Source organism: Iamia sp. SCSIO 61187, assembly GCF_019443745.1.
In the GTDB taxonomy this organism is placed as follows: domain Bacteria; phylum Actinomycetota; class Acidimicrobiia; order Acidimicrobiales; family Iamiaceae; genus Iamia.
Window position 1 is genome coordinate 1,756,996 of sequence record NZ_CP050948.1, and the last position, 225,710, is coordinate 1,982,705.

Annotated in this window: 219 protein-coding genes and 2 tRNA genes (2 of these 221 only partly in view); 149 read left to right on the plus strand and 72 right to left on the minus strand. The window is 74.1% G+C overall.

From position 1 onward, the window contains the following. Both HC251_RS08470 and HC251_RS08475 read left to right on the plus strand, forming a co-directional pair. Positions 1-32: transfer RNA gene (locus HC251_RS08470), tRNA-Arg, on the plus strand (it extends 45 nt beyond the left edge of the window). Between the two features lie 188 nt (positions 33-220). After that, positions 221-1,591: an amidase gene (locus HC251_RS08475; RefSeq protein ID WP_219944863.1), complete on the plus strand. Its 1,371-nt coding sequence runs from the start codon at positions 221-223 to the stop codon at positions 1,589-1,591. 305 nt (positions 1,592-1,896) lie between these two features. Here HC251_RS08475 and HC251_RS08480 read toward each other — a convergent pair whose 3' ends face one another. Then, the gene (locus tag HC251_RS08480) at positions 1,897-2,637 is read right to left on the minus strand and encodes a DUF6544 family protein (protein ID WP_219944864.1); all 741 of its coding nucleotides are present in this window, start codon (positions 2,635-2,637) and stop codon (positions 1,897-1,899) included. Between the two features lie 211 nt (positions 2,638-2,848). Between HC251_RS08480 and HC251_RS08485 the strand changes: the two genes are divergently transcribed. Together HC251_RS08485 and HC251_RS08490 are read left to right on the plus strand one after the other, a co-directional pair. Then, positions 2,849-3,406 (plus strand): dihydrofolate reductase family protein, encoded by a 558-nt coding sequence (locus tag HC251_RS08485; protein WP_219944865.1) that lies wholly within the window; start codon positions 2,849-2,851, stop codon positions 3,404-3,406. 162 nt (positions 3,407-3,568) lie between these two features. Further along, positions 3,569-5,590, plus strand: a complete 2,022-nt coding sequence (locus HC251_RS08490; RefSeq protein WP_219944866.1) for a DUF4214 domain-containing protein — start codon at positions 3,569-3,571, stop codon at positions 5,588-5,590. A 99-nt stretch (positions 5,591-5,689) separates the two neighbouring features. Here HC251_RS08490 and HC251_RS08495 read toward each other — a convergent pair whose 3' ends face one another. The 3 genes from HC251_RS08495 to HC251_RS08505 are packed head-to-tail and all read right to left on the minus strand — an operon-like array spanning position 5,690 to position 8,056. After that, positions 5,690-6,529, minus strand: a complete 840-nt coding sequence (locus tag HC251_RS08495; protein ID WP_219944867.1) for a fumarylacetoacetate hydrolase family protein — start codon at positions 6,527-6,529, stop codon at positions 5,690-5,692. Positions 6,530-6,554: 25 nt separating this feature from the next. After that, the gene (locus HC251_RS08500) at positions 6,555-7,319 is read right to left on the minus strand and encodes an SDR family NAD(P)-dependent oxidoreductase (protein ID WP_219944868.1); all 765 of its coding nucleotides are present in this window, start codon (positions 7,317-7,319) and stop codon (positions 6,555-6,557) included. 35 nt (positions 7,320-7,354) lie between these two features. Next, on the minus strand, positions 7,355-8,056 hold the full coding sequence (locus HC251_RS08505) for a peptidoglycan DD-metalloendopeptidase family protein (RefSeq protein ID WP_219944869.1): 702 nt from the start codon (positions 8,054-8,056) through the stop codon (positions 7,355-7,357). A 255-nt stretch (positions 8,057-8,311) separates the two neighbouring features. Here HC251_RS08505 and HC251_RS08510 point away from each other — a divergent pair, with 255 nt between their 5' ends. Together HC251_RS08510 and HC251_RS08515 are read left to right on the plus strand one after the other, a co-directional pair. Next, positions 8,312-9,016 carry a GAF domain-containing protein gene (locus HC251_RS08510; RefSeq protein WP_219944870.1) on the plus strand — a complete coding sequence of 235 codons (705 nt, stop codon included), beginning with the start codon at positions 8,312-8,314 and terminating at the stop codon, positions 9,014-9,016. Between the two features lie 70 nt (positions 9,017-9,086). Next, entirely contained in the window at positions 9,087-9,809 is a 723-nt protein-coding gene (locus HC251_RS08515) for a GAF and ANTAR domain-containing protein (protein WP_219944871.1), read from the plus strand. 63 nt (positions 9,810-9,872) lie between these two features. Here HC251_RS08515 and HC251_RS08520 read toward each other — a convergent pair whose 3' ends face one another. Together HC251_RS08520 and HC251_RS08525 are read right to left on the minus strand one after the other, a co-directional pair. Then, positions 9,873-10,748 (minus strand): sigma-70 family RNA polymerase sigma factor, encoded by an 876-nt coding sequence (locus HC251_RS08520; RefSeq protein ID WP_219944872.1) that lies wholly within the window; start codon positions 10,746-10,748, stop codon positions 9,873-9,875. Beyond that, entirely contained in the window at positions 10,693-11,169 is a 477-nt protein-coding gene (locus HC251_RS08525) for an ATP-binding protein (protein ID WP_219944873.1), read from the minus strand. Before HC251_RS08525 ends, HC251_RS08520 begins: the two co-directional genes overlap by 56 nt. 99 nt (positions 11,170-11,268) lie before the next feature. Between HC251_RS08525 and HC251_RS08530 the strand changes: the two genes are divergently transcribed. The 6 genes from HC251_RS08530 to HC251_RS08555 all read left to right on the plus strand — a co-directional run bounded on the left by HC251_RS08530 (position 11,269) and on the right by HC251_RS08555 (position 16,381). Then, positions 11,269-11,463: a hypothetical protein gene (locus HC251_RS08530; protein WP_219944874.1), complete on the plus strand. Its 195-nt coding sequence runs from the start codon at positions 11,269-11,271 to the stop codon at positions 11,461-11,463. A 124-nt stretch (positions 11,464-11,587) separates the two neighbouring features. After that, positions 11,588-12,265, plus strand: coding sequence for a response regulator transcription factor (locus HC251_RS08535; RefSeq protein WP_219944875.1), 678 nt, complete (start codon positions 11,588-11,590; stop codon positions 12,263-12,265). Beyond that, entirely contained in the window at positions 12,258-13,682 is a 1,425-nt protein-coding gene (locus tag HC251_RS08540) for a HAMP domain-containing sensor histidine kinase (RefSeq protein ID WP_219944876.1), read from the plus strand. Before HC251_RS08535 ends, HC251_RS08540 begins: the two co-directional genes overlap by 8 nt. Before the next feature lie 35 nt (positions 13,683-13,717). Further along, positions 13,718-14,143: a hypothetical protein gene (locus tag HC251_RS08545; RefSeq protein WP_219944877.1), complete on the plus strand. Its 426-nt coding sequence runs from the start codon at positions 13,718-13,720 to the stop codon at positions 14,141-14,143. 46 nt (positions 14,144-14,189) lie between these two features. Further along, on the plus strand, positions 14,190-14,669 hold the full coding sequence (locus HC251_RS08550) for a MarR family winged helix-turn-helix transcriptional regulator (protein WP_219944878.1): 480 nt from the start codon (positions 14,190-14,192) through the stop codon (positions 14,667-14,669). Next, positions 14,666-16,381 carry a chloride channel protein gene (locus tag HC251_RS08555; protein WP_219944879.1) on the plus strand — a complete coding sequence of 572 codons (1,716 nt, stop codon included), beginning with the start codon at positions 14,666-14,668 and terminating at the stop codon, positions 16,379-16,381. The genes HC251_RS08550 and HC251_RS08555 overlap by 4 nt, the downstream gene beginning before the upstream one ends. A gap of 36 nt (positions 16,382-16,417) precedes the next feature. Here the strand turns inward: HC251_RS08555 and HC251_RS08560 are convergent, their stop codons facing one another. The 3 genes from HC251_RS08560 to HC251_RS08570 all read right to left on the minus strand — a co-directional run bounded on the left by HC251_RS08560 (position 16,418) and on the right by HC251_RS08570 (position 19,857). Beyond that, positions 16,418-17,173, minus strand: a complete 756-nt coding sequence (locus HC251_RS08560; RefSeq protein WP_219944880.1) for a MerR family transcriptional regulator — start codon at positions 17,171-17,173, stop codon at positions 16,418-16,420. A 111-nt stretch (positions 17,174-17,284) separates the two neighbouring features. Continuing rightward, positions 17,285-19,489, minus strand: a complete 2,205-nt coding sequence (locus HC251_RS08565) for an MMPL family transporter (RefSeq protein ID WP_219944881.1) — start codon at positions 19,487-19,489, stop codon at positions 17,285-17,287. Continuing rightward, the gene (locus HC251_RS08570) at positions 19,486-19,857 is read right to left on the minus strand and encodes a DUF6223 family protein (RefSeq protein WP_219944882.1); all 372 of its coding nucleotides are present in this window, start codon (positions 19,855-19,857) and stop codon (positions 19,486-19,488) included. The genes HC251_RS08565 and HC251_RS08570 overlap by 4 nt, the downstream gene beginning before the upstream one ends. A gap of 204 nt (positions 19,858-20,061) precedes the next feature. On the opposite strand from HC251_RS08570, the gene HC251_RS08575 reads away from it, so the two are divergent. The 3 genes from HC251_RS08575 (at position 20,062) to HC251_RS08585 (ending at position 22,349) form a co-directional block, all read left to right on the plus strand. Continuing rightward, a complete protein-coding gene (locus HC251_RS08575; RefSeq protein ID WP_255566644.1) occupies positions 20,062-20,748 on the plus strand; it encodes a response regulator transcription factor in 687 nt (228 codons plus the stop codon). Beyond that, a complete protein-coding gene (locus tag HC251_RS08580; protein WP_219944883.1) occupies positions 20,741-21,871 on the plus strand; it encodes a cell wall metabolism sensor histidine kinase WalK in 1,131 nt (376 codons plus the stop codon). The genes HC251_RS08575 and HC251_RS08580 overlap by 8 nt, the downstream gene beginning before the upstream one ends. Before the next feature lie 226 nt (positions 21,872-22,097). Next, entirely contained in the window at positions 22,098-22,349 is a 252-nt protein-coding gene (locus tag HC251_RS08585; RefSeq protein WP_219944884.1) for a PGPGW domain-containing protein, read from the plus strand. A gap of 22 nt (positions 22,350-22,371) precedes the next feature. On the opposite strand, the gene HC251_RS08590 is transcribed toward HC251_RS08585, so the two are convergent. The 5 genes from HC251_RS08590 to HC251_RS08610 all read right to left on the minus strand — a co-directional run bounded on the left by HC251_RS08590 (position 22,372) and on the right by HC251_RS08610 (position 27,679). Beyond that, positions 22,372-22,761, minus strand: coding sequence for a hypothetical protein (locus tag HC251_RS08590; RefSeq protein WP_219944885.1), 390 nt, complete (start codon positions 22,759-22,761; stop codon positions 22,372-22,374). 71 nt (positions 22,762-22,832) lie between these two features. Then, on the minus strand, positions 22,833-24,971 hold the full coding sequence (locus HC251_RS08595; protein WP_219944886.1) for an MMPL family transporter: 2,139 nt from the start codon (positions 24,969-24,971) through the stop codon (positions 22,833-22,835). A gap of 91 nt (positions 24,972-25,062) precedes the next feature. After that, positions 25,063-25,713: a response regulator transcription factor gene (locus HC251_RS08600; protein ID WP_219944887.1), complete on the minus strand. Its 651-nt coding sequence runs from the start codon at positions 25,711-25,713 to the stop codon at positions 25,063-25,065. Continuing rightward, complete coding sequence (locus tag HC251_RS08605) at positions 25,710-26,933, minus strand: sensor histidine kinase (protein WP_219944888.1); 1,224 nt, start codon at positions 26,931-26,933, stop codon at positions 25,710-25,712. Before HC251_RS08605 ends, HC251_RS08600 begins: the two co-directional genes overlap by 4 nt. A 143-nt stretch (positions 26,934-27,076) precedes the next feature. Beyond that, entirely contained in the window at positions 27,077-27,679 is a 603-nt protein-coding gene (locus HC251_RS08610; protein ID WP_219944889.1) for a TetR/AcrR family transcriptional regulator, read from the minus strand. Positions 27,680-27,731: 52 nt separating this feature from the next. On the opposite strand from HC251_RS08610, the gene HC251_RS08615 reads away from it, so the two are divergent. The 5 genes from HC251_RS08615 (at position 27,732) to HC251_RS08635 (ending at position 34,429) form a co-directional block, all read left to right on the plus strand. Continuing rightward, positions 27,732-29,084, plus strand: coding sequence for a PQQ-binding-like beta-propeller repeat protein (locus HC251_RS08615; protein WP_219944890.1), 1,353 nt, complete (start codon positions 27,732-27,734; stop codon positions 29,082-29,084). Positions 29,085-29,139: 55 nt separating this feature from the next. Next, on the plus strand, positions 29,140-30,309 hold the full coding sequence (locus HC251_RS08620) for a DUF1254 domain-containing protein (RefSeq protein ID WP_219944891.1): 1,170 nt from the start codon (positions 29,140-29,142) through the stop codon (positions 30,307-30,309). 391 nt (positions 30,310-30,700) lie between these two features. Further along, positions 30,701-31,252, plus strand: a complete 552-nt coding sequence (locus HC251_RS08625; RefSeq protein WP_219944892.1) for an NfeD family protein — start codon at positions 30,701-30,703, stop codon at positions 31,250-31,252. Then, positions 31,249-32,688: a flotillin family protein gene (locus tag HC251_RS25970; protein ID WP_219944893.1), complete on the plus strand. Its 1,440-nt coding sequence runs from the start codon at positions 31,249-31,251 to the stop codon at positions 32,686-32,688. The genes HC251_RS08625 and HC251_RS25970 overlap by 4 nt, the downstream gene beginning before the upstream one ends. Positions 32,689-32,884: 196 nt before the next feature. Further along, a complete protein-coding gene (locus tag HC251_RS08635; protein ID WP_219944894.1) occupies positions 32,885-34,429 on the plus strand; it encodes a hypothetical protein in 1,545 nt (514 codons plus the stop codon). A gap of 16 nt (positions 34,430-34,445) precedes the next feature. Here the strand turns inward: HC251_RS08635 and HC251_RS08640 are convergent, their stop codons facing one another. Beyond that, the gene (locus tag HC251_RS08640; RefSeq protein WP_219944895.1) at positions 34,446-34,835 is read right to left on the minus strand and encodes an SRPBCC family protein; all 390 of its coding nucleotides are present in this window, start codon (positions 34,833-34,835) and stop codon (positions 34,446-34,448) included. Positions 34,836-35,164: 329 nt separating this feature from the next. Between HC251_RS08640 and HC251_RS08645 the strand changes: the two genes are divergently transcribed. The 4 genes from HC251_RS08645 (at position 35,165) to HC251_RS08660 (ending at position 38,341) form a co-directional block, all read left to right on the plus strand. After that, positions 35,165-36,796, plus strand: a complete 1,632-nt coding sequence (locus tag HC251_RS08645; RefSeq protein WP_219944896.1) for a DEAD/DEAH box helicase — start codon at positions 35,165-35,167, stop codon at positions 36,794-36,796. Between the two features lie 45 nt (positions 36,797-36,841). After that, positions 36,842-37,522, plus strand: a complete 681-nt coding sequence (locus HC251_RS08650; protein WP_219944897.1) for an SRPBCC family protein — start codon at positions 36,842-36,844, stop codon at positions 37,520-37,522. After that, positions 37,522-37,866, plus strand: coding sequence for a helix-turn-helix transcriptional regulator (locus tag HC251_RS08655; RefSeq protein ID WP_219944898.1), 345 nt, complete (start codon positions 37,522-37,524; stop codon positions 37,864-37,866). The genes HC251_RS08650 and HC251_RS08655 overlap by 1 nt, the downstream gene beginning before the upstream one ends. A 157-nt stretch (positions 37,867-38,023) precedes the next feature. After that, on the plus strand, positions 38,024-38,341 hold the full coding sequence (locus HC251_RS08660) for a hypothetical protein (RefSeq protein WP_219944899.1): 318 nt from the start codon (positions 38,024-38,026) through the stop codon (positions 38,339-38,341). A 7-nt stretch (positions 38,342-38,348) separates the two neighbouring features. Here the strand turns inward: HC251_RS08660 and HC251_RS08665 are convergent. From HC251_RS08665 to HC251_RS08685, 5 genes are all read right to left on the minus strand, one after another. After that, positions 38,349-38,423 (minus strand) — tRNA-Gly (locus tag HC251_RS08665). 81 nt (positions 38,424-38,504) lie between these two features. After that, complete coding sequence (locus tag HC251_RS08670; protein WP_219944900.1) at positions 38,505-40,706, minus strand: hypothetical protein; 2,202 nt, start codon at positions 40,704-40,706, stop codon at positions 38,505-38,507. Positions 40,707-40,740: 34 nt separating this feature from the next. Beyond that, entirely contained in the window at positions 40,741-41,259 is a 519-nt protein-coding gene (locus tag HC251_RS08675; RefSeq protein ID WP_219944901.1) for a hypothetical protein, read from the minus strand. Beyond that, positions 41,256-42,164, minus strand: a complete 909-nt coding sequence (locus HC251_RS08680; protein WP_219944902.1) for a hypothetical protein — start codon at positions 42,162-42,164, stop codon at positions 41,256-41,258. The genes HC251_RS08675 and HC251_RS08680 overlap by 4 nt, the downstream gene beginning before the upstream one ends. 280 nt (positions 42,165-42,444) lie before the next feature. Beyond that, a complete protein-coding gene (locus tag HC251_RS08685) occupies positions 42,445-42,996 on the minus strand; it encodes a MauE/DoxX family redox-associated membrane protein (protein WP_370651286.1) in 552 nt (183 codons plus the stop codon). Between the two features lie 137 nt (positions 42,997-43,133). Between HC251_RS08685 and tig the strand changes: the two genes are divergently transcribed. From tig to rodA, 12 genes are all read left to right on the plus strand, one after another. Continuing rightward, positions 43,134-44,537 (plus strand): trigger factor, encoded by a 1,404-nt coding sequence (gene tig, locus HC251_RS08690; protein ID WP_219944904.1) that lies wholly within the window; start codon positions 43,134-43,136, stop codon positions 44,535-44,537. Beyond that, complete coding sequence (locus HC251_RS08695; protein ID WP_219944905.1) at positions 44,537-45,172, plus strand: ATP-dependent Clp protease proteolytic subunit; 636 nt, start codon at positions 44,537-44,539, stop codon at positions 45,170-45,172. Before tig ends, HC251_RS08695 begins: the two co-directional genes overlap by 1 nt. A 50-nt stretch (positions 45,173-45,222) precedes the next feature. Next, the gene (gene clpX / locus HC251_RS08700) at positions 45,223-46,503 is read left to right on the plus strand and encodes an ATP-dependent Clp protease ATP-binding subunit ClpX (protein WP_219944906.1); all 1,281 of its coding nucleotides are present in this window, start codon (positions 45,223-45,225) and stop codon (positions 46,501-46,503) included. Positions 46,504-46,649: 146 nt separating this feature from the next. Beyond that, positions 46,650-47,363 carry a hypothetical protein gene (locus tag HC251_RS08705; protein WP_219944907.1) on the plus strand — a complete coding sequence of 238 codons (714 nt, stop codon included), beginning with the start codon at positions 46,650-46,652 and terminating at the stop codon, positions 47,361-47,363. A 208-nt stretch (positions 47,364-47,571) separates the two neighbouring features. Next, positions 47,572-48,735: a hypothetical protein gene (locus HC251_RS08710; protein ID WP_219944908.1), complete on the plus strand. Its 1,164-nt coding sequence runs from the start codon at positions 47,572-47,574 to the stop codon at positions 48,733-48,735. A 41-nt stretch (positions 48,736-48,776) separates the two neighbouring features. Beyond that, entirely contained in the window at positions 48,777-49,724 is a 948-nt protein-coding gene (gene map / locus HC251_RS08715) for a type I methionyl aminopeptidase (protein ID WP_219945647.1), read from the plus strand. A 75-nt stretch (positions 49,725-49,799) separates the two neighbouring features. Further along, positions 49,800-50,216: a nucleoside-diphosphate kinase gene (gene ndk, locus HC251_RS08720; RefSeq protein ID WP_219944909.1), complete on the plus strand. Its 417-nt coding sequence runs from the start codon at positions 49,800-49,802 to the stop codon at positions 50,214-50,216. 186 nt (positions 50,217-50,402) lie between these two features. Next, entirely contained in the window at positions 50,403-51,416 is a 1,014-nt protein-coding gene (locus HC251_RS08725; RefSeq protein ID WP_219945648.1) for a rod shape-determining protein, read from the plus strand. A 16-nt stretch (positions 51,417-51,432) separates the two neighbouring features. Then, complete coding sequence (mreC, locus tag HC251_RS08730) at positions 51,433-52,272, plus strand: rod shape-determining protein MreC (RefSeq protein ID WP_219944910.1); 840 nt, start codon at positions 51,433-51,435, stop codon at positions 52,270-52,272. 3 nt (positions 52,273-52,275) lie between these two features. Then, positions 52,276-52,788 (plus strand): rod shape-determining protein MreD, encoded by a 513-nt coding sequence (gene mreD / locus HC251_RS08735; RefSeq protein WP_219944911.1) that lies wholly within the window; start codon positions 52,276-52,278, stop codon positions 52,786-52,788. An 8-nt stretch (positions 52,789-52,796) separates the two neighbouring features. Next, the gene (locus HC251_RS08740; protein ID WP_219944912.1) at positions 52,797-55,214 is read left to right on the plus strand and encodes a penicillin-binding transpeptidase domain-containing protein; all 2,418 of its coding nucleotides are present in this window, start codon (positions 52,797-52,799) and stop codon (positions 55,212-55,214) included. Next, positions 55,214-56,374, plus strand: coding sequence for a rod shape-determining protein RodA (rodA, locus tag HC251_RS08745; RefSeq protein ID WP_219944913.1), 1,161 nt, complete (start codon positions 55,214-55,216; stop codon positions 56,372-56,374). The genes HC251_RS08740 and rodA overlap by 1 nt, the downstream gene beginning before the upstream one ends. Positions 56,375-56,537: 163 nt before the next feature. Here rodA and HC251_RS08750 read toward each other — a convergent pair whose 3' ends face one another. Then, entirely contained in the window at positions 56,538-56,828 is a 291-nt protein-coding gene (locus HC251_RS08750; RefSeq protein WP_219944914.1) for a hypothetical protein, read from the minus strand. Positions 56,829-56,855: 27 nt separating this feature from the next. On the opposite strand from HC251_RS08750, the gene HC251_RS08755 reads away from it, so the two are divergent. Next, entirely contained in the window at positions 56,856-57,425 is a 570-nt protein-coding gene (locus HC251_RS08755; protein ID WP_219944915.1) for a DUF559 domain-containing protein, read from the plus strand. Here HC251_RS08755 and HC251_RS08760 read toward each other — a convergent pair. Beyond that, positions 57,373-58,098 carry a hypothetical protein gene (locus HC251_RS08760; RefSeq protein ID WP_219944916.1) on the minus strand — a complete coding sequence of 242 codons (726 nt, stop codon included), beginning with the start codon at positions 58,096-58,098 and terminating at the stop codon, positions 57,373-57,375. The genes HC251_RS08755 and HC251_RS08760 overlap by 53 nt on opposite strands. On the opposite strand from HC251_RS08760, the gene HC251_RS08765 reads away from it, so the two are divergent. The 5 genes from HC251_RS08765 to rpmA all read left to right on the plus strand — a co-directional run bounded on the left by HC251_RS08765 (position 58,097) and on the right by rpmA (position 63,806). Next, positions 58,097-60,067, plus strand: coding sequence for a TIGR03960 family B12-binding radical SAM protein (locus HC251_RS08765; RefSeq protein ID WP_219944917.1), 1,971 nt, complete (start codon positions 58,097-58,099; stop codon positions 60,065-60,067). The two genes, HC251_RS08760 and HC251_RS08765, sit on opposite strands and share 2 nt — an antisense overlap. Beyond that, positions 60,064-60,843, plus strand: coding sequence for a TIGR03936 family radical SAM-associated protein (locus HC251_RS08770; protein ID WP_219944918.1), 780 nt, complete (start codon positions 60,064-60,066; stop codon positions 60,841-60,843). The genes HC251_RS08765 and HC251_RS08770 overlap by 4 nt, the downstream gene beginning before the upstream one ends. Before the next feature lie 15 nt (positions 60,844-60,858). Further along, a complete protein-coding gene (locus tag HC251_RS08775) occupies positions 60,859-63,117 on the plus strand; it encodes an Rne/Rng family ribonuclease (protein ID WP_219944919.1) in 2,259 nt (752 codons plus the stop codon). Between the two features lie 122 nt (positions 63,118-63,239). After that, positions 63,240-63,548, plus strand: a complete 309-nt coding sequence (rplU, locus tag HC251_RS08780) for a 50S ribosomal protein L21 (RefSeq protein WP_219944920.1) — start codon at positions 63,240-63,242, stop codon at positions 63,546-63,548. Positions 63,549-63,554: 6 nt separating this feature from the next. Continuing rightward, positions 63,555-63,806 (plus strand): 50S ribosomal protein L27, encoded by a 252-nt coding sequence (gene rpmA / locus HC251_RS08785; protein ID WP_219944921.1) that lies wholly within the window; start codon positions 63,555-63,557, stop codon positions 63,804-63,806. Positions 63,807-64,001: 195 nt separating this feature from the next. On the opposite strand, the gene HC251_RS08790 is transcribed toward rpmA, so the two are convergent. Beyond that, positions 64,002-64,814: an RDD family protein gene (locus tag HC251_RS08790; RefSeq protein ID WP_219944922.1), complete on the minus strand. Its 813-nt coding sequence runs from the start codon at positions 64,812-64,814 to the stop codon at positions 64,002-64,004. Positions 64,815-64,870: 56 nt separating this feature from the next. Between HC251_RS08790 and HC251_RS08795 the strand changes: the two genes are divergently transcribed. Further along, positions 64,871-65,959 (plus strand): stage II sporulation protein M, encoded by a 1,089-nt coding sequence (locus HC251_RS08795; RefSeq protein WP_219944923.1) that lies wholly within the window; start codon positions 64,871-64,873, stop codon positions 65,957-65,959. A gap of 129 nt (positions 65,960-66,088) precedes the next feature. Here the strand turns inward: HC251_RS08795 and HC251_RS08800 are convergent, their stop codons facing one another. From HC251_RS08800 to HC251_RS08820, 5 genes are all read right to left on the minus strand, one after another. After that, positions 66,089-67,486, minus strand: coding sequence for a DUF58 domain-containing protein (locus HC251_RS08800; protein ID WP_219944924.1), 1,398 nt, complete (start codon positions 67,484-67,486; stop codon positions 66,089-66,091). Beyond that, positions 67,486-68,415 (minus strand): MoxR family ATPase, encoded by a 930-nt coding sequence (locus HC251_RS08805; protein ID WP_219944925.1) that lies wholly within the window; start codon positions 68,413-68,415, stop codon positions 67,486-67,488. Before HC251_RS08805 ends, HC251_RS08800 begins: the two co-directional genes overlap by 1 nt. A 251-nt stretch (positions 68,416-68,666) precedes the next feature. Further along, positions 68,667-69,755, minus strand: coding sequence for a DUF4350 domain-containing protein (locus tag HC251_RS08810; protein ID WP_219944926.1), 1,089 nt, complete (start codon positions 69,753-69,755; stop codon positions 68,667-68,669). Continuing rightward, on the minus strand, positions 69,752-70,579 hold the full coding sequence (locus HC251_RS08815; protein ID WP_219944927.1) for a DUF4129 domain-containing protein: 828 nt from the start codon (positions 70,577-70,579) through the stop codon (positions 69,752-69,754). The genes HC251_RS08810 and HC251_RS08815 overlap by 4 nt, the downstream gene beginning before the upstream one ends. Next, positions 70,572-71,480 (minus strand): hypothetical protein, encoded by a 909-nt coding sequence (locus HC251_RS08820; protein WP_219944928.1) that lies wholly within the window; start codon positions 71,478-71,480, stop codon positions 70,572-70,574. The genes HC251_RS08815 and HC251_RS08820 overlap by 8 nt, the downstream gene beginning before the upstream one ends. 233 nt (positions 71,481-71,713) lie before the next feature. Here HC251_RS08820 and HC251_RS08825 point away from each other — a divergent pair, with 233 nt between their 5' ends. The 3 genes from HC251_RS08825 (at position 71,714) to HC251_RS08835 (ending at position 74,363) form a co-directional block, all read left to right on the plus strand. Then, positions 71,714-72,217 carry a hypothetical protein gene (locus tag HC251_RS08825; RefSeq protein WP_219944929.1) on the plus strand — a complete coding sequence of 168 codons (504 nt, stop codon included), beginning with the start codon at positions 71,714-71,716 and terminating at the stop codon, positions 72,215-72,217. Positions 72,218-72,264: 47 nt separating this feature from the next. After that, positions 72,265-72,753 carry a TadE/TadG family type IV pilus assembly protein gene (locus HC251_RS08830; RefSeq protein WP_255566646.1) on the plus strand — a complete coding sequence of 163 codons (489 nt, stop codon included), beginning with the start codon at positions 72,265-72,267 and terminating at the stop codon, positions 72,751-72,753. Between the two features lie 65 nt (positions 72,754-72,818). Beyond that, entirely contained in the window at positions 72,819-74,363 is a 1,545-nt protein-coding gene (locus HC251_RS08835) for a hypothetical protein (protein WP_219944931.1), read from the plus strand. Positions 74,364-74,385: 22 nt separating this feature from the next. Here HC251_RS08835 and HC251_RS08840 read toward each other — a convergent pair whose 3' ends face one another. Beyond that, on the minus strand, positions 74,386-75,444 hold the full coding sequence (locus HC251_RS08840; RefSeq protein ID WP_219944932.1) for an HD domain-containing protein: 1,059 nt from the start codon (positions 75,442-75,444) through the stop codon (positions 74,386-74,388). A gap of 143 nt (positions 75,445-75,587) precedes the next feature. Here HC251_RS08840 and HC251_RS08845 point away from each other — a divergent pair, with 143 nt between their 5' ends. The 8 genes from HC251_RS08845 to HC251_RS08880 all read left to right on the plus strand — a co-directional run bounded on the left by HC251_RS08845 (position 75,588) and on the right by HC251_RS08880 (position 82,771). Next, positions 75,588-76,214 (plus strand): TadE/TadG family type IV pilus assembly protein, encoded by a 627-nt coding sequence (locus tag HC251_RS08845; RefSeq protein WP_219944933.1) that lies wholly within the window; start codon positions 75,588-75,590, stop codon positions 76,212-76,214. Next, positions 76,211-76,807 (plus strand): TadE/TadG family type IV pilus assembly protein, encoded by a 597-nt coding sequence (locus HC251_RS08850; protein WP_219944934.1) that lies wholly within the window; start codon positions 76,211-76,213, stop codon positions 76,805-76,807. Before HC251_RS08845 ends, HC251_RS08850 begins: the two co-directional genes overlap by 4 nt. An 11-nt stretch (positions 76,808-76,818) precedes the next feature. Continuing rightward, positions 76,819-78,333 carry a pilus assembly protein TadG-related protein gene (locus HC251_RS08855; RefSeq protein WP_219944935.1) on the plus strand — a complete coding sequence of 505 codons (1,515 nt, stop codon included), beginning with the start codon at positions 76,819-76,821 and terminating at the stop codon, positions 78,331-78,333. A gap of 25 nt (positions 78,334-78,358) precedes the next feature. After that, entirely contained in the window at positions 78,359-79,615 is a 1,257-nt protein-coding gene (gene obgE, locus HC251_RS08860) for a GTPase ObgE (RefSeq protein WP_219944936.1), read from the plus strand. Between the two features lie 279 nt (positions 79,616-79,894). Further along, positions 79,895-81,010, plus strand: a complete 1,116-nt coding sequence (proB, locus tag HC251_RS08865) for a glutamate 5-kinase (protein ID WP_219944937.1) — start codon at positions 79,895-79,897, stop codon at positions 81,008-81,010. A 5-nt stretch (positions 81,011-81,015) separates the two neighbouring features. After that, positions 81,016-81,885, plus strand: a complete 870-nt coding sequence (locus tag HC251_RS08870; RefSeq protein WP_219944938.1) for a DUF3445 domain-containing protein — start codon at positions 81,016-81,018, stop codon at positions 81,883-81,885. Between the two features lie 141 nt (positions 81,886-82,026). After that, positions 82,027-82,395, plus strand: a complete 369-nt coding sequence (locus HC251_RS08875) for a MerR family transcriptional regulator (RefSeq protein ID WP_304608308.1) — start codon at positions 82,027-82,029, stop codon at positions 82,393-82,395. Between the two features lie 34 nt (positions 82,396-82,429). Further along, positions 82,430-82,771 carry a co-chaperone YbbN gene (locus HC251_RS08880; protein ID WP_219944939.1) on the plus strand — a complete coding sequence of 114 codons (342 nt, stop codon included), beginning with the start codon at positions 82,430-82,432 and terminating at the stop codon, positions 82,769-82,771. A 165-nt stretch (positions 82,772-82,936) separates the two neighbouring features. Here HC251_RS08880 and HC251_RS08885 read toward each other — a convergent pair whose 3' ends face one another. Continuing rightward, positions 82,937-84,013: a PHP domain-containing protein gene (locus tag HC251_RS08885; protein WP_255566647.1), complete on the minus strand. Its 1,077-nt coding sequence runs from the start codon at positions 84,011-84,013 to the stop codon at positions 82,937-82,939. A 39-nt stretch (positions 84,014-84,052) separates the two neighbouring features. Between HC251_RS08885 and ychF the strand changes: the two genes are divergently transcribed. Genes ychF through HC251_RS08900 form a run of 3 tightly spaced genes read left to right on the plus strand, consistent with a single transcriptional unit; the run spans position 84,053 to position 86,135 of the window. Beyond that, complete coding sequence (gene ychF / locus HC251_RS08890) at positions 84,053-85,129, plus strand: redox-regulated ATPase YchF (protein WP_219944940.1); 1,077 nt, start codon at positions 84,053-84,055, stop codon at positions 85,127-85,129. A gap of 21 nt (positions 85,130-85,150) precedes the next feature. After that, on the plus strand, positions 85,151-85,522 hold the full coding sequence (locus HC251_RS08895; RefSeq protein WP_219944941.1) for a DUF192 domain-containing protein: 372 nt from the start codon (positions 85,151-85,153) through the stop codon (positions 85,520-85,522). Then, entirely contained in the window at positions 85,515-86,135 is a 621-nt protein-coding gene (locus HC251_RS08900; RefSeq protein ID WP_219944942.1) for a maleylpyruvate isomerase family mycothiol-dependent enzyme, read from the plus strand. Before HC251_RS08895 ends, HC251_RS08900 begins: the two co-directional genes overlap by 8 nt. A gap of 58 nt (positions 86,136-86,193) precedes the next feature. Here the strand turns inward: HC251_RS08900 and HC251_RS08905 are convergent, their stop codons facing one another. Next, a complete protein-coding gene (locus HC251_RS08905) occupies positions 86,194-86,607 on the minus strand; it encodes a DUF5655 domain-containing protein (RefSeq protein WP_219944943.1) in 414 nt (137 codons plus the stop codon). Positions 86,608-86,689: 82 nt separating this feature from the next. On the opposite strand from HC251_RS08905, the gene rsmI reads away from it, so the two are divergent. From rsmI to HC251_RS08935, 6 genes are read left to right on the plus strand one after another with little or no spacing between them, the layout of a single operon-like run. Then, positions 86,690-87,544: a 16S rRNA (cytidine(1402)-2'-O)-methyltransferase gene (gene rsmI, locus HC251_RS08910; RefSeq protein ID WP_219944944.1), complete on the plus strand. Its 855-nt coding sequence runs from the start codon at positions 86,690-86,692 to the stop codon at positions 87,542-87,544. Further along, on the plus strand, positions 87,541-88,278 hold the full coding sequence (locus HC251_RS08915) for a GNAT family N-acetyltransferase (protein WP_219944945.1): 738 nt from the start codon (positions 87,541-87,543) through the stop codon (positions 88,276-88,278). Before rsmI ends, HC251_RS08915 begins: the two co-directional genes overlap by 4 nt. Positions 88,279-88,288: 10 nt before the next feature. Beyond that, positions 88,289-88,762: a hypothetical protein gene (locus tag HC251_RS08920; protein WP_219944946.1), complete on the plus strand. Its 474-nt coding sequence runs from the start codon at positions 88,289-88,291 to the stop codon at positions 88,760-88,762. 1 nt (position 88,763) lies between these two features. Then, entirely contained in the window at positions 88,764-89,567 is an 804-nt protein-coding gene (locus HC251_RS08925) for a TatD family hydrolase (RefSeq protein ID WP_219944947.1), read from the plus strand. A gap of 16 nt (positions 89,568-89,583) precedes the next feature. Continuing rightward, a complete protein-coding gene (gene rsmA, locus HC251_RS08930; RefSeq protein WP_219944948.1) occupies positions 89,584-90,393 on the plus strand; it encodes a 16S rRNA (adenine(1518)-N(6)/adenine(1519)-N(6))-dimethyltransferase RsmA in 810 nt (269 codons plus the stop codon). Between the two features lie 59 nt (positions 90,394-90,452). Further along, positions 90,453-91,673: a winged helix-turn-helix domain-containing protein gene (locus HC251_RS08935; protein WP_219944949.1), complete on the plus strand. Its 1,221-nt coding sequence runs from the start codon at positions 90,453-90,455 to the stop codon at positions 91,671-91,673. 66 nt (positions 91,674-91,739) lie between these two features. Here HC251_RS08935 and HC251_RS08940 read toward each other — a convergent pair whose 3' ends face one another. Then, entirely contained in the window at positions 91,740-93,224 is a 1,485-nt protein-coding gene (locus HC251_RS08940; RefSeq protein ID WP_219944950.1) for a class I adenylate-forming enzyme family protein, read from the minus strand. A gap of 159 nt (positions 93,225-93,383) precedes the next feature. Then, positions 93,384-94,196, minus strand: coding sequence for an enoyl-CoA hydratase/isomerase family protein (locus HC251_RS08945; RefSeq protein ID WP_255566648.1), 813 nt, complete (start codon positions 94,194-94,196; stop codon positions 93,384-93,386). 110 nt (positions 94,197-94,306) lie between these two features. Here HC251_RS08945 and HC251_RS08950 point away from each other — a divergent pair, with 110 nt between their 5' ends. After that, positions 94,307-95,524 (plus strand): sodium:proton antiporter, encoded by a 1,218-nt coding sequence (locus HC251_RS08950; protein WP_219944952.1) that lies wholly within the window; start codon positions 94,307-94,309, stop codon positions 95,522-95,524. 25 nt (positions 95,525-95,549) lie between these two features. Here the strand turns inward: HC251_RS08950 and HC251_RS08955 are convergent, their stop codons facing one another. Then, positions 95,550-96,776 carry an amidohydrolase family protein gene (locus tag HC251_RS08955; protein WP_219944953.1) on the minus strand — a complete coding sequence of 409 codons (1,227 nt, stop codon included), beginning with the start codon at positions 96,774-96,776 and terminating at the stop codon, positions 95,550-95,552. A gap of 133 nt (positions 96,777-96,909) precedes the next feature. Between HC251_RS08955 and HC251_RS08960 the strand changes: the two genes are divergently transcribed. From HC251_RS08960 to HC251_RS09030, 15 genes are all read left to right on the plus strand, one after another. Further along, complete coding sequence (locus HC251_RS08960; protein WP_219944954.1) at positions 96,910-97,767, plus strand: TIGR03619 family F420-dependent LLM class oxidoreductase; 858 nt, start codon at positions 96,910-96,912, stop codon at positions 97,765-97,767. Between the two features lie 142 nt (positions 97,768-97,909). Continuing rightward, the gene (locus HC251_RS08965; protein ID WP_219944955.1) at positions 97,910-98,536 is read left to right on the plus strand and encodes a cysteine hydrolase family protein; all 627 of its coding nucleotides are present in this window, start codon (positions 97,910-97,912) and stop codon (positions 98,534-98,536) included. Beyond that, a complete protein-coding gene (locus HC251_RS08970; protein ID WP_255566649.1) occupies positions 98,533-100,149 on the plus strand; it encodes a FadD3 family acyl-CoA ligase in 1,617 nt (538 codons plus the stop codon). Before HC251_RS08965 ends, HC251_RS08970 begins: the two co-directional genes overlap by 4 nt. Before the next feature lie 65 nt (positions 100,150-100,214). Next, positions 100,215-100,781 (plus strand): DoxX family protein, encoded by a 567-nt coding sequence (locus HC251_RS08975; RefSeq protein WP_370651287.1) that lies wholly within the window; start codon positions 100,215-100,217, stop codon positions 100,779-100,781. Between the two features lie 5 nt (positions 100,782-100,786). Beyond that, positions 100,787-101,458: a TetR family transcriptional regulator gene (locus HC251_RS08980; protein WP_219944957.1), complete on the plus strand. Its 672-nt coding sequence runs from the start codon at positions 100,787-100,789 to the stop codon at positions 101,456-101,458. A 39-nt stretch (positions 101,459-101,497) separates the two neighbouring features. After that, positions 101,498-102,424, plus strand: coding sequence for a neutral zinc metallopeptidase (locus tag HC251_RS08985; RefSeq protein ID WP_219944958.1), 927 nt, complete (start codon positions 101,498-101,500; stop codon positions 102,422-102,424). Positions 102,425-102,465: 41 nt separating this feature from the next. Then, entirely contained in the window at positions 102,466-103,434 is a 969-nt protein-coding gene (locus HC251_RS08990; RefSeq protein ID WP_219944959.1) for a TIGR03619 family F420-dependent LLM class oxidoreductase, read from the plus strand. Between the two features lie 10 nt (positions 103,435-103,444). Continuing rightward, positions 103,445-104,224 (plus strand): SDR family oxidoreductase, encoded by a 780-nt coding sequence (locus HC251_RS08995; RefSeq protein WP_219944960.1) that lies wholly within the window; start codon positions 103,445-103,447, stop codon positions 104,222-104,224. Between the two features lie 39 nt (positions 104,225-104,263). After that, positions 104,264-104,797, plus strand: a complete 534-nt coding sequence (locus HC251_RS09000; RefSeq protein WP_219944961.1) for a DUF2510 domain-containing protein — start codon at positions 104,264-104,266, stop codon at positions 104,795-104,797. A 22-nt stretch (positions 104,798-104,819) separates the two neighbouring features. Then, positions 104,820-105,158 carry an EthD domain-containing protein gene (locus HC251_RS09005; RefSeq protein WP_219944962.1) on the plus strand — a complete coding sequence of 113 codons (339 nt, stop codon included), beginning with the start codon at positions 104,820-104,822 and terminating at the stop codon, positions 105,156-105,158. Beyond that, the gene (locus HC251_RS09010; RefSeq protein WP_219944963.1) at positions 105,158-105,940 is read left to right on the plus strand and encodes an SDR family NAD(P)-dependent oxidoreductase; all 783 of its coding nucleotides are present in this window, start codon (positions 105,158-105,160) and stop codon (positions 105,938-105,940) included. Before HC251_RS09005 ends, HC251_RS09010 begins: the two co-directional genes overlap by 1 nt. A gap of 100 nt (positions 105,941-106,040) precedes the next feature. Beyond that, positions 106,041-107,480: an MFS transporter gene (locus HC251_RS09015; protein ID WP_370651288.1), complete on the plus strand. Its 1,440-nt coding sequence runs from the start codon at positions 106,041-106,043 to the stop codon at positions 107,478-107,480. A 38-nt stretch (positions 107,481-107,518) separates the two neighbouring features. Further along, entirely contained in the window at positions 107,519-108,313 is a 795-nt protein-coding gene (locus HC251_RS09020) for a hypothetical protein (RefSeq protein ID WP_219944965.1), read from the plus strand. Positions 108,314-108,446: 133 nt separating this feature from the next. Then, entirely contained in the window at positions 108,447-109,577 is a 1,131-nt protein-coding gene (locus HC251_RS09025) for a GNAT family N-acetyltransferase (protein WP_219944966.1), read from the plus strand. Positions 109,578-109,609: 32 nt separating this feature from the next. Beyond that, positions 109,610-110,809: an amidohydrolase family protein gene (locus HC251_RS09030; protein WP_219944967.1), complete on the plus strand. Its 1,200-nt coding sequence runs from the start codon at positions 109,610-109,612 to the stop codon at positions 110,807-110,809. 66 nt (positions 110,810-110,875) lie between these two features. Here the strand turns inward: HC251_RS09030 and HC251_RS09035 are convergent, their stop codons facing one another. Beyond that, complete coding sequence (locus HC251_RS09035; RefSeq protein WP_219944968.1) at positions 110,876-111,991, minus strand: acyl-CoA dehydrogenase family protein; 1,116 nt, start codon at positions 111,989-111,991, stop codon at positions 110,876-110,878. Positions 111,992-112,059: 68 nt separating this feature from the next. On the opposite strand from HC251_RS09035, the gene HC251_RS09040 reads away from it, so the two are divergent. From HC251_RS09040 to HC251_RS09060, 5 genes are all read left to right on the plus strand, one after another. After that, positions 112,060-113,196 carry an LLM class flavin-dependent oxidoreductase gene (locus HC251_RS09040; RefSeq protein WP_219944969.1) on the plus strand — a complete coding sequence of 379 codons (1,137 nt, stop codon included), beginning with the start codon at positions 112,060-112,062 and terminating at the stop codon, positions 113,194-113,196. Positions 113,197-113,517: 321 nt separating this feature from the next. Next, positions 113,518-114,975, plus strand: coding sequence for an aldehyde dehydrogenase (locus tag HC251_RS09045; protein ID WP_219944970.1), 1,458 nt, complete (start codon positions 113,518-113,520; stop codon positions 114,973-114,975). A 193-nt stretch (positions 114,976-115,168) separates the two neighbouring features. Next, positions 115,169-116,236 (plus strand): Zn-dependent alcohol dehydrogenase, encoded by a 1,068-nt coding sequence (locus HC251_RS09050; protein WP_219944971.1) that lies wholly within the window; start codon positions 115,169-115,171, stop codon positions 116,234-116,236. A gap of 2 nt (positions 116,237-116,238) precedes the next feature. Next, on the plus strand, positions 116,239-117,216 hold the full coding sequence (locus HC251_RS09055; protein ID WP_219944972.1) for a cyclase family protein: 978 nt from the start codon (positions 116,239-116,241) through the stop codon (positions 117,214-117,216). A gap of 120 nt (positions 117,217-117,336) precedes the next feature. After that, a complete protein-coding gene (locus HC251_RS09060) occupies positions 117,337-118,884 on the plus strand; it encodes an AMP-binding protein (RefSeq protein ID WP_219944973.1) in 1,548 nt (515 codons plus the stop codon). Between the two features lie 2 nt (positions 118,885-118,886). Here the strand turns inward: HC251_RS09060 and HC251_RS09065 are convergent, their stop codons facing one another. Next, positions 118,887-119,762 (minus strand): LLM class flavin-dependent oxidoreductase, encoded by an 876-nt coding sequence (locus HC251_RS09065; protein ID WP_219944974.1) that lies wholly within the window; start codon positions 119,760-119,762, stop codon positions 118,887-118,889. Positions 119,763-119,831: 69 nt separating this feature from the next. Between HC251_RS09065 and HC251_RS09070 the strand changes: the two genes are divergently transcribed. Next, a complete protein-coding gene (locus HC251_RS09070; protein WP_219944975.1) occupies positions 119,832-120,257 on the plus strand; it encodes a helix-turn-helix domain-containing protein in 426 nt (141 codons plus the stop codon). A 34-nt stretch (positions 120,258-120,291) separates the two neighbouring features. After that, positions 120,292-120,537, plus strand: coding sequence for a DUF2630 family protein (locus HC251_RS09075; protein WP_219944976.1), 246 nt, complete (start codon positions 120,292-120,294; stop codon positions 120,535-120,537). Between the two features lie 23 nt (positions 120,538-120,560). On the opposite strand, the gene HC251_RS09080 is transcribed toward HC251_RS09075, so the two are convergent. Continuing rightward, positions 120,561-121,460, minus strand: a complete 900-nt coding sequence (locus tag HC251_RS09080; protein WP_219944977.1) for a DMT family transporter — start codon at positions 121,458-121,460, stop codon at positions 120,561-120,563. Between the two features lie 84 nt (positions 121,461-121,544). On the opposite strand from HC251_RS09080, the gene HC251_RS09085 reads away from it, so the two are divergent. The 3 genes from HC251_RS09085 (at position 121,545) to HC251_RS09095 (ending at position 123,967) form a co-directional block, all read left to right on the plus strand. Beyond that, positions 121,545-122,138: an LCCL domain-containing protein gene (locus HC251_RS09085; protein ID WP_219944978.1), complete on the plus strand. Its 594-nt coding sequence runs from the start codon at positions 121,545-121,547 to the stop codon at positions 122,136-122,138. A 106-nt stretch (positions 122,139-122,244) separates the two neighbouring features. Beyond that, entirely contained in the window at positions 122,245-123,159 is a 915-nt protein-coding gene (locus HC251_RS09090) for an SDR family NAD(P)-dependent oxidoreductase (protein ID WP_219944979.1), read from the plus strand. Positions 123,160-123,163: 4 nt separating this feature from the next. After that, positions 123,164-123,967, plus strand: coding sequence for a hypothetical protein (locus HC251_RS09095; protein ID WP_219944980.1), 804 nt, complete (start codon positions 123,164-123,166; stop codon positions 123,965-123,967). Between the two features lie 455 nt (positions 123,968-124,422). Here the strand turns inward: HC251_RS09095 and msrA are convergent, their stop codons facing one another. After that, complete coding sequence (msrA, locus tag HC251_RS09100; RefSeq protein ID WP_219944981.1) at positions 124,423-125,073, minus strand: peptide-methionine (S)-S-oxide reductase MsrA; 651 nt, start codon at positions 125,071-125,073, stop codon at positions 124,423-124,425. Between the two features lie 114 nt (positions 125,074-125,187). Between msrA and HC251_RS09105 the strand changes: the two genes are divergently transcribed. Together HC251_RS09105 and HC251_RS09110 are read left to right on the plus strand one after the other, a co-directional pair. Next, complete coding sequence (locus HC251_RS09105) at positions 125,188-126,828, plus strand: plastocyanin/azurin family copper-binding protein (RefSeq protein ID WP_219944982.1); 1,641 nt, start codon at positions 125,188-125,190, stop codon at positions 126,826-126,828. Then, positions 126,825-127,754 carry a DUF1996 domain-containing protein gene (locus tag HC251_RS09110; protein WP_219944983.1) on the plus strand — a complete coding sequence of 310 codons (930 nt, stop codon included), beginning with the start codon at positions 126,825-126,827 and terminating at the stop codon, positions 127,752-127,754. The genes HC251_RS09105 and HC251_RS09110 overlap by 4 nt, the downstream gene beginning before the upstream one ends. Before the next feature lie 18 nt (positions 127,755-127,772). On the opposite strand, the gene HC251_RS09115 is transcribed toward HC251_RS09110, so the two are convergent. Continuing rightward, on the minus strand, positions 127,773-128,684 hold the full coding sequence (locus HC251_RS09115) for a GDP-mannose 4,6-dehydratase (RefSeq protein WP_219944984.1): 912 nt from the start codon (positions 128,682-128,684) through the stop codon (positions 127,773-127,775). A gap of 213 nt (positions 128,685-128,897) precedes the next feature. Here HC251_RS09115 and HC251_RS09120 point away from each other — a divergent pair, with 213 nt between their 5' ends. Further along, positions 128,898-129,827: a glycosyltransferase family 2 protein gene (locus HC251_RS09120; RefSeq protein WP_219944985.1), complete on the plus strand. Its 930-nt coding sequence runs from the start codon at positions 128,898-128,900 to the stop codon at positions 129,825-129,827. Then, the gene (locus HC251_RS09125; protein WP_219944986.1) at positions 129,824-130,462 is read left to right on the plus strand and encodes a methyltransferase domain-containing protein; all 639 of its coding nucleotides are present in this window, start codon (positions 129,824-129,826) and stop codon (positions 130,460-130,462) included. The genes HC251_RS09120 and HC251_RS09125 overlap by 4 nt, the downstream gene beginning before the upstream one ends. A gap of 18 nt (positions 130,463-130,480) precedes the next feature. Here the strand turns inward: HC251_RS09125 and HC251_RS09130 are convergent, their stop codons facing one another. From HC251_RS09130 to HC251_RS09140, 3 genes are read right to left on the minus strand one after another with little or no spacing between them, the layout of a single operon-like run. Next, positions 130,481-132,595 (minus strand): hypothetical protein, encoded by a 2,115-nt coding sequence (locus HC251_RS09130; RefSeq protein ID WP_219944987.1) that lies wholly within the window; start codon positions 132,593-132,595, stop codon positions 130,481-130,483. Next, the gene (locus HC251_RS09135; protein WP_219944988.1) at positions 132,592-134,010 is read right to left on the minus strand and encodes a glycosyltransferase family 4 protein; all 1,419 of its coding nucleotides are present in this window, start codon (positions 134,008-134,010) and stop codon (positions 132,592-132,594) included. The genes HC251_RS09130 and HC251_RS09135 overlap by 4 nt, the downstream gene beginning before the upstream one ends. Next, positions 134,007-135,212, minus strand: a complete 1,206-nt coding sequence (locus HC251_RS09140) for a glycosyltransferase family 4 protein (protein WP_219944989.1) — start codon at positions 135,210-135,212, stop codon at positions 134,007-134,009. The genes HC251_RS09135 and HC251_RS09140 overlap by 4 nt, the downstream gene beginning before the upstream one ends. A gap of 80 nt (positions 135,213-135,292) precedes the next feature. Between HC251_RS09140 and HC251_RS09145 the strand changes: the two genes are divergently transcribed. Genes HC251_RS09145 through HC251_RS09155 form a run of 3 tightly spaced genes read left to right on the plus strand, consistent with a single transcriptional unit; the run spans position 135,293 to position 137,429 of the window. Then, positions 135,293-136,312 carry a glycosyltransferase family 4 protein gene (locus tag HC251_RS09145; RefSeq protein ID WP_219944990.1) on the plus strand — a complete coding sequence of 340 codons (1,020 nt, stop codon included), beginning with the start codon at positions 135,293-135,295 and terminating at the stop codon, positions 136,310-136,312. Then, positions 136,309-137,124 carry a hypothetical protein gene (locus tag HC251_RS09150; protein WP_219944991.1) on the plus strand — a complete coding sequence of 272 codons (816 nt, stop codon included), beginning with the start codon at positions 136,309-136,311 and terminating at the stop codon, positions 137,122-137,124. Before HC251_RS09145 ends, HC251_RS09150 begins: the two co-directional genes overlap by 4 nt. After that, positions 137,121-137,429: a hypothetical protein gene (locus tag HC251_RS09155; protein WP_219944992.1), complete on the plus strand. Its 309-nt coding sequence runs from the start codon at positions 137,121-137,123 to the stop codon at positions 137,427-137,429. The genes HC251_RS09150 and HC251_RS09155 overlap by 4 nt, the downstream gene beginning before the upstream one ends. A gap of 18 nt (positions 137,430-137,447) precedes the next feature. Here HC251_RS09155 and HC251_RS09160 read toward each other — a convergent pair whose 3' ends face one another. Then, positions 137,448-139,394: a DUF4214 domain-containing protein gene (locus HC251_RS09160; protein WP_219944993.1), complete on the minus strand. Its 1,947-nt coding sequence runs from the start codon at positions 139,392-139,394 to the stop codon at positions 137,448-137,450. A 226-nt stretch (positions 139,395-139,620) separates the two neighbouring features. Between HC251_RS09160 and HC251_RS09165 the strand changes: the two genes are divergently transcribed. Together HC251_RS09165 and HC251_RS09170 are read left to right on the plus strand one after the other, a co-directional pair. Next, the gene (locus HC251_RS09165) at positions 139,621-140,763 is read left to right on the plus strand and encodes a glycosyltransferase family 1 protein (protein WP_219944994.1); all 1,143 of its coding nucleotides are present in this window, start codon (positions 139,621-139,623) and stop codon (positions 140,761-140,763) included. Positions 140,764-140,784: 21 nt separating this feature from the next. Beyond that, entirely contained in the window at positions 140,785-141,606 is an 822-nt protein-coding gene (locus HC251_RS09170) for a class I SAM-dependent methyltransferase (protein ID WP_219944995.1), read from the plus strand. A gap of 16 nt (positions 141,607-141,622) precedes the next feature. Here HC251_RS09170 and nucS read toward each other — a convergent pair whose 3' ends face one another. Beyond that, entirely contained in the window at positions 141,623-142,282 is a 660-nt protein-coding gene (nucS, locus tag HC251_RS09175) for an endonuclease NucS (protein WP_219944996.1), read from the minus strand. Positions 142,283-142,518: 236 nt separating this feature from the next. Between nucS and HC251_RS09180 the strand changes: the two genes are divergently transcribed. Beyond that, positions 142,519-143,847 (plus strand): HNH endonuclease signature motif containing protein, encoded by a 1,329-nt coding sequence (locus HC251_RS09180; protein ID WP_219944997.1) that lies wholly within the window; start codon positions 142,519-142,521, stop codon positions 143,845-143,847. Here HC251_RS09180 and HC251_RS09185 read toward each other — a convergent pair. Continuing rightward, positions 143,840-144,424: an NIPSNAP family protein gene (locus HC251_RS09185; protein ID WP_219944998.1), complete on the minus strand. Its 585-nt coding sequence runs from the start codon at positions 144,422-144,424 to the stop codon at positions 143,840-143,842. The two genes, HC251_RS09180 and HC251_RS09185, sit on opposite strands and share 8 nt — an antisense overlap. After that, positions 144,421-145,311 (minus strand): hypothetical protein, encoded by an 891-nt coding sequence (locus HC251_RS09190; protein ID WP_219944999.1) that lies wholly within the window; start codon positions 145,309-145,311, stop codon positions 144,421-144,423. The genes HC251_RS09185 and HC251_RS09190 overlap by 4 nt, the downstream gene beginning before the upstream one ends. A 61-nt stretch (positions 145,312-145,372) precedes the next feature. Between HC251_RS09190 and HC251_RS09195 the strand changes: the two genes are divergently transcribed. Next, positions 145,373-146,383 (plus strand): YafY family protein, encoded by a 1,011-nt coding sequence (locus HC251_RS09195; protein WP_219945000.1) that lies wholly within the window; start codon positions 145,373-145,375, stop codon positions 146,381-146,383. On the opposite strand, the gene HC251_RS09200 is transcribed toward HC251_RS09195, so the two are convergent. Further along, positions 146,368-148,047 carry an AarF/ABC1/UbiB kinase family protein gene (locus HC251_RS09200; RefSeq protein ID WP_255566650.1) on the minus strand — a complete coding sequence of 560 codons (1,680 nt, stop codon included), beginning with the start codon at positions 148,045-148,047 and terminating at the stop codon, positions 146,368-146,370. The two genes, HC251_RS09195 and HC251_RS09200, sit on opposite strands and share 16 nt — an antisense overlap. An 86-nt stretch (positions 148,048-148,133) precedes the next feature. Here HC251_RS09200 and HC251_RS09205 point away from each other — a divergent pair, with 86 nt between their 5' ends. Next, complete coding sequence (locus HC251_RS09205) at positions 148,134-150,920, plus strand: SpoIIE family protein phosphatase (protein WP_219945001.1); 2,787 nt, start codon at positions 148,134-148,136, stop codon at positions 150,918-150,920. Here the strand turns inward: HC251_RS09205 and HC251_RS09210 are convergent. Then, entirely contained in the window at positions 150,917-151,699 is a 783-nt protein-coding gene (locus HC251_RS09210; protein ID WP_219945002.1) for a 3'(2'),5'-bisphosphate nucleotidase CysQ, read from the minus strand. The genes HC251_RS09205 and HC251_RS09210 overlap by 4 nt on opposite strands. A gap of 129 nt (positions 151,700-151,828) precedes the next feature. Between HC251_RS09210 and cysD the strand changes: the two genes are divergently transcribed. The 3 genes from cysD to cysC are packed head-to-tail and all read left to right on the plus strand — an operon-like array spanning position 151,829 to position 154,639. Further along, the gene (cysD, locus tag HC251_RS09215) at positions 151,829-152,788 is read left to right on the plus strand and encodes a sulfate adenylyltransferase subunit CysD (RefSeq protein WP_370651289.1); all 960 of its coding nucleotides are present in this window, start codon (positions 151,829-151,831) and stop codon (positions 152,786-152,788) included. Then, on the plus strand, positions 152,788-154,035 hold the full coding sequence (cysN, locus tag HC251_RS09220) for a sulfate adenylyltransferase subunit CysN (protein WP_219945004.1): 1,248 nt from the start codon (positions 152,788-152,790) through the stop codon (positions 154,033-154,035). Before cysD ends, cysN begins: the two co-directional genes overlap by 1 nt. Positions 154,036-154,057: 22 nt before the next feature. Continuing rightward, positions 154,058-154,639 (plus strand): adenylyl-sulfate kinase, encoded by a 582-nt coding sequence (cysC, locus tag HC251_RS09225; RefSeq protein WP_219945005.1) that lies wholly within the window; start codon positions 154,058-154,060, stop codon positions 154,637-154,639. Here the strand turns inward: cysC and HC251_RS09230 are convergent, their stop codons facing one another. Beyond that, positions 154,640-156,676: a glycoside hydrolase family 36 protein gene (locus tag HC251_RS09230; RefSeq protein WP_219945006.1), complete on the minus strand. Its 2,037-nt coding sequence runs from the start codon at positions 156,674-156,676 to the stop codon at positions 154,640-154,642. A 45-nt stretch (positions 156,677-156,721) separates the two neighbouring features. On the opposite strand from HC251_RS09230, the gene HC251_RS09235 reads away from it, so the two are divergent. Beyond that, a complete protein-coding gene (locus HC251_RS09235; RefSeq protein ID WP_219945007.1) occupies positions 156,722-158,809 on the plus strand; it encodes a DUF5054 domain-containing protein in 2,088 nt (695 codons plus the stop codon). A gap of 132 nt (positions 158,810-158,941) precedes the next feature. On the opposite strand, the gene HC251_RS09240 is transcribed toward HC251_RS09235, so the two are convergent. Then, the gene (locus tag HC251_RS09240; RefSeq protein WP_219945008.1) at positions 158,942-159,895 is read right to left on the minus strand and encodes a type IV toxin-antitoxin system AbiEi family antitoxin domain-containing protein; all 954 of its coding nucleotides are present in this window, start codon (positions 159,893-159,895) and stop codon (positions 158,942-158,944) included. A 264-nt stretch (positions 159,896-160,159) separates the two neighbouring features. On the opposite strand from HC251_RS09240, the gene HC251_RS09245 reads away from it, so the two are divergent. Beyond that, a complete protein-coding gene (locus HC251_RS09245) occupies positions 160,160-161,092 on the plus strand; it encodes an alpha/beta fold hydrolase (protein WP_219945009.1) in 933 nt (310 codons plus the stop codon). 22 nt (positions 161,093-161,114) lie between these two features. Here the strand turns inward: HC251_RS09245 and HC251_RS09250 are convergent, their stop codons facing one another. Next, entirely contained in the window at positions 161,115-161,810 is a 696-nt protein-coding gene (locus tag HC251_RS09250; protein ID WP_370651290.1) for an esterase/lipase family protein, read from the minus strand. Positions 161,811-162,001: 191 nt separating this feature from the next. On the opposite strand from HC251_RS09250, the gene HC251_RS09255 reads away from it, so the two are divergent. After that, a complete protein-coding gene (locus tag HC251_RS09255; protein ID WP_219945011.1) occupies positions 162,002-162,592 on the plus strand; it encodes a DUF998 domain-containing protein in 591 nt (196 codons plus the stop codon). 18 nt (positions 162,593-162,610) lie between these two features. On the opposite strand, the gene ettA is transcribed toward HC251_RS09255, so the two are convergent. Then, positions 162,611-164,290, minus strand: a complete 1,680-nt coding sequence (gene ettA, locus HC251_RS09260) for an energy-dependent translational throttle protein EttA (RefSeq protein WP_219945012.1) — start codon at positions 164,288-164,290, stop codon at positions 162,611-162,613. A gap of 141 nt (positions 164,291-164,431) precedes the next feature. On the opposite strand from ettA, the gene HC251_RS09265 reads away from it, so the two are divergent. Next, positions 164,432-164,686, plus strand: coding sequence for a hypothetical protein (locus HC251_RS09265; RefSeq protein WP_219945013.1), 255 nt, complete (start codon positions 164,432-164,434; stop codon positions 164,684-164,686). Positions 164,687-164,695: 9 nt separating this feature from the next. Here the strand turns inward: HC251_RS09265 and HC251_RS09270 are convergent, their stop codons facing one another. Continuing rightward, a complete protein-coding gene (locus tag HC251_RS09270) occupies positions 164,696-165,226 on the minus strand; it encodes a carbonic anhydrase (protein ID WP_219945014.1) in 531 nt (176 codons plus the stop codon). 72 nt (positions 165,227-165,298) lie between these two features. Between HC251_RS09270 and HC251_RS09275 the strand changes: the two genes are divergently transcribed. Beyond that, positions 165,299-169,123: a multifunctional oxoglutarate decarboxylase/oxoglutarate dehydrogenase thiamine pyrophosphate-binding subunit/dihydrolipoyllysine-residue succinyltransferase subunit gene (locus HC251_RS09275; RefSeq protein WP_219945015.1), complete on the plus strand. Its 3,825-nt coding sequence runs from the start codon at positions 165,299-165,301 to the stop codon at positions 169,121-169,123. A gap of 4 nt (positions 169,124-169,127) precedes the next feature. Next, complete coding sequence (locus HC251_RS09280) at positions 169,128-169,661, plus strand: hypothetical protein (RefSeq protein WP_219945016.1); 534 nt, start codon at positions 169,128-169,130, stop codon at positions 169,659-169,661. Here the strand turns inward: HC251_RS09280 and HC251_RS09285 are convergent. Next, positions 169,658-171,037, minus strand: a complete 1,380-nt coding sequence (locus HC251_RS09285; RefSeq protein WP_219945017.1) for a cytochrome P450 — start codon at positions 171,035-171,037, stop codon at positions 169,658-169,660. The genes HC251_RS09280 and HC251_RS09285 overlap by 4 nt on opposite strands. 53 nt (positions 171,038-171,090) lie before the next feature. Between HC251_RS09285 and HC251_RS09290 the strand changes: the two genes are divergently transcribed. Continuing rightward, entirely contained in the window at positions 171,091-172,020 is a 930-nt protein-coding gene (locus HC251_RS09290) for an amidohydrolase family protein (protein WP_219945018.1), read from the plus strand. A gap of 125 nt (positions 172,021-172,145) precedes the next feature. Here the strand turns inward: HC251_RS09290 and HC251_RS09295 are convergent, their stop codons facing one another. Genes HC251_RS09295 through HC251_RS09305 form a run of 3 tightly spaced genes read right to left on the minus strand, consistent with a single transcriptional unit; the run spans position 172,146 to position 175,059 of the window. Next, positions 172,146-173,045 (minus strand): hypothetical protein, encoded by a 900-nt coding sequence (locus HC251_RS09295; RefSeq protein ID WP_219945019.1) that lies wholly within the window; start codon positions 173,043-173,045, stop codon positions 172,146-172,148. After that, complete coding sequence (locus HC251_RS09300) at positions 173,042-173,710, minus strand: HAD-IA family hydrolase (protein ID WP_219945020.1); 669 nt, start codon at positions 173,708-173,710, stop codon at positions 173,042-173,044. Before HC251_RS09300 ends, HC251_RS09295 begins: the two co-directional genes overlap by 4 nt. Beyond that, entirely contained in the window at positions 173,710-175,059 is a 1,350-nt protein-coding gene (locus tag HC251_RS09305) for a M20/M25/M40 family metallo-hydrolase (RefSeq protein ID WP_219945021.1), read from the minus strand. Before HC251_RS09305 ends, HC251_RS09300 begins: the two co-directional genes overlap by 1 nt. Positions 175,060-175,168: 109 nt before the next feature. Between HC251_RS09305 and HC251_RS09310 the strand changes: the two genes are divergently transcribed. The 3 genes from HC251_RS09310 (at position 175,169) to HC251_RS09320 (ending at position 178,332) form a co-directional block, all read left to right on the plus strand. Beyond that, positions 175,169-176,728: a histone H1-like repetitive region-containing protein gene (locus HC251_RS09310; RefSeq protein WP_219945022.1), complete on the plus strand. Its 1,560-nt coding sequence runs from the start codon at positions 175,169-175,171 to the stop codon at positions 176,726-176,728. Between the two features lie 108 nt (positions 176,729-176,836). Next, entirely contained in the window at positions 176,837-177,616 is a 780-nt protein-coding gene (locus HC251_RS09315) for an exodeoxyribonuclease III (protein WP_219945023.1), read from the plus strand. After that, positions 177,613-178,332: a PaaI family thioesterase gene (locus HC251_RS09320; protein ID WP_219945024.1), complete on the plus strand. Its 720-nt coding sequence runs from the start codon at positions 177,613-177,615 to the stop codon at positions 178,330-178,332. The genes HC251_RS09315 and HC251_RS09320 overlap by 4 nt, the downstream gene beginning before the upstream one ends. 37 nt (positions 178,333-178,369) lie before the next feature. On the opposite strand, the gene HC251_RS09325 is transcribed toward HC251_RS09320, so the two are convergent. Genes HC251_RS09325 through HC251_RS09335 form a run of 3 tightly spaced genes read right to left on the minus strand, consistent with a single transcriptional unit; the run spans position 178,370 to position 181,272 of the window. After that, positions 178,370-178,861, minus strand: a complete 492-nt coding sequence (locus HC251_RS09325; RefSeq protein ID WP_219945025.1) for a DUF2505 family protein — start codon at positions 178,859-178,861, stop codon at positions 178,370-178,372. Positions 178,862-178,868: 7 nt separating this feature from the next. Then, positions 178,869-180,845 (minus strand): ATP-dependent helicase, encoded by a 1,977-nt coding sequence (locus tag HC251_RS09330; RefSeq protein ID WP_219945026.1) that lies wholly within the window; start codon positions 180,843-180,845, stop codon positions 178,869-178,871. Between the two features lies 1 nt (position 180,846). Beyond that, positions 180,847-181,272: a hypothetical protein gene (locus HC251_RS09335; RefSeq protein WP_219945027.1), complete on the minus strand. Its 426-nt coding sequence runs from the start codon at positions 181,270-181,272 to the stop codon at positions 180,847-180,849. A 42-nt stretch (positions 181,273-181,314) separates the two neighbouring features. Between HC251_RS09335 and HC251_RS09340 the strand changes: the two genes are divergently transcribed. Genes HC251_RS09340 through HC251_RS09350 form a run of 3 tightly spaced genes read left to right on the plus strand, consistent with a single transcriptional unit; the run spans position 181,315 to position 183,011 of the window. Then, on the plus strand, positions 181,315-181,659 hold the full coding sequence (locus tag HC251_RS09340; RefSeq protein WP_255566652.1) for a metallopeptidase family protein: 345 nt from the start codon (positions 181,315-181,317) through the stop codon (positions 181,657-181,659). A gap of 24 nt (positions 181,660-181,683) precedes the next feature. Further along, a complete protein-coding gene (locus HC251_RS09345) occupies positions 181,684-182,316 on the plus strand; it encodes a PH domain-containing protein (protein ID WP_219945028.1) in 633 nt (210 codons plus the stop codon). After that, the gene (locus HC251_RS09350) at positions 182,313-183,011 is read left to right on the plus strand and encodes a helical backbone metal receptor (protein ID WP_219945029.1); all 699 of its coding nucleotides are present in this window, start codon (positions 182,313-182,315) and stop codon (positions 183,009-183,011) included. Before HC251_RS09345 ends, HC251_RS09350 begins: the two co-directional genes overlap by 4 nt. A 10-nt stretch (positions 183,012-183,021) precedes the next feature. Here HC251_RS09350 and HC251_RS09355 read toward each other — a convergent pair whose 3' ends face one another. Next, positions 183,022-183,243, minus strand: coding sequence for a DUF6458 family protein (locus HC251_RS09355; protein ID WP_219945030.1), 222 nt, complete (start codon positions 183,241-183,243; stop codon positions 183,022-183,024). A gap of 65 nt (positions 183,244-183,308) precedes the next feature. Then, a complete protein-coding gene (galK, locus tag HC251_RS09360) occupies positions 183,309-184,334 on the minus strand; it encodes a galactokinase (protein WP_219945031.1) in 1,026 nt (341 codons plus the stop codon). Between the two features lie 76 nt (positions 184,335-184,410). Here galK and HC251_RS09365 point away from each other — a divergent pair, with 76 nt between their 5' ends. Genes HC251_RS09365 through HC251_RS09375 form a run of 3 tightly spaced genes read left to right on the plus strand, consistent with a single transcriptional unit; the run spans position 184,411 to position 187,398 of the window. Beyond that, on the plus strand, positions 184,411-185,307 hold the full coding sequence (locus HC251_RS09365; RefSeq protein ID WP_219945032.1) for an alpha/beta fold hydrolase: 897 nt from the start codon (positions 184,411-184,413) through the stop codon (positions 185,305-185,307). Between the two features lie 26 nt (positions 185,308-185,333). After that, the gene (locus HC251_RS09370; protein ID WP_219945033.1) at positions 185,334-186,473 is read left to right on the plus strand and encodes a CaiB/BaiF CoA-transferase family protein; all 1,140 of its coding nucleotides are present in this window, start codon (positions 185,334-185,336) and stop codon (positions 186,471-186,473) included. A 7-nt stretch (positions 186,474-186,480) separates the two neighbouring features. Next, on the plus strand, positions 186,481-187,398 hold the full coding sequence (locus tag HC251_RS09375; RefSeq protein WP_219945034.1) for an LD-carboxypeptidase: 918 nt from the start codon (positions 186,481-186,483) through the stop codon (positions 187,396-187,398). Positions 187,399-187,453: 55 nt separating this feature from the next. On the opposite strand, the gene HC251_RS09380 is transcribed toward HC251_RS09375, so the two are convergent. From HC251_RS09380 to HC251_RS09390, 3 genes are all read right to left on the minus strand, one after another. After that, positions 187,454-188,632, minus strand: a complete 1,179-nt coding sequence (locus tag HC251_RS09380; RefSeq protein ID WP_219945035.1) for an HNH endonuclease signature motif containing protein — start codon at positions 188,630-188,632, stop codon at positions 187,454-187,456. Between the two features lie 367 nt (positions 188,633-188,999). Continuing rightward, entirely contained in the window at positions 189,000-189,506 is a 507-nt protein-coding gene (locus HC251_RS09385; protein WP_219945036.1) for a hypothetical protein, read from the minus strand. A 16-nt stretch (positions 189,507-189,522) separates the two neighbouring features. Further along, positions 189,523-190,344, minus strand: a complete 822-nt coding sequence (locus HC251_RS09390; protein WP_219945037.1) for a PIG-L family deacetylase — start codon at positions 190,342-190,344, stop codon at positions 189,523-189,525. Between the two features lie 103 nt (positions 190,345-190,447). Between HC251_RS09390 and HC251_RS09395 the strand changes: the two genes are divergently transcribed. The 3 genes from HC251_RS09395 (at position 190,448) to ftsY (ending at position 194,798) form a co-directional block, all read left to right on the plus strand. After that, positions 190,448-192,223, plus strand: coding sequence for a Ca2+-dependent phosphoinositide-specific phospholipase C (locus tag HC251_RS09395; protein WP_219945038.1), 1,776 nt, complete (start codon positions 190,448-190,450; stop codon positions 192,221-192,223). A 368-nt stretch (positions 192,224-192,591) separates the two neighbouring features. Continuing rightward, positions 192,592-193,599 (plus strand): S1C family serine protease, encoded by a 1,008-nt coding sequence (locus HC251_RS09400; RefSeq protein WP_219945039.1) that lies wholly within the window; start codon positions 192,592-192,594, stop codon positions 193,597-193,599. Positions 193,600-193,673: 74 nt separating this feature from the next. Beyond that, positions 193,674-194,798 (plus strand): signal recognition particle-docking protein FtsY, encoded by a 1,125-nt coding sequence (ftsY, locus tag HC251_RS09405; RefSeq protein WP_219945040.1) that lies wholly within the window; start codon positions 193,674-193,676, stop codon positions 194,796-194,798. A gap of 6 nt (positions 194,799-194,804) precedes the next feature. On the opposite strand, the gene HC251_RS09410 is transcribed toward ftsY, so the two are convergent. From HC251_RS09410 to HC251_RS09420, 3 genes are all read right to left on the minus strand, one after another. Further along, the gene (locus HC251_RS09410; RefSeq protein ID WP_219945041.1) at positions 194,805-195,869 is read right to left on the minus strand and encodes a hypothetical protein; all 1,065 of its coding nucleotides are present in this window, start codon (positions 195,867-195,869) and stop codon (positions 194,805-194,807) included. Positions 195,870-195,954: 85 nt separating this feature from the next. Beyond that, positions 195,955-197,034 carry a hypothetical protein gene (locus HC251_RS09415; protein ID WP_219945042.1) on the minus strand — a complete coding sequence of 360 codons (1,080 nt, stop codon included), beginning with the start codon at positions 197,032-197,034 and terminating at the stop codon, positions 195,955-195,957. A gap of 62 nt (positions 197,035-197,096) precedes the next feature. Continuing rightward, positions 197,097-197,711, minus strand: coding sequence for a DUF4126 domain-containing protein (locus HC251_RS09420; protein WP_219945043.1), 615 nt, complete (start codon positions 197,709-197,711; stop codon positions 197,097-197,099). 37 nt (positions 197,712-197,748) lie between these two features. Between HC251_RS09420 and HC251_RS09425 the strand changes: the two genes are divergently transcribed. The 8 genes from HC251_RS09425 (at position 197,749) to HC251_RS09460 (ending at position 202,407) form a co-directional block, all read left to right on the plus strand. Next, the gene (locus tag HC251_RS09425; protein WP_219945044.1) at positions 197,749-197,985 is read left to right on the plus strand and encodes a hypothetical protein; all 237 of its coding nucleotides are present in this window, start codon (positions 197,749-197,751) and stop codon (positions 197,983-197,985) included. Between the two features lie 82 nt (positions 197,986-198,067). Beyond that, positions 198,068-199,516: a signal recognition particle protein gene (gene ffh, locus HC251_RS09430; protein ID WP_219945045.1), complete on the plus strand. Its 1,449-nt coding sequence runs from the start codon at positions 198,068-198,070 to the stop codon at positions 199,514-199,516. A gap of 103 nt (positions 199,517-199,619) precedes the next feature. Then, positions 199,620-199,955, plus strand: coding sequence for a 30S ribosomal protein S16 (gene rpsP / locus HC251_RS09435; RefSeq protein ID WP_219945046.1), 336 nt, complete (start codon positions 199,620-199,622; stop codon positions 199,953-199,955). Then, positions 199,952-200,278: a KH domain-containing protein gene (locus HC251_RS09440; RefSeq protein WP_255566653.1), complete on the plus strand. Its 327-nt coding sequence runs from the start codon at positions 199,952-199,954 to the stop codon at positions 200,276-200,278. Before rpsP ends, HC251_RS09440 begins: the two co-directional genes overlap by 4 nt. 2 nt (positions 200,279-200,280) lie before the next feature. Further along, on the plus strand, positions 200,281-200,784 hold the full coding sequence (gene rimM / locus HC251_RS09445; RefSeq protein ID WP_219945047.1) for a ribosome maturation factor RimM: 504 nt from the start codon (positions 200,281-200,283) through the stop codon (positions 200,782-200,784). An 8-nt stretch (positions 200,785-200,792) separates the two neighbouring features. Beyond that, positions 200,793-201,554: a tRNA (guanosine(37)-N1)-methyltransferase TrmD gene (trmD, locus tag HC251_RS09450; protein ID WP_219945048.1), complete on the plus strand. Its 762-nt coding sequence runs from the start codon at positions 200,793-200,795 to the stop codon at positions 201,552-201,554. An 82-nt stretch (positions 201,555-201,636) separates the two neighbouring features. Then, positions 201,637-202,005, plus strand: coding sequence for a 50S ribosomal protein L19 (gene rplS / locus HC251_RS09455; RefSeq protein ID WP_219945049.1), 369 nt, complete (start codon positions 201,637-201,639; stop codon positions 202,003-202,005). 18 nt (positions 202,006-202,023) lie between these two features. Further along, on the plus strand, positions 202,024-202,407 hold the full coding sequence (locus tag HC251_RS09460; protein WP_219945050.1) for a YraN family protein: 384 nt from the start codon (positions 202,024-202,026) through the stop codon (positions 202,405-202,407). A 6-nt stretch (positions 202,408-202,413) separates the two neighbouring features. Here HC251_RS09460 and HC251_RS09465 read toward each other — a convergent pair whose 3' ends face one another. Further along, positions 202,414-202,917, minus strand: a complete 504-nt coding sequence (locus HC251_RS09465; protein WP_219945051.1) for an SRPBCC family protein — start codon at positions 202,915-202,917, stop codon at positions 202,414-202,416. Beyond that, positions 202,914-203,588, minus strand: a complete 675-nt coding sequence (locus HC251_RS09470; protein ID WP_219945052.1) for a type II CAAX prenyl endopeptidase Rce1 family protein — start codon at positions 203,586-203,588, stop codon at positions 202,914-202,916. The genes HC251_RS09465 and HC251_RS09470 overlap by 4 nt, the downstream gene beginning before the upstream one ends. A 54-nt stretch (positions 203,589-203,642) precedes the next feature. Between HC251_RS09470 and HC251_RS09475 the strand changes: the two genes are divergently transcribed. Beyond that, positions 203,643-204,548 carry an NAD-dependent epimerase/dehydratase family protein gene (locus HC251_RS09475; RefSeq protein WP_219945053.1) on the plus strand — a complete coding sequence of 302 codons (906 nt, stop codon included), beginning with the start codon at positions 203,643-203,645 and terminating at the stop codon, positions 204,546-204,548. Further along, positions 204,541-205,560: a glutathione S-transferase family protein gene (locus HC251_RS09480; protein ID WP_219945054.1), complete on the plus strand. Its 1,020-nt coding sequence runs from the start codon at positions 204,541-204,543 to the stop codon at positions 205,558-205,560. The genes HC251_RS09475 and HC251_RS09480 overlap by 8 nt, the downstream gene beginning before the upstream one ends. Before the next feature lie 21 nt (positions 205,561-205,581). On the opposite strand, the gene HC251_RS09485 is transcribed toward HC251_RS09480, so the two are convergent. After that, positions 205,582-205,818, minus strand: coding sequence for a hypothetical protein (locus HC251_RS09485; protein WP_219945055.1), 237 nt, complete (start codon positions 205,816-205,818; stop codon positions 205,582-205,584). Between the two features lie 202 nt (positions 205,819-206,020). Between HC251_RS09485 and HC251_RS09490 the strand changes: the two genes are divergently transcribed. The 13 genes from HC251_RS09490 to ispG all read left to right on the plus strand — a co-directional run bounded on the left by HC251_RS09490 (position 206,021) and on the right by ispG (position 220,960). Next, on the plus strand, positions 206,021-206,797 hold the full coding sequence (locus HC251_RS09490) for an enoyl-CoA hydratase/isomerase family protein (protein ID WP_219945056.1): 777 nt from the start codon (positions 206,021-206,023) through the stop codon (positions 206,795-206,797). A 125-nt stretch (positions 206,798-206,922) separates the two neighbouring features. Continuing rightward, positions 206,923-208,443, plus strand: a complete 1,521-nt coding sequence (locus HC251_RS09495; RefSeq protein WP_219945057.1) for a YifB family Mg chelatase-like AAA ATPase — start codon at positions 206,923-206,925, stop codon at positions 208,441-208,443. Beyond that, the gene (locus HC251_RS09500) at positions 208,440-209,579 is read left to right on the plus strand and encodes a DNA-processing protein DprA (RefSeq protein ID WP_219945058.1); all 1,140 of its coding nucleotides are present in this window, start codon (positions 208,440-208,442) and stop codon (positions 209,577-209,579) included. The genes HC251_RS09495 and HC251_RS09500 overlap by 4 nt, the downstream gene beginning before the upstream one ends. Before the next feature lie 90 nt (positions 209,580-209,669). Further along, positions 209,670-210,596, plus strand: coding sequence for a tyrosine-type recombinase/integrase (locus tag HC251_RS09505; RefSeq protein ID WP_219945059.1), 927 nt, complete (start codon positions 209,670-209,672; stop codon positions 210,594-210,596). A 47-nt stretch (positions 210,597-210,643) separates the two neighbouring features. After that, positions 210,644-211,186, plus strand: coding sequence for a murein hydrolase activator EnvC (locus HC251_RS09510; protein WP_219945060.1), 543 nt, complete (start codon positions 210,644-210,646; stop codon positions 211,184-211,186). Between the two features lie 146 nt (positions 211,187-211,332). Further along, entirely contained in the window at positions 211,333-212,328 is a 996-nt protein-coding gene (rpsB, locus tag HC251_RS09515; RefSeq protein WP_219945655.1) for a 30S ribosomal protein S2, read from the plus strand. Positions 212,329-212,330: 2 nt separating this feature from the next. Beyond that, positions 212,331-213,125 (plus strand): translation elongation factor Ts, encoded by a 795-nt coding sequence (gene tsf, locus HC251_RS09520; protein WP_219945061.1) that lies wholly within the window; start codon positions 212,331-212,333, stop codon positions 213,123-213,125. 40 nt (positions 213,126-213,165) lie between these two features. Beyond that, positions 213,166-213,891: a UMP kinase gene (gene pyrH, locus HC251_RS09525; protein WP_219945062.1), complete on the plus strand. Its 726-nt coding sequence runs from the start codon at positions 213,166-213,168 to the stop codon at positions 213,889-213,891. Positions 213,892-214,093: 202 nt separating this feature from the next. Next, positions 214,094-214,651, plus strand: a complete 558-nt coding sequence (gene frr, locus HC251_RS09530) for a ribosome recycling factor (protein ID WP_219945656.1) — start codon at positions 214,094-214,096, stop codon at positions 214,649-214,651. Positions 214,652-214,711: 60 nt separating this feature from the next. Then, a complete protein-coding gene (locus HC251_RS09535) occupies positions 214,712-217,138 on the plus strand; it encodes a phosphatidate cytidylyltransferase (protein WP_219945063.1) in 2,427 nt (808 codons plus the stop codon). Between the two features lie 13 nt (positions 217,139-217,151). Next, positions 217,152-218,312 (plus strand): 1-deoxy-D-xylulose-5-phosphate reductoisomerase, encoded by a 1,161-nt coding sequence (gene dxr / locus HC251_RS09540; protein WP_219945657.1) that lies wholly within the window; start codon positions 217,152-217,154, stop codon positions 218,310-218,312. Positions 218,313-218,354: 42 nt separating this feature from the next. Next, a complete protein-coding gene (locus HC251_RS09545) occupies positions 218,355-219,722 on the plus strand; it encodes an RIP metalloprotease (protein ID WP_219945064.1) in 1,368 nt (455 codons plus the stop codon). Continuing rightward, the gene (ispG, locus tag HC251_RS09550; protein WP_219945065.1) at positions 219,722-220,960 is read left to right on the plus strand and encodes a flavodoxin-dependent (E)-4-hydroxy-3-methylbut-2-enyl-diphosphate synthase; all 1,239 of its coding nucleotides are present in this window, start codon (positions 219,722-219,724) and stop codon (positions 220,958-220,960) included. The genes HC251_RS09545 and ispG overlap by 1 nt, the downstream gene beginning before the upstream one ends. 57 nt (positions 220,961-221,017) lie before the next feature. On the opposite strand, the gene HC251_RS09555 is transcribed toward ispG, so the two are convergent. Then, positions 221,018-222,679 carry a hypothetical protein gene (locus HC251_RS09555; RefSeq protein ID WP_219945066.1) on the minus strand — a complete coding sequence of 554 codons (1,662 nt, stop codon included), beginning with the start codon at positions 222,677-222,679 and terminating at the stop codon, positions 221,018-221,020. Positions 222,680-222,900: 221 nt separating this feature from the next. Here HC251_RS09555 and HC251_RS09560 point away from each other — a divergent pair, with 221 nt between their 5' ends. The 3 genes in view from HC251_RS09560 to HC251_RS09570 are tightly spaced (at most 10 nt apart) and all read left to right on the plus strand, a layout consistent with a single transcriptional unit that may run on beyond the window. Beyond that, the gene (locus HC251_RS09560) at positions 222,901-223,659 is read left to right on the plus strand and encodes a decaprenylphospho-beta-D-erythro-pentofuranosid-2-ulose 2-reductase (RefSeq protein ID WP_219945067.1); all 759 of its coding nucleotides are present in this window, start codon (positions 222,901-222,903) and stop codon (positions 223,657-223,659) included. After that, entirely contained in the window at positions 223,656-224,567 is a 912-nt protein-coding gene (locus HC251_RS09565; RefSeq protein WP_219945068.1) for a decaprenyl-phosphate phosphoribosyltransferase, read from the plus strand. Before HC251_RS09560 ends, HC251_RS09565 begins: the two co-directional genes overlap by 4 nt. A 10-nt stretch (positions 224,568-224,577) precedes the next feature. Continuing rightward, positions 224,578-225,710, plus strand: the 5' portion of a protein-coding gene (locus HC251_RS09570) for an FAD-binding protein (RefSeq protein ID WP_219945069.1). It continues 226 nt past the right edge of the window; 1,133 of the gene's 1,359 nt are visible here — the first part of the coding sequence; it begins with the start codon at positions 224,578-224,580; its stop codon lies off the right edge, out of view.

Sequence of the window (225,710 nt, forward strand, 5' to 3'; positions counted from 1 at the left end):
GGTCGCAGGTTCGAACCCTGCCGGAGGCGCCAGCCGACACCCGCTGTGACCTGCGAACCAGCCCAGGTCAGAGACGTCCCGTCACGATGAGGTTCAACAGCCAGCCTCCTCGTCACCCGCGCCCGGCGGTTCGGTGCTGGCGGGTCGCAGCCGAGACGACGGCGCAACCCGCCCCGACCGCTTGGGCTCAGCCTGGAGCTCCGCTGGCTTATCGTCGGGCATGGAGTCTGCCGATCTGGTGTGGTGCGACGCGACCGAGCTGGCCGACCTCATCGGGACGGGCACGGTGAGCGCGGTCGAGGTCGTGCAGGCCCACCTCGACCGGATCGAGTCGGTCGGAGGACGGGTCAACGCGTTCGTCACCGTGCGCGGCGAGGCGGCCCTGCGCGACGCCGCGCACCCCGCTGCGGGGCCACTGAGCGGAGTGCCGTTCACGGTCAAGGACTCCTTCGACACCGCCGGGGTTCGGACGACGCGCGGCTCTCGCCTGTTCGCCGACCTGGTCCCCGAGGTCGATGCCACGGCGGTCGCCCGGCTCCGAGCCGCCGGGGGGATCCTGCTGGGCAAGACGAACCTCCCGGAGATGTCGTACTGGACCGAGACCGACAACCTGGTGACCGGTCGCTCGCTCAACCCCTACGACCCGGAGCGAACACCCGGAGGCTCCAGCGGCGGCGAAGCAGCCGCCATCGCCGCGGGGCTCTCACCGCTCGGGCTGGGGAGCGACGTCGCCATCTCGGTCCGCGGACCGGCCTCCGACACCGGCATCGCCGCGATCAAGCCCACCCACGGCCGCGTGCCCCACACCGGCCACTTCCCGCAGTCGCTGCGCCGCTGGTGGCACACCGGCCCGATGGCCCGCAGCGTCCGCGACCTGCGCCTCGCGCTGTCGCTGATGGAAGGCCCCGACGGCGTCGACCCCTATGCCGTCGCCCTGCCCGGAACCTCCACGAGCAGCGGCCGGCTCCGGATCGGGTGGACGACCAGTGCCTTCGGCCCCCTCGACCCCGAGGTCGAGACGACCGTGGAAGGCGCGGCACAGGCGTTCGCGGACCTGGGCCACGACGTCGGTCCGGTCGAGCTGCCCTGGCTCTCCGAGGGCGACTGCACCGTCCTGTCCGCGATCCTCTACACCGCCGAGGTCCTTCCCTACCTGCGCCCGATCGTCCAGGGTCGCGAGGACATGCTGCACCCGGTCCTCCAACGGGTCCTCCAGGCTCCGGAACCGTCGTTCGCCGACTACCTCGACGCCGAGCAGCAGGTCGAGCAGCTCCGGATGGAGTTCTCCGGCTGGTTCCAGGACCACGACGTGCTGCTGTGCCCGGTCACCCCGTACCCGGCGCCGCCCCATGCTCGCTCGCGACACGACGCCGGCGATCGGTCGGTGCCGGCTCGCACGGTCATGCGCGCCACGGTTCCGTTCAACCTCACCGGCCTGCCCGCGGTGTCGCTGCCCTTCGGCACCACCGCCCAGGGCCCCCCTGTCGGGGTCCAGCTCGTGAGCCGATGGTGGGCCGACCACGCACTGCTAGAGCTGGCCGAGACCCTCGCCTCCGCGAGCCCGGTCCGGCACTCTCGCCCAGGTTGGTGACTGAACCACCGGGGTCTGATCGAGGTGACAGAGTCCCGTGGGCTGGTGGGGATCGAGGACGTGATCCTCGATGTGCCTCCCGGCGAGTGCTGCCTGGTCGGGGTCAGTGTCGCGCCGCTCGTCGGGCTGGGCCACGGAGTGCTCGGAGAGGTCGCGGCGGGCGATGGCCCATCCGTCGTGCTGTCGGAGGTCACCAGGCGGACCCGGCCAGGCCCCGGTCGCGCCGTGCGCGCGAGAACCGGGTCCAGAACGTCTCGTCTTCGCCGTCACCGATGGACCGACAGGACGGGCGTCGACGAGGCGGTTCAGCGCGGGACGAGGTCGATGACGTGGATGCGGATGAACTCGCCGTCGGACCAGCGGTCGGTGCCGTGGGACCAGCCCCATCGGCCATCGCACGGGACGGTGGCCCCGTGGAAGGTCCGGTGGCCGGTGACGTCGCCGCCGAAGGGGTGCCAGCCGAAGGTGCCGGTGCCCTCGGGATCGCCCCAGCGGTCGAACACGACGGACCGGACGAGGCCCTCGGCGTCGATGCGGAGGTGGAGCTCCATCGGGGCGGGACCGACGACGAAGCGGGCGACGATCTGGTCGTCGGCGGGAGCCGACCACCGGACGCCGAAGCGGGGGAGGAGGGCGGTCGGGACCCAGACGCCTTCGCCGCCGCTGCGACCCGCCGCGCTGGTCGAGACGTCGGGTCCGTCGGCCGCCATCACCCGCACCAGGCCCAGGAGCTTCCACTCCATGGCGCCCTCACCGTCGACGAAGGCGTCGTAGCCCGAGATGATCCCGGCGGCGCGGGCCCTCCACACGAACCCTCGGTGGGGGGCGAGTACCTGCTCGGCCCGGAAGGGCACCCAGCGCCGGAGCTTGAGGTGGCCGCGCATGGCCAGCGCCGCCGCCTCGGCGACCTGGGTGCCCGGCGCGATGGCGGCGTCGAAGTACCGCCGGACCGGCTCGGGCAGGTCGGCCACCTCGCCGGGGTCGTACCGATCCGGTCGCGACGGCGTCGACAGCGCACGGTCCGCGGCGGCCAGGTCGATGCTCACAGGCGGCATCGTCGGGCCCGGCGACCGCCGGTGGTAGAGGCGAACGCCCCTGCCGTCGTGGGACCTCGCCGCCGGCGGACCGGAGTCGGCACCTGACGCGGCCGGGCGACGTCCTCGCGACCGGCGTGCAGACCGATGAGGCCGGGGGCTCCGCGACGTCGAGCCCCTGGACCGCCGGGAGCCCGACGCCCCCGGGTCCGGAGGGAGCCCCGTGGCCAAGCTGATCTACTCGATGATCACCTCGCTCGACGGCTACGCCGTGGCGGCGGAGGGCGACCTCGGCCGGGGAGCCGACGACGAGGAGGTGCACACCTTCGTCGGCGACGTCTTCCGGCCCGTGGGGACCTTCCTCTACGGCCGGCGGATGTACGAGACGATGCTCTTCTGGGAGACCGTGCACACCGAGCCGGACGTCCCGCCGCACATCCTGCGGTACGCCGACGACTGGAAGGCGGCGGACAAGGTCGTCTACTCGACGACGCTGGAGTCGGTGTCGAGCGCCAGGACCCGGATCGAGCGGACCTTCGACCCCGACGCCGTGCGCCGGCTCAAGGCCGAGGCCGACGCCGACCTCACCGTCGACGGCCCGACGCTCGCCGCCCAGGCGATCAGGGCCGGGTTGGTGGACGAGTACCACCTCTTCGTGACGACGAGCGTGGTCGGCGGCGGCACGCGGTTCTTCCCCGACGGGGTCCGCCTCGACCTCGACCTGGTCGAGCAGCGTGCCTTCGCCAGCGGGTTGGTCTACGCCCGCTACCGGACCTGCTGAGCCGTCGTCGGGCCGGCGGAGAGGGCCACGCGGGGAGGAACAGGGTCGCGGTCGACGCATCGCCGATGCCGGCGCCGAGGTGGGCTCTCACCCCGACGGGTGACGACGCGCCCCCAGACCCGTTGCCATGCTGCGCTCGTCACGTGGACGAGGGAGGCGGGCATGGGTCGGAGGGGTGTCACGGCGGTCGTTGCCGCGCTGGCGGGTCTGGGGGTGGTGGCGCCGGTCGGTGCTCCGGGCGGGGCGCAGACCCTGCCACCGGGACCGGTGTGGCTCGTCGTCGACAGCGACCCAGGCGACGACATCGGTGGCGGCGTGGACCGGTCCTACACGCCCTCCGACGCCGACTTCCGGGTCTACACCTACGCCCGCGAGGTGCAGGTGGTGGTGGCCGGGGCCGAGACGTGGCGCATCGGGCTGGTCCGACCCTCGGATGAGCCCCAGCTCGAGGTAGGCCGGTACGAGGCTGTGCCCCGCGCCGATCGCGGACCCGACGACGGGGGCCTCTCGATCAGCGCCGAGGGTCGAGGGTGCGGCGACGACGACACGAGCGGCTGGTTCGAGATCGACGACGTCGCCTACTCCGGCGGGGTGGTGACCCGCCTGGCGGCCCGCTTCGAGCACACGTGCGCCCCGGACGAGGCGCCCGGCACCGGCGGGACCCTCCGCGGCGAGGTCCGCTGGGACGGGTCGGAGCCGCAGCCGACCAACTACATCCCGCCCTCGCCCGTGCCGCCGACGTTCCCCTCCGCCCCCGCAGGACACATGCCCGCGAACAGCAACGCCATGTGGCTGGCCCGCCCGCAGGCCGAGCTGCCCGACGGTTCGCCGTTCGCGGTGGTCGCCCCCCTCGGCGAGGCCCGCATCTTCCCGATCGGGGATGCGTCGCAGGTCGTCGCCGACGGCCACTTCCCCGTGCAGGGGATCACCCTGGTCGTGAAGATGCGCCACGTGATGTCGACGCGCCAGCCGGCCTACGCGCCGGGGCTCTACGAGGACCTGCTCGCCGCTCGGGACAACCCGGTGCTCGGCGGCTTCGAGACCTCCCCCGGGGTCGGGGGCACCTGTGCCGACGGCACCGGTGGGGCCGACGTGGTGGTCGACGAGGTCGACCTCGGTCCGGACGAGACGACCTTCGACGACCTACGAGTCCGCTGGCTGACCACGTGCGCCGGGCGCGTCGTCGAGCAGGGTGAGGTCCGCTACCAGTGGCCCGCCCCGAACGGCGCGCCGGCCGCGCCCACCGCTGTCAGCGCCGCCGCCGGCTCCGCCAGCACGGTCGTGTCGTGGACGCCACCCGCCTCGGGGCCGACCCCGACCGGCTACGTCGTCACCACCTTCGTGGACGGGCTGGCCCGCGAGACCTCGGCCACCGCCGGCGCCGGCGCGACCAGCGTCGTGGTTCCGACGCCTGACCCGGGCATCCACACGTTCAAGGTCGCCGCCGTCGGGTCGGCGGGCACGGGCCGCCGCTCCGTGGCCTCGGAACCGGTCGCCGTGCCGGGTCCCGACCTCGGCCCCTTCGCGTCGATCTCCGCGTTCGTCCGCCAGCAGCACCTCGACCTGGCGGGGCGGCAGCCGACGAGGGCAGAGCTCCAGACCGTCGCCCGGGCCCTGGCCGGCGGTGAGGTCACCCCACAGGAGGTCGTCCGCGACCTTCGGAGCCGGGCCCGGCTGTCGGCTCGACGCGCCGCCATCACCCGCCTGTACCGAGCGTCCTTCGGGCGGCCCCCGGACACCGAGGGGCTGACCTACTGGGTGCAGCGCGTCGCCGACGGCACCTCGATGAGCCGCGTCGCCCAGTCGTTCGCGGCCTCCGCCGAGCACCGCCGGCTGTACGGCTCGCTGTCCGACGACGCCTTCGTCCAGCGGACCTACGAGAACGTCCTGGGTCGTGCCCCCGACACCGCCGGGCACGAGTTCTGGGTCGGCCGGCTCCGGGCCGGCTGGAGCCGGGGACGCGTGCTCCTCTCGTTCGGCCTCTCCGCCGAGCACACGCTCCTCAGCGCCGGGCTCGTCGAGACGGTGACGACCTACGTCGCCATGGTCGGGCGGGTGCCGTCGGCCGGCGAGCTGCCCGGGAGCCCGACCGGTCGGACGCCGACCGGCGCGTCGAGCGCCGCCAGCGCCGAGCTCGTCCGCGGTCTCCTGGGCAGCACCGAGTACGCCGCTCGCTTCGGCTGACGCCCGGACCCGGCCAGGCAGCACAGGCGCCCAGGACCCGGCCCGGTCGGGGTCCGGGGTCGGGGGCGGACACTCCGGTCCCGGTGAGGACGACGCGGTTCACGTCGGGCCGGCCACGCACCTGCTCCGGATCGTGCCGATGCCCTCGATCCACGACTCGAGGACCTGGCCGGGCTGGAGCGACCGCGGGGGTTGGCGGGCCATGCCCACGCCGGCGGGGGTGCCGGTGAAGATGACGTCGCCGGGGAGCAGCGGCAGCACCGACGAGAGCTCGGCGACCAGCTGCGGGACCGAGAAGACGAGGTCGTTCGTCCGCCCGTCCTGCACGGTCTCGCCGTCCACCGAGCAGCCGAGGCCGAGGTCGTCGCGGTCGGGGACCTCGTCGGGGGTGACGAGCCACGGGCCCATGGGCCCGTACCCGCGCCGGGACTTCCCGAGCGAGAACTGCATGCCGGCGGCGAACTGGAGGGCGCGGTCGCTGATGTCCTGCCCCACCGTGAGCCCGGCGACGTGGTCCCAGGCGTCGGCCTCGCCGACCCGGTCGGCGGCCCGGCCGATCACGGCGACCAGCTCGACCTCCCAGTCGACCGACCCGCCGACGATCTCGATGTCGTCGAACGGACCGCCCAGCGCCGCCGGGAACTTGGTGAAGGTGGCGGGCACGTCCGGGATCGTCATGCCCGACTCCTCGGCGTGGCTGCGGTAGTTCAGCCCGATGGCGAACACCTGGCGGGGTCGGGGGACCGGGTTCTGGAGCCGGGCCTCGTCGAGCGGGCCGGTGGGGTCGGTGACGCCGGCGGCCCAGGACGCGAAGGCGTCCCAGTCGTCGTAGGCGGCCGTCGGGTCCGGGCCGAAGCGGCCGTCGGACGCGGTGGCCACGTCGGCCACGCCCCCGTCGAGGACGAGGACGAGGCGGCCGTCGTGCTGGGCGATCTTCATGGGGCCTCCAGGGGCGCGGGTCGGGTCAGAGGTGGTGCAGGGCCCCGCCCTCGACGGGCACGACGTGGGCCGTCACCTGGTCGCTGCCGGTGACCAGGCCGACGATGGCGGCGGCGACGTCCTCGGGGGTGGACACCCGCCCGGTGAGCGCCTGCGCCGCGTACATCGCCTTCACCGCCTCGTAGGCATCGCCGAGGCCCTGCTGGAGCCACTCGCCGTCGATGAAGCCGGGGGCGACGGCGTTGACCCGCACCTCGGGACCGGCGACGCGCGCCAGCGTGACGACGAGGTTGTTCAGCCCGGCCTTGGAGGCGCAGTAGGCGAGCGACGACCCGGTGCCGGCCAGCCCCGCCACCGACGACGTCATGACGATCTCGCCGCCGCCGTCGGCCTTCAGGTGCGGCATGGCCGCCCGCGAGCACAGGAAGGGCCCCTTGAGGTTGACCGCCATGATGCGGTCCCAGGCCTCCTCGCTCATCCCGGCGAGGTCGTCGTGGGCGACGAACTCGGTCGTCCCGGCGTTGTTGACGAGCAGGTCGAGCCGGCCGAAGCGGGCCACGGCCGCCTCGACCATGGCGGCGCAGTCGGCGTCGACCGACACGTCGGCCCGGTGGGCGACGGCCTCCACCCCGGACCGGCGGCACTCGGCGGCGACGGCCTCGGCGGCGTCGACCGAGCGGGAGTAGTTGACGACGACGTGGCAGCCCCGGGCGGCCAGGAGCCGGCAGGTCGCCGCCCCCACCCCCGTGCCCCCGCCGGTGACGATCGCGGCGCGGCCCTGGATGTCCATGCGAGCGGAGTCTGACCCAGGTGGTCGGACGCGTGTCAAGGACCGGTGCCGGGAGAGCGGACCCGGTCCCCGCGCTCGGGGATCCCGGCGCGGACCGGGTGCCAGCGGCCGTCGCGCCGGAGGTCGTACGTGGCGAAGGCACAGGGGATCCCATGGGCCCGCATCGGGTCGGGGGAGTCCATCAGGTGGAAGTGCAGGTGCGGTGCGGTCGAGTTCCCGCTGTGGCCGAGCCGCCCGACCACGTCCCCGACGACGACCTGCTGGCCCGGGACCACGACGACGCTGCCCGGCGCGAGGTGGGCGTAGACCGCGAACACGTGGGCGGTGCGGACGATCACGTGGTTCCCGGCGAGCTGCACCGGGTCGATCGACCCTGACCGCGCCGCGAACCGGAGCGTGGTCCGCAGGACGGCCCACGCCTCGCGGAGGACGTGGATCCACCCGCGCTCCGGCTCACCGTCGACCGCTGCGACCACCTCGCCCCCGAGGGCGGCGTGGACGGGCTCACCCCACCCGTAGCAGTCCTGGGTTCGCCCCCCGACGAGGATCCACCGCAGCGCCCCGGCGGGGTGGACGCGCCCGCCGTGCCGGTCGTCGGTGCGGAGGAGGTCGTAGGCGTAGCGCTGCCCCATCACGTCGGTGCCGTGGCTCGGGATCCGCTCCGCCGGCGTGCGCTCGACGGTCCACTCGCCGCGCAGAGGGAGGTCGACGACGGTGGGGTGGTCGAGCTCACCCACGGCGAACGGCCACCGTGGCGACGGGGTGCGATCCGGCGGGCATGCCCCTCCGAGGGTAGGACCGGGCGGGCCTCGACCGCAGGGCTCGTCGGGCTCGCTCGCCCGGCGGGTCCGGTACGGTGGGGGGCGAGATCCCCACGCTCTGGTGCTCCCCGTGACGTGGCCTGTGCGGCTGAGGAGCGGTGCCATGACCAGACACGTCGACGGGGATCGGGCTCGCCGCCGACCGCGGCCCCCAGGAGCCGGGGCGGGAGCGTGACCGACGCCGGCCGGAGGGCCCACGTCCTGGAGCGCCTGGCGTTCCACCAGGTCGCCCAGGACCACGTCGGCCGGTCGCTGTGCTCCACCGCGGTCGACGTGGTCCAGGTGCCCGGTGCCGCCCTCATGCTCGTCGACGACGCCGGCACCGTGCACCCCGTCGGGGTCCACGGCGAGGTCATGGAGGCGGTCGAGGACCTCCAACAGGTCCACGGCGAGGGGCCGTGCATCGACGCCCACCACCTCGGTGCGCCCGTCGGCGAACCGGACCTGGCCCGCCCGAGCACCCCGCGGTGGGTCGGGTTCACGCCGCTCGCGGTCGAGGCCGGGGCCCGGGCGATGTTCGGGTACCCCCTCCGCATCGGGTCGACGTGCATCGGTGCGCTCAACCTGTGCGCCGAGCGGACCGGGCCCCTCTCCGGCGACCAGCACCGCGACGCCCTGCTCCTGGCCGACGTGGCCGTCACGACCCTCCTGGCGGCGGGGCCCGACGGCGCGCCCGACCGTCTGACGCGGTCGCTGGTCGACGACGACACCGGGCAGCTGGTGGTGCACCAGGCCACCGGGATGGTGGCCGTCCAGGTCGGGACCGACGTGGGCGACGCCCTGGCCCGGCTCCGCGCCCACGCCTTCGTGACCGGTCGCCGCCTCAGCGCCGTCGCCCAGGACGTGGTCGCCCGACGTCTCCGCCTCGAGCCGTGAGGGGCCGGGGGCCCGTCTATCCTGCTCGGGTGCGGGCCGATGGTCGGGCGGGCCGATCCAGGAGGCGTGGGTGACGCAGCGAGAGGACCTGCTGGCGCGGACCATGGTGGACCTCGCCGACTCGCTCGTCGACGACTTCGACGTCGTCGACCTGCTGACCATCCTCACCGACCGGTGCATCGAGCTGCTCGGCGTCTCCGCCAGCGGCATCGTGCTGAGGGACCCGACCGGCGCCCTCCGGGTGATGCTGTCGTCGAGCGACGCCATGCACCTCCTCGAGCTGTTCGAGCTCCAGGCCGCCGAGGGCCCCTGCCTCGAGTGCGTGCACGACGGCCGCTCGCTCGTCAACGTCGTCCTGGCCGCCGCCGGCGACCGCTGGCCCCGCTTCGCCCCCCTGGCCTCCGAGGCCGGATTCCGCACCGTCCACGCCTTCCCGATGCGGCTCCGGGGCGAGGTCATCGGCGCCCTCAACCTGTTCAGCGTCGACGATGGCGTGCTGAGCGACGCCGACGCCCGGATGGCGCAGGCCCTGACCGACGTGGCGACGATCAGCATCCTCCAGCACCGCATCGCCTCCGAGGCCCAGACCCTCAACGCCCAGCTGAACCACGCCCTCCAGAGCCGGATCCGGATCGAGCAGGTCAAGGGGATGGTGGCCGAGCAGGGGGGCCTCGCGATGGACCGGGCCTTCGACCTCCTGCGGGACCACGCCCGGAGCCACAACCGCCGCCTCGTCGAGGTGGCCGAGGCCGTGATCGCCGGCACGGCCACAGCAGCGTCGCTCGGGCGGTGAGGCGCCGCCCCGGCGCGGGCCTCCTCCCCGCGGCCCCCGTCGCCGCGCCCGCGGCGCGATCGCTCAGCCGTCCCCGGCGCGGCGCGCTCGGCCGGCCGGCCGGCCGGGCACGGGACCGTCGACGACGTCCATCCGGCTGCGGAGGCGGCGGATCGCCGAGCTGAGCAGGCGCGACACGTGCATCTGGCTCATGTGCAGGGCCTCGCCGACCTCTCGCTGCGAGCGGCCCTCGAAGTAGTACTGGAGCAGCACGCGGCGGTCGTCGGGGGTCAGGGCGTCCAGCGCGTCGGGGAGGTCCACCCTGGTCTCGGCCTGGTGGAAGCCCTCGTCGGCCACGGCGAGGTCGATCGGCAGGTCGGGGCCCCGGGCGGCCGGCGCGTCGAGCGACTGGGTGATCCGTCCCCGGAGCGCGGCCTGGGCGTCGGCGAGGTCCGAGGGGGCGAGGCCCAGCTCGGCGGCCAGCTCGGCCTGGGTCGCGGTGCGTCCGGCGATGCGGGCGTCGAGGCGCGCCTCGGCGCGGGCGAGCGAGGTGGCGACGGCGTGGGCCCGACGGGGCACGCGCAACGCCCAGTCGTTGTCGCGGTGGTGGCGCTTGAGGGCGCCGATGATGGTCGGCGTGGCGAACCCGACGAAGGGGATCGACCGCTCGCACTCGAAGCGCTCGAGGGCGCCGATCAGCGCCACCAGGGCCACCTGGCGCAGGTCGTCGAGGGGCTCGCCGTGGTGGAAGGCCCGTCGGGCCAGGCTGTGGGAGTAGGGCGTGTAGTCCTCGATCAGGGCGTCGCGCAACGGTCGGGCCCGCGTCCGCTCGTAGGTGACGTGCCACAGCCACACCCCGGGGTCGACGGCGATGGCCCGCTCCTCGCCGTCGCCGTCGCCGGCGTCAGGCGCGCCGCAGCGGGTCGGCGCGGGGGCCGAGCGGACGGGCGGCCTGGGCACCCGGGCCGCACCCGTCCACCAGCCGGAGGGGACGCTGCTCCTCGACCTCGGCCCAGACCGTCTTGCCCGAGCCGCCCTCGCGGCGGACGCCCCAGGTCCGGGAGAGGGTGGCGACGATGGCGAGGCCGTGGCCCCGGGTCCCGTTCTCGTAGGGGTCGACCGGCCCCGGGCTCCGGGGGTCCTCGTCCGCCACGGCGATCTCCATGCGCCGGTGGCCGACCTGGGTGAGCGTGACGATCGGCGCGGTCCCGGCGTGGACGATGGCGTTGGTGACCAGCTCCGACGCCACCACCTCGACGTCGAACTGGTCGCGGAACCCGACGCGGCGGGCGAAGCCGACGACGATCGCCCGCAGATCGCCCAGCGAGCCCAGCTCGGCGGGCACCTCGATCTCGATGGGGGGCAGGTCGACGTCGGACATCCACCTGCTGACCTCGCCCGGGCGCAGGCCGGTGACGCAGATCCGGCGCGCGTCGGCCCCGTCTGGTTGAACGGGCGCGACGGGGGATAGGCGCGGTACGTGGACGTCCTCGTCATCGCCGTCGGTCGCCGGTGGGCCGTGCAGCGCGAGCGCGAGGCGGTGCCCCTCGCCCGCTTCGACGCCTTGGACGAGGCGGTGGAGTACGGCCGGATGCTCGCCGACGCCTGCGGGTCGAGGGTGGTGCTCGCCGAGGCGGCCCGGCGTCGCACCTCGGGACGACGCCGGACCGTCTGAGCTCCCGGCGACGTCGCCGGCCCGACCGGGCCCGAACGTCACCGTTCGGTCACAGCCACGGAGGGAGGGAGCCCCCTCCGTCATGCGTCCTCCCTAAGGTGGCGCGACAGGAAGAGGAGGCCCGATGACCCACCGCGTGCTGGTGGTCGAGGATGACCCGTCGGTGCGGGAGGCCGTCACCCTCGTGCTCGAGGCGGCGGACTTCGAGGTCGACACCGCCGCGGACGGCCAGATCGCCCTGGACCGCCTCGACGGCATGGGCTGGGACCTGGTGATCCTCGACCTGATGCTGCCGTCGGTCGACGGGTTCGCGGTGTGCCGGGCCATCCGCTCCCGCAGCACGGTGCCGATCATCATGCTGACCGCCCGGGCCGACACCGCCGACGTGGTGGCCGGCCTCGAGATGGGGGCCGACGACTACGTGACCAAGCCCTTCGAGCCGTCGGAGCTGGCCGCCCGGGCCCGGGCCGCCGTGCGCCGGGCCGTGGAGTCGGTGCCGCCGCAGTGGACGGCCCGCGACCTCGAGATCGACGAGGAGGCCTTCACCGTCCAGCGCGGCGGCGACGAGCTCCCGCTGTCGGCGACCGAGACGCGCCTGCTGGTGGCCCTGGCCTCGCGCCCGGGCCAGGTCCTCTCGCGCGAGGCCCTGCTGGAGAGGGTCTGGGGCTACGACTACCTGGGCGACTCCCGCCTGGTCGACATGGCCGTCCTGCGCCTGCGGACGAAGCTGGGAGAGCCCGCCGACGGCGTGCCCTACATCGAGACGGTCCGCTCCGTGGGGTACCGGTTCAACCGTGGGTGAGAGCCGCCGGCTGCGGCCCCACCGCTTCCGGCGCCGGCTGACGGCGGCGTTCCTCCTCGTGGCCGCGGTCAGCTCCGGCGCGCTGGCCGTGCTGACCTACGCGGTGACGAGCGAGTACCGGCAGCGGAGCTTCGAGAGCATGTCCCACGACGAGGTGCAGATCGCCCTCGCCCTCGCCCCCACCGAGCTCGACGACCAGAGCTTCGAGCGGATGCAGAGCGCCTACGAGAAGCGCTCCGGGACCGACACGGTGGCGTTCCTGGGGGGGCGCACCTACACCTCGGCCCGGACGCTCACGCGGGCCGACGTCCCCGACGAGGTGGTGTCGGGACCGGCTGACGAGCTGGCCACGGCGCGGACCAGACGGGAGGGCCACGACTACCTCGTCGTGGGCGGCGACGGACCCGACGGTGCCCGCTACGTCTTCTTCTTCGCCATGGACCAGCTCGAGGACAGCCTCGAGGAGCTGCGCACCGTCCTCGTCGTCGGCTGGGTGCTGGTCGTCGCCCTGGCCGCCGCCGTCGGCCACCTGATCGCCCGCCGGACGCTGCGCCCGGTGCGCGACGCGGCCGAGGCGGCGACGGCGATCGCCGGTGGCCTGCTCGACACCCGCCTGCCGTCGGTGGGCGAGGACGAGTTCCGGGCGTGGGCGGACTCGTTCAACGACATGGCCGACGCCCTCGGCGCCAAGATCGACGAGCTGCGGCGGGCCGCGGCCCGGCAGCGCCAGTTCACCGCCGACGTCGCCCACGACCTGCGGACCCCGCTGACCGGGATGGCCGTCAGCGCCGAGCTCCTCCAGAAGCAGATGGACGACCTCCCCGAGCCGTCCCGACGGGCGGCGACGGTGCTGGTGCGCGACGTCCAGAGGCTGCGGGAGCTGGTGCTCGACCTGCTCGAGCTGTCCCGGCTCGACGCCGCCGCCGACCCCGTCCGGCCCGAGACCCTGGACGTCGCGGCCGCCATCGAGACGACGCTCGACTCGGTCCCCCTGCCCCCCGGGGTGGGCGTGACCGTCTCGGTGGAGGACGGGCTCGCGGTGCACGCCGAGCGGGGACGGTTCCGGCGCATCGTGGCCAACATCGTGGGCAACTCCGCCGTCCACGGCGGCGCACGCATCTCCGTCGACGCCGTCCGCGACGGTGACGCCGTGGCGATCCGGATCCACGACGACGGCCCCGGCATCGCCCCCGACCGGGCCGAGCGCGTGTTCGACCGGTTCTACAAGAGCGACGCCTCGCGGGCCCAGGGCGGGTCGGGCCTCGGCCTGGCCATCGCCCGCGAGCACGCTCGGGCGATGGGCGGTGACGTCGAGCTGGACGGTGGACCCGGGCGCGGGGCGACCTTCACCGTGCGCCTCCCGGCCGCCGCCCCCGATCGCGAGGGCGAGGCACCGGCGGTCGTGACCCACCTGTGACCGTGCCCGGGCTCCGGTCCGGGAACGGTGCGCCGGTGCCCCCCTCCCCGGCGGTCGCCGCCGCCCCCGCCACGATCGTGGTGGTCGACACCGATCCCACCCTGCGCCGGGCCATCGCCGCCGCCCTCCTCCGGCGGGCCGTCCACCGGGTGATCGAGGCGGAGTCGGTCGCCGCCGCTCGGGCGGCGTGCGGGGCCGGTGCCGTCGACCTGGTCGCGGCGTCGGCCCGGCTCCCCGACGCCGGGGCCGAGGCCCTCTGCGCCGAGATGCGCCGGCACCGCGGCCCACCGGTCGTCGCCTACCGGGTCGGCGCCGCCGCCGACGCGCACATCCGCTGGCTCGACGCCGGCGGCGCCGACTCCGTGGCGGGCGACGACCCGGTGCTCGTCGCCGCCCGCTGCGGCGCCGCCCTCCGCCGGGCCCGCACCCCGCCGCCGCCCTGGTCCCACCCCACCGGGTAGATCGGGGGATTCGGACCGGGATCTGTGTAGTACTACAGTCTTTGCCGTGCAGCACGGGAACCCGGCCCAGGGCGATGTCGTCGATGCCCTGCTGGTCGCGTCCCGGGCCCTGGTCGGCGTGGCCGCCCGCTCGCTGGCCGACATCGACGTCACCCTCCCGCAGTACCGCGCCCTCGTGGTCGTCGGGACCCGGCCGGCGGTGACGGTCGGCGACCTGGCGTCAGCCCTCGACATCCACCCGACCACGGCGACGCGCATGTGCGACCGCCTGGTGGCCAAGCGGCTGCTCCGCCGGGTGCACGCGGCGGGCGACCGGCGCGCCGTCGAGCTCCACGTCACCGCCGCCGGCCGGCGCCTCCTCCAGCGGGTCGTCGAGCGGCGTCGTCGCGACCTGGCCGTCATCGTCGATCGGTTGGGCCCGGACGTCGCCGAGTCCAGCGTGCGCTCCCTCACCGCCTTCGCCGAGGCCGCGGGGGAGGAGTCGCGCGCCCTCGATCCGCTCGGCTGGTCGGCGACGGGCTCGTGATCGCTTCGGCGCGCTGGGAGCGCTTCTTGCCGGGCGGCGGTCGGGAGCACCTGGTCGACCTGGGTCGTCGCTCGCAGCAGGTCCTCGGCGTCGCCGGTGTGACCGGTGTGGTCGTGGGCCTCCTCGTCGCCGGGTTCGAGGGGTTGGCCGAGACCCTCACCTTCGAGCGGGTCCTCGACCTGCCGCTGGCCGTGCAGGCCGGGGCGCCGGCCGTGGGGCTGGCCCTGACCGCGCTGATCCTGCGCATCGGCGGGTCCTCGGCGTCGCCGTCGACGTCGGACGACTACATCCGGGCCTTCCACGACACCCGCGGGGGGCGCCTGCGCCTGCGCGACCTGCCCATCAAGCTGCTCGCCTCGGTGGCGACCCTGGGATCGGGCGTGCCCCTCGGCCACGAGGGCCCGGCGATCTACGCCGGCGCGTCCCTCGGTGCCGCGGCCCAGCGCCGCCTGAGCCGCCTCTTCAGCGCCGAGCAGGCCAAGCTGCTGATGGTCGCGGGCGCCGCCGCCGGCGTGTCCGCCGTGTTCAAGGCCCCCGTCACCGGGCTGGTCTTCGCCCTCGAGGTGCCGTTCCAGGACGACCTCGCCCGCCGCATGGTGCTGCCGGCCGCCATCAGCTCGGCGGCCAGCTACGTCACCTTCGCCAGCCTGGCCGGGACCGAGCCGCTGCTGCCGGTGGCCGGGCGCCCTCCGTTCAACCTCGTCGACCTGGGCGGGGCGGCCGTGATCGGGCTCGTCGCCGGGTGCCTCGCCCGCGTCTTCGTCTCGCTCATCCGCCACGCCAAGACGTTGTCCGGCCAGGGCCACCCCGTCGTGCGGGTCGCCGGTGCCGGGGCCACCCTCGCCGTCGTCGTCCTGGCCGGGCACGCCCTCGGCGACGGCCCGCTGGGCCTCGGCCCGGGCTACAACGCCCTGCGCTGGGCCCTCGAACCCGAGCACAGCGTCGTCGCCATCGTCGCCCTCGGCACCCTGCGGGTCGCGGGCACGGCGGCGGCCGTGGCGGGCGGTGGCACCGGAGGGCTGTTCATCCCCCTCGTGATCCAGGGCGCCCTGGTGGGGCGGGCCGTCGGCGGGGTGTTCGACATGGAGGGGACGAGCCTGTTCCCCGTGGTGGGCATGGCGGCCTTCCTCGGGGCGGGGTACCGGGTCCCCCTGGCCGCCGTCGTCTTCGTGGCCGAGTTCACCGGCCAACCGGGCTTCGTCGTGCCCGGGCTCATCGCCGCCGTCGTGGCCCAGCTCGTGATGGGCCGGGCGTCGATCTCGCCGTACCAGTCGACGGGCCGGGTCGGTCACCTCGAGCACCGGCTGCGGATGCCGCTGACCCTCGTCGTCGACTCCGAGGCCCGGACCGTCCCGCCCGACGCCACCGTCGACGAGCTGTTCTGGCACCACCTCGTCGGGACCCGCCAGCAGTCGGTGCCGGTGGTCGACGGCGACACCTACCTCGGCATGGCCGAGGCCCACCGGCTCGCCCAGATCGACCGGGAGTCCTGGCCGACGACCACGGTGGCCGAGGCCATGCGCACCGGGCTCCCGGTCGCCGGGCCCGACTGGCTGCTGTCGGACGCCATCCGGGCCATGGAGGCCTCCGACACCGACCGCCTGGCGGTGTGCGACGACGGCCGCTTCATCGGCGTCATCACCGCCGCCGACCTGGTGCGGCTGGACGAGATCATCGACGCCACCGAGGGGGACCCGGACCGGCGGGGGTGACCGTCGGCCGGTCCCGGGGGGCTCCGACCGGCCGGCTCAGGCGGCGGCGCCGAACAGGGCGGTGACCAGGGGCTCGGCTTCGACGGGGGCCCGCACGTCGAGGGTGGTGCCGTCGGCGTCGATGCCGACGGTGAAGGAGAAGAAGCGGCAGCAGTCCTGCTCGGCGGCCACCAGGCGGAGGAGGTCCGGCAGCGGCGTGGCCGCGTCGAAGGCGAGCCGCACCCCGCCGCCGGGCGCCGGCGAGCGGCGCTCGACGTGGGCGAGCAGCCCGCTCCACTCCCGCTCGCGCTCGTGCACCCCCTCGGCCGAGAGGCTGCAGGCGATCGGGACGTCCTCGCGAGGTGGCTTCGGCCCCAGCTCGACGGGCGCGGAGCGGTCGTGGGGGAGCGGCGCCATGCACGCGCAGCCGTCGTCGCACGGCCCGTCGATGGGCTCGGCGCCCAGCTGCGTGGCGGCCGCCTGGAGCTGGCCGGCGAACCGGGTCAGCTCCTGCAGCCGCTGCTCGGTCTCGGCGATCTTCGCCGTGACCAGCTCGTGGAACCGGCGCTGGACGGGACCGCACCGGTCGCCGTCCCACACCGACACCAGGTCGGTGATCTCCTCCAGCGTGCACCCGAGCTGCTTGGCCCGGGCGATGAACGCCAGGCGGTCCACGGTGGCCTCGTCGTAGAGGCGGTACCCCGCCGCCGTGCGCGCGGCCGGAGGGACCAGGCCGATGCCCTCGTAGTAGCGGAGCGACGAGGTCGAGAACCCCGTCCGCTCGGCGACCTGCCCGATGGTCAGCGTGCTCATGGCCTGCACGGTACGGGTTCGACCCGGGTCGAAGGTCAATGTCCAGGACGGTGACATCGGTCGCCCGCCGGACAGGCTCGGTGCTCCCCGACCTGTCCGGCGGGCGCCCACTCAGCCGACGGGGACCCGGGTGGGGTCGGCGTCGTCGGTGGCGACGGCGCCGGCCGGTGGGGCCGGGTCCGGGGGAGGGGCGCTGGTCCCGCCCTCGACGTCGATGGCCGGCAGCAGCCGGTCCAGCCACCGGGGCAGCCACCAGTTGCGGTCCCCGAGCAGCTCCATGGTGGCCGGCACCAGGACCATGCGGACCACGGTGGCGTCGACCAGGACGGCGGTCGCCAGACCGATGCCGGCCAGCTTGAGGAACACCACGTCCTCCATCACGAAGGCGCCGAAGACGGTGACCATGATGGCGGCGGCGGCGGTGATCACCCGGGCCGTGCTGGCCAGGCCGTCGGCGACGGCCCGCCGGTCGTCGCCGGTGCGGAGGTGCTCCTCCCGGATGCGGGACAGCAGGAACACCTCGTAGTCCATCGACAGGCCGAACAAGATGGCGAACATCATCATCGGCAGCCACGCGGGGACGGGCGTGGCGTCGTCGATGCCGACGAGCCCGCCGAACCAGCCGCCGTCGGCGGCCAGCGTCATCACGCCGTAGGCGGCGCCGATCGACAAGATGTTCATGACCGCCGCCTTGAGCGCGACGGGGATCGAGCGGAAGACCGACATCAGCAAGACGAACGACAGCACGACCACGCCGCCGATCAGGAGCGGCAGCCGGCCGGCGGTCTGCTCGCTGTCGTCGATGAACGCCGCGGTCGTGCCGCCCACCGCCACCTCGACCCCGGTGCCGGCCACGGAGTCGGGGATGACGTCGTCGCGCAGGGTGTGCACCAGGTCCTGGGTGGCCTCGTCCTGGGGTCCGGTCGCGGGCACGACGGAGATGACGGCGGCGTCGCCGCTGCCGTTGACCACCGGCGGGACGATGGTCGCCACGCCCTCGGTGGCGGCCAGGTCAGCGGCCACGGCCTCGACGGCGGCGGAGGCGGCCGCCTCGTCGCCGGCGTCGGAGAGGTCGGCCGCCACGAGCAGGGGCCCGTTGGCGCCGCGCCCGAAGCCCTCGCTGATCAGGTCGTAGGCCCGACGGCTGGTCAGCTCGGTCGAGCCGTTCCCGGCGTCGGGCATCCCGAAGCGCATGTCGGTGGCCGGGGCGGCCAGGACGAGCAGGACGACCAGCGCCCCGAGCCCGGCGACGAGGGGCCGCCGCTGCATGACGCGGCTCCAGCGCCACGACAGGGTGCGTCGGCCCTCGGCCGCGGGGCGGACCCGCGGGACCCGCAGGCGGTCGATGTTCGTCCCCGCGAAGCCCAGGAGCGCGGGCAGCACGGTGACCGAGGCCAGCACGACGGCCAGGACGACGAGCGAGGTGGACAGGGCCACGCCCCAGAGGTAGCTGCGGCCGACCAGCACGAGCCCGAAGATCGACACCACCACGGTCGACCCGGCGAACACGACCGCCCGACCGGCCGTCGTGCCCGCCAGCTCCACCGCGTCCGAGGGCTCGCGGCCCTCGGCCAGGGCACTCCGGTAGCGCGTGACGATGAACAGGGCGTAGTCGATGCCCACGCCGATGCCGATCATGGTGGCGAGCATCACCCCGAAGTCGGGGACCTCGACGAGGTTGGTCGCGAGGCGGACGCCCGCCAGGCCCAGCCCGAGGCCGAACCCGGCCACGACGAGCGGCAGGCCGGCGGCGAGCACCGAGCCGAAGGCCACGAGCAAGATGACGAGGGCCGCCATCAGCCCGACCGACTCGGAGCCGGCCTCTCCCTGCTCGACCTTCTCGACGGGGTAGCCGCCGAGCTCGATCCGCAGGCCGTCGCCCTCGGCCGCGCCGGCCCGGTCGATCACCTCCTCGATCGACTCGGCCGGCAGCTCCATGGAGTCCTGGTCGAAGCGGACCTTCAGCAGTCCGGTCGTCCCGTCCGGGGAGAGGGGGCCGGGCTCGGCGGCGACGACGTGGTCGACGCCGGCGATGTCGTCGGCGAGGGCGCCGACCCGGGCGGTGGTGGCGGGGTCGGTGACCCCGGCCGGGTCGGTGTAGGCGACGTCGACGGTGCCCCCGGCGAACTCCGGGAACCGCTCCCGCAGCAGCTCGACCGCCTCGGCCGAGTCGCTCCCGGGGACCGTCATGTCCTGCTCGGTCTCGCCGCCGGCCGCACCGGCCAGCACCGAGGCGGCGACGATGGCGGCGATCCACAGCACGACGACGCGCCGGCGTCGCCGGTAGCTCCAGGTGACGAGGCGGCGCAGCTTCACGCCACCCCCCGGGTGCGGGTCCGGGCCACGCCGCCGAGGGCGACGCCGATCAGCCCCAGCACCACGGCCACGAAGGCGCCGCCGCGGCCGTTGCCGCTGCCGACGTCACCGTCGGCGGTGGCCGCCAGGACGACGCCGAGGACGGCGCCCGAGAGGCCGAGCACCACGGCGGCGAGGCCCGAGCCGATGCGATCTCCGGGGCCTCGGTCGGGGCCGCGGCGGCCGATGGAGCGGACGACGGCCACGCCGCCGACGACGGCGCCGGCCAGGGCGACCACCGTCGCCACCACGGACCCGGCTCTGCCCCCGCTGATGGCGAGCACGTCGGCGACGACCGGTTGGAACGTTGATGTGTCGTTGATGTCCATGGCGGCGACGATCGGCCGGCGACGTGAAGCGATCGTGAAGGGATCGTGTGGATGTCGCGCGTGGCGACGGACGCCCGGCGTCTTCTTCGCACCGTCTCCGCCCCACCTTCACGCCGTCTTCACACCCTCCGACGATCGTGGCGCCGAGGGCGGGGACCGAGCAGGAGGGACGACGAGGACGTGCACCGACGCGATGATGGGACCGTGGCCAAGAGCGTGCTCCTGGTGGACGACGAGGCCAAGATCGTCGAGGTCGTCGGGGACTACCTGCGCGGGGCCGGGTTCGTCGTCAGCACGGCCTCCGACGGCGAGCGGGCGGTCGCCGCCGCCCGGGCCCGGCCGCCGGACCTCGTGGTCCTGGACCTGGGGCTGCCCGGCCTCGACGGCCTGGACGTCGCCCGCGAGCTGCGCCGCTCCTCGTCGGTGCCGATCATCATGCTCACGGCGCGAGGCGAGGAGGCCGACCGGGTGCTCGGGTTGGAGCTGGGCGCCGACGACTACGTGGTCAAGCCGTTCAGCCCCCGCGAGCTGTTGGCCCGGGTGCGGGCCGTCCTGCGTCGCACCGACGAGGGCGGGGCGAGCGAGCGGGAGCGGTTCGCGGTCGGCGACGTGGTGGTGGACTGCGGCCGACGCCAGGTCACCGTGGCCGACCGCGCCGTCGACCTGACGGCCACCGAGTTCGACCTGCTGGCGGAGCTGGCCCGCCAGCCCGGGCGCGTCCTCAGCCGCAGCCAGCTGCTCGGCGCCATCCACGGCGTGGCCGTCCCGTCCTACGAGCGCACCGTCGACGTCCACGTCAAGAACCTCCGCCGCAAGATCGAACCCGACCCCCACCGGCCCCGCTACCTGCTGACCGTGCACCGCGTCGGCTACCGCTTCGCCGATGGCTGATCGACCCGTCGAGCGGCCCCCGGCCCCGCCGGTCGAGGGGCGACCGAACCCGGCCCGCCCCGGGTCGTCCGGCGAGGCGCAGCGGTTCCGGCGCCGGCTGAGGTGGGGCGCGGTGCTCCTCGTGCTGGCGTGGACGGTCCTCGCCGCCCTCATCACCGGGATGGCGAGCGGGTACTGGGGGACGCTCGGTCTGCCGGCCGACGCCGAGCACGAGGACCAGCCGCGCGGCCTGATCGTCATCGGCGCCGCGACCCTCCTCGCCGCGGTGGCCACGACCGTGACCTACCGGCGGGTGAGCGGGCCGGTGGGCGATCTCCTCCTCGCCGCCGACCAGGTGACGACGGGTGCGTACGGGACGGTCGACGTCGACGTCCGCGGACCCCGCGAGCTGCGGCTCCTCACCGCCACGTTCAACGAGATGGCGGCCCGCCTGGCCGCCGACGAGGAGCACCGGCGGCGCTTCCTGGCCGACATCACCCACGAGCTGCGGAACCCGCTGGCCGTGCTGCAGAGCGAGATCGAGGCCCAGCTCGACGGCGTCCACCCCCGCGACGACCACCACCTCCTCTCGCTCCTCGACGAGACCCGCCGGCTCGGGCACCTGGTCGACGACCTGCACACCCTGGCCCTGGCCGAGACCGGGCGCCTGGCCCTCCAGCAGGAGGTGGTGGCCCTGGGCGGGCTGGTCGACGAGGTCGTGGGGCGCCACGAGGCCCACGCCCGGCAGCGGGCCGTGGCCCTGCGGGCCTCGGTCGCCCCCGGTCTGCCCAAGGCGTGGGCCGACCCGGCCCGGATCCGCCAGGTCCTCGACAACCTGCTCGCCAACGCCATCCGCCACACACCGGCCGGGGGCGAGGTGGTCATCGAGGTGTCGGCCGGGGACGGACCCGCACCCGGGCCGCCGGCGGCGGTGCGGTTCCGGGTGACCGACGCCGGCCCGGGGTTCCGCGACGACCAGCTGGGCCAGGTCTTCGAGCGGTTCAAGCGGGCCGGCGACTCCAGCGGCAGCGGTCTGGGCCTCTCCATCGCCCGCGACCTGGTCCGCGCCCACGGCGGCACCATCGAGGCCGGCAACGACCCGACCACCGGCGGCGCGTCGGTCTCCTTCACCCTCCCGACCTGACGTCGTGGCGGTCGTTCGAAAACCGTGCCGACCTCGCGGTCGCCGGGCGGAAGACTGGGGGCCGGCGATGAGTTGTCCCCTCACGAGTCGTCAGACCTGAATAGCGACGCCGCCGCCGGCGTCACGTCGTCCCGTCACCTCGGAGCCCCCGATGCGGCACCTCCCCACCCCCGCACCCGGCGCCAGCGGTCCGCCGGCGCGGCCCGTCCGGCGGACGATCCGCCGGGTGGCCGTCACCGTGGGCGGCGGGGCCGTGGTGGCGGCCGGGGTGGTCATGCTGGTCGTCCCCGGACCGGGGCTGGTGACCATCGCCGTCGGCCTCTCGGTCCTCGGTCGGGAGCACGCGTGGGCCGCCCGGCTCGAGCAGCGGGTCCGGGCCCGGGTGGTCGCCGCCGCCCGCCAGGTGCGGCGCTCCGCGGTCGGCGCCGGGCGCCCCGAGGCGCCCGCCGAGCGCGAGCGGCACGACGAGGCCGCCTGACCTCGTCGGCGGCGATGTGGCGTCAGGCCGAGGCCGAGCGGCGGCGACGGGCCAGGACGAGGGCGACGAGGCCGGCGAGGGCACCGAAGACGGTCCCCACCACCAGGCTGCTGACGACCGTCGACACCCGGAGGAACCCCTCCTCGGCGCCCTGGGCGACGTTGCCCTCGAGGCCCGGCGGGTCGTCACCGAAGCTCTCGTCCCAGAGGACCATGTGGAGGACGGCGAGGATCACGCCGTAGACGAGGCCCACCCCGGCCAGCGCGAGCACCGGTCGAGCGACGCGCTGGCGGTGGGCGTACCAGACCCAGACGGAGGGCGGACCGAAGACGAGGACGAGGTTCAGCGGTCCGACGTCGACCCCCAGGTCGTGGAGGACGACCCGCGGGGCGGTCAGGAGCCCGAGACCCACGCTGGCGACGAGACCGATGCGTCCCGCCGGAGGTGCGGTCCCCTCGGACGGGAGCGGACGGGTCGGGTCCGTCACGACGCCTCCCCCTCGATGTGGACGGCCGGCAGGGTGCGGTCGAGCCAGCGCGGCAGCCACCAGTTCCGGTCCCCGAGCAGCTCCATGGTCGCCGGGACGAGGACGAGCCGCACGAGGGTGGCATCCACCAGGACCGCCGTGGCCAGACCGAGGCCGAACAGCTGCAGCGATCGCTCGCCGGACAGGACGAAGCCGGCGAAGACCACGACCATGATGGCGGCGGCGGCGGTGATCACCCGGGCCGTGTGGGCCAGCCCGGTGGCCACCGCGGTCGCGTTGTCGCCGGTCCGGTCGTACTCCTCCCGGATGCGGGACAGGAGGAAGACCTCGTAGTCCATCGACAGGCCGAAGACGATGGCGAAGAGCATCATCGGAGCCCACGCCTCGACCGGTCCGGCCCGACCGATGCCGATGAGGCTGGCACCCCACCCCCACTGGAACACGGCCACCACGACCCCGTAGGCGGCCCCGATCGACAGCAGGTTCATGATCACCGCCTTGAGCGGGACGAGCACGCTGCGGAAGACGGCCATCAAGATCACGAACGAGACGGCCAGGACCACGACGATGAACACGGGGAGGCGGGAGGCGCCGAAGTCGGAGTAGTCGACGACCGCGGCCTGGGCGCCGCCCACCCGGACCTCGACGCCGGTGCCCGCCGTCGCCGCCGGGAGGACGTCGTCCCGCAGCCGGTGGACCAGCTCGGTCGTCGCCTCGTCCTGGGGGGCGCTGTCGGGGAAGACCTGCACGAGGGCGACGTCACCGTCGGCGTTGGGGATCGGCGGGGTCGCGCCGGCGACGCCCTCGGTCCGGCGCACCTCGTCGACGACGGGCTCGAGGGTGGCGTCGTCCGGCATCGAGGCGACGAGCAGCAGCGGGCTGTTGGCCCCGGGCCCGAACCCCTCGGCCAGGAGGTCGTAGGCCCGCCGGGTGGTGTCGGTCGTCGGCCGGTTGCCGGCGTCGCCGAACCCGAGCCGCATCGACAGCGCGGGCACGGCGAGCACGGCGAGGACGACGAAGCCCACGAGGGCGGCGGCCGCGGGGTGGCGCTGCACCGTGCGGCTCCACCGGTGGCCCAGCCCGGAGGCCTCGTTCCCGGCCCGGGCCCGGTGCGGCAGCCCGAACCGGTCGATGCCGGCGCCCACGAAGCCGAGGAGGGCGGGCAGGAGGGTGACCGACGCCAGCATGGTCGTGGCGACGCCGGCGGCGGCGGCGATCCCGAGGGCCCGGTTGATGTCGAGCCCGACCACGAGCAGGCCGAGCACCGACACCACCACGGTCGTGCCGGCGAAGAGGACCGCCCGCCCGGCGGTGTCGATGGCGATCTCCACGGCCGTCGCCGGGTCGTGCCCGTCCGCCAGCGCCTGGCGGTACCGGGTGACGATGAACAGGGCGTAGTCGATGCCCACGCCGATGGCGAGCATCATCACCAGCTGCAGGGTGAAGCTGGGCATGGTCACCACGTTGGCCAGGAGGGTCACCACGGCCACGCCGGTGCCGATGCCGAACAGCGCCGTCACCAGCGGCAGGCCCATCGCCAGCAGGGAGCCGAAGGCGAGCAGCAGGATGACCACGGCGGCCAGGAAGCCGATGGCCTCGCTGCCGCCCTCGGCCGGCTCGACGAACCGGTCGCCGCCGAGCTCCAGCTGCGCCCCCGGGACCTCGGCGCCCTCGACGAGGGCGGTGATGGTGTCGACGGCCTCGTCGTAGGCGTCGTCGTCCCGGTCGGCCAGGGCGATCTCGGCGAAGGCGACGGTGCCGTCCGCGCTGACCTGGTACGCACCCTCGGGGGAGTAGGGGCTGGTGACGGCGGCGTCGGGGACCTCGGCCACCACCCGGTCGAGGAGGGCGGTGACCTCCCGCTCGAGGTCGGGCCGGTCGATCCCGTCGTCGGCGGCGACGACGAGCTGGCCCTGGAACCCGGCGCGGGTGGGGAAGCCGCCGTCCTCCAGGACCTCGACCGCCTCCTGGCTCTCGGAGCCGGGCAGCGAGAACTCGTCCTCGAAGGTGCCGCCCAGGGCGCCGGCTGCGCCCGACAGGGCGACGAGGGCGGCGATCCAGGCGAGCAGCACCAGGCGCCGTCGTCGGTGGCAGAGGCGGGCGAGGCGGCGGAGGGCCGAGCGGCGTCGTTCCATGGCGGCGACGGTACGAACGGGTCCGATCTCCGTCGTCGGGCCGGAGGAGGCTCTCCCGGTACTCCCGTGGGACCATCGCCGGGCCCCGGCGTCAGGGGCCGAGCCCGCCCTGGAAGGCGGCGACGACGAGCTGGGCCCGGTCGCGGGCCCCGAGCTTCTGCAGGCACCGGCTCACGTGGGTCTTCACCGTGAGCGGGCTGAGGTGCAGCCGGGCGGCGATCTCGTGGTTGCTCAACCCCTCGGCGACGAGGGCCAGGACGTCGCGCTCGCGCCCCGACAGCACGTCGAGGCGGGTCGGGTCGACGGCCGACGGCGACGAGGCGGCGAAGGCGTCGACGACGCGGCGGGTCACCGAGGGCGTCAGCAGCGCCTGACCGGCGTGGACGGTGCGCACCGCGTCCCGGAGCACGTCGGGGTCGACGTCCTTGGTGAGGAAGCCGCTGGCGCCGGCCCGCAGGGCCTCGAAGACGTAGGCGTCGAGCTCGTAGGTGGTGAGCACGATCACCCGGACGCCGGCGAGGGCGGGGTCGTCGACGACGGCCCGGGTGGCCTCGATGCCGTCGACGGTGGGCATGCGGATGTCCATCAGCATCACGTCGGGCCGCAGCCGCTGGGCCAGGGCGATGGCCTCGCGGCCGTCGGCGGCCTCGCCCACCACGGCGAGGTCGTCGGCGGCGGCGAGGAGCGACACGAACCCGGCCCGGACGAGCGCCTGGTCGTCGGCGATGGCGACGGCGATCACCGCTGCGCCCCGTCCACGGGGAGCCGGGCCTCGACGTGCCAGCCGCCGCCGTCCACCGGGCCGGCGGCGAGCGCTCCGCCGAGGGCCTCGACCCGCTCCCGCATGCCCCGGAGCCCGAAGCCGGTGGCCGCCGCCTCCCCGCTCGACAGGCGTGGTCGAGGACCACGACGTGCCGGGCCCGTCGTGGCCCTCGAGGGGCCTGGCTCCTCGGGCGTCCCGTCGTCGGTCACCACGACGAGCAGCTCGAAGGACTGGCGGCGGACCGTGACCCACGCCCGCCGGGCGTGGGCGTGGCGGACCACGTTGGTGAGCCCCTCCTGCACGACCCGGTAGGCGGTCAGCTCCACGACCTCGGGCAGGGAGCCACCGTCGACCTCGGTCGTGACGTCGATGCCGGCGGAGCGGGCCCCGTCGGCCAGGTCGGGGATGCGATCGAGGCCGGGGGCCGGCGCCAGCGCCGGGCCCGTCGAGCCGTCGCGCAGGACGGCGATCAGGGCGCCGACCTCGCCGGTGGCCTCCCGACCCGCCTGCCGGATGGCCTCGAGGGCGGCGGCGGCGCTGGCGTCCTCGCCCCGGCCCAGGGCCTCGCGCCCGGCCGAGGCCTGGACGGTCATGACGGCGACGGTGTGGGCCAGGACGTCGTGCAGGTCCCGGGCGATCTCGAGCTGGGTCTGGGCGATCCGCCGTCCGGCCTCCCGCTCGGTCTCGGCCTCGGCCCGGCGGGCCCGCTCCTCGTACTCCCGGAGCAGCATCCGGCGGTGGTGCGACAGCTCGCCGAGGAGCAGGGCGGCGAGCGTCCACCCGACGGCGGAGGCGGCCGACGAGGCCGGCTGGTCGCTCGCGGCCAGGATGGCGACGGCGGACCCGACGACGGCGAGACCCCCGACGAGGAGCTCCTTCACCCGGTCGCCGTCCAGGCCGAGCAGGTAGAACGAGACGAGGTAGGGCACGGTGATGATGGCGCTGGCGTAGCCGACCTGGTGCCAGGCGACGGTCGTCGCCAGGTTGGCCAGCGCCGCGGTGGCCGGGAGCCGTCGCCCCAGCACCGCCAGACCGGTGGCCAGGGCGAGCAGCCAGACGGCGCCGAAGTCGACGTCGCGCGTCGCCGCGTCGGTGTCACCGGACGAGAGCGTCACCACCCCCAGGAGGACGACCACGGCGCCGAAGGCGATCCGGTCGACCAGCCGCGCCCCTCCGTCCTGGCCGCGCACCGCCACCATGGCCCAGACGGTACGCAGCGCGGCGGGTGCCGGCATCCTCCCGTGGTCGCACCGCCCGGTGGTCCCCGGGGGGTACCGCTGGTGCGGCAGGTCCGTGACACGACCGCCCGCGACCGTCGCCCGAGCTCGGCGAGCGATCGGCGTCAGCTCGCGTCGAGCAGGCGGCCCACGGCCTCGGCCATGGTCCGGCGGGCCACGGCGGGGGAGAGGCCGTAGCCGTCGCGCCACAGCTCCCAGGCCCCGTCGCCGGCGGCGGCGTCGACCGCGGCCGCGGCGCGGCGGCGCGCCGCCGGACCGAGCGGGGCCAGCTCGGCGGCGAACACGCGCCGGATCTGGTCGCGCCCCGCGGCCAGGGCGGTGGCGCGGGCCTCGGCCAGGGCCGGCGACGTCGCCTCCCGCGCCCGGGCGGCCCGGCGCAGCGGGGCCAGGTGCTCGTGGATGACGGCGCGCTGGTGGCACAGCGCGTCGATGCGGGCGGCGAGCGGAGCGGTGACGTCGATGGGGCGGATCCGGGTGATGACGTCGGCCGTGGCCCGGTCGACGGCGGCGCGGTGCAGCGCCTCGATCGACGTGAAGTTGGCGTGGATCGACCGGGGTGTCACGCCGGTGCGCTCGGCCACCTCGGCCACCGTCGGGTTGGCCACGCCCTCGCGGAGCAGGGCCAGGAGGGCATCGACGGCCTGGTCGCGCGTGCGCTGGGAGCGAGCGGTCCGTCCGTCCTCGCCGCGCGCCACGCCCCGGGCCATGGGCGGAGGATAGGGGTTGACGCCCCGACGGCCCGGAGCAACAGTCTTCATCATGACTGAAGATAGTCTCTGGTCCCGCCGCACCGCCGCGCTCGTCGTCGCCCTGGCGGTGGCGGCCGGCGCCTGCACGTCGTCGTCCGAGGGGTCGGGGGCGCCCGCAGCGCCGACCGACGGTCCGGCGACCACGACGGCGACGGCGGAGACGACCACCACGACCACCGCCTACGCGCCCACGTGGTCGGCGATCCACGCCGACGGGCGGAACTCGGACTTCGCCCCCATCCCCGGCCCGGACGCGCTCGAGCCGGCCTGGTCCTACGCCACGGGCGGGATGATCACGGTGGGTCCGACCAGCGACCCCGATGGGCGCGTCTACCTCACCGACAACGGGGGGCCGTGCCACCTCCAGGCCCTCGACGGGGCCACGGGCGAGGTGGAGTGGTGCACCGAGGAGCTCGACCTGGGGGCCGCCATCTCGTCGGCGCTGATCGACAGGGAGGGCCACGTGTTCGTCGCCGACAGCCAGGCCCTGCACGCCTTCGACCGCGACGGCGCCCTCCTGTGGGAGGCGCCCATCGTCGGGGTGCCCCTGTCGGCGCAGCTGACGCCCGCCGGGAGCGTCGTGCTGGTCACCAACATCGGCCAGGTCCACGTCGTCGACCGGGCCACGGGGGAGCCGGTGGTGCCCGTCCGGGAGCTCATCCCGGGGCGGCGGTTCACCCTCGCCGAGAGCCTCTGGCCCTGCGCCCGCGGCCTGCCCGGGTGCCCCAGCGCCAACACCATCGCCGTCCACCCCGACACCGGCCGGGTCTTCTTCACCTGGTGGGAGCCGGGCGCGCCGCGGGCGTCGGTGCGCGCCATCGACATCGACGAGGACGAGGGGGCGATCACCGACGCCTGGTCGAACGACGGCCTCCCGAACGGCAGTGGGTCGAGCCCCACCGTGTCGGCCGACGGGACCCGGGTCTACGTCACCGACGGGGTCGACAGCCTGCACGCCCTCGACGCGGACACGGGGGCGATCATCTGGTCGTACCGGATCGGGTGGAACGCCGGCGGCAGCCCCTCGGTCTCCCCGGACGGCCTGGTGATGCCCGCCGGCGCGGGGGGCACGGTCGCCGTGGTCGACGAGGGCGATCGGGCTGTCCCGGCCTGGCAGCGGGACGACCTCGTGAACCTGGGCATCGCCACCCAGGCCGAGGGGCACCGGGCCTACGTGACCGTGCCGCGCGAGGGGCGGGAGGTCGACATCGCCGTCGTCGACACCCGGGACGGGACTGTGCTCGACCGCGACCGGCTGGAGGGGGTGTCGCTGTTCAGCGTCGGCACCACCCTGACCCCGGACGGGACCGTGCTGGTGCCCACCTTCGCCGGCACCCTCCACGCCTACCGCCCCGCCCGGTGACGCCGCGCCGGGCCTCGTCCTCGCCCGCCGGTGTCTAATGAGATACATTACGCCGGTGGCTCGCCGACGCCTGGACCTGGAGGCCCTCGTCGACGGGGTGGTCTGGGGCTACCCCCTGCTCGCGACCCGGCGGACCCTCCACCGCAGCGTCCCCGTCGACGCTGACGGCCTCGCCCTGCGCACCCGGCTCTCGACCGCCGCCGACCGGGGCGTGGTGGCGCCCAACAACGACACCCTCTACGGCTCGGGCTTCTACGACCTGGCCGAGGGGGACCTGACGATCGAGGTCCCGCCCCTCGAGCCGGGCCGCTACTGGTCGGTGATGCTCCTCGACGCCTACACCTCGGTGTCGTACGTGTGCCGACGCCTCCACGGGAGCGACGGGGTCGTCGCCCGCGCCACCCTCGACCCGACGGTGCCGCCGGTCCGTGACGGCGCCACGACCATCCCCGTCGCCACCCCGAGCGTGTGGGTGCTGGCCCGGGTCGTGGTCGACGGACCCCACGACGTCGCCGCCGCGACCGACGCCCTGCGGTCGATCCGGGTGACGGGCCCGGGCCACGGTGCGGCGGGCGCCGACGGCCCTCCGAGCGACCCGCTGGCCCTCGTCGCCGAGGCCCTCGCGTCGGACCCCCCGGCCCCGTGGGACGTCCCCGCCCCGCCCGGCCTGGCCGGGCTCCTCGACGAGGGGATCGCTGCGGGCGCGGGCCCCGAGGTGCTGGCCCGGGTCCACGAGCGCGTGCTCCGGCTGGGCCACGACCGCATCGCCGACGGCTGGGGGACGCGCCTCGGCGGCGCCGACTTCGGGTCGGACGTGGTGGCCCGGGCGGCCACGGCCCGGTTCGCCCTGGCCGCCCACCTCCCGGCCGAGAACCGGTCCTACGTGGCGGGCATCGACGACGGCGCCGTCCCCCGCCGGCTCCGCTTCCGGCCCGAGGACCTCCCCCCGGTGCGGGGGTTCTGGTCGCTCACCATGTACGGCGTCGACGGCCAGCTGGTCGACAACCCGATCGACCGGTACAGCATCGGCGACCGCACGCCGGGCGTGGAGCGGGAGCCGGACGGCTCGCTCGTCATCGACGTCGGGGCCGATCCCCCGGCGCGGACCACCAACTGGCTGCCGGCCCCCCCGGGCCCGTGCGCCGTCGCCCTGCGCGCCTACGAGGGCCACCCCGAGGTGGTGGGCGCCGCCTGGTTCCCCCCGCCGCTCACGCCCGCCCCCTGATCGGCGGGGAGCGAGCGACCACCGATCGGTTCTGTCGCGGCAGGCGCTCACCGACGAGCGCTCAGCGCGACAGAACGAGGGTGGGCCGACGTCGGGACGGTTCTGTCGCGGCAGGCGCTCACCGACGAGCGCTGAGCGCGACAGAACGAGGGTGGGCTGTCGGCGCGCACGACCGGGGAACAGCGCCGGAACCCGCAGGCCCCCGGCGCCTCCGACCGCTAGTGTCGCTGCCGGTGACCCGTCGGGCTGCCACGGTGTGCCGGGAAGCCTGGTCGGCGTGTCCACCTGCGACCGCTCGGAGCACCCCGATGTCCCTGTCCGCCACGGAGGCCACCATCATCGGCCCTGACGCGGCGCACCCCGTCCGAGCCCGACGCGAGAGGGTCCCCGCGTGACCGTCCTGCTCGTCCTCGGGGCCCTCGGCCTGGTCGGCCTGCTCGTGGGGCTGCTCGTCGGCGACGTCGACCTCGACATCGACCTCGGGCCCGACTGGCTGTCGCTCCCCGCCCTCGCTGCGCTGGTGGGCGCCTTCGGCTTCGTCGGTGCCGCCGCCCTCTCCCTCGGCGCCCCCATGGTGGCCGCCCTGGGGATCGGCGCCGTGGCCGGCGTGGCCCTTGCCGTGCTCGCCACCCGCCTCATCCGAGCGCTCATCCACATGCCGACCGACGCTCCGGTCCGATCGGCGGACCTCGTCGGCCGGCGCGGGCGGGTCGTCACCGCCCTCACCGCCGATCGCACCGGCGAGGTCCTCGTGACCCACGCCGGCCAGCAGCTGAAGGTCGCGGCGCGGGGCGCCGAGACGCTGCCCGTCGGCGCCGCCGTCGTCGTGGTCGAGGTGGTCTCGCCCACCCTCGTCGTCGTCGAGTCGCACGACCAGTTCTGGTCCGCCGGGACCATCCCGTCTCCACCGCCAACCGACCCCCACGGAGGTCCCACCCCATGACCGGGCTCATCGCCATCGCCGGACTCGTCGTCCTGATCTTCCTGCTCGTGATGTTCGTGCTCACGCGCATCAAGGTCGCCGGGCCCAACGAGGCCTTCATCGTCACCGGCCGCAAGGGCCGGGAGGTCACCAACCCGGAGACCGGCCAGCTCACCCACGACCTCTCCGGCCAGAAGGTCGTCATGGGGGCCAGCACGTTCGTGCTCCCCGTGGTGCAGCGGCTCGCCATCCTCGACCTCACCAGCCGCCAGCTGGCGGTGTCGGTGCCGGCGGCCATCGCCAAGAACGGCATCCGCTGCTCGCTCGAGGCCGTCGCCGTGGTCAAGGTCGGCGGCCAGGAGGACTCGGTGCGCGCCGCCGCCCAGCGGTTCCTCGGCCAGCAGCAGGACATCGACCACTTCACCAAGGAGGTCCTCGCCGGCGCCCTCCGCGCCATCGTGGGCCGCCTCACCGTCGAGGAGATCATCCGCGACCGGGCGACGTTCGCGGCGGCGGTGACCGAGGAGGCCGAGTCGAGCCTCACCAACCAGGGCCTCGTGCTCGACACCTTCCAGCTCCAGGACATCCAGGCCGAGGGCAACTACCTCGCCGACCTCGGCCGGCCCGAGGCGGCCCGGGCCCAGAAGGACGCCGCCATCGCCGAGGCCATCGCCCGGCGGGAGGCCGAGCAGGCCCGCATCCTGGCCGAGGAGGAGATCGCGGTGGCCAACCGCACCCTCGAGCTCAAGCGGGCCGAGATCCAGGCCCAGACCGACGCGGCCGCGGCCGAGGCTGCCGCCGCCGGACCGCTGGCCCAGGCGGCCAAGGACCAGGACGTCATCAGCGCCCAGGAGCAGGTCGCCACCCGCCGGGCCCAGCTGAAGGACCGCGAGCTCGACACCGAGATCCGCAAGCCCGCCGACGCCCGCCGCTACGCCGTGGAGCAGGACGCCGAGGCCGAGCGGAGCGCGGCCATCGCCCGGGCCGAGGCCCAGGCCCAGGAGGTCCGCCTCCAGGGCGAGGCCCAGCGGACCCAGCGCGAGCAGCTGGCCGAGGCCGTCCGGGCCGAGGGCCAGGCGACCGCCGACGCCACCCGCGCCGCGGGCGAGGCCGAGGCCTCGGCGATGCAGCGCAAGGCCGACGCCTACGCCTCCTACGGCGAGGCAGCGATCCTCGACCTGCTGGCCTCCGCCCTGCCCGGCATCGTGGGCGCCGCCGCCGAGCCCATGGGGAACATCGACAAGCTCACGGTCATCAGCACCGAGGGCGCCAGCGACGTCACCCGCCAGGTGACCTCGACCGTCGCCCAGGGGATGCAGGTGGCCGGCGACCTCACCGGCTTCGACGTCCCCCAGCTCCTCGCCGCCCTGGTGGCCCGGCGGGCCGACGCCGCCGCCCCGTCGACCAGCGGCGGCTCCGGCACCGCCACCGCCGAGGGGTCCGCCGGCGGCGGCTGATCCGGTCGCCGCGCCGCGGTCTCGCCCGTCCCGTCGACCCTCGTGGCGCGTCACGCGCCACGGGGATCGACGGAACGCATCGGTCCGGTCAGGGCCAGGGGCCGGCCGGCAGGGGAGGACCCCCGCCGCGGCCGGACGCTGACCCCCACGACCACGCAGAGGCACGGCTCAGGGATTTCCGCTACTGTGCGTGAGCATGAGGTCGGGGGGACGCAGCATCATCCGGGGGGTCGCGACGCTGGCGCTGGTCGTCGGGGGGACGGTCGTGACGACGTCGGCGGAGCCACCCACCCCGGCCGCCGCCGCGGACTGCACCGTGACCGCCGAGCTGGTCAACCCGTGCCGGCCGTGGCTCGGCGTGGTGGCCGGGAGTTACCCGGGAGTCGGCAGCGGGGTGCGGGCCCAGTACGAGGCCCACGAGGCGCGGATCGGCAAGCAGGTCGACGTCGTCCACACCTACAAGAACGTGGGCAACGTCACCCTGACCGCCGACGAGCGCTACTTCGCCAACCGCGGGGCCATCGTCTACATCAACTGGAAGCCGGCCTCGAAGTGGGCCCGGGCCGGCGGCGGCGACGCCACCGTCAACGCCCAGATCGACACCATGGCCCGGGAGATCAAGGCCCTCGGCAGCCACCGGGTCATGCTCTCGATCCACGGTGAGCCCGAGCGGGTCACCAGCATCGGGTCGTCCGCCTGCCCGGGCCTGAAGGGCAGCACCGGGTCGCCCGCGGAGTACAGGGCCATGTGGGCCAACGTCCAGGCCCGCTTCGACGCCCTGGGCGTCGGCAACGTGGTGTGGGTCATGAACTACCTCGGCTACCAGGGCTGGGACTGCCTGTTCCCCGAGCTGTGGCCGGGCAACGACCGGGTCGACTGGATCACCTGGGACCCCTACCTCCAGAGCGGCATGCGCTGGGACACCGAGGTCGGCTACTTCTACGACGCCCTCGAGGAGAAGACCGACGCCGCCCACGCGTTCACCTCCAAGCCGTGGGGGCTGGCCGAGTACGGCTCCTGGCGGGGCGCGTCCCAGGCCGACGCCTACCGGATGTACGACGACGCCAAGGCCGCGCTCGAGTCGGGGCGCTACCCCCGGCTGAAGCTCTACGAGGTCTACGACACGATCAACGCCGGCACCGACGTGCGCGTCGGCTACACCGGCGCCGGCGTCCCCGATCCGGTCGAGCAGCAGAGGTACACCGCCTTCGCCCACTCACCGGTGTTCTCCGACACGGCGCCCCCGCCCCCGCCGGCCACGACGGACCACTTCGCGCCGTGCGACACCGGCGTCGAGTCCGGCCTCTCGTGCTTCGGCGGGACCTACCGCAGCCCGGTGCGGCCCACCCGCGTGACCGGAGGCGGGCACGCCGGGGTGGCCGCGGTCCAGGTGCGGAGCTCGACGACCGCAGCCGGGACCTACGGGCTCAACGTCAACCCCCGCCCGGTCGCCTCCACCCAGGTGGGGCGGACCTACAGCGGCGGGGTCCACGTCCGGCCGGTGGCGGCGGGCGTCCCCATGACCTTGCTGCTCCGGGAGGCCCGGGCGGACGGCACCGCGCCGCCCGGCGGCTACCGGGCCGTCACCGTCACGCCGACGAGCACGGCGTGGCAGCGCATCGACGCGACCTACACGGCCCAGGAGGCGGGGAACACGCTGTCGTTCTCGGTCTACGCCACCCTCGGCCCGGACCAGTGGTTCCAGGCCGACACCTTCTCGCTCACGAGCGTCGCCCCGTAGGCGTCGGCCCCGGGGCTCAGCCCTCGAGCGTGGTCTTCACCTGCCCGAGGGCGCCCTGGTAGATGTCCCGGAACATCGGGGCCGCCTCGTCGGGCTCGACCGAGACGTCCCAGGTGACCTCGCTGGCGTCGGCGCCGGAGTCGTGCACGGTGATGGTGGCCTCGTGGGCGGTGACGGGAGCGCCCTCGCCGACGATGGAGTAGGTGATCGAGCGGGCGTCGGCGTCGCGGCCGACGAGCTTCTCGGTCAGGGTCATGCCCATCGTCTCGATGGTGCGGACGTCGCCCTCCACGGTGCACGAGTCGACGCCCGACATCCACGTGTCGAGCCCCCCGAACTCACCCACGAGGGCCCACACCTCGGCGGCGGGCTTGGCGATGTCGATGCGGGCGGTCTCGGTCTGCACGGGTGCACCTCCGGGGAGCGGGCGAGCGGCGGACCGTAGCGCAGACACGTGTCCAGGTCCGCTTCGGCGGGAGGGGCCCGGGCGGGGCCGACGACCCGGCCGGCGAGGCGTCAGCCGGGTGGCCAGATGGCCCGGCCGGCGAGGCGTCAGCCGAGTGGCCAGATGGCTCGGCCGGCAAGGCGTCAGCCGAGTGGCCAGATGGCCCGGCCGGCGAGGCGTCTGCCGAGTGGCCAGATGACCCGGCCGGCGAGGCGTCAGCCGAGTGGCCCGATGACCCGGCCACGAGGTCGGGAGCGGGCCTGCGGTCGTGCCACACTCGACGGTCCCCCATGACCCGCACCGTCCGCCTCCGCCCCTGGCAGAAGACCGCCCTCGACCGGTTCGTGGCCCACGATCGGCCCGACTTCCTGGCCGTGGCCACGCCCGGCGCCGGCAAGACGACCTTCGCCCTCACCGCGGCCCGCCACCGGCTGGCCGAGGTGCCCGGGCGGCTGATCGTCGTCGCCCCCACGGCCCACCTCAAGCACCAGTGGGCCCAGGCCGCCTCCCGCTTCGCCCTCCACCTCGACCCCACGTGGTCGGCCGCCGACGGCGCCCTGGCCGGCGACATGCACGGCATCGTCACCACCTACCAGCAGGTCGCCACCAGCGCCGCCGCCCTCCGAGCCCTCAGCCCCGGCGCGTTCGTCGTCTTCGACGAGCTGCACCACGCCGCCGACGACCGGGCGTGGGGCGACTCCGTCCGGGCCGCCTTCGAGCCCGCCGACCGGCGCCTGGCCCTGTCGGGCACGCCGTTCCGCTCCGACACCCGCGCCATCCCGTTCGTCGACTACCACCTCGACGAGGCCCGGCCCGACTTCGAGTACGGCTACGGCGACGCCCTGGCCGACCGGCGCGTCGTGCGGCCCGTGTACTTCCCCCGCACCGGCGGGCAGATGGAGTGGTCGGCCCCCGACGGCAGCGAGCACTCGGCGACCTTCGACGACGACCTCGACGCGGTGCGGGCGAGCCACCGCCTCCGCACCGCCCTGTCGCTGGAGGGGGAGTGGCTGCCGACGGTGCTCCGCGACGCCCACGCCCGCCTGACCGAGGTGCGGATGGTCCAGCCCGACGCCGGGGGGCTGGTGATCGCCACCGACCAGGACCACGCCCGGGGGATCGCCGAGCTGCTGCGGTCGCGCTTCGGGACCCGGGCCACCGTCGTCACCTCCGACGACCCCCGGGCGTCGAGCCACATCGCCATGTTCGCGGCGGGCAAGGAACCGTGGCTGGTGGCGGTGCGGATGGTGTCCGAGGGGGTCGACATCCCCCGGCTGCGGGTGGGGGTGTACGCCACGACGACCTCGACCGAGCTGTTCTTCCGCCAGGCCGTCGGGCGCCTCGTGCGGTGGACGCGCGGGGTCCCCCAGCAGAAGGCGTGGCTGTTCATCCCCGACGACGCCCGGCTGCGCCGCCTGGCGCACGGCATCGCCGAGCAGCGGCGCCACTCGCTCCAGCGGCGCGAGCGGGAGGCGCCGCTCGAGGGCCTCGACGACGCCGCCCTCGACGCCGCCCCGCCCGAGGAGGAGCAGATGTCGCTCTTCGCCGTCATCTCCGCCGTGGCGACCGACGCCGACGGCCACGAGCCGGCGGCCGACGACGACGGGTACGACGACGACGATGACGAGGGCCCCGGGTTCGAGCTGGAGCTGGCGCCCCCGCCGCCGCTCGCCGGGGGCGTCGGGCCCGTCGGGGTCGGGGCCGACGGCGCGCCGCTGACCCGCAAGGAGGACAAGAAGCGGTTGCGGGACCTCAACGCCGAGCTGGCCCGCGACCTGGTGCGGACGACCGGGATGACCCACGCCCAGGTGAACCGCGAGCTCAACCGGATCTCGGGCATCACACGGGTCACCGAGGCGACGGTGGCCCAGCTGCGGACCCGCCTCGACAAGGGAACGCGCTGGCTCAACCGCTCCGCCTGAACATCGGTGGTTGCTTATATTAGGCGAGGGCGATAGAACGGCGGCATGGCCGACATCCAGATCGACACCGACCACCGCCTCGCCGCCGTCCACCGGAGCGTCGAGGACTCCGACCGCCAGGGCCCGCCGTACAAGGCGGTGATCGCCACCGAGGTCTACCCGTCGCCCGTCGACGACGTCTGGGACGCCCTCACCGACGCCGACCGGCTGGCCCGCTGGTTCCTCCCCGTCACCGGCGAGCTGCGCCTCGGTGGGCACTACCAGCTCGAGGGCAACGCCGGCGGCGAGGTGCTCGAGTGCGAGCCGGGCGAGCGGTTCCTCGTCACGTGGGTCTACGCCGACCAGGTCAGCTGGGTCGAGGTGACCCTGACCCCCGAGGGCGAAGGGACCCGGTTCCGGCTCACGCACACCACCCACGGCGACAACCCGTTCTGGGAGCAGTTCGGCCCCGGCGCCGTCGGCGTCGGGTGGGAGCTCGGCCTGCTGGGCCTGTCGCTCCACCTGTCGTCGGGCGAGGCGGTCGACCGCGAGGCCTTCGCGGGGTGGGAGGCGAGCGAGGCGGCGCGGGGCTTCATCCTCGCCAGCGCCTCGGCGTGGGGCGACGCCGACGCCGCCGGCGGCGAGGACCCCGAGCAGGCGCGGGCGGCGGCCGAGCGGAGCGGCGCCTTCTTCACCGGCGAGGGCCCCGGCATCGACGACCTCGCCCGCGGGGGCGACGGCGGCTGATGCACGCCTTCGACGTGCTGGGGGACCCGGTCCGGCGGCGGATCCTCGAGGTCCTCGCCGAGGGGGAGGCGTCGGCCGGCGCCGTCACCGACGTCGTGCGGGCCGAGTTCGGCATCAGCCAGCCCGCGGTCTCCCAGCACCTCAAGGTGCTCCGCGAGCACGGGTTCGCCACCGTCCGCCCCGACGGGACCCGCCGGCTCTACGCCGTCGACCCCGCCGGGATGCAGGAGGTCGACGCCTGGCTCGAGCAGTTCCGCGGCTTCTGGACCGGCCGCCTCGCCGCCCTCGGCACCGAGCTGGCCCGCGGCCGCAAGGCCCGCCGTCCACCGGCCGAGGACGCCTGAGGGCCCCCGTCCACGCTCCTGGGGGACGGAGGTCGACCGCTGCTGCTGACGCAGGAACGCGCCGGGCCCTCTCAGCATGCGTTCAGGTGCTGGGGGAGGATGGGTGGCGCAGCGCAGCTCGCGGTCGACCGGGCCGCGAGGAGCGAAGGAGAGCGTGATGGAACGCAAGACGAAGTGGATGACCGCCGCCGCCGCCATCGTGATCCTCGGTGCCGGCGTCGGGGCCGGCATCGCCGGCGCGGGCGGTGGTGACGACTCCGAGGCGCCGATCACCGGGTCGGATCTCGAGCGGGCGACGACGGCGGCGCTGGACCACACCGGCGAGGGCCGCGTGACCGACACCAAGGTCGGCGACGAGGAGAGCTTCTACGAGGTCGAGGTCACCCTCGACGACGGGTCCGAGGTCGACGTCCAGCTCGACGCCGACTTCCGCGTCGTCGGCGAGGAGGCCGAGACCGGCGCCGACGACGGCTGAGGCGGTGTGGAGCGGGTGACGGGAATCGAACCCGCATAGCCTGCTTGGAAGGCAGGGGCTCTAGCCATTGAGCTACACCCGCGTGGCTGGCGAGGGGCCGGCCGAGCGGCCCGGAGGCCGCGGCGCCGAACCTAGCCGGTGGCCCCGGCCGGTCGGCGGTGGCTCAGCTCGGGAACCGGGTCTGGCAGCGGTCGAAGTACTCCTGCATGGAGGCGATGGTGCTGGCGAGGGCCAGGTCGCCCTGGGTGGCGATCCGCGACGACCAGTACGAGGCGTCCTCGCTGCTGGCCGCCCGCCCGAGGAGGGCCTGGTAGATCCGCTGCACCCGCACGACCCGGGACTCGTTCGCCTGGTAGAGGATCTGGGCCACGCGGGACCGGCCCCGGCTGGCCACCTGCTCCTCCCAGTAGTCGAGGTCGCCGCTGGTGGCCGACCGGCCGAACATGGCGGTGAACACGTCGGCCAGCCACGTCCGGGGCGTGCCGCCGGCGATCTCGTAGTACTCGGGGGAGGAGAAGAAGAACGCCGCGACCTTGGCCACCGACATGCCGGCCTGGATGCGGTCGGCCCACCAGGCCACGTCGCGCTCCGAGCCGGGCCGGCCCAGGGTGTCCTGGTAGAAGCTCTGCACCAGGGCGCTGACGTACTCGTCCGACGACGACAGCCCCCGCACGTAGGTCGGCTTGGTGGTGGTGCCGCGGGCCAGGGCGCTGGCGCTCCAGTCGACCTCGTCGGCGGTGGGGGCCCGGTCGAGGAAGTCCGCGTAGGTGGCCTTGACGAAGGGCACGTAGGGCGAGGAGGCGGTGATGGTGCCGCCCTCGAAGGTCTGCCGGACGCCGTCGCCGGGGAGGCGCTGGGGATCGCCGGTCGGGTAGCCGAACGCACCGCTCGGGCCCCCGGTCCACCGGCTGAAGATGGCCGGCGGCACGACGTGGGCGCCGGTGGAGCTGGTCCAGTAGACGCCGCCGTGCTCGGTGGTCACGCGGACGCCGCGGCCGTCGCCGACGTCACCGCGGTCACTGGTCGGGTAGCCGAGGTCGGAGGTCGGGCCGCCGTGGTCGATGTACGCCGACAGCACCTCGCCCCACACCCCGTGGGCCCCGGTCGCGGCCGTGTAGTAGATGACGCCGCCGTGCTCGAAGATCGAGGCCTTGCCCCGGCCGTCGGCGAGGGTGCCCACGCTGGACTGGACGTGGCCGAGCGGTCCGTAGATCCCGTCGAGGGCCTCGTGCTTGGTGAAGATGTCGCCGTGGATCTCGGCGGTGATGCTCCCGCGCCGGTAGATGCGGCCCTTCTGGAAGTTGATGTAGAGCGACCGGTCGTCGCCGCTGCGGCGGATCGGGCTCGTGGGGTAGCCCAGGGCGCCGCTGGTGCTCAGCCCGCCGTAGGCCTGGTAAACGGAGTAGTAGGGCTGGGGGACGCCGTAGGTCTTGCCGTCGGTGAAGCGGTAGATCGCCCCCTCCTGGAACCGGGAGTACCGGACGCTGCCGGCCGCGGTGGACACGTCGGTCGTCGGGTAGCCGTAGGCGCTGCCGGTGGCCCCGGCGGCGAGCCACAGGTCGAGGATCGAGCCGTGGATCTCCTGGGGGTTGGTGCTCGGGCTGTCGTAGATCCGCCCGTTCTCGTACACGGCGTAGCGGCCGGTGCCGTCGGGCGTGGCCCGCTCGGTCTGGGTCTCGCGGCCGAGGATGCCGCCGGCGCCGCCGAGCGCCTGGTACTTGCGGGCGATCGGGGTGTCGGCCTGGTTCGTGAGGCAGGCGGCGCCGTGGTCGGCGGTGCGGTTGTCGGTGAGCGTGCGGGTCGAGCACGCCGGGTCGTAGGTCCATGGCGTGATGCAGATGGCGACCCGGCAGGCGACGGGGCCGTAGCAGCTGATCTGCTGGTTGCACTGGCCGTAGCGGAACTGGTTGCAGCAGGTGCGCCGCCCGTCGCAGGCCGCGCCGGCGCAGCGGCACGAGCACTGCGTGGGGCAGGTGGCGTTGCAGTCGATGATGTAGCGGGGGCCGCCGCCGCAGTAGGCCGAGCCGTCGGCCTTCCACCAGCCGGCGACGAAGGTGGCCGGCGGGCACGAGTTGCTGCCGTTGTTGATGGTGCAGCAGAACGCGGTCCAGCCGTCGCTGCAGGTGCCGCACACCGCCCCGTAGGCGGTCCCCGGCTTGAGCAGGTAGGTGACGGGGTTGACGGCCAGGGCCGAGCCGACCACAGCCGTGCGGGCCAGGAACCGGCGCCGGCTGTGACCGCCCGAGAGCACCCCGGCGGTGCGGGCCACGACCCGCTCCGCCACCGTGGCGCGGGGGGCGGAGGGGGCGGAGGGGGCGGGCGGGGTCGCCTCGGGCCGACGGCGGACCAGGTCGAGCGGACTCATGCGGGTGTTCCTGTGGGGGCGAGCGGGTGGAGGGTCATGCGGGCGAGACCTGGATCTGACGGGTGACCTCGTTGGCCGTGGTGGCCATGGCGCCGGTCTCGCGCTCGTCGCCGACCACGGCGTAGAGGCAGAACGCCCGGCCGTTGAGGGTGAAGAAGCGCTGGGCGCCGGCCTGGCCGCGCTGCACGCGCTGGAGGGCCTGGTTGCTGAACATGCGACCGGTGAGCCGGGGGACCGACGAGACGGTGGGGAACAGGGCGGTGCCGACGCTGTCGGGGCCGTACTCGACCAGGACGAGCAGGAGGTGGCCGGTGCCCATGAGGTCGACGGCCCCGCTGCCGAAGTCGCCCCGGTCCTCGGGGAGGGCGAAGTTGCCCATGTGCAGGACCGGGCCGGTGTCCTCGCCGACGACCTCGGTCATGGCGGCTCCGGTGGCGCCGTCGGTGCCGGCGCGGCCGCGGGGGCCGGTCATCGTCCCCGGCTGGCGCCGGCCGAGCCGGCCCTCCCACCCGGCGGGCAGCTCGGCCCGGATGCCGTGGGCCTCGATCCTCATGCGCTCGTCCTCTCGGCCGGGCCCTCGCCCGGCTCGTCGTGGTGGTGGTCATGCTCGCCGTGGTCGTGCTCGCCGGGTGTGCTCGCGGCGTCGTCGGGGGCGGCCGGCCCGGCGAGGCGGGTGTCGTCGGGCCCGTCGCCGTAGAGGCTCGGGTCGCCGGGGGCGATGCCGGCGGCGAGGAGCTCGTCGTCGACCCGGCGCTCGCGCTCGTCGTCGGCCCGGTACTTGGCGACCCGGCGGCTCTCGAGGTCCTCGGCGTAGGAGGCGTCGTCCTGGACCTGGGTGAGCAGGCCCTTGACCTGCCCCCAGTCGATGCCGGTGCCCTCGCCCTGGACCTGGCCGGTGCGGCCGTCGACCAGCACGAAGTAGGGCGAGCCGGGGACGTCGTAGGCCTCCCAGGCGCTGCTGTCCATCAGCACCGGCACGCCCTTGGGGGCGACGCGAGCGATGGCGGCCGGGCTCTCCTGCTCGGGGCCCTTGGTGACGATCACGGGGCGGACGTCGCGGGGCAGGCCCAGCTTCTGCGGCTTCTGGAAGGCGTCCCAGAAGCGCTGGCAGGTGAGGCACGACCCGGAGAGGAAGGCGACGAGGGTGCGGTGCTCGACACCGGTGACCCGGATGGTCACGGCGTCGTCGTCGACCCCGACGCCGACGAGGTCACGGGAGTCGGTGAAGCCCTCGCGCTCGGGCGGCGCCTGGACCTGGGGGAAGGTGCGCACCTCGTCGCGGCTGACGGTGCGGGGCCCCGGCCGGGCGGCGGTCGCGGTCGGGGACGCGCCCTCCTCGATCCCGCCGTCGATCTCGTGGAGGCGCCGGAGGATGTCGGCGTGGCTGCGCAGCAGGCCGAGGACGAGCAGCGTCAGCACGGCGACGGCGAGGGCCAGCACGGCGACGACGGCGGCCATCACGCGGTCCTCGGGCCCCGATGGGGGCGCGGCGGGGGAGACTCGAACAGCACGACCGGCCCACCGTAGGCGATGCGCCGCGAGCGGTGAGGTCCCACCCACCGTGGCCGCAGGACCCCCATCCGTTCTGAGCCAGCGGTCGGCCACGGGTGGCTGGATCCTGGCTCAGAACGGCGCGGGGTCGGCCTCGGTCGGGTTCTGGGCCAGCGGTCGGCCACGGGTGGCTGGATCCTGGCTCAGAACGGTGCGGGGCGGCTCGGGCCCCGGGCCGACCGAGCCCTCAGCCGTCGGTGGCGGGTGGGCCGACGAGGGCCCGGACGGCGGGGAGGTCGGTCAGCAGGGCCCGCACGCCGGCGGCGGCCACGAGGGCGAGGGCGACCACGGCGACGCTGGGGCCGGCGTCGGAGGCCATGGCGCCGACCACGCCGTCGGCGCCCACGGCCACGGCGGCCACCGCCGCGGCGGCCAGGGCGACGTTGACGGCGACGTGGGTCCGGCCGACGGGGGCGTCGGCGTCGCCGAAGCAGCCGCAGTCGGCCGTCTCGCCGGTGGCCGCCGCCCGTCGCACCTGGACGGCGGTGAAGGCGGCGAACCCCAGGTAGAGGACGACGACGGGAACGGCGGCCACCCCGCCGACGGCCGCGGCGGCGAGCGCCGAGGCCACCTCCACCGCGCCGAGCAGCCGCACCAGGGGGTCGGACCCGGGCAGCCCGGTGCGGGCGAGGGCCAGGCCCGTCGGCGCCGGCCGGCGCAGCTTGGCCACCCCGGCCACGGCGAGCAGGACGGCCGCCACGAGCAGCGGTCCGAGGGCGGGGGAGAGCGTCGCCACCATCACGCCCCCACCATGCCAGCCCTCCTCGCCGTCCGGTGGGCGGGAACCCGCCGGTCCGGTGGTTCTCCGCCCACCGGGGGGCCGGGCCGATCACCATGCCGGCCGGGGGAGGTCCCACCGGTACAGTGGTCGCCCTCATGCAGTCCACCGTCGAGCCCGCCGAGGGCAACAAGGTCAAGCTCCGCGTCGAGGTCCCCGGCGACGTCTTCGAGCACGAGGTCGATGCCGCCTTCAAGCGGATGGCGCGCGAGGTCCGGCTCCCCGGCTTCCGGCCCGGGAAGGTGCCCCGCAAGGTGCTCGAGGCGCGGGTCGGGGTGGAGGCGGCGCGCAACGACGCCCTCCAGCACGCCCTGCCCGAGTACTACGCCGCCGCCCTCGCCGAGCACGACGTCGACGCCATCGCCCCGCCCGAGATCGAGATCACCGCGGGCGAGGACACCGGCCCGGTGGCCTTCGACGCCACCGTCGAGGTCCGGCCCGAGGTCACGGTGGGCGGCTACGCCTCCCTGCGGGTCGTCATCGACTCGCCCGAGCCCACCGACGAGGAGGTCGAGGAGCGCGTCGAGCACCTCCGCGAGCAGTTCTCCACCCTCGCCGACGTCGACCGTCCCGCCGCCGAGGGCGACACCGTCACCATCGACATCTCCGGCGCCCGCGACGGCGAGCCGCTCGACGGCCTCACCGCCGAGGGCTACCAGTACCGCGTCGGCGCCGGCTCCATCGTCCCCGAGCTCGACGCCAACCTCGAGGGCGCCGGCGTCGGCGACACCCTGGAGTTCACCGCCGACCACCCCCAGGAGGGCGAGGACCCGGTCGACTTCACCGTCGTGGTGAACGAGGTCCGCGAGACCGTGCTGCCCGACCTCGACGACGCCTTCGCCGCCGAGGCCTCCGAGTTCTCGACCGTCGAGGAGCTCCGCACCGACCTGCGCACCCGCCTCGCCACCGTGAAGGCGTCGCAGGCCCAGATGGCCGTCCGCGAGGGCACCGCCGACGAGCTGGCGAAGCTGGTCGAGGAGGACCCGCCCGAGGCCCTCGTCGAGACCGAGATGCAGACCCGCCTCCAGGACCTCGCCCTGCGCCTGCGGGCCCAGGGGATCGAGCTGGCCCAGTACCTCCAGCTCACCGGTCAGGACCCCGACGCCTTCCGCGAGGAGCTGCGCACCGCGGCGCAGCGGTCGGTGCGGGTCGACCTTGCTCTGCGGGCCGTCGCCGTGGCCGAGGGCATCGACGTCGACGACGACGACCTCGACGCCGAGATCGAGGCCGTCGCCGCCCGGGTGGGCCAGCCGGCCAAGAAGGTGCGCCAGCAGTTCGAGCGCAACTCCCAGCTGTCGTTGGTACGCTCCGACGTGCGCACCCGCAAGGCCATGGACTGGGTGCTGGAGCACATCGAGGTCGTCGACCGCGACGGCAACGCCCTCGACCGTGAGGCCCTCCTCGCCGACGAGGACGACCACGATCACGATCATGGCCACGACCACGGGGCGGCTCCCTCCGACGACCCCCAGAACGACTCACCCGACGAGCAGGACAGCTGATGGAACCGGCCTACAACTACCTCGTGCCCACCGTGGTCGAGCAGACCAACCGGGGCGAGCGGGCCTTCGACCTCTACTCCCGCCTGCTCAAGGACAACATCATCTTCCTGGGCACGCCGATCGACGACACGATCGCCAACCTGGTGTCGGCCCAGCTGCTGCACCTCGAGTCGGAGAACCCCGACAAGGACATCAACATCTACATCAACAGCCCTGGTGGCGACATCACCGCGCTGTTCGCGATCTACGACACCATGCAGTACGTCAAGCCCGACATCGCCACCATCTGCTTCGGGCAGGCGGCCTCGGCGGCGGCGGTGCTGCTGGCGGCGGGCACGCCCGGCAAGCGCATGGCCCTGCCCCACGCCCGCGTGCTGCTGCACCAGCCCTGGGGCAGCGGTGGCGGTCAGGCCTCCGACATCGAGATCCAGGCCAAGGAGATCCTGCGCATGCGGGACCTGCTCAACGAGATCCTGGCCCGCCACAGCGGCCAGGACGTCGAGCGGATCAAGCGCGACACGGACCGCGACTACGTGCTGTCCGCGCCCGAGGCCCAGGAGTACGGCATCATCGACGAGGTCATCGCCTCCCGCGAGATCGTGGACCGCACCGGCCCGATCACGGCGGCGAGCTGATCACGCACGAGTCCTGACCCACCCGACCACAGACCGACAGGGGATCCCCGGTGGCCAAGTTCGGAGAAGGCGGCGAGCTCCTCAAGTGCTCGTTCTGCGGCAAGTCGCAGAAGCAGGTCAAGAAGCTCATCGCCGGCCCCAGCGTCTACATCTGCGACGAGTGCATCGACCTCTGCAACGAGATCATCGAGGAGGAGCTGTCCGAGGGCGCCGACCTCACCCTCGAGGACCTGCCCAAGCCCCGTGAGATCTTCGAGTTCCTGAACGACTTCATCATCGGGCAGGAGCAGGCCAAGAAGATCCTGTCCGTCGCCGTCTACAACCACTACAAGCGGGTGCAGCTGGGCTCGACCCGGAGCCACGGCGACGACGTCGAGCTGGCCAAGTCGAACATCCTCCTCATCGGGCCCACCGGCTGCGGCAAGACCCTCCTCGCCCAGACCCTGGCCCGTCTGCTCAACGTCCCGTTCGCCATCGCGGATGCCACCGCCCTCACCGAGGCCGGCTACGTGGGCGAGGACGTCGAGAACATCCTCCTGAAGCTGATCCAGGCCGCCGACTACGACGTCAAGAAGGCCGAGACCGGGATCATCTACATCGACGAGATCGACAAGGTGGCCCGCAAGGCCGAGAACCCGTCGATCACCCGCGACGTGTCGGGCGAGGGCGTGCAGCAGGCGCTGCTGAAGATCCTCGAGGGCACCGTCGCCTCGGTGCCGCCCCAGGGCGGGCGCAAGCACCCGCACCAGGAGTTCATCCAGGTCGACACGACCAACATCCTGTTCATCTGCGGTGGTGCCTTCGCCGGCATCGAGCGCATCATCGAGAGCCGGTCCGGCGCCAAGGGCGTGGGCTTCGGCGCCGACATCCGCAAGGCGCAGGAGAAGGACATGGGCGACGTGCTCACCTCCGTCCTGCCCGAGGACCTCCTGAAGTTCGGCCTCATCCCCGAGTTCATCGGCCGGCTGCCGGTCATCGGCGCTGTGGCCAACCTCGACCGCGAGGCCCTGGTGCGGATCCTCGTCGAGCCCCGCAACGCCCTGGCCAAGCAGTACAAGAAGTTCTTCGAGTACGAGAACGTCGACCTCGAGTTCACCGACGACGCCCTCGAGGCCATCGCCGACCAGGCCATCCTCCGGGGCACCGGCGCTCGCGGCCTGCGGGCGATCCTCGAGGAGGTCCTCCTCAACACCATGTACGACCTCCCCGGGCGCGACGACATCGAGCGCTGCGTGATCGACGCCAAGGTCGTCCAGGAGAAGGTCAACCCGACCCTCGTGCCCCGGGGCTCCGAGCGCCGGGCCCCCCGCCCCCGCCGCGCCGCCTCCTGACCGACACGGATGGTGCCAGGCACCATCCGTGGGTGGCGCTCGGGTGACGACGGGATCGTCGCGGCCGAGCCCACGACCCGGGGTGAGTAGCGTGGGCTCCCGTCCGAGGGGCAGAGCCGCCCCGTCGTCAACCACGGAGGACCGTCGTGCACAAGGCCATCAAGGGTGCCCTGATCGGAGGCGTCGTGGGCGCAGGGGTCGCCGCCGTGCAGGCGTCGCGTGCTCCCGACCCCGATCGTGACCCCGTCCCCGGCATCGCCAAGGGGGCGGCCGAGGGTGCGCTGGTGGGTGCCGGCGTCGGCCTCGTCCTCCAGTGGCGCGTGACTCGCAAGGCCAAGAAGGCGGCCAAGGCCGGCGCCGCAGTCGAGGTCACCCGCAAGCTCGGCTTCGTCGCCGACAAGGTCGAGGGCACCATCGACCGGGCGCTCGACGCCGCCGAGGCCGCCCTCCCGCACGTCGAGGAGCTGGCCGAGCGGGCCTCGTCGTCGCTGTACGAGCTGGCCGACGCCACCCGCCCCCACGTCCGAGCCCTGGCCGACACGGCGCGCGAGAAGGCCTTCGACCTGTCCGAGGTCGCCATCGAGCAGGCCCGTCCCCACGCCCGGGCGGCCCGCGAGCGGGCGCCGGAGCTGGCCGAGCACGCCCGGGAGGTGGCCAAGGAGCGGGCCGCCGAGCTCTCCGAGCTGGCCAAGGAGAAGGGGCCGCTGCTGGCGGCGTCGACCCGCACCATGGCGGCCGACCTGGCCGAGGTCGCTCGGGAGAAGGCCCCGGTCCTGGCCGAGGAGGCCCGCCACCGGGCCGCCGAGGCCGCCGAGCAGGCCCGTCACCGCGCCGAAGAGGTCCGTCTCCGCGTCGCCTGACCGACCTTTGTCCGGAACCCTGCCGCAGAGGGGGACTTCCGGACAAGGTTCGGCGGCCGGTCCCCAGCTTTGTCCGGAACCCTGCCGCAGAGGGGGACTTCCGGACAAGGTTCGGCGGCCGGTCCCCAGCTTTGTCCGGAACCCTGCCGAGGAGGGGGACTTCCGGACAAGGTTCGGGGGTGGCGGTGCCCGGTAGCGTGGTCGGGCTGTGAACATCGACTCCGCCCTGCGCCACCTCGCCTCCCGCGCCGACCACCAGGTGGCGCGTGACGAGGTCGGCGACCGCATCGGCCGTCTCCTGCACGTCCTCGGCGACCCCCACGAGGCGGCGCCGGTCATCGCCGTCACCGGCCCCGGCGCGGCGTCGGTCGCGGCCATGGCCACGGCCCTGCTGCGGGCGCAGGGCCTCTCGGTGGGGACCATCACGTCGACCGCCCTCGAGCAGGTGGCCGAGCGCCTGGCCTGGGACGGGACCACCGTCGACGACGACACCTTCGCCACCCTCGTCGGTGACGTCACCGCCGTCGAGGAGCTGGCCGGGCTCACTGCCGCCGCCTCCGAGATCGTCGTCGCCGCCGCCTTCCGGTGGTTCGCCGAGGTCGCCGTCGACGTCGTCGTGCTCGAGACCGGCCACGACGACCCCGTCGCCCTCGTCGAGCCGACCGTCGCCGTCGGCGCCGACGAGCACGGGACCGTGACGGTCGCCTCGGCCGACGGCGCCTGGGAGCTCAACCGCGACTTCGGCGTCGCCGTCGACAAGGTCGCCGTCGGCGGGCGCCTCCTCGACCTGCGGACGCCCGACGCCCAGCACGACGACGTCTACGTCCCGGTCCACGGCGGCCACCAGGCGGCCGCGGCGGCGACCGCCCTCGCCGCGGTCGAGGCCTTCCTCGGTCGGCCCCAGGACACCGAGGTCGTGACCGAGGCGCTGGGGGAGCTCCGGCTGCCGGGCCGCTTCGAGGTCGTCGCCCGCCACCCCACCGTCGTCGTGGACGTGGTGACCGACGCCGGGGCGGCCGAGGCCACCGCCACCACCCTGGCCGAGGACATGATGCTCCCGGGGTCGGTCCTCATGGTCGTCGGCTTCCGGTCCGGCCCCGACCCCGAAGCGATCCTGCACGCCCTCGGCGTCGCCGACGCCGGCCTCGTCGTGGCCTGCGCCCCCGAGGGGGCCGGGGTCGTCGCCGCCTCGGACCTCGTCGGCGTGGCCGAGCGGCTGGGCGCCGTGGCCGAGACCGTGCCCGAGCCGGTCGACGCCGTGAACCGGGCCCTGGCCGTGGCCACCGAGGACGACCTCGTCCTCGTCGCCGGCGCCCCCGAGATCGTCGGCCCCGTGCGGGCCGCCCTGCGAGAGATGGACGTCCCCGCGTGAACCCCCCCGCCACCGCCGCCACCGAGGTCGACCCGGCCCGGATGCGCCCCAACGACGCCTGCTTCTGCGGGTCGGGGCGCAAGTTCAAGCGCTGCCACGCCCCCTCGTTCGAGCGGGTGCGGGCCGGACAGGTCAGTCCCCAGCGGCCCGTGCCGGACGGCGTCGAGCTGCCCCACTACGCCGCCGAGGGCGGTCGCAGCCGACGTGACGTCCCCGACGTCCACCCGCCCGAGACGATCGAGGCGATGCGCCGCACCGGCGCGGCCGCGGCCGAGATCCTCCGCACCGTCGGCGACGCCATCGCCCCCGGCGTCACCACCGAGGAGCTCGACCGGATCTGCCACGAGGCGTGCCTCGCCGCCGGCGGCTACCCCAGCCCCCTCAACTACGGCGAGCCGTCGTACCCGAAGTCGATCTGCACGTCGGTCAACGAGGTCATCTGCCACGGGATCCCCGACTCGCGGGCCCTGCGCGACGGCGACATCGTCAACCTCGACGTCACCTTGTTCCGCGAGGGCGTCCACGGCGACACCAACGCCACCTGGGGCGTGGGGACGATCGACGACCTGAGCCGGCGCCTGGTGCGCGTCACCCGCGAGTGCCTCGAGAAGGGCATCGAGGCGGTACGTCCCGGCCGGCCGACGAGCGACATCGGCCAGGCCATCCAGGCCCACGCCGAGGCGGAGGGCTTCAGCGTGGTGCGGGCCTTCACCGGCCACGGCGTCGCCCACGAGTTCCACACCGGGCTGCACATCCTCCACTACTTCGAGCCGCGCGACGCCCGCGTGGTGATGGAGCCGGGGATGACGTTCACCATCGAGCCCATGATCGCCCTGGGTGCGTGGCAGCACCGGCTGTGGGACGACGAGTGGACCGCGGTGACGACCGACGGGCGCCGCACGGCCCAGTTCGAGCACACCCTCGTCGTCACCGACGACGGCGCCGACATCCTCACCCTCCACCCCGACGGCCGCTGGTCCGGCCACTGACCCGGACGCGACGTGCCTGGCACGTCGCGTCCCTTGGTTCGGAGCGGTGGGGGAGGGGTCGCTACGGTCCGGGCCATGACGTCCCGCACCTTCGTGATGGCCAAGCCCGACGCCGTGGAGCGGGGGCTGGTGGGCGAGATCGTGAGCCGGATCGAGCGCAAGGGCCTCCGCCTGGTCGCCGCTGAGCTCCGCACGGCGAGCACCGAGCTGGCCGAGCAGCACTACGCCGAGCACGCCGAGAAGCCCTTCTACGGCGAGCTCGTCGCCTTCCTCACCCGGTCGCCGGTCTTCGCCATGGTCGTCGAGGGCCCGAACGACGACACCTGGGAGCTGTGCCGCATCCTGATCGGCAAGACCCAGGTCACCGACGCCCAGCCCGGCTCGATCCGGGGCGACTTCGCCACCACCACCAACGAGAACCTGGTCCACGGCTCCGACGGGCCCGAGTCGGCCGAGCGCGAGATCGGCCTCTGGTTCCCCCAGGGCGTCTGACGGGGCTGCCACACATACCCCCTGACCAGGGGCGCAGTGCAGGATCCACCTCTGTCGGCCTCGGTTCGGCTAGGGGGTGATTGTTGCGGTCGGATGACAGGGCCTACACTTCGGCCCGACCCGCGCCCGGCCCCAACGGCGCAGCCTCGGAGGTCCCCCGTGTCCGACAATCCGATCAGCTCGCTCATGGGCCGCGACATGGCTGTCGACCTGGGCACCGCCAACACCCTGGTCTACGTGCGGGGTCGAGGCATCGTCTTGAACGAGCCGTCGGTCGTCGCCGTGTCGGTCAAGGACGGCCGGGTCCTGGCCGTCGGCACCGAGGCCAAGCGGATGATCGGGCGCACGCCCGCCCACATCGAGGCCATCCGGCCCCTGAAGGACGGCGTGATCGCCGACTTCGAGATCTGCGAGAAGATGCTCCGCTTCTTCATCCACAAGGTCCACCAGCGGCGCTTCTCCAAGCCCCGCATGGTGATCTGCGTGCCGTCGGGCATCACGGGCGTCGAGCAGCGGGCCGTGCAGGAGGCCGCCGAGTACGCCGGCGCCCGCAAGCCCGCCTACATCATCGAGGAGCCCATGGCCGCCGCCATCGGCGCCGGGCTGCCGGTCCAGGAGCCCACCGGCAACATGATCGTGGACATCGGCGGCGGCACCACCGAGGTGGCCGTGATCTCGCTGGGCGGGATCGTCGCCAGCCAGTCGGTGCGGGTGGGCGGCGACGAGCTCGACGACGCCATCATCCAGTTCATCAAGAAGGAGTACAGCCTCGCCCTCGGCGAGCGCACCGCCGAGGAGGTCAAGATGGCCCTCGGGTCGGCCTGGCCCCTCGAGGAGGAGCTGCACGCCGAGATCCGCGGCCGCGACCTGGTCACGGGTCTGCCCAAGACCATCGTGACCTCGACCGAGGAGATCCGCGAGGCCATCGAGGAGCCCGTCGCCGCCATCTGCGACGCCGTGAAGGTCACCCTCGACAAGACCCCGCCGGAGCTGGCCGCCGACATCATGGAGCAGGGCATCGTCCTGGCCGGTGGTGGCGCCCTCCTCCACGGCCTGGCGCACCGGCTCGAGCACGAGACGGGCATGCCCATCGTCATCGCCGACAACCCCCTCCACTGCGTGGCCATCGGGTCGGGGCAGTCGCTCGAGGAGTTCGAGGCGCTCAAGGGCGTCCTCTTCTCCTCGAACCCGCAGACCTGACCTCGTCCGAGACTCCGTGCCCTCATCCCGGCGTTTCGGACGCTCGCGCCTCACCCTGATCCTGCTGGTCCTGGCGTCGCTCACCGTCCTCACCCTCGACTACCGCGACACCGGACCGGTGCAGGGCGTCCGGCGGGTCGCCGGCACCGTCTTCTCACCGTTTGAGGGCATCGGCAACGCCATCGCCTCGCCCTTCCAGAACGCCTGGCGGGGGATCTTCTCCTACGACGACCTCGAGGACGACAACCGCGAGCTCCAGCGCCGGCTCGACGCCATCGCCGGCGAGGAGGTCGAGGGCCGGGCCGCCCAGGAGGAGCTGGCCGAGCTGCAGCGGATGATGAACCTGCCCGTGCCCGACGACATCGAGCAGCTGGTCGCCCAGGTCACCTCGGGCCCGCTGACCAGCTTCGACTCGACCTTCGAGATCAACCGCGGGTCGGGTGACGGCGTCAGCGAGGGGATGGTGGTCGTCACCGACGCCGGCCTCGTCGGGCGGGTCGACCGGGTCGAGGGCGGCACGGCGCGGATCCGGGTCATCACCGACCCCGACTACGGCGGCTTCGGCGTGAAGCTGGTCGGCAGCCGCGACGTGGGGATCGCCCGCTCGACCGGCCAGGACGGCATGGTCCGGATCGACGAGGGCATCTCCGAGGACACGCCGGTCGAGGGGGGAGAGGACGTCGTCACCAGCGGCCTGGACCGCAGCGCCTACCCGCCGAACATCCCCGTGGGGACCGTCGAGTCCATCCGACCCACCGAGGACCGCACCGAGCGCATCGTGGTCGTCGACCCGATCGCCGACCTCGACGGGCTCAGCTACGTCGCCGTGCTGCTCTGCACGGACGACTGCTCGTAGCCCGTGGTCGCCGCCCGCCTGGCCGTCGTCGCGCTCGTCACCCTGGTCGTGCAGGTCGTGGTGATCTCGCCCCTCGAGATCGGGGGCGGGCGCGGCAACGTCGTGCTGCTCTTCGCCATCGCCGCGGCCCTGGAGACCGACGCCGAGCGCGGGGCCCTCGCCGGGTTCGCCTCGGGCCTCGCCTTCGACCTCCTCCTCGACACCCCGACCGGCCTGTCTGCCCTCACCGGCGCCCTGGTCGGATGGGTGGTCGGGTCGGCCAAGGAGTCCGTCCTCCGGGACGCGACGGTGATCTGGATCGGGCTGGTTGCCGTGGCGTCAGCCCTCGGCACCCTGCTGTACGCCGGCCTCGCCGTGGTGCTCGGCGTGACCGTCGATGCCACCGCCCTCCCGGCTATCGTCGGCGTGATCGCCGTGGTGAACGTCGCGTTCAGCAAGCCCATGCGGTGGGCGCTGCGCTGGGCCTACGGGCCTGAGGGCCGTGCCCGCGACCGCGGCCCCTCCGTCTTCCGCTGATTGCCCCCATGACCTCGACCAACCCCCGCGCCCGCCACCACGTGCTGGGCATCGTCGCCCTGTCGCTGTTCGCAGCCTTGTTCGTGCGGCTGTGGTACCTCCAGGTGCTGACCACCGACGAGGCCCTCGCCGCCGTCGACAGCGCCCGCACCCAGACGGTGATCACCGAGGCGCCCCGCGGCCGGATCTACGACCGTTCCGGCAAGGAGCTGGTCTCCAACCGCCGCACCATCCAGGTCCAGGTCGACTACCAGGAGTTCTTCGAGCTCGACGCGCCGGAGCAGACCGAGCTGCTGCGCACCCTGGCCCGGGAGATCACCGCCGACCAGCTCCTCCGGGCCAGCGGCGAGCGGAGCGCCGACGACCCCGGGCCCCGGCCCGAGGAGCCGGTCGAGCCGACCGAGCCCGACGGCACTGACCCCGGCGACGGGGGCGACGAGGGCGACGAGGCCGGCAGCACCACCACCACGACCACGACGACCGTCCCGGATGCGCCGACCGACGAGGAGGACGCCTCCGCCGTCGACCCCCCTGATGGCAGCGCCGACCAGCCGGCCGGCCCGTTCGGCCAGCCCGCCCCGCCCGCCGGCGTGGCCACCGGGGCCCAGAACCCCGACGGCTCGGGCGATGCCGACCCCGCTCCTCCCGAGCCGGTCACCGCCGAGATCCTGCGCGAGCGCATCGAGGACCCCCGCTACAGCAAGTTCAAGCCGGTGCCCGTCGCCACCAGCGTCTCGGAGGAGCTCGAGCTCTACCTCACCGAGAACCCCGACAAGTTCCCGTCGGTGTCGGTCGAGCGGGTGACGGTGCGCCAGTACAACTACGGCGCCCTGCTCGCCCACGTCCTGGGCTACGTCGGCGCCATCACCGAGGACGAGCTGGAGGAGTTCCAGAACGAGGAGAAGCCCTACGAGAACGACGACGACATCGGCAAGGCCGGCATCGAGGCCGGGCTCGAGCACGAGCTGCGCGGCACCCCGGGGCGCATCGTCTACGAGGTCGACGCCCGCAACCGCCCCATCCGCGAGCTCGTCGACCAGCGGCGCGAGCCGATCCCGGGGCGCGACGTCTACCTCACCATCGACATCAACATGCAGTACCTCGTCGAGAAGGGCCTGGCCGCCGAGATCGAGCGCCGGCGTGGGGTCCAGGACAACGGCTGCTTCCTGCCCGGCGGCTGCAACCCGCTCGGCGCCGCCTCGGTGGCCATGGACCCCCGCAACGGCCAGGTCCTCGCCATCGCCTCGTACCCGACCTACGACCCCAACCTGTTCGTGGGCGGCATCTCCACCGAGGACTACCAGGCCATCTCGGCCGACGACCGCGGCGACCAGCACAACTTCCCCCTGCTGAACCGGGCCATCGCCGGCCAGTACGCCCCGGGCTCGACCTTCAAGCTGTTCAGCGCCTACGCCGGGCTGGCCAACGGGATGGTCACGCCGGACTTCGTCTACAACGACACCGGCACGTACCTCTACAGCGCCAACTGCAACGCGGCCGCCGAGAGCGTGTGCTCGGCCCAGAACGCCGGCGGCGTGGGGACCGGCGCCGTCGACCTGCGCGAAGCGCTCACCCGTTCGTCCGACACGTACTTCTACAAGATCGGCGACGAGTCGTGGCGGGCCCGCGACCGCATCGGCGAGGAGGCCATGCAGCGCGCGATGGGCGCCTGGGGCCTCGGCGAGCGGACCGGCATCGACCTGCCGGGCGAGCAGCCCGGGCGCATCCCCACGCCGACGTGGCTGATGGACTTCTCGATCGACCTCAACGGGGACACCGAGGAGGCCCGTATCGCCGGGACGTGGACCGCGGGCGTCAGCGGCAACACCATGGTCGGCCAGGGCGACGTCCTCATGACGCCGCTGCAGCTGGCCCGGGGCTACGCCACCTTGGCCAACGGCGGCACGATCTGGAAGCCCCAGCTGGTGCTCCAGGTCACCGACTACGGCTCCGGCACCAACGTCGAGGTCACCGAGCCCGAGGCCACCGGCCAGGTCGACCTCCCGCCGGAGTGGCGCGACCCGATGATCTCCGGGTTCGACGGCGTGACCAAGGACGACGGCGGCACGGCGGCGACCGCCTTCCGGGGGTTCGACCAGTCGCAGTGCCCGATCGCCGGCAAGACGGGCACCGCCCAGGTGACCGGCAAGAACGACTCGTCGCTGTTCGCCGCCTTCGCCCCGACGCCGACCGACGGCCGGGAGTCCACCATCGCCATGGCCACCGTCTTCCAGGAGGCCGGCTTCGGCGCCCAGGCGGCCGTGCCCCTCACCCGCCGGGTGCTCGAGCCCTTCGCCGCCGTCGGCTGCAACATCGAGGCCTTCGGCGCCCCCGACAGTCCCTTCACCGCCCCCCTCGGCGGGTGGTTCGACGTGGACGAGGCGCAGGCGGAGTACATCCCTCAGGCCGGGGACACCCAGGACTGATGGCCACCGTCCCCATCCCCCGCCGGCGCCCGCTCACGTCGCTCCGCCACGACCCCTCGGCCATCTGGCACCACATCGACGCCGTCCTGGTCGCCTGCCTGGTGGCCGTGGCCGGGCTCGGCGTGCTGATGGTCTACAGCGCGACCCGGGGCGCATCGCCGCCCTACGACGGCTCGTACCTGACCCGGCAGGCCTTCTTCGTGGTCATCGGCCTCATCGCCTGCGCCGTGGTGGCGGTGGTCGACTACCACAAGGTCCTCGACCAGACGCCGCTGATCTACGGGTCGACCATCGTCTTGCTGGTGGCGGTGCGGCTCGTCGGGTCGCGCCGGTCCGGCACGCAGGGCTGGTTCCAGCTCGGACCGTTCCAGCTCCAGCCGTCGGAGTTCGCCAAGCTGGCCCTGATCCTCGGGTTCGTCTACCTGGCCACCCAGTTCCACGGCGACATCGACCTGCGCCGGCTGGGCGCCCTGCTCGGCCTCTGCGCCCTCCCGATCGTCCTGGTGCTGCTCCAGCCCGACCTGGGCACGTCGCTGGTGTCGGTGGCGGTGACCTTCTGCCTGCTCGTCGCCGCCGGAGTGCGGGGGCGCTACCTCGTGCTCCTCGGCGTGGCCTCGGTGCTGCTCGCCACCTTGGTGCTCACCAGCGGCGTCCTCGACGACTACCAGAAGGCCCGGCTCACCGTCTTCGCCAACCAGGAGTCCGAGAGCTCGCTGGAGGACCAGCGGGGCGACGCCTACAACCTCGAGCAGTCCAAGCTGGCCATCGGGTCCGGCGGCGTCCGGGGGACCGGCCTGTTCAACGGCCCGCAGACCCGAAGCGAGAGGGTGCCCGAGCAGCACACCGACTTCATCTTCACGGTGGTGGGGGAGGAGCTGGGCCTCATCGGCGCCGGCGCCCTGCTGTCGGCCTACGCCGTCATCGTGTGGCGGATCTGGCGCACCGCCCAGCTGGCCCGTGACGACGCCGGCTCCATGATCTGCCTCGGCGTGCTGGCCATGTTCGTGTTCCAGATCTTCCAGAACGTCGGCATGACGATGGGCATCATGCCCATCACCGGCATCCCGCTGCCGTTCCTCAGCTACGGCGGCTCGTCGACGATCATGGCCTTCATCGCCATGGGCCTGGTGCTGAACATCCACATGCGCCGCTTCCGCTGACCCCACCCCCGGTTCTGTCAATCCTGGTGGGGCCTGGAGGCGCATGGGGATTGACAGAACGAGGTGTCGCTTCGCCATCCCGCGGGAACGGTGGGCGTGCGCTTCCCCCGCAACCGTCGGCCCGCCCGGGCCGGCCCGATCGGGAGAAGCGAGACGTGGACATCTACGAGCTGGCGGCCAGGCAGCACGCCGCCTTCACGCGCGAGCAGGCGCGCGCTGTTGGGCTGACCGACGACCGCCTCCGGGGGATGGTGGCTCGAGGCGAGGCCCGGCGGGAGGCGCCGGGGGTGTTCGTGCTCTCGGGGATCTCATCGAGCTGGCACCAGCGGTTGCACGTGGCGACTCTGAGCGTGCCCGGCTCCATGGCGTCGCACCGGGCCGCGGCCCGGCTGCGCCGGATCCCGGGGTTCGACCAGGCGCCGATCGAGAGATCGTGGTCGAGCGTGGCCGTCACCGTCGCACCGCGGGACGGGGCGTCATCATGCACGAGAGCAAGGACCTGCGCGGCGTCGACTTCGACGAGGTCGACGGCATCTCGTGCACCGCGCTGGTGCGCACGCTGGTCGATCTGCCGGCGGTCTGCCACGAGTTCAAGGCGGGCGTCGCTCTCGACCATGCCATGCGCCACGAGCCGGCCGTGCTCGACCGGGTCGTTCAGCGCCACCTCGAGGTCGCCCGCCGGGGCCGCACCGGCACCGTGGCGCTGCGGGCCCTGCTCGCCGAGCGGTCCGATGCCAACCTGGTCGACAGCGGGTTCGAGCGGCGGACGTTGCGGCTGATCGCCGGCAGCGCGCTGCCGCCTCCCGTCACACAGCACCACGTGGTCGACGGCGACTTCCAGTGCTGGCTCGACATCGCCTGGCCGGCGTTCAAGGTCGCCGTCGAGTGCGACAGCCTGGCTCACCACCAGGGCGAGCGCGCCTTCCGGTGGGAGCGGGTCCGCCGGCGTCGGCTCATCGCCCTCGGCTGGACGATCCTCGAGTTCACCTACCGCGAGGTCACCCAGCAGGGGCCGATGGTGCTCGCCGAGATCGCCCGCCACGTCCCCTGACGCTTCTGTCAATCCTGGTGGGGCGTGGGTGCGCATGGGGATTGACAGAACGAGGGGGGAAGCCGAGGAGGGGGCGGACCTCGGTGATGCTGGGCGTCCGGGGCGGCTCGCTGAAGCCGAAGCGGGCGGGCGGGTCGATGGCGGCGAGGCCGCCGAGGTCGCGGCCGGCGACGGTGGCCCGAGCGGTGACGACGGGGCGCCACGCGGTGGCCTGGTACCACTCCTCGACGCCCCGGGGGGAGACGCCGTAGGTCTCGACGCCCATGAGCGCCCGGGCCAGCGGGCGCTCGACCCAGCGGGTCACCCACGCCGGCCGCCGGGGCGGGGGGATGTGCCAGCCGGGGCCGGCGATCATGGTGACGACGGCGTCGACCGCCGGGAGGGACACGGCGAGCGACCGTCCGTCGCCCTCGACGGCGAGACCCGGGTCGACGACCACGTCGTCGAACTCGTACACCGAGGTGATGAAGTCGGCGCCGGCCGAGGATCCGACGTGCAGCGTGCGCACGCCGGTCGGCGAGGCCCACATCACGTCGGCCAGGGGGCCGACGGGGGAGCGGGTCCAGAGGCCGACGACGACCCGATCGCCGCTCGCGAACCCGGCGGCGCCGATCACCCCCTCCATGCGCAGTCGCGGCCCGACGGGGGACCGTCGGTAGACTCGACCGATCATGTCGTCAGTCTGGCCGGCCCTCGAGGCCATCCTCCCCCGGGTGGCCAAGCCGGCGCGCTACATCGGTGGGGAGGACGGCGCCCAGGAGCCCGAGCACGGCCCCGACCAGGTGGCCTGGCTGCTCGCCTACCCCGACACCTACGAGATCGGGCTGCCCAACCAGGGCCTCCAGATCCTGTACGAGATCCTGAACGAGCGGGACGACGCCGTCGCCGAGCGGACCTACGCGCCGTGGACCGACCTCGAGGCCCTCCTGCGCGAGGAGGGCATCCCGCTCTTCTCGGTCGACACCCACCGCCCGGCCGGCGACTTCGACATCCTCGCCTTCAACCTCTCGGCCGAGCTGACCTACACGAACCTGCTCTCGATGGTCGACCTGGCCGGCTGCCCCGTGCGCGCCGCCGATCGAGGCCCGCACGACCTGTTCATCGGTGCCGGCGGGCACTGCACCTACAACCCCGAGCCCATCGCCCCGTTCCTCGACTTCGTGGTCCTGGGCGACGGCGAGGAGGCCGTCGGCGAGATCACCGAGGCCCTCGCCCCGTGGATGGCCGCCCGCGACGCCGGCGAGCCCGTCAACCGCCACGACGCCCACGTCGCCCTGGCCGGCGTCACCGGCGTCTACGTCCCGAGCCTCTACGAGGCCGACCACGACCCCGAGACGGGCATCCTCCGGGCGACCCGACCGACCCACCCGGCGGCGCCGGACGAGGTCGAGAAGCGCACCATCGCCGACCTGGGCGAGTGGCCCTACCCCCGCAACCAGCTGGTGCCGCTCACCGAGGTCGTCCACGACCGCCTCAACGTCGAGGTCTTCCGGGGCTGCACCCGGGGCTGCCGGTTCTGCCAGGCCGGGATGATCACCCGCCCCGTGCGCGAGCGCCCCGCCGATCAGGTCCGCACCATGGTCCAGGACGGCCTGCGCCGCACCGGCTACGACGAGGTCGCCCTCACCAGCCTGAGCACCGCCGACTTCAGCGGCATCGAGGGCGTGGTGTCCGACATCGTGGACAACACCGCCGACCAGATGGGCTGCGGCGACGTCAGCGTCTCGCTCCCGTCGCTGCGGGTCGACGCCTTCACCGTCGGCATCGCCGCCGACATCCAGCGGGCCCGCCGCACCGGCCTGACCTTCGCCCCCGAGGGCGGCACGTGGCGGATGCGCCAGGTGATCAACAAGCTCATCAGCGAGGACGACCTCTACGGCGCCGTCGAGTCCGCCTACTCCCAGGGCTGGCGGCGCATGAAGCTCTACTTCCTGATCGGCCTCCCGACCGAGACCGACGAGGACACCCTCGGCATCGCCGACCTCGCACGCAACGTGGTCGCCATCGGCCGGAAGTACCACAAGAACCCGAGCGTCACGGTGTCGATCGGCGGCTTCGTGCCCAAGCCGTTCACCCCGTTCCAGTGGTTCGGCCAGAACACCCGCGAGGAGCTGACCCGCAAGGTCGGCCTCCTGCGCGACGCCACCCGGCGCGACCACGGCGTCCAGCTCAAGTGGCACGACCCCCGGGCCACCACCGTCGAGGGGATCATGTCCCGCGGCGATCGCCGCCTGGCCGACGTGATCGAGGACGTCTGGCGCCACGGCGGCACGTTCCAGGAGTGGAGCGAGCACTTCGACATCCAGCTGTGGCTCGACGCCCTCGAGCGCCACGGCCTCACCGTCGAGCAGCTCGTCTACCGCCACCGCACCGAGGACGAGGCCCTGCCCTGGGACCACCTCTCGGCCGGACTGCACAAGGACTTCCTGTGGCAGGACTGGCGTGACGCCCTCGACGAGGTCGGGCTCGAGGACTGCCGCTGGACGCCCTGCTACGACTGCGGCGCCTGCACCGGCTACGGCATCGAGCACGTGGTCGCCAACGCCACGCCGCCGGCCGGCGGCAGCCAGGGCACGGGCCGACCCGTCACCGTGACGCTGGGCGCCAAGCCCGTCGCCGTTCCGGCGGGAGCCACACCGTGAGCGAGAACGAGCCCGCCGCACCCGACGGCCCGGTGAAGGTCCCCGGCCCCGGGCCGCTGCAGCTGGTCAAGATCCGGCTGCGGTTCACCAAGCTGGGCAAGGTCCGCTTCACCAGCCACCGCGACGTGGCCCGGATGTGGGAGCGGGCGCTGCGCCGCGTCCAGCTCCCCGTCGGCCGCTCGCAGGGCTTCTCGCCCCGACCCAAGCTCCACTTCGGCCTCGCCCTCTCCACCGGGCACGAATCCCTGGCCGAGTACCTCGACGTCGACCTCGTGGAGGGCACCACGGTCGACGTCGCCTCCCTGCCGGACCTCCTCAGCCCCGCACTGCCCCGTGGCGTCACCGCCACGGCCGCGGCCGAGGTCCCGCCCGGCACCCCATCGCTCCAGCACGCCGTCACCAGCAGCCGCTGGGAGATCGAGGTGGGCGGCCTCGACCTCCCGACGCTCGCGACGCGGTCCGAGGCCCTCCTCGCCGCGCCCGAGCTGGTGATGACCCGCCAGCGCAAGGGCAAGGACGTCATCGACGACGTCCGCGCCCACCTGCACCACCTCCAGGCCGTCGACCGCGACGGCGCCCCCCTGCTCATCGCCGAGCTGGGGGCGCAGAACCGCGGCCTCCGGCCCAGCGAGCTCGTCGCCCTCCTGGGCGACGGCGCCCGCGAGGTGGGCGTGTGCAGGACCCACCAGTTCACAGAGCACGACGGCGTCCGGACCGAGCCCCTCCCGGCCCCGGACCCCTGGCCTGCTCCGCACGCCCAGGCGCGTGCGTCATGAGAAGGGATCGCACCCATGACCGACGCCGACCAGACCCCCCGCGGGGCCACGGCCTCCCCCGAGCCGACACCCCGGGCTGAGCGCCCGGCCCCCGCCGGCACCGCCCCCGAGCCGTCGGGGGACCGCCCCACCGGCTCGTCCGACGGCCGATCGGCCGGCGGCTCCCGTCGCGACCGCGACGACGACGCTCCCGGCTCATCGCGACCCTCGGACGACAGCCCGTCCGACTCGTCGGGCTCGTCGAACGCGCCGGGCTCGTCGAGCGCGTCGAGCGCGTCGGGCTCGTCCGGCGACGGCACCTCCGGCGCGCCCGGTGGCGGCACCCGCCGCCGGCGCGGCTCGCGCGGGGGTCGGGGCCGCAGCGGCGGCGACGGCGACAGCACCGCAGCCGGCGCCGACGGCGACGACACCACCCGGTCCGCCGGTGGCCGAAGCCCACGGTTCGAGGGCGACGACGCCACCCGGTCCGCCGGTGGCCGAAGCCCACGGTCCGAGGGCGACGATGCCACCCGGTCCGCCGGTGGCCGAACCCCACGGTCCGACGGCGACGCCGCCCCGGCCGGCGACGCCCCACCCGCGGCGCGCCCGAGGATCGGCGACACCCGCCCCGCCCCGCCCGCCGCCGGCGGCGACGGGGCCCCCGTCGCGGCCAAGGCCGAGGGCGAGGGCGGCTCCGCGGGCGGGCGCAAGCGTCGGCGCCGCGGCGGCCGTGGTCGCGGCAAGGGCGGTGGCCAGGGCGGCGGTCAGGGCGAGCAGAACGGTGGCGGCGATCGCAGCGGCGGCCGCGGGGGCCAGGGTGGCGGCCAGCAGGGTCGTGGCGGGGGCCAGGGCGGCCAGCAGGGCCGCGGGGGCCAGGGTCGCGGCGGCCGGGGCGACGGGCGAGGCGGCCAGCGTTCGGTCCAGCCGGTCACCGCGCTCACCGGCGAGGCGGTCGAGCTCGACGACGACGTGCTCGCCGCCCGTCGAGGACGCGAGCGCAAGGGCAAGGCGGTCGGGCGCTACCTGATGGCCGTCCACGTCCAGCCCGAGGCGACCCAGATCGCCATCCTCGAGGGCCGCTCGCTCATCGAGCACCAGGTCTCGCGACCGGCCGACGACATCAGCCAGATCCACGGCAACATCTACCTGGGCAAGGTCCAGAACGTGCTGCCGGGCATGGAGGCGGCCTTCGTCGACATCGGCACGCCCAAGAACGCCGTCCTCTACCGCAGCGACGCCCGGGCCGACGACGACCTCGACCAGCCCAAGCAGCGCTCGAACGCCAAGATCGAGGACATGCTGCGGGCCAAGCAGCTGATCCTCTGCCAGGTCACCAAGAACCCCATCGCCCACAAGGGCGCCCGCCTGACCCAGGAGGTCTCGCTGCCGGGCCGGTTCGTGGTGCTGGTGCCCAACAGCACGACCTACGGCATCTCCAAGCGACTCCCCGACGACGAGCGCAAGCGGCTGCGGAACATCCTCGACAAGGTCCGGCCCAAGGGCCACGGCCTCATCGTCCGCACCGCCGCCGAGGGGGTGACCGCGTCGGAGATCGAGGCCGACGTCACCCGCCTGGCCAGCCAGTGGCAGCAGATCGAGGCCCTCGCCGAGCGGGCCCGGAGCCAGGGCCCGACCCTGCTCTACCGGGAGCCGGACACGGCCATCCGCATGATCCGCGAGGAGCTCACCAACGACTTCCGCAAGGTCGTCATCGACGATCGCCACCTGTTCGAGCAGGTCAGCGACTACGTCAGCAGCATCTCGCCCGAGATGGCCGAGCGGGTCGAGCTCTACGACCCGGCCACCGAACCGCTGCCCCTCTTCGAGAAGCACCACATCCACGAGCAGCTGCACAAGGCCCTCGACCGCAAGGTGTGGCTGCCCTCGGGCGGGTCGCTGATCATCGAGCACACCGAGGCGCTGACCGTCATCGACGTCAACACGGGCAAGAACGTGGGCACGTCGAGCCTCGAGCAGACGGTGTACCTCAACAACCTGGAGGCGGCCGAGGAGGTCGCCCGCCAGCTCCGGCTGCGCGACATCGGCGGCATCATCGTCATCGACTTCATCGACATGGAGATCGCCAAGAACCGCGACGACGTCATCAAGACCTTCCGCGACGCCCTGGCCCGGGACAAGACCCGCACCCAGGTCTTCGACATCTCCCAGCTGGGCCTGGTCGAGATGACCCGCAAGCGGATCGGCGAGGGGCTCCTCGAGTCCTTCGCCCAGGGCTGCCCCCACTGCGAGGGGCGCGGCGTCGTCCTCGACACCTCCCTCCTCCCCAAGGGCTGACCTCCTGCCGGTGCCCGGCTCCGGTGGGAGGTCATGGGTTGGGCGCCCCACCGGCGCCCCACTAACCTGGCCCGTCGGCCCGTGCGGCCACCCGATCGACCACCCGAGACGACGAGACGACCATGGATGCAGTCATCAAGACCGGCGGCAAGCAGTACCGCGTGACCGAGGGCCAGCGGCTCGAGGTCGAGAAGCTGGGCCCGGTCGACACCGAGGTCGAGCTGACCCCGCTGCTGCTGGTCGACGGCGACACCGTCCTGGCCACCCCCGACGCCCTGGCCAAGGCCACCGTCACGGCCAAGGTCGTGGGCGACGCCAAGGGCCCCAAGGTCACCGGGTTCACCTACAAGAACAAGAGCAACCAGCGGAGGCGCTGGGGCCACCGGCAGCACTACTCCACCGTCGAGATCACCGGCATCAAGAAGGGCTGAGGCGACATGTCGAAGACCAAGGGCGGCGGTTCCACCCGGAACGGCCGCGACTCCCAGAGCAAGCGCCTCGGCGTCAAGGCCTACGACGGCACCCTCGTCCCGGCCGGTTCGATCATCGTCCGCCAGCGCGGCACCCGCTTCCACCCCGGTGAGAACGTCGGGCGCGGCGGCGACGACACCCTCTTCGCCACGGCCACCGGCCGGGTGAAGTTCGGCCGCCGGCGCGGCCGCAAGCTCGTCGACATCATCACGGAGTAGGTCTCAGTCACTCGTTCGCTGGCGCTCACTCCGTTCCTTCGAGTTTGAAGGGCCTCGCTGCGCTCGGGCTGCTCTGACGGCCTCCGCCTCGTTCCTCGCCTCCGGCCGTCCCTCCTGGGGGAGACCCCCAGACCCCCAGCGGCTGCGCCGGGCCACACGCGCTCGGTGACGCCTGCCCGCTTGGCCTCCCGGTCGTCAGGCCGTCACGCCGTCGAAGCGGCGTTGGTAGGCGGCGGCGATGGCGACCAGGGGGGCCTCGATCGACCACGCCCCCAGGGCCTCGGCGGCGCGGGGATCGATGCCGGCGCGGGGCAGGACCCGGTCGAGGATCTGGTGGCCGAGCCGCACCCGCGCCTCGGGCGGGAGCCCGGCGGCCCGCAGGAGGAACGACCGGACCAGGCGGTAGTCGTCCGGGGTGAGCCGGGTCGCGTCGAGCCGGGCGGCCCACGGCTCCCAGCCCGGATGAGGGACGAAGCGGCGCGGGTGGGCCCGATCGGCGCCGGCGCCCCGCTCGCGGACCACGACGGTGCCGGCGAGGTGGTCGCCCAGCCGCCGGAACCGCTGGCTGGCGAGCGCCACCGCCACGGCGAGGGTGCCGAAGGTGAGGATGATCTCGACCACGCCGACCAGGCCGCGCACGAGGGCGTGGCGCACCCGGATGGGGGCGCCCTCGACGGTGACCACCCGCAGGCCGAGGGCGAGCTTGCCCAGGCTGCGGCCCTTGGTCCCCACCTCCCACGCCGTGGGCCACACGATGAGCACGGCGAAGAGGCCCACGGCGCCGACGACCGCCGCCAGGATGGCGCCGCCGTCCTCACCGGTGGTCGACGACGACGCCGCCGCCAGGACGCCGGCCACGGTGAACACGGCGTAGAGCACGACGAGCATGGCGACCAGGTCGATCAGGGCGGCGAGGAGCCGGCTGGCCAGCCCGGCGGCGTCGAGGTCGAGCTCGACGGCCTCGGGGGTCACGATCCGGAAGCCCTGGGCGCTGATGGTCGACCTCACCGGGTGCGGGGGCGTGGCCCCGGCCGGGCCGGGGTGGCCGGTACGGTACCGCCCGAGTGGACGTCGACCGGTTCATCGCCCTGCACGAGCCCGCCTGGCAGCGGACCGCCGAGCTGGCCCGTCGGGCCGGGCGGCGGCACGACCTGGCCGGTCCGGAGATCGACGAGCTCCTCCGCCGGTACCAGGAGGTCACGCTCCACCTCTCCCAGGCCCGCACCACCTACCGGGACGCGGCCCTCACCCGGCGCCTGTCCACGGTGGTGGCGGCGAGCCATGCCGCCGTCCACGGTGCCCGGGTCGCCCGGCTGGCCACGATCCGCCGCTTCCTCGTCGACAGCTTCCCGGCCGCGGTGTGGACCTGCCGGCGCCAGCTGCTGGCCAGCTCGATCCTCTTCTGGGGCACCGGGATCGTGCTCGCCCTCGTGTTCTGGGCCGCCCCCGACCGCATCGACCTGGTGATCCCCGACTCCTACCAGGAGACCTACGCCGAGGAGGACTTCGTGTCCTACTACTCGGAGAACCCGTCGATCGTCTTCTTCAGCGCGGTCACCACCAACAACATCCAGGTCTCGGTCCTGGCCTACGGGCTCGGGGCCCTGGCCGTGTTCCCGGGCGCCCTGGTGCTCTTCGAGAACGGTGCCGCCCTGGGGATGATCGCCGGGCTGTTCCTGCAGCGCGGCGAGTTCTGGTCGGTGTTCATGGTCTACGTCCTCCCGCACGGGCTGCTCGAGCTGACGGCCATCACCGTCGCCGGGGCGGCCGGGCTGCGGGTGGGGTGGACCCTGTTCGCCCCCGGTGACCGGTCGCGCCCGGTCGCCCTGGGCGAGGAGGGGCGCCGCAGCGTCACTATCGTGCTCGGGACCGTCATGGCCTTCGTGGTCGCCGGCCTGGTCGAGGGGTTCGTCACCGGCGCCCCCGCCATCCCCCCGGGCCTCAAGATCGCCATCGGGGTCGTGGTGTGGCTGGCGTTCCTGGTGTGGATCCTCGGGCGGGGTCGGCAGGCCGTCGCCGAGGGCTGGACCGGCGCCCTCGAGGAGCTGCGGCCGACGTGGGTGCCGCTCGACCCGCTCGCCCCCGTGACCGCCCCGCTCCGGCCGCCCGAAGTCCCCGCCGCCCTCCTGGCCGAGCCCGCCGCCCGCATGTAGCAGCGCGAACGTTGTCCGGAACCCTGCCGAGGAGGGGGACTTCCGGACAAGGTTGATGGTGGCGTTGCGAACGTTGTCCGGAACCCTGCCGAGGAGGGGGACTTCCGGACAAAGTTGGAGTGGGGGCGGTCAGCGGGCGTGGAGGTAGTGGTCGACGAGGCGGGCGGCCAGCTGGCCCGGCGGGGCGTCGACCACGGTGACGCCGAGGCCGCGGAGGCGGGCGGCGAGGTGGGCCCGCTCGTCGAGGGCCGAGGTGGCCGCGGCCCGCAGGTAGGCGGCCTCGTCGTCGCCGGCGGGAGCCACGGCCCACCCCTGGACCTCGGGGTCGGTCACCGAGGCGACCACCACGTCGGTGTCGCGCAGGACGAGCGGGAGCGCCGGCAGCAGGGTCTGGGCCACCGTCGCCTCGGTCAGGTCGGTGGCGATGACGACGGTGGTGAGCCGTCGGTGCCGGGCCTTGGTGTGGCTGAGGGCCCGGCGGTGGTCGGTCTCGACCAGCGCCGGCTCGAGCGGGTAGGTCGCCTCGACGACCCGGGCCAGCTGGTCGGGGCGGTGCGACGGCGGGAGCGAGGCCCGGACGAGGTCGTCGTAGGCCACCAGGCCGACGGCATCGTCCAGCCCGGTGGCCACCGTGATCAGGGCGAAGGTGGCGTCGAGGAGGTGCTCGAGGCGGGGGACGTCGGCGATGCGACCGGCGGTGGTGCGGCCCACGTCGACCAGGACCATGATCGTCTGGTTGCGCTCGGCCCGGTAGGTGCGCACGATCGGGCGCCCGGCCCGGGCGGTGGCGGCCCAGTCGATCCGGCGGAAGTCGTCGTCGGGGCTGTACTCCCGCAGCTGGTCGAAGTCGGTCCCGGTGCCGGGCCGGCGCACCGTGCGCACCCCCAGCTCGAGGTGACGGGCGCGGGCCAGGCGCAGCTCGGCGTCGGCCCGGCTGGGGAAGGCGGGGACCACCTTCAGGGCGCCCGGCACCTCCACGGCCCGCTGGCGGGCGGCCAGCCCGAGCGGCCCGACGCTGCGGACGGTGACCTCGGCGGGTGCGAACCGGCCCCGCCGGCCGGGGCGGATGCGGGTGTCGACGCGGGCCTCGCTGCGGGGTGGGACGGCGACGTCCCACCGACGGGTGTCGGCCCGCAGCGAGGGGGCCAGCTCGTCGGCGACGCCGAGCCGCAGGCGGCGACCCGTGGGGTTGCGGACGACGAGGGCGGAGCGGGCCGTGGCGCCCAGGGCGACCTGGGCCGGCAGGTCCCGCCCCACCTCGACCACCGCGGGGCTGGGGGCGAGGAGGAGGTCGACCACCGCCAAGGCGACGAGGGCGACGGTCGGGAGCCACCACGGGAACGGCAGCTCGTCGGGCAGGGCCAGGCGCACGGCGACGAGCGCCAGGAAGGCGAGGGCCAGGCGGCGGGTCCCGGCGGGGACGAGACCGGCCCGCGACGGCGGCGACGGCGACACCCGCGACGGCCCGCCGGGCGGGACGTCAGCCGTGTCGCTCGTCTGGTCCGGGTGCCCGGCGACGGCGGTCATCAGCGGGGTGACGGCACCGTGGCCAGGAGGCCGTCGATGACCCGGTCGGCGGTGAGCCCCTCGAGGGCTGCCTCGGGCCGGATCATGAGCCGGTGGCGCATGGCCGGCTTGGCGACGGCCTTGACGTCGTCGGGGGTGACGAAGTCGCGACCGGAGAGCCACGCCCACGCCTTGGTGGCGTGGAGCAGGGCGGCGGCGCCGCGGGGCGACACGCCCAGGGCGACCGACGGGGCCTCCCGCGTCGCCCGGGCCAGCTGCACGAGGTAGGTGATGACGACGTCGTCGACCCGGACGCGGCCGACGGCCTGGCGGCCCTGCTCGATGTCGGCCACCGAGGCGACCTGGCGGACGCCGGCGGAGGTCGGGTCGTGGACGTCCATGCCGGCGTTGTGGTTGCGCAGGATGGTGACCTCGGCGTCGCCGGTCGGGTACGGGACGACGACCTTGAACAGGAAGCGGTCGAGCTGGGCCTCGGGCAGGGGGTAGGTGCCCTCGTACTCCACCGGGTTCTGGGTGGCCACGACGACGAACGGTTCGGGCAGCGGCCGCGTCGCGCCCCCGACGGACACCTGACGCTCCTCCATGGCCTCCAGCAGCGCGGCCTGGGCCTTCGGGGGCGTGCGGTTGATCTCGTCGGCGAGCAGCAGGTTGGTGAAGATGGGCCCCTTCCGGAAGGCGAACTCGGTGCCGCCCTCGAGCACCAGCTGGCCGGTGACGTCCGACGGCAGCAGGTCGGGCGTGAACTGGATCCGGTTGACCTCCAGGTCGAGCGTGGCGGCCAGGGTCTTGACGAGGAGCGTCTTGGCCACGCCGGGCACGCCCTCGAGGAGGACGTGGCCCCGGACGAGCAGGGCGGCCAGGAGGCAGGCGAGCACCGGGTCCTGCCCGACGACCACCTTGCTCACCTCGGTGCGGACGTCGTGGACCATGCTGCGACCCCCACCCCCGCCGGCGTCCTTGGCGAGCGAGGACGGGGCGGTCGGAGCCGTGCCCGGTGCTCCGGGCTGAGGCGGACCGCCCTGGTGATCCGGGTGGTCGGGGTACCCGTCGGGTGCGGAACCGGGGCCTTTCGAGCCCGGCGGCGCCGGGTACCCGGGTGGGGGCGGACCGCCGGGCGACGGCGGGTACCCGGGTGGGGGAGCGCCACCGGGCGGCGGCGGGACGGGGTGCTGGTGATCGGTCACGGGGAGAGGTCCCTTCGGAGGCGGTCGAGGTGGGCGGAGGTGGTGACGAGGCCGGCCTCGTCGACCACCGGCGCGAGCAGGGCGGCGTGGACGAGGGCGCCGTCGACACCGGCCCGGGCCTGGAGGGCGGCGGCCAGCTCCTGCGGCGGCGGGTCCGCACCCAGGCCGAGGGTCGACCCCAGGTCGCGGCGGGCACGGCGCCGGAGGCGCTCGGTGGCGTCGGCCGCGTCCCCGTTGCGGTCGAGCAGGTGCCCGGCGGCGAGCACCAGGTCGGACGCGGGCAGCGGGACGGGGAGCTCCTCGACCACGGGCCGTCCGAGCCGGCGGGCCCGGATCAGACCCCACGCCAGGAAGGCGATGACGAGCTGGGTCACCGCCTGCGACCCCCGGAGCGGCAGCGCCCCGAGGACCGTCCCGTCACCGGCCTCGCCGACGTCGCCGACGAGCTGGTTGGGGTCGAGGATCCGCACGTCGGCGCCCTCCCACGGGGCGAGGATGGCGGCGGCCAGCACGGCGTTGTCGGCGTCGCCGAGGGCCTCGTTGGTGAGGTTCGTGGACGAGCTGAGCCCGACCACCAGGCCGAACCCCTCCTGGTCCACGGCCAGCCCGGCCCTCCGGTCGCGGACGAAGCAGGCCGCATCGGCCCGATCGGTGGCGAAGGCGGCCGGGAGCGGCGGGTCCACGACGTCGACGTCGGCGAGGGCGTCCAACGGGCACGGGCCCCGCTGGGCGACGTCGGACACGACGACGCCGCTGGCGGGGGCCAGCTCGGCGCGGACGTCGCTGACGACGAGCGTCCCGCCGTCGCGGACCCAGCCCCGCAGCTCGTCGACGGCGTCGCCCGACAGCGTCTCCCGGAGGACGAGGACCACGTCGTCGTCATCGTCGGGTCGGCCGCCCACGGTGACGTCGGCCCCCTCCTGGCGGATCAGCTCGACGAGGGCGGCGGTGCCGGACGGGCCCGTGCCCCGGGGCGACAGGGAGGGCAGCGAGTAGCGGTCGACCTGGGGGTTCGACAGCACGAGGATGGCGAGCAGGGCGGCGATGACGAGGGCGCCCCCGATGAGGCCGCGCCGGCGGGTCACGGTGCGCCGACCCCGTCAGCGGCAGCGTCCGTGTCCCGGCGGTGCCTCGGAGCGGCGTCGAGGGCGGCTCCCGCCAGGTCCCGTGCCGCGGCGGACTCCGTCGGACCGGCGGTGCCGCCGCCGAACCAGGCGCGCTCGAACAGGTCGGCGACGGCCGCGAAGGCCGGTGTCAGCCCGGGGGCCCGCTCGGCCACGTCGGCCCGCAGCTCGCCCGCGGTCCGCCCCGGCGTGTCGGCCACCAGGTCGCGCCGGGCGAGGGCCGTGGTGAGCGACCGGAACCGGGCCCGGACTGCGCCGCGGTGGTCGCCCTCCCGCTCGCACCGCTCGGCCTCGGTCGCCCACTCGTCCGCCGTGCGCAGGGGCGTGACGTCGACGTCGGCGTCGGGGTCCCCGTCCGACGCCGGGCGTCGCGTGCCCCGGGCCTGGACGAGCACGTAGGTGAGGGCGGCGAGGGCGCCGACGACGACGACCCCCACGACCAGGTACGACACCAGCTCGCCCCCGCCGTCGCCGGCCCCGCCGAGGTCGAGGTCGAAGTCGGGCAGGCGGTCGCCGATCCACTCCCGGAGTCGTTCGATCACGTTGCGGTCGCGGGCCTGTGGGGCCTGGTACTCGTCGCCCTGCAGGATCTCGTCGGCCCGCTCGCGGGTCTCATCCGGGTCGAAGGTGGGGTCGACGGGCAGCTGGGCGTCACCCCCGACCTGGTCGCGGACCGGGGCGGGACCCGCCGCCCCGGCGGCGGCGCCCCCCAGGGCCAGGCCGAGGACCACCAGCGCGGCGCCGGTCCGCCCGGCGAGCCGGGCCGACCTCCGACGCTCAGGCATCGAGCACGGCCTCGGCCCGGGTCTCGGCCAGCTCGACCTCGAGGTCGTACCCCTCGACCTGCACCTTGAGATCGAGGGCCAGGAGGGCCATGGAGGTGGCCAGCAGGGGGTCGAGCACGAGGTGGGGGAGGGCGGCGAGCAGGGCGGTGGCCCCGGTGCCGCCGACGTCGACCCACCCGCCGGTGATGCCGGCCAGGATCGGCACGCCGATGGCCCCGACGGCGCCGCCCGTGAGGCCGGCCACCAGGGTCGCCACCGGGATGGAGATCAGCAGCGACCAGAACCGGGCCACCGAGAGCCGCCACGACCGGACGACCGCCTGCCACGGCCCCAGCTCCTCGATGGCCCAGAGCGGGGCGGCCACGCCGAAGACGAGCGGGCCGAGGACGGTCCCGACGCACGTGAACACCTCGATGGCGTGCACGATGGCCCAGAGGGCGAGCAGGACGTGGATGCGGCGGCCGACGCGACGGAGGGCCTCGGGAGCCCGGGTCGGGATGCCCCGGGACCAGTCGTGGACCAGGACGCCGCACGCCCCCCCGATGACCGCGAGGCCGACCGAGGGCAGCGCCCGGGACAGCACCAACGCCCCGACGCCGGCGTCGGTGGTGTCGCTGGCGAGGATCCCGAGGACGACCGGGTCGGGGAAGAGGGCGGCCCAGAACCACACCTGGTTGTCCGACACCCCGCCGGCCCAGTCGTCGCGGAGGACGACGGCGAGGACGAGCCAGATCGGCACCTGGACGGCGACGCTGATGGTCAGCAGGTCGGCCAGACGGGTGCGCAGGAGGTGCGTGGCCCGGTCGAGCACCTCGATCGGGCCCTGGGGGCGCAGCGGTACCAGCAGGCGCAGGTCCGCCCCCGCCCGGCGGGTGCGCGGCTGGGGGGCTGCCGAGCTCACGGTGGGCCGCAACCTAGTGCGCCGGTCCCGCGGGCCGGGGCCAGGTGACCCGCAGTCGTGTCATCCTCCGCCATCGCGACCGGAAGGTTCACGTTGGGTGGTTGACGGCCGAAGGGTGGACGATGCCTTATCGGGGGCTGCCGCTCATGTCACACACACCCCGGGGGGTACCCGACCGTCGTGATCCGACGGCCGGGGCCACCCTGGTCGAGTACGCCCTGGCCGTCGGCCTGGTGGCGCTCGTCATGGTCGGTGCGCTGAACGTGCTCGAGAGCGCGTCACGCGATGGCCTCGAGGATCGCGCGGCCAGCGCCGGCGCACCCGACCTCGGGCCGGCTGCGCCCGTGAGCTCGACCACGGTGGTCACCACGACCTCGGTCCCGAGCGATTCGAGCACCACCACGGCTCCTGCGGTGTCTCCGACGGTCACGATGACGTCGTCGTCGACAAACGACAACTCCGACTGGGTCGCCACGGTGGTGGTCAGAGTCGTCGATCCCCTCACCGGCCTGCCCGTCACGGGCGCGACGGTGGAGGGGCGGTGGTCCGACGGGGCCACGTCGACCACAGAGTGCATCACCTCAGAGCAAGGTACGTGCCCGCTGAGCTCCGCAGACATCAACCTCAGAGGCAGCAAGTCAGTAGAGAGCATCACGCTCACCATCGTCAGCGTGACGGGCAACGGAGTCACCTACACCGAGGTGCCCCCCAGCGAGACGGTGGACAACCCCCTATGAGATTCAGTCAGCACCGCCGATCGCAACCGCCAGGTGACGTTGTCGCAATGCGTGAGAGAGGAGCGGCCCTTGTCGAGATGGCGATCGTGCTCCCCCTGCTGGTGATGATCATCTTCGGCACGATCGACTTCGGCTGGACCTTCACCCGCAGCCTCGATGTCCGCCACGGGGCTCGGGAGGGAACGCGCCTCGTCGCGGTCAACTACAACCCCGGCGGGGCCTACGCCGGAACCGGCCAGGCGAACGTGATCGCAACCGAGATCTGCCGTCGCATGGACGACGCTGCTGGCGCGACGGTCACCATCACCCTCCCCGACTGGTCGGCGCCCGCCACCGCAGTCGACGGAACGGTCGAAGCCGAGGGCAAGGTCGGGGACACCGTCGAGGTCGAGGTCCAGCGTCCCGGGCAATCGTTGACGGGCATGTTCGCACCCATCTTGGAGGACCGCCCCGTGCGTAGCACCGTGACCGGTCGGCTGGAGGTCGAGTCGACATGGACGACCACCAATGGGTCCTACACCAAGGCCTGCTCGTGAACCGGACGATGTCCCATCACGACGGCAGGTCTGCTCGCGCGCGACCCGACGAGCGAGAAGCGGGCATGACCATCGTCATCATGGGGATGGTCCTCACCGCCCTCCTCATCACAGCTGCGATCGTGGTCGACATCGGCGCGGTGTACGCCGCCCGACGCAGCGACCAGTCCGGAGCCGACCACGGTGCCCTTGGAGCGGCCCAGGACCTGAACGACGAGGCGGAGGCGGTGAGCAGGGCGAAGTCGGTCGTGCACGACAACCTTGGTCGCACTCTCACGGCTGCCGAATGGAACTCGTGTGGCACCGACGCCGGCAGCCTCGAGGTGCGCGCCGCCGGCGCGAACTGCATCTCGTTCAACGGGGCTCGCAGCCGAGTCCGCGTCCGGATCCCCGACCAGTACGTGGCGACAGGGTTCGCAAGCATCGTCGGGATCGACCGCATCCGTCACACGGCGTTCGCCATCGCAGGAGTGAACCAACGGGGGTTCGGGGGCGTCCTCCCCTTCGGCATGCCCGCCGCAGCCGGCAGCGGCGATGGGTATGCCTGCGTCAAGTCCAATCCCGGGGGACTCAGCTCGGGGCCGTGCGCCGGCCCGTCGGCGGGCAACTTCGGCACGATCGACCTGTCTCTTTACGGCAACGAGGACGTCGGGACGACGAAGAGCTGCGGCCCCGGCGACACCAGCGACCGCATCGCCAACAACGTCGCTGTGGGCACGGACCACCGACTTGAGGTGTACGTGACAGGGTCCGTGAAGGTCGACACCGCGTACTGCGAGGATCTGCTGCCCGGTCCCAACGCGGCGCGGACCGAGACCGGTACGAACCACAGCGCTGTGGGGCGCGGCCTCTTCAGCGGACGGGAGTTCACCGACGGGGGCCCCGCCCGTCTTCAACGGATCTCGCCGGAGCTGTTCGACGGAGGAGGCAGAGTCCGGGAGGTTCACGACGTCCTCGTAGACGACAACCCGCTGTGGGCGTTCATCCCTCCGTCGCTCCAGTCCGGCGTCGGGCCTGGGGGCGACGTTCCTCGCTCATGCCTCCGGGACCAGTTCGAGGAGGACCCGGAGCTGCCGGGACGAGTCGAGCAGCATCTCCGTTCGATGACTGACGCCAACCGGCTGCTCGCTCTTATGCAGCGGTGCATGACCCACTACCGGGGTGATGCGTGGGGGGGCGGGGGTCAGGCGGGCGAGCAGGCTCTGACCCCTCCCGAACCGCGGGTGGGGTGCCGGTCCGCAGGCATGCCCTGTACCGATCCGGTCTTCAGCAGCAACGTCTCGAGCGAGGACGCTCCCAACCTGTACGACATCCAGTACACGCCACGATTCGGGTACGTGCCGGTGATCGATGAGTTCCCGACGGGCCAGTCGACTGCGGTGCCGTTCCTCTCCTTCCAGGCGATCTACCTGCAGCGGCTGACGATCGGCAATGGGCGCAACGCCACCATCTTCAACCCAGGCTTCGCACCCGAGGGCGATGGCAACGGAGGCGATGTCGGAGAGGTGACCGCCTGGGTGTTCCCTTTCGGCATGCTGCCGGGCCGCCTCCAGGAACCGAACGCGCCCTACGCCATCGGCGTGAACCGCTTCGTCCAGCTCGTCCGCTGAAGCCGGACCGTGACCGGGCCGCTCAGGCGCTGCGGGGCAGCGACCGGGGCGACCAGCCGAGGTGCTCGACGGCGGCGGTGGCGGCGAAGCGGTCGGTCATCCCGCTGACGTAGCGGACGGCGCCGGCGACCGCCTCGTCGCTGCCGGGGGCCACGCCGACGCCGTCGTCGCCCATGGCACGGGGGTCCTCGACGAAGTGCTCCACCAGGGCGGCGATGAGGCGGGCGGCCCGGTTGGCCTGCTCGACGGCCTCGGGCCGGAGGTAGATGCGCTCGTAGTTGAAGGCGCGGAAGGCGTCGAGGGCATCGGCCTCGGGGCGCCGGAGGCCTACCACGCCGGTGGCGGCGATGGTCTCGACCATGGCGGTGATGAAGCCGTGCAGCTGGGTGCGCCGGTCGCGGCCGACCACCGCGCTCACGGCGTCCGGCAGCTCGTGGGGCCGCACCACCCCGGCGGCGACGGCGTCCTCGAAGTCGTGGCAGACGTAGGCGATGCGATCGGCCCAGGCCACGACCTCGCCCTCGGGGGTGGTGGGGGAGGGGCGGTTCCACGAGTGGTTGCGGATGGCGTCGAGGGTCTCGGCGCAGAGGTTGAGCGGGGCGAGGACGACGTCGGCGCCGTAGACGGCGTGGTGGTAGCCACCGTCGACGAAAGGCGACAGGGCGCCCTCGGAGGCGTGGCCGGCCGGGCCGTGACCGCAGTCGTGGCCGGTCGCAGCGGCGGCGGTGAGGGGCACGTCGAGCCCCACCGGACGGGCGATGCTCACCGCCACCTGGGCGACCTCGATGGCGTGGGTGAGGCGGGTGCGCAGGTGGTCGTCGTCGGGCGCCACGAAGACCTGGCACTTGCCCGCCAGGCGGCGGAACGCCTTCGAGTGCTGGATGCGGTCGAGGTCGCGCTCGAAGCAGGTGCGCAGCCGGTCCGGCTCCTCGTCCACCGCCCGGTTCCCCGCGCCGCGGGGGCGGGTGGCGCCGGGCGCGGGCGTGATGGGCCGGAGGTCCTCGCGGGCGGCGCGCTCGGCCAGGTCGATCCCGGGGGGACCGACGAAGAGGGGGGCGTGGGCGACGACGAGGTCTGACATGGCGCACCCACCCTAGGGACCCCCCGCGACAGCGGGACGGACCACGCCGGAGCGGAGCGCGGTTCCCTGCGGAAAACGCTCACAGTGCCCACCGCAGGGCCGATGGGGAGCCGTCCCACGTGGTGGAGCCGAGGAAGGACCCGATGCAGCTAGCCCACCGTCGTCGCTCCCGGCCGTTCCGCGCCGGGGCCGACGACCGCTCGCTCGGGGCCGTCCTGGTCGAGGCCGCCTTCGTGACGCCGATCTTCTTCATGATGGTGCTGGGCATCGGCGAGGTCAGCCTGGCCATGAACGACAAGCTGGCGCTGGCGAACACCGTCCGGGCCGGCACCCGGGTGGCGAGCGCGTCCGGCAACGACACTTACGCCGACTACGGCATCATCCGGGCGATCGTGCGGGAGAGCGCCGCCCTGCCCCGGGACCAGATCCAGATGATCATCGTCTACCGGGCGTCGAAGCTGGGCGAGGCACCCCCCGCCGCCTGCCTCACCGGCACCCCGCAGGACCCGGGCGCGTCGCCCACCGCCCCGGCGTGCAACGTGTACTTCCCGAGCGACTTCGACGCGGGCAAGGACAGCTTCGGCTGCGTCAGCAGCGACTTCGACCGCAGCTGGTGCCCGCGCGGGCGGAAGATCAGCCTCTCGGGTGCGGGAACCGAGTACGTCGGCGTGTGGCTGAAGGTCGAGCACCCGTGGCTGACGAAGATGTTCGGTGACACGGTGACCCTGACCGACCACTCGGTCATCCGGCTCGAGCCGAGGCTCAAGTGAGGGTCCGTCACCATCGGCCCCGGCTGCTCGCGCCGGGCGCGCCGCGGGAGCGGGGCGCGGCGATCGTCGAGCTGGCGATCGTGGCCATCTTCCTGGTCACGTTGCTGGCCGGCGCCTACGACCTCGGGATGGGCTGGCGGTCGACGCTCGCCGTCACCGAGGGGGTCCGTGGCGGGGCGCGGGTCGGTTCCGGGCTCGGCGCCGACCGCACCGCCGACGTCACCATCCTCACCAGCCTGCAGTCGACCCTGGCGTCGAGCGGGCTGCTGGGGTCGGTCGAGCGGGTCGTCATCTTCTCGGCCGAGGGCACCGGCGGGAGGCCGTCGGCCGGCTGCATCGCCGGGACCAGCGGGACCTGCAGCACCTTCACCGGCGAGCAGTTCCGGGCGGTCACCACCGGATCGCCCCTGGACCCCGACCACTGCGTCCTCGCGGCCACCCGCCGGGGCTTCTGCCCCCGGACCCGGGACGACGTCCAGCTCACCGCCGACTACGTGGGCGTGTGGGTCCGGGCCCGGCACACCTACCTGTTCCCGGTCCTCGGCCGCGGGGTCACCATCGAACGCAGCGCCGTCATGCGCATCGAGCCCTAGGAGCGACCGGCATGAGGCTGTCCCACCGTCGTCGGACCACGAGCACGGAGCGGGCGCGCCGCGCCGGGGGCTACATCCTGGTCAAGTTCGCCATGCTCCTGGTGCCGCTGCTGCTCCTGAGCGGGCTCTCGGTGGACGTGGGGTACTGGTACGCCCGGGCCTCCGACCTCCAGAAGGCGGCCGACGCCGCCGCCCTCGCCGGCGTGGTGTGGCTGCCCAACGTCCAGGCCGCCCGGACCCACGCCGAGGCCGCGGCCGCCGAGAACGGGTTCCCCGTCGGCGGCAGCATCAGCATGACGGTGACGCCCATCGAGGGCGAGAACCGCCGCCTCAAGGTGGTGCTCCGCGACGACGCCGTGAGCAGCTTCTTCTACCGCAGCATCGTCGGCCGCACGATCGACATGTCACGGACCGCCCTCGCCGAGTACATCCTGCCGGTGCCCCTCGGGAGCCCGCTCAACTACTTCGGCGGCAACGCCTACTCCGAGGGCGGGGTCGTCCCGCCGGGCGGCTACCCCAACCTGTGGGGGAACATCCACGGGCCGAGGACCGACAACTTCAAGGGCGACAACTTCGCCCCGGCCTGCCGCGGCGGTGACCTCTGCGGCGCCCAGTCCAACCCGGACCACCGCCCCGAGGGGTACCTGTACACCATCGACGTGCCCGAGGACCTCCGGGACCTCGACCTGCAGATCTTCGACGCCGGCCTCTACGACCGGGGCTCGGACGAGTCGGTCGAGACCGGCGACCGCAAGTACGCCGGCAACTCGTCCCGGACGACGACCACGACGTGGACGATGTACGGCATCGACCCGACCCCCGCCGACACCGACGACCTGGTGCGGGTGCCCACCGGCTTCTGCTCGGGGAGCACGGTCAAGGGTCGGCTCGAGCTCGCCGAGGGGGAGGCGTCGAGCACCTACAGGGGCAGGTACCGATCGCTCTGCAGGCGGAACGGCGACATCCCGGCGGGCCGCTACTACCTGCGGGTGCAGACCTCGGGCAACGGCGCGGGCGCCAACCGCTACGCCCTCCGGGTGCTGTCCAGCACGTCGGTGAAGGCCCGGATCGCGGCCCTCGGGGACATGTCGATGTACAACAACGTGGCCGCCGGCAACGCCACCTTCTACCTGGCCGAGGTCGGGCCCGAGCACCGGGGCAAGATCCTCGAGCTCAGCCTGTACGACCCGGGCGAGGTCAGCGGTGGGAACGGCGAGATCCAGGTGATCGCTCCGAACGGCGCCATCGCCACGTCGTGCCGGGCGACATCGACCAACAACGTCCTCAACGGGCGACTCGCCCCCTGCTCGTTCCAGAGCGCGGTCAGCGGCAACGCCCGGTTCAACGGCCAGACGGTGACCCTCCAGATCGACATCCCGACCACCTACTCCTGCACCCTCGGCACGACGCCGGGCTGCTGGTGGAAGATCCGGTACGTCATCAGCGGCCAGGGCAACGACACCACCACCTGGTCGGCGAACATCATCGGCGACCCCGTGCACCTGGTGGAGGAAGAGGCGCCGTAGCACCGCCGCCGTAGGCTGGGCCGTCGTGTCCGGGTTCGTCGACGAAGCGCAGCTGAACGTGAGGGGCGGCGACGGTGGAGCCGGCGCCGTCTCCATCCGTCGAGAGGCCCACGTGCCCCTCGGCGGACCCGACGGCGGCAACGGTGGCGACGGCGGCTCGGTCTGGCTCGTCGCCGACCACAACGTGGCCTCGCTGCTCGCCTTCCGCGACCACCCGCACCGCAAGGCCGGGTCGGGCACGCACGGCAGCAGCAAGCGCAAGCACGGCCGCTCGGGTGAGGACATGGTCGTCCCCGTGCCGCCCGGCACCATGGTCCGGGCCCAGGACGGCACCGTCCTGGCCGACCTCGTCCACACCGGCGACCGGTGGCAGGCAGCCTGCGGCGGGCAGGGCGGGCGGGGCAACGCCAGCTTCCTGTCGAACCGGCGGCGGGCCCCGAACTTCGCCGAGCAGGGCGAGAAGGGGGAGGAGCGTTGGCTCGAGCTCGAGCTCAAGCTGATGGCCGACGTGGCCCTCGTCGGGTTCCCCAACGTGGGCAAGAGCACCCTCATCTCCCGGATCTCGGCGGCCAAGCCGCGCATCGCCGACTACCCCTTCACCTCCCTGGAGCCGAACCTCGGCGTCGTCCGGGTCGACGACGGGCGCGAGATCGTGGTCGCCGACATCCCCGGCCTGATCGAGGGGGCCAGCGAGGGCAAGGGGCTCGGCCACCAGTTCCTCCGCCACGTCGAGCGGGCCCGGGCGCTCGTCGTCCTCCTCGACCTGGCCCCCGTCGCCATGGCCCCGCCGGCCGAGCAGGTCCGCGTCCTGCTCGACGAGCTGGGCGCCTTCCGGCCCGAGCTGCTCGACCGCCCGCGGCTGGTGATCGGGTCCCGGGCCGACCTGGTCGACGGCGGTCCGCCCGATCACGTCGAGGGCGTCGAGGTCGACCTCGTCGTGTCCGCCGTGACCGGGGCGAACCTGCCCCAGCTCGTCGGCGGCATGTTCCGGCTGGTCGACGAGGCCCGCGCCGCCGAGACCGTCACCGACGGCTTCATCGTCCACCGCCCGGCGCCCACCGGCGTCTCGGTCGTGCGCGACGACGACGGCGCCCTCCGCGTGGTGGGCCGGGCCGCGGAGCGGACCGTCGCCCTCTCCGACGTCACCACCGCCGAGGCCCAGGCGTACATCACCGACCGGCTCGACCGCCTCGGCGTCCCCAGGGCCCTGGTCCGGGCGGGGGCCAAGGAGGGCGACCTCGTCCGCATCGGCGGCTTCTCCTTCGAGTACACACCGGACTGAGTGTTCTCGTCACTCGCTCGCCTGGCGGCTCGCTCCGTTCCTCGAGCTTGACGGCCTCGCTGCGCTCGGACTGAAGATCTTTCCGGCGGCGGACGGCTCGTCCCTCGCCGCCACGCTCGCCTCTGCGGTGGGAGACCCCCCGCACCCCCCAGCGGCTGCGCCGGTCCGCCGGCGGGCGCCGGTGATCCAGCCCGTCGGGAGGAGGGCGTCGTCTGACCCCGCTCGAACCCTGGGGGTTCGCGTTCGCCGCGGTGGGGGCGCACCGGTCAGGCTGAGGGGATGGACGCCACTGCCACCGGCCGTCGGGTCGTGGTGAAGGTCGGGTCGTCGTCGCTGACCGACGCCCGGGGCGCCATCGACGAGTCGGCCATCGCCAAGGTGTGCGCCGAGCTGGCGGCGGCCCGGTCCGCCGGCTTCCAGGTCGTCGCCGTGTCCTCGGGGGCCATCGCCGCCGGCCTCCCGGTGCTCGGGCTGGCCGACGCCCGACCCCGTGACCCGGTCACCCTCCAGGCCGTGTCGGCCGTGGGCCAGAGCCGGCTGATGGGCGTCTGGGACCGCCACCTGGCCGGCCACGGCCTCATCGGTGGCCAGATCCTCCTGGCACCGCTCGACTTCGGCGTCCGCGAGCAGTACCTGCACGCCCGGGCCACGCTCGGCCGGCTGCTGTCGCTCGGCGTGCTGCCCATCGTCAACGAGAACGACGCCATCGCCGACGACGAGATCCGCTTCGGCGACAACGACCGCATCGCCGCCCTCGTCGCCCACCTCGTCGGGGCCGACACCCTCGTCCTGCTGACCGACATCGCCGGGGTGCTCACGGCCGACCCCCGCTTCGACTCCTCGGCCTCGCTCATCGAGGAGATCCTCGAGGTCGACCACGACCTGGAGGCCGTCGCCGGGGGCGCCGGGACGGTGCGGGGCAGCGGGGGGATGGCGACCAAGCTGGCCGCGGCGAAGATCGCCGCCTGGTCGGGGGTGCGGACGGTCATCGCCGCCGCCGACCGCCCGGGCGTGGTGGCCGACGCCCTCGGCGACGTGCCCGGCGTCGGGACCGTCGTGCGGCCCCGGTCCCAGGTCCTGCCCGCCCGGAAGCTGTGGATCGCCTTCGCCATCAGCTCGTCGGGCACCGTGGTGGTCGACGCCGGCGCCCGCCGGGCCCTCGAGTCCGCCGGCCGCTCGCTGCTGCCCGCCGGGGTCGTCGGGGCCCACGGCCGGTTCGCCGCCGGCGCGGCGGTCGAGGTGGCCGACGCCGACGGCGTGGTGTTCGCCAAGGGCATCGTCGGGCTCGGCGCCGCCGCGCTCCGCGACATCGCCGGCGTGCGCACCGGGGACCTGCCCGACGGCGTGCCCCACGAGGTGATCCACCGCGACGACCTCGTCGTCCTGCCCGGCTGAGCGCGGTGGGGGCGGCACCGGCCTGGCTCGACGAGCTGGACCTGCGCGCCGACGGTCCGCCGTGGCTGGCCATGGGCCTGCGCAGGGGCGGCGAGGACGCCTGGCTCGTCGCCGACGACCTCCGGGACGCCGAGCGGGCCGAGCGGCGGCGGCTCCTCGCCGACCGGTGGGACGAGGTCGTCCACCTCGGCCCCGGCACCGAGGCGGCGGGGGAGGAGGTCCGGTCCCTCGTGACGGGCTGGCTCCACGACCACGGGCTCCCGGCGCCGGAGCGGACCGGCGAGCACCCGCTCGTCGAGGCGGCCCGCGCCGTGCAGGAGGACCTGTGCCTGATGGTGCCCCGGACGGCCGGCCCCCGCGACGCCGTCGTCCGCCACCACCTCGACGCCGCGGTCCTCTGCTTCCCGTCGCACTGGCGGCTGCGGGACAAGGCGGGTGGGTCGGCGCTCGCCATCCACGGACCGGTGCCGGGCTACGACGTCGAGCTGGCCGACCGGGTCGATCGGTACCTGGCCCGGCTGCGCCCCGACGTCATCGGGGTCCGCCGCAACTGGTCGATCCACGACTCGCCCGCCCTCCACGCCCCCGACCCTCCGGCGTCGCCGCCCGCCCTCGACCCGGCGACGGTGGGCGAGGCGCTGTGGCTCCGGTCGGAGCGCCAGACGCTGCGGGCCCTGCCCCGCTCGGGCGCCGTCGTGTTCACCATCCGGGTGCAGCAGTGCCCGTTCTCGGCGCTGGCCGAGCGCCCGGACGTGGCCGCCGCCCTCGCCCGTCGCCTCCGCGCCCAGCCGCCGGCCCTGGTGGCCATGAACGGCGTCGAGAGGCGGGTCGACGCGGTCACGGCCTGGCTCGACGCCCCGGCCCCCCGCCCCTGACCTCGGTCCGCAGCGGGCGCCGGTTCCCGTTCCTGCGCCACCTCGCAACGTGCGCCGGCCAGCCGCAAGACCCTGGCCGGCTGGCGCATGTCGGGCCGTGTCGCCGGAATGGCGGGGGACGGTCGGTCGTTGGGAGCGGGCGTGACGACGCGGACGATCGGGGAGCTGGCCGACGCCGCCGGCGTCGGGCTGGACACCGTCCGCTTCTACGAGCGCCGGGGCCTCCTCCCGGCGCCGCCCCGCACGGCCGCCGGCTACCGGCAGTACGACGACGACGCCCTCGACCGGCTGCGCTTCATCCTGCGGGCCAAGGAGCTCGGGTTCACCCTGGCCGAGATCGACGGCCTCATGCCGGCCCGGTTCGCCCACGTCCGCTCGGCGGCGGCGGCCAAGATCGCCGCCCTCGACGCCGAGGCCGCCGAGCTGGCGCGCGTCCGGGCCCGGTTGGAGCAGCTCGTCGCCAGCTGCGATGACGGCGACGTCGTCACCTGCGAGGCGCTCGGGGCTTGACCCCGGACCACGGTCCGGGGTGCACACTCCGGCCATGTCTGCGACGCACGCCCCCGCCGTCCCCGCCCTGACCGCCGCCACCTTCGACGAGACCGTGGCCACCGCCGACCGGCTGCTGCTGGTCGACGTGTGGGCCGCCTGGTGCGGTCCGTGCGCCCCCATGGGGGAGGCGGTGGCGTCGGTGGCCGCCAGCCACGCCGACGTCGTCACCGCGGCGGCCGTCGACGCCGACGCCGAGCCCGGCATCGCCCGCCGCTACGACGTCATGAGCCTGCCGACGCTGCTGGTGTTCTCCGACGGGCGCCTCGTCGACCGCCTGGTCGGGGCGCGGGGTCGGGGTCGGCTGCTCGAGGATCTCGCCCCGCACCTGCCGTAGAGGGCTCACGAGGTGCCCGGCACCTCGTGGGGGCCGGGTCAGCGGCCGGCGTTGGGCTTCCGGCCGTGGTTGGCCTTCTTGCGCCGGGCGTTGGTCTTGCGCTTGTCCGTCTTCTTCGACATAAGAGGTCCACGCTACCGGCGGGATGCCGACCGGCCCAAGACGTCAGTGGTCGGTCGTCCAGGCCAGGAGGTCGGCGACGGGCCAGGTGTTGACCACGGCGTCGGCGGCGATGCCGTGGCGGACGGCCTTGTCGCAGCCGTAGGGCTGCCACTCCAGCTGGGCCGGGGCGTGGGCGTCGGTGTCGATGCTGACCTTGCACCCCATCGACACGGCCAGGGCCAGGAGGTCGTCGGGCGGGTCCCGCCGCTCGGGCCGGCAGTTGATCTCGACGGCGGTGTCGGTGGCCTCGCAGGCGGCGAACACGATGTCGGCGTCGAACTGCGACGGGGGCCGCACGTGGTCGGCGGCGCCGAGGGACTCGGGCCCGGGTGGTGGGAGGCCCTTGAGCTTTCGCCCGGTGCAGTGGCCGAGGATGTCGACGCGGGGGTCGAGGACCGCCCGCACCATCCGCTCGGTCATCTCCATGCGGGGCATCCTCAGCTTGGAGTGCACGCTCGCCACCACCACGTCGAGACGGTCGAGCACGTCGGCGTCGCCGTCGAGGCTGCCGTCGACGAGGATGTCGACCTCGCACCCGGTGAGGATGCGGAACGGCGCCAGCTCCTCGTTGAGGGCCTCGATCTCGTCGAGCTGCTGCATCAGCCGCTCCCGGTTGAGGCCGTGGGCGACGGTCAGCCGGGGCGAGTGGTCGGTCATGACCAGGTACTCGTGGCCGAGGGCCATCGCCGCGGTGGCCATGTCGCGGATCGACGCCCCGCCGTCGCTCCAGGTGGAGTGGCTGTGGCAGTCGCCCCGCAGGGCGGCCCGCAGGTCGGCGCCGTCCCCGAGGGGCACGACGCTCGTCTCCTCCAGCTCGGCCAACCGCTCGGGGACCTTGCCGTCGAGGGCCTCGACGGCGACCGCCCCCGTGCTGTCGCCCACCCCCGGGAGGGAGGTCAGCCGCTGGGTCCGGTGCAGCTCGGCCACCCGGTCCGGGCCGGCCTCCTCCAGGGCCCGGGCGGCGGTGCGGAAGGCGGCCGCCTTGCGGCTTGAGCCCAGGCCCCGCTCGATGAGGTGGGCGACCCGCTCCAGGGCGACGACGGGGTCCATGGGGGCCTCGAGCGGTTCCAGCGCCAGCATCGTGTCGAACCTACCGCCCTCGGTAGCGTGGCGATCCTCATGGAACGATTCGGGTTCGTCGGCCTCCCCAACGCCGGGAAGTCATCTCTGTACAACGCCCTGGCGGGCGGTGGGGCCCTCGCCGCGCCCTACGCCTTCGCCACCACCGACCCGAACGTGGGCGTGGCCAAGGTCCCCGACAGCCGGCTCGACCGCCTGGCCGAGATGTCGGCCAGCCGCAAGGTCGTCCACGCCGCCGTCCAGTTCGTCGACATCGGCGGCCTGGTCGAGGGGGCCAGCACGGGCGAGGGCCTGGGCAACCGCTTCCTCGCCCACATCCGCGAGGTCGACGCCGTCGTCTTCCTGCTCCGGGGGTTCGTCGACACCGACGTCCCCGGCCCCGACGATCCGCTGGAGTGCCTGCGCATCCTGGAGATCGAGCTGGCCCTGGCCGACCTGGAGACGCTCGAGTCCCAGATCAGCAAGAAGCGCAAGGCGGCCCGGGTCGACAAGTCCCTCCAGGCCGAGGTGGCCGCCCTCGACGAGGCCTACGCCGTGCTCGCCGAGGGCACGCCGATCTACCGCAGCGACCTGCCCGAGAGCACCCGGGAGGCGCTGCGGCCCTGGTTCCTGCTCACCAACAAGCCGGTGATGGCGGTGGTCAACGTGGGCGAGGACGACCTCGACCGCATCGACGAGGTGGTCGCCCCCGTCGCCGCCGAGCTGAGCGGCCGGGCCGAGGTGCTGGGGATCTGCGTGGGGCTCGAGGCCGAGGCGGCCGAGCTGGTCGGCGAGGAGCGGGTCGAGATGCTCGAGGCCCTCGGCCTGGGCGAGGGGGCCCTGGAGCGGTTCGTCCACACCGCCTACGAGCTCCTCGGCCTCCGGACGTTCCTCACCACCGGGGAGAAGGAGAGCCGGGCGTGGACCTTCCGCGCCGGGTCCAAGGCCCCCCAGGCGGCAGGCCGCATCCACACCGACTTCGAGCGGGGCTTCATCCGGGCCGAGGTCATCCGGTGGGACGAGCTGCTCGAGATCGGGTCGTGGGCCAAGGCCAAGGCCGCCGGCAAGATCCGCGTCGAGGGCAAGGAGTACGTCGTCGAGGACGGCGACGTCATGGAGTTCCTCTTCAACGTCTGACCGGCCGGGCACGCTGGTGCCGTGCTGGTCGTGGACGGTCGCCGGGTCGCCCCGCTGGAGGTGGCGACCACCCGCCGGGCCCGGGGCCGGGGCCTGCTCGGGCGCGACGGCGTCGACGGGGCGCTCTGGCTGCCGGGCGTCAGCTCGGTGCACACCGTCGGGATGCGCTTCGCGCTCGACGTGGCCTGGGTCGGGCGCGACGGGCGGGTGCTGCGGGTCCGCACCCTCGCCCCCGGGCGGGTCAGCGGCTGGATGCCCCGAGCGGCGGGGGTGCTGGAGGCCGAGGCGGGCGCCTTCGCCCGCTGGGCTCTGGAGGTGGGGTCGGTCGTCGACGTTGATCGGGTCAACGGTGACGGTGGGGGAGAAGGGCGCGAGCGTCCCCGTCGTGCGTGACGACTTCCTCCGCGGCGCCCGCGCCGTCCTCGCCGCCCTGTCCGACCCGGCCGTCGCCGCGGCCTGGGACCAGCCCTCGGTCCTCGCCGACCAGACCGTCGGCGGGCTCGCCGGCCACCTCGCCCGGGGCGGGGTGTGGGTCGTGGACGACTACCTCGACCTCGACCCGCCGTCGGCGCCGAGCTTCACCGGTGTCGCCGACTACTTCACCCAGGTCGCCGCGATGGGCCCGGCCGACCACCAGGCCATCCGCGACCGGGGGGCGGCGATCGCAGCGAACGGACCGGAGGCCGTGGTCGCCCGGCTGGCCGACCGCCTCGCCGGTCTGGAGGACCGGTTGCCGGGCGAGGCGCCGGACCGGCTGCTGCCCGTCTCGGGCGGGGCCATGGCCCTCGACGCGTACCTCGGCACCCGCCTGGTCGAGCAGGTCGTGCACCTCGACGACCTGGCCCGCTCGCTGGGGGCGACCTCGTCGGCGCCGCCCGACCTCGTGGTCCGGGTCGCCCACCTCGGGCTCGCCGTCGCCGTCGAGCGCCACGGCGCCCCGCCGGTGCTGCGCCACCTGTTCCGCACCGACGTCCCTGGCCCCGCCGTCGTCCCCGTGCTCGCCTGAGCCGCGACCGCACGGATGGTGCCAGGCACCTTCCGTGTCGGCGCCACCGGTCCGCTCGTCAGGCGGTCTCGAAGCTCTCGGTCAACCAGCCCCGCACCTCGTCGTCGACCTCGTCCGGCGTCGGGAGCACCACGTACAGGACGTACCGTCGGAACTGCCGGGTGGGGGAGATGCGGCGGGCGATGCGGGGCGACTCCACGTCGTGGTCGAGGACCACCGACAGGCGGAGGTGGCCGCGGTGGGGGCGGAGCTCGGCGAAGGTGCGGTCGCGCTTGATCAGGATCCCGACCTGCGCCGCCTCCACGTCGACCTCGCCGAGGGTCTCCAGGTGGCCGACCACGGCGTCGCAGACCTGGCGCTGCACCGGGGGCCGGTCGGCGAACCACTCGTCGAGCGACACCACCGGCACGCACATGTGCGACTGGCCCGTCCGCCCGAAGGTGCGGTCGCAGGCGGGGCACGTCCAGGCCACGGCCCGATGATGGCCGAGGACCGTCGCCTCCGCTCGGGTGCCGGACCGGTGGCGTCGGGACGGCACCCGCCACACTGGCGGGATGACGAGCGACGGGCCCGCCGGCCGTCTCGTGGTCGTGGCCACCCCGATCGGCAACATGGGCGACCTCTCGCCCCGGGCCGCCGACGCCCTCCGCCACGCCGACCTGGTGTGCTGCGAGGACACCCGGCGCACGGGCCGGCTGCTCCAGCACGCGGCGGTCGCGGCACCACCGCTGCGCCGCGTCGACGCCCACACCGAGGCCGAGGCCGCCGGCGACGTCGTGGCCCGGGTCGGGCGGGGCGAGACCGTCGCCCTCGTCACCGACGCCGGGACCCCCGGCGTGTCGGACCCGGGCACGCGCGTCGTCGCCGCCGTGGTCGCCGCCGGCCTGGCCGTCGAGGTGGTCCCCGGTCCGGTGGCGGCCATCGCCGCCGTCGTGCTGAGCGGCCTGCCCACGGACCGCCTGGCCATCGACGGGTTCCTGCCCCGCGGCGGGCCCGAGCGGTCCGTCCGCCTGGCCGAGCTGGCCGTCGAGCGGCGGACGACGGCGCTGTACGAGGCGCCGGGCCGGGTCGCCGCGACCCTCGCCGAGGTGGCGGCGGCCTGCGGTGACGACCGACCGGTGGCGGTCGCCCGCGAGCTGACCAAGCTCCACGAGGAGGTGTGGCGGGGGCCGGCGGGCGAGGCGGCGGCGTGGGCCGCCGCCCACGAGGTGCGGGGCGAGGTGGTGATCGTCGTCGGCGGGGCCCCGGCCGCCGAGGGCGCCGAGGGGGACGACGCCGTGCTGGTCGCCCTGCGGGCGGCCCGGGCCCAGGGCCTGTCGCCGGGGCGGGCCGCCGCCGAGGTGGCCGCCGCCCTCGGCCGCCCCCGCCGCGAGGTCTACGCCCTGGCCCTGGCCGCCGACGAGACGTGATCCGGGACCCGCTCGAGGAGATCCTCGGGGCCTCGCTCCGAGCCGCCGACGACGCCACCGTCGACACCGTCGACGGGGGCGACCTCCGCGAGGTGCGGTTGGCCCGCCGCCGCTTCGGCGTGGCCCTGCCCCCGCCGTTCGTCGCCGTGCCGGCGGCCCCGGTCGACCTCCCGCTCCGACCGGCCGACCCCGCCGACGGCGCCGCCATCGCCGCCGTCCAGCGTCGGGCGTGGCGCCGCTCGTACCGCGGCCTGCTGTCCGACCGCTTCCTCGACGAGCTCGACTTCTCCTACCTCGGGGCCTACTGGGCCGGCCGCGCGACGGTGAGCCCCACACCCCGGCACCGCCTGCTGGTCGCCGGCGGCCGGGGCGAGGTCCACGGCGTCGTCGACGTGGGCCCGTCCCGCGACGACGACGTCGAGCCCGGCCCCGACGGCCTGCCCTCCGTCGGCGAGGTCCGCAGCCTCTACCTCGACCCCTCCGTCCAGGGGGGAGGTCTCGGATCCGCCCTCCTGGCGGCGGCGGTGGACGTGCTCGACGCCCAGGGCTCCCCCGAGGCCGTGCTCTGGGTGGTCGAGGGCAACGCCCCGGCCCGTCGGTTCTACGAGCGGTGGGGCTGGACGGCCGACGGCGGACGCAAGCTCACGCCGGTGGAGGACGAGGAGCTGACCGAGGTGCGCTACCGGCGCCCCCTCGGACGCACCGCGCCGGGGATCGGCGGCGGGAGCACGTAGCCTGGTCCGGATGGATCGGTGGGACGACGACCCCGACGGCGAGGCCGAGCGTCGGCGGCGGCGCGGGTCCGCCCGCGACGGGGAGCTCGAGCTGTCCTGGGACAGCGACCCCGACCTCTTCGCCGCCGAGCTGGAGGCCGAGGCCGACGCCCTGGCGGCCGCCGCCGAGGTCGTGCCCTTCGAGGAGCGCTACGACCCCGACGAGCTGGCCGCCATCGACGCCGGTCCCCGCCGCTCCGGCCAGCCGGTGACGACCGTGTCGCAGTGGCGCCGCCGCTCGGCCCTGGGCGCCGTGCTCACGGGCATGGCCCTCGGGCTCCAGGAGGTCTTCGACCCCGAGGAGGAGCGGTCGATCGAGATCGAGGTCGACGCCGACGGCGAGCCCCTCGACCTGCCGGTCCAGATGTTCCTCGACCCCGACTCGCCGGCCGGGAGCCTCTGCATCGTGCACGCGTCCGACAACCGGAAGCCCCCGGTGGTCTGACTTGCCCGACGCCACGCTGCGGTGGGCCGACGACCACTGCCACCTCCACCACGCCGGGCGGACCCACGTCGGCCACCAGTACGCCCCCGCCGACGAGGTGGCCGAGGTCGTCGACGCGGCCGCCGCCGTCGGCGTCGAGCGCATGATCACCGTCGGCTGCGGCGTGGCCGACTCGATCGCCGCCGCCGACGCCGCCGCCGCCCACCCGGGGCGGCTGTGGGCGACCGCAGGCGTCCACCCCCACGAGGCCCAGCACGGGATCGAGGGCCTGGAGGCGGTGCTGGGCCGGCCCGAGGTCGTGGCCGTCGGGGAGTGCGGCCTCGACTTCCACTACGACCACTCGCCCCGGGACGCCCAGCGGGACGTCTTCGCCGCCCAGATCGCCCTGGCCCACGCCCACGACCTGCCCCTGGTGATCCACACCCGGGAGGCCTGGGCCGAGACCTTCGCCATCCTCGACGCCGAGGGCACGCCGCGCCGGACCGTGTTCCACTGCTTCACCGGCGACGCCGACGACGCCCGGGGGTGCCTCGACCGGGGCGCCGTCTTGTCGATCTCGGGGCTGGTGACCTTCCCCAAGGCCGACGACATCCGGGCCGCGGTGGCCGTGGCCCCGCTCGACGCCCTCATGGTCGAGACCGACAGCCCCTTCCTCACCCCCGTGCCGCTGCGGGGCAAGCCCAACCTGCCCGGCTACCTGCCCCTCGTGGGCGAGGGCATCGCCGCCGTCAAGGGCATCGCCGTCGACGAGGTCGCCGCCACCACGTGGGCCACGACCGAGGCCTTCTACGGCCTCACCCCCTGATCGCGGCCCCGGCGCCGTGACCCTCACCCGCACCCAGGCCGTCGCCCTGCTCGAGGCCCACGGGCTGTCGCCGTCGCGGGCGCTGGGCCAGAACTTCGTGGTCGACCCGAACACGGTCCGCCGGATCGCCCGCCTGGCCGACGTCGGCCCCGGCGACCACGTCGTGGAGATCGGCGCCGGCCTGGGGTCGCTGACCCTCGCCCTGGCCGCCACCGGAGCCGCCGTCACCGCCGTGGAGATCGACCGGCACGTGACGCCCGTGCTGCGCACCGTCGTGGCCGACGCCCCGCTCGTCGAGGTCGTCGAGGGCGACGCCATGGCGCTGGACTGGCCCACGGTCCTGGCCGGCGCCGAGCGGTGGGTGCTGGTCGCCAACCTGCCGTACAACGTGGCCACCCCGCTGGTGCTCGACCTGCTCGACGGGGTCCCGGCCATCGCCCGGATGCTGGTGATGGTGCAGCGCGAGGCGGGGGAGCGGCTGGCCGCCGACGTCGGCGACCCGGCCTACGGCATCCCGTCGGTCAAGGTCCGCTACTGGGCCACCGCCCGGCTCGTCGGCAAGGTCGGCCCCGACGTGTTCCTGCCCCGGCCCAAGGTCGACTCGGCCCTGGTCGCCATCGAGCGGCGGCCGGCCCCGGCGGCGGAGACCGACCCCGACCGCATGTTCGCCCTCGTCCGCGCCGGGTTCGGCCAGCGGCGCAAGATGCTGCGCCGGTCGCTCGCCGGCCTCGTCGCCCCCGAGGCGTTCGTCGCCGCCGGCGTGCGTCCCGAGGCCCGGGCCGAGGAGCTCGACGTCGAGGCCTGGGCCCGCCTCGCCTCCGCCTGACCCTCCGCCTCCGCACGACCCGCAGGTGGGGGGACAGGTGTTCGCTAGGGTGCACGACCATGCCGGTGCCGGAGACGCTCAGCCGGGCCCAGGCCCGTCGCATCGCCCTCGCCGCCCAGGGGTTCACCGATCCCCGCACCGGGCTGCACGGCCGGCGGGTCGACCGGCGCCACGTCCACCGGGTGCTCGACCGGGTCGACCTGGTCCAGATCGACTCGGTGAACGTCTGCGTGCGCAGCCAGGAGATGCCCCTGTTCTCCCGGCTGGGACCCCATCCCCGCGACCTCTGGCACCGCATGGGAGAGGCCCACGAGGTCTTCGAGTTCTGGGCCCACGAGGCGTCGCTGCTGCCGGTCGACCACTGGCCGCTGATGCAGTGGGCCATGGCGTCGGGGCGGATGTGGGGCGGGTCGCGCAACGTGGCCGAGACCCGGCCCGACTACGTCGAGGCAGTGTTCGAGGAGGTGCAGGACCGGGGCCCGCTCACCGCCGGCCAGCTCTCGGACCCGGGCCCGAAGCAGAAGGGCATGTGGGAGCGCTCCGACGGCAAGAAGGCGCTCGAGTACCTCTTCGGCATCGGGCGCATCACCGGCCGGCGGGACCCGAGCACCTTCGCCCGGGTCTACGACACGGTGGAGCGGTCGATCCCCGCCGACGTCCTCGCCCGGCCGGCGCTCTCCGAGCCCGACGCCCGGCGCGAGCTGATCGACCGGGCGGCTCGGGCCAACGGCCTCGCCACCGAGCGCTGCCTCACCGACTACCACCGGCTCAACGGGCCCAAGACCCGGCCCCACATCGCCGAGCTGGTCGAGGAGGGCCGGCTGATCCCGGTCACCGTCGAGGGCTGGCCCCGGACGACCTACCTGCACGTCGACGCGACCCTGCCCCGCTGGGTCCGGGCCCGGGCCCTGCTGACGCCGTTCGACTCGCTGGTCTGGGAGCGGCGCCGGCTCGAGGAGCTGTTCGACTTCCACTACCGCATCGAGATCTACGTGCGGCCCGAGGACCGGGTGCACGGGTACTACGTGATGCCCTTCCTGCTCGGCGACCGCATGGTGGCCCGGGTGGACCTGAAGTCGGACCGTCCCGTGTCGACCCTGCGGGTCCAGTCCGCCCACCGGGAGCCGGGCACGATCGAGGCCGACGTGGCCGAGGCCCTCGCCGCCGAGCTGGCCCTCATGGCCGGTTGGCTGGGCCTCGAGCAGGTGGCCGTCGAGCCCCGGGGCGACCTGGCCCCCGCGCTCCGGGCCGCCGTCGCCGCCACCCCCGTCGACGGCTGACCGCAGCCCGGCGCCCTGACCGCCGACCCGTGCCGGGCACCGGTCGGCGGTCGGCGGTCGGCGAGGTCAGGCCCCGCCGGGGGTGGCCACCTCGCGGCCCAGGACGGCCCGGTCGAGCTTCTGCATCGACGTGAGCGGGAGCTCGTCGCGCACGACGAGGCCCTCGGGCAGCTTGTGGCGGGCCAGCTCGTCGGCGGCGAAGCCCCGCAGCTCCTCGAGCGTCGGGGGCCGGGTCGGGTCGTGGGGCACCACCACGGCCACGCCGACCTCGCCCATCACGTCGTCGGGGCGGGCGACGACGGCGACCTGGGCCACCCCGGGGTGCCGGCCGAGCACGGCCTCGACCTCCTGGGGGTGGACGTTGTAGCCGCCCCGGATGAACATCTCGGACCGCCGTCCGGTGAGGACGAGGCAGCCGGCGGCGTCGGGTCCGAGGGTGCCGTCGGGGGGCTCGATGCGCCCGAGGTCGCCGGTGCGGATCCAGCCTCCGGGGGCGCGCAGGGCCGTGGTGGCCTCGGCGTCGTGCAGGTACCCGTCGGTGGCGGCGTCGGAGCGGAGCCACACCTCACCGACCTCGCCGGGGGGCAGGGGGCGGCCGTCGTCGTCGTGCACGGCCACCTCGATCCCGCCCCTCGTGCGTCCCACGGTGTGGAGGGCCTCGGCGTCGGGGGCGTCGAACGCGGTGCCGGTGCCGACCCCGCCGGACTCGGTCGACGAGTAGCGGATCGAGTAGCCGGCGCCGAAGCGGCGGCGGGCCTCCTCGACCAGCGCCGGGGGCGATGGGCCGCCGCCGACGATGAGGGCCCGGACCGACGACAGGTCCCGCTGGTCGAAGGCGGGGTCGCGGAGCAGGAGGGCGATCTGCGGCGCCACCCCGCCGAGGGCCGGCAGCCCGACCCGCTCGACCAGGTCGAGGACGTCGGAGGCGCGCCAGCGGTCGAGGAGGTGCGTGGTGGTCCCGGTGCGGAGGTACCAGGCCAGCTTGGTCGTGAACCCGACGTGGGCCATCTGGGTCGCGGCCAGCATCGGGGTGGGCGGGGCCGCCGGGTCGCCCCAGGCAGAGCCGGTGTCGATGCGGGCCACGGCGGCGATGTGGCGGTCCCGGAAGACGGCGCCCTTGGGGCGCCCGGTCGTGCCCGAGGTGAAGACGACGGCGGCGAGGCGCTCGGGGTCGGCGGCCGGCGCAGGTGGGGACAGGTCGACGCCGGCGGCCTCCAGCGCGCCGACCTCGTCGGCGTGCTCGACGACCAGCGCCGGCTCGGCCAGGTCCAGGCAGGCCTGCTGCTCGGCGGCGGCCAGGCGGGGGTTGACGCCGGCCGTGGCCGGACCGGCCTTGGCGCAGGCGACCGCCAGCACCACCCAGGCGACGCCGGAGTCGAGCGTCAGCGCGACGACGTCGTCGCGCGCAAGCCCCCGAGCCGCCAGACCGGCGGCGACCGCGTCGGAGCGTCGGTCCAGCTCGGCGTAGGTCGTCGGTCGCCCCTCGGCGTCGACGAACGCCGGCCGGTCCCCGAAGCGGACGGCCGCCTCCCGGACCGTCTCAGCGAGCACGGTCCTGGTCCGTTCTGTCGCGCTGAGCGCTCACCTGCGAGCGCTGGCCGCGACAGAAGGAAGCAGCCGGGCCGCGGCTCCGTTCTGTCGCGCTGAGCGCTCATCGGTGAGCGCTGGCCGCGACAGAACGGAGGGGGACGGGTCAGCGAGCACGGGTGATCAGCGGTCGCGGGGGACGATGCGCTCGCCCTGGAACACCTTCTGGCCCTCGGCCAGGGCCTCCTCGCTCATGCCCAGGTTGAGCAGCGGCCCGCCCAGCGCCAGCGCCTGCTGGCGGGTGAGCTCGCGGCCCGCCCACAGGGTGCGGAGGGTGGCCTGGATCGCCGACGGCGGGGCCGAGGCGATGGCGGCGGCCGCCCACCCGGCGGCGGCGTCGAGGGCGGCGGCGTCGGCCACCACCTCGGAGACCACGCCGATCTCGTGGGCCCGCCGCGCCGTCATCCGCTCGTGGTTGCCCAGCAGCGTCATCCGCAGGACCTCGCCGAAGGGCATGCCCCGGTGGAGCATCAGCAGCGGCTCGTAGACCGCCGGCATGCCGTAGGTGACGTGGGGGTCGAAGAACCGCGACGCCTCGGTGGCGATGATGAAGTCGACCTCGCCGAGGAGGTAGAAGGCGCCGCCGCAGGCGATGCCGTCGACGGCGGCGATGACCGGCTTCCACAGCTCGTTGCTCTTGGGGCCCAGCTGCTGGCCCGGGTCGTCGTAGGTGTAGGGCGAGAAGGCGTACTCGGCGCCGCCCTCGGCGGGGACGAAGTCCCGGTCGATGCCGGTGCAGAAGGCCTTGCCCCCCTCGGCCCCGAGCACGATGCAGCGGACGTCGTCGTCGGTCCGCAGCCGGCGCCACAGGGCCTGGAGCTCGTCGCACATGACCTGGTCGAAGGCGTTGTAGCGGTCGGGCCGGTTCAGGCGGACCCAGCCCACGCCGTCGGCGACGCGCCAGGTGAGGGTGGTCGGCTCGGGGTCGGTCGGCACGGCTGGCGACGCTAGTGCGCAGGTCGCGGGGTCGACGGCGTCCGACGTGACCTTCGTCGCTGCGCCTCTCGGCATCGCTTGGCCCTCGCCGGGCGGGGCAGGTGGCGCCGATGGATGGATACGCCCTCGCCCTGACCGCTGTGGGCGCCGCCGTCCTCGGGGCCAGCCTCCTGCCCCTCGTCCTCGCCGGCCGGCCGCTGTCGTTCCCCATGGTCTACGTGGGCGCCGGGATGATCCTGTTCCTCCTCCCCATCGACCTGCCCACCGCCGACCCGCTCGCCGAGGGCGACCTGGTCGAGCGGCTGGCCGAGCTCACGGTCATCGTCTCGCTGATGGGCGCCGGGCTCCAGCTCGACCGCCCCTTCGGCTGGCGGAGCTGGCGGATCACGTGGCGGTTGCTCGCCATCACCATGCCGGTGACGATCGGCGCCATCGCCCTGCTGGGCTGGTGGGCACTGGGCCTGGCCCCGGCCGCCGCCCTCCTCCTCGGCGCCGCCATCGCCCCGACCGACCCGGTCCTCGCCAGCGACGTCCAGGTCGGACCGCCCAGCTCGGGCGAGGAGAGCGAGGTCCGGTTCTCGCTGACCTCGGAGGCGGGGCTGAACGACGGCCTGGCCTTCCCGTTCACCAACGCCGCCATCGCCGCCGCCGGGGCGGCGACGCTCGGCGACTGGGTCGGAGGCTGGCTGCTCGAGGACGTGCTCCTCAAGATCGCCGTCGGGCTGGTGGGCGGCTACCTCGGTGGCCGGGTCGTGGGGTGGGTCGTGTTCCGCCTGCCCTCGGAGCGCAAGGTGGCCGAGACCACCGAGGGGTTCGTGGCCGTGGCCGCCACGCTGCTCGTGTACGGCGCGACCGAGCTGGCCCACGGCTACGGCTTCCTCGCCGTCTTCGTCGGCGCGACCGTCCTGCGGGACCACGAGCGCGACCACGAGTACCACGAGGTGCTCCACGCGTCGGCCGAGGGCGTCGAGCGGCTCCTCAGCGGCGCCCTGCTGGTCCTCCTCGGCGGGGCCATCATCGACGGGGCGTTCGCCTCCCTCGGCTGGCGGGAGGCGGCCGTCGGCCTGGCCATCGTCGTCCTCGTCCGCCCCCTCGCCGGCTGGCTCGGCCTCGTCCGGGCCGGGCTCCCGACCGGGGAGCGATGGGCGATCTCGTTCTTCGGGATCCGGGGGATCGGCTCGGTGTACTACCTGGCCCACGCCATCAACGAGGAGAGTGCCCTCCCCAGCGGCGAGCGCCTGTGGGCCGTCGCCGCCTTCGTGATCCTGGTGTCGGTGGTGCTCCACGGGGCCAGCGCGGCCCCCGCCCTGCGCCGCATCGACGCCTGACGGAGGCCGGTCCGGCGGGCGGCCGTCAGGCCGGGGCGGCCGCGGCCGGCCGACGATCCCGGTCGAGGTCGAGGTGCAGCATGCGGATGGCGTTGCCCCGCATGATCTTGTACACCGACTCCTCGTCGAGGCCCTCCATGAACCCGGTGGCGATCTCCTTAGTGTCGGGCCAGGTCGAGTCGGTGTGGGGGTAGTCGGTCTCGAAGGTGATGTTGTCGACCCCGACGACGTCGATGCTGTCGATCCCGTGCTGGTCGCGGAAGAAGCAGCCGAACATGTTCCGGTAGTAGTAGGTGCTCGGCGGCTCGGGGATCAGGTCCTTGACCCCGCCCCACGCCCGGTGCTCCCTCCACACGTCGTCGACCCGCTCGAGGATGTAGGGGATCCAGCCGATCTGGCCCTCGGAGTAGGCGAGCTTGAGGTCGGGGAACTTCACCAGGTTGCCGCTGAAGAGCCAGTCGCTCATCGAGGCCATGGCGTTGTTGAAGCTGAGCGAGGCGGCCACGGCGACGGGCGCGTCGGGTGACGTGGCCGGCATCCGCGACGACGACCCGATGTGCATGTTCATGGTGGTCTCGGTGTCCTCGCAGGCGGCGAAGAACGGGTCCCAGAACCCGCTGTGGATCGACGGCAGGCCCAGGTGCGACGGGACCTCGCTGAAGCAGACGGCGTGCACGCCGCGCTCGGCGTTGCGGCGGACCTCGGCGGCGGCCAGGTCGGCGTCCCACAGGGGGATGATGATGAGCGGGATCAGGGCGCCCCCGGAGTCGCCGCACCACTCCTCGACCATCCAGTCGTTGTAGGCCTTGATGCAGGCCAGACCGAGGTCGTGGTCCTTGGCCTCGGTGAAGGTCTGGCCGCAGAAGCGCGGCAGCGTCGGGAAGCAGAGCGAGGCCTCGACGTGGTTGATGACCTGGTCCTCGATGCGGGCCTTGGGCTCGTAGCAGCCGGGCCGCATCTCCTCGTAGGTCATGGGGGTCATCGTCATCTCGTCGCGGCTGTAGCCGACGGCGGCGACGTGGCGCTTGTGGATGTAGACGAGGTCCTCGAACACCCAGCAGTCGGCCGGGCGGCCGTCGTCGGTGAACTCCTGCTCGTAGGTGCCACCGCCGATGTGCTTCATGCCCCCGACCTTGCGTCGCTCGATCTTCGGCCCGCGGTCGCGGTACTTCTCGGGCAGCCACGTCTCCCAGACGTGGGCCGGCTCGACCACGTGATCGTCGACGCTGATGATCTTGGGGAGCTCGGCCATGGTGTCCTCCGGGGGAGCGCGCCCGAATCTGACGGGTCGTCAGATCTTACCCCTGGGAGACCATCGGAGCCGCACGGGGCGGAACCGACCCTTGGCCCGCTCGGCTCCGCCTCGCCGGGCGTAGGTTCCCGGCGTGAAGCTCGGGATCACCTTCGGCCAGCTCAACCCTGCGTTCTTCGAGGAGGTGGCGGTGGCGGCCGACGCCCGGGGCTTCGAGTCGGCGTGGCTGCCCGAGCACCTGGTCTTCCCGATCCGGGTCGAGGGCCAGCTGATCCCGGGCGAGGACCACCCGCCGGTGCCGCCGACGGTCCCGATCTTCGACGCCTGCGCCTACCTCTCGTACCTGGCGGCCCGCACCTCCACCATCCGGCTGGGCACCTTCGTGTACCTGCTGGGCATCCGCCACCCGTTCGTCGGCGCCCGCGGCTTCGCCACGCTGGACATCGTCGGCGGTGGCCGGGCGATCTGTGGGGTGGGGGCCGGATGGCTGAGGCCGGAGTGGGACGCCGTGGGCATCGACCCTGCGACCCGTGGCGCCCGCCTCGACGAGGCCATCGACGTGGTGCGGCGGCTCTGGACCGAGCCCGAGATCGCCCACGAGGGGCCCCACTTCCCGTTCGAGCCGGTGGCCTTCGAGCCCAAGCCGGTGCAGGCGGGGGGCATCCCGATCCACGTCGGCGGCGAGTCCCGACGGGCGCTGCGCCGGGCGGCGGAGCGGGGCGACGGGTGGCTCGGCATGCAGCACACACCCGCGTCGGCGGCGGCTCAGGTCGACGTGCTGCGTCGGCTGGCCGACACCGCCGGGCGCGACCCGGCGGCGATCGAGGTGACGGTGATGGGCGAGGTCGCCGGCCCCGACGACGTGGCCCGCTACGCCGCCGCGGGGGTCGATCGCCTCATCGTCACCCCGTGGCGCCGCAGCCGGGAGGCGGTCGACGCCCTCCACCGCCTGGCCGACGCCGTCCCCGAGGACCTCACGCCGCGACCGTGAGCGGCAGGTAGGCCGACCGCTGGGTGTCGGCGGCGGCCGCCATCGGCCGTTCGTGGTGCGGATCCGGGCCCTCGGGTGCACGAGCGGTACCGAGAACGGCCTCGACCGACACCTGACGGGGCGTCAGGTAGCGTCCCGGGCGATGCCCGTGGACCTGTCCGACCTGGTGCGACCGGCGCGCTGCGCGGTGGTGACGTCCGAGATCCAGGGCGGCGTGGTGGGCGAGCGGTCGGCGCTCCCGGAGCTGGCCGCCGCGGCCCGGCCGATGGTCGACGCCGTGGCCCGGCTGTGCGCCGCAGCCCGGGCCGCCGACGTCGCCGTGGTCCACGGCACCGCCGCCCGGCGGGAGGACGGGCGCGGGTCGAACACGAACGCCCGCCTGTTCGCCGGGGTGCGCAAGAGCCCGGTCGGCCTCGTCCCCGGGAGCCCCGAGGCTACCGTCGTGCCCGAGCTGGGCCCCGAGCCGTCCGACATCGTGCTGACCCGCCTCCACGGCCTGTCACCGATGGCCGGCACCGACCTCGACGCCGTGCTCCGCAACCTCGGCGTGACGACGATCGTGGTCACCGGGGTGTCGGTCAACGTGGCCGTGACCAACCTGGTGATGGATGCGGTGAACGCCGGCTACCAGGTCGTCGTGCCGCGCGACGGCGTCACCGGGATCCCGCAGGCCTACGCCGACTCCGTCCTCGACGGCACCATCGCCCTGCTCGCCACCCTCACCACGGTCGACGAGCTCATCGCCGCCTGGAAGGACCCCGCCTCGTGAGCGAGCACGCCAGCATCCCCGCCGCCCTCGTCGCCACCGCCGACCGGTACCCGGACGGCGAGGCCATCGTCGACGGAGAGCACCGGCTCACCTGGCGGGAGCTGGCCGACCAGGTCGACCAGGCGGCCCGCGCCTTCGTGGCCGCCGGCCTGGAGCCGGGCGACCGGGTCGGCCTGTGGGCGCCGAACTGCTGGGAGTGGGTCGTCGCCGTGGTCGGCCTCCAGGCCGCCGGTGGCGTGGTCGTCCCGCTCAACTCCCGCTACAAGGGCGGCGAGGCGGCGTGGATCCTGACCCGCAGCCGGGCCCGCCTCCTCGTCACCGTCGACGGGTTCCTCGGCAACGGCTACGTCGGCATGCTCGACGGCCAGGACCTGCCCCACCTCGAGCGGATCGTCGTGCTCCGCGACCCGGCCCCGCCCAGCGACACGCCGACCCAGGCGTGGGACGCCTTCCTCGCCGCCGGGGCGGGGGTCCCGGACGACGAGATCGCCGGGCGCCGCGACGCCCTCACCCCCGACACGATCAACGACATCATCTTCACCTCGGGGACGACCGGGCGGCCCAAGGGCGTCCTCACCACCCACGGCCAGGCGCTCCGCGGCTTCACGGTGTGGGCCGAGCTGGCCGGGCTCTCCGCCGACGATCGCTACCTGCTCGTCAACCCCTTCTTCCACAGCTTCGGGTACCGGGCGGGCATCGTGGCGTGCATCCTCACCGGGGCGACGATGGTGCCGCTGCCGGTGTTCGACGTCGATGCCGTCATGCGCACGATCGCCGACGAGCGCATCACGATCTTCCCGGGCCCGCCGGCGCTGTACCAGTCGATGCTGAACCACCCGGATCGGGCGTCGCTGCGGTCCGACAGCCTGCGCATCGCCGTCACCGGCGCCGCCCCCGTGCCCGTCAGCCTGATCAAGCGGATGGAGGACGACCTCGGCTTCGACGCCGTCCTCACCGCCTACGGGCTCAGCGAGACGACCGGCATCGTGTCGATGTGCCGCCAGGACGACGACCCCGAGACGATCTCCACCAGCTCGGGGCGGGCGATCCCCGGCGTCGAGGTGCGGATCGTCGCCGACGACGGGACCGAGGTGCCGCGAGGGCAGCCGGGCGAGATCGTCGTGCGGGGCTTCAACGTGATGCAGGGGTACTTCGAGGACCCCGAGAAGACGGCCGAGGCCATCGACGCCGACGGCTGGCTCCACACCGGCGACGTCGGGACCATGGACGAGCGCGGCTACATCGACATCACCGACCGCACGAAGGACATGTTCATCTGCGGCGGGTTCAACGCGTACCCCGCCGAGATCGAGTCGATGCTCTCCGAGCACCCCGCCGTCGCCCAGGCCGCGGTGGTCGGGGTGCCCGACGAGCGGCTCGGCGAGGTCGGGTTCGCCTGGCTGGTGCCGGCCACCGGCGCCGACCCTCCGAGCGAGGACGAGGTCGTGGCCTGGTCCCGCGAGCGCATGGCCAACTTCAAGGCCCCCCGTCACGTGCGGTGGGTCGGCGCGCTCCCCCTGAACCCATCGGGCAAGATCCAGAAGTTCATCCTCCGCGACGACGCCGTCGCCGCGCTGGGTGGTCCCACCCCCGAGCCCGGAGCGTCGTCGTGATCGCACAGCTGTTGCCCGAGGTCACCGCCGCCGACGTGGCCGCCGCCGACTCCGTCTCGACCGGCATGCTCATCCTCCGCGTGATCGTCGGCGTGACGTTCGCGGCCCACGGCTACTTCAAGTACTTCAAGGGCGGGAAGATCGCCGGCACCGCCCGCTGGTTCGACTCCATGGGCATGTGGCCCAACGGCAAGGTGCACGCCCACCTGGCCGCCCTGACCGAGCTGGTCGCCGGCATCCTCTTCGCCATCGGCCTCCTCACCCCGCTGGCCGGTGCGGCCATGGTGGGCCAGATGCTCGTCGCCGGCTACACCGCCAACCGCGACGCCGGCTTCTGGAGCGCCAACAAGGGCTGGGAGTACAACCTGGTCCTGGCGACCGTCGGCGTGGGGGTGGCGACGGTGGGGCCCGGCCGCTGGTCGGTCGACCACGCCCTCGACCTGGGCCGGGCCTTCGACCCCAACGTCGGGCTCGGCGTGTCGCTCGGGCTCGGGGTGCTCGCCGGCCTGGGCGTGATCTTGATCTGCTACCGCCCGCCCGCCCCCGAGCCCGCCGCCCCCGAGGCGCCCCCCGCCGACGCGCCGGCGCCCGGCCCGACCCCGGCAGCCGGGGACGACGGGGCCGGGGCCTGATCGCCGTGGCCGACATCGCCGCCGAGACCCCCGACGAGGCGCGCGCCGCCGACGGCCGCCGGCCGGGCCGCCGTGGGCTGGCCACCCGCCAGAAGCTCCTCGACTGCACGGCGGACATGCTCGGCGCCGGGTCGTACCGCGAGCTCAAGGTGGTCGACATCGCCCGGGCCGCGGGCACCAGCCCGGCGACCTTCTACCAGTACTTCGCCGACGTCGAGAGCGCGGTGGTCGTGCTGGCCGAGGAGATGGCGGCCCAGGGCAAGCGGTTCGCCGACCACGTCCGCACCAGCCCCTGGCGGGGCCGGAAGGGCTACGCCGCGGCCGAGGGCCTGGTCGACGAGGTCATCGAGTTCTGGGAGGAGCACCGGTCGGTGCTCCGGGTCGTCGACCTGGCCACCGACGAGGGCGACGCCCGCTTCGCCAACGTCCGGACCCGCCTGCTCAACGACCTCAACAACGCCCTGGCCGAGGCCATCGGCGAGATGAAGGCGGGTGGGCGCCTGCCCGACGACGTCGAGCCCCACGCCACCGCCGGCGTCCTCGTGTCGATGCTGGTCCACGTGGCCGCCCACCGGTACGGCTTCGAGTTCTGGGGGGTCCGCACCGCCGACCTCCGCACGTCGATGGCCCGCATCGTCTACTGGTCGATCTCGGGCCAGAAGCCCCCGAGCGCGTAGCCGTGCATCGCCGGCGCGGTCAGGGGTAGGGCGGCCGCCATGCGGTTCGGCCGAGGTGCAGACGCGACCAGCAACGTCGAGGACCGACGCACCGGCGGCCGTGCCCGCGGCGGCTTCGGCGGGGGGATGGGCGGGCTCCCGATCCCCATGGGGGGCAAGGGGGTCGGCGGCGTCGGCGGCATCATCCTCATCGTCGTGGTGACGCTGGTCATCCGCGGGATCGGCGGCGGAGGCGGCGGGGGGAGCGACATCAGCGACATCTTCTCGGCCGGCTTCCCCCAGGCGCCGACGGCCGGCGCCGGAGCCGACGGGGCGGCCACGGTCACGGCCGACGCCGACCTGCGGGAGTTCGTGGGCCAGGTGTTCAACGACGCCCAGGACTTCTGGGTGACGACCTTCCGGGAGGCCGGCGAGGACTACTCGGAGGCCACCCTGGTCCTGTTCGACACGCCCACACCGTCGGCGTGCGGCCAGGCCGTCGCCGAGATCGGGCCGCACTACTGCCCGGGCGACCAGAACGTGTTCATCGAGCTCGGGTTCATGCGCCAGCTGGGCCAGGACTTCGACGCCCCCGGCGACTTCGCCCAGGCCTACGTGGTCGCCCACGAGGTCGGCCACCACGTCCAGAACGTCCTCGGCACCAGCCGGGAGGTGGGCAGCCGGTCCGAGAGCGAACGGGTCGGCGACGAGGGCCTCTCGGTGCGGCTCGAGCTCCAGGCCGACTGCTACGCCGGCGTGTGGGCCAAGACGGTGTACGACCGGGGCCTGCTCGACCCGGGTGACACCGAGGAGGCCCTCGACGCCGCCGCCGGCGTCGGCGACGACCGCATCCAGGCCGAGGCCACCGGTCGGATCGACCGCGACAGCTGGACCCACGGCAGCAGCGAGCAGCGCCAGCGCTGGTTCCGCCAGGGCTTCGACTCCGGCCGCCCCGACTCCTGCGACACGTTCTCCGGCGACATCTGACAAACGAGAACGCGTTCTACTTGTGGGTTAGGGTCCGGCTCGTGGCGCCCGTGTTGGACCCGAGCCGGCTCGTCGTCGGGATGCAGCTCCCGATCCAGTCGCAGAGCACCGTCTACGCCGAGGGGTGGGAGGCCGGCGCCGGGGCGGCCGAGCTGGCCGCCGTGGCCACCGCCGCCGACCGGGCCGGGTTCGGCTACGTCGCCGTGTGCGACCACGCCGCCATCCCCGCCGACAAGGTCGCGGCCATGGGCGCCGAGTGGTGGGACACCGTGGCCACCCTGGCCTGGCTGGCCGGCATCACCGAGCGCACCCGGCTCCTGTCCCACGTCTTCGTGCCCGCCTACCGGCACCCGCTGGCGGTGGCCAAGGCGTGGTCGACGCTCGACGTCGTCTCCGGCGGTCGGGCCGTCATGGGGGTCGGGGCCGGTCACGTCGAGGGCGAGTTCGCGGCCCTCGGGGTGCCGTTCGCCGACCGGGGGGCGCTCCTGGACGAGGCCGTCGACGCCCTGCGGGCCTGCTTCGCCGACGAGGGCCCCCGCCACGACGGGGCGGCATGGTCCTTCTCCGGCCTGGCCCAGCGGCCCCGCCCCGTCCAGCTCGGCGGACCCCCGGTCTGGGTCGGTGGATCGTCGGCCCCCGCCGTCCGACGTGCGGCCCAGCGGGGCGACGGGTGGCTGCCGCAGGGCCCCTTCGGGCCCGACGAGGTCGCCCGCCTGCGCGACGCGCTCGTCGCCGCCGGCCGCGAGGGCGACCCGTTCGACGTCGGGGCCCTGGCCGGACCCGTCTACGTCGGCGAGCCGACGTGGGACGTCGGGCGGTGCATCTCGGGCCCCCCCGAGAAGGTGGCCCACATCCTGGCCAAGCTGGCCGGCCTGGGGGCCCTGCAGGTCCAGGTCCGGCCCCGGTCCCGCGACGTGGGGGAGATGGTCGACCAGGTCGAGCGGATCGGCGCCGAGGTCCTCCCGCTGCTGGCCGAGGTCCGCCCCCGCCCCCTCTTCGACGCAGTCTGAAGGAGCTCCGATGCTGTTCGACGGCAAGGTCGCCATCGTGTCCGGCTCGGGCCCGGGCATGGGTCGAGAGATCGCCCTGGCCCTGGCCCGCGAAGGCGCGGACGTCGCCGTGGCCGCCCGGCGCCACGACAAGGTCGCCCGCGTCGCCGAGAAGATCGAGGCGCTGGGTCGCCGGGCGCTGCCCGTGCGCTGCGACGTCACCGACCCGGACCAGTGTCGAGAGCTGGCCGACCGCACCGCCGCCGAGCTCGGTGGCATCGACGTGCTCGTCAACAACGCCTACCACGACGGCGACTTCGCCAAGGTGGTCGACGCCGACCTGAGCACCTGGCAGACCACGATCGACGTCAACCTCTTCGGCGCGGTCCACATGACCCGGGCCGTGCACCCGCACATGAAGCAGCGAGGCGGGGGCCGGATCGTCATGGTCAACACCATGTCGACCGAGCGCGTCGCCGAGGGCTTCGGCATCTACGCGGCATCGAAGTCGGCGCTCAAGTCGATCACCCGCACCCTGGCCAAGGAGCTGGGCCCCGACGGCATCCGGGTCAACGGCGTGCACCCGGGCTACATCTGGGGGCCGTCGGTGAAGTGGTACTTCGAGCAGCAGGCCGAGGAGCGGGGCATCACCCCCGAGGACGTCTACGCCGAGGTCGCCGGCCAGACCGCCCTCGGCTACATCCCCGACGCCGCCGAGATCGCCGGCGTCGTCCTCCTGCTCGCCTCCGACCTGGCCCGCTGCGTCACCGGCCAGGCCCTGGGCGCCAACGCCGGCCAGGTCTTCCACTGACAGCAGGACACGCTCCCGCCCGGGGGGTAGACCGATCCCATGGACGCCGCCATCGACATCCGTCCGACGTTCAACCCGCTGAACTTCATCGCCGCGTCGTGCCCGGTCCGGGCCCACGTCGACGGGCTGGGCCCGTTCCGCCTCGCATGGAACCGGCCCCTGCGCATCCCGGTGCCGGCGGGAGACCACATGGCGGTCGTGTGGTCGAGCTACCTGCTGTTCCGCCACCTGGGCGTCGCCCACGCCCTGGTGCACCTCGAACCCGGCCAGGTCGTGGGGCTGTCGTGGGAGATGCCGCTGACCGCCATCAGCTCCAGCTCCATGGCCGCCATCCCCGTCGGTCGACCGTTCGGCCTGGCCGTCCCGGACCTCGGCCCCCTGCCCCCGAGCCCCGGCAACCGCGTCGTGTGGCCGCCGCACCCGGTCGAGCCCCTGACCGACGTCGCCGCCGACGCCCCCGCCGGCCAGTGGGCGCCCGACCCCACGGGGCGCTTCCCCCACCGGTGGTGGGATGGGGCCCGCTGGACCGACGCCGTCTCGGACGGCGCGACCACCTCGTCCGACCCGATCTGACCCACCCCGCACGGAGAGAACGATGATCACCCTGCACGCCCTGCTGGTCCGCCGGCCCGACCTCAGCCACGACGAGTTCCTCGCCTACTGGCACGGGACCCACGGCCCCCTCATCCGGGACGACCCGGCCCTGGCCCGGCACCTGCTGAGCTACCAGCAGTTCCCGGCCACGCCCGAGGCCGGGAAGCTGGGCCTCGGCACCTACGACGGCATCACCGTGCAGACCTTCGCCGACTGGGACGCCTTCTGGGCCTTCGCCACCCAGCCCGAGTCCCAGCGCATGAACGACGACATGGCCAACTTCCTCGACGCGGACAGGCTGCAGGTCACGGTGACCGCCGACCCCGTGGTCGTCGTCTGATGGAGCTCGACTTCGACCGCCGGGTCGCCCTGGTGACCGGGGGCGGCTCGGGCATCGGGGCCGAGGTCGCCCGGCGGCTGGCGCGGGGCGGCGCCCGGGTCGCCATCCTCGACCGTCGCCCGGAGGGCGCCGCCGCCGTGGCCGAGGAGGTCGGCGGGATCGCCATCACCGGCGACGTCGCCGTCACCGCGGAGGTCGAGGCCGCCGTGGCCCAGACGGTCGAGCAGCTGGGCGAGATCGACGTCTTGATCCCCAACGCCGGCATCGGCACGGCCAAGGCATTGTGGGACTACACCGACAAGGAGTGGGACCTGCTCGTCGGGGTCAACCTCACGGGCACGTTCACCTGCCTGCGGGCCGTGATCCCCCGGATGATGGCAGGCGCCGGCGGCACCGTCGTCAACGTGGCCTCGCTGACCGGCGTCCGCCCGACGATGGGGGAGGGGCCGTACTCGGCGGCCAAGGCCGGCGTGATCGCCCTCACCATGTCGGCGGCCATGGAGGCGGCGCCCACCGTGCGGGTCAACTGCGTGGCCCCGGGCATGGTCCGCACCCCGCTCACCCGGATGGTCACCGACAACCCCACCTGGCTGGCCGGGGCCGAGGCCGGCACCCCGCTGGCCCGCATCGGCGACGCCGGCGAGGTGGCCGACGTGGTCGCGTTCCTGGCCTCGGACGCCTCCAGCTACATCACCGGCCAGACGATCGTGGTCGACGGGGGCAGCGTGCTGCCCAGCCTCCAGTCCGACGCCCTGCTGCGCGCCATCTCCGGCACGATCTGACCCTCATCGCCGGTAGGTTCGGCGCGTGAGCCCGGTCGAGCCCGCGCTGGTGCCGCCCGAGGACGGGCTGCGGCTGGACTCGGCCGCCGGGCGCTGGGTCATGCTCACGACGGTCCTCGGCTCGGGGATCGCCTTCCTCGACGGCACGGTCATCAACGTGGCCCTGCCCACCATCGGCCGGGAGCTGGACGCCTCGTTCGCCGGGCTGAGCTGGATCGCCAACGGCTACCTCGTCACCCTCGCCTCGCTGATCCTGGTGGGTGGCTCGGTCGGCGACCGGCTGGGCCGCAAGCGGGTCTACCTGGCCGGGGCCGGCGCCTTCGCCCTGGCCTCGCTGATGTGCGGGATGGCCCCGAACGTCCCCCTGCTGGTGGTGGCCCGGGCCTTCCAGGGGGTGGCCGGCGCCTTCCTGGTGCCCGGCAGCCTGGCCCTCATCCAGACCACCTTCCACCCCGACGACCGGGCCCGGGCCATCGGGGCCTGGTCCGGGCTGGCCGGCATCACCACCGCCATCGGCCCGTTCCTGGGCGGGTGGCTGGTCGAGGCCGCCTCCTGGCGGTGGGTCTTCCTCCTGAACCTGCCCATGGCCGCAGTCGTGATCCTGGTCGGCCAGCGCCACCTGCTCGAGTCCCGGGACCCCACCATCGAGGGCCGGCCCGACCTCCCCGGCGCCGCCCTGGGCGCCCTGGGCCTGGCCGCCTCGACCTACGGTCTGATCCAGGAGGACGTCGTCGTGGGCCTGGTCGGCCTCGCCGTGCTGGCCACCTTCGTGGTGGTCGAGGCCCGGACGGCGCACCCCATGCTCCCGCTCGGGATCTTCCGGTCACGCCAGTTCTCCGGGGCCAACGCCGTGACCTTCGCCGTCTACGCCGCCCTCTCGGCCGTGCTGTTCCTGCTCAGCCTGGTGCTCCAGCAGGCGCTCGGCTACTCGCCCCTCGCCGCCGGCGCCGCCACCGTCCCGCTGACGCTGGTGATGCTGGCCCTGTCCTCCCGCAGCGGCGCACTGGCCCAGCGCATCGGGCCACGGATCCCGATGACGCTCGGCCCCCTGGGCATCGCCGCCGGCATGGTCCTGATGCTCCGGATCGACACCGGCGGGACCTACCTCGCACAGGTCCTCCCCGCCCTGCTCGTGTTCTCCGGCGGCCTGGTGCTCACCGTCGCCCCGCTGACGTCGACCGTCCTGGCCGCCGCCGACGCCCGCCACGCCGGGGTCGCCTCCGGGGTGAACAACGCCGTGTCGCGCGCCGCTGGGCTGATCGCCGTGGCCGGCCTCCCGATCATCGCCGGGTTCGACGCCTCCGCCGCCGTGGGCGGCGAGACGCTCGTCGACGGCTTCCACCGAGCGACGGTGGTCGGCGCCGCGGTGGTCCTCGTCGGCGCCGCCATCGCGTGGCTCACCATCCGCTCCGACGTGCTGGAGGTGGCCGCGGGGGAGGACGCCAAGGCCGAGGAGGACGAGGCCGCGGTGGAGGCGTGCTTCTCGTGTGCGGTCTCCTCCCCGCCCACCCCCCACCGCGAGCGGGCTCCGATGAAGTAGAACCTGTTCTCGTTCGCGAGCGAGCCGAGGAGCAGGTCATGGCGCAAGAGGTGGGCACGGGCAAGAGCCGCCGGGGACGACCGGTCGAGCTGGGGGGCGCCCTCGTCACCCTGGTCGAGCCGCACCAGGGCCACGAGGTGGCCTACAACCGCTGGTACGAGCGGGACCACTTCTACGCCGGCTGCATGCTCGGGGCGTGGACGATCAGCGGGGCTCGCTTCGTCGCCACCCGGGACCTCAAGGACCTGCGGGCGCCCGACAGCACCGTCGCCCCCGACCCCCTCGACGGGTCGTACCTGTCGCTCTACTGGATCGTCGCCGGCAAGTTCGGCGAGTGGATGGACTGGGGCACCCGCCAGGTCCGGCACCTGATCGACTCCGACCGGATGTTCGAGCACCGCGACCACGTCCACACCGTGATGTACCGCTTCGCCGGCGAGGTCCCCGGCCGCGAGGACGGGGTGCCGGTCGAGCTCGCCCTCGACCACCGCTCGCCGTCGCTCGTGATGACCGTCGTCGACCGGGCCGAGGGCGTCGACTCCGCCGCCGTCGCCGCCTGGTGGGGGGACCACGCCCCGGGCCACGAGGTCACGGCCGTGTTCGACCCCGTGCCCATGCCGACCGACGCGCCGAGCGACGTCCCCGCCGAGCGCACCGCGGATCGGACCCTCTTGCTGGCCTTCGTCGACGACGACGTGGCCCCGGGATGGGCCGACACGTGGGCCGCCGTCCCCGCCGGCCTGGCCGAGGCGGGCCTGGGCACCGCCGCCTTCCACGGCCCGTTCAAGGGCACCGTCCCCGGCACCGACACCTACGCCGACCAGCTCCGCTGACGGCAGGTCGGTCGGCCGCCACCGGATGGGTGGCGCGCTGACCATCTCCGGCGGGACGTGACCGGCCGGCCTGACAGGCTGAGGGCGTGACCGTCCTCGCCGGGACCTGACCTGGCCGCGGTGGACCGAGCGGTTGCTGGTCCGGCCGGCCACGCCCGACGACGCCGCGGCGTGCTGGGCATACAACCGGCTTCCGGAGGTCGCCGAGTGGCGCGACGCCCCGGCGACCGACGAGGCGACCTTCACGGCGCGCTTCGTGGAGCGGATCGACGGGCAGCTGGTCGCCGAGCTCGACGCCCGGGTCATCGCCGAACTGGGCGTGCGGACCAAGGCCCCGTACGCCCAGCAGGGCGTGCCCGTCCCCGAGGGGGTGGTCGACGCCGAGCTGGGCTGGGCCTTCGACCCGGCCGTGCACGGCCGGGGGCTGGCCACCGAAGCGGCGCTCGAGATGCTGGCCATCGCCTTCGACGGCCTCGGCGCCCGGCGGGTCGCGGCCGACTGCTTCGTCGCCAACGAACCGTCGTGGCGGCTGATGGAGCGGATCGGGATGCGACGTGAGGGCCACATGGTCCGCGACAGCCTCCACCGGAGCGGCCGCTGGCTCGACTGGTACGGCTACGCGCTGCTGCGGTCGGAGTGGGAGGCCCGGCCGGCCGGCTGGGCCCCGCCCCGTCGGCCGTCGCTCGGTGACGTCGCCTGGCCGCGGTGGACCGATCGCCTTCTGATCCGTCGGGCCACGGCCGGCGACGTGCCCGCCGTTCGGGCCTGGTCCGACGACCCGCAGGTGTCGGAGTGGGAGACCGCAGTGCAGCACGACGAGCCGTCGTTCGCCGCTCGCTGGGCCGACCCGGCCCGGCTTCCGGTGCGGCTCGTGGTCGAGGAGGAGGGCGCCGTCGTCGGCGAGCTGATGCTGCTCGTCCAGGACGGTGAGGCCCAGGCCGAGGTGGAGGACGTGGCCGCCGGGTGCGAGGGCGTGCTCGGCTGGTCCTTCGCCGCCGCCGTCCACGGGCGGGGCCTGGCCACGGAGGCGGCCGCTGACCTGGTGCGGGTGGCCTTCGCCGAGCTGGGTCTGCGCCGGGTCACGGCGTCGTGCTTCGCCGACAACGTCCCGTCGTGGCGGTTGATGGAGCGCCTCGGGATGCGACGGGAGCAGCACGTCGTGTCCGGTGCCCTGCACCGCACGCACGGCTGGGTCGACGGCTACGGATACGCCCTCCTGGTCGACGAGTGGCGGGCCGCAGCAGGCGGCTCCGCCCGAACCTGACGGGTCGTCAGATCCGGGGGTACGATCGTCACATGGCCCCCGCCGACGACTTCCCGAAGATCATCTCGGTCGACGACCACGTCATCGAGCACCGCACGGTGTGGCTCGACCGGCTGCCGAAGGAGTACCACGACGTCGGGCCCCGCACGATCCAGGAGCGGGGGACGATGAAGTACGTCGGCGGCGTGTTCAGCTACGAGCCGTCCGACGACGGCGAGCTGTGCGACTGGTGGCTCTACGAGGACAAGAAGATCCCCCAGACCCGCCTCTCGGCCGCCGTCGGGTTCGACCGCGACGAGGTCAAGGTCACCGGCATCACCTACGAGGAGATGCGCAAGGGCTGCTGGGACCCGAAGGCCCGCCTCGAGGACATGGACGCCAACTGGACCGAGGCCCAGATGTGCTTCCCCTCGTTCCCCCGGTTCTGCGGGCAGACCTTCATGGAGGCGTCCGACAAGGTCCTCGCCGACCTGTGCGTGAAGGCCTACAACGACTGGATGGTCGAGGAGTGGTGCGGCGACTCCGGCGGCCGGCTGATCCCGCTGACCATCACCCACCTGTGGGACGCCGACCTGGCCGCCGCCGAGGTCCGGCGCAACGCCGACCGGGGCGTCCGGGCCGTCTGCTTCAGCGAGATCCCGCCCTACCTCGGCCTCCCGTCGATCCACACCGACTACTGGGAGCCCTTCTTCCGGGCCTGCGCCGAGACCGGCACCGTGATCAACATGCACATCGGCTCGTCGTCGAAGATGCCGTCCACCTCCGCCGACGCCCCCGCCGCGGTGGGGTCGACGCTCACCTTCGGCAACGCCATGAGCTCGATGACCGACTGGCTGTTCTCGGGCTGGCTGGAGAAGCTGCCCACCCTGAAGCTGGCCTACAGCGAGGGCCAGATCGGGTGGATCCCCTACATCCTCGAGCGGGCCGACAACGTCTGGGAGGAGAACCGGGCGTGGGGCGGCGTGGCCGACATCGTGCCCGAGCCGCCGTCGACCTACTACTACCGCCAGATCTACGGCTGCTTCTTCGACGACGTCTACGGGCTCGAGAACATCGAGAAGTGCGGCATCGACAACATCTGCTTCGAGACCGACTACCCGCACTCCGACTCGACCTGGCCCAAGAGCCGCGAGGTCGGCGAGAAGCTGATGGGCAACCTGCCCGAGGACGTGGTCCGCAAGCTCGTCCGGGGCAACGCCATCGAGATGCTCGGCCTCGACTTCGCGCCCTAGCGGCGGCGAGGACGCGACGTGCCTGGCACGTCGCGTCCTGACCGGCACCTCGTGGTCGTGACCGGGTCAGCGGTCGGGCTTGGGCTCACGGGGGAGGCCGAGGACGCGCTCGCCGATGATGTTGCGCTGGATCTCGCTGGACCCGCCGGCGATCTTCATGCCGGGGGAGTAGAGGAAGCCGTCGGTGGGGCCGCCGGCGAGCATGCCGGCCGGGCCCGACAGGTCGACGGCGAGCCCGGCGGCGCCGAACTCGAGCTCGGTCCGCAGGAGCTTGGCCGCCGAGCCCGCACCCGGGCCGCCACCGGAGGCCACCAGCATCGACCGGAGCGCGTGCCCGCTCGCCAGGACCGACGCCAGCCGGTCGCGCTCGACCCCGCCACCGCTCGACTCGGCGAGCCGCGCCAACCGGGCCAGGCGCCGGTCGAGGCTGATCAGGCCGGATGCGTCGCTCGAGCCCCGCTCGTCGCCGAGGACGCCCATGGCGACGCCCCACCCGCCGTCGAGCGGCCCGAGGAGGGCGTCGCCGGGCACCTCGACCGAGTCCAGGAAGACCTCGGTGAACTCGGCGTCGCCGGTCATCTGCCGCAGCGGTCGCACCTCGATGCCGGGCAGGCCCATGTCGAGGAGGAAGAACGAGATGCCGCGGTGCCCGGGGCCACCGGTGCGGGCCATGAGGATCCCCATCTCGGCCAGCTGCCCGTTGGAGCACCACGTCTTCTGCCCGGTGACGACGAACCCCTCCTCGGGCGTGCCCACCGCCGTGGTCCGCAGGGACGCCAGGTCCGAGCCGGCCTCGGGCTCGGAGAAGAGCTGGCACCAGAGGATGGCGCCCGAGGCGGTGCCCGGCAGCAGCGACGTCTTCTGCTCGTCGGTGCCGCTGCGGAGGATCGCCTCGCCGGCCAGGACGATGCCCTGGAGGTTGAGGTACGGGCTGACCTCGGCCCGGGCGCACTCCTCGGCCCAGACACCGGTGTGGGCGCGGCTCAGGCCCCGCCCACCGCAGTCCTCGGGCCAGTGGAGGGCGGCGAAGCCGTGCTCGGCCATGTAGCGCTGCCAGCCCCGGGCCCGGTCGTGGAGGTCGGGGGGGAGGATGGCCCCGAAGGCCCGGCAGGCCAGGCCGTCGGCGACCGACGAGGCGATGAAGGCGGCGGCGTCGGCCCGGAAGCGATCCAGCTCGGTCACGGAGCGATGGTAGAGGGCGCTCGTCCGCCCCCGAGGCCAGAAACGAGAACGCGTTACAGTCCGCGGCCATGGAGTTCGGGATCTTCAACGGGATGTACACGCCGGCCTCGATGGTCGACGAGCACGGGGACGCGGCCGAGCACATCCGGCTCCAGCAGGAGCTGGAGTGGGTCCGGGCCGCCGACCGCTCCGGGTTCAAGTACCTGTGGGCGACCGAGCACCACTTCCTCGAGGAGTACTCGCACCTGTCGGCCAACGAGGCCTTCCTCGGGTACTGCGCGGCGGCGACCGAGCGCATCCACATCGGCTCGGGCATCTTCAACATCACCCCGCCGGTGAACCACCCGTTCCGCACCGCCGAGAAGGTCGCCATGCTCGACCACCTCTCGGGCGGGCGCTTCGAGCTGGGCATGGGGCGGGGCAGCTCGACCACCGAGCAGCAGGGCTTCGGCATCCCCGAGCCCGACCTCACCAAGGCCATGTTCGACGAGGTGCTGCCCCAGCTGGTCGAGATGTGGAAGCCCGGCGTCTACCCGGCCTTCGACGGCCAGTTCTTCACCACGCCGGCGCGCAACGTGCTGCCCAAGCCGCTGACCCAGCCCCACCCGCCGCTGTGGGTGGCGGCCGGGAGCCCCCCCACCTTCGCCAAGGCGGCCCAGCTGGGCCTCGGCGTCCTCTGCTTCACCACCGGCACGTCGGACCAGCTGGCCCCGCTGATCGAGACGTACAAGAACACGATCGGGGACGCCGATCCCGTCGGCGGGTACGTCAACGACAACGTGATGGTGACCTCGTCGATGATCTGCCTGGAGGACGGCGATCGGGCCCGCAAGGTGATGCTCGACGCCCGCGGGCACTACCACAAGAGCCTGCTGTTCCGGTACCTCGACACCTTCCCCAAGCCGGAGGGCACGCCGGTGTGGCCGGAGCTGTGCACGCCCTACACGCAGGCCGAGGTCGAGATGGCCGTGCAGATGGGCGAGTGGGCCATCGGCGACCCCGACGAGGTCAGCCGGGTCGTCCAGCGCTTCGAGGACGTCGGCGCCGACCAGATGACCTTCGGGATGCTCAGCCAGGAGACGCCGATCGCCATCGTGATCGAGGCCACCGAGCTCTTCGGCCGCGAGGTCATCCCCCGCTTCGACAAGGACCCCGAGCACCGCACCACCCGCCTCCGCCGCGAGCAGCTGGGCGCCAACGCCTGATCCCGCGACCGGATCGCGGCGCCGGGTGCGCATCGGTTCTGTCGCGCTGAGCGGTCACCGATGACCGGCTGCCGCGACAGAACGGGTCACGCCCGACCCCGGATCGGTTCTGTCGCGCTGAGCGGTCACCGATGACCGGCTGCCGCGACAGAACGGGAGCGCTGGGGTCAGACCCAGTGGGCCCGGCGGGAACCCCAGCAGCGGCCGTGCGTGACGGGGCGCTCGGAATCCATGGCGCCACCTTACGCCCGATCCATAACAGTGTCATCCCCTCTGGGGAGATCTGACCCCCTCAAGTAGAACGCGTTACAGTTCGCGCTCGTGACGATCAGCCCTGACCACGACTACCGGCTGCTCATCGGCGGGGAGTGGGTGAGCGCCAGCGGCGGCTACGAGGTCCGCAACCCGGCCACCGAGCAGGTCGTCGGCGTGGCCCCGAACGCCAGCGTCGCCGAGGCCGAGGCCGCCTGCGCCGCCGCCCGCACCGCCCAGAAGGGGTGGGCCGCGACCCCGATGGCCGAGCGCTGTGCCCTGCTGGCCCGGGTCGCCGACATCATGGACGCCCAGCGCGACGAGCTGCTGCCCGTCGTCCAGGCCGAGACCGGCGCCACCATGCGCACGGCCAAGACGATGCAGGTCGGCCAGGCCGGTGCCCGGTTCCGCTACTACGCCCGACCCGTCGACAACCTGGTCCCCCTCCCGCCCGCGGTCATGCCCACGACGGCCCTCGCCCCCGGCGGGATCGTCGGCGCCGTCGAGCACCGGGCCCCGGTCGGCGTGGTGGCCTGCTTCGCCGCCTACAACGTCCCGATCACCAACATGGCCGGCAAGATCGCCCCCGCCCTGGCCATGGGCAACACCGTCGTCGTCAAGCCGCCGGTGCAGGACCCGCTGGGCACGATCCTCCTGGCCCGGGCCTTCGAGGAGGCCGGGTTCCCGGCGGGCGTCGTCAACGTCGTGGTCGCCGACACCGTCGAGGCGGCCGAGGCCATCACCACGTCGCCGGACGTCGACATGATCTCCTTCACCGGGTCGACCGCCGTCGGGTGTCGCATCGCCGAGGTGGCCGGCCGCTCGATGAAGCGCCTGCTGCTGGAGCTGGGCGGCAAGGGCGCGGCCATCGTCTTCGACGACGCCGACGTCAAGACCGTCGTCGCCAACGTGTCGAGCACCTGGACCTTCCACTCCGGGCAGATCTGCACCTCGCCCACCCGCCTGCTGGTGCACCGCTCGAAGTACGACGAGGTCGTGGCCAAGATGGCGGGGATGGCCGGGCACCTCAAGGTCGGCGACCCGCTCGAGCGCGACACCGTCCTGGGGCCGGTCATCACCGGCGCCCACCGCGACCGGGTCGAGGGGTACGTGCGGTCCGCCATCGACGAGGGCGCCAACGCCGTCGCCGGCGGCGACCGCCCCGACCTCGACACCGGCTTCTACGTCGCCCCCACCCTCCTGGCCGACGCCACCAACGACATGAAGGCGTCCCGCGAGGAGATCTTCGGCCCGGTCATCGTGGCCATGCCCTTCGACGACGACGACGAGGCCGTCGCCATCGCCAACGACAGCCCCTACGGCCTGTTCTCCTACGTCTTCGGCGGCGACACCGGCCGGGCCATGCACGTGGCCAAGCAGCTCGAGTGCGGCAACGTCGGCATCAACACCCTGCAACGCAACCACGAGGCCGCCTTCGGCGGGTTCAAGTACTCCGGCGTCGGCCGCGACGGAGGCCAGTGGGGCCTCCACGCCTACTCCGAGATGCAGTCGATACTTTGGTCGTGATCACTCGCTCGCTGGCGCTCGCTCCGTTCACACGAGCTGAAGGTGCTCGCTGCGCTCGCGCTGAGAGCCCCAGCCGACGACGCCTCGTTCCTCGGCGCCGATCGGCTTCGTGTGGGGGCAACCCCCACACCCCCAGCGGCTGCGCCGGGCCGCAGATCGTCGAGATGCCAACGTCATACGAAGGGAAGTTCTGATGCGAGGGATCGTGTGGACAGGGGAGCTGGAGGTGCGGGACGACGTGGAGGTGCGCGACGTCCGGCCCGACGAGGTGCGGGTGCGCATCCACAACGCCGGGCTGTGCCACAGCGACGTGTCGGTGGTCGACGGGACCATCCCGTTCCCGACACCGGTGGTGCTGGGCCACGAGGGCGCCGGCGTCGTCGAGCAGGTCGGTGACGCCGTCAGCTCGGTGAAGGTCGGCGATCACGTCGTCCTCACCACCATGGGCTTCTGCGGCCGCTGCTCGGCCTGCTCCCGTGGGCTCCCCTCGCACTGCAAGAAGGGGGCGGGCAAGCTGCGGGCCCCGTTCACGGTCGGGGGCGAGAAGGCCTTCCAGTTCGCCAACGCCGGCGTGTTCGCCGAGACGACGGTCGTCCAGGAGAACCAGGCCATCGTCATCGACTCCGACGTGCCCCTCAGCTCGGCCTGCCTCATCGGGTGCGCCGTGGTGACCGGCACCGGCGCCGTCCTCAACCGGGCCAAGCCGACGCACGGAGAGAGCGCCGTGGTGATCGGCGTCGGGGGCATCGGCCTCAACGTGCTCCAGGGCCTGCGCCTGAGCGACGCCGGGCCGATCATCGCCGTCGACGCCAACCCGGCCAAGGAGGAGGCGGCCCGCCTGTTCGGGGCGACCCACTTCATCGCCGCCGGACCCGACGTCGACACCGTCGCCGCCGTGAAGGAGATCTGCCCGACCGGGGTCGACCACGCCTTCGAGTGCGTCGGCCACCCCGCCCTGATCCGCACCGCCATCGACCTCCTCGACTGGGGCGGCCAGTGCATCCTGCTGGGCGTGCCCAAGATCGGCACCGAGGCCAGCTTCGTCGTCAACTCGCTCTACAACGACAAGTCGATCATGGGCTGCCGCTACGGCACGGTGCGACCGCACCACGACATCCCCCTGTTCGTCGAGCTCTACAAGAGCGGCAGGCTGCTGCTCGACGAGCTGGTGTCGGCGACGTACCCCCTCGACGGCGTGCACGACGCCCTGACCGCCATGCACGACGGCAAGGTCAACCGGGCCGTCCTCGAGCTGGCCTGAGCGTGTCGGCGCCCGTCCCGTCGTCGACGCTGCCCGCCCACCTGGAGGAGGTCCGGGCCCGAGTCACCAACTGGGGGCGCTGGGGCGACGACGACCAGCGGGGGTGCGGCAACCTCCTGGACGACGCCGCCGCCCGCCGGGGCGCGGCCTGCGTCCGGACGGGGGAGCGGCTCAGCCTCGCCCTCGACCTGGGCCCCGACAGCCCCCAGGTGGGCCAGCCCCCGCACCGCCTCAACCCCGAGCTGACCATGGAGGCGATCAACGAGCGGGACCCGCTCGTGCCCGGGGTGTGGGCCAGCTCCGACGACACGGTCCGGATGAGCACCTGCGCGGCCACGCACCTCGACACCCTCGCCCACGTCTCCTACGACGGCCTGCTCTGGAACGGCTTCCCGGCGTCGTCGATCACCCCCGATGGCGGTGCCCGGTACTGCGGGGCGTCGACGCTGACGCCGATCGTGACCCGCGGCGTCGTGATCGACATCGCCCGCCTTCGGGGGGCCGAGGCCCTCGACGAGGTCGAGCCCGGCTACGCCATCACCGGCGACGACCTGGCCGAGGCCTACGACGCCGCCGGGCTCGCCCCCGAGCCCGGCGACGCCCTCCTCGTCCGCACCGGCGACGTCCGCCACCTCCACGCCGGCCGCCGCGAGCGCTACGCCAAGGGCGACGAGTTCCGCTTCCCCGGGCCGTCGCTGCACTCGGTCGAGTGGGTGCGTCAGCACGACATCGCGGTGATGGTCACCGACACCTACGCCTTCGAGGCCTTCCCGCCACCGGCCCCGGACTGGTCCGACACCCTCTGCGTGCACATGCTCCAGATCCGCGACATGGGCCTGCTCCAGGGCCAGAACTGGGACATGGAGGCCCTCGCCGCCCGCTGCGCCGACGCCGGCCGCTGGGACGTCCTCCTCCTCGCCGCCCCCGAGCCCATCGTCGGGGCCACCAGCGCCCCCGTCGCCCCGGTGGCGGTGCTGTAGGCCCTGGGGCACGGCGGCGGACCACGACCTGCCCGCCGCCTCGTCGGCCTCCGGCGCCCGAACGGGCCTCGATCACCTAGCCTGACGACCCGTCAGATCAGGACCACGCACGGAGGATCGATGCTCGAGGGACGGAACCTGTGGGAGCTGGTCGAGGCCCGGGCGGAGGCGACGCCCGACGCGGTCATGACCATCGACGAGTCGGGGCAGTCCGTCACCTTCGGCGCGTACAAGGCCTCGGCCGAGACCGTCGCCGCCGGGCTCGTCGCCGAGGGCGTGGGTGAGGGCGACGTGGTGTCGTGGGTCCTGCCCACCTGGCACGGGTCGCTCGTCCTCATCGCCGCCCTGTGCCGCATCGGGGCGGTGCAGAACCCGATCATCCCCATCTACCGCGACCGCGAGGTCGGCTTCGTCACCCGCCAGGCGCAGTCGTCGATGCTCATCGTCCCGGGGGAGTGGCGGGGCTTCGACTACACGGCCATGGCCGAGCGCATCGCCGAGGAGTCCCCGAACCCGCCGAAGGTCCTCGTCACCGCCAGCACGCTGCCCGACGGCGACCCCGCCAGCCTGCCGCCGGCCCCCACCCCGCCGGCCACCCGCGCCGACGAGCCGGCCACCTGGCTCTTCTACACGTCGGGCACCACCGCCGACCCCAAGGGCGCCCGCCACAGCGACGGCGACCTCATCGTCACCGCCCGGGGCATGTGCGACCGTATGCTGTGCCGGGAGGGCGACCGCAACCTGATGGCGTTCCCGGTGACCCACATCGCCGGCCCCATCTGGCTGGCGTCGAGCCTGATGTACGGGCTCACCAACGTCATCACCGAGGCCTTCGACCCGAAGGCCACGCCCGAGCTGGCGGCGAAGGCCGACGTGACCCTGGCCGGGTCGGCGACGTTCTTCCACATGGCGTACCTGGCCGCCCAGCGGGCCGCCCCCGAAGGGGTGCGGATCTTCCCCAGCCTCCGCCTGTGCCCGGGCGGCGGGGCGCCCAAGCCACCCGCGCTCCACAAGGAGATCCAGGACGAGCTGGGCGGGCTCGGCATCGTGTCCGGGTGGGGCCTGACCGAGGCCCCCATCCTCACCATGGGCTCGGCGCTCGACCCCGACGACAAGCTGGCCACTACCGAGGGCCGGCCCATGCCCGGCGTGCTGCTCCGGACGGTCTCGCTCGACGGGGTCGTGACCGGCCCGGGCGAGGAGGGCGAGCTGCGGGCCAAGGCGCCCCAGATGATGCGGGGGTACCTCGACGGCTCGCTCGACGCCGATGCCTTCGACGAGGACGGCTGGTTCCGCACCGGGGACCTCGGCGTGATCGACGAGGACGGGTACGTCCGCATCACCGGCCGGGTCAAGGACGTCATCATCCGCAAGGGCGAGAACGTCTCCGCCGCCGAGGTCGAGAACCTGCTCTACGAGCACCCCAAGGTCACCGACGTGGCCGTGATCGGGATCCCCGACGCCGACCGGGGGGAGATGGTGTGCGCCGTCGTCGCCGGACCCGAGGGCGGGGAGCCGCTGACCTTCGACGAGATGGTCGCCCACCTCAAGGCGGCCGGGCTGCGCACCCAGGCCCTGCCCGAGCGGCTCGAGGTCGTCGACGCCATCCCCCGCAACGCCAGCGGCAAGATCCCCAAGCACGAGCTCCGCAAGACCTACAGCGCCTGACGTCAGAGGAGCGACCGGGCCTCGGCGAGGAGGTCGGCCTGGGCGTGCCAGTCGCCGGCGGCGAAGGTGACGACGACCCGGTCGGCGCCGGCGTCGGCCAGGGCGGCGAGGTGCTCGGCCACCGCCGCCGGGCCGGCCCGCAGGACGACGTCGTCCACGGCCTCGGCGGGCATCCCGAAGCGACCGCGGGGGTCGGCCACCGAGGCTCGCACCCGCTCCCGGGAGGGGAGGGCGGGATCTCCCTCGAGGGCCACCATGGTGCTGGCCGTCAGGCGGGGCGCGGATCGACCGGCGGCGGCCGCCCGCGTGCCGATGCGGTCGCGGGCCTGGCGGGTGCCGTCGGGCCCGAAGGGCAGGAGGAACCACTCGGCGCCCAGCTCGACGACCCGCCGCTCGGCGGCGGGGGACATCCCGCCGACGACGAGCGGTGGCACCTCGGCGCCCGGCGCCAGCTGCACGGTGGGCGCGCCCGGCTCGTCGGCGAGCACGGTGGGCTCCCCGGCGACGAGCGACGGCAGGACCCGGAGGGCGGTGTCCAGGCGCCGCCCCCGCACCCGACCGCCGGAGAGGTGCTGGAGCGTGGCGACCTGCTTGGCCAGCCACACCACCGGCCGGAGCGGGACGATGGCCACGCCGTAGGCCAGGCGCAGCTGGTCCGTGGCCGTGGCCGCGGCGGCGAGGGCCAGACCGCTGTCGAGGAGCGGGGCGCCGGCCCCGGCCACGAGCTGGTCGACCACCCACGCCGACTCGAAGCCCCGGTCTTCGGCCTGGCGGGCGGCGGCGGCGACGTCGCCGGGCGGGCCGTCGGCGTCGCCCATGGTGGGGAGGAAGACCCCGATGTCCGGTCCGCTCGACCCACCCGTGCTCGCTCCACCCATGCTCGGTTCTCCTCAGTGCTGTCCGTTACTGGTTGATACCGAGGGCATCGTGCGCCACCATGGCGTGCGATGGAAGACGGCACATCGATGGCACCGGGGCACACCGAGGGAACCACCGGCGGGTCGGTCGTGGCCCAGACCGACTCCTGCCGGCTGCGCGACCTGCTCGACCGCATCGGCGACAAGTGGTCGCTGCTGGTCGTCGAGCTGCTCGGCGAGGGCACCCGGCGCTTCACCGAGCTCAGGCGGGACATCGACGGCATCAGCCAGCGGATGCTCACCCGCACCCTCCGCCACCTCGAGCGCGACGGCCTCGTGCGGCGCACCGTCCACCCCGTCGTGCCACCCCGGGTCGACTACGCCCTCACCCCGATGGGGTCGAGCCTCCTGGAGGCGATCGGCCCCCTGGTGACGTGGACACGCGCCCACCGCGACGAGATCTCCGCCGCCCGCGCCACCTACGACGCCGCCGAGACCGGCGCCGCCGCGATCTAGCCTGACCCGCACCTCACCGCCCCAGGAGGCCGCCATGGACGACGCCGAGGTGATCCGCCGGATCAACGAGCTGGCCGAGGAGGAGCACCGCCTCGAGCAGGCGGCCAGCCACGGCCAGCCGGTGAGCGACGAGGACCACGCCCGCCTGCGCCAGGTCGAGGTGGCCCTCGACCAGTGCTGGGACCTCCTGCGCCAGCGGCGGGCCCGTCGGGCCAGCGGCCAGGACCCCGACGAGGCCGAGGTCCGCTCCGAGGGCGTGGTCGAGGGGTACCAGCAGTAGCGAGCGGGACCGGCGCGAGGGCGTCAGCCCCCGGCCGCGACCAGGAGCACGAGCCCGGCGAGGATGACGCCGGAGGCGGCGAGGCGCCGCCGACCCAGGCCCTCGCCGAGCACGAGCCAGCCGACGAGGGCGCCGATCACCACCGACGACTCGCGCAGCATCGTCACGTACCCGACCGGGGCCCGGCGGACCGCCACCAGGACCATGGTGTAGGCGACGAGGGTGCCGACGCCGCCGGCCAGGTGGCGGCGCCAGTCGCGCCGGAGCAGGGCGGCCCGGGCCCGGCGCGACGGGCGCAGGACGTTGGCCACGGAGATGGCCACCCCGGAGGCGGCGACCGATGCGAGCCCGTAGGCGACGCCGCTCTCGCCGGCGCGCGACCCGGCCGAGTCGACGATTGTGTACGTCGCGATGCAGGCCGCGGTGAGCAGGGCGAAGCCCAGGGCGGCCCGCTCGCCGGCCCGACCCGCCCGGGCCGAGACGTCGGCGGCGTCGCCGAGCACCACGTCGTCGGCCACCGGCACGCCCCGCCCGCGCAGGCCGACGAGGCCGGCGGCGGCGACGGCGATGGCGAGCCACCCGAGGGCAGGGAGGCGGTCGTCGAGCACGAGCGTGCTCCCGAGGGCGGCCAGCACCGCACCGCCGCCCCGGGCGAGGGGGTACGACAGCGAGAAGTCGCCGTGGGTGTAGGCCGCCACCAGGCTCTCGAGGTAGACGATGTGCACCGCCGCCGTCCCGGCGAGGTAGGGGAGCGCCGCCCACCCCGGGAAGCCGACGACGACCAGGCCGACCAGGGCCAGTGCGGCGGCCGCGCTGAACTGCCCCCACGCGGCGAGGGCCCGGTCGTCGCTGGTCTTGATGAGCAGGTTCCAGGAGGCGTGGACGAGCGCCGACCCGAGGGCGAGGAGGGTGGCGGCCAGCACGAGGACGGCACAGTACCGGCGGAGGGGTGGTGACCCCGGTGCCCGGAGGGCCCCGGGCTGGTCGGTGTCCGCGAGGATGCGGGGATGCTCACGACCCGCCGTCTCGCCGCCGTCGCCCTCGCGGGCCTGATCGTCCTCGCCGGGTGCAGCGACGACGGCGGCGACGCCGACGCCGACGCCACGACGACCACCGAGGCCGCCGACGACACGACGGAGGCGGCCGAGGACGAGACGACCACCACGGCCGCCGACGAGGGTGACGACGAGGGGGAGGACGGGTCGACGACGACCGAGGCGGACGAGACCACCGAGACCACGGCGCCCGACACCTCGGGCGAGGGCCAGGAGGGGACGGGGGCACCGGACGCCGAGCAGCCCGACGTGTCGTGGGACCTCGATGCGGTCGAGCACCGCGGCGACGACGGCAAGCGCATCGCCTACCTCTGCCCGCCCGACGGTGACCCGTCAGCGACCGTCTGGGGCACCGGCACCTACACCGACGACTCCTCGGTCTGCGCCGCGGCGGTGCATGCCGGGATCATCAACCCCATCGAGGGGGGCCGGGTCATCATCGAGATCGCCCCCGGCGAGGAGTCCTACGAGGGGACCGAGGCGAACGGCGTGGCGTCGCAGGACTACGCCGAGTGGGCCGGGAGCTTCACCTTCCCCGTCGGCTGACCCGCCCGCGTTTCGGCCCCTCCTCGGGCCACGACCTACGATCTGACGACTCGTCAGAAACGCGCCGACCAGGCACACGCGCGGCACCGCCGCAGGAGGTCACCCCATGGGCATGCTCGACGGCAAGGTCGCCATCGTCACCGGTGCCGGGCACGGCATCGGCCGGGGACACGCCCTGGAGCTGGCCAAGCACGGGGCCAAGGTCGTCGTCAACGACCTCGGCGGTTCGGTGTCGGGCGAGGGCGAGGGTCGCGACGCCGACCTCACCGTCGGGCTGATCGAGAAGCGCGGTGGCGAGGCCGTCGCCAACTACGAGAACGTGGCCGACCACGAGGGCGCCGGCCGCATGGTCCAGCAGGCCGTCGACACCTACGGCCGGCTCGACATCCTCGTCACCAACGCCGGCATCGTGCGCGACTCCGCCATCTGGAACATGAGCGAGAGCGACTTCGACGCCGTCATCGCCGTGCACCTCAAGGGCATGTGGTCGCCGTGCCACCACGCCGCCGTGCACTGGCGGAAGGTGAACAAGGAGACCGGCCGCCCCGTCGGCGGGCGGGTCATCACCACCACCTCGGGCGCCGGCCTGGTCGGCAACTTCGGCCAGACCAACTACGCCACGGCCAAGGCGGGCGTGGCCGGGTTCACCCAGACCCTCAGCCTCGAGCTGGGTCGCCTCGGCGTCACCGTGAACGCCGTCGGTCCCGCCGCGGCCACCCGCATCACCGCCACCATGCCCGGCGCCCCGCCGGTGATCGAGCCCGACGACGTGCCCGAGGACGAGTGGAACCGCATGGACCCGGCGGTGTCCTCGCCCCTCGTGGCCTGGCTCGCCAGCGACGAGAGCGCCCACGTCACCGGCCAGGTCATCCGGGCCGTCGCCGAGGACATCATCCTCATGACGGGCTGGACCAACGGCAACCAGATCTCCAACGGCGGGAAGCGCTGGGACGCCACCAAGCTCGGCACCCAGCTCGCCACCGACGTCTTCAAGACCCGGGCGCCCGGCCTCCGCTACTAGCGAGATGGCCGTCCCGCTGACGGCGATCCCCGCCCGCCGCGGTGCGCGGGTCGTCGTCGTCGCCGGTCCTGGTGCGACCGGCGCCCGCCGCGGCCTGCGCACGCTGGCGGGGATCACCGGAGCGACGGTCGTCAACACCGTGGGGGCCAAGGGACTGCTCGCCTGGGACGACCCGCTGCACGGCGGGACCGTCGGGCTGCAGGAGGGCGACGCCGAGCTGGCCGAGCTGCTCAGCGCCGACCTGGTGGTGACGACCGGTGTCGACCTGTCGGAGTCCGTCTCGCTGACCGCCGCCCTGCAGGCTCGGGGCGCGGCCGAGCCCGGCTCGGTCGTCGACGTGCACCCTGCCCACCTCGCCCTGGCCGCAGGCGGATGGCCGCCCGCCGACGGACCCGGCGCCCGCCCGCCGTTCTACGACGCCGTCGCGGCCGTGGTCGGTCCGCTCTACCAGCAGGAGGGGACCGCGGCGTGGGCCGCGGCGCGCCTGGCCGCTGATCTGCCCCCGGGCGGACTGGTCGTGGCCCCGCCCGGTCCCACCGGCTTCTGGATCGGCCGGACCTTCCCGACGGCGGTGGCGGGGTCGGTGGTCGTCCCCACGGGCGCGCCGGTCGGGACGGCCGAGGGGCTGGCCCTGGCTGCGGCCGGGGAGGGTCGCCCCACCACGCTCGTGACCACCGAGCCGGTGGACCTCGACGGCGTGACCGTCGAGGCCTGGCCCCGGGCGATGACCCACGGCGACGCCCTCGACGCTCTGGTCGCGGTGTCGGGTCGGCCCGACGAGGCGATCTGGCCCGGCTGGTCGCCCTGACGCACGGCCCGGGCCCGGGCCGGGACGGCCCAGTGGTTGCACGTCCCGGCGGCAGGTAGGACGGCCGCCGCGGCCCGGACCCGAGGACCCGCACCGCTGAGCCCCGCCTGGTTCGCCATCGCCGTGCCCGTCACCGTCCTGAGCGCGCTGGTCGCGGGGTGGATCGACGCCCGCATCGGCGACGACGGCTTCCCCTGGACGAGCGTCGTCTTCGTGCTCGTGGCCGTGCTGGCGCGCAGATCCTGGTCGGGTGGTCCGTCCGCCGGCAGGAGGACCCGGGCGTCAGGTGAAGCCGGGGGCGGGTTGGCCGTCGAGGGCGACGAGCTCGGCCGGGATCGGCCCGCACCGGCCACGACGGGTCCGGCGCCCAGTCGCGCCACGACCCGTCGAAGGGCGGGTCGCCCCGCTCGAAGGCGGCGATCACCGACTCGCCCTCGGCCCGCGGCGCGCCTCGATCAGTCGGCGGTGGCCACGCCGATGGGGCAGCTGAGGCCCGTGCCGCCCAGGCCGCAGTAGCCGTTGGGGACCTTGTCGAGGTACTGCTGGTGGTAGTCCTCGGCGTAGAAGAACGGGCCGCCGTCGGCGATCTCGGTGGTGATGTCGCCGTAGCCGGCCTCGCGCAGGGTGGCCTGGAAGCGCTCCCGGGAGGCCTGGGCCTTGGCCAGGTCGTCGCCGGAGAGGCCGTAGATGCCCGAGCGGTACTGGGTGCCCACGTCGTTGCCCTGGCGCATGCCCTGGGTGGGGTCGTGGCCCTCCCAGAAGACCTTGAGCAGCGTCTCGAGCGAGACCTGCTCGGGGTCGTAGACGACGAGCACGGCCTCGGTGTGGCCGGTGCGCCCCGAGCACACCTCCTCGTAGGTGGGGTTCGGGGTGTAGCCCCCGACGTAGCCGACGGCGGTGGTCACCACGCCCGGCGTCTGCCAGAACAGGCGCTCGGCCCCCCAGAAGCAGCCCAGGGCGAAGACGGCGGTGCGGGTCCCCTCCGGGAACGGGGGCGTCAGCGACGTGCCCAGGACGGTGTGGGCGGCGGCGACGGGGATCGGCTCGTCGCGGCCCCGCAGGGCGTGATCGGGCTCGACCATCTCTTGCTTGCGACGCAGGAACATGCCCCCAGGCTACGGAAGGGGCACGACCTCGCGACCGCAGGCCCGGTCCCGGACCCCTCACCCCATCGGGTGGCATGATCGGCCGCACACCGCATCTCGTCCTGGGGGGCCCTCATGCGTCGCACCACCCGCACCCGTCGCCCGGGGGCGGCTCTCACCGTGGCCGCCGGCCTCGTCGTCGCCGTGCTGGCGGCGTGCGGGGCCGACGAGCCGGCCGCCGACACCGGTGACCAGGGGGTCACCGTCGAGGCGCTGGACAACGTCTTCGGCGAGGAGGAGCCCCACACCGTCCGGGTCGACGTCGGCGGCACGGTCACGTGGGAGAACATCGGGCGCAACGTCCACAACGTCATCTCCGTCGACGGGGCTCCCTTCGGCGTGGGCGAGGCCGAGTTCACCCCGGGCGAGACCTACGAGGCCACCTTCGACGAGGAGGGCGCCTTCGCCTACTACTGCTCGCTCCACGGCAACGCCACCGACGGGATGGTGGGCACCGTGCTCGTGGGCGACGTCGAGGCACCACCGCCGCCCGAGCCCGCCCCCGCCGCCCTCGACATCCGGGCCAGCGGGACGACCCGGGAGGTCCCGGCCGACCACGAGACGATCCAGGCCGCGGTGGACGCTTCTGAGGTGGGCGACCTGATCCTCATCAGCCCGGGGGTGTACGAGGAGGCCGTCCAGGTGCCGGCGGACAAGGACGGCATCACCCTGCGAGGTCTCGACCGGGACGAGGTCGTCCTCGACGGCGGCTTCAACCTGGCCAACGGCGTCCAGGTGGTCGGCGCCGACGGCGTCGTCATCGAGAACATGACGGCCCGGAACTACACCCGCAACGGCTTCTTCTGGACGGGCGTGTCCGGCTACCGGGGCTCGTACCTCACCGCGGTGCGCAACGGCGACTACGGCGTGTACGCCTTCGAGTCGACCCAGGGGCAGATCGAGCACAGCTACGGCGGTGGCAGCCCCGACGCCGGGTTCTACATCGGCGGCTGCCAGCCGTGCGACGCGGTGATCACCGACGTGGTGTCGGAGTGGAACGGGCTGGGCTACTCGGGCACGAACGCCGGCGGCGACCTGGTGATCGCCGCCAGCACCTGGCGGTACAACCGGGCCGGCATCGTGCCCAACAGCGGCTCCTACGAGCCCGACTACCCCCAGGACGAGAGCACGATCGTGGGCAACCTGGTGCACGACAACAACAACGGCGAGACGCCGGCCATCGACATCTCGATCACGGCCATGGGCAACGGCATCCTCGTGGCCGGTGGCATCAACAACACGATCGAGCGCAACCGGGTCATCGACCACGACGTCACCGGCATCGGGGTCATCACCTACCCGGAGAGCGCCGAGTACCTGTGGGAGGCCACCGGCAACGTGGTGCGGGACAACGTCGTCTCCGGCTCGGGGTTGGGCGACATCGGTCTGTGGTTCGACGGCGAGGGCACCGCCACGGGCGAGAACTGCTTCAGCGGCAACGACTTCGAGACCAGCGCGCCCGAGGGGCTGGAGGACGAGGCCCCGTGCCCGGCGGTCGCCGAGGGCGACCTGACCCGTGGCGCGCTCGACATCGGCGCCCTGGCCGTCACCGACGGACGGCCGGCATCGGTGCCCTACGAGGACGCCGACCTGCCCGACATCGCCGAGGAGGACCGGCCCGAGATGCCGGACCCGGCCACCAGCCCGGCCCGCCCGGCGATCGACGTGCCCTTCGCCGTGGACCTCGACGCCATCGAGGTGCCCGCCGCCCCGTGACCCGCGGCGCCGTGGTCGAGGCGGTCGTGGCGGCCGTGGTCGGCATCTTGCTGACCGGGTGCGCAGGCGCCGGCGGGTCGCCGCCCGACGGCGCCCGGCCGGGGGCCGCGCCCGCCGCCGCCGAGTGGGTGGCCACCGACGAGGGCGACGCCCTGTTCACCGTCGACTGCCCGTTCAGCCACCGGGCGGCCGACGACCCGATCGTCCACCCCGGTCATCCCGGAGCGAGCCACAGCCACGACTTCTTCGGCAGCGAGGCCGTCGACGCGTCCAGCACCGGCGCATCGCTCCGCGGTACGGCGACGACCTGCGTCGACCCCGACGACACGGCGTCGTACTGGGTGCCGACCCTGTCGATCGACGGGGCGCCCGTCGAGCCGACGTTCCTGCGGGCCTACTACCGGGCCGTCCCCGGCAGCGACGTCCGGGAGGTCGAGGCCCCGCCGTTGGGCCTGGCCATGATCGCCGGCGACCCGACCGCGGGCGGCGGCCACGAGCACGGGACCACGGATGGTGCCAGGCACCATCCGTGGTCCCCGACCGGCGAGGCCGGGTGGGGGTGCGGGCTCCGACCCCGGCGGCTGCGCGTCGAGCCCCCGACCGACTGCACCGACGCCTCGCCGCTCACCCTGCGGCTGCGGTTCCCCGACTGCTGGGACGGGGTGCGGCTCGACTCCGAGGACCACCGCGCCCACGTCGCCCCCAGCGTCGACGGCGCCTGCCCGGCGAGCCACCCGGTGGCGATGACCCAGCTCCAGGTGTCGGTCGTCTGGCCGGTGACGGGAGCGGCGGCCGGCCGGGCCACGCTGGCGTCGGGGCCCGTCGCCGGCGCCCACGGCGACTTCCTCAACGGCTGGGACCCCGACGCCCTCGCCGACCACGTCGAGCTCTGCATCCGGGCCCGGGCCAACTGCACCATCGGGTAGCCGGGACGGGGCGCGGGGTCAGGACGACGCCGCGAGGCGGGAGCGCCAGTCGGCCAGGAGGTCGGCCAGGGTGGTGTCGAGCGAGATCTCGGGCCGCCACCCGGTGGCGGCGGTGATCTTGTCGTGCGAGCCCCGCAGGACCGGCGTGTCGACCGGGCGGAAGAGGCTCTGGTCGACCTCGAGCTCGAGGTCGACCGTCGCCAGCGCCAGGAGGCGGTCGACGATGTCCTGCACCGCGAGGTCCACGCCGGAGCAGACGTTGTAGGCCTCGCCCGGCTCGCCCTCCTCGGCCAGCAGCCGGTAGGCCCGCACCACGTCGCGGACGTCGGTGTAGTCGCGCCGGGCGGTCAGGTTCCCGACCGTGAGTGTGGTGCCGCCGTCTCGCTCGGCCTGGGCGATCCGGCTGGCCAGGGCCGAGGCCACGAACCGGTCGGTCTGACCCGGCCCGAGGTGGTTGAAGGCCCGGACCCGCAGCACCGGCAGGCCGTGGCCGAGCCAGGCCTGGAGGCCGAGGTAGTCGGCCGCGACCTTGGACGCCGCGTAGGGGCTCGAGGGGCGGAGGGGGCTCTCCTCGGTGAGGGGCATCTCGTCCGGCCCGGCCTGGCCGTAGACGTCGGCGCTGGACACGGCGACCACCCGCTCGACGCCGGCCTCCTGGGCGGCGGTGAGGACGTTGAGCGTCCCCTCGGCGTTGGCCCGGAAGGCGTCGACGGGCCGGGCCCACGACCCCCCGACGTCGGCCCAGCCGGCCAGGTGGTAGACGACCTCGGGGGCGACGTCGACCAGCTCGGCGGTGATGGCGGCGGCGTCGGTGATGTCGGCGCCACCCAGGGCCGGGTCGGTGGTGCAGACGTCGTCACCCGCCTCGGTGAGGTGCGCCACCAGGTGGCGGCCGACGAACCCGCCGGCTCCCGTGACCAGCGCTCTCATGCGGTCCCGGGACGGGCCCGGGTGGGGTGGGGGGCGGGCGTCATCGGCGGCGACTGTAGCGTCGCCCCCGCGTCAGCCCGGAGGGGGAGGGGGCGCGGGCCGACGGCGCGGCCGTCGACGGTCGCCGTCGGGGCCTCCACTACGCTTGCCGGGCCCGGCGACCGTGCCCACGGCGACCGGAAGGCAGGTGCCCCCGGCACGAGAGGAGATCCGTTGTCCCCCCAGCTGTCGGTGCTCCTGCCGGCGTACAACGAGGCCGACAACCTGGTCGAGCTGGTGCCGGAGATCGAGAAGGTCCTCACCGCCGCAGGCATCACCTACGAGATCGTGGTGGTCGACGACGGGAGCACCGACGGCACCCGGGGCGTGATGCGCGACCTGCGGAGCGACACGGTGCGCTCGATCCGGCTGCGGCGGAACTCGGGCAAGTCGGCCGCCCTCGCCATCGGCATCGAGCAGGTCACGGGCGAGAACGTCGCCCTCATGGACGCCGACGGCCAGGACGACCCCGAGGAGCTGCCCCGGCTGCTCGCCCACCTCGACGAGGCCGACCTCGACCTGGTCACCGGGCGCCGGTCCGTCCGCAACGACCGCTTCGTGAAGCGCACGACGTCCAAGCTCTACAACGGCGTCACCGCCAAGGTGACCGGCGTCCCCGGGCGCGACTTCAACAGCGGCCTGAAGATGATGCGCCGCGACCTGGCCGACACGGTGGAGCTCTACGGCGAGCTGCACCGCTACATCCCCGTCCTGGCGGTGTGGAACGGCTTCCGCGTCGGCGAGCTCGACGTCGCCCACCACGAGCGTCGCCACGGCAGCTCCAAGTTCGGCCGGGCCCGCTTCTGGCGGGGCTTCCTCGACCTGGTGACCGTCAAGTTCCTGACGACCTACACGGCCCGGCCCTTCCACCTCTTCGGCGGCATCGGCTTCATCATCGGCCTGGTGGGCGTGGGCCTCCTGACGTGGATGGGCGTCGAGCGCCTCCTCGACCACCAGATCGGCACCCGGCCCGCCCTCCAGGCCGGTGTCCTCCTCGTGGTGGTGTCGGTGCAGATGGTCTCGCTCGGGCTGCTCGGCGAGCTGGTGGTCAACATGCGCCGCCGCCGCAACCTCGACGCCACGGCCGACGGAGACCTCCGATGACGACCACCAGCACCCCGATCGGCCTCGCCCCCGGCGCCCCCGAGGAGGCCGCCGGCCAGGACGCGGCCAAGTACGGCACGACCAACCCGGTGGTCCAGCGGCTGCTGGGCCGGTGGATGGACGAGATCCACGACGTCCTCGGCGACGTCGCCGGGGTCGTCGTCGACGTCGGGGTGGGGGAGGCCCTGGCCCTCGAGCGGATGATCCCCGACGGTCACCCCACCGTCGGCCTCGAGTACCGGATCGACAAGGCCCGCGCCGCCAAGGATCGGCTCGACTGGCTGGCGCCCGTGTCGGGCGACGCCGGCATGCTCCCGTTCCCCGACGCCTGCGCCGACCTGGTCACGTGCATCGAGCTGCTCGAGCACCTGCCGACCTACCGCCCGGCGGTGGCCGAGCTGGCCCGCATCACCCGGGGTCGCTGCGTGGTGTCGGTGCCGTGGGAGCCGTGGTTCCGCCTGGGGAACCTGGGCCGGGGCAAGAACCTGGGCCGGTTGGGCAACGACCCCGAGCACGTCCAGGCCTTCACCCCCAAGCGGCTGGTGTCGGCCCTGCGGCGCGGGTTCCGCGACGTGGAGCTCCACCCCTGCTTCCCCTGGCTGATCGCCGAGTGCCGGGGCCCCAAGCGCCCCTGACGGGGTCAGGCAGGGACGTCAGTCGCCGGGCTCGACGCCCAGGACGTCCTCGGCCTCCCGGGCCAGGTCCTCCTGGTCCCGGCCGTCCTCGGCCAGCTGCTCGGCGTAGGGGCGGAGGTCCCAGAAGAGGGTGCGACCGTCGGCGCTGACGATGGGCTCGCCCAGCAGCTCGTCGAACCCGGCCCGGATGCGTGCGTTGTTCTCGTCGTCGTAGCCGTAGCTGTCGACCCACACACCGTCGAAGCCCAGACCGATCAGGTACGGGAGCGATCCCACCTCGCCGAGCTCGTCGCGGACCTGGAGCTGCCAGTCGCCGTCGGGCCGGCCTTTCATGGCTCCGTAGCTCCACTTGAGCTTCCCGGGGGGCAGGTGGACCCATCCTCGGAGGTGGTCGTAGTCGAGCATCTCGCCGGGGGCCACCTCCTCGGGGAAGCGCATGATGGGGAACTGGAAGACGGCGCTCCCGTCGGGCATGGCCTCGTCGATCGCCGCGGCGTAGTCGGCGTCGGCGACCCACTCGGCGTCCTTGGCGTCGTAGTTGATGCCGGCACCGACGGCGCCGTCGGGGCGGAAGCGGACGTAGGACCCGTCCCACAGGACGAACCCGACCAGGGCGACGACGAGGGCGCTGCCGACGGCGGTGCGGGCCCACGAGCGGTCCCGGGCCGGGGTGGTCGCCATGCGGGCCCGGATCCGGCTCCACCCGACCTCGAGCCACGTCAGGGCGTAGACGAGCGAGCAGACGGCGATGAGCAGCGACATCCGGTTCCAGACCCGGACCTGGCTGAACCCCAGGAGGCTGAGCAGGATCGCCACGCCGCTGACGGTGGCGATGAGGAACCCGACGAGGGAGATGAGGGCGACGTCGTCGCGTAGGGACGCGCGGTCGTGGAGGGGCCGGCGGTCGCGGCGGCGGGTGCCCCACCCGCGGGTGAGGACGTGGATGACGGCCCCGACGAACCCGGCGGCGCCGAGGAGGCCGATGCTCTGACCCCCCTCGCTGGGGATCGGGCTGTTGCTCCGGATCTCGGCGAGGGGCTCGCCCAGCGGGCCGCGGTGGGAGGGGTCGGGCAGCAGCATCTCGCTGAGCTTGAGCCCGAACATCTCCTGCTCGACGACGTTCCGCCGGCCGGCCTCGGAGTTGGTGCCGTTGGCGGCGATGAACCGCAGCGTCGACGACATCCCGACGAAGAAGACGAGGGCGATGGCGACGATGGCCAGGCCGTGGACGGCGAGGGTGAGCGGCTCGCGCCGGCGGATGGCGGCCAGGCCGCCGGTGAAGGCGAGCAGGGTCATGGTGAAGGCCGTCGTCATCGTCTCGGACATGCCGAGCACGACGACCATGGCGGCGAAGACCAGGACGCGCCGGCCCCGCAGGTTGTGGCGGACGGTCCACCGGGCCCGGTCCCGCCAGCGACCCAGCCGCCCGGTCGCCGCCGGCGCACCGGCGGAGCCGGGGGGCGCGGGGTCGGGGTCGAGCAGGAACCGCTCGCGCCAGTGGATGACCCAGAGGATCACGACGATCGACAGGGGCACCCACCAGAACGAGGTGCGGAACAGGTGCCACTGGCTGTGGCCCAGGCGGAAGGGCAGCCACGTCAGGGCGGTCGACGCCACCAGGGCGAGGCCGACGGAGAACCGCAGGTGCCGGAGGGCGAGGAAGGCGGCCAGGGCGGCGACGCCGATGCCGACGAAGTAGTAGGTGTTCATCAGCAGCCCGGGGCTGTCGGTGAACACGCTCATGACCCGCAGGATGACCATCTGCCAGGTCTCGCCGCCGTGGGGGAAGTCGTAGAGCTGCTGGCCGACGGGGTAGCCGAGGTCGGGGTTGGTGGTCCACCAGCCCTGGTCGGCGGTGTTCTTGACCAGGTTGGTGATGAGCCGGGCGTCGTTGGTCGCGTTGAGCGGCACGCGCGGCGACAGGTCCCAGAGCCGGTAGGTGATCACGGCCCACAGCCACGGCACGCCGGCGGCCAGCAGGGCCTCGAGGCCGAGGCGCGGCCACCGGACCGGGAACAGGCGGTCGTCGGGCCGGGTCGGGGCGGCGCCGTCGGCATCGGGTCGCCCCCCCTCGCCGTCGTCGGGGCGGCCGTCGACGGCGTCCACGGGGACGTCCTCGCTGGTGGTCGTCATCGGTCCTCCGCGATCCTGCCTGCGCCACTCGCAGGCTCGCCGGCGTCGGGCGGCCGGGTGGCCGTCTCGGCCTGGTCGAGGGCGTCGGCGGTGGCCCGCTGGAGGCGGTTCACCTGGTCGCTGATCGGGGTGAGCTCCCAGGCGATGACCCGGCGGATCAGCCGCTTCACCAGGCTCACCCCCGGCCGGGCCGACACCGGGGCCGGGGCCGTGAGCGGACCGATGCGGCGCAGCGGGGCCGACAGGGCGGGCCCGGAGCCGTCGGAGCCGGCCCAGGTCCGGCCCGAGGCGGCACCCCCCCGGGCGGCGGTGGCCCTCTCCTCGATCTCGGCCTGGATCCGGGCCCGGTCGCCGTCGGCGGGCCAGGTGACGGGCGGGCGGTGGGTGGCGTCGCGGCCGATGGCGGCGGCCATGGCCCGGGCCAGGCCGGCGTTGTCCTCGACGAGCACGGACCCCTCCATGGCCTCCACCTGGTGGCCGAGGCCGCCCACGTTCGTGGCGATGACGGGCCGGCCGAACAGGGCGGCCCGCTCGGCGACGCTGGAGGACCAGATGTGGCGGTAGGGGAGGACGACGGTGTCGGCGGCCACGATCCAGCGGTCGAACATCTCGTCGCTGACGAACCCCAGGTGGAGGTGGACGCCCGGCTCCCGCCCGGCGATGGCCTCCAGCTCGGCCTTGTGGTCGCGGGCCTGCTGGTCGGTCACCCGGACGGAGCCGACGATGTCGAGCCGGGCCCCCTCGGCGCCGAGGCCGGCGAAGGCGCGCGCCGCCCGGTCGAAGCCCTTGTGGGGCTGGACGAAGCCGATGCAGAGGAAGACGTGCTCGTCGGCGGGGAGCCCGAGGCTGGCCCGGGCCCGGGCCCGGTCGGCGGTGGTGCGGGGTTCGAAGTCGACCCCGTGGTCGAAGAGGACGACCCGGTCGGCGGGGACCCGGAAGCCGTCGACGAGCTGGTCGCGCTGCTCCTCGGAGTGGACGGTGATGAGGTCGGCCCCGGCGAGGAGGAAGCGGGTGGCCCACGCCGTGGCCTCGTCGTGGGCCCAGCTGTGGTCGATCTCGTGGAGCCGGAGCTCGACGTGGGGGAGGGCCCGGAAGGCGGCGCCGTAGGCCAGGGCGGTGTCGATGCGGCTCCCGGCGGTCGGGGGGAGCCGGTAGATGACGTCGGGGTGGAAGTGCAGCACGACGCGGTCGAAGCGGCGCCCGAGGCGGGTGAGCAGGCGGGCGCCGGCCCGGCCGCGGAGGTCGCCGTGGTGGTGGGCGGCCGAGGGCCGGGGCGAGAGGACCTCGACGTGGTGGCCGGCCCGGCGCAGGCGTCGGACCTGCTGGAGGGCGTAGGCGCCGATGCCGTCCCGCCAGGGGGCGTAGGGGGTCACGACCAGGATCCGGTCGGTCGCGGCGGACGGTGGCGAGCTCACCGGCCGAACCACTCGTCGAGGGTGGCCTCCATGGCGTCGAGGGTGGTCGGCCAGGTGTAGTGGTCGAGCACGTACTGCCGGCCCGGGGCGGCGAGGGCGGCGGCCTGGTCCGGGGCCTCGGCGACGAAGCGGAGCGCCTGCTCGAGCTCGGCCGGGTCGGCGTAGGTGAGGCCGGCACCGGCGCGCTCGATGTGCCAGCGGACCACGTCGCTGGCCCCGTTGGCGATGACCGGCGTCCCTGCCAGCCACGCCTCCATGATCGTCCGGGAGAAGCTCTCGAGGGCCGAGGGCTGCACGTAGGCGCAGGCGGCGGCGAGCAGGTCGTCGCGGGTGCGGTCGTCGACGTAGCCGAGGTCGATGACCCGGTCGGCGACGTCCGGCGGCACGTCGATGACGCCCGACCCGAACGTCACCAGCGTGAGGTCGAGGTCCTCCTTGCGGACCGCCTCGGCGAACCCGTGGAGCAGGCCCTCCCAGCCCTTGGCCCCCTCGCGGCGGCCGCCGTAGAGGACGAAGGCTCGGTCCCCGAGGTCCAGCTCCCGCCGGACCCGGGCCGGGTCGTAGCCGGCGGGGACCTCGACGCCCTCGCCCACGATCCGGGTCTGCGGGGGCGGGGTGCTGATCCGGCGGTAGAGCTCGAGCTCGGGCTCGGTCTGGAGCCACACCCCGGCGGACCCGGTGAGGACGGGCTCGAACAGCTCCATGCGGGCGTAGGGCTCGTCGTGCAGGCAGGGCCGCAGGAGGGTCTGCTCGGGGGCGATCCCGGCGATGGCGAAGGTGGTCCAGAACGGGTACGGCGAGACCACCACGGCCTGGTAGCTCTCGGCGGTGTCGAGGACGTGGTGGAACAGCTCGGGCCACCGGGGCCCGTCGTTCATCCACGCCTCCTGCTCGCCGAGCGAGGGCATGTCCCCGGCCTGGAGGAGGGCCTCGACCCGGGCCCGCTCCTCGCCGGAGGTGTCCCTCACCACCGGGAAGCGGGTCACCCGCACCTCGGCGCCGGCGGCGGTGCGGTCCACCGCCGGGCCGGCGGGCTCCTCGTCGGCCCAGGTGAAGTGGTCGCGGGCGGTGGTCGTGAGGACGTCCACGGACCAGCCCCTGTCGGCCAGCCCGTGGGCGACCCGGCGGATGACGGCCTCGGCCCCGCCCACGACCTGGGCCCCGTACCTCGGGGGCACGAGGGCGATGCGACGGGCGTCCACGACCGTCGAACACTAGGGGCTGGAGGGTCCCCCGGATGAGCCGGCGGTCCGGGCCCGAGCCTCCGTGCCAGACTCGCCCGGTGGACGTGCTGGTCTGCTCCACCCAGGTCCCCCACATGCGCGGCGGTCTCGAGCTCCTGGTCGAGGGGTTGGTGCGCGCCCTGGGCGAGGCCGGCCACCGGGCCGAGGCGGTGCGCATCCCGGCGGCCTGGGACCGCGACCGCCTCCTCGACGCCCCGACGGCCTGGCGCATGGTCCCGCTCGACGCCGACGTGGTGATCCCCGTCAACTTCCCGGCCTACTTCGCCCGCCACCCCCGGAAGGTCGTGTGGCTGGCCCACCAGCACCGGGCCGCCTACGACGGGATCGACCAGCCCTGGTCCGACCTGGGGCTCGACGACACCAGCCTCGAGGTCCAGCGCCAGCTGGCCGAGTGGGACGCCACCGCCCTGGGGGAGGCCGTGGCCCGTTTCACCATCTCCGGCGTGGTCACGGATCGCATGGCCCGCTTCTGCGGGCTCGACAGCACGCCGGTGTACCACCCGCCCCCGCTGGCCGGTCGCCTCCGCCCCTCGCCGCTCGGCGACACCGTCGTCAGCGTGGGTCGGTTGGAGACGAACAAGCGGCCCGGCCTCCTGGTCGACGGGCTGGCCGCCGCGTCCCGGCCCATCCCCGGCGTCCTGGCCGGCACCGGGTCCCTGGCCGCCGAGCTGGCCGCCGCCGCCGAGGCCCGCCTGGCCCCGGGCCGGTTGACGATGCCGGGCTACGTCAGCGACGAGGTCTCGGTCGAGCTGTTCCACGACGCGCTCGCCGTGCTGTACGCGCCCTACGACGAGGACTACGGCTACGTGACCCTCGAGGCCTTCCTCGCCGGCAAGCCCGTCGTCACGACCCACGACGCCGGCGGTGTGCTCGAGTGGGTCGAGGACGGCGTGACCGGCCTCGTCACCGACGGCACGCCGGAGGGCCTGGGGGAGGCCTTCGACCGCCTCGACGCCGACCGGGACCTCGCCGCCCGGATGGGGGCGGCGGGCCGGGCCCGGGCCGAGGCCCTCGGGTGGGCCGAGGTGGTCGACCAGCTGCTCGCCCCGGTCTCGTGAGCCGCTCGTCCCCACCCGCGCCCCGGCCGGTCGTGGCCGTGGTCGCCGCCGGACCGGGGGCGACCGACCCGCTGCGCCCGCTGGTGCGGGCGCTGGCGAGCCACGTGGAGGTGCGCAGCGCCGACCGCTCGGCCACCCCGGCCGCCTACCTCGTCGCAGGGGCGGCCGCCCTCGGGACCGTCCCCGACGACGTCCCTGTGGCGGTGGCCGAGGACGGCCGCCTGGTCATCGGTCGGGGCGAGGGGGCCGTGGACGTCGATCTGCCCGCCGGGGTCGGGGTCGACAGCGCCGCCTGGCCCCCTGTCCCGCCCCACGTGCGGCGCCGGTGGCGGGCCCGCCTGGGGCTGGCCGACGACCTGGTCGTCGACGTGCGGGCCATCGATCCCGACGACGTCCCCACGGCGCTCACCGTGGCCGCCGCCGCCGTGGTCCCCGCCGCCCACCTGCCCCTCGCCCTGGCCCTCGGCTGTCCCGCCGTCACCACGGCGTCGGCCGCGGCCGCCGTGGGCGCCGTCGACGGGCTCCACGTCGTCGTGGGCGACCGGGCCGCGGCCGACGCCCTCGCCGGTGACGACCGCCGGTGCGCCCTCCTGTCCCGGCAGGGCCGGCACCTCGCCGTCACCGCCCTCGACCCGCGACGGGCGGCCGAGGCCCTGGTGCGGGGCTGGGACCTGGCGCCCACCGGGCCGGTGGCCCGGCTCGACCAGCGGCTGTCCGAGCTGGGCACGGCGCCGGCCAGCCCCGTGCGCCGCCGCGTCGCCGAGGCCGTGGCCGCGCTCCCCCCCGTCCCCGTCGCCCTCGGAGGTCCGTGACCGTGCACCCCGCCATCCGCCTCGCCAGCGCCACCCGCCTCGGCGCCCCGCCCGCCCCCGAGGGGGGCGACGTCCCGCCGGCGCCGGGCGCGGCCCAGCGGGCCAGGGCGCTGGTGCGACGGGCCGGTGGGGCGGTGCTCGACCGGGTGGGCGACCGGGCCGCGGCGGCCACCGCCGACCAGGTCGACCAGCTGCGGTCCGAGCTCGAGCAGACCCGGCGCGAGCTCCAGGCCGAGATCGAGCTGCTGCGGGCCGAGCTGGCCGCGACGGCCGGCGCCGGCCGCGACCCGGCCCCGCCGACCTGAGGTCGACGGGGCCGAGCGTCAGCCGACCCGGGCGGCGTACTCCGGCGAGGTGAAGATCGTGCTGATCAGCACGGCCAGGCCTTCCTTCTGCACCCGGTCCACCCACTTCATGTGGGACTCGGGGGTGATGGCCCGGTCGAGCATCACCTCGTAGACGAGGATCACGTCGACCACGACCCGGGAGCGGGTCCGGGACTCCGACGACTCGGAGAACATGGCCATGACGCCGCCCCGGCTCTGCTTGCGGGAGCGGATCTGGTCGACCCAGTAGGTGACGCCCGCCGGCTCGGCCTCCCGGTGGAGCACGTTGCGGTATACCATGCGGACGAACTCGCTGTCGGACAGCCCGCCGTAGGTGGAGCGGAACTCCGGCGAGCCGGTGAAGCGGTGCGAGACGGTCCGGATGCCCATGCCCCCGTCCATCTGGCCCCACCAGAAGCGGATGCCGGCGTGGTCGGGGATGCGCCCGAAGTACGCCAGGTAGAGGCGCACGACCGAGGCGCTGTAGCGGTCGACCCGGTCCTCACCGGCGAGGGCGGAGACGAGGGCGTTGCGGTTGGTGGACCCGCTGGCCAGGTTCGTCGTCCACCAGCGGCGCTCCTCGTAGGTGCCGGGGTCGCGTCGGAAGTCGTTGAACTGCCGCCACACCAGGTCGTCGCCGGACGAGAACGGGGTCCACGAGGCGGGGGGCGGCGGCGGGGGAGGAGGGGGCGGAGGGGGAGGAGGCGGTGGTGGGGTGCTGGTGGTCGTGTAGCCGGCGACGGCCTCGCGGAGGGCCGGCAGCCGGGAGATCACGTTGGCGCCGGGGCAGGCGGTGTAGCCCGTCGCCGCGTGGGGGTTGATGATCGGCAGGGTCACCGAGCGCCCGGCGGGGTACCGGGCGCTGCCCCCGCTGGTGACCGTCGTCGTCCCCCGGGGGTCGAGCCCGTGCAGCGAGAGCTTCCAGGCCAGCAACCGGGCCGTGGCGTCCATCATGGCCGTGGTCGGCTGGGCCGACGCGGGCGCCTCGCCGGGCTCGAACTGGCCCAGGAGGGTCACCCCCACGCTGCCGGTGTTGAAGCCCATGGCGTGACCGCCGACGACCGGCTGGGCCACGTCGCCCGACCGGCCCTGCCAGATGGTGCCGAACTTGTCGACCACGAAGTTGTAGGCGAGGTCGCACCAGCCCTTGGTGCCGGTGTGGTAGCGGTACATGCCGTCGATGATCCCCGGCACCTGGGCGGCCGTGTAGCTGTTGGCGCTGGCGGTGTGGTGGACCACGGCGTGCTTCAGGCTGGAGGCGACGGACGGCACGCTGCCGCACCCGCTGGTGCCGGACTTCCAGCCGCCCGACGCCCAGTCGCTGCGGGGCCGGATGGCGGGCCGGGCGGCGGACTGGGCCGCCGTGCGGGCCTCGGGCTCGGCCTCGACGGTCCGCATCGGACCCTCCTGGTACCGCATGCGGAGGGCCTCCAGCGCGACCAGCGGCCCGACGTCGACGCGGACCTCCACGGCGTCGGCACCGGCGGACCCCAGCCAGACGACGTCGGTCCCGACCCGCCCGTTGCCGGGGTCGCCCCCCTCGGAGAGGTCGGGGGTGATCGTGGTCCACGGCGTCCAGCCCTCGGGCCCCCGGCTGCGCAGCGAGACGGTGCCGTCGGGCGCGCTGCGCGTGCCGTCCCACGAGAGGGCGACCATCTCGGTGCCGGGCATGAGGTCGACGGTGGTGGTCCAGCCGGTCGTGCCGGCGGGGGCGGCGGGCTCGGTGGTCGACGGGGTCGCGGGGACGTCCGCGCCCGAGAGCACGACCTCGGAGCTCTCCATGGTGCCCTTGCCGGCGACGGTGGTCGTCGTCGGCGCCACCGGCTCGGCCGTGGTCGCCGGGGCGGGGGCGGCGGTGGCCGCGGTGGCGCCGAGGCCGAGGGCCAGGGCGGTCAGCAGGGCGGCGGCACGAGGGCGGCGGGGGGGAGCGCTGGTCGTGGGCACCCTCCCCGCGTCGGACGGATGGTCACTACATGTGAGGAAATGCCCACAGAGAGCATTGCGATGTCATGACGGACTGAGAGCGTCACCGCTCTGACCAGGGATTTCGCCGCCCCGTCGCGTCGGGTGGCCGTCGGCTCGCGGACAGTAGTCGGCGGTCGATGGCCGCTCGCGGATGCTGATCCGCCGTCTCCGTGACGGCACCGACGGTTCGTTAGGGTGCGCGGCGATGGTCGCTGCGGGATCGCTCCTCACCGTCGCGCTCGACGTGACGAGCCTGATCGGGCCCCGCACGGGGGTCGGCGCCCTGACCGGCCGCCTGGTCGAGGGGCTGGCCGACCGGAGCGACGTGGCCGTCCGCGCCTTCGCCGTGACGTGGAGCGGTCGGGGTGGGCTCGTCCACGACCTGCCCTCGGGTGTCGTGCTGGCGTCGCGGCCCATGGCCGCCCGACCGCTGCGGTGGGCCTGGGGTCGCTCCACCAGCCCGGCCATCGAGGGGTGGACCGGCCCGGTCGACGTCGTCCACGGGCCCAACTTCGTGGTCCCCCCGGCCCGGCGGGCGGCCCGCGTCGTCACCGTGCACGACCTCACCGCCTGGCGGTTCCCCGAGCTGGTCGACCGCAGCACCGCGGCCTACCCCCACCTGGTGGCCAAGGCGGTCGCCGACGGGGCGTGGGTCCACGCCCCGAGCCGCTTCGTCGCCGGGGAGCTGGCCGACATCTTGGGCCTCGACCCCGCCCGCGTGGTGGCCGTGTCGAACGGTGCCCCCGACCTCGGCCCCGACACCCCGGGCCGTGACGCCGCCACCGGACGCCGGCGGGCCGGGGCCGAGCGCTACGTCCTCGCCGTGGGGACCGTCGAGCCCCGCAAGGACCTGCCCGGCCTCGTCGCCGCCTTCGACGCCGTCGCCGACGACGACGCCGAGGTGCGCCTCGTCCTGGCCGGGCCCGACGGGTGGGGCGTCGACGCCCTGGCCGAGGCGGTGAACCAGGCCCGCCACCGGGACCGCATCGTGCGGTTGGGCTGGGTCGACGACGACGAGCGGGCCGGGCTCCTACGGGGGGCGACGGTGGTGGCGTACCCCTCGGTGTACGAGGGCTTCGGCCTGGTGCCGCTCGAGGCCATGGCTGCGGGCGTGCCGGTCGTCAGCACCCGGGCCGGTGCCATCCCCGAGGTGGTGGGCGACGCCGCCGAGCTGGTCGACGTGGGCGACGTGGACGCTCTGGCCGAGGCCCTGGCCCGGCTGCTGTCGGACGAGGGCCGGCGGGCCGAGCTCGTCGCCGCCGGCCACCTGCGTCGGGCCCGGTTCCGCTGGGACACCACCGTCGAGGAGATCGTCGCCCTCTACCGCCGGGCCGCCGCGGCTCGGTAGAGGGGGTGGCAGGGTTGTCGGGTGGCCCACGACCCGACGACCTTCGCCGGGTCGGCGCCGCACTACCTTCGGGGGCGACCGCCCTACTCGGCCGACCTGGTCGAGGTACTGCAGTGGGAGCTGGGGCTCGACGGCACCGGCCTCCTCGTTGACATCGGCAGCGGGCCGGGCACCCTGGCGGTCCCGCTCGCCCCGCTCTTCGGCTCGGCGATCGCCATCGATCCCGACCACGACATGCTCGTCGAGGCCGGCCACCACGCCGCCGCGTCCGGCGTGCGCCGGCTGGGCCGCATCCGGGCCCTGGCCGAGGCGCTCCCCGTCCGGCCCCCGATCCGGTGCGCCACCTTCGGGGCGTCGTTCCACCGCACGGCGGGTGCGCCCGTCCTCGAGGCCTTGCACGACCTGCTCGAACCCGGCGGCGCCGTCGTCCTGCTGGCCCACGACGGCGGGACCGGTCCCCGTCCCGTCGGCCCGGGCGACCCGCCGATCCCGCACGATGCCATCGACGAGCTGCTGGCGCGGTACCTCGGGCCGCGGCGGCGGATGGGTCAGGGCTTCAGTCCGCTCGTCCCCGCCGACCGCTTCGAGGATGTCCTGCCGCGCACCTCGTTCGGTCCGCCGCAGCGGATCGTGGCGCGCGGCCGAGGGGACATCACCCGTGACGTCGACGGGGTCATCTCCGGCTACCTGTCGATGTCGTACGCCGCGCCGCACCTTTTCGGCGACCGGCTCGGCGCCTTCGTCGCCGACCTCCGGGCCCTGCTGGAGCCGCTCACGCCGACCGGCCGGTTCTGGGACTGGCCGGGCGACACCGATATCGTGATCGGCCGCAAGCGGCGCTGAGCGACGCCGGCCGCGATCAGAACAGCTTGAGGACGTTGGACTCGATGCCGCGCAGCTCGTCGTAGTCGACCTCGACCCAGGTGAGGCCCCGATCGGTGGCGAGCACCTTGGCCTGGGGCTTGATCTGCTGGGCGACGAACAGGCCCCGCACGGTGCCGTGGCGGGCGTCCCGGCGCAGGAACTCGACGTAGCGGGTGAGCTGCTCGACACCGTCGATGTCGCCCCGCCGCTTGACCTCCACCGCCACCGTGCACCCGTCGGCGCCCTTGCACAGGAGGTCGACGGGCCCGATGTCGGTCATGTGCTCGCGCCGGATCAGGACCATGCCCTCCTCCATCGAGTGCGGGTGCTCGGCCAGCAGCACCTGGAGGTGCGCCTCGACGCCGTCCTTCTGCAACCCCGGGTCGACGCCCAGCGGCCAGTCGGTGTCGGACAGGACCTCGCCGAGGGTGATGGTGAGGGTCTCGCCCTTGGGGTTCGTCACGACCCACGCCCCGTCCCCCTCGACCAGCCGGTTGGGGGCGTTCATCCAGTTCAGGGGCTTGTACGCCCCGCCGTCGGCGTGGATGGCGACGCACCCGTCGGCCTTCACCATGATCAGCCGGGTGGCCATGGGCAGGTGGGCGTCGAGGCGGCCGGCGTAGTCGACCTGGCAGCGGGCGATCACGAGGCGCATGGGGCCCCGATCGTAGGAGGCATCTTCGTCCCGTCCCACCATCACATCGTGGCCGGCTCCCCGGCGCGGCCAACGGCCACCGGAGGCCGCCGCGGCGTGCGCCGGGCTGGTCGGCCAGGCTCGACGCTAGCTGCGCGACCGGGGTGCCCGCGAGAGGTGTTGGGTCACTCCAAACCCTTGTGGGGACTGGGTTTGCGTCGGCTTGACTGTCACACCCCTGGCGTAGGGTCGGGGGCATGGAGACGGTGTGCGATCCGACGAGGGCGGAGGCGCTCGCGGCTGCCATCGCGGCGGTCGACACCCTCCAGCGGGTCGGGGTGGCCCCGGACGATGTCGCCGAGGCCCGGGCCCTGACCGTCGGGGTGGAGACCCTGGGCCGCAAGGTCCAGTCCGTCCAGATCGACCTGGTGGCCGAGATCGAGCGCAGCGGGTTCCATGCCGGCGACGGGCATGCGTCGGCCAAGGTGATGGTCCGCCATCACGCCAACCTCTCGACCCGGGAGGCGGCCCGGCGGGCCGCGTGTGCCAAGGCCCTCCGGTCCCTGCCCACCGTCGGGGCCGCGTTCGCCGAGGGGGCGATCGGTCGCTGCCAGGTCGAGCGGATCGCTCGCGCTCATGCCAACCCGCGGGTGCGTTCCGCGGTGGAGGCCAACGAGGCCTCCTTCGCCACCGAAGCCCAGACCAACACGTACCGGGTCTTCGATCAGAAGGTCCGGGAGTGGGTGAGCCTCGTCGACGAGGACGGCACCCGCGACCGCGACCAGGCCGCCCACGACAAGCGCGACGCCCGGCTGCACCAGAACTTCGACGGCGGCTGGGAGATCACCGGGCGGTGTGGTTCGTTGGTCGGGGCCGAGCTGTGGTCGATCTTCCAGGCCCAGCTCAAGGCCGAGACCCTCGCTGATTGGGACAAGGCCCGCGCCGAGCACGGCGACGCCGCCACCACCGCCGACCTGCCCCGCACCGACGCCCAGCGGCGCTTCGACGCCCTCGAGGAGATCTTCCGCTCCGCCGCCGCCCACCACGCATCTGAGGGCGGGTCCCAGGTGGTGACCAACGTGGTCATCGACCAACCCACCTTCGAACACATCGCCGCCCGCCTCGCCGGCATCGACCCCACCCCCGTCGACGACGCCCGGGCCACCTTCCCCGCTGCGGGGCGGCGGTGCTCCACCCTCGACGGCCACCCCATCGAACCCACCGCCGCCGTCGCCAACGCCCTCATCGGCCACGTCCGCCGGGTGGTCGTCGGGTCCGACTCCGTCGTCATCGACCTCGGCCGCAAGAGCCGCCTCTTCACCGGCCCCGCCGCCCTCGCCGTCAAGCTCTCATCGACCACCTGCTACTGGCCCGGATGCCACGTCCCGGTCACCGACTGCCAGAGCGACCACCTCACCCCCTGGAGCACCGGCCGCACCGGCGAAGGCGGAGGAAGTACCAACCCCCGCAACGGGGGACCCGCCTGCGGGAGGCACAACCGACTCCGCACCCACGGCTACACCACCTGGCGCGACCCCACCGGCACCTGGCACATCACCCGCCCCGACGGCACCGAGATCACCTGACCCTGCCGCTCCAGCGGAGGGCGGACCTCGGGGTCGGCTGGAGCCGGAGGACCTGCAGGGGCACAGCATCGACCGGCGGGTGGGGTCCGATGGCCACGGTCACCTCCTCGTCGCGGACGGGGAGGGCGGGGAAGTCGTTGACCTCGTGGGCCGTGACCAGGTGGGAGCCGGCCAGCTTGACGGTGCCCGGCCACACCGTGACGACGACCTCGGCTGCGGGGGCCTCCGTCGTCCCGACCGGCGAGCGGGATGTGGTGGCGGGAGGCTCCCACCCTGCCGCCGGGCGGAGGAGGAGCACGTCGTCGGAGTCGATCATCATGGCGACGGCCTCGGGGCCGTGGTCCCGCCACGCCGGGGCAGGGGCGAGGTAGAAGGCCTCGAGGGCCCGCCGGCGGACCTCCATGTCGGGGAAGGCCCGCAGCCAGACGTACCGGTCGGGGTCGTCGAGGTCCCGGAGCTGGCCGAGCACGGACATGCCCAGCTCCTCCTGCGACTCGACGAAGCAGGTGTCGAACAGGTCGACGAAGCGGTCGCGGGTGCCGGGGCGCAGCGTGTACTGGCGGAGCTCGACGATCACGACGCCTCCTCGAGCGGGCGGAAGGCCATCTCCCAGTCCCACACCCAGGTCCGACCCCCGTCGTCGGACAGCTCCTGGAGCCACCGGGGTCGCTCGCCCGCGGTGTCGGACCAGATGAAGCGGGCGAGGAGGTCGTCCTCGGCGCCGACGAACGTGCCCACCCCGTCGGGCCCGAAGCGGCCGTGGACCGGCGGCTCGAGGCGGCCCCGCGTGCTGCTGATCCACCAGATGGACCAGGTCCCGGTCGCCGCCTCCCGCGCCCGGAACGTCATCCCGGCCGCACCGTCGGGCAGGCCGACCTCGTCGACGCTGACCGCCCCGTCCAGGTAGGTGCTGCCGTGGTGGCGGGTGGTGAAGCGTTCCTCGCCCCCGCCCACCCGGGCCCGGCGGTGGTGGTCGACCTCGAGCTCTCGGGCGAGGAAGGCGAACTCCCCGACCGGCGGTGGGGCCGGGTCGGGCTCGGGGCGCCGGGCCATCTCCATCGTCCAGTCGACCTCCCAGGTCCGCCCGCCGTCGCGGGATCGGCTCTGCTCCCAGCGGGCCGAGGCCCCTGACGGTGCGGCCACATCGTCGGCGCACAGCGACCCGTCGGCCTCGACGCCGACGAGACGGGCCCGACCGTCGTCCCACCGACCGCGCAGGGGCAGCCCCAGCCGGCCCGTCGCGGCGTCGACCCACCACATCGACCAGGTGCCATCCGGCTCGCGCACCTTCAGCGACACGCCGAGCGGACCGTCGGCGGAGCGAACCTCGGCGACGTCGGCCGTGCCGCCCAGGAGCCGACGCGCCCGGATCGTGCCCGCCGTCTCGACCCGACCACCGGAGGCGTCCCGGCGCCGGTGCACGACGTCGAGGGTGCCATCCAGGTAGGCGAAGTCGCTGATCATGTCGCGATCCTCCGCCCCAACCCTGACACGACCTGGCAGTGTTCCGCGCGAACCTGGGCCCGTGCCCGGGGACGTGAAGGCTGCCCGCCTGCTGTCGCTCCTCCTGCTGCTGCAGGCGCGCGGGCGGATGTCGGCGCCCGCGCTCGCCCGCGAGCTCGAGGTCTCGGTCCGCACCGTGTACCGGGACGTCGATGCCCTCGTCGCGGCGGGCATCCCGCTGTGGTCGGAGGCAGGCCGGGCCGGCGGCTACCGGCTCGTCGACGGGTACCGCACCCGTCTCACGGGCATGACCGCGGCCGAGGCCGACGCCCTGTTCCTCGTCGGCCTGCCCGGCCCGGCCGCCGCCCTCGGGCTGACCGCCGAGGCGGTGGCGGCCGAGCGCAAGCTGCTCGCCGCCCTGACGCCCGACCAGCAGGAGCGGGCCGGGCGGCTGCGGGACCGCTTCCACCTCGACGCGCCCGCCTGGTACGCCGACGTCGAGGACCCGCCCCACCTCGCCGCCCTGGCCGAGGCGGTCCTCCACGATCGGCGGGTCGCGGTGACCTACCGGCGGTGGGAGGAGCCCCGCGACGTGGCCCGCACGCTCGACCCCCACGGCCTCGTCCTCAAGGCCGGCGTCTGGTACGTCGTGGCCCGGGCCCACGACCCCCGCTCCCGGCGCCGACCCCGGCCCGAGGACCTCCGCCCCTACCGCGCCTCGAACGTCCTCACCCTCGAGCCAACCGACGTGACCTTCACCCGGGTCGCCGGGTTCTCCTTGGCGGCGCGGTGGCAGCAGCACCTGGCCGACCTCGACGCCCGCCGCCTGGTGGGCACGGCGACGGTGCGGGTGTCGGCCGGGCTGCGGGACCGCCTCCCGGACCACCCGTCGCACCCGCTCACCGCCGCCATCCGGGCCGTCGACGCGCCTCCCGGAGACGTCGTCGTCGACCTCCCGGTCGAGTCGATCGGCCGGGCCGCCGCCGACCTCGTGGTGTTCGGCGGTGCCGTGGAGGTGCTCGCCCCCGCTGAGCTGCGCGCCGCGCTGGCCGCCCTCGCCGGCGAGGTCGCCGCCCTCTACGCCGAGGGCTGAGGCTCGGGGCGACCCCGGCGACGCTCCCGCACCCTCGCGGCCACCCGGGACCGGAGCGACGGCCGCTGGCGCGCCGCCAGGCGGGCGGCGATGACCTCGCGCCGCTGCTGGAGCTCGCGGTGGGTGAGGGCGTCGGTGCCGTCGTCGACGCCGTACAGGGCCCGCACCCCGCCCATGTCCAGGTTCCACGAGGACTCGTCCACGCCCACCTCGGTCGCGATGACCGAGCCGTGGCGGGTGGCGAAGTAGGTGGCGATGTGGGCGATCTCGGCGAACAGGTCGAGGTCGGGGGCCAAGGTCGCGATGGCGCCGTCGAGGAAGACCATGTTCTTGACGAACAGCATCAGCTCCTTGGGGAGCTTGGCGCCGTAGCCCAGCAGGCCCTTCAGCGTCTGCTGGATCTCGGCCGTGAGCTGCTCGGGCGTGAGGGTGGTGGGGTCGACGACGGGCCGGTCGAGCCCCAGGTCGACGATGACGGCGTCGAGGTCGACGTCGGGCGGGAGGGCGCCGAGGTCGCGGATGGCCGCCAGCTGGCCCCGCACGTCGTTCATGGTCGCCCCGACGAGCAGGCGCAGGAAGGCCTGGCGGCGCTGCTCGCCCATGCGCCCGGTGATGCCGAAGTCGAGCAGGGCCGTGCGCCCGTCGGGCAGGACGAAGAGGTTCCCGGCGTGGAGGTCGCCGTGGAAGATGCCGTGGAGCATGGCCCCCTCGAGGAAGCCGATCATCCCCGACCGCACGACCTGCTCGGTGTCGATGTCGGCCGCCTTCATCCCCTCCAGGTCCTCGAAGGCGAAGCCGGCGAGCCGCTCCATCACCAGCACCCGGCGGGTCACGAGGGTGGGGTGGGGCCGGGGCACGACGAAGGCGACCTGCCCCAGCTCGGCGAAGACCCGGGCCACCTCGAGCATGTTGTCGCCCTCGAGGCGGAAGTCGAGCTCCTCGGTGATCGTCTCGCCGAACAGCTCGACCAGGGCCGGGGGGTTGGCCAGGGCGGCGACGGGGATCCGGCCGACGAGCTTGGGCGCGATGGAGGCCATGACCCGCAGGTCGGCCTCGACCAGCTGGGCGATCCGCGGCCGCTGGACCTTCACCACCACCTCGACGGGCTCGCCGCCCGGCTCGGTGGGGTGCAGGGCGGCCGAGTGGACCTGGGCGATGGAGGCGGCGGCGAGGGGCCGCCGGTCGAAGCGGGCGAACACCTCGTCGAGGGGCCGGCCCAGGTCGGCCTCGACCGCCTCCCGCACGGTGGCGAAGGGCTCGGGCGGCACCTGGTCCCGGCACCGGCGCATCTCGGCCACGAGCTCGGCGGGGAAGAGGCCCTCGCCGCTGGCGATGATCTGGCCGAGCTTGATGTAGGTGGGGCCCAGGGCCTCGGCGGCGAGCCGGAGCCGGCGGGCCAGGTCCTGGCGGGACGCGGTGCCGCCCTGGCGCCGGGCGCCGACGGCCCACAGGCCCAGCGCCGGGGCCAGGTGGGCCGCGACCCGCACCAGACGGCCCAGCGGGGGCAGGCGGGAGGGGCGGACGAGGTCCGGGAGGCGGCGCCGGATCCGGGCCCGCTCGGCCGGCACCGCGTCCCGCCACGGCAGGTGGAGGGGGACGACCCAGGGGCCGGTGGCGGTGAAGGTGCCCCGGGCCAGATCGGGGGAGGGGTCCGGCGCGGTCACCGGTCGAGTCTGGCCCCTCGGGCGCCCCACCTCCACGCGGAGCGATCGGGCGACGAGCCGGGTGCGTGACGGCGTAGTCTCCCATCGTGGTCCTGGGGTCTCAGGCGCCGGGCGATGCGATCGCAGGGAGCACGGTCGACCCCTCCGCGCTCGCGGCCAAGGTGGCCATGACGTTCGCCGCCGAGCCCGACAGCATCGGGTCGACCCAGCGGCTGCTGGAGCTGGTGGTCGAGGCCTTCTCCGACTGGGGCACCATCCACCTCGTCCAGCCCGACGGGACCATGGCCCGAGCGGCCGCCCACCACCGGGACCGGGCCCTCGCCCCGCTGGTCGAGCGGCTCATGGCCGCCCCCAGCATCGACCCGCGGGTCGTCGACGACATGGCCGAGCCGCTCGCCACCCGGCGGGCCGCGGTGCGGCAGCGGACCGTGGCCGAGCTGACCGAGATGGCGCCGAGCCCCGAGGTGCTCGAGATCTGGACCCAGCTGGGGTTCGCCAGCGGGGTGCTGCTCCCGCTGGTGGCCGGGGACCGGGCCGTGGGCGTGCTCGCCCTGATGTCGGCCCACGTCGACCACTTCACCCCGGCGGCCGTGACCGCCCTGGAGAGCCTGGCCGCCGAGTGCGCCCTCCTGGCCGAGACGGCCCGGCTGGCCCGCCAGGCCGAGGCCGAGCAGGGGGAGCGGATCCGGGTCCGGGCCGTGCTCGACTCGCTGCTGGCCCACGCGCCGGTCGCCACCGTCGTGGTCGACACCGAGCGGCGCGTCCTCCACCACAACGAGGCGCTGCGCGACGTCGCCGGCCTGCCGGAGGGCGCCGCCGACACGTCGACCGCCGAACCGGGGAGCCGCCCGCTCGTCACCCTCGAGCAGCTGGTGCCGTCGCTGGCGCCCGCCCTGGAGCACCTGGTGCGCCGGGCCCTGGCCGACTCCAAGGCCGGCGACCCGGCCGAGATCCGCACCGGCGACCCGGGGCGGCGGCGCTACTGGCAGGTGAGCGCCTTCCCGATCCGGCGGGTCGACGACGTCTTGTTCGGGGCCGGGGTCATCTTCGTGGAGGTCACCGACGAGCGGCTGGCGTCGCGGCGCCAGCGCGAGAGCCTGGCCCGCCTCGACCTGACCCTCGACGCCGGGGGCATGGGCACGTGGGACTGGGACCTGGTCACCGGACGGGTCATCTGGTCACCCCGCATGGAGGCCATCGCCGGCCTCGAGCCGGGCACCTTCGGGCAGACGGGGGCCGACGTGATGGCGACCATCGCCGACGAGGACCGGGACTCCGCCCGCGCCGCCCTCACCCACGCCGCCCAGACCGGCACCGAGTACGAGGACGAGTTCCGCCTCCGCATGCCCAACGGCGAGCTCCGCTGGGTCGAGAGCCGGGGGCGGGTGGTCGCGACCCGCGACGGCACGCCCCTGCGGATGATCGGCGTGGCCACCGACGTGACCGAGCGCCACGTGATGGAGGACGTCAAGCTCCGCCTCCTCGAGCGCGAGCACGCCGCCCGGCTCGCGGCCGAGGCCTCGCGGGAGCGTCTCGCCCTTCTGGCCGAGGTGAGCGGGGCCCTGGCCTCGACGCTCGACCCCAAGTCGGTCCACGAGACCCTGGCCGCCCTGCTCGTGCCCCGCCTCGCCGACTGGTGCACGCTCGACGCCCTCGACGAGGACGGCGGTCTGCGGGACATGGCCGTCGTCCACATCGACCCGCGGAAGGCCCCGCTGGTCGCCGAGATCAAGGAGCGGCGCCGCCAGGCCGGTGGCGACGGCATCTGGAGCGTCCGCCGGGCCATGCGCACCGGGCGCTCCGAGCGGATCGAGGACATCACCGACGATGACCTCGCAGGCGTGGCCGTCGACGACGACCACCTGGCGACCCTCCGGGCCCTCGGCCCCCGCTCCGCCCTGGTGGCGCCGCTGGTCTCCCGCGGCCGGGTCCTGGGCGGCATCACCCTGGTGACCACCGGGTCCCGGCCCTACGACGCCGACGACCAGAACCTGCTGGAGAACATCGCCAGCCGGGCCGCCACGGCCATCGACACCGCCGTGCTCTTCGACTCCCGCACCGAGGTGGCCCGGGCCCTCCAGCAGACCCTGCTGCCCCCGGCGCTGCCCGAGATCCCGGGCATCGACCTGTGGGCCGACTACCGGGTCGCCGAGGCCGGCATCGAGATCGGTGGTGACTTCTACGACGTGTTCGAGACGACCGACGGCTGGAACGTCGTGCTCGGCGACGTGTGCGGCAAGGGCCCGGCGGCGGCGGCGGTCACCGGCCTGTTCCGGCACACCCTGCGGGCCGTCGCCCCCGGCCTCGGCTCCGAGGGGCCGGCCACCGTCCTGACCGCGACCAACGACGCCATCCTCGACCAGATCGACGACAGCCGGTTCGCCACCGCGGTCCTGGTGTCGCTCCACCCGGGTCGGGGCCGGGCCGAGGCCGCCGTCGCCTGCGGTGGCCACCCCCGGCCCGTGGTCCTGCGGGCCGACGGCAGCGTCGAGCGGGTCGACGCCACCGGCACCCTCCTGGGAGTCCTGCCCAGCCCGCCGCTCCAGGAGGTCGACGTCACGCTCCACGCCGGCGACGCCCTCGTGCTCTACACCGACGGCGTCACCGAGGCCCGCAACGGGCCCGAGCAGTTCGGCGAGTCCCGCCTGATGGCGGCCCTCGAGGGGGCCACGGGCCTGACCTCTGCCCGCGAGGTCACCGCCCGGGTGCTGACGGCCGTCGACGCCTTCCGGGACCCCGAGTCCGCCGCCGACGACATCGCCGTCGTCGCCGTCCGTGTCCCCTCCATGCATGACGCGCCGGGGTCGGATCTGGTGGACGACGGCCCGGCGTTCATCGACGCGCCCCCTGACACCGGGAACCGATGTGTCTAGTAGGCCCCGCCTCGCGTGACCTCCAGGATCTCGTCGACCAGGTGGGGCGGGCACACGAGCAGGTCGGGGAGCCACGGGTCGGGCTGGTTGTAGCGGAGCGGGGTGCCGTCGATGCGGGAGCAGTGGAGCCCGGCGGCGGCGGCCACGGCCACGGGTGCGCAGCTGTCCCACTCGTACTGGCCGCCGGCGTGGGGGTAGACGTCGGCGACCCCCTGCACCACGGCGGCGACCTTGGCGCCGGCCGAGCCCATCTCCACCAGGTCGGCGCCGAGGGCCTCGGCGATGGCCAGGGCGACCATCGGGGGACGGCTGCGGCTCACGATCACCCGGGGCGGGGTGGGCGGCGGGGGAGGGGTGGGCGACGGGTGCGCCGTCGACAGGGTGATGCCCTGGGCCGGAAGGGCCACGGCCCCGGCGATGGGGTGCTCGGCGGCGACGAGGGCCACGTGCACCGCCCAGTCGACGCGGGGCGGCTCGCTGAACTCGCGGGTGCCGTCGAGCGGGTCGACGATCCACGTCCGGGGCGAGGCGAGCCGCTCGGGCCGGTCCCGGCCCTCCTCGGAGAGGACGGCGTCGCCGGGGCGCTCCTCGGCCAGGCGCCGCACCAGCAGGTCGTGGGCCCGACGGTCGCCCTCCCGCTTGAGGGTGGCCGACCCCTCGTACTGCAGCTCCTCCCGCAGCCGGAGCAGCAGCTCGCCCGCCTCCTCGGCCAGGCGCGCCGCCAGGGCGTGGTCGTCGGCGGAGGCGATGGGGATGGCACCGGCGTCGGGCGTGGGCATCCGGGCAGTCTGGCCCGGACCCGGCCCGACGAGCGCGAACGGTCCAGAACGCCCGGGCGCGGCCGACGGATCGAGATGCACCAGCGCGACCACAACGCCGGGGCGGGCGCTCGATCGGACAGCACCGGTGTGCCGGGGCCGGAGGGGCCGCCGCTACGCTCGCCCGTCGTGTCGAGCACCGCCCCGAGCTACCAGCTCTCGCACCTCCGCGCCCTCGAGGCCGAGGCGATCCACATCATCCGGGAGGTGGCCGCCGAGTTCGAGCGGCCCGTGCTGCTCTTCAGCGGGGGCAAGGACTCGGCGGTGATGCTCCACGTGGCCCGCAAGGCGTTCTGGCCGTGCCCGCTCCCGTTCACGGTGATGCACATCGACACCGGCCACAACTACGACGAGGTCCTCGCCTTCCGCGACGCCGAGGTCGACAAGCACGGGCTCCGCCTGGTCGTCGCCTCCGTGCCCGACGCCATCGCCGCCGGCAAGGTGCGCGAGGCCAGCGGCACCGGAGCCACCCGCAACCGGATCCAGACGCCGGTGCTGCTCGAGGCCATCGAGGAGAACGGCTTCGACGCCGTGTTCGGCGGCGCCCGGCGCGACGAGGAGAAGGCCCGGGCCAAGGAGCGGGTGTTCAGCTTCCGCGACGAGTTCGGCCAGTGGGACCCCAAGAACCAGCGGCCTGAGCTGTGGAGCCTCTACAACGGCCGCCACCACCGCGGCGAGCACATCCGGGTGTTCCCGCTGAGCAACTGGACCGAGCTCGACATCTGGCAGTACATCGGCGCCGACGAGGTCGCCCTGCCGCCCCTCTACTTCGCCCACCAGCGCGAGGTCGTCATGCGCGACGGCATGTGGATCGGCGTCACCCGGCACATCACCCTCGGCGACGACGAGGTGGTCGAGACCCGCACCGTGCGGTTCCGCACCATCGGCGACGCCACCGGCACCGGGGCGGTCGACTCCACCGCCTCGACGATCGAGGAGGTCATCACCGAGGTGGCGGCCACCCGGCTCACCGAGCGGGGCGCCACCCGCGCCGACGACCGCATCAGCGAGGCCGGCATGGAAGACCGCAAGAAGGAAGGGTACTTCTAGTGACCGAGCTGCTGCGCCTGGCCACGGCCGGGTCGGTCGACGACGGGAAGTCCACCCTCATCGGGCGGCTCCTGTTCGACTCGAAGGCGATCTTCCAGGACCAGCTGGACGCCATCGAGGCCACGTCGGCCCGCATGGGCGCCGACTACACCAACCTGGCGCTGCTCACCGACGGCCTGCGGGCCGAGCGCGAGCAGGGCATCACCATCGACGTCGCCTACCGGTACTTCGCCACCCCGCGGCGCAAGTTCATCATCGCCGACACCCCCGGGCACATCCAGTACACCCGGAACATGGTCACGGGGGCGTCGACCGCCGACCTGGCCCTGATCCTCGTCGACGCCCGCAAGGGCATCATCGAGCAGTCCCGGCGCCACGCCTTCCTCTCGACGCTGCTCCAGATCCCCCACCTGGTCCTGTGCGTCAACAAGATGGACCTCGTCGACTGGTCCGAGGAGCGCTTCCTGGAGATCTCCGACGAGTTCCGGGACTTCGCGGCCAAGCTCGACGTCAGCGACCTGACCGTGATCCCCATGTCGGCCCTCCAGGGCGACAACGTGGTCTCCCGCAGCGAGAACATGGGCTGGTACGAGGGCACCTCGCTCCTGCACCACATGGAGCAGGTCCACATCGCCAGCGACCGGAACCTCATCGACGCCCGGTTCCCGGTGCAGTACGTGCTGCGGCCGTACTCCAACGACATCCACGACTACCGGGGCTACGCCGGCACCGTCGCCGGCGGGTCGTTCAAGCCCGGCGACGAGGTCCTCGTCCTGCCGTCCGGCTTCACCTCCACGGTGAAGTCGATCGACACCGCCGACGGCCCCCTCGACGAGGCGTTCAGCCCCATGTCCGTCACCATCACCCTCAACGACGAGATCGACATCTCGCGGGGCGACATGATCTGCCGGCCCCACAACCAGCCCCGCGTCACCCAGGACGTCGAGGCCATGGTCTGCTGGATGGACGAGACCTCGGCGCTGCGGCCCCGCACCAAGCTGGGCATCAAGCACACCACCCGCAGCGCCCGTGCCCTCGTCAAGGACCTGCAGTACCGCCTCGACGTCAACACCCTGCACCGCGACGACCAGGCCGACGAGCTGGCCCTCAACGAGATCGGGCGGGTCACCCTCCGCACGACCCTCCCGCTCTTCTGCGACGAGTACCGCCGCAACCGCACCACCGGCAGCTTCATCCTCATCGACGAGGACACGAACGCGACGGTGGCTGCGGGCATGATCCTGTGAGATCGAGTCGCCCGGCCCGCGGATGAGCACGAACGTCACCTGGCACGGGGGAGAGGTGGGCCGCGACGAGCGCCCCCACCGGGGCGCCACCGTCTGGCTCACCGGCCTGTCGGGGTCGGGGAAGTCGACCGTCGCCGTCGCCCTCGAGGGCCTGCTCGTCACCGCCGGCCAGCCCGCCTACCGGCTCGACGGGGACAACCTCCGCCACGGCCTCAACGCCGACCTCGGGTTCTCGACCGCCGATCGGGACGAGAACGTCCGCCGCGCCGGTGAGGTCGCCGTGCTGCTCGCCGACGCCGGGGTTGTCGCCCTCGTCCCCCTGATCTCCCCCTACCGGGAGGGCCGGGACCGGGCCCGGGCCGCCCACGACGCCGCCGGCGTGCCGTTCGTCGAGGTCTTCGTCGACACCCCGATCGAGCTGTGCGAGCAGCGCGACCCCAAGGGCCTCTACGCCAAGGCCCGGGCGGGTGAGATCACCGGCTTCACCGGCATCGACGACCCCTACGAGGCCCCGGCGGCCCCCGAGCTCCGGCTCACCCCCGACGACGGCGACCCCGTGGCCCAGGCCACCGCCGTCCTCGGCATCCTCACCCCGCTCCTCTGATCAGCGGGGGAGGCGCAGGATCCGGACGTCGTGGGGGTCGAGGACGCCGAGGGCGACCCGGCCGTCGCGCACCGGCAGCGCCTCACCGGTGAAGGCCTCGACCACCGTCTCGGGGACGCGGAGGCCCAGGCGCTCCCACTCGGGTCCGGCCAGGGTGACGTGGGCCCGGGCCGGGTGGTCGCCCCAGTGGAAGTGGCCCCAGAGCACCTCGTGGGCCTTGGTCGACACGACGGTGGTCGGCTCCGGGCCCTGCATGAGGTCGGCGACCCGGCAGTGACCCCCGGCCAGCTCGTGGGCCAGGCGCAGGAGGTCGAGGCGCTCGGGCGGCACCAGGTCGAGCCGGTCGGAGCTGACGATCATCCCGTCGGTCAGGGCGACGGCGGCGACGAGGAAGCGGACCTCGGCCTCGGTGAGGCGCGTGCGGTCGGTGCGGACCATGACGCAGTCGGGGTCGTTGGCCCACAGGTGCCCGTGGAGGAAGGCCCGGGTGAGCGTGTTGCGCATGGCGATGCGGGTGGAGAGCCCGCCCTGGTCGCTCGTCGCCCAGCGGCCGATCCTCCCGCCCCACGTGGGGGCCACGTCGGCGCCGATCCGCATGCCGTCGACGACCCCGACGGCGGGCCCGAGGGGGAGCCCGCAGCCGATCAGGACGGCATCGTCGCCCGCCCCGCGGCGGATGGCGTCGAGGCCGGCCCGCAGCGCCTCGGCCCGGGTCATGGTGGCGTCGTCGCGGCGGCCGGGGAGGGCGGCGGCGAAGCAGAAGTCGAGCTTCAGGACCCGGTAGCCCCAGTCGTGGCGCAGGGTCCGGGCCAGCCCCTCGAGGTGCGCCTGGACGTCGGGCCGGGTGCAGTCGAGCGCCAGCTGGGCGCGGCGGCGGTTCCACTTCGGGTGCCAGAGGGCGGTGACCGGGTCGCCGGCCTCGTCGGCCAGGACCCACTCGGGGTGGGCGGCGGCCACGTCGCTGTCGGGGTCGACGATGAAGGGGGCCAGCCAGATGCCGGCGTCGCGCCCCGTGGCGGTGATCGACGACGCCAGGGCGGCCAGGCCCGAGGGGAACTTGGCGTTGGTCGTGAGCCAGTCGCCGACGGCGGCCTGGTGGCCGTCGTCGACCATCACGTAGCCGAGCGGGATGTCGGCGGCGACGCCGTCGGCGGCGGCGAGGGCCCGGCGCACGTCGGTCTCGGTGACCTTTCCGTGGTGGTAGTACCACGAGCACCAGCCGTGCGGCGGCCGGGCCGGGACCCGGGCGCCCTGGGCGGCGCCGAGGGCGGCGGCCCAGCCCTCGAGCAGGTCGGGGGCGTCGGGGCCGTCGGCGACGAGGAGGTCCTCGGTCGTCACGGTGGTGCCGGGCGTGGCGGTGATGCCGTCGAACCGGCAGGTCGCGGCCAGCTCGGCGAGCCGGCCGCCGGTCGGGTCGTCGTCGTCGTCGAGGCGGTCCCCGGGCAGGTCGACGCCGAGGTCGACCACCGACAGGCAGCGGGCCCCGCCGACGAAGCCGAGCACCAGGCTGGCCCCGCTGGCCAGGTCGGTCAGCCCCGCCACCAGCTCGCTGCGGAACCGGCCGGGCTCGCCGGATCGCCGGGTCTCGGGGTCCAGGGTCGCGTGCCGGACGTTGAAGAGCCACGGGTCCGAGTCGGTCTCGGGCATGCGGAACGGGCGGGCGTTGGCCCACGAGCTCCAGCCGTTGCGGTAGAGCGACCACGACCCCGGCCCGGCGCCGAGCTCGAGCCCGCCGGGCCCGCCGGTGGCGAGGAGCACGGCGTCGTCGAGGCGGAGAGGTGTACCGCCGAGGATCGTGACGGTCAGCCGGACGAGCAGGCCGGCCTCGGGTCCTCGGCCGGCCGGGCGGGTGGCCAGGGCCAGGCGCAGGTGGTCGTCCTCGGCGGTCCAGGGGCCCTCGGCCGGACCGTCCAGCCGGGTCGGGGCCAGGACCCGTCGGCTCCCGTCGAGCCGGTACGACACCCGCGGCAGCGTGGCCCGGACGCTGGCGTGCGTCCCGACCAGGTCGACCGTCCCGTTCCGCCCCTCGGCCCGCATCGCCGGGACGCTACCCTCGCGGGTCGGGGCTGCCAGGCTCTCCCCGTGGACGACGTCAGCACGGTGCACCTGGTGGCCAAGACCCACCTCGACGTCGGGTTCACCGCCCTGGCCGCCGAGGTGGTGGACACCTACGTCGGCTCGTACATCCCCGCCGCCCTGGCGCTGGCCGCCGAGCTGCGGGCCCGGGGCGGGCCCGAGCGGTTCGTCTGGACGACCGGCTCCTGGCTGGTCCACACCTTCCTCGAGCGGGCCGACGCCGCCGGCCGGAGGGCGGCCGAGGAGGCCATCGCCGCCGGCGACCTGGCGTGGCACGCCCTCCCGTTCACCACCCACACCGAGCTGGCCGACGTCGGGCTGGTCGAGGCCGGGCTCGAGATCTCGGCCCGGCTGGACCACCGCTTCGGGCGCCGCACGATCGCGGCGAAGCTCACCGACGTCCCCGGCCACACCCGCGGGCTCGTCCCCCTGCTGGCCGGTGCCGGGGTCGAGCTCCTGCACATCGGCGTCAACCCGGTGGCCACCGTGCCCGACGTCCCCGGGACGTTCCGCTGGCGCAGCCCCGACGGCGAGGAGGTCACCGTGGTGTACCAGGCCGGCGGCTACGGCGACCTCACGCTCGTGCCGGGCAGCGCCGACGCCCTGGCCTTCGCCCACACCGGCGACAACCTCGGCCCGCCGTCGGCCGACGACGTCGTCGCCTCCTTCGCCGCCCTCCGGGAGCGGGTGCCGGGGGCCGAGGTGCGGGGATCGACGCTGGATGCCTTCGCCGTCGCCCTCCGCCCCGCCGTGCCCGACCTCCCGGTGGTGACGGCCGAGATCGGCGACACGTGGATCCACGGCGTCGGCAGCGACCCGCAGAAGGTCGCCCGGTACCGGGAGCTGCTGCGGCTCCGGCGGGAGTGGGCGGCCGAGGGCATGGTCGCCCCCGACGACTCCCGCCTGCGGTCCTTCCACGAGCACCTGCTCCTGGTGGCCGAGCACACGTGGGGCCTCGACGAGAAGGCGCACCTGCCCGACCGGACCCGCTGGGGTCGGGCCACGCTGGCCGAGCTGCGGGCCGAGCCCCGGACCGGCGCCTTCGAGGCGTCGTGGGCCGAGCAGCGGGCCTACGTCGACGCCGCCGTGGCCGGCATCGCCAGCGACGGCCTCCGCAAGGCGGCGGTGGCGACGCTCCGGGCGCTGGACGACCCGCTGCCGCCACGCGTCGCCGGCGCCCCGGTGCCGGCGGGCCAGCGGGTGCTGCTCGGCGTGTGGGAGGTGGAGGTCGACCCCCGCTCCGGTGCGGTCGTCCACCTGGTCGACACCGTCACCGGCCACGTGCTGGCCGACGCCGACCACCCGATCGGGGTCCTGGCCCACCAGGCCTTCTCCGAGGCGGACTACCAGCGCCGGTGGGACACCTACGTCCGGAGCCGGCCCGAGGACGACTGGTGGGCGGTCGAGGACAACCTCAAGCCCGGCATCGACGCCGCCGGCGCGGTGTCGGCGTGGTGGGAGCCCGATGCGGCATCGGTGCACGTGGGCGAGCACCTGTCGCGCCGCGCCCCGGTGGCGCCCGTCGTGGGGTCCGAGGCCGGCCCGGGCGACGGGGAGCTCCCCGGCGTGGACGGCCTCGTCGTCGAGGTCCGCCTGCCCGACGCGGCCACCACGGTGTCGGGTGCGCCGCCGCTCGTCGTCGTCCACCTGACCGACGCCAGCCCCGACGTGGGCCCGCCCCGCCTGGGCATCGAGCTGCGCTGGGACGCCAAGCCGGCCAACCGGCTCCCGGAGGCGACGTGGTTCGGCGTCCGGCCGGTCGTCGCCGACCCGGCGGCGATGGTGCTCGACAAGCTGGGCCAGGACGTGTCGCCGCTCGACGTCGTGCCCGGCGGCAACCGCCAGCTCCACGCCGTGGGGGAGGGGGTCCGGTGGCCCGGCCCCGACGGGGTCGTCGCCCTGCGGACGCTCGACGCCCCGCTCGTCGCCCCCGGTCGACCCCGGCTCCTCGACTTCACCCGCGACCAGCCCGACCTCGACGCCGGGGTGTGGGTCTGCCTCCACGACAACCTCTGGGGCACCAACTTCCCCATGTGGTCCGAGGGCCGAGCCCGGTTCCGCTTCGTCGTCGAGTGGTCCCCGGCCGAGGCCTGATCGCTTCTGAGCCAGGATCCGGCCGCCGGTGGCCGACCTCTGCCTCAGGACGAGCGGCACCGGGCCGAGGGGCCTTCTGAGCCAGGAGCGGGCCGCAGGTGGCCGATCGCTGGCTCAGAACGATGTGGCGGATCACGCCGCCGCGCCGATGAGGCCGGCGTTGACGAGGGCCGTGCGGACGACGTGCGCGACCCAGTGGGGTGTGCGCACGACCTGGTCATAGGTGATCTGGTGCACGTCGTAGCCGAGCAGCTGGAGCTCGCTGGCCCGAGCGGCGTCGCGGTTCTGCTGCTCCCGGGTGGCGTGGTGGGTGTACCCCAGCGCCTCCAGCACGATCATCCCCGGGTCGTAGACCATGTCGACCCGGGCCACGAACGCCCCACGACGCCGGATGCGCCGCTGCACGACGGGCCGGGGGAGCCCGGCATCATCGATGATCTGGAGGAGTGCCCGCTCGAGCCAGCTCTCCGTGGGGCCCAGGCTGGCTCGACGGGCGAGCACCGCCTCGAACCGCCGCACGCCGTCTCGCCCTCGGCACCGCCGCTCCTCGAGCAGCCACCACAGCCACCGGTCCGACGCCAGTCCCAGGCGGACGGCGTCCTCGACCAAGTCCTCCAGGCGGTCGTCCGGGACCTCCTCGGCGGGCAGGGCGGCGACCCCCATCAGGCTGCGGGCCATGCTGGTGACCGCGATGCCGTCCACGTGGGTGATGTCCTCGGCGGGCAGGTGCGTCGAGGTGTGGATCCGCAGCCCGTCCCGCGTGGAGGTGTGCCCGGTGGACCGGCCCTTGACCACGGTGATGTCGATGACGCCGGGCCAGGGGATGAGGCCGCCCAGCCACAGCCCGATGCGGTGCGACCCCACGCCGTGGTGGTCGAGGGCGGCGGCCAGGACCTCCGTCCGGTGATCGGCAGGGGCGCCGGCGAGGCGGAACGTGTGGCGACCGGCCGGGACGAGGAGGCCGCTGCTGGCGCGCCGTTGGAGCGTGCGCCGCGACATGCCGGTCGCGAGGAGCTGCTGGGTGGTGATGAGGCCGAGCTGTGTGGAGGCCCGCTCGGCGATGGCCCGTTCGATCATCGGGTCCATCCCGAGATCATGCCGACGGGGTGTGACAGTGAACGTCTGCGGCCGTTCTGGGCCAGGAGCGTGCCGCACGTGGCCGGTTCCTGGCTCAGAACGGGTGGGGCTGGGACCGGGGCCGTTCTGAGCCAGGAGCGCGCCACGGGTGGCCGATCCCTGGCTCAGAACGGGTGGGACTGGGCCCGGGGCCGTTCTGAGCCAGGACGGCGCCACGGGTGGCCGATCCCTGGCTCAGAACCGATCGGTGCCGAGCGGCCAGACTTCGGGGCCATGGCCAGCCTCGACGCCGACATCGACCCGGACCGGTTCACGATCCACCACGCCGAGGTGCGGGGCGCGGTCGACATCGCCTACGTGCGCGAGGGGGTCGGCGGGCAGCCGCTGCTGCTCCTGCACGGCTACCCGGAGACCAAGCGCATCTGGTGGCGCAACATCGAGCCGCTGGCCGCCGCCGGCTACGAGGTGATCGTCCCCGACCTCCGGGGCTACGGCGACTCCGGCCTGGCCGCCGACGGGTTCTACGACCTGGCCGCCTACAGCCTCGACTGCCACGCCCTCGTCCACGACGTCCTCGGCCACGAGACCGTCGCCACCGCCGGCGGGGACCTCGGCGGGGTCGTGCTCTACGACCTCGGGCTCCGCTTCCCCGGCTTCGTGACCCGCCAGGTGCTGTTCAACACGGTCACCCCCCTGCTCGAGAACGTCTACACGGCGGCGGGGCTCCCGCCCGACGACATGCGGGTGCGCCGGGCCCAGTCCGACTACTTCCGGCGCCAGGCGACCGAGCCCGAGGCGCTCCTGGCCGAGCTGGACACCCCCGAGCGCCGTCGGGGCTGGGTCGCACCGATGTACGGCCATCGGCTCTGGGGCACCCCGGACGCCTTCACCGCCGCCGCCGTCGCCTTCCACGCCGAGCCCTTCGGCGACGCCGAGAGGATCCGGGCCGCCTGGGGCGCCTACGAGCAGAGCGCCGGGCGGCGGCCGATGGAGGACACGCCCCGCATGTTCGAGCAGACGCCGGTGCCGACGCTCGTCCTGTACGGCCCCGAGGACAACGTCGTGCTGCCGAGCTTCCCGCAGAAGATGGCCGCCGCCTGCCTCGACGCCACCGGCCCGTTGATCGTCCCCGACTCCGGCCACTTCCTCCAGTGGGAGGCGGCCGACACCTTCACCAAGATCACCGCCGCCTTCTGCCGGGCGTAGGCGGCCGGACCTCTCGTCGGCGCTACAGGGCGAAGCAGGAGAGGCGCACCGGTCCGCCGGCGAGGGCGGTGCGGATGCCGGAGTAGACGGTGCCGTCGAGGATGAGCCCCAGGTGGCCGACCACCCGGGCGAAGCACGGGTCCTGGACCAAGACGTTGGTGGCACCGTCGTAGAGGGTGGCCTGGCCGACGGGGCGGACCAGCTCGTCCTGCCAGGTGCGGATGGTGGTGTAGCGGACGGCGCCGATGGTGTCGTCGCCGGCGTTGAGGTCGTCCAGGAACGACGACCCGATGCTCATCTGCTCGCAGGCCACGACCGTGAGGCAGCTGCCGAACCCGAGGAAGCTGACCAGGTTGGCGACGTAGGTGCCCCGGTTGGGGGTCCCGAGGGTGATGAGGCTGTCGACCTTGGTCGCCCCGCCGTACCACTTCACGTAGGCCCGTGCGACCAGCCCGCCCTGCGAGTGACCGACGAGGTCGACCTTGGCCGCCCCGGTCGACGAGCGCACGCCGTCGACGAAGGTCCGCAGCGCCCGGGCCGTGAGCCGGATGTCCTGGGTGCCGAGGGTCGGCAGCTCGAAGATCCGCACCGGGTGGCCGTCGGCCCGCAGTCGGGCGGCGAGGGGCTCGTTGGCGAAGGCGGGGGAGAAGGTCCCGGCCACGATGACGACGGGGTCCTTGGTCGCGGCGCCGGCCGGTGCGCCCGGCAGGGCGGCCAGACCGAGGACGAGCCCGACGGCGGCGAGGAGGGCGGTCAGACGGCGGCGGTGCGGTGAGGTCACGGCGCAGACCGTACCCACCCAGGTGACGCTCGTCACCCGATGCCGCCAGGCGTGGCGATCCGAGCACGGGAGGGCGCGCTCGCCGTGCACCTCCGTGCCGAGGACGGAGGGGGGCGTACGGTGGCGCAGTGGCGGTGGGGCGACGGGCGGCGTGGGGGCTGGTGCTGGGGCCGGTCGCGTTCATCGCTGCCTGGGTGGTGGCCGGGGCCCGGACGCCGGGCTACGAGCCTCTGCGCGACGCCATCAGCCGCACCGCCGCCGACGGGGCGCCCCAGCGCCACGTGATGAGCACCGGGTTCGTCCTCTACGCCGTCGGCTCGGCCGCCGGCGCGGTCGCCCTCCGCCGGGCGATCCCCGGCCCGGCCTGGGTGGCCAGCGCCGTCAACGGCGTCGCCACGGTGGGCGTGGCCCTCACCCCGCTCGAGCACTCCTCGGCCCTCGACGCTGCCCACGCCGTGACCGCGACCACCTGCTACGTCAGCCTGGCCCTCACCCCGCTGCTGGCCGCCCGCCCGTTGGCCGACGCCGGCCACCGCCGGGCCGCCGCCGCCAGCGTCGCCACCGGTGCGATCGTCGCCGCCTGCCTGGCCGCCACCGCGTTCACGGAGAGCTCCGGCCTGCCCCAGCGCCTCGGCCTCACCACCGGGGACGCCTGGTTGATCGCCACCGGGGTGGCGATCCTCACCGGCTGGACCGCCACCCGCCCCGCACCGGCCTGAGCCGGCGGAGGGGCAGCCCTAGCGGGCGAGGGGCTTGTACTTGATGCGGTGGGGCTGGTCGGCGGCGGCGCCGAGCTCCTTCTTGCGATGGGCCTCGTACTCGCTGAAGTTGCCCTCGAACCACCGCACCTGGCTGTCGCCCTCGAAGGCGAGGATGTGGGTGGCGATGCGGTCGAGGAACCAGCGGTCGTGGCTGATGACCACGGCGCAGCCCGGGAACGACTCGAGCCCGTCCTCCAGGGCGCGGAGGGTGTCGACGTCGAGGTCGTTGGTCGGCTCGTCGAGGAGGAGGACGTTGCCGCCCTCGCTCAGCACCTTGGCCAGGTGGACGCGGTTGCGCTCGCCGCCGGAGAGCACGCCGACCTTCTTCTGCTGGTCCGAGCCCTTGAAGTTGAACTGGGCGCAGTAGGCCCGGCCGTTCACCGGGCGTCCGCCCACGACCATGTCGTCGCGCCCGCCGGTGATCTCCTCGTAGACGGTCCGGTCGGGGTCGAGGCTCTGGCGGCTCTGGTCGACGTAGGCCAGCTGCACGGTGGACCCGACGGTGATGTTCCCCGCGTCGGGCTCCTCGCCGCCGGTGAGCATGCGGAAGAGGGTCGTCTTGCCGACGCCGTTGCCGCCGATGACGCCGACGATGCCGGCCTTGGGGAGCGAGAACGACAGGTCGTCGATGAGGAGCTTGTCGCCGTAGCCCTTGGAGAGGTGGTCGACCTCGATGACCTGGTCGCCGAGGCGGTCGCCGGAGGGGATGGTGATCTGCAGGTCGCGGCCCCGCCCCTCGGCCTCCTTGGCCTCGGCCAGCAGCTTCTCGTAGGCCGAGAGACGGGCCTTGCCCTTGGCCTGGCGGGCCTTGGGGGCCATGCGGACCCACTCGAGCTCGCGGGCGAGCGTGCGGCCGCGGGCGCTGTCGGCCTTGTCCTCCTGGGCCAGCCGGGCCTGCTTCTGCTCGAGCCAGGACGAGTAGTTGCCCTCGAAGGGCATGCCCCGGCCCCGGTCGAGCTCGAGGATCCAGCCGGCCACGTTGTCGAGGAAGTAGCGGTCGTGGGTGATGGCCACGACGGTGCCGGAGTAGTCGCGCAGGAAGCGCTCGAGCCACGCCACCGACTCGGCGTCCAGGTGGTTGGTCGGCTCGTCGAGGAGCAGGAGGTCGGGCGCCGACAGCAGCAGGCGGCACAGGGCCACCCGCCGGCGCTCGCCGCCCGACAGCGGTCCGACGGCGGCGTCGCCGGGCGGGAGGCGCAGGGCGTCCATGGCCACCTCGATCTTCCGGTCGAGGTCGTTGGCCCCCTTGGCCGAGATCTCGGCCTCCAGGCGCGCCTGCTCCTCGCCGATCTTCTCGTAGTCGGCGTCGGGGTCGGCGTACTTGGCCAGGCAGGCGTCGTAGGCGGTGAGGAGGCCGGCGACCTCGGCCACCCCGTCCATCACGTTGCCCTTGACGTCCTTGGCCTCGTCGAGGTGCGGCTCCTGCTCGAGCATGCCGACCGAGAACCCGGGGGTGAGGCGGGCCTCGCCGGTGAAGCCGTCGTCCTGGCCCGCCATGATCTGCAGCAGCGACGACTTGCCGGCGCCGTTGTGGCCCAGCACGCCGATCTTGGCGCCCGGGTAGAAGCTCAGGCTGATGTCGCGCAGCACCTCGCGATCGGGCGGGTAGAAGCGACTGCACTTGTGCATGGTGAAGATGAACTGGGCGCTGCTCATGAGACGTTCGAGGGTAGCGAGGCACCCCGCCGGGCCCGGTACCCACCGACCCTCACCCCGCACGGAACGTCGTGTCGGGAGGGATGCCCTCACGCTCCGTGCCCGCGTGTCAGGATGGTCCCGGTCTCGAGGGGAGCGGACGTGGACGTGGGCACGGGTCAGGACGACAGCGGGCCGGGGGACGGCGAGCGCACGCCGGCGACCGAGGGCGCTCGGACCGGGCCCCGCGCCGGCGAGGGCGGCGATCCCCTCGACCTCACCGACGTGACCGAGGCCGGAGCCCACGACGGCGACGAGCCGGTGGTCATCGACCTCCGCGACGGGATCGACACCATCGCCGCCTACGAGGCGGACCGGGCCCGCCGAGCGGCCGACGGGTCGCGGGACCGGCGCTAGCGCCGGGGCTCAGACCGGGACCTGCTCCAGCGTCCCGGTGTGCACGTCGTAGACGGCCGCCCCCACCACCAGGTCGGGGCCGAGGAGGGGCTCGGCCCGGATCCGGGCCACGTCCTCGGCCAGGCCGGCGCTCGGGCTGGCGATGGCGCAGGGCTCGTAGGCGACGATCGTCGGGTCGTCGACCGCCCGCCCGGTCGCGGCGGCCACCTTGGCCCGGACCTCGTCGTCGGTGCCCACCAGGCCGCAGTCGGTGTGCGGCATCAGGAGCACCCGGCTGCCGCCGAGGAGGTGGACGGCGAGCACCAGCGACCGCAGGGCGTTGTCGGTGATGCGGGCGCCGGCGCTGCGGATGATCTTGGCGTCGCCCGGGGCCAGCCCGAGGACCGCGAGCGGATCGATCCGGGTGTCCATGCAGGTGACGACGGTGAGGCCCCGGGCGGCGTAGCCCTCCAGGCCCTCCAGGGCGAAGCGCTCGGCGTAGGCGGTGTTGCCCGCCCAGACGTCGGCGAAGGGATCGGCGTCGGGGGTTGCGTCGGCCATGGCAAGAGGATGGCCCGACCCGTGGTCAGGGGCGAAACCGAGAACGGGGGGCGCTCGGTAGGGTTGCAGGCGATGTCTGAGGAACCAGCGCCGCCGTCCGACACCCTGGGCCCCAACGCCTGGCTGGTCGATGAGATGTACGAGAGCTACACCGAGGACCCGTCCTCGGTGAGCGAGAGCTGGCAGGAGTTCTTCTCCGGCTACACCCCCACCGGACCGGGCGGCGCCACCGCGTCGCGCCCCGCCACCAACGGCGACGCCGGCTCGTCGCCGGCGGCCGCCTCCGCCGGTGCCGGCCAGACCAGCGAGCAGGCCGACCCGGTCGCGGCCCCGGCGGCGGGCACGGCCCGGACCCGCGAGTCGAAGGCCAAGGCCGAGGCCACGGGCCCGACCTCGGGCGACGGCGGCGCCACGGCGAAGGCCAGCGCTCCCTCGGGCGCCCCGACGGCGCCGACCGAGGGGGGCAAGGCCGAGGAGGCGCCCAAGGCGACGAAGGAGGCGCCCAAGGGCAAGGACGCCACCGGGTCCGACGAGGAGCCGCCCGGCGAGCCCCTCCGCGGCGCGGCGGCGCGCATCGTCGCCAACATGGAGGCCAGCCTCGAGGTCCCCACCGCCACCAGCTTCCGCGAGGTGCCGGCCAAGCTCCTCGAGGTCAACCGCAAGGTCATCAACGGCTACCTGTCGCGCACCCGGGGCGGGAAGGTCAGCTTCACCCACATCATCGGCTACGCCGTCGTCCGCGCCATCGCCGACTCGGTCCCGGCCATGAACAACACCTACGTCGAGGGCCCCGACGGCAAGCCCCGCAAGGTCACCAACGACGAGGTGAACCTCGGGCTCGCGGTCGACATCGAGAAGAAGGACGGCTCCCGCACCCTCATGGTGCCGGTCATCCGCGACGCCGCCGGGCTCGACTTCGCCGGCTTCTGGGCGGCCTACGAGGAGCTGATCCGCAAGGTCCGCACGAACAAGCTGACCCCCGACGACTTCGCCGGCGCCACCGTCACCTTGACCAACCCGGGCACGATCGGCACGGTCCAGTCCGTGCCCCGCCTCATGCCGGGCCAGGGCGTCATCGTCGGCGTGGGCCGCCTGGACTTCCCGACCGCCTTCCAGGGCGCCGACCCCGAGGCCCTGGCCGACCTGGGCGTGTCGAAGGTGATGACGGTGACGTCGACCTACGACCACCGCATCATCCAGGGCGCCGAGTCGGGGCTGTTCCTCAAGCGCATCCACGAGCTGCTGATGGGCGACGGGGACTTCTACGACGGCGTCTTCCGCTCGATCGGGGTGCCGTACGAGGCCGTCAAGTGGCTCCAGGACACCAACCCGGTGGACAAGGAGGAGTCGACCCTCCAGAAGCAGATCCACGTCCAGACCCTGATCAACATGTACCGGGTGCGCGGCCACCTCATCGCCGACCTCGACCCGCTGGCGGCCAAGGAGCCGCAGATGCACAGCGAGCTCGACCCGGCGACCTACGGGCTGACGATCTGGGACCTCGACCGCGAGTTCCTCACCGACGGCCTCGCCGGCAAGCCCAAGATGACCCTGGGCGACATCCTCGGCGTGCTGCGCAACGCGTACTGCCGTCGCATCGGCATCGAGTACATGCACATCCAGGAGCCCGAGGAGAAGGCCTGGATCCAGGAGCAGGTCGAGGGGGCCTCGACGTTCCTTCCGCCCGAGGACCAGCGCCACATCCTGGGCCGGGTCAACGCGGCCGAGGCGTTCGAGAAGTTCCTCGGCACCAAGTACCTGGGCCAGAAGCGCTTCGGCATCGAGGGTGCCGAGTCGGCCATCCCGATCCTGGACGCCATCCTCGAGCAGGCGGCCCAGTGGGCCCTCCACGGCGCCATCATCGGCATGGCGCACCGGGGCCGGCTCAACGTGCTCACCAACATCGTGGGCAAGAGCCTCGACAAGCTCTTCACCGAGTTCGAGGGCTACATCGACCCCGAGTCCACCCAGGGGTCGGGCGACGTGAAGTACCACCTCGGCCAGCGGGGCACCTTCAAGTCGCGCCACGGCCACGAGATCACCGTCGAGCTGGCGGCCAACCCCAGCCACCTCGAGACCGTCGACCCGGTCGTCGTCGGCATGGCCCGGGCCCGCCAGGACGAGATCAACGACCCGCGGGCGTTCTCGGTCCTGCCCGTCCTCGTGCACGGCGACGCCGCCTTCGCCGGCCAGGGCGTGGTGGCCGAGACGCTCAACCTGTCGAGCATCAAGGGCTACCGCGTCGGAGGCACCATCCACCTGATCATCAACAACCAGCTGGGCTTCACCACCCCGCCGGACTCGGCCCGCTCGTCGGAGTACTGCACCGACGTGGCCAAGATGGTCCAGGCCCCGATCTTCCACGTGAACGGCGACGACCCCGAGGCGTGCGTCCGGGTGGCCCGGCTGGCCTTCGACTACCGCCAGCGGTTCCGCAAGGACGTCGTCATCGACATGGTCTGCTACCGCCGGCACGGCCACAACGAGGGCGATGACCCCAGCTACACCCAGCCGCTGATGTACAAGCGGATCGACGCCCGCCGCTCGGTCCGCAAGCTCTACACCGAGGCCCTCGTCCGCCGGGGCGACATCTCGATCGAGGAGGCCGAGGCCGCCCTGGACGACTTCTCCAAGAAGCTCGCCGGCGCCCTCGAGGAGACCCGCTCCCACGCCCCCGAGGGCGAGGTGCGGGCCAAGCCGCCGGCGCCCGCCCGGGGCGTGCTGCCCCACGTCCAGACCGGTGTGCCCTCCGAGACGATCGACCGGATCTACCGGGGCCTGTCGACCCAGCCCGAGGGCTTCACCGTCCACCCCAAGCTGGCCAAGCAGTTCGTGGCCCGCGACAAGATGTTCGAGGGCGGCGAGGTCGACTGGGCCCTGGCCGAGGCGCTGGCCTTCGGGTCGCTGCTGCTCGAGGGCACCAACATCCGCCTCGCCGGCCAGGACTCCCGGCGCGGCACCTTCTCCCAGCGCCACAGCGTCCTCGTCGACTACGAGACCGGCGCCGAGCACGCCCCGCTCGCCTACCTCGACCCCGACCAGGCGAAGATCTGGATCTACGACTCGCTGCTGTCGGAGTACGCCGCCCTGGGCTTCGAGTACGGCTACTCGGTCATCTCGGCCGAGAAGACGCTCGTGCTGTGGGAGGCCCAGTTCGGGGACTTCATCAACGGCGCCCAGATCGTCATCGACCAGTACTTCTCCGCCGCCGAGGACAAGTGGGGGCAGCGCTCGGGTCTGACCCTCCTGCTGCCCCACGGCTACGAGGGCCAGGGCCCCGAGCACAGCTCGGCCCGCATCGAGCGGTTCCTGACGCTCTGCGCCGAGGACAACATGCAGGTCTGCAACGCCTCCACGTCGGCGCAGTACTTCCACCTGCTGCGGCGGCAGATGCACCACGACATCCTCAAGCCGCTGGTGATCTTCACCCCGAAGTCGCTGCTGCGGGCCAAGTCGGCCCGCTCGTCGGTGGGCGAGCTGTTCAACGGCTCGTTCGAGGAGGTCCTCGACGACACCTCGGTCACCGAGCCGGACGCCGTCAAGCGGCTGGTGTTCTGCTCGGGGAAGGTCAGCCACGACGCCATCGCCCGGCGGGACGAGCTGGGTGCCCCGGCGGCGGTGATCCGGGTCGAGCAGCTGTACCCGTTCCCGCGGGCCCGCATCCGGGACCTGCTCCAGCGGTACGGCTCGATCGACGAGGTCGTGTGGCTGCAGGAGGAGCCCGACAACATGGGGCCCCGCTCCTTCGTGGGCGAGCGGCTGTGGCCCCTCGTGCCCGAGGGCATCAAGTACCGCGAGGTCTCCCGGGTGGGGTCGGGTTCCCCGGCCGGCGGCAGCCACGCCATCCACGTCCAGGAGCAGGACGAGATCCTGACCCGGGCCTTCGACGGCCTGTAGCGACGTGCCCGTCCCCGGCGGCGAGGGCGCGCGCCGCGAGCGCACCGGACCGGTCGAGGTGCGGCCGCCGCGCGGGCCCGCCGAGGTCATGGGGTTCGTCGCCGCCGGGAGCGCGGCGATGGCGGTGGCCGGGATCGCCACCGGGGCCGTCCTGCTCGGTGTCGTCGCCCTGGCGAGCGTCGCCTGGCTGGCCTCGCTCACCTACGTCTCGCTGACCGGTTGGGCCCGCGCCGACGCCGAGGGCGTCACCGTGCGGTGGGTGCGGAGCACGGTCGCCGTGCGCTGGGCCGAGACGGCGTCGATCGAGGTCGACCGGGGCGGGCCGCACGGCGCGCTGCGTGGCGTCGACGTCGTGCGCCACGACGGCGCCGCCGCCCGCTGGGCCCCCTGGTACCCGTTCCTCTGGTACGCCCACCGCTCCGTCGCCGCCAGCATCGACGAGCTCACGGCGCTGGCGGGCGAGCACGGTGTGCCCGTCTCGGTCGTGACCGCGCCGCCCGCGGCGCCGCGGACGCCGGGCCCCTCGTCCAGGTCCTAGGAACGAGGGGCGAGGCGCACGGGCACCCCGCCCGTGGGCCGGTTCACCACCATCCCCACCGGTGGGGGGATGGTCGATGTCGTCGGCGTCACGACGAGCCTCTGGGCCAGGCGGGCGAGGATCAAGGTGATGTCCATCTGGGCGAGGGCGAAGCCGATGCAGTTGCGCGCCCCCCGCCCGAAGGGCACCCACGCCGTCTCGGCGAGGACCCGGGCGTCGGCGTCGAGGTCGACCACGCGGTCGGGGTCGAAGCGGAGGGGGTCGGGCCACGCGGTGGGGTCGCGCCCGATGAGGTGGGCCGACCAGAGGATCAGCGTCCCGCGTCGGATGTGGTGGCCGCCGACCTCGACGTCCCGGACGGCCTGCCGCGGGCTGAGGGCGCCGGCGGGGTGCAGGCGCAGGGTCTCCCGCATCACCCGCTCGGCGGTGGCCAGCGCGGCGAGGCTCGCGTGGTCGGGGGCCGGCGCACCCGACCCCGGTGGTCCCAGCACGGCGTCGGCCTCGGCCCCCAGCGCGTCCCACATCCCGGCCGCGAGCGTCGCCTCCCACACGGCCCACGAGAGGGCGGCGGCCGTGGTGTCGTGGCCGGCACCGATCAGCGTCACGACCTGGTCGCGGATCTCGGCGTCGGACAGCGACCCGTCGGCGACGAGCACCTCGAGCACGTCGAGGGGGTCCCCGCTCGGGTGGGCCCGACGGTGGGCGATCTCGCCGTCGATGATGGCGTCGAGCGCCCTCCGGTCGGCCCGGACCCGGGATCGGGCGGTCCGGGGGAAGGGGTGCGGCAGCTGTCGCAGCGCCGGGGACTCGAGGTGGGCGGCCGGGCCACGGAACAGCTCCTCGATCTCGTCGACGCGGCCGGCCAGGCGGGGGCCGAACAGGGCGCGGACGACGACGTCGAGCACGAGGGTGCGGAGCAGGGGGGCCAGGTCGACGGTGTCGGAACCCTCCTCGCCGTCGCCCGGCGCTCGTGACCCGGCGGCGGCGAGCCAGGCGTCGGCGGCGACGTCGGTGCGCTCGACGATCATCGGGATCCAGCCGTTGAGGCGCCGGCGGCTGAACGCCGACCGGACCGACGATCGGCGCCGGGTGTGGTCGGCACCGTCGGAGACGATCATCGAGCCCGGCCCGACCACGAAGCCGAGGACGTTGAAGGGATGGCCCCACCGGAAGTCGTCGGTCGGGCGGGCGAACAGCTCGCGGGCGGCGGCCGGGTCGCCGACGATCGCCATGCGCACCGGGCCGGCGCCGAGGCCCACCATCGGGCCGTGGTCGGCCCGCAGCTGGTCGAGCACCGCGTGGGGCTGGCGGAGCAGGCGCCGGACCAGCCCGGGTTGGGCCCGCCACGGCGGCCGGGGGAGCGGGCGGGCGGCCACGGCCCCGCATCCTACGAGTAGAACGCGTTCTCGTTCTGAGTAGTGTCGGCGTCGTGACCGACCCTTCCCGCTCCGCCTTCGAAGCCGCCCGGTCCGGGGGTGTGATCGACACCTTCCTGGCCATGCCCGACACCCGGGCCAACCAGGCGGCCAAGTACGCCCGCATCCGGGAGCTGGCCAACGACGCCGGCACCAAGGACTCGTACATGCCGGCCGAGTACATGTTCAAGGGCGTGCCGACCTTCGAGGACGACGAAGTCGACGACCCCGTCCAGGTCGTCCTGGCCGAGATGTCCAAGCACCGCATCTCGACCTTCGTCACCGGCGTCCACGAGAACGAGCACTCGCGCCGGGCCGTGCGCGAGTTCCCCCAGCACTTCGTCGGGATGCTGAACGTCGACCCCAACGAGGGGATCGGCGCCCTGCGGACGATCGATGCAGCGGTGGAGGAGTGGGGGGACTCGCTGCGCTGCATCCACGTGTGGGGCACCGGGCTGATCCCGCAGGTCCCGCTGGACGACAAGCGCATGTGGCCCATCTACGCCAAGTGCATCGAGATCGGTCGCCCGATCATCGTCTACGCCGGCGTCCCGGGCCCCCGGATCCCGATGGCCCCGCAGCTGCCGATCCTCCTCGACGAGGTGTGCTGGTTCTGGCCCGAGCTCCAGATCGTCGTCCGCCACGGCGCCGACCCGTGGACCGAGCTGATGGTGAAGCTGATGCTCAAGTACCCGGGCCTGCACTACTCGACGTCGGCCTTCGCCCCGAAGTACTACCCCGAGGACATCATCCGCTTCGCCAACTCCCGGGGCGCCGACAAGGTCATGTACGCCGGCTACTACTCGGCCGGCCTCACCCTCGACCGCATCTTCTCCGAGCTGCCGAACGTCCCGTTCAAGGACGAGGTCTGGCCCAAGTTCCTGCGGGAGAACGCCGCCCGCGTCTTCGGCATCGCCCCGGTCGACCCCCCGTCGCCCTCCTAGGCGGCGGCGCCCAGACCGCGGGTCCAGAAGGGGCCCTCGCACCCAGGACCCCGGGCGCGACCCCGGGCGTGCGTTCTGACACCGCTGTCGGACACCGATGTCGCCTGGCGCGAACAGAACGGCGGTCAGACCCCGTGGGCGCCGGCCCCCGCGACGGTGACCTCGAGGAGGGTGGTCGGCGTCGACGGGGCCAGGGTGACCTCGGAGCCCGCAGGGAGGGCGACGGAGTCGTCCTCGGCGAGGTCGGTGGTGGCGCCGCCGGTGACGTACAGCAGGGTGAAGGCCGCCGTGGTCGTCCAGGTGAGCGGCGCCGTGCCGGTGGCACGCAGCAGGCGGACGTCGCCGACGCCGTGGGACGTCGCCGCGATCCCGGTCCGCTGCTCGTCCCACCCGTCGGCCACCGCGACCCACGGCGACGACGCCGACACGTGGCGGACGAACCGCTGGCCCCCGAACGACCGCTCGGGCCGAAGCTCCGGCGTCGGGAGCAGCACCTCGTGGTCGAGCAGCGTCGGGTGGGCCGCGGGCGAGCCGACCTCCACCACCTGGAGCCCGGGCGACGCCTCGAGCACGCGGTGGCGGATGCCCGGCGCCTGGAGCACGACGTCGCCGGCCTCGAGGGTGAACGGCGGCCCCTGGTCCTCGTAGACCACCCGCACCCAACCCGCCCGGCAGCAGATCACCTGGAAGTCGATCTCGTGGGCGTGGACGTCGTCGGGCACCGGGCCGCCCTCGGGGATCGTGATGTGGCTGGCGATCACCGCCCCGCCCCACCGCCCCGGCACGAGGTCCCGGTACCGCATCCCGGCCCGCCCCACGACCTCGTCGCCGCCCGCTCGCGCCGTGACGGTCGCACCGTCGTGGTGCCCCACCTCGGGAGGCCCGGTCCAGCCCTCGCGACGCAGGACGAGGCGGACCCCCTCGCCCGAGAGCACCGCCTCGGCCGGGTCGTCGGCCGGCATGATGCGGTCGAGCCGGAGCCCCTGCGCCCGGAGCGCGGCCAGGGTGGAGGCGAAGCCCGTCATCGCAGCGGGAACCCGACCACGGCCTCGAGCTCGGCGATGGCGACGTCGGGGTCGTCGACCTTGATGGTCTGCATGCCCATCTCGCGCGCCGGCTTGAGGTTGACGCCCAGGTCGTCGAGGAAGACGGCCTCCTCGGGGGCGATGTCGAGCTCTTCGCAGGCGTGCTCGTAGAAGGCCGGGTCCGGCTTGCGGGTGCCGACCCGCGACGACTCGACGATGACGTCGAAGAGTCCGAGCACCGCCCTGTGCGGGTCGGACGCGCCCGACATCTCCTCGGCCCGCATCGACACCACGTTGTTCGTCAGCAGCGCCGTCTTCAGCCGCTCGGAGCACCGGCGCACGGCCTCGACCATCGCCGGGCGCAGCTCGCCGCGCAGGAGGCCGAGCACCTCCATCCCGCTGACCTCGCCGCCGAGCGCGCGGGCCTCCTCCTCGAACAGGGCGCTGAACTCCTCCAACCCGACCTCGTTGCGCTCGAGCCGGGCCCAGGCGTTGGTGTGGTGGTTGGTGGCGTTGACCCGGCGGAGGAAGCCGTCGGGCAGGCCGCGCTGGGCCTCGTAGTGGGCGAAGGCCTCGAACGGGCTGGACAGGATCACGCCGCCGAAGTCGAAGAGCACGGCGGTGATCGTCGCCGGCGCCGTCTCGGGCCGGGGGTCGGACGCCATCACGACCCACCGAGGAGGTCGAGGGCGACGGCCTCCCACATCTCGGTCGACAGCCGCAGCGACTCGACGTCGACCCGCTCGTCGTCGCCGTGGAACATCCTCCCGTAGTCCTCGTAGCGGAACGAGCGGCTGAAGAGGCCGAAGCCGTACGCGGTGGCCCCCAGGCGGCGGAAGAAGCGGGCGTCGGTGGCGCCGGCGATCAGCATGGGCACGTTCTGGCTGCCCTCGTAGAACCGGCCGGCGACGCGGGCCAGCGTGTCCCACAGCGGCGAGTCCATGGGCGACTCCGAGGCCGGGTCGAACACGGCGGCCTCGACCGTCACGTCGTCGCGCAGGTCGCCGACCGCCTCGTGCACCATGCGCTCGATGTCGGCCGCGCTCTGCCCCGGCAGCGTGCGGATGTCGACCTCGAGCTCGACGGTGTCGGGGATCGTGTTGATCTTCGACCCGCCGCGGGCGATGTTCGGGCTGAGCGTCGTGTGGGTGCAGGCGTGGAAGAGCCGCGCCGTCCCGACGGGGAGCTGGTCGAGCCGCTCGTCGATCCGCTCGGCATCGAGGAGGGGAGCGGTCTTCTCGTCGGGCAGCCCCATCGCCTCCAGGTACCGGCGCCAGACCTCGCCGATCTGGGCCTCGGGCCGGAAGGCGGCGATGCGCCGCACGACCTCGGCCGCCTTCACCAGCGCGTTGTCGGTCTTGTACGGCTGCGACCCGTGGCCGGCCGTGCCCCGCACGGTGATGCGACACCAGTAGCAGCCCTTCTCGCCGACCATCACCGGCAGCTTGAGCCCGCCCGGGCTCTTCATGGGCATGCCCCCCGACTCGGTCAGCACGTAGTCGCAGCGGACGGCGTCGAGCTCGGCGTCGGCGAGGTGCTTGGCGCCCCACACCCCGGCCGCCTCCTCGTCGGCGACGGCCGCGAACACCAGCGTCCCCTCGGGCTTCCACCCGCGATCGGCCAGCCGCCGGGTCGCCACCGCCATCGACGCGGTGAGGTTCAACATGTCGACCGCGCCCCGGCCCCAGACCACCCCGTCGACCAGCTCGCCCCCGAAGGGGTCGCGCGACCAGGCGTCCTCGTTGACCGGGACGACGTCGGTGTGACCGAGCAGCGTGAGCGTCGGCGCCGTCGGGTCGCTGCCTTCGATGCGGGCGACCAGGCTCTGCCGGCCGGGGAGGGGTTCGTACACCTCCAGGTCGATGCCGGTGGGCTCGAGGACGGAGCGCAGGAGGTCGACCGACCGGGCCTCGTGGCCCGACACCTCGCGCCCGTCGTTGACGCACGCGTTGCGGATCATGCGCTGCAGCAGATCCGTCACCTCGGCGGTCGGGTCGTCGTGGATGGTGGCCATGGCGCGCAACCTATCGACTGGCGCACGGCGGATCGGCAGGCGTGGCCTGGGCGCGTGTGGGGTCCCATCCGCGACGACCCTTGACGGACGTAGTTGACTCTCACACGTCATGCCGACGCCTCGCACCATCCGTCACCACGTCATCGTCGACGGGTCGAACATCGCCACCGAGGGGAGGACGCTGCCGAGCCTCGCCCAGCTGGACGAGGCCGTGCGCGCCTTCCTCGAGGAGTTCCCCGACACGACGATCACCGTCGTCGTCGACGCGACCTTCCAGCACCGCATCGAGGCGCCCGAGCGCGACGCCTACGAGGAGGCCGTGCTCGCCGGAGAGATCGTGTCCCCGCCGGCCGGCGCCGTCGGCCGCGGCGACGCCTTCATCGCCGCCGTGGCTCAGAAGGCCGATGCGACGATCCTCTCGAACGACTCCTTCCAGGAGCTCCACGGCGAGTACCCGTGGATGTTCGACGAGGGCCGGATCATCGGCGGCAAGCCCGTCGACGGCGTCGGGTGGGTCTTCGTGGCCCGCACCCCGGTGCGGGGCTCGATCAGCCGGCGCTCGCAGCGCGACGCCCGCAGCAAGCCCAAGGGCGCCAAGGGCGGCAAGGTCGACAAGGACGCCGCCGCCAAGGCCGTCGAGGCCGAGGTGAAGGCGCGTCGTGCCGCGAGCGGCGCACCAGGCGCCGCCGTCGAGCCGGCCTCCGACACCAGGGGGAAGGCCAAGGGTCGTGGGCGGGGCAAGGGCGGACGGGGTGCCGGCGCCGATGCCGCGCCCGATGTCGTCGCCGACGCGCCTGCCAAGCCCAAGCGCACGCGCAAGAAGGCGGCTGCCGCGCCCGTCGAGGAGCCGACGGCGGCCGACGCGCCCGACGACGGTGGGTCCGGGGGCGGCCGCGGTCGGCGGCGGCGCAGCGGGAGCAAGGCTCCCGAGGCGGTCAACGAGCCTCAGCGGTTCCTGGCGTTCGTCAGCACCCATCCCGTCGGGAGCGAGGTCGAGGCCGTCGTCGACCGGTTCTCCTCCCACGGTGCCTACGTCGTGGTCGACGGAGCGCAGTGCTACGTGCCGTTGCGCGCCATGGCCGATCCTCCCCCTCGCAGCGCCCGCGAGGTGCTGTCCATCGGGGAGTCACGCACCTTCGTCGTCGAGTCGTTCGACTCGCCACGGCGGAGCATCGACCTGGCCGTGCCAGGTCTTCTCCAGGTGACGGGTAGCTCCGTCCGCGAACCAGACACCTCCCAGGAGGACACCGACATGGCACCCGCCAAGAAGGCTGCGGCCAAGAAGGCTCCGGCGAAGAAGGCCGCGGCGAAGAAGGCTCCGGCCAAGAAGGCCGCGGCGAAGAAGGCTCCGGCCAAGAAGGCCGCGGCGAAGAAGGCTCCGGCGAAGAAGGCCGCTGCGAAGAAGGCTCCGGCGAAGAAGGCTCCGGCGAAGAAGGCTCCGGCGAAGAAGGCCGCGGCGAAGAAGGCTCCGGCGAAGAAGGCTCCGGCGAAGAAGGCTCCGGCGAAGAAGGCTCCGGCGAAGAAGGCTCCGGCGAAGAAGGCTCCGGCGAAGAAGGCTCCGGCCAAGAAGGCCGCGGCCAAGAAGGCTCCGGCGAAGAAGGCTCCGGCCAAGAAGGCCGCGGCGAAGAAGGCTCCGGCCAAGAAGGCTCCGGCCAAGAAGCGCGCCTGATCACATCGCGGACGAGGGTGCTCGAGGGGGCCGGTCCGACCGGCCCCCTCGGACCGCGACCGATCACGGCGGACGGGTCACCACCACCGTGGCCCTAGGGTCGGCCGGGTGCGCATCGCCACCTGGAACGTCAACTCGCTGAAGGCCCGCATGCCGCGCGTCGAGGCGTGGCTGGCCGAGGCCGGCCCGGACGTGCTGTGCCTCCAGGAGACGAAGCTGGCCGACAGCGCGTTCCCCGCCCTGACCTTCCACGGCCTGGGCTACGAGTCGGTGCACCACGGGGAGGGACGGTGGAACGGGGTGGCCATCCTCAGCCGCGTCGGCCTCGAGGACCCCGCTCCGGGCTGGACCGACGACGGCGAGCCCGACCCCGACGCCCGCATCGTGTGGGCCACGTGCGGCGGCGTGCGCGTGGCGAGCGTCTACGTGCCCAACGGGCGCGCCCTCGACCACGAGCACTACCGGTACAAGCTGGCCTGGCTGGCCCGGCTCCGAGCCCACCTGGCGACGCACCACGCGCCCACCGACCCGGTCGTCGTGGCCGGCGACTTCAACATCGCCCCGACCGACCTCGACGTCTGGGACCCCGAGGTCTTCATCGGCTCGACCCACGTGAGCGAGCCCGAGCGGGCCGCCCTCGCCGAGCTCGAGGGCTGGGGCCTGCACGACACCTACCGCCGGCTCCACCCCGAGCCCGGCCACTTCACCTACTGGGACTACCGGGCGGGCAACTTCCACAAGGGCCTCGGCATGCGCATCGACCTGCTCCTCGCCACCGCCCCCGTGGCCGACGCGGTCACCGCCGCGGTCATGGACCGCGACGCCCGCAAGGGCACCAAGCCGAGCGACCACGCTCCCGTGTACATCGACGTCGAAGGGACGCCATGAGCGACGACCAGACCCACCTCGTGACCTCGCCGCGCGTGGCGGCCCAGTCCGATGCCGACATCTCCCCCCGGCGGGAGGCCCTGCGCCGCATCGCCGCGGCCAACCGCGACCTGATCGCCGACATGGTCGGCACCGAGGTCCCGCCCGACGACCTCGTCGCCGTGGCCGAGGAGCTCGAGGCCCTCGCCGCCCGCTTCCGCCAGGACCGCCCCCGCAGCATGTACGAGGGCATGGGCGAGGCCGCCCTCTCCGGCGGGGACTTCGGCTCCTTCTTCGACCACAGCCCCATGATCGGACTGGCCAACCCGCTGGCCCCGCCGATCCGCCTCGAGTTCGGCGAGGACTCCGTCGTCGGCAAGGTGACCTTCGGGGCCGTGTACGAGGGGCCGCCGGGGACCGTGCACGGCGGCTTCGTCGCCGCCGCCTTCGACGAGGTGCTGGGCTCGGCCCAGTCGTTCTCCGGTGCGCCGGGCATGACCGCCCGGCTGACCGTGAACTACCGGAAGCCGACGCCCCTCCACACCCCGCTCGAGATCGAGGGCCGCTTCGACCGGCGCGAGGGGCGCAAGGTCTTCACCACCGGGCGCATCGTGGCCGACGGCGTCGTCACCGCCGAGGCCGAGGGGCTCTTCGTCTCGATGGACGCCGCCCGCTTCCGCAAGCTCGCCGAGGGCTTCGACCGCCGCATGGCCGCCGGCTTCCTCGGAACCGACTGATCCTCGGTCACTCGCCTCGCGGGGACGCGAGCTTCGGCTACCGCCCGAGGTACCTCTCGACGTCGTCGGCCTCGGCCTCGAGGTGCTCCTTCAGGCCGGACACGATGGCCTTCTCGACCGCCCCGGCGACGAGCAGGGCCTTCACCTTCAGGTCGCCGTCGATGCGCCGGACGGTGGCGTCGTCGCCGGAGGCCGAGTACCGGTAGGCGCCGGTGCACCGGAGCCGGTCGGCGTAGTGGTCGGGGTGGAGGGTCACCGCCACCGAGCGGGTGGCCAGGTCGTGCACCGACCGCTCGACCCAGGTGAGCTTCCGCGGGTCCACCACCGCCGTCACTGCCGGGCTGAGGTCGGCGACGAACTGGTACCGGATCCGCAGCGTGACCACGTCCCCGTCCTCGGACCGGTCGAGCACGTCGGGCGGCCCCAGCTTGTCGTTGCCGCCCAGGGCCTCGTACAGCTCGGCGCTGGCGTAGGCCCGGGCCACCTCGTCGACCGGAGCGGCGATGGTCTGGGTCAGGTCGAAGCGCACGGGCAGATCATGGCGCCCCCGCTGCGGCCGCGTGGGCCGACACGATCCCGAGCAGGTCGTCGCCGTGCGTGTCGACCACCATGGGGCCCACGCCGAGGATGGCCCCCAGGGCGGCGCGGTCGGTGGGCCGGTGCCGGGCCACGTCGCCCAGAACCCGGTCGCTGGCGACCACCGCGGGGGCGATGCCGGCCCGGCGGGCGACCCGGGCCCGCCACGCGTGCAGCTCGTCGAGGAGGGCCCGGTCGAGGTCGTCGGCGACGGCCGTGCGGAGCGCGTCCCGGGAGCGGGCCAGCCCCTCGCCCGGATCCATGGTCATCAGCGCGTCGAGGTCGGCCTTGGCCGCGGCGAGGGCGTCGACGTAGCGCGACGGCCGACGAGCCACCGGGGCGTCGCGCATCGTCCGGGTGCTGGCCCACGAGATCCGCAACGTCTGCTCGGCCCGGGTGATGGCCACGTGGAGCAGGCGCCGCTCCTCGGCCTCGGCCTCGGGCGTCTTGGCGTAGGAGACGGGGACGAACCCCTCCTCCAGCCCGGCGATGTGCACGACCGGCCACTCCAGGCCCTTGGCGGCGTGGAAGGTGACGAGGTGGACGGCGTCGACGCCGCCGGGTCCGTCGAGCCCCATGGCCGTCATCAGCCAGCCCCGCAGGTCGCCGACGGTGGCCTCCGGCTCCATGGCGCTGTACTCGCGGGCGAGGCGGACGAGCGCCTCCAGCGCCTCCGACCGCTGGCCGTCGCGGCCCCGGGCCGCCTGCTGCTCGGCCACGTAGTCGTCGAGGTCGACCACGACGGTGCGGAGCGGGTGGCCGTCGCCGGGGGCGACGTGGCGCAGGGCGGCACCGATGTCGGCCCGGCCGGCCAGCGGCTCGGCCGTCCGGACGCGGAACGGGATCCGGGCCCGGGTGAAGGCGTCCTCGAACGGCTTCATCTGGCCGTTGGTGCGCACCAGCACCGCCTGGCTGTCCCAGCGGGTCCCGGGGCCGTGCAACGTGCGCGCCGCCCGGGCCACGCCCCGGGCCTCCTCGTGCTCGTCGCCGTAGGCCACCAGGACGGGGGGATCGCCGGCCGGGCGGCGGGCGAGGGGACGGGCCGCCCCGGGGCCCAGGACGGCGCCGGCGAGGTGGAGGATCTGCGGTGTCGAGCGGTAGTTGCCCCGCAGCTCGACGACGGCCGCCCCCTCGTGGTCCTGGGCGAAGCGGAGCAGGTAGCCGGCATCGGCGCCGTTCCAGCGGTAGATCGCCTGGTGCGGGTCGCCGACCACGCACAGGTCGGTCCGGTCGCCCAGCCACCCCGAGAGCAGCCGGTGCTGCAGCGGGTTCACGTCCTGGTACTCGTCGACGAACAGGTGGCGGAACCGCCAGCGCTGGGTGCGGGCGAACCCGGGCTCCTCGTCGAAGAGGTCGGCGCAGGTCCGCAGGATGTCGTCGAAGTCCATGACCCCACGGCGACGCTTGGCCTCCCGGTACTCGACGATGAGCGAGGCGACCTGCTCGAACGGGGCGCTGACCCTCCGGTCCTCCTGGTGGGCGGCGCTCGGGTAGTCGTCGGCCGAGATGTCGCGGGCGCCGGCCCACTCGATCTCCGACGCCAGCTCGGGGACGGGCAGGTGGCCCCGGCCGGGGAGCTCCCGCAGGAGGTGGCCCTTGTGCTGGAGGAGGGAGGGGAGGGTGGTGCCCCGGTCGTGCGACCAGATGCGGACCTGCGCCCACGCCATGGCGTGGAGCGTCCCCACGTGGGGCCGGTCCCGCAGGCCCATGCGCGCCAGGCGGGTGCCCATCTCCGTCGCCGCCTTGCGGGTGAAGGTCAGGGCCAGGACGTGGCGGGGGTCGGCGGTCCCGACGGCGACGCGGTAGGCGATGCGACGGGTCAGGACCCGCGTCTTGCCCGACCCGGCGCCGGCGATGATGCACAAGGGGTGGGTCGTCTCGGTGACGGCCCGCCGCTGGTCGGGGTCGAGGTCGGCGAGCAGGCGCGCCGTCTCCACGTCAGCGGTCGAGGACGGCGGACGCGAGGGCCAGGGTGCCCACGGCCAGGCCGACCACCCGCGCCGGCGCGACCGGCGCCCCGTCGGCACCGTCGCCCCGGCTCCGGCGGCGCCCGCCGAGGTGGAACGCCTTGCCCACGCTGAGGATGCTGCCGACCGATCCGACGCTGAGGATGCTGCCCGCCGACCCCACGCTCAGGATGCTGCCCGCCGACCCCACGCTCAGGATGCTCCCCGACGACCCGACGCTGAGGATGCTCCCGGCGGATCCGATCGAGAGCAGGCAGCCGGCCGACAGGATCGAGAGCTGGGAGCTGACGGACAGGATCGAGAGGTCCGCGTGCGCCGACAGCAGAGACAGGCGGCTGTGGGTCGACCAGCCCCCGGGCGGGATGCGGAGCCGGGTCGACGAGCGGGTGGGGAGCACGGTGACGACGGTACCGCGGGCATCCTCCGGTAGGTTCGGCCGGTGCCCGTCGACGTGACCGAGCAGAGGTTCGAAGAGCTGGTGGCGGAGGCCCTCGACGGCCTGCCGGCCGAGATCGAGTCCATGCTCGACAACATCGCCGTCCTCGTGACAGACGGGCGACCGGGTGGCCCGCTGGGCCTCTACGAGGGCACGCCGCTCACGGCGCGCGGGCAGTACGGGTTCATGGAGCTGCCCGACCGGGTCACCATCTTCCGGGTGCCGCTGTGCCTGATGGCCGACGACGAGGACCACCTCGTCCGCGAGGTCCGCATCACGGTCGTCCACGAGCTCGGCCACCACCTCGGCATCGACGACGCCCGCCTGCACGAGCTCGGCTACGGCTGACCACCCCGCAAGTAGCGTGGGGCCGTGGCCTTCCCCCGCAAGCTGCTGAACGACGGCGAGGAGCTCATCCTCGACCTCCGCCCCCACTGGTTGGCCCTCGCGCCCTCGACCCTGGCCCTGGTCGCGGCGATCGTCATCAGCTTCGTGGTGGTCTTCCTCGGCCCCGACGGCACGTTCGGCACGGTGCTGTCCGTGATCGCCCTCGCCCTGATCCTGGTCACCCTCGGCATCTTCCTCGTCCGCCTGCTGGGCTGGTCGAACACCAACTTCGTGCTCACCAGCGACCGGGTCGTCACCCGGCGCGGCGTCCTCACCAAGTCGGGCATCGAGATCCCGCTCGACCGCATCAACACGGTCTTCTTCGCCCAGCGGTTGATCGAGCGCATGGTGGGCGCCGGCGATCTGGGGATCGAGTCGGCGGGGGAGCGGGGCACCGAGAGCTTCGAGAACATCCGCAAGCCGGCCATCGTCCAGCGCGAGATCTACGTGCAGATGGAGGACAACGAGAACCGGAAGTTCGACCGGGTCCGGGCGCCGGCCCCGCTGGCGACCCTGTCGCCCGTCGAGCAGGTCGAGCGGCTCCACGGGCTGCTCCAGCAGGGGGCCATCACCCCGGCCCAGTACGAGGCCGAGAAGTCCCGCATCCTCGGCGCATGAGCCCCACCGGGCCCCGGGTCGTGAGCCTGGTCCCGTCGGTCACCGAGACGCTGGTGGCGTGGGGACGGCCGCCGGTGGCCTGCACCCGCTTCTGCGAGCAGCCGGGGATCCCGCACGTCGGGGGGACCAAGCGGCCCCGCATCGCCGCCATCGTCGAGATGGCCCCCGACCTCGTCGTCATGTGCGACGAGGAGAACCGCATCGAGGACCACGACGCCCTGCGCGCCGCCGGGCTCGAGGTCCACGTGGCCTCGCCCCGGACCGTGGCCGACGTGCCCGAGGTGCTGGCCGCCCTCGCCGCCGCCGTCGGCGTCGAGGTGTCGCCGCCCCCGCCGGCGCCGCCGCCGACCCCGCCGGGTCAGCCCCGGGTGGCCTTCGTGCCCATCTGGGCCCGGCCCTGGATGACCCTCAACGCCGACACCTACGGGGCGTCGGTCCTCGCCGCCGCCGGCTGGTCCAGCGCCTGGGCCGACGACCCGGTGCGGTACCCGGAGGTCACCGTCGAGGAGGTGCGGGCCCGGGGCGTCGACGCCGTGCTCGCCCCCACCGAGCCGTGGGCCTTCACCGTCGACGACCTGCCGGGGCTGGCCGGGACCTTCGGGGCCCGCGCCGTCCTCGTCGACGGCCAGGACCTGTTCTGGTGGGGCGCCCGGACCGAGGGCGCGGTGCGCCGCCTGGTCCGGGCGCTGGCGTGACCCGAGCGGGTCAGTAGCGGGGGTCCTGGTAGCGGGGGTCCGGGTACGCCGGCGGGACGCCGGTGCGACGGGCGTTGGCCATCTGCAGGAGGCCGAAGAGCAGGCCGATGACCCCGCACACCATGAGGATGATCCCGATCACGCCGAGGTCGACGCCCTCGATCGTGTCGCTCACGGCGAACTTCAAGATGGCGCCGACGGCGAGGAGGAAGACGCTGACTCCGATGGTCATGGCAGTGGTCCTTCGAGAGAGGGCGGGGCGCCGCCGTCCCTACCCCACTGAGGGTGGGGCAACCGTCACCGCACCTCGACGGTGGCCCCATCGCTCGGGCGGACCCGCCACCAGGTCTCGGGACCCCACTCGTCGAGCGCCCCCCGCTCGGCCACGGCGACGACGCACCCGCCGAACCCGGCACCCGTGAGCCGGGCGCCCCACACGCCCGGCGCGGCGGCCAGCCGGCCGACCAGGGCGTCGAGGGTGGGGGTCGACACCGCGAAGTCGTCGCGGAGCGAGGCGTGGCTCTCCCGCAGCAACGCCCCGAGCAGGGCGTGGTCGCGACCCCGCAGCGCGGTGGCGGCGGCCCGGACGCGGGCGTTCTCGCCGAGGACGTGCCGGGCCCGGGCCCGCACCACCGGGTCGGCGATGGCGACCTCGGTGCCGGGTGGAGCCTCCCGGAGGGGCCCGATGACCGCCTCCGCCGCCCGGCACTGGGCCGCCCGCTCGGCGTAGGGCGAGCCCTCCAGGCGGCGGGCCTGGCCCGAGTCGACCACCACGACGTCGAGATCGTCGGGCAGGGGGACGGGCTCGACGGCCAGCGTGTGGCAGTCGATCAGCAGGGCGTGGCCGGCCCGGCCGCCGGCGGAGGCGAGCTGGTCCATGATCCCGCACGGCACCCCTGTGGCCCGGTGCTCGGCCCGCTGGCCGAGCCGGGCCACCGAGAGGGCATCGCCCAGGTCGGGGCGCAGGGAGAGGACCAGGGCCACCTCCAGGGCGGCGCTCGACGACAGGCCGCCGCCGAGGGGCAGGGTGGTGGTCACGGTGCCCGTGAAGCCCTCGGGCGGCCGGGCCTCGACCACCACGCCGGCCACGTAGCGGGCCCAGCCCGGGGCGACCTCGGCAGGGTCGGCCACGGCGAGGGGCACCACGGCGACCTCGGGGTCGCCGTCGGAGCGCAGGACGACCTCGGCCCCGCCCCGCTGGCCCTCGACCACGGTCTCCAGGTCGATGGCCGCGGGGAGGACCAGGCCGCCGGTGTGGTCGGTGTGGTCGCCGATGAGGTTGACCCGTCCGGGGGCTCGGACCCGCACGTGGTCGCCTGCCATCGGGGTCGACGATATGCCCTTGCGGCCCCGCGCCCCCGGCCTTGACCGGCCGGTCAAGGGGGGCCAGCATGAGCCCGTGCCCACCACCCCGCCCTCCGCCGCCGGCATCGAGATCTGGTACACGACCGACGGCGACCCCTCCGACGAGCCCCTCCTCATGGTCATGGGGCTCGGCACCCAGCACCTCGGCTGGGACGACGCCCTCGTCGCCAGGCTCGTCGACCGCGGCTACTTCGTCATCCGGTTCGACAACCGCGACATCGGGCTGTCGACCAAGCCCGACGTGGGCGACCTCGACCCCATGACCGAGATCATGGCGGCCCTCTCGGGCGGGCAGGCCCGGGCCCCGTACCACCTGACCGACATGGCCGACGACGCCATCGCCGTCCTCGACGCCCTGGGCATCGGGTCGGCCCACGTCGTCGGGGCCTCGATGGGCGGGATGATCAGCCAGACCATCGCCATCGAGCACCCGACCCGCATCCGGTCGCTCACGTCGATCATGTCGACGACCGGCGACCCGGGCGTCGGCCAGCCGACCCCCGAGGTCCTCCCGATCCTCCTCGGTCCGGCGCCGAGGACCCGCGAGGAGGCGGTCGAGCGGGGCGCGACCATCAGCGCCGCCATCGGGAGCCCGGGGCTCGCCGACGAGGCGCGGGCCCGGCAGAAGGCCGGCGAGGCGTGGGACCGCTGCGCCTACCCGGTCGGCACCGCCCACCAGCTGCTGGCCATCGTGTCCTCGCCGGACCGCACCGAGGCCCTGCGGCAGCTGTCGCTCCCCACCCTGGTGGTGCACGGCGACGCCGACCCGTTGGTCGCCCCGAGCGGCGGCCAGGCCACGGCCGAGGCCATCCCCGAGGCCGAGCTGCTCGTGGTCGAGGGCATGGGCCACGACGTGCCCGAGGTCTTCTGGGACAGCATCATCGACGCCATCGCGGCCACCACCGCCAAGGCCGCGACACCCGCGGCCTGACCCGAGAACGCAGGAGCACGCACCACATGGGACCCCTCCACGGCACCCGCATCGTCGAGATCGCCGGCATCGGCCCGGCCCCGTTCGGGGCCATGGCCCTGGCCGACCTCGGCGCCGAGGTCATCCGCATCGACCGGGCCGGCGCCCAGTGGGGCGACCCCGACACCCCGCCCGCCGACCTCCTCAACCGGGGCCGCCGCTCGGTGGCGGTCAACCTGAAGGAGGCTGCCGGCGTCGAGACGGTCCTCGACCTGGTCGCCTCGGCCGACGTGCTCATCGAGGGCTTCCGGCCCGGCGTCATGGAGCGCCTCGGCCTCGGCCCCGACGTCTGCATGGAGCGCAACCCGAAGCTGGTCTACGCCCGCATGACCGGCTGGGGCCAGGAGGGCCCGTACGCGCCCACCGCCGGCCACGACATCAACTACATCGCCCTCGCCGGTGCCCTCGCCCACATGGGCCGGGCGGGGGAGAAGCCCACGTTCCCCATGAACCTGGTGGGGGACTTCGGCGGCGGCGGGATGCTGCTCGCCCTCGGCGTCTGCGCCGCCCTGCTGGAGACGACCCGCTCGGGTGAGGGCCAGGTCATCGACGTGGCCATGGTCGACGGCTCGGCCCTGCTGATGACGATGATCCACTCGTTCCAGGCCATGGGGATCTGGAGCGACGACCGGGGCACGAACATGCTCGACTCGGGCGCCCACTTCTACGACACCTTCGAGTGCGCCGACGGCGAGTTCGTGTCGATCGGCTCGATCGAGCCGCAGTTCTACGGCGAGCTCCTCCGCCTCACGGGGCTCGGGGGCGAGGACCTCCCGTGGCAGCACGACAAGACGGCGTGGCCCGACCTCAAGGAGCGCCTGGCCGGGATCTTCAAGACCAAGACCCGCGACGAGTGGTGCGAGATCATGGAGGGCACCGACGTCTGCTTCGCCCCGGTGCTCACCATGTCCGAGGCGCCCAAGCACCCCCACAACGTCGCTCGGGGCACCTTCACCGAGGTCGCCGGCATCGTCCAGCCCGGTCCCGCCCCCCGCTTCAGCCGCACCCCCGGCTCGATCGAGCGGCCCCCGCCCCACGCCGGCCAGCACAGCGCCGAGGTCCTGGCCGAGATCGGCTACGACGAGGCCAAGATCGCCGCCCTCAAGGACGCCGGCGCCATCACCTGACGTCGGCGTGCTGCGGCCACCGAGGTTGCGCCCCGGCGACACCGTCCGTCTCGTCTCCCCGGCCAGCACGCCGGAAGCGGCGATGGTCGAGCGGGCCCACCACTACTTGGCTTCGCTCGGCCTGGACGTCGAGATCGCGCCGCACGTCTTCGACACCTGGGGGTACCTCGCTGGCAGTGACGAGGATCGCCTCGCCGATCTCAACGCTGCCCTCCGCGACCCGAGGGTGCGAGCGATCATCGCCACTCGAGGCGGCAAGGGCGCCTACCGCATCGCGGGCGGACTGGACGTCGCGGCCGCCCGGGACGATCCGAAGCTGCTCATCGGCTTCAGCGAGATCACGGTGCTCCACCTGGCGCTGCTGAGGGGGTGCGGGCTGGCGTCGGTGCACGGTGCTCCCTGGCCGCCGCACCAGCACGGCCATCAGTCGTCAGCGTCGTTCGAGGCCGCCGTCCTCACCGCCAGCGCCATCCGGATCGACGCCGATCCGGACGAACCGACGGCGACCTTGACGACGACCGGGGCGGTGACGGGACGTCTCATCGGCGGCAACCAGGACTCGCTCGCGACAGCGGCCGGCTGGGCGTTGCCGAACCTCAGGGGCGCCATCTTGCTCCTGGAGGGAGAGAACCAGCGGCTGGGCCACATCGATCGGCAGCTCACCATGCTGATGAACGCCGGACACCTCCGAGGGATCCGCGGTGTCGCGATCGGCCAATACACCAACTGCCACCCAGATGCATCGACCCGGGGGAGCTGGACGGTGCTGGACGTGCTGCGAGACCGCATGGGCCTGCTCGACGTGCCCGTCCTCGGCGGTCTTCGCATCGGCCATGGCCCCCACCCGCTCGCGGTTCCGATCGGAACGGTCGCGACGATGGACGCCGACGCCGGCACCCTGACGGTGGAGTCGGCCGCGAGCTGATCCTCGGGCGCGACGGTGAGCCCGCCGGGGGCGGGCTCACCGGGTGGTCGGCGTGTCAGGCGGCGAGGGCCCGTCGGTCGACGGGCTGGGATCGTCGCTTGCGTCCGTCGGGGGTGGTGATGATGACGGTGGCGTCGGGTTGGAGTTCGATGGTCCATCCGGGTCGGTGGACGACGCCGTGGTGGTACCGGCAGAGCAGCACCAGGTTGCGGAGGTTGGTGGGTCCTCGGTGGGCGATCCACTCGGCGACGTGGTGGCCGTCGGTGCGGTGCGCGGGTCGGTCGCAGCCCGGGAACCGGCAGCCCTTGTCGCGGATGCACAACGCCTGGAACAACGGCGCCGGGATCGTCCGCGTGGAGCGTCCGTAGTCGAGGACGGTGCCGTCGGCGCGGGTGATGACCCGGTGGATGTTCGCATCACACGCCAGCCGCCGGGCGACGTCGGCGGTGATCGGTGTGCCGTCGTCGAAGCACCCCTGCCCGCGACCTGAGGTGAGCTCCTCGAGGCCGATGGTGATGTTCACGTGCGGGCGGTGCCGTCCGCCTTTGTGGTCGTGTTGGTGGTCGAGGAAGTGGGTGAAGATCTCGGCCAGGGCGTCGTGGCGCCGTTGGGCCGGGGTGCGGTCGTCGTCGTCTGTCTTGTTGCCCATGGCCAGCCGGAGGGCGGCTTGGGCGGCGTGGAACGCGTCGGGTTCGAGGTTCGCGTCCAACCGCCCACCCGACAGCGTCGGTGACAGGTGGGCCGAGCGGTCGGGGTCGGGTTCGCCGTCGTGGCCGTGGTCGACGATCTCCTTGGCATGCGCGGCCCAAGCCTTCATGGCCACCACCGCCCCGGCCACGTCGAGCTCACCCAACACTCGGACGAGATTGTCCTCATCCGACTGGAACAACGGGGCCGTCCGGTCGTTGAGGTTCGCCACCACCGCGGCGACGTGCCCACCCGAGAGCGAACCGTCGAGCCACGCCGTCTGCAGGATCGGGAGGTGGCCGAGGCGGCCGGCGGTCTTGGCCATCCGCTGGGCGTCATGAGCGGTCATCCGCCCCTTGACCCGCAGCCAGGTGGCCATCGTCGGGCAGCCCTCGGCGGTGTCGTACTCGTTGGTGACCTCGAACCGGCCGACCGCCTGGGAGATCTTGGCGTCGAGGCGATCACGCAGAAATAGGGCCTCTTCGAGGGCGTCGCCGTCGACCGGGATGTCCAGGTCATCGATGGTGGTGGCGAGCGCCTCGAACATGACACTCATGATACCCGACAGACGGGAATCAAACCCCGGAAACCGAGGAAATCATTGGATATCTCGGACTCTCTGCGGCTCTCTGAGCCCCGCAGACCGGTTGTGGGCAGATGGACCGCAGACGATGAGCAAGCCCGGAGGACGGCATGCAGCGTCCCACCCGGAACGGCGCCCCAACGGGCGGGGACACCCGGTCGAGCGCGCCCTCCGAGCCGCCGCCACACCACCAGCCCGCAGCTCCACCGCCGTCCGAGCCATGGGTACGACCGACCCACGGCAGCCGCGACTGGATGGCCCGCGGGAAGCGGGACGACGTCGATGCGGCGAGGCCACGGATGGTGCCTGGCACCTTCCGTGGCCGTGCGCGTCAGCGCGCGCCTCCGTCCATGGGCTCGGTGGTGCGGAGCCACTGGCGCATCGCGGGGAAGGGCTGCTCGCCGGGCGGCTCGTGGCCGGGCGCCCAGGTGAGCCCGGCCCACTCGAGCAGGGGGAGGCCCGGGTGGGTGCCGCCCTCGTAGGTCTCGACCAGCCAGGCGCTGTCGCCGCGGTAGCCGTCGGGGTGGAACACCACGGCCAGGTCGAGGCCGATGTGCCAGGCGGCGGCGACCGACCAGCAGATCGCACCGAGCTCGAACCCGGCCCCGAGGTCGCCGGGGAGCAGCCCGCCCGCCGCGGCCCGCTGCGTCGGGGCCAGCAGGGCGAGGTGGCCGGCCTCGTGCAGCAGGTCGCCGTCGTGGATCGAGGCGGCGGGCCCGAGGACCAGACCGCCGTCGGCGATGGCGATGCCGGGCACCGCCGTGGGACCGCTGACGGGTCCGGTCCGGACGGGGATCCCGATGTCGCTCAGGAAGGCGACGATCGCCGGGGCGGGCACCCGTCCACCCCCTGGTTCAGCCGACCGGTGCGAAGGGGGCCACGATGCCCCGGAGGGGTGAGCCCTCGTCGTCCACGGGGCCGTGGCCGATGTACCACTCCTGGCCGAAGGCGGCGCCGAACATCTCCTCGGGGATGGCGAGGAAGAAGTGGTCGTCGGCGACCTGGCTGCGGTGGTGGAGGAGGGCGGCCCGCTTGGCCGACGCCACCGACGTCACGTCGGCGACGTGGGTGAGGACGTCCTCCTCGACGCCGAAGGTGGCCTCGTCCAGGTCGGGCAGCTCGACCCCCTCGGGCAGCTCGAACCCGACCTCGCCGCCGGCGCGGGCGGCGCTCATCCGCTTGAGCGCGGTGCGGTTGATGCTGTTCTCCAGCACCCGCTCGACGCCGGCGATCTCGGCCGCCCGCACGCCGACCCGGTGGACCTGGATGTGGTCGGGGTGGCCGTAGCCGCCGTTGTCGTCGTAGATCGTGAGGGCATCGGCCGCCTCCTCCTCGAGGATGGCGGCGAGGCGCCGGGCGGCGGACTCGACGTCGGCCTGCCAGAAGGTCCACGCCTCGTCGTTGGTGGGCTCGCCCATCATCCCGGAGTCGACGTAGCCGAGGAACTCGACCCGGGCGACGCCGAGCTCGACGGCGGCCCGGTGGACCTCGGCCGTGCGCCGGAGGGCGAGCTGCTCGCCGTCCTCGAGGACGCCGGGCATGATCTCGCCCCGCTCGCCACGGGTGGCGACGACCAGGACGACGCGGTGGCCGGCGTCGGCCGCCATGCGCATGGTGCCCCCGGTGGCGATGGCCTCGTCGTCGGGATGGGCGTGGAAGCAGACCAGCGTCGCCATCCGTCGGAAGGTATCGCGGGCCGTGGCGACACCCTCCCGGCCACCTGCCGTCCACGGCGCGGCTACCTTCCCGGGCGCGGCGAACGATCCAGGGGGACGCCACGTGACCGACACGACGATGCGACGACGGCTGGGCCGCGCCGTACTGGCGGCGGCGCTGGCCGCCGGGGCGCTGGCGGCGACGGCGGGCACGGGGCCGGCGTCGGCCGCCCTCGACGCCGACGACCTCAGGCTCAACGAGATCCAGGTGGTCGGCAGCCACAACAGCTACCACCTGCCGGCGTCGCCCGAGGAGACGGCGATCCGCCGCCAGTTCATCGGGTCCGAGGACGACCTCCTGCAGTACGGCCACGCCCCGCTGGCCGAGCAGTTCGCGGAGCAGAAGGTCCGCCAGATCGAGCTCGACATCTTCCGCGACGACGAGGGCGGCGCCTACTCCGACCCGGTGATCCGGAACGCCGCCGGCCACGGCCCCTACGACCCGGCCATGGACGCCCCCGGCACCAAGGTGCTCCACGTCCAAGACGTCGACTACCGCTCCACCTGCCTGTCACTGGTCGCCTGCCTCGAGGCCGTCGAGGGCTGGTCCGACGCCAACCCCGACCACCTTCCCATCGCCATCCTCCTCGAGCTCAAGGACAGCCCGGTCCCGATCGACGGCCCGTTCGTCGTGCCCGAGCCCTGGGACGCCGCCGCCATGGACGCCCTCGACGAGGAGATCCTCAGCGTCGTGCCCCGCGAGGAGGTGATCACGCCCGACGACGTCCGGGGTGACGCCGCCACCCTCGAGGACGCCGTGCTGGAGACGGGCTGGCCGACGCTCGGTGCGTCCCGGGGGAAGGTGATGTTCCTCATGGACAACGGCGGTGGGTACAGGGACGACTACGTCGCCGGTCACCCGTCGCTCGAGGGGCGCGTGATGTTCACCAGCTCCGAGCCGGGGCAGGACGACGCCGCCTTCGTGAAGGTGAACGACTCGCGGACGAACGTCGCCCGCATCCAGGGCCTCGTGGCCGACGGCTACGTCGTCCGCACCCGCTCCGACGCCGAGACCGTCGAGGCCCGCGAGGGCGACACCTCCGCCCGCGAGGCCGCCTTCGCCAGCGGCGCCCAGTGGGTCTCGACCGACTACCCCGTGCCGGAGTACGCCCGCCCGTTCGGCACCGGGTTCGTGGTCGAGGTCCCCGGGGGGACGATCGCCCGGTGCAACCCGGTCACCGGGCCCGAGGGGTGCGTGTCGTCCGAGATCGAGCCCTTCCCCGAGCGGGCCGAGAGCCCCTACGTCGCCCGGCTGTTCGAGGTGTTCCTCGGCCGCCCGCCGTCGAACGTCGACCAGTGGTTCTGGGCTCGTCGGATCGAGATGGGCGCCAGCCGGTCCGGCGTGGCCCGCGCCATCGCCCGCAGCCCCGAGGGCAGCCGGGGGCCGTTCCTCGCCGACCTGTACCTCCGCCTCCTCGATCGCGAGATCGACGCCGGGGGTCGCGAGTTCTGGGGCGGTCGGGTCCGATCCGGGCTGGTGCTCGACGAGGTGGGCAGCCGGCTCCTCGGCTCGCCCGAGGCCTTCGCCCAGGCCGGAGCCGACACGACGGCGTGGGTCGAGCTGCTCTACGCCCGCGTGCTGGGCCGCGAGGCCGACGACGGGGGCCGGGCCCACTTCGTCGGGCTGCTCGAGGACGGGGCGAGCCGGACGACCGTGGCCCGGCTCGTCCTCGGCTCGGCCGAGGCGCGCGCCCTCCGGGTCGGTGCGGTCGTGTCGAACCTCCTCGAGCGGGACGCCACGCCGGCCGAGGTGACCGAGCTCGGCGGCATCCTCCGCGCCCGGCGCGACATCCGCGAGGTCGTCGTCGCCGTGGTCGCCACCGACGAGCTCCACGGCTGACCACCGGCCGTCCCAGGGACCTCCCAGGTCCGGCTTAGTCGAGGTTTCCACCGCCCTTCGGGGGCGTTTCCCGGTCCGTCCCTACGGTGCGCGGCGCTCACCCGCCTGACCGAGGAGACACCGTGGACACCGCCACCTGGAACCCGCCCCCGCCGCCACCGCCCGGGTCGTGGTCGCCGCCCCCGCCCCCGCCCTGGCCGGGCGGGGCCGTGACCCGGGAGGGCCCACCGGCGGGTGGGACCGGCTCCGGTCCCCCCAGCCCCCCGTGGGGTCGCCCCGACCCGGGTGCGCCGCCGGCCCCCCCTCCACCGGCGCCGCCCGGGTCGGGGTCGTCGGCGGGGCGCCGCCGCGGGCCCAAGGTCGCGGCCGTGGCCCTCGTCGCCGCCCTGGCGCTCGGCGCGAGCGGTGGGCTCGGCTTCGCCGCCGCCGAGTCGCTGGCCGACGACGACGCCCCGACCTCGACGGCGACGAACGGCCCGACGACGCCCACGGTCCAAGACGTCGACGCCACCGCCGAGCCCGTCGCCTCCGTGGCCGAGGCGCTGAGCCCGGCGGTCGTCCAGCTCGAGACCGGGACCGGGCTCGGGTCGGGCTTCGTCTACGACGCCGACGCGGGCCTCATCATGACCGCCGCCCACGTCGTCGACGGGTCCCGATCGGTGACGGTGCGCCTCGCCGACGGCCGCTCGGTCGAGGGCGAGGTCGTGGGCACCGACGACGGCTCCGACATCGCCGTCGTCCGGGTCGACACCGACGGCCTGACCGCGGCCACCCTCGCCCTCGACGACCCGGTGGCCGTGGGCCAGCTCGCCGTCGCCATCGGCAGCCCCTTCGGCCTCGACCAGACGGTGACCTCGGGTGTCGTGAGCGCCGTGGGCCGCTCGGTCGAGACCCCGGGCGGGGCCGTGCCCATGATCCAGACCGACGCCCCGATCAACCCCGGCAACTCCGGCGGCGCCCTCGCCGACCGGAACGGGCGGGTGATCGGCGTCAACGACTCCATCGCCAGCGAGAGCGGCGGCAACGTCGGCGTCGGCTTCGCCATCCCGATCGAGACGGCGAAGGCCGTCGCCGACCGGCTGGTCGAGGGTCTGCCGATCACCAACGGCTACCTCGGCGTGAGCGCGGCCGACGCCACCGGCGAGCGGTCGGGCGCCCAGGTCGTCGAGGTCGAGACGGGCAGCCCGGGCGGCGAGGCCGGCATCGAGCCCGGCGACGTGATCACCTCGCTCGACGGCGACCCCATCGCCAGCGCCGCCGACCTCGTGGCCGCCGTGCGCAGCCGCGAGCCGGGCACCGAGGTCACCGTGGGGGTCGAGCGCCAGGGCGACGAGGTCGAGGTCGCCCTGACCCTGGGCGAGGCCCCGACCGGCTGAACCCGAGGCGGAGCCGCCCGCTCCGGCCCTCCGGGGTCGGAGCCGGCGACCTCCCCACGTAGCATCGGCGGCTCATGGAGATCCTGATCGCCGTCCTCGTCATCGCCGCCGTCCTCGGCGTCGTGGTCGCCTTCGTGGCGCCGCGCCTCCGGGACCGGGGGCCCGAGCTGGAGCCGCCGGAGACCCCGCGCCGGATCGGCACGGCGACCCTCGACCGGCCCCCGGTGGCGGCCCCCGAGGGCGAGGTGGTCCTCGAGGAGCCGCCGCCGATCGAGACCCCGCCGGTCGTCACCCCGGTCCGCCCCACGTTCCGGGACCGCCTGGCCAAGGCCCGGGGAACGGTGTCGGGCTACTGGGGCTCGATCCTGTCCCGGTCGGCGATCGACGGTGAGACGTGGGACGAGCTGGAGGAGGCGCTCATCCGCGCCGACGTCGGCGTCGGGCCCACCACCGAGCTGCTCGACTCCGTGCGCGCCCGGGTGAAGGAGGAGGGCATCGAGTCGCCCGAGTCGCTCCTCGAGGCGGTCAAGGACGAGATGAAGGCCCGCCTCGCGGTCGCCGACCGGTCGCTGCACTTCGACGAGGGCCGGACCAACGTGTGGCTCTTCGTCGGGGTCAACGGCGTGGGCAAGACCACCACGATCGGCAAGATCGGCAAGCGCGAGGCCGAGGTCGGCCGCACGGTCGTCATGGCCGCCGGCGACACCTTCCGGGCGGCGGCGGCCGAGCAGCTGGGCACGTGGGCCGAGCGCTCGGGGGCGACGCTCGTCCGGGGCGACGAGGGCGCCGACCCCAGCTCGATCATCTTCGACGGGATCAGCAAGGCCAACGCCCAGGGGGCGGACCTGGTGCTGGCCGACACCGCCGGGCGCCTCCACAACAAGACGAACCTGATGGAGGAGCTCCGGAAGGTCCGGCGGGTCGCGGCCAAGGAGCCGGGCCACGTCACCGAGACCCTCCTCGTCCTCGACGCCACCACCGGCCAGAACGGACTGGCCCAGGCCCGGGTGTTCACCGAGGCCGTCGACGTCACCGGCGTGGTGCTCACCAAGCTCGACGGCTCGGCCAAGGGCGGCATCGTCGTCGCCATCCAGGCCGACCTCGGCATCCCGGTGAAGCTGGTGGGGCTGGGCGAGACGGCCGACGACCTGGTCGCCTTCGACCCCGACGAGTTCGTCGACGCCCTCTTCGCCAGCTGAGCCCGGCTACGACCCGGGCAGGGTGAAGAGCACGTCGCCCCGCTGGAGCATCACCAGCGGCGTCTGCGGACGGCCCTCGGGCCCGGGGCGGACGTGGGCGACGACGAGCGAGCCGTCCACCTCGACCTCGTCGAGGGTGAGGTGGTCCGAGACAGGAGCCCGGTCGGCGGTGCCTTCGTCGTCGAAGACCGCCTCGACGTCCTCGGCGCCCTGCTCGGCCGCGTCGTCGTCGGCGAAGACGTAGGCGATCGCCATGCGGGGCTCGCCGTCGTCGACGGCCCAGCCGATGCCGAGCGCGTCGTAGCGGGCCGACTGGGAGAACGTGGTGATGAAGGCGGACACCGCGTCGGCGTCGTCGAGGGCGGCGGCGACGGCCCGGACGTCGTCGTCGTCGGCCAGGGTGGTGGCGTCGTCGTCGAGCCACCCGGTGACCGCGTCGGTCGACGACGAGGTGACGAGGCGATCGCCGTCGGCCGCCATCCGCAGCGGCGCGCCGAGCGGGGTCGCCGGGCCGGCGGACTCGGGGTCGATCTCGCCGTCGTCGCCCTCGCCGAAGCTGACCACCCCGTCGTCGTCGGGTTCGAGCCCGGCGTCGGAGAAGCTCTCGTCACCGACGTCGCCGGTGACGACGGCGAAGCGGAAGGGGGGCTCGACCACCTCGGCCACGGCGTCGACGTCGAGCACGGACCAGCCCAGCTGGGCCTCGAGCTCCTCGGGCGCGGCCAGGCGCTCGAAGCCGAGGACCTCGGCCGTCGGCACGAAGATCGGCCGGACGTCCTCGTCGTCGGTGGCGGTGCCCGTGGCGGCCACGACCCACTCGCCGACGGCGTCGCCGTCGTCGGGCTCCGGGCGCTCGCCGGCACCGTTGGCCTCGGCCGCGGCCGCGAGGTCGACGATCGTGATGGTCGACCCCGGGCCGTCCCCGGGCGGGGCCGGCAGCTCGGCGAGGGCGGCCTCGACCGAGAACCCGTCGCCGGCGGTCAGCCGGTCAGCATCGTCGCCGCCGCAGCCGGCGACGCCGGCGGCGGCCAGGGAGAGGACGGACATCAGGGCGAGGCTGCGGTGGGACATCGGCCGGGCCTACCCCGTCCACGCCCGGCTGGCACGTCGTCGCACCGCCTGGTCCCGCCGGCCGGCGCCTCCCGTCCCCGCTGGCTCAGCCCGGCGCTCCGGGCAGGCGGCGCAGGATCGCCAGCTCGTAGGGCGTGGCGGCGCGGCCCTCGGGCCCTGGGCGCACCGTGGCGACCACCACCTCGCCGTCCACCGCGACCTCCTCGACCTCGAGCAGGTCGGTGATCGCATCCTCCCCGGCCGGAGCCTCGTCGTCGTGCAGGGCCGCCTCGAGGTCGGCGGCGGCCGCGCCGGCCTGGGTGGCGTCGGGGTAGGCGTAGGCGACCGTGATCACCGCCTCGCCGTCGTCGACGGACCAACCGATGCCGGCCCGGTCCGCGGGCGCGACGGGGAGCCCTTCGGGTCCCGGCTCCCCGGACCCCAGGAGGAGGACGGCGGACAGGGCGCCTGCTCCGTCCAGCGCCTCGGCCACCGCCACCAGCTCCGCGTCGTCGGCCAGGACCGGGCCGGTCCCGTCCCGCCACGCCTCGACGACCTCCGTCGACGGCGACGCCACGATGTGGTCGCCGTCAGCGGTCATGCGGAGGGGGACGCGGCCGGGGCGGGCGGCGGTGGCGCCACCGTCGACGTCGGGCGCCAGGTCCTCGCCCGACCCGGCGCTCACGACGCCGCCGCCGAGGTCCTCCAGGTCGGCGTCGTCGAGCGACCCCTCGCCCAGGTCACCGCTCACGACCGTCACGCCCCGCGGCGCGGCCTGGACCTGGCCGAAGGCCTCCACGTCCGCGATCGACCAGCCCAGCTCGTCGCCGACGCCCGGGTCGTCCTCGGAGACGAAGCCGTGCAGGGGCTCGGCCGCGACCACGAGGGCCGGCACCTCGTCGTCCGTCCCGCTGATGAACGCCTGCAGCCACTCGCGCCCACCCTCCTCGTCGTCGGGGCGGTCCCGGCCGGTGGCCTCGGCCAGCCCGTCCAGGTCGGCGACGGACACCATCGCCCCGGCGTCGTCCTCCGGGGTCGGGAGCTCCGCCAGGGCGGCGGCGATGGAGAAGTCCTCGCCCGAGCGCAGGCGGCGGTCGCTCGCCTCGTCGTCGTCGCCGCCGCAGGCGGCCATGGCCGCCAGGAGCACCACGGCCGCCGTCCCCACCACCCGCTTCGTCCTGCGCATGACGCCGTCGTACAACGGGCGACCGACGTCGCGCACCGGGGATGTGACCCCGGGCACCCCCCTCACCCGGTCGCGGACCGCCTGGCCCGGCGGCGCACCAGCTGGTCCCGGCGGCGATCACGCCACCGCTGCCGGGTCCGCCGGAGGGTGCGGACGAGGAGCACGGTGGTGACGCTGCACGCCGCGGCCAGGGCGCAGGCGACGACCAGCGCCGCCCGGGGGAAGGCGACGGCCAGGCCCATCAGGGCGGCGACGAGCCCGTCCTCGCCGAGGCTGACGACGAGGTTCGACACCGGCTCGGGAGAGAGGTTCACCACGGCGCGCAGGCTGGCCTTGGCCAGGTGGGCGCTCAGGGCGAGCCCGGCCCCACCCAGGCCCATCCACAGCTGCTGGCGGGCCTCGCCCGCGGTGGCCTCGGCCCCGGCGAGGAGGATGGCGCCGGCGGTGGGGCGCAGCGCGGTGTGCACCGCGTCCCAGGTGCTGTCGAGCCAGGGCACCTTGTCGACGACCAGCTCGACGACGAAGAGCACGACGGCCACGCCGATCACCCACGGTTCCCGCAGCCACTCGGGGCTGTCGACCCAGTCGAGCCGGCCGGCGATGCCGAGGACCGCAGCCACGAAGTACATGGAGATGCCCGACGACCACGCCCCCAGCGCCGCCGTGCCCACGTCCATGGGGCGACACCGTAGGACCGGTCTGTAACTTGGCGGGATGTTCCTCCTGCGGTTGCTCTTCTCGCCCGTGAAGATCGTGCTCCTCATCGCCCGGGTGATGGGCTACAACCGCTTCGTCGTCTTCTTGCTCGGCGTGGGCGTCGGCCTCCTCGTGGCCCCCACCACCGGCGCCGAGATGCGGGCCCGGCTCCAGGCCCAGCTGGAGGCCCGCATGCAGGGCGGCGCGGCCACCGCGCCCAGCGCGCCCACCGGCCCCATCACCCCCGAGGTCTGATCCCGGTCGCCTGCCCCGGCCCCCTCGGACCGGGGCTCGGCAATCGGAGCGAGCGAGCGAGGCGGGTAGAGTCGCCAGCCGCATGTTCGACGCACTGACCGACCGCTTCGAGGGGATCTTCACCCGCCTGCGTGGCAAGGGCCGCCTGGGCGAGGAGGAGGTCGATGAGGTCCTCCGCGAGATCCGCCTGGCGCTGCTGGAGGCCGACGTCAGCTTCGCCGTGGTCCGGGGCTTCGTGGCCCGGGTCCGCGAGGCCTGCCTGGGCCTGGAGCTGTCCAAGGCCCTCAACCCGGCCCAGCAGGTCATCGACATCGTCCACCAGGAGCTCATCGCCACGCTCGGCGGCGAGACCCTGCGGATCACCTACGCCTCCAAGCCCCCGACGGTCGTGCTCATGGCCGGCCTCCAGGGCTCGGGCAAGACCACCACCTCGGCCAAGCTGGCCCGCTGGTTCAAGGCCCAGGGCCGCAACCCCATGCTCGTCGGCGCCGACCTCCAGCGCCCGGCCGCCATCGAGCAGCTCCGGACCCTCGGTCGCCAGGTCGACGTCCCCGTCGTCAGCAAGGACGACGCCATCGGGGGCGAGGGCGGCGATCCGGTCGAGGTCGCCGAGCGGGCCATCGCCGAGGCCCGGCGGCTCGGGCGCGACGTCGTCATCGTCGACACCGCCGGCCGCCTCTCGATCGACGCCGAGCTCATGGAGCAGGTGCGGCAGATCTCCGAGGTGACCCAGCCGCACTACACGTTCCTCGTCGTCGACGCCATGACCGGCCAGGACGCCGTCACCACGGCCGAGAACTTCGACCAGACGCTCGCCCTCGACGGCGTCATCCTCACCAAGCTCGACGGCGATGCCCGGGGCGGCGCCGCCCTGTCGGTGAAGGAGGTGGTGGGCAAGCCCATCGCCTTCGCCTCCAACGGCGAGAAGATCGCCGACTTCGACCTGTTCCACCCCGACCGCCTCGCCGGGCGGATCCTGGGCATGGGCGACGTCCTGACCCTCATCGACAAGGCCAAGGAGCACTTCGACGAGGCCCAGGCCGAGGAGGCGGCCAGCCGCCTCATGGAGGGCCAGTTCACCTTCGAGGACTTCCTCGAGCAGATGCAGCAGGTGAAGAAGATGGGCCCCATCTCGGGTCTGATCGGGATGCTCCCCGGCGTGCCCAAGGAGCTCCGCAACCAGGAGATCGACGACAAGGAGCTCTCCCGGGTCGAGGCCATGATCACCTCGATGACGGTCGAGGAGCGGCGGCGCCCCGACATCATCGACGGGTCCCGGCGGCAGCGGATCGCCGACGGCAGCGGCTCGAACGTGGCCGAGGTCAACGCCCTGCTCGAGCAGTTCCGCCAGATGCAGAAGATGATGAAGAGCTTCGGCATGGGCCCCAAGAAGCCCAAGAAGGGCAAGAAGGGCAAGAAGGGCGGCCGGGTCACGCCCAAGGGCGGCAACCCCGCCCTCCGCGGCAAGGGCCCCGTGGTGCCCGGCCTGCCCGACCCCACCGCCGGCGAGTTCAAGCTCCCCGGCCTCTAGACCCCCGGGCGCCCGGCACGAAGTTGTCACGGGCCCCCTCCACCGGGCAGCATTGCCAGTCGGCCCTCGGGCCAAGACTTCGACACACAGAGGAACCTGAATCGTGGCCGTCAAGCTCCGCCTCATGCGGATGGGCAAGAAGAAGCAGCCGACCTACCGCCTCGTGGCGGCCGACGCGCGCTCGCCCCGCAACGGTCGGTTCATCGAGATCATCGGCACCTACCAGCCGCGCCGCGAGCCGTCGAACATCCGGATCGACAACCAGAAGGCCGTGAAGTGGCTCCGCAACGGCGCCCAGCCGACCGAGCGGGCCCAGAAGATCCTCGAGGTCTCCGGGGCGTGGAAGCACTTCAAGGACGGCACCGAGCCCGAGCCGCTGGCGCCCCCCGGGCCCGACGACCGCCCGGTCGAGGCTGCGGCGACGGCTGACGCGTCGTGAGCGACGCGGAGATCCCGGCCGACGACGCCACCGAGCTCGACGAGACGGCCGACCAGGGCGACGCCGTCGCCGCCGGCACCTCGCCCGAGACCGCCGTCGCCGTGCTCGAGTACCTCGCCCGGGCCCTGGTCGCCGACCCCGACGGTGTCCGCGTCGAGGCCGACGACCGTGACGGCCTGACCCTGAACGTCTACGTCGCCGACGGCGACATGGGCCGGGTCATCGGCAAGCGGGGCCGGGTGGCCAACGCCATCCGCGCCGTCGGCCGGGCCGCCGCCGCCAAGGACGGCGAGACCGGCGTCGCCATCGAGTTCGTCGACTGACGATGCCCGCCGCTCCCGACCACCTGGAGGTCGGGCGGGTCCACAAGGCGCACGGTCTCAAGGGCGACGTCAACGTCAGCCTGACCACCGACCGTCTCGAGCGGATCGCTCCGGGCTCCCGGCTCTTCGTCGACGGTGTGGAGCACGAGGTCGCCCGCTCGACCACCCAGCCGCCCGACCGCTTCATCGTCGGGTTCGTCGGCGTCACGGACCGCACCGCGGCCGAGGCCCTCCGCGGCGCCGTGCTCACCGCCGAGCCGCTCGAGGCCGAGGCCGGCGAGCTGTGGGTCCACGAGCTGGTCGGTTCGGCCGTGGTGCTGCCCGACGGCACCGAGGTGGGCACGGTCGAGGCCGTGCAGGACAACCCCGCCCACGAGCTGCTGGTGCTCGACACCGGCGACCTGGTGCCCATCGTGTTCGTCACCGACGGGTCCGGGCTCCCGGCGCGGGTCGTCATCGACCCCCCCGAGGGCCTGCTGGCCGACGCCGCCGACGACGACGGCTGAGGCGCAGCGTGCGCATCGACGTCTTCACCATCTTCCCCGACATGGTCGGCGACGTGGCCGGGCGCAGCCTGCTGGGCAAGGCCCGCGAGAGGGGCCTGCTCGACGTGCGGGTCCACGACCTGCGCGCCGGCACCACCGACCCGCACCGCTCGGTCGACGACAGCCCCTACGGCGGCGGCGCCGGCATGGTCCTGCGGGTCGAGCCCCTGGCCGCCGTGGTCGAGGCCGTCGACCCGCCGCGGCCGCTGCTGCTGCTGGGCCCGGGCGGCGAGCGCTTCGACCAGGCCCGGGCGCGGGAGCTGGCCGCGAGCGACGGCTTCTCGCTCCTGTGCGGGCGCTACGAGGACGTCGACCACCGGGTGCGCACCGAGGTGGTGGACGGCGAGCTCTCGATCGGTGACGTGGTGCTGGCCGGGGGCGAGGTCGCCGCCCTGGTGGTCCTCGAGGCCGTGGGCCGGCTGGTCCCGGGCGTGATGGGCAACGCCGCGTCGGCCGACGAGGAGTCGTTCTCCGAGGGGCTGCTGGAGTACCCGCAGTGGACCCGACCGCCGGAGTGGCGGGGCCGGGCGGTCCCGGAGGTCCTGCGCTCCGGCGACCACGGCCGCATCGCCCGCTGGCGCCGGGCCCAGGCGCTCCACCGCACCTCCGCCCTCCGCCCCGACCTGATCGCGGCGCGGGGCGGCCTCACCGCCGAGGACGAGGCCGTCATGACCGAGTTCCCCCCGGCCGACGACCTCACCCGGTTTCGCTCCCCGCGCACCTCCGGCTAGCGTTGTCGGTCGCCCCTGAGCCGCTTGAGCCGGCTCCTGCGACAGCCACCCCTGTCGCCCCTGAGACGCAAGGACGCGCACCGTGAACCGCCTGGACGTGATCGACACCGCCACCATCGAGACCAGTGGTGGGGCCCGCACCGACGCCGTGCCCGACTTCCAGGCCGGTGACACCCTCAAGGTCCACGTCCGCGTGATCGAGGGCAACAAGGAGCGGGTCCAGGTCTTCCAGGGCGTCGTCATCCGGCGCCAGGGCGCCGGCGTGCGCGAGACCTTCACCGTGCGCAAGGTCAGCTACGGCGTCGGCGTCGAGCGGACCTTCCCGCTGTACACCCCGAACGTCTCCAAGATCGAGGTCGTGACGAGGGGCGACGTGCGTCGGGCCAAGCTCTTCTACCTCCGCGACCGCGTCGGCAAGGCCGCCAAGATCAAGGAGAAGCGCACCAGCTGAGGCTGGTGCCCGACATCGGTGGCGGCCGAACCCGACGCCCAGGTGGGGGCATCGAAGAGCGATCCTCGTCGCGCCCTCGGCGCTGACGGCGAGGACATGGCGGCGCGCTGGTACCAGGCGCGCGGCTGGGAGGTCCTCGACCGGAACTGGCGGGCCGGGCGCACGGGCGAGCTCGACCTGGTCCTGCGTCGGCGGCGCGCCATCGCCTTCGTCGAGGTCAAGACCCGGCGCACCGCCACCTTCGGGCTGCCGGCCGAGGCGGTGACGCCGGCCAAGCAGGCCCGCATCCGCCGGCTGGCGGCGGCGTGGATGGCCGAGAACGAGGTGCGGGCCGACGAGCTGCGCTTCGACGTGGTCGCCATCCTCGACGGTCAGATCGAGGTCATCGAAGGCGCGTTCTAGCGCACCTCAGCCGACGGTCTGCTCCTGGGGTGCGACCGTCGCCGGGTCGATGCCGAGGTGGGCGTAGAGGTTGGCGGCGAAGCGGTCGCCGGTCCGCTGCATCGACTCGGCCATGATCCGCTCGACCGCCCGGCGGGAGAGCCCCGGGAGGGGCAGGTCGACCCACATCGTCAGGTCGACGCACAGGCGCACGCCGTCGTCGCGGGGGGTGATGGTGTACTCGCCCTCGACGCCGGCCTTCTCGTTGGCCCCGTGGGCGGGGGCGTGGCGGAACTCGATGCGCTCGTGCGGCGTGAAGGTCATCCGCTCGGTGAACGAGGGGGCGACCGACACGCCGAGGGCCGAGATGCCCGACAGCTGCCAGCACCAGCGGTCGCCGTCGGCGGTGATGGCCTTGATCAGCGGTGTCAGCTCGGCCAGCAGGTGGGGGTCGGTCAGCACCCCCCAGATCGTCTCGGGGCTGACCGGCAGGTCGCCGGTGGACACGTTGCGGTTCTGGAACCGGGTCACATCGCCTCCTGGGCGGTGGGGGACGGTGCCGCCGGGCGGCGGGCCGCGGCGGCCCGCTCCTCGGCGGGGTCGGGGGCGGCGCAGCCCCGGAGGGGCCACAGGAAGGTGAGGGCGCCGGTCCAGAGCACGTGGGCGACGGCCGGGGCGACGAGGCCGTCGCGCCACCAGAACAGGAAGCCCCACACCACGCCGCCGAGCAGGGCGGCCAGGGCGAGCGCCCACTTGCCCTCGACGGCCTGCACGAGCGTGTAGGCGGCCACCGCGACCAGCAGGCCGGTGCCGCCCTGGACCACGCCCCGGAACAGCATCTCCTCGGCGACGGCCATCACGACCACCGCCCCGACCATCGACCACGGCCGGCTGCGGTCCCGGATGGCGTACAGGTCGTTGACCTGGGCGAGGAAGCCGGGGACCAGCCGGCACAGGACGAGGTGGCCGACGTGGGTCGCCACCAGCCAGGCGCCGCCGACGGCGAGCCCGGCCCCGACCTCGACCGGGGTGACCGGGCCGAGGGTCGAGCCGAGGCGGTCGTCGAGGGCCAGGGCGAGGGTGGAGTAGGCGATCAGGAGGGGCGCCACGACCCACGTGCGGGTCCACAGGCCCTCGCGAGGGAGGCGGAACAGGACCACCCACGCGACGACGGCGAGGACGAGTCCGGTCGCGACGAGCATCGACCCTGACTACCCATGTGCGTCCCTTCACAACACCCGGGTAGGGCGCCCGCCATGCAGATCCTCGTCACCGGGGCGACCGGCGCCGTCGGCGCCGAGCTCGTCCCCGCCCTGGTCCGCGCCGGCCACGACGTCCTCGCCGCCACCCGTCGGCCCGGCCGCTACGCCGGTGGCGGGCGAGCTGTGACCTTCGACCTCGACGCCGAGGCGACCGACCCCGACGGCGTTGTCGCCACCGCCGACGCCGCGTACTACCTGGTCCACGCGCTCGACCGGGCCGACGTCGCCGCCGTGGACCGGCGCCGCGCCGAGCGCTTCGCCGCGGTGTGGGGGCCCGACCGGCCGGTGGTCTACCTCGGGGGGCTCGGCCCCCGGTCCTCACCCTCGGAGCACCTCCGGTCCCGCCACGAGGTGGGCGACGTGCTGCGGGACCGGTGCCGCACCGTCGAGCTGCGGGCCTCGATCGTCATCGGCCCCCGGAGCCTGAGCTTCCGCCTGGCCCGCGTCCTCGCCTGCATCACCGGGCGGTCGCCCCTGCCGGTCGTCGTCCCGTCGGCCGGCCGGGTGCGGACCCAGCCCATCGCCCAGGGCGACCTCACCGAGGCCCTCGTCGCCGCCCTCGACCTGGCGCCGGGCTCCTACGACATCGGGGGCGACGAGGTCGTCACCTTCGCCGAGCTGATGGAGCGCACGGCGCAGGCCCAGGGGCGGACCCTCCGCACCGTCGCCCGCCTCCCCGTGGGCGCCGACTGGTTCGGACCGGCCGCCTCGCTCGTGGCCGGCGTCGACCCCTGGGCCACGACCTCGCTGCTGGCCAGCATGGCCACCGAGACGGTCGTCGACGACGCCCGCCGCCCGCCGGGCGCCGACGGGTCCGGCACCTCGCTCGACGACGCCCTCGCCCTCGCCCTCCGCGGGGGCGACGTGGCCCCGACGTCGGTACGGTCGACCCATGGCTGAGCGCACCGCAGGGACCTACGTCGAAACGGGGTCCTTCGAACGGGACATGCAGTACATCGACGACCGGATCACCGCCGACGGCTCCTCGGGCTGGCCGGTCGAGGCCGGGCGCTACCGCCTCGTGGTGGCCCGGGCCTGCCCGTGGGCCAACCGGGCGATCATCGTGCGCCGCCTCCTGGGCCTGGAGGACGCGCTGCCCATGGGGATCTGCGGGCCGACCCACGACGCCGACAGCTGGACCTTCGACCTCGACCCCGGCGGCGTCGACCCCGTCCTCGGCATCCCCCGCATCAAGGACGCCTACGAGGCCCGGTTCCCCGGGTACCCGAAGGGCATCACCGTGCCGGCCATCGTCGACGTCCCGAGCGGTGGGGTCGTCACCAACGACTTCAAGCAGATCACCCTCGACCTCTCGCTCGAGTGGCGCGAGCACCACCGCGAGGGAGCCCCGGACCTCTACCCCGAGGGCCTCCGGGACGAGATCGACGAGGTCGCCCAGGCGGTCTTCACCGACGTCAACAACGGGGTCTACCGGTGCGGGTTCGCCGGCAGCCAGGACGCCTACGACGAGGCCTACGAGACCCTGTTCTCGCGCCTCGACTGGCTCTCGGCCCGGCTCGAGGGCCAGCGCTACCTGGTGGGCGACACCATCACCGAGGCCGACGTCCGGCTGTTCACCACGCTGGCCCGCTTCGACGCCGTGTACCACGGCCACTTCAAGTGCAACCGGCAGAAGCTGGCCGAGATGCCGGTGCTCTGGGCCTACGCCCGGGACCTGTTCCAGACCCCCGGGTTCGGTGACACGACCGACTTCGACCACATCAAGCGGCACTACTACTGCGTCCACACGGACATCAACCCCACCGCCATCGTCCCCGCCGGCCCCGACCTGTCGGGGTGGCTCACGCCGCACGGGCGCGAGGCGCTGGGCGGCCGGCCCTTCGGCGACGGCACCCCTCCCGGTCCCGTCCGCCCCGGTGAAGAGGTCCCGCCCGAACACCGCGCCGGCTGACCGCCCGGCCGGCCGCGGCCCTCAGCGGGGTCGGCGTCGGTGGCGGCGGGCCCAGCACGACCGGTGCCAGTGGCGACGGTCGTCGGGATCGGCAACCGGCACGACGACCAGGTGGCCGGTGGCAGGGGCGATGGGGGAGTGGCACCCCGGGCAGGTGTAGGTCTTGGTCGCCTGGTAGGGCTGGAGGGCCCGGACCTCGACCGGCACGCCGTCGAGGTCGTCGGCCGTGGTGGTCGCGGCGCGGGCCCAGGCGGGCATCCCGCCCGGTGGCCGCGCCCGCCGCCGCCGGGGGCTGCGTCCTGCCGGGCTCACCTCAGCCGAGCAGGGCCCAGGCCAGCAGGCCGAGGCAGACCAGGAGCGCGGCCGCGACCATGGCGTAGTCGGCCGGGCCCTTGCGGGTCTTGACGTGCGGGTTGAAGCCCATCGGCCCAGGCTACGGCGGCAGGCCTAGGGTCCCCGGATGACCGACCTCGAGACCCTGGTCGTCGATCGCGACGGCCCCGTCCTCACCGTGACCCTGTCGCGGCCCGAGCGGAAGAACGCGCTGGACCCGCAGATGGCCGCCGAGCTGCTCGAGCTGTTCCGGGGCGTGCCCCAGGACGGCGAGGTCAGGGTGGTGGTGATCACCGGGGCGGGCGACGCCTTCTGCTCGGGCGCCGACCTCGGGGCCACCGCCGACACGGCGCACGCCCTGGTCCGCATGCGGGACATCCACCGCGTGGCCCAGGCCCTCCACGACGTGCCCCAGCCCACCATCGCCCGCATCAACGGGGTGGCGGCCGGCGCCGGGCTCAACATCGCCCTGGGCTGCGACCTCACGGTGGCCTCGACCGAGGCCCGCTTCTCGGAGATCTTCGCCCGCCGCGGCCTCTCGACCGACTTCGGCGGCGCCTGGCTCCTGCCCCGGCTCGTGGGGCTGCACCGGGCCAAGGAGCTGGCCCTGCTGGCCGAGATCCTCCCCGCGTCGGAGGCGGAGCGGCTGGGGCTGGTGAACCGGGTGGTCCCGCCCGACGAGCTCGACGCCGTCGTCGACGAGTGGGCCCGGCGGCTGGCCGCCGGCCCGCCCATCGCCCTGGCCCAGACCAAGCAGATGCTCAACCAGTCGGTCGAGAGCTCGTGGGAGACGATGCTGGCCGCCGAGGGCACCGCCCAGGCGGTCAACTTCTCGACGGCCGACACCGTCGAGGCCATGAGCGCGTTCTTCGAGAAGCGCGAGCCGACCTTCGAGGGCCGCTGACCCCCGCCCACGGTTCGGCTGTCACACCCCCTGGGTAGGGTGGCGACCATCGCTCGGAGGCCGGCGCCCGGCCCCTCCTGACGTCCGTCGGCGCCCCCCGGGGCGCCCCGCCGCTCGGAGGGCACGTGCTCGCCACCGTCTCGTCCGCCACGATCCTCGGGGTCGAGGGCCGCCACGTCACCGTCGAGGTCCACGTCACCACCGGCCTGCCCTCGTTCACCGTCGTCGGGCTGCCCGACACCGCCTGCCGGGAGGCCCGGGACCGGGCTCGCGCCGCCATCCAGAGCTCCGGCCTGGAGTGGCCGAGGACGAAGGTCACCGTCAACCTGGCCCCGTCGGCCGAGCGCAAGATCGGCACCGGGCTCGACCTGGCCATCGCCCTGGCCGTGCTGGGCGCGACCGACCAGGTGCCGGTCCCCGCCCTGGCCGGTCTGGGCTGCATCGGTGAGCTGGGGCTCGACGGTGCGGTGCGGCCCGTCGCCGGCGTGGTGCCCCTGGTCGACGCCCTGCCCGACGGCGTGATCGTGGTCCCGGCCGCGTCGGCCCGCCAGGCGCGGCTCGTCGGCCGGCACGAGGTGCGCCCCGTCGACCGCCTGGCCGAACTGGTGCTGGCGCTCGCCGGCGACGGCCCGTGGCCGGATCCCGTCGAGCCGCCCCCACCGCCGCCGGAGCCGCCCCCACCCGACCTGGCCGACGTGCGGGGCCAGCCCGTGGCCCGCCAGGCCCTGGAGATCGCCGCAGCCGGGGGCCACCACCTCCTCCTCATCGGGTCGCCGGGGGCCGGGAAGACGATGCTGGCCCGCCGGCTGCCCGGCCTGCTGCCGCCCCTCGACACGCCCCAGGCCCTCGCCGTCACCCGGGTCATGTCCGCCGCCGGGCTCGAGGTGCCGGGCGCCGGGCTCGCCACCCGACCGCCGTTCCGCGCCCCCCACCACAGCTCCACCCTCGTGTCCCTGGTGGGAGGGGGGACGGCGATGCTCCGCCCCGGCGAGCTCAGCCTGGCCACCGAGGGCGTCTTGTTCCTCGACGAGATGGGGGAGTTCCCGCCCTCGGTCGTCGACGCCCTCCGCCAGCCCCTCGAGGAGGGCGTGGTGCGGGTGGCCCGAGCCCGGGCCAGCGTCACCCTGCCGGCCCGCTTCCTCCTGGTGGCGGCCACCAACCCGTGCCCGTGCGGCGAGGGCCTGGAGGCGGCCGCCTGCCGGTGCACGGAGGCGGCCCGGGCCCGGTACCGGCGCCGGCTCAGCGGTCCCATCCTCGACCGCTTCGACCTGCGGGTGGCCGTCCACCGCCCCGACCCCGTGGCCCTGCTCGCCACCGAGCCGGGCGAGCCGACCGCCGTCGTCGCCGGGCGCGTCGCCCGGGCCCGCCAGGTCGCCGCCGACCGGGGCGTCGAGACCAACGCCGCCATCCCCGCCCGCGCCCTCGACGCCCTCGTCCCCCTCGACCGGCCGGCGACGCGCATGCTGGAGCTGGCGCTCACCCAGGGCCGCCTCACCGCCCGGGGCCTCGCCCGGGTCCGCCGCGTCGGCCGCACCGTCGCCGACCTGGCCGGCCTCGACCCGGAGGCACCGCTCGGCGTCGAGCCGGTGGCCCTGGCCATGGCCTTGCGGGGCCGCGCCTCGGCCGGGTCGGAGGTGGCGGCATGACCACCGACGAGCTGCCGGCGGCGGCGTGGTGGGTGGCCCTCGCCGGGCTCCCGGCGATGGGCCCGGCCCGCCTCGGCGCGCTGTGGGAGGCGGGCGCGGCCGAGGAGGCGTGGGACCTCGTCCGCTCCGGGCGGGCCCACACCCTGCGGCCGCTGGCCGAGGTGGTGGGGCCCGGCGCCGCCACCCAGGCCGAGGCCTGGGCCCGGGCCAGCGGCGCGGTCGACGTCGGCGCCCTCTGGCGTCGGCACCGCGACCGGGGCATCACCGTGGCGGTGCGGGGCGACGGCCGCATGCCCACCCGCCTCGACGAGGACCTCGAGCCACCGGTCGTGCTCTTCGGCGACGGGGCCCTGGGCGCGACGGCGGGGCCGACGGTGGCCATCGTCGGCACCCGTCGGTGCACCCCCGCCGGCGCCGAGCTGGCCCACGAGATCGGCCGGCAGTGCGCCCGGGCCGGCGGGCGGGTCGTCTCCGGGCTGGCCCAAGGCATCGACGCCGCCGCCCACGCCGGAGCCCTCGCCGGCGGCCCGGGCTGCGCCCCGCCCGTCGCGGTCGTGGGGAGCGGGCTCGACGTCGTCTACCCGGCGCGCAGCGGGCCGCTGTGGCGCCGGGTGGCGGCGGCCGGCGTCGTCTTGAGCGAGTACCCGCTGGGCACCCCGCCGGGCCGCTGGCGGTTCCCGGCCCGCAACCGCCTCGTCGCCGCCCTGGCCGACGTCGTCGTCGTGGTCGAGTCGCCTCGGCGGGGCGGCTCGATGTACACCGTCGACGAGGCGCTGCGCCGCCAGCGCACCGTCCTCGCCGTGCCCGGCTCGATCCGCTCGGCCGCCTCGGCCGGGACGAACTGGCTGCTGTCCCAGGGCGCCGAGGTGTGCTCGGGGGCCGACGACGTGCTGGTCGCCGCCGGGCTGGTCGCCGCCCCCGAGGAGGCCGCCGGCGTCCTCGACCCGCGCCCCCGTCCGCGCGGAGACGGGGCCCGGATCCTCCGGGCCATCGGGTGGGAGCCGGCCACCCTCGACGCCGTCGCGGCCCGCACCGGCCTCGCCCTCGGCCCCCTGGCCGTGGCCCTCGACCAGCTCGAGGTCGACGGGTGGGTCGATCGCCGGGGCGGGCGCATCGAGAGGCGGGTGTCGCTGTGACCGCGACGCCGGCCCTCCTGCTCCCGGCCGTGCTGCTCGCCGGCACCGCGGTCGCCGTCGCTGCCCTCGCCGCTCGGTACCGTGGGCGCGGTGGACGACGCGGGCTGGGACGTCGAGGCGTACCTCCAGTCGCTCACCGACGTCAGCCCGGCGACGCTCACCGCCTACGGCCGGGACCTGCGCCGGTTCGTCGCCTGGGCCGAGCGCAACGCCCACGCCGGGCCGGGCCGGATCAACCGCTCGACCCTCCGCGTGTACCTCGGGGAGCTGGCCGACGGGCTCGACGGCCCCGGCGACCACCGCGGCCAGACCGTCGAGCGGGCGGGCCTCTCGCCCCGCTCGCTCGCCCGCCACGTGAGCTCGCTCCGCCGCTACTTCCACTGGGCGCGGCGGACGGGACGGATCGGGGCCGACCCGGCCCTCGACGTCTCGGCCCCCCAGGGCGACTCGCGGCTCCCGCAGGTCCTGCGCCCGGACCAGGTCGACGCCATGGTGGAGGCGACCCGCCCCGACGACCCCGTCGAGCGCTGCTTCCACGCCCGCGACGACGCCGTGATCGAGCTGCTCTACGGCAGCGGGCTCCGGGTCTCGGAGCTGTGCGGGCTGGCCCCGGGCGACGTCGACCTGGAGCGGGGGCGGGTCACGGTGCTGGGCAAGGGGTCCAAGCAGCGCATCGTGCCCGTGAGCGAGCCAGCGGTGGCGGCGATCCGCCGCTGGCTGCCCCGCCGGGCCGACCTGGTGGGCGCGGCGCCGGTCCCGGCCCTGTTCGTGAACCGCCGCCGGCGGCCCCTGACGCCCCGCGACGTGCGCCGCATCCTCGACGGGCGCTCGGCCAGCCCGACCCACCCCCACGCCCTGCGCCACAGCTTCGCCACCCACCTGCTCGACGGGGGCGCCGACCTGCGGGCGGTGCAGGAGCTGCTCGGTCACGCCGACCTCCGGACGACGCAGATCTACACCCACGTGAGCAAGGAGCGGCTCCGGCAGGTGCACACCGAGACCCACCCCCGGGCCTGAGGGCGCCCCGGGCCGGGCGCCGGCGCCGGGCCCTGGTCGTCCTCGCCGTGGTCGTGGCGGCGACGGCGTCGGTGCTCCCCGGTGGCCCCGGGGCGCCGCGGGCGGCGGCCCAGGTCGGCGACCCGGGGGGCGGGGGAGCGGTCGACTACGACCCCCCGGTCGACGCCCCGATCAGCGACCCGTTCCGGCCGCCGCCCCAGCCCTGGCTCCCGGGCAACCGGGGGGTCGAGTACGCCACCGAGCCCGGGACGCCGGTCCGGGCCGCAGGGCGGGGGACGGTCACCTTCGCCGGCCGCGTCGCCGGCGAGCTCCACGTCACCGTCACCCACCCCGACGGGATCCGCACGTCGTACTCGTTCCTGGCCACGGTGGCGGTGGCCGCCGGGACCGTCGTCCCGGGCGGCCACGTGCTGGGGACGACCGGGAGCCGCCTGCACGTCGGCGCCCGGCGGGGCGACGCCTACATCGACCCGACGTCGCTCTGGGGCGCCGACGGCCCACCCTGGGTGCGGTTGGCCCCGGTCGACGGAGGCCGCCGCCGGGCCCCACCGACCCGGAGTTTTGGTGGGCTCGGTGGCGTCGCGGCCTAAGATCATCCGTCGGCCCTGGCACCAGGTCGGGGCCGCGCACACAACCTCTCAGCCCGGTCCACCAACGGTCGCCCTCACCGGCGTCAGGACCGGGTGACGTCGAACCGTTGGGAAAGGAGATCGACGTGGATCAGCCCGTCGTGACCATGAAGCAGCTCATCGAGGCGGGTGTCCACTTCGGGCACCAGACGCGTCGGTGGAACCCGAAGATGCAGCGGTTCATCCACGGTGACCGCGGTGGCATCTACATCATCGACCTCAAGCAGACCCTCCAGCGCCTGGAGACGGCCTACAGCTTCATCCGGGACATGACCGCCGACGGCGGCACCGTCTTGTTCGTGGGCACCAAGAAGCAGGCCCAGGACCCGGTCCAGAGCTACGCCGAGAAGTGCGGCATGCCGTACGTCAACCAGCGCTGGCTCGGCGGCATGCTCACCAACTTCGAGACCATCTCCAAGCGGGTCGCCAAGATGCAGGAGTACCGCCGCATGCGGCTCTCCGGCGAGTTCGACGCCATGCCCAAGAAGGAGGCCCTCCTCCTCAGCCGCGAGCTGGCCAAGCTCGAGCGCAACCTGGGCGGCATCCACCAGATGGAGAAGGTGCCCGACGCGGTGTTCGTGCTCGACACCAAGAAGGAGCACATCGCCGTCACCGAGGCGAACAAGCTCGGCATCCCGCTGGTCGCCGTGGTCGACACCAACTGCGACCCCGACGTCATCGAGTACGTCATCCCCGGCAACGACGACGCCATCCGCTCCGGCACCCTCATGTGCCGGATCATCTCCGACGCCGTCGAGGAGGGCCGCCTGATCGCGTCCCGCCGCGGCGGGGCGGCGGCCAAGGTCGTCCGCAGCGCCGAGGACGAGGCCCGCATCGCCGCCGAGCAGGCCGAGGCCCGCAACCAGGCCGCGGCCCAGGCCGCCGCCCGCGAGGCCCGTCTCGCCGCCGGGGCCACCGCCCCGGCCGCCCCCGAGGCCACCGACGGCCCCGGCACCCCGCCCGACACCACCGCCACCGAGGCCGCGGCCGAGGCTGCCGCCGAGCCCGAGGTCGCCCCGGCCACGGCGCCCGACGCCGAGGGCGAGATCCCGGCCGGCACCCCGGCCCCGAGCGACACCGCAGCAGCAGAGGAGCAGTCCTAGACATGGCCGACTTCACCGCCAAGGACGTCCAGGCCCTGCGCCAGTCGACCGGCGCCGGGATGATGGATGCCAAGAAGGCGCTCACCGAGAACGGGGGCGACCCCGACGCCGCGGCCAAGTGGCTGCGGGAGAAGGGCCTGGCCAAGGCGGCCTCCCGCACCGACCGCGACAACAGCCAGGGCACCGTCGCCGTGGCCCTCGAGGGCTCCGTCGCCGCCATCGTCGAGCTCAAGTGCGAGACCGACTTCGTGGCCAAGTCCGACCAGTTCACCGCCCTCGTCCAGGAGATCGCCACGCTCGTGGCGGTCAAGGGTGAGAGCGCGGCGACCTCGAAGACCGAGGCCATCGACGACCTCAAGCTCACGCTCAAGGAGAACATCGAGCTGGGCCAGGTCGTGCGCATCGAGGCCGAGCCCGGCCACGTCATCGACTCCTACGTGCACCGCCAGGACGGCCGCGGGGTCAACGGCGTCATCGTCGAGCTCACCGGGGGCACCCGGGAGCTGGCCCACGACGTCGCCGTGCACGTGGCCTTCACCAAGCCCATCGGCATCCGGCGCGAGGACATCCCCGAGGCCGAGGTGGCCGAGGAGCGGGCGACGCTCGAGGGCATCACCCGCGCCGAGGGCAAGCCCGAGGCCGCCATGGAGAAGATCGTCGAGGGGCGTCTCACCGGCTGGTTCAAGGAGCGCGTCCTCCTCGAGCAGGGCTTCGTGAAGGACGAGAAGACCACCATCAAGGCCCTCCTGGGCGACGCCGACGTCGCCCGGGTGGCCCAGGTCGTCGTCGGGTCGTGAGCGAGCGCAGCGAGCGGGCAAGAAGGTACGGGCACCGCTCGTGACCGAGCCCCGCTGGAACCGCGTCGTCCTCAAACTGTCCGGTGAGGCCTTCGCCGGCGACCAGGGCTACGGCATCGACGGCGAGACGCTCCGCATGCTCGCCGGCGAGATCTGCGCGGTGCGGAACGACCTGGGCACCGACATCGCCATCGTCGTCGGCGGCGGCAACATCTGGCGGGGCCAGATCGGCGCCGGCGAGGGCATGGACCGGGCCCAGGCGGACCAGATGGGGATGCTGGCGACGGTCATCAACGCCCTCGGCCTCCAGGAGATGCTCGAGCAGATGGGCCAGCCGACGCGGGTCCAGTCGGCGGTCCACATGGAGCAGATCGCCGAGCCCTACATCCGGCGCCGGGCGATCCGGCACCTGGAGAAGGGTCGGGTCGTGATCCTGGCCGGCGGGCTCGGCAGCCCGTTCTTCACCACCGACACCCCGGCCGCCCTCCGCGCCGCCGAGATCGACGCCCAGGCCGTCCTCAAGGGCACCCACTCGGGCGTCGACGGCGTCTACACCGCCGATCCGAAGCTGGACCCCACGGCCACCAAGCTCACCGAGGTGTCCTACATGGACGTCCTCAACAAGGGCCTCAACGTCATGGACCCGACGTCCATCACCTTCTGCATGGACAACGCCCTGCCGATCGTCGTGTTCGACGTGACCGCGGCCGGCAACCTCCGGCGCGTCCTCGACGGCGACGGGGCAGTCGGTACTCTGGTCCGGTGAGCGAGCGCAGCGAGCGAACCCAGGGGCGCAGTTCGGTCTTCGACGACGGAGCGAGCGCAGCGAGTGGAGGCGTTCGGCGATCACCGGCGCTCGTCGTCCTCCGCGGGGACGTGCTGGGCCCACGAGCTCGGGCTGGCGCGCCGGTGATCGAGCGGATGCCAGGTGTCTCCGGCCCGGTGACGAGCCGATGAGCGATCCCGAGATGGTGGCGCTCGTCCTCGACGAGGCCAAGGACAAGATGGAGAAGGCCGTCGTGCACGCCCGGCAGGCCTTCGCCGGGGTGCGCACCGGCCGCGCCGCCCCCGGTCTGGTCGAGAAGCTGATGGTCGAGTACTACGGCGCCGACGTCCCCCTCCAGCAGATGGCGAACATCTCGGTGCCCGAGGCCCGGATGCTGGTCATCTCGCCCTACGACAAGGGCGCCATGGCCGCCATCGAGAAGGCGATCCGCAACTCGGACCTGGGCCTCAACCCCAGCAACGACGGCGTGATCATCCGGCTGAGCTTCCCGCCCCTCACCGGCGAGCGGCGCAAGGACCTCGTGCGCCTGGTGAAGCAGATGGCCGAGGACAACCGGGTGTCGGTGCGCAACGCCCGTCGCACGGCGCGCAGCGAGCTGGAGACGCTGGCCAAGGACGGCGACCTCTCCGAGGACGAGCTGGCCCGGGCGGAGAAGGAGATCGACGCCCTCACGCACCGCATCGAGGCCCAGATCGACGAATCCCTCGCCCAGAAAGAGACCGAGCTGCTCGAGGACTGAGCGCGCCGGCCCCTCGTGGGCCTGGCTGCGCCGGTCCCCGGGCACGACGCAAGGAGAGCGATGGCCGACGACCGCAGGCGAGACGACGCCCGGCCCGGGGACCCGGCCGAGGGTGTCCGGATCATCGGGGCGGAGGAGGCCGCCGAGGCCATCGAGCGCGGGGACGTGGCCGAGCGCCGCGGCACCCACCTCCCGCGGTACGGCGACCGCCCGGCCCGACCGCCGGCCGGTCCCAAGCCGGCGCTGCGGTTCCCGCTGGGGGCCGACGACGACGCCGAGACGCCGTCGCTGCGCCCGGCCAAGGGCCAGCGCTTCGACCCCCGTCCGCCGCCGGCGTGGGACGAGCCCGACGTGCCCGACGACGACGACGCCGACCCGTGGCCGGCCGAGTCCACCTGGGGCGAGGCCGCCTGGGACGCCGACGAGCAGGCCGACGTCGTCGCCTGGACCCGAGGCGAGACCGGTGCCCAGCCGGTGGTGCCCCCGTCCGACACCCCGGCCGAGCCGGAGCTGTCCTGGGCCGAGGACTTCGTGGACGACGACGACCCCTGGGACGGCAGCTGGGACGAGCCCACGGGCGCGGTGCGCTGGGCCGACGACGTTGGGGAGACGGCCGACGCCGCCGCCGGCGGTGACGACGGTGACGACGGCCCGGTCCCGGAGGCGCCGGTCGTGATCCCCGAGCCGGTGGTCGACGTCCGCGACGAGCCCTCCGCCGCGGGCGCCCCGTTCGCACCCGAGCCGGCCGACGACGACTGGTCCGCCTTCGGCGCCGTCGAGGAGCCGCCCCGCCCGCGGCGGGGCCTGCTCGGCCGGTTGGGCCTCGGGTCGGCCGCGGCCGACGCGCCCGAGCCGGCGCCCACCCCCGACCCCCCGATCACCCCTGACCCCCCCACCCCTCCGATCACCCCCGACCCGATCGAGGATCTGACCGGCGACGAGGCCACCGACGCCATGCCCAGCATCCCCGACCCGCCCGCCCCTCCTCCGTCCCCGCCGGCGGGCGACGACGGTGACGACGCCCCCGAGGCCGGCGCGTCGCTCTGGGCGCCAGGCGCCGACGACCTGGAGGCCGCCGAGGGCCCCCCGCCTCCCGACGCCGACGCCGACGCTGAGGCCGACGCCGACGCCGACGCCGACGCCGAGCCCGACGACGCCGAGGCCGCCGGGCTCGCCGCGTGGGGCGAGCCCAGCTGGGGCATCGACGAGGCGGCGACGGCGGAGCCCCCCGCCGAGGGCGCCTCGCCGCTCTTCACCCCCGATGGCGGCTGGGCCGACGACGACAAGGTCTTCGACTTCGGCGACGAGCCGTCGGGCCAGGTGGAGCTGCCGCACTGGACCGAGCCCGGCACTGGCGAGCTGCCCCGCATCCTCGCCGGCGACGACGACGCCACCTCGGCCCCCAGCGGGTCGACGCCCGCCGCCCACTGGCGCAGCCACGACGGCGCCTGGGGGCACGACGGCTTCGACGACCTCACCGACGACGACGAGGTGCGCGTCGGGGCCATGGACCTCGACCGGCCCCACGAGGAGGAGCTGTTCGACTTCGACGAGCTCGACGAGGTCGGCTCCGAGCCGCCCGAGGCCCCCGCGCCGACGGTGGCACCGGTGGGCCGCCGGCTGGCGCCGGCCCGGCCCGTCCCCGAGCCCGGTGACCACGGCGGCGGCGCCGGTCGCAACCTGGGCATCGCCACCGCCGTCGGGGTCGGCGCCGCCGTCCTCGCCGGCGTCCTCCTGTACCTCGGGTCCGCCTTCGTGCTCGTCCTCGTCGCCGCGGTCCTCGTGGTCGGCATGGGCGAGTTCCAGGCTGCGGCGCAGCGCGCCGGCTACCGCCCGGCCAGCCTCCTGGGGCTGGCCGCCGCCGCCCTCTACCCCCTGGCCGTGTACTGGAAGGGCATCGAGGCCTACCCGCTGCTCGCGGTCGTCACCGTCATGGCCGCCCTGGCGTGGCACCTGGTCGGGGCCGACGGCGACGCGCGGGTGGTCGAGAGCATCGGCGTCACCCTGTTCGGCGTGGCGTGGATCGCCGGCCTGGGATCCTTCGCCGCCTTGCTCCTGGCCCAGTCCGACGGGCGGGGCATGTTCCTCACCGCGGTCCTGGCGGCCGTGGGCTACGACGTCGGTGGTCTGATCATCGGGCGCACGTTCGGCAGGAGACCGCTGTCGGGGGTCAGCCCCAACAAGACGCTCGAGGGCCTCCTGGGCGGGATCGGCCTCTCGTTCTTCGCGGTGGTGGTCGTCGTCGGGCTGTTCGGGATCGCGCCGTGGGACGACATCGGTGACGCCGCCCTGATCGGGCTGCTGGCCATGCTCGCCGCCCCCCTGGGCGACATCTGCGAGTCCCTGGTCAAGCGGGACCTCGGGGTCAAGGACATGGGGAACCTGCTCCCCGAGCACGGTGGCCTCCTCGACCGCTTCGACGGGCTGCTGTTCGTCCTGCCCACGGTCTTCTACGCCGCCATGCTCTTCGAGCTCGCCCCCTTCTGACCGGGACGGCCGCATCGTGACCACCGTCGCCCTGGCCGGTTCGACCGGGTCGATCGGCACCCAGACGCTCGAGGTCGTCGCCGCCGAGCCCGAGCGCTACCAGGTGGTGGCGCTGGGCGCCGGCGGGGGCCAGGTCGACCTGCTGGTCACCCAGGCCCGGGCCACCGGCGCCGCCGTCGTCGCCGTCGCCGACGAGACCAAGGCGCTGGAGGTCGAGGCCGCCCTGCCGGGGGTCGAGGTCCGGGCCGGGACCAAGGGGCTGGCCAGCCTGGGCGCCGAGGCCGACGTGTGCGTCAACGGCGTCGTCGGCTTCGCCGGCCTCGAGGTCACCCTGGCCACGCTCGAGGCCGGGCGCCGCCTGGCCCTGGCCAACAAGGAGTCGCTGATCGCCGGCGCCCCGGTGGTCCAGCCCGCCCGCCGCACGCCGGGGGCCGAGATCGTCCCCGTCGACAGCGAGCACTGCGCCATCCACATGTGCCTGCGCTCGGGGGACCCCACCGGGCCCGACCGCGTCGCCCGCATCGTGCTGACGGCGAGCGGGGGACCGTTCCGGGGCCGGAGCCGGGCCGACCTGGCCCAGGTCACCGTGGACGAGGCCCTCGCCCACCCCACCTGGTCGATGGGCCCCAAGATCACCGTCGACAGCTCGACGCTGATGAACAAGGGCCTGGAGGTCATCGAGGCCCACGAGCTGTTCGGCACCCCCTACGACGCCATCGAGGTCGTGGTCCACCCCCAGTCGATCATCCACTCGATGGTCGAGTTCACCGACGGCGCCACCGTGGCCCAGCTCTCGCTCCCGGACATGCGGCTGCCCATCGGCTACGCCCTGGCCCACCCGGATCGGCTGGCCGCCCCCTTCGGGCGCATCGACTGGGGCCAGCTGTCCCGGCTGGACTTCGAGCCCCCCGACCTCGACGCCTTCCCCTGCCTGCGCCTGGCCTACGAGGCCGGCCGGGCGGGCGGGGGCACGCCGGCGCTGCTCAACGCGGCCAACGAGGTGGCGGTCGAGGCCTTCCTGGGGGGTGCCCTCACCTGGTCGGGCATCCCTGACGTCCTGGAGGAGGTCCTCTCCCGGCATGATGGGGGAGACCCCGACAGCGTCGAGGCCGTGATCGAGACCGACCGGAGGGGCCGCGCCGCGGCCCGCACGGTCATCGCGGGACGGTCGTAGCCGACGAGAGGCACCGATGAGCGAGCGAAGCAGGCGGCCCGGATGACAGCCCCCCAGACCGACCCCCGGCCGTCCCCGGCCGAGCCGCCCCGGCGCCCGGCCGAGGCCGTCGAGCAGGTCGCCGGCGAGCCGGACGGGCAGATGACGCTCGGGCAGTGGGTCCGCCTGGGCGTGGTCGCCGCCCTGCTCGTCGTCCTCACCGCGTCGACGGGGGTCTACGGCCTCCTGATGGTGCTCGGCATCGTCGTGATGATCACCCTGCACGAGCTGGGCCACTTCGTGATGGCCCGCCGGGCCGGGATGAAGTGCACCGAGTTCTTCCTGGGCTTCGGGCCCAAGATCTGGTCGGTGCGGCGGGGCGAGACCGAGTACGGCCTCAAGCTCATCCCGGCCGGGGCCTACGTGAAGATCGTCGGCATGCACGACATCGAGGAGGTCGACCCGGCCGACGAGCCCAAGACCTACCGCCAGCAGCCGTTCTGGCAGCGCTTCGGCGTGGCCGTCGCCGGTTCCACCGTGCACTTCGTCCTGGCCCTGGGCCTGATCTACGCCCTGCTCGTCGGCTTCGGGCTCTCGGGCGGGTCCATCACCGATCGCTACGACGCCAAGTGGCGGGTCGGCAGCGTGTCGGAGGACAGCGCTGCGGCCGAGGCCGGGCTGCAGGAGGGCGACGACGTCGTCGCCATCGACGGCGAGCGCCTGGCCACCTTCGAGGACCTCCGCCAGGTCGTGGCCGACAAGCCCGAGGAGCAGGTCGTCCTCACCGTCGCCCGCGACGGCGAGGAGCGCGAGGTCGCGGTCACGCTGGGCCGCAACCCCGACGACGCCGAGGTCGGCTTCCTGGGGATCGGCCAGACCATCCCCGTCGAGAAGCTCGGCGTGGTCGAGGGCATCCCGGCGACGGTGCGCGAGTTCGGATCGGTGGCCAAGCTGTCGGTCGAGGGCCTGGGCAACTTCTTCACCCCCTCGGGGATCTCCGACTACAGCCGCCAGGTGCGCGACGCCCGCGACGAGCCCGCCGCCACCTCGTCGGACGCGCCGTCGTCGTCCTCGGCCGCGGCCGAGGACTCCGACGCGAACGAGAACCGGCTCCTGTCGCTGCTCGGGGTCTTCCGCATCGGGGTCGACGCCGGGGAGACCGGGGGCGTGGCCAGCCTCGTCCTGCTGTTCGCCTTCATCAACATCTTCATCGGCCTGTTCAACCTGGTGCCGCTGCTGCCCTTCGACGGCGGCCACGTGGTGATCGCCATCTACGAGAAGGTCCAGGAGTGGCGCCGTCGCGACGGGCGCCGCTACCTGGCCGACGTGGGCAAGCTGATCCCCATGACCTACGCGGTCGTGTTCGTGCTGGGCCTGATCTTCGTGTCGTCGCTGTACCTCGACCTCGTGAACCCGGCGCAGGTGAACTAGTGGAGGTCCGCACCACCGCCGACCGGCGGCCGACCCGCGCCGTCACCCTGGCCCACTCCCGCAGCCCGGTCACCGTGGGCGGGGGCGCACCGGTGTCGGTCCAGTCGATGACGACCACCAAGACGGCCGACGTCGACGGCACCCTCCAGCAGATCTACGCCCTCGCGGCCGCCGGCGCCGACATCGTCCGGTGCACGTGCAACGACGCCGAGGCGGCCGCCGGCCTGGCCCGGATCGTGCCCCGCTCGCCGGTCCCGCTGGTGGCCGACATCCACCACAACCACCGCATGGGCCTCGCCGCCCTCGAGGCCGGGGTGGCCTGCCTGCGCCTGAACCCCGGCAACATCCGCCGCCCCGAGCACATCAAGGCCGTCGCCTCCGAGTGCCGCGACCGGGGCGTGCCCATCCGCATCGGCGTCAACGGCGGCTCGCTCGACCCCAAGCTGTACGAGAAGCACGGCGGCACCGTGACCCCCGAGGCCATGGTCGAGTCGGCCCAGATCGAGCTGGCCCACTTCGCCGAGGTCGACTTCTTCGACGTGAAGATCTCGGTGAAGGCGTCCAGCGTCCCGCTCATGATCGACGCCTACCGGCTGCTGTCCGAGACGGTCGACCACCCCCTCCACCTCGGCGTCACCGAGGCCGGCCCGCTGCCCGGCGGCCTGGTGAAGTCGTCGGCCGGCATCGGCACCCTCCTGGCCGAGGGCATCGGCGACACCATCCGCTACTCGCTCACCGCCGACCCGGTCGAGGAGGCCAAGGCCGGCCGGATGCTGCTCGAGGCCCTGGGCCTGCGCGAGCGCAAGAACGTCGACCTGATCGCCTGCCCCAGCTGCGGCCGGGCCGAGATCGACGTGATCGAGGTGGCGCGGCAGGCCCAGGAGGCCTTCGCCGACAAGCAGATCCCGCTCCAGGTGGCGGTCATGGGCTGCGTCGTCAACGGTCCGGGTGAGGCCCGCGACGCCGACATCGGCATCGCCGCCGGCAACAAGCGTGGCCACCTGTTCGTCAAGGGCAAGAACGTCGCCGTCGTGCCCGAGGACGAGATGGTCGACGCCCTCGTGGACTGGGCCACCTTCATCGCCGAGAACGGTGCCGACGCCGCCATCGCCCGGGTCGACACCACCGTCGCCGCCCGGGAGGCCGAGCGCGACCGCCAGCGCCTCCTCCGGGAGCAGGGCGACGACGTCAACATGAGCGAGCAGAAGGTCCAGCTCATCCAGAAGAACCTGGGCTGAGGGGCTGGCGGACCGGACGCGACGTGCCACGCCGCGTCCCCCGTCGCCGGGCTGTGGCTAGCCGCCGGCGTCCATCTCGAGGGCGGCGCGGTAGCGGGCCAGCTCGTTGGGCTCGTAGATGACCGGGTCCGGCAGCTCGGGGGCGTAGTCCTCGAGGTGGGCGTGGAGCCGTTCGACCTCCTCGGGGCGGGTGGCCCAGAACTGGAAGCTCCGGTCGTAGGCGGTGAACGGGTCCCGGGGGAGCAGCCACGTGCCGACGAGGATCCAGCTGTCGGGCACCTCGCCCAGGAGGTTGGTCGGGTAGATGGCGGCGACGGCGACGCCGCGCCGCTGCACGAGCTCGGCCCAGAACGCCTTGCGGGCCTCCGCGTCGCGGATCTCCCGGCGGGCGACGAGCACCTCGTGGTCGCCGAGGCCGTAGAAGTCGGTGAGCGGGCCCTCGTGGAAGAGGCTGATGTAGCCCAGCTCCCCGGTGGCGACCGGCTCCCCGTCGTAGTAGCGGTCGAGGAACCGGGCCGCCTGGTAGCGCTGCTCGTAGGTGTCGGCCACCCCGCGAGGGGCCTCGACCGTCAGGGCGACCTTGGTCGTGGTGGTGAGGAGCAGCACGAGGACCAGGAGCGGGACGAGGTGGGGCCGGCTCGCCCGCAGCGATGCCGGGATGTCCCGGGCGGCCCACGCCAGGGCCACCAGGGCCAGGCCGATCAGGTAGATCTGGTAGCGGTCGTACCAGCCGACCTGGGCGAGGGTGACGTGGAGGGCGGCGGTGACGGCCACGGCCGTGCCGAGGGTCGCCCACCGGGTGCGGGCCCGCCAGCCGAGGATCGCCAGCACGATGCAGGCGCCGACCAGGACCGTGAGGAGCGGGTCGAGCGTCAGCCGATCCATCACCTCGCGAGGTTCGGGGAACCGGTCGGCGCCGTTGATCGACTCGCTCTTGGCGGCCACCGAGCTGGGCAGCAGGTCCTGACCCATGGCCTTGTTGACCAGCCCGTAGGCGAGGAGCGGGACGCCCGACGCCAGGCCGAGCCCGACGACCCGGCGGGCGACCGGTCGCCACGGCAGGGGCGCGGCGCGCCCCCACGGGAGGGCGTCGAGGACGAGGGCGGCGCCGACGCCGGCGGCCACGAAGGCCGTCTCCAGCCGGGTCAGGGTGGCGACCACGATCAGGGCGTAGGGGAGGGCGGCGCGCCCTCGTGTCGCCGCCGGACCCGGGCGCAGCAGCAGGGGCACGGCGACGAGCAGGAGGGCCAGGTGGAGCACGTGCTCCATCCCCACCATGGCGGCGGCGGGGAGGAACAAGACGACGACGGCGATCACCACGGTGGCGAGGACGTCGAGCGGGTGGCGCGCCGACGGGTGCAGTGCGGTCTGGTGCCGGGCCACCAGGCCCAGGACGGCGAACCCGGCGACGACGTTGAGGACGAAGGCGAGCGCCTCCTCGCCGGCCGGCAGCACCAGCACGCCGATCGCCAGCACCGCCGTCCAGACCGGCGACGACGACGCCGACTCGAAGTGCCCGGGCACGACGCCCCACGTCCCGTGCTCGGCGACGTTGCGGGCGATGGCCAGGTGGATGGCCGGGTCGTCGAGCACGTAGACGAGCCGTCCGTCGCTGACCCGCAGGCAGGCGAGCAGCACGACCCCGGTGACGAGGGCGTAGGCGCCGGCCGCCCAGCGGAAGAAGGCCCGGGCCTCGTCCGTCGGCAGGAGCCGGTGCACGGTCGCGGTGATGGGGGCTCCTGGGGCGGCGGGGGTGGGCGGGCCCGCAGGAGCGGACGGCGCCGGGGCTCGCCGAGGATACGGGACCGGGCCGGGCGCCGGTGGATGCCCGGCGGTGTTCGTCCCGTTGCGGACCGCGTCGGTAGAGTCAGCCGACGTGGCTCTCGCCGACGCGCCCGCGCTCCCCCTCGCCCCGCACCGTGCGACGCACGGAGGCTCCCGTGCGTGACGGAGCCGGTGGCGCCCAGTCGGTGCTGGTGCTGGGCGGCGCCTCCGACATCGCCCTGGCCACGGTGCGCCGGCTGGTCGCCGACCGCTGCCGCCGGGTGGTGCTCGCCGGTCGTCCGTCCGCCGCGCTCGACGCCGCGGCCGAGACGGTGCGGGGCGACGGCGCCGAGGTGGAGGTGGTCGCCTTCGACGCCGCCGACACCGTGGGGCACCCCAAGGTCATCGGCGACGTGTTCGCCACCGGCGACATCGACGTGGTGATCCTCGCCTTCGGCGTCCTCGGCGACCAGGTCGTCTTCGACGAGGACCACGCCGCCGCCGTCGACGCCGTGACCGTCAACTACACCGGCGCCGTCTCCGCCGGCCTGGCCGTCGCCGACTGCCTGCGGGCCCAGGGCCACGGCACCCTGGTCGTGCTGTCCTCGGTCGCCGGCGTGCGCGTCCGGAAGGACAACTTCGTCTACGGCTCGACCAAGGCCGGCCTCGACGGCTTCGCCCAGGGCCTCGGGGACGCCCTCCAGGGCAGCGGCGCCCGCGTGATGGTCGTCCGTCCCGGGTTCGTCACCACCAAGATGACCGAGGGCATGGACCCGGCGCCGTTCTCCACGACCGCCGAGAAGGTCGCCGCCGACATCGAGAACGGGCTGCGCCGGGGGAGCCACACGGTGTGGTCGCCCGCCGTCCTCCAGGCCGTCTTCGGGGTCCTGCGGCTGGTGCCCCGGCCCCTGTGGCGACGCCTGGCCGCGCGGTGAGCGGGCGCGCCACCGACGCCACCCGCCGCTCGCGCCCCCTCCCGCTGGCCGTCCTGGTCGCCTGCCGTCCCAAGCAGTGGACCAAGAACCTGCTGGTGCTGGCGGCGCCCGGTGCCGCAGGCGTCCTCGGCCAGGCCGACGCCGTCGCCGCCACGGTCGCCGCGTTCGTGGCGTTCAGCCTCGCCGCCAGCGCGACCTACCTCCTGAACGACGCCGGCGACGTCGAGGCCGACCGGGCCCACGCCACCAAGCGCCACCGTCCCATCGCCGCCGGCGAGCTGTCGGTCCCGCTGGCCCGGGGCCTGGCGGTCGCCTTCGCCGTGGCCGGGGCGGCCGTCGCCCTCTCGGTGCGGTGGCAGCTGCTCGCCGTGCTCGCCGGCTACGTGGCCCTCACCACCACCTACACGCTCGTGCTCAAGCACGTCGTGCTGCTCGACGTCATCGCCCTGGCGTCGGGGTTCGTGCTGCGCGCCGTCGCCGGTGCGGTCGCCGCCGACGTGCCCATCTCCGACTGGTTCTTCATCGTCACCTCGTTCGGGTCCCTGTTCATGGCCGTCGGCAAGCGCCACGCCGAGGTCGTGACCATGGGCGACGACGCCGGGTCGCACCGCAAGGTCCTCGACGGCTACTCGCCCAGCTTCCTCGCCCACCTGCGGGCGGTCAGCTCCGGGGTGGTTCTCGTCGCCTACTGCCTGTGGGCCTTCGAGCGGGCCGACCTCACCGGGCTGTCCGTCCCGTGGTACCAGATGTCCATCGTGCCGTTCACCACCGCCGTGCTCCGCTACGCCCAGCTCCTCGACACCGGGGAGGGCGGCGCGCCCGAGGAGCTGGTGCTCGCCGACCGGATGCTGCTCGGCGCCGGGGCCGTCTGGGCCGCCGTCTTCGGCATCGGGGTGCTGGCGGCATGAGGGGCGACCGATGAGGCCCGGTGCCCGGCGCGAGCTGGCGGGGTGGGGGAGGACCACGCCCTCGGCGGCCGAGGTGCTCACCCCCGTGACCGCCGAGGAGGCGGCGGCCGTCGTCGCCGCCGCCCCGCGCCGCGGCGTCGTGGCCCGGGGCCTGGGCCGGAGCTACGGCGACGCGGCCCAGAACGCCGGCGGCGCCGTCATCGATGCCACCGCCTTCGGCGGGGTCCTGGCCTTCGACGAGGAGACCGGCCTGCTCACCGTGTCCGCCGGCACCAGCCTCGAGCAGCTCATGCGCTGGCTCGTGCCCCGGGGCTGGTTCGTCCCCGTCACCCCCGGGACCCGCCACGTCACCGTGGGCGGCGCCATCGCCTCGGACATCCACGGCAAGAACCACCACCGCGCCGGGACCTGGTGCGCCCACGTGCGCCGGATCACCATGGCCACGCCGGCCGACGGTCCCGTCACCGTGTCACCCGACGTCGACGCCGACCTGTTCTGGGCCACCGCCGGCGGCATGGGGCTCACCGGCGTCGTCCTCGACGCCACCGTCCAGATGAGCCCGATCGCCACCAGCCGGGCGATCGTCGACACCGACCGCACCGACACCCTCGCCGACTGCATGGACCTGCTCTCGGCCGGCGACGCGGACTACGAGTACACCGTGGCGTGGGTCGACCTGCTGCCGCTGCGGGGCCAGGTGGGGCGGTCGGTCATCACCCGGGGCCGCTTCGCCGAGGTCGACGAGCTGCCGGCGCCGTCGCGGCGCGAGCCGCTCGCCTTCGGCCCGCAGGCGCTGGCCACGGTGCCGCCCATCGTCCCCGGCGGGCTGCTGAACCGCTGGACCGTCCAGGCGTTCAACGAGGCCTGGTTCCGGAAGGCGCCCCGCCGGCGGAGCGACGAGATCCAGAGCATCTCCCGCTTCTTCCACCCGCTCGACGGCATCGACGAGTGGAACCGGCTCCACGGCCCCCGGGGCTTCCTCCAGTGGCAGATCGTCGTCCCGTTCGGGGCCGAGGACGTGCTGCACGACATCGCCGACGCCTTCGCCGCCGCCAAGGTGCCGACCCTGATCGGTGTGCTCAAGCGGTTCGGGGCGGCCAACCCGGGGCCGTTGTCGTTCCCCATCCCGGGCTGGACGCTGTC

What these genes read in the sequence shown, in the direction of transcription:
- HC251_RS08650 (WP_219944897.1), top strand. Translation starts at nt 36,842, where the DNA reads ATGGCCGACATCCAGATCGACACCGACCACCGCCTCGCCGCCGTCCAC.
- msrA (WP_219944981.1), bottom strand. Translation starts at nt 125,073, where the DNA reads ATGTTCCTGCGTCGCAAGCAAGAGATGGTCGAGCCCGATCACGCCCTG.
- HC251_RS08580 (WP_219944883.1), top strand. Translation starts at nt 20,741, where the DNA reads ATGGCTGATCGACCCGTCGAGCGGCCCCCGGCCCCGCCGGTCGAGGGG.
- HC251_RS08760 (WP_219944916.1), bottom strand. Translation starts at nt 58,098, where the DNA reads ATGATCGGTCGAGTCTACCGACGGTCCCCCGTCGGGCCGCGACTGCGC.
- HC251_RS09165 (WP_219944994.1), top strand. Translation starts at nt 139,621, where the DNA reads ATGGTCGCTGCGGGATCGCTCCTCACCGTCGCGCTCGACGTGACGAGC.
- HC251_RS09115 (WP_219944984.1), bottom strand. Translation starts at nt 128,684, where the DNA reads ATGAGAGCGCTGGTCACGGGAGCCGGCGGGTTCGTCGGCCGCCACCTG.
- HC251_RS09350 (WP_219945029.1), top strand. Translation starts at nt 182,313, where the DNA reads ATGAGCCCCACCGGGCCCCGGGTCGTGAGCCTGGTCCCGTCGGTCACC.
- HC251_RS08855 (WP_219944935.1), top strand. Translation starts at nt 76,819, where the DNA reads ATGAGGCTGTCCCACCGTCGTCGGACCACGAGCACGGAGCGGGCGCGC.
- HC251_RS08835 (WP_219944931.1), top strand. Translation starts at nt 72,819, where the DNA reads ATGACCATCGTCATCATGGGGATGGTCCTCACCGCCCTCCTCATCACA.
- rpmA (WP_219944921.1), top strand. Translation starts at nt 63,555, where the DNA reads ATGTCGAAGACCAAGGGCGGCGGTTCCACCCGGAACGGCCGCGACTCC.
- HC251_RS09125 (WP_219944986.1), top strand. Translation starts at nt 129,824, where the DNA reads ATGACGACCACCAGCACCCCGATCGGCCTCGCCCCCGGCGCCCCCGAG.
- HC251_RS08830 (WP_255566646.1), top strand. Translation starts at nt 72,265, where the DNA reads ATGCGTGAGAGAGGAGCGGCCCTTGTCGAGATGGCGATCGTGCTCCCC.
- HC251_RS09245 (WP_219945009.1), top strand. Translation starts at nt 160,160, where the DNA reads ATGGCCAGCCTCGACGCCGACATCGACCCGGACCGGTTCACGATCCAC.
- HC251_RS08535 (WP_219944875.1), top strand. Translation starts at nt 11,588, where the DNA reads ATGACCCACCGCGTGCTGGTGGTCGAGGATGACCCGTCGGTGCGGGAG.
- HC251_RS09370 (WP_219945033.1), top strand. Translation starts at nt 185,334, where the DNA reads ATGGGACCCCTCCACGGCACCCGCATCGTCGAGATCGCCGGCATCGGC.
- HC251_RS08670 (WP_219944900.1), bottom strand. Translation starts at nt 40,706, where the DNA reads ATGAGTCCGCTCGACCTGGTCCGCCGTCGGCCCGAGGCGACCCCGCCC.
- HC251_RS09015 (WP_370651288.1), top strand. Translation starts at nt 106,041, where the DNA reads ATGCTCACGACGGTCCTCGGCTCGGGGATCGCCTTCCTCGACGGCACG.
- HC251_RS08610 (WP_219944889.1), bottom strand. Translation starts at nt 27,679, where the DNA reads ATGGCCCGGGGCGTGGCGCGCGGCGAGGACGGACGGACCGCTCGCTCC.
- HC251_RS08475 (WP_219944863.1), top strand. Translation starts at nt 221, where the DNA reads ATGGAGTCTGCCGATCTGGTGTGGTGCGACGCGACCGAGCTGGCCGAC.
- HC251_RS09475 (WP_219945053.1), top strand. Translation starts at nt 203,643, where the DNA reads ATGCAGATCCTCGTCACCGGGGCGACCGGCGCCGTCGGCGCCGAGCTC.
- ettA (WP_219945012.1), bottom strand. Translation starts at nt 164,290, where the DNA reads ATGAGCAGCGCCCAGTTCATCTTCACCATGCACAAGTGCAGTCGCTTC.
- HC251_RS09320 (WP_219945024.1), top strand. Translation starts at nt 177,613, where the DNA reads ATGAGCGACGACCAGACCCACCTCGTGACCTCGCCGCGCGTGGCGGCC.
- HC251_RS09480 (WP_219945054.1), top strand. Translation starts at nt 204,541, where the DNA reads ATGGCTGAGCGCACCGCAGGGACCTACGTCGAAACGGGGTCCTTCGAA.
- HC251_RS25970 (WP_219944893.1), top strand. Translation starts at nt 31,249, where the DNA reads ATGACCGGGCTCATCGCCATCGCCGGACTCGTCGTCCTGATCTTCCTG.
- HC251_RS09230 (WP_219945006.1), bottom strand. Translation starts at nt 156,676, where the DNA reads ATGCGGGCCGAGGGGCGGAACGGGACGGTCGACCTGGTCGGGACGCAC.
- HC251_RS09050 (WP_219944971.1), top strand. Translation starts at nt 115,169, where the DNA reads ATGCGAGGGATCGTGTGGACAGGGGAGCTGGAGGTGCGGGACGACGTG.
- proB (WP_219944937.1), top strand. Translation starts at nt 79,895, where the DNA reads ATGGACGCCACTGCCACCGGCCGTCGGGTCGTGGTGAAGGTCGGGTCG.
- HC251_RS09270 (WP_219945014.1), bottom strand. Translation starts at nt 165,226, where the DNA reads ATGGCCGACGCAACCCCCGACGCCGATCCCTTCGCCGACGTCTGGGCG.
- HC251_RS09075 (WP_219944976.1), top strand. Translation starts at nt 120,292, where the DNA reads ATGGACGACGCCGAGGTGATCCGCCGGATCAACGAGCTGGCCGAGGAG.
- HC251_RS09210 (WP_219945002.1), bottom strand. Translation starts at nt 151,699, where the DNA reads ATGCCCACGCCCGACGCCGGTGCCATCCCCATCGCCTCCGCCGACGAC.
- HC251_RS09415 (WP_219945042.1), bottom strand. Translation starts at nt 197,034, where the DNA reads ATGCGCAGGACGAAGCGGGTGGTGGGGACGGCGGCCGTGGTGCTCCTG.
- HC251_RS09030 (WP_219944967.1), top strand. Translation starts at nt 109,610, where the DNA reads ATGGCCCCCGCCGACGACTTCCCGAAGATCATCTCGGTCGACGACCAC.
- HC251_RS08685 (WP_370651286.1), bottom strand. Translation starts at nt 42,996, where the DNA reads ATGGTGGCGACGCTCTCCCCCGCCCTCGGACCGCTGCTCGTGGCGGCC.
- HC251_RS08725 (WP_219945648.1), top strand. Translation starts at nt 50,403, where the DNA reads ATGGGCCGCGACATGGCTGTCGACCTGGGCACCGCCAACACCCTGGTC.
- HC251_RS08655 (WP_219944898.1), top strand. Translation starts at nt 37,522, where the DNA reads ATGCACGCCTTCGACGTGCTGGGGGACCCGGTCCGGCGGCGGATCCTC.
- HC251_RS08570 (WP_219944882.1), bottom strand. Translation starts at nt 19,857, where the DNA reads ATGGACATCAACGACACATCAACGTTCCAACCGGTCGTCGCCGACGTG.
- ndk (WP_219944909.1), top strand. Translation starts at nt 49,800, where the DNA reads ATGACGTCCCGCACCTTCGTGATGGCCAAGCCCGACGCCGTGGAGCGG.
- tsf (WP_219945061.1), top strand. Translation starts at nt 212,331, where the DNA reads ATGGCCGACTTCACCGCCAAGGACGTCCAGGCCCTGCGCCAGTCGACC.
- HC251_RS08880 (WP_219944939.1), top strand. Translation starts at nt 82,430, where the DNA reads ATGTCTGCGACGCACGCCCCCGCCGTCCCCGCCCTGACCGCCGCCACC.
- HC251_RS09020 (WP_219944965.1), top strand. Translation starts at nt 107,519, where the DNA reads ATGGCGCAAGAGGTGGGCACGGGCAAGAGCCGCCGGGGACGACCGGTC.
- HC251_RS09095 (WP_219944980.1), top strand. Translation starts at nt 123,164, where the DNA reads ATGGCCGTCCCGCTGACGGCGATCCCCGCCCGCCGCGGTGCGCGGGTC.
- rpsB (WP_219945655.1), top strand. Translation starts at nt 211,333, where the DNA reads ATGAAGCAGCTCATCGAGGCGGGTGTCCACTTCGGGCACCAGACGCGT.
- HC251_RS09545 (WP_219945064.1), top strand. Translation starts at nt 218,355, where the DNA reads ATGACAGCCCCCCAGACCGACCCCCGGCCGTCCCCGGCCGAGCCGCCC.
- HC251_RS08675 (WP_219944901.1), bottom strand. Translation starts at nt 41,259, where the DNA reads ATGAGGATCGAGGCCCACGGCATCCGGGCCGAGCTGCCCGCCGGGTGG.
- rodA (WP_219944913.1), top strand. Translation starts at nt 55,214, where the DNA reads ATGGCCACCGTCCCCATCCCCCGCCGGCGCCCGCTCACGTCGCTCCGC.
- HC251_RS09425 (WP_219945044.1), top strand. Translation starts at nt 197,749, where the DNA reads ATGTTCCTCCTGCGGTTGCTCTTCTCGCCCGTGAAGATCGTGCTCCTC.
- HC251_RS09275 (WP_219945015.1), top strand. Translation starts at nt 165,299, where the DNA reads ATGTCTGAGGAACCAGCGCCGCCGTCCGACACCCTGGGCCCCAACGCC.
- rplU (WP_219944920.1), top strand. Translation starts at nt 63,240, where the DNA reads ATGGATGCAGTCATCAAGACCGGCGGCAAGCAGTACCGCGTGACCGAG.
- HC251_RS09305 (WP_219945021.1), bottom strand. Translation starts at nt 175,059, where the DNA reads ATGGCCACCATCCACGACGACCCGACCGCCGAGGTGACGGATCTGCTG.
- map (WP_219945647.1), top strand. Translation starts at nt 48,777, where the DNA reads ATGCGCCCCAACGACGCCTGCTTCTGCGGGTCGGGGCGCAAGTTCAAG.
- HC251_RS08695 (WP_219944905.1), top strand. Translation starts at nt 44,537, where the DNA reads ATGGAACCGGCCTACAACTACCTCGTGCCCACCGTGGTCGAGCAGACC.
- HC251_RS08775 (WP_219944919.1), top strand. Translation starts at nt 60,859, where the DNA reads ATGACCGACGCCGACCAGACCCCCCGCGGGGCCACGGCCTCCCCCGAG.
- HC251_RS08765 (WP_219944917.1), top strand. Translation starts at nt 58,097, where the DNA reads ATGTCGTCAGTCTGGCCGGCCCTCGAGGCCATCCTCCCCCGGGTGGCC.
- HC251_RS09060 (WP_219944973.1), top strand. Translation starts at nt 117,337, where the DNA reads ATGCTCGAGGGACGGAACCTGTGGGAGCTGGTCGAGGCCCGGGCGGAG.
- HC251_RS09065 (WP_219944974.1), bottom strand. Translation starts at nt 119,762, where the DNA reads ATGGGTGGAGCGAGCACGGGTGGGTCGAGCGGACCGGACATCGGGGTC.
- HC251_RS09005 (WP_219944962.1), top strand. Translation starts at nt 104,820, where the DNA reads ATGATCACCCTGCACGCCCTGCTGGTCCGCCGGCCCGACCTCAGCCAC.
- HC251_RS08740 (WP_219944912.1), top strand. Translation starts at nt 52,797, where the DNA reads ATGACCTCGACCAACCCCCGCGCCCGCCACCACGTGCTGGGCATCGTC.
- HC251_RS08885 (WP_255566647.1), bottom strand. Translation starts at nt 84,013, where the DNA reads ATGCTGGCGCTGGAACCGCTCGAGGCCCCCATGGACCCCGTCGTCGCC.
- HC251_RS09420 (WP_219945043.1), bottom strand. Translation starts at nt 197,711, where the DNA reads ATGGACGTGGGCACGGCGGCGCTGGGGGCGTGGTCGTCGGGCATCTCC.
- ychF (WP_219944940.1), top strand. Translation starts at nt 84,053, where the DNA reads ATGGAACGATTCGGGTTCGTCGGCCTCCCCAACGCCGGGAAGTCATCT.
- HC251_RS08840 (WP_219944932.1), bottom strand. Translation starts at nt 75,444, where the DNA reads ATGTCAGACCTCGTCGTCGCCCACGCCCCCCTCTTCGTCGGTCCCCCC.
- HC251_RS09535 (WP_219945063.1), top strand. Translation starts at nt 214,712, where the DNA reads ATGGCCGACGACCGCAGGCGAGACGACGCCCGGCCCGGGGACCCGGCC.
- HC251_RS09470 (WP_219945052.1), bottom strand. Translation starts at nt 203,588, where the DNA reads ATGCTCGTCGCGACCGGACTCGTCCTCGCCGTCGTCGCGTGGGTGGTC.
- HC251_RS09000 (WP_219944961.1), top strand. Translation starts at nt 104,264, where the DNA reads ATGGACGCCGCCATCGACATCCGTCCGACGTTCAACCCGCTGAACTTC.
- HC251_RS09355 (WP_219945030.1), bottom strand. Translation starts at nt 183,243, where the DNA reads ATGACCATCGGAGTCAGCGTCTTCCTCCTCGCCGTCGGCGCCATCTTG.
- HC251_RS09040 (WP_219944969.1), top strand. Translation starts at nt 112,060, where the DNA reads ATGGAGTTCGGGATCTTCAACGGGATGTACACGCCGGCCTCGATGGTC.
- rsmI (WP_219944944.1), top strand. Translation starts at nt 86,690, where the DNA reads ATGACGAGCGACGGGCCCGCCGGCCGTCTCGTGGTCGTGGCCACCCCG.
- HC251_RS08920 (WP_219944946.1), top strand. Translation starts at nt 88,289, where the DNA reads ATGGATCGGTGGGACGACGACCCCGACGGCGAGGCCGAGCGTCGGCGG.
- HC251_RS09105 (WP_219944982.1), top strand. Translation starts at nt 125,188, where the DNA reads ATGCGTCGCACCACCCGCACCCGTCGCCCGGGGGCGGCTCTCACCGTG.
- frr (WP_219945656.1), top strand. Translation starts at nt 214,094, where the DNA reads ATGGTGGCGCTCGTCCTCGACGAGGCCAAGGACAAGATGGAGAAGGCC.
- HC251_RS09240 (WP_219945008.1), bottom strand. Translation starts at nt 159,895, where the DNA reads ATGGACCCGATGATCGAACGGGCCATCGCCGAGCGGGCCTCCACACAG.
- HC251_RS09490 (WP_219945056.1), top strand. Translation starts at nt 206,021, where the DNA reads ATGACCGACCTCGAGACCCTGGTCGTCGATCGCGACGGCCCCGTCCTC.
- HC251_RS09085 (WP_219944978.1), top strand. Translation starts at nt 121,545, where the DNA reads ATGCTCACGACCCGCCGTCTCGCCGCCGTCGCCCTCGCGGGCCTGATC.
- ffh (WP_219945045.1), top strand. Translation starts at nt 198,068, where the DNA reads ATGTTCGACGCACTGACCGACCGCTTCGAGGGGATCTTCACCCGCCTG.
- tig (WP_219944904.1), top strand. Translation starts at nt 43,134, where the DNA reads ATGCAGTCCACCGTCGAGCCCGCCGAGGGCAACAAGGTCAAGCTCCGC.
- HC251_RS09180 (WP_219944997.1), top strand. Translation starts at nt 142,519, where the DNA reads ATGGAGACGGTGTGCGATCCGACGAGGGCGGAGGCGCTCGCGGCTGCC.
- HC251_RS09390 (WP_219945037.1), bottom strand. Translation starts at nt 190,344, where the DNA reads ATGGCGACGCTGGTCTGCTTCCACGCCCATCCCGACGACGAGGCCATC.
- HC251_RS08845 (WP_219944933.1), top strand. Translation starts at nt 75,588, where the DNA reads ATGCAGCTAGCCCACCGTCGTCGCTCCCGGCCGTTCCGCGCCGGGGCC.
- HC251_RS08680 (WP_219944902.1), bottom strand. Translation starts at nt 42,164, where the DNA reads ATGGCCGCCGTCGTCGCCGTGCTGGCCCTCGCCGTCGCCGTGCTGACG.
- HC251_RS09010 (WP_219944963.1), top strand. Translation starts at nt 105,158, where the DNA reads ATGGAGCTCGACTTCGACCGCCGGGTCGCCCTGGTGACCGGGGGCGGC.
- HC251_RS08500 (WP_219944868.1), bottom strand. Translation starts at nt 7,319, where the DNA reads ATGGACATCCAGGGCCGCGCCGCGATCGTCACCGGCGGGGGCACGGGG.
- HC251_RS08755 (WP_219944915.1), top strand. Translation starts at nt 56,856, where the DNA reads ATGCACGAGAGCAAGGACCTGCGCGGCGTCGACTTCGACGAGGTCGAC.
- rimM (WP_219945047.1), top strand. Translation starts at nt 200,281, where the DNA reads ATGCCCGCCGCTCCCGACCACCTGGAGGTCGGGCGGGTCCACAAGGCG.
- HC251_RS08935 (WP_219944949.1), top strand. Translation starts at nt 90,453, where the DNA reads ATGCCGGTGCCGGAGACGCTCAGCCGGGCCCAGGCCCGTCGCATCGCC.
- HC251_RS09070 (WP_219944975.1), top strand. Translation starts at nt 119,832, where the DNA reads ATGGAAGACGGCACATCGATGGCACCGGGGCACACCGAGGGAACCACC.
- HC251_RS09500 (WP_219945058.1), top strand. Translation starts at nt 208,440, where the DNA reads ATGACCACCGACGAGCTGCCGGCGGCGGCGTGGTGGGTGGCCCTCGCC.
- HC251_RS08660 (WP_219944899.1), top strand. Translation starts at nt 38,024, where the DNA reads ATGGAACGCAAGACGAAGTGGATGACCGCCGCCGCCGCCATCGTGATC.
- HC251_RS09090 (WP_219944979.1), top strand. Translation starts at nt 122,245, where the DNA reads ATGGGCATGCTCGACGGCAAGGTCGCCATCGTCACCGGTGCCGGGCAC.
- HC251_RS09190 (WP_219944999.1), bottom strand. Translation starts at nt 145,311, where the DNA reads ATGATCAGCGACTTCGCCTACCTGGATGGCACCCTCGACGTCGTGCAC.
- HC251_RS09410 (WP_219945041.1), bottom strand. Translation starts at nt 195,869, where the DNA reads ATGTCCCACCGCAGCCTCGCCCTGATGTCCGTCCTCTCCCTGGCCGCC.
- cysC (WP_219945005.1), top strand. Translation starts at nt 154,058, where the DNA reads ATGAGCACGAACGTCACCTGGCACGGGGGAGAGGTGGGCCGCGACGAG.
- HC251_RS08560 (WP_219944880.1), bottom strand. Translation starts at nt 17,173, where the DNA reads ATGAGCACGCTGACCATCGGGCAGGTCGCCGAGCGGACGGGGTTCTCG.
- HC251_RS08645 (WP_219944896.1), top strand. Translation starts at nt 35,165, where the DNA reads ATGACCCGCACCGTCCGCCTCCGCCCCTGGCAGAAGACCGCCCTCGAC.
- ftsY (WP_219945040.1), top strand. Translation starts at nt 193,674, where the DNA reads ATGGAGATCCTGATCGCCGTCCTCGTCATCGCCGCCGTCCTCGGCGTC.
- HC251_RS09300 (WP_219945020.1), bottom strand. Translation starts at nt 173,710, where the DNA reads ATGGCGTCCGACCCCCGGCCCGAGACGGCGCCGGCGACGATCACCGCC.
- HC251_RS08800 (WP_219944924.1), bottom strand. Translation starts at nt 67,486, where the DNA reads ATGACCGCCGTCGCCGGGCACCCGGACCAGACGAGCGACACGGCTGAC.
- HC251_RS09485 (WP_219945055.1), bottom strand. Translation starts at nt 205,818, where the DNA reads ATGCCCGCCTGGGCCCGCGCCGCGACCACCACGGCCGACGACCTCGAC.
- HC251_RS09295 (WP_219945019.1), bottom strand. Translation starts at nt 173,045, where the DNA reads ATGACGGGCTTCGCCTCCACCCTGGCCGCGCTCCGGGCGCAGGGGCTC.
- HC251_RS08985 (WP_219944958.1), top strand. Translation starts at nt 101,498, where the DNA reads ATGCGGTTCGGCCGAGGTGCAGACGCGACCAGCAACGTCGAGGACCGA.
- HC251_RS08595 (WP_219944886.1), bottom strand. Translation starts at nt 24,971, where the DNA reads ATGGAACGACGCCGCTCGGCCCTCCGCCGCCTCGCCCGCCTCTGCCAC.
- HC251_RS09130 (WP_219944987.1), bottom strand. Translation starts at nt 132,595, where the DNA reads ATGACGACCACCAGCGAGGACGTCCCCGTGGACGCCGTCGACGGCCGC.
- HC251_RS08995 (WP_219944960.1), top strand. Translation starts at nt 103,445, where the DNA reads ATGCTGTTCGACGGCAAGGTCGCCATCGTGTCCGGCTCGGGCCCGGGC.
- HC251_RS08965 (WP_219944955.1), top strand. Translation starts at nt 97,910, where the DNA reads ATGCCCGTGGACCTGTCCGACCTGGTGCGACCGGCGCGCTGCGCGGTG.
- HC251_RS08635 (WP_219944894.1), top strand. Translation starts at nt 32,885, where the DNA reads ATGAGGTCGGGGGGACGCAGCATCATCCGGGGGGTCGCGACGCTGGCG.
- HC251_RS08955 (WP_219944953.1), bottom strand. Translation starts at nt 96,776, where the DNA reads ATGGCCGAGCTCCCCAAGATCATCAGCGTCGACGATCACGTGGTCGAG.
- HC251_RS08815 (WP_219944927.1), bottom strand. Translation starts at nt 70,579, where the DNA reads ATGCCTGAGCGTCGGAGGTCGGCCCGGCTCGCCGGGCGGACCGGCGCC.
- HC251_RS08805 (WP_219944925.1), bottom strand. Translation starts at nt 68,415, where the DNA reads ATGGTCCACGACGTCCGCACCGAGGTGAGCAAGGTGGTCGTCGGGCAG.
- HC251_RS09380 (WP_219945035.1), bottom strand. Translation starts at nt 188,632, where the DNA reads ATGTTCGAGGCGCTCGCCACCACCATCGATGACCTGGACATCCCGGTC.
- HC251_RS08615 (WP_219944890.1), top strand. Translation starts at nt 27,732, where the DNA reads ATGACTGAAGATAGTCTCTGGTCCCGCCGCACCGCCGCGCTCGTCGTC.
- HC251_RS09310 (WP_219945022.1), top strand. Translation starts at nt 175,169, where the DNA reads ATGCCGACGCCTCGCACCATCCGTCACCACGTCATCGTCGACGGGTCG.
- HC251_RS08525 (WP_219944873.1), bottom strand. Translation starts at nt 11,169, where the DNA reads ATGTCCGACGTCGACCTGCCCCCCATCGAGATCGAGGTGCCCGCCGAG.
- HC251_RS08490 (WP_219944866.1), top strand. Translation starts at nt 3,569, where the DNA reads ATGGGTCGGAGGGGTGTCACGGCGGTCGTTGCCGCGCTGGCGGGTCTG.
- nucS (WP_219944996.1), bottom strand. Translation starts at nt 142,282, where the DNA reads ATGCGCCTCGTGATCGCCCGCTGCCAGGTCGACTACGCCGGCCGCCTC.
- HC251_RS08975 (WP_370651287.1), top strand. Translation starts at nt 100,215, where the DNA reads ATGCTCATCCTCCGCGTGATCGTCGGCGTGACGTTCGCGGCCCACGGC.
- HC251_RS08950 (WP_219944952.1), top strand. Translation starts at nt 94,307, where the DNA reads ATGGATGGATACGCCCTCGCCCTGACCGCTGTGGGCGCCGCCGTCCTC.
- HC251_RS08495 (WP_219944867.1), bottom strand. Translation starts at nt 6,529, where the DNA reads ATGAAGATCGCCCAGCACGACGGCCGCCTCGTCCTCGTCCTCGACGGG.
- HC251_RS08605 (WP_219944888.1), bottom strand. Translation starts at nt 26,933, where the DNA reads ATGGTGGCGGTGCGCGGCCAGGACGGAGGGGCGCGGCTGGTCGACCGG.
- galK (WP_219945031.1), bottom strand. Translation starts at nt 184,334, where the DNA reads ATGGCAGGCGACCACGTGCGGGTCCGAGCCCCCGGACGGGTCAACCTC.